The 220,352-nt window shown below is 60.1% G+C and carries 171 protein-coding genes and 3 tRNA genes; 94 read left to right on the forward strand and 80 right to left on the reverse strand.

Annotated elements, in window-relative coordinates:
- The first annotated feature begins 187 nt into the window (after positions 1 to 187).
- The 7 genes from pgi (at position 188) to HY30_RS16600 (ending at position 7,309) form a co-directional block, all read left to right on the forward strand.
- On the forward strand, positions 188 to 1,774 hold the full coding sequence (gene pgi / locus HY30_RS16570; protein ID WP_034743463.1) for a glucose-6-phosphate isomerase: 1,587 nt from the start codon (positions 188 to 190) through the stop codon (positions 1,772 to 1,774).
- Positions 1,775 to 1,777: 3 nt separating this feature from the next.
- On the forward strand, positions 1,778 to 2,830 hold the full coding sequence (locus tag HY30_RS16575) for a ribonuclease E/G (RefSeq protein WP_034743467.1): 1,053 nt from the start codon (positions 1,778 to 1,780) through the stop codon (positions 2,828 to 2,830).
- The gene (locus HY30_RS16580; protein ID WP_051615601.1) at positions 2,827 to 3,048 is read left to right on the forward strand and encodes a DNA gyrase inhibitor YacG; all 222 of its coding nucleotides are present in this window, start codon (positions 2,827 to 2,829) and stop codon (positions 3,046 to 3,048) included. Before HY30_RS16575 ends, HY30_RS16580 begins: the two co-directional genes overlap by 4 nt.
- A 56-nt stretch (positions 3,049 to 3,104) precedes the next feature.
- Positions 3,105 to 3,179 (forward strand) — tRNA-Phe (locus HY30_RS16585).
- 223 nt (positions 3,180 to 3,402) lie between these two features.
- Positions 3,403 to 4,803, forward strand: a complete 1,401-nt coding sequence (locus HY30_RS16590; protein WP_034743470.1) for an alpha,alpha-trehalose-phosphate synthase (UDP-forming) — start codon at positions 3,403 to 3,405, stop codon at positions 4,801 to 4,803.
- Positions 4,804 to 4,811: 8 nt separating this feature from the next.
- A complete protein-coding gene (gene otsB / locus HY30_RS16595; RefSeq protein WP_051615602.1) occupies positions 4,812 to 5,543 on the forward strand; it encodes a trehalose-phosphatase in 732 nt (243 codons plus the stop codon).
- A complete protein-coding gene (locus HY30_RS16600; RefSeq protein ID WP_034743473.1) occupies positions 5,540 to 7,309 on the forward strand; it encodes a glycoside hydrolase family 15 protein in 1,770 nt (589 codons plus the stop codon). The genes otsB and HY30_RS16600 overlap by 4 nt, the downstream gene beginning before the upstream one ends.
- Before the next feature lies 1 nt (position 7,310).
- Here HY30_RS16600 and HY30_RS16605 read toward each other — a convergent pair whose 3' ends face one another.
- Positions 7,311 to 7,940 carry a GNAT family N-acetyltransferase gene (locus HY30_RS16605; RefSeq protein ID WP_051615604.1) on the reverse strand — a complete coding sequence of 210 codons (630 nt, stop codon included), beginning with the start codon at positions 7,938 to 7,940 and terminating at the stop codon, positions 7,311 to 7,313.
- The gene (locus HY30_RS16610) at positions 7,937 to 8,515 is read right to left on the reverse strand and encodes a hypothetical protein (RefSeq protein WP_155839391.1); all 579 of its coding nucleotides are present in this window, start codon (positions 8,513 to 8,515) and stop codon (positions 7,937 to 7,939) included. The genes HY30_RS16605 and HY30_RS16610 overlap by 4 nt, the downstream gene beginning before the upstream one ends.
- An 87-nt stretch (positions 8,516 to 8,602) precedes the next feature.
- Here HY30_RS16610 and HY30_RS16615 point away from each other — a divergent pair, with 87 nt between their 5' ends.
- On the forward strand, positions 8,603 to 9,562 hold the full coding sequence (locus HY30_RS16615; RefSeq protein WP_034743480.1) for a LysR family transcriptional regulator: 960 nt from the start codon (positions 8,603 to 8,605) through the stop codon (positions 9,560 to 9,562).
- Positions 9,563 to 9,578: 16 nt separating this feature from the next.
- On the opposite strand, the gene HY30_RS16620 is transcribed toward HY30_RS16615, so the two are convergent.
- Together HY30_RS16620 and HY30_RS16625 are read right to left on the reverse strand one after the other, a co-directional pair.
- Positions 9,579 to 10,628, reverse strand: coding sequence for an acyl-CoA dehydrogenase family protein (locus HY30_RS16620; RefSeq protein ID WP_034743482.1), 1,050 nt, complete (start codon positions 10,626 to 10,628; stop codon positions 9,579 to 9,581).
- 13 nt (positions 10,629 to 10,641) lie between these two features.
- On the reverse strand, positions 10,642 to 11,835 hold the full coding sequence (locus HY30_RS16625) for an acyl-CoA dehydrogenase family protein (RefSeq protein WP_034743486.1): 1,194 nt from the start codon (positions 11,833 to 11,835) through the stop codon (positions 10,642 to 10,644).
- Positions 11,836 to 11,993: 158 nt separating this feature from the next.
- Between HY30_RS16625 and HY30_RS16630 the strand changes: the two genes are divergently transcribed.
- Positions 11,994 to 12,758, forward strand: a complete 765-nt coding sequence (locus tag HY30_RS16630; RefSeq protein WP_034743489.1) for a crotonase/enoyl-CoA hydratase family protein — start codon at positions 11,994 to 11,996, stop codon at positions 12,756 to 12,758.
- Position 12,759: 1 nt separating this feature from the next.
- On the opposite strand, the gene HY30_RS16635 is transcribed toward HY30_RS16630, so the two are convergent.
- Positions 12,760 to 13,560: an RNA methyltransferase gene (locus HY30_RS16635; protein WP_034743492.1), complete on the reverse strand. Its 801-nt coding sequence runs from the start codon at positions 13,558 to 13,560 to the stop codon at positions 12,760 to 12,762.
- Positions 13,561 to 13,637: 77 nt separating this feature from the next.
- Between HY30_RS16635 and HY30_RS16640 the strand changes: the two genes are divergently transcribed.
- Positions 13,638 to 14,858 (forward strand): NADP-dependent isocitrate dehydrogenase, encoded by a 1,221-nt coding sequence (locus HY30_RS16640; RefSeq protein ID WP_034743495.1) that lies wholly within the window; start codon positions 13,638 to 13,640, stop codon positions 14,856 to 14,858.
- A gap of 87 nt (positions 14,859 to 14,945) precedes the next feature.
- Here HY30_RS16640 and HY30_RS16645 read toward each other — a convergent pair whose 3' ends face one another.
- Positions 14,946 to 15,647, reverse strand: coding sequence for a VIT1/CCC1 transporter family protein (locus HY30_RS16645; RefSeq protein ID WP_034743497.1), 702 nt, complete (start codon positions 15,645 to 15,647; stop codon positions 14,946 to 14,948).
- A 51-nt stretch (positions 15,648 to 15,698) separates the two neighbouring features.
- Complete coding sequence (locus tag HY30_RS16650; protein ID WP_034743500.1) at positions 15,699 to 16,664, reverse strand: peptidoglycan-binding domain-containing protein; 966 nt, start codon at positions 16,662 to 16,664, stop codon at positions 15,699 to 15,701.
- 186 nt (positions 16,665 to 16,850) lie between these two features.
- Between HY30_RS16650 and purB the strand changes: the two genes are divergently transcribed.
- A complete protein-coding gene (gene purB, locus HY30_RS16655) occupies positions 16,851 to 18,149 on the forward strand; it encodes an adenylosuccinate lyase (RefSeq protein WP_034743503.1) in 1,299 nt (432 codons plus the stop codon).
- Positions 18,150 to 18,226: 77 nt separating this feature from the next.
- Here purB and HY30_RS16660 read toward each other — a convergent pair whose 3' ends face one another.
- Positions 18,227 to 20,833, reverse strand: coding sequence for a TonB-dependent receptor domain-containing protein (locus tag HY30_RS16660; protein ID WP_155839392.1), 2,607 nt, complete (start codon positions 20,831 to 20,833; stop codon positions 18,227 to 18,229).
- Between the two features lie 116 nt (positions 20,834 to 20,949).
- Positions 20,950 to 23,712, reverse strand: a complete 2,763-nt coding sequence (locus HY30_RS16665) for a hypothetical protein (protein ID WP_034743506.1) — start codon at positions 23,710 to 23,712, stop codon at positions 20,950 to 20,952.
- A gap of 270 nt (positions 23,713 to 23,982) precedes the next feature.
- On the opposite strand from HY30_RS16665, the gene HY30_RS19510 reads away from it, so the two are divergent.
- The 21 genes from HY30_RS19510 to HY30_RS19520 all read left to right on the forward strand — a co-directional run bounded on the left by HY30_RS19510 (position 23,983) and on the right by HY30_RS19520 (position 55,758).
- Positions 23,983 to 24,306 (forward strand): helix-turn-helix transcriptional regulator, encoded by a 324-nt coding sequence (locus HY30_RS19510; protein ID WP_155839393.1) that lies wholly within the window; start codon positions 23,983 to 23,985, stop codon positions 24,304 to 24,306.
- Between the two features lie 221 nt (positions 24,307 to 24,527).
- The gene (locus HY30_RS16675; RefSeq protein ID WP_081812328.1) at positions 24,528 to 25,424 is read left to right on the forward strand and encodes a type II secretion system protein N; all 897 of its coding nucleotides are present in this window, start codon (positions 24,528 to 24,530) and stop codon (positions 25,422 to 25,424) included.
- A 1-nt stretch (position 25,425) separates the two neighbouring features.
- A complete protein-coding gene (gene gspD, locus HY30_RS16680) occupies positions 25,426 to 27,372 on the forward strand; it encodes a type II secretion system secretin GspD (RefSeq protein WP_034743512.1) in 1,947 nt (648 codons plus the stop codon).
- Positions 27,373 to 27,376: 4 nt separating this feature from the next.
- Positions 27,377 to 28,879, forward strand: a complete 1,503-nt coding sequence (locus tag HY30_RS16685; RefSeq protein WP_034743515.1) for a GspE/PulE family protein — start codon at positions 27,377 to 27,379, stop codon at positions 28,877 to 28,879.
- Positions 28,866 to 30,074: a type II secretion system inner membrane protein GspF gene (gspF, locus tag HY30_RS16690; protein WP_034743518.1), complete on the forward strand. Its 1,209-nt coding sequence runs from the start codon at positions 28,866 to 28,868 to the stop codon at positions 30,072 to 30,074. The genes HY30_RS16685 and gspF overlap by 14 nt, the downstream gene beginning before the upstream one ends.
- Before the next feature lie 26 nt (positions 30,075 to 30,100).
- The gene (gene gspG, locus HY30_RS16695) at positions 30,101 to 30,550 is read left to right on the forward strand and encodes a type II secretion system major pseudopilin GspG (RefSeq protein WP_034743520.1); all 450 of its coding nucleotides are present in this window, start codon (positions 30,101 to 30,103) and stop codon (positions 30,548 to 30,550) included.
- Between the two features lie 8 nt (positions 30,551 to 30,558).
- Positions 30,559 to 31,065: a prepilin-type N-terminal cleavage/methylation domain-containing protein gene (locus tag HY30_RS16700; protein ID WP_034743523.1), complete on the forward strand. Its 507-nt coding sequence runs from the start codon at positions 30,559 to 30,561 to the stop codon at positions 31,063 to 31,065.
- Positions 31,058 to 31,429 carry a type II secretion system minor pseudopilin GspI gene (gspI, locus tag HY30_RS16705; protein ID WP_034743525.1) on the forward strand — a complete coding sequence of 124 codons (372 nt, stop codon included), beginning with the start codon at positions 31,058 to 31,060 and terminating at the stop codon, positions 31,427 to 31,429. Before HY30_RS16700 ends, gspI begins: the two co-directional genes overlap by 8 nt.
- Complete coding sequence (gene gspJ, locus HY30_RS19515) at positions 31,426 to 32,031, forward strand: type II secretion system minor pseudopilin GspJ (protein ID WP_051615608.1); 606 nt, start codon at positions 31,426 to 31,428, stop codon at positions 32,029 to 32,031. Before gspI ends, gspJ begins: the two co-directional genes overlap by 4 nt.
- Positions 32,028 to 32,993, forward strand: a complete 966-nt coding sequence (gene gspK, locus HY30_RS16715) for a type II secretion system minor pseudopilin GspK (protein WP_034743528.1) — start codon at positions 32,028 to 32,030, stop codon at positions 32,991 to 32,993. The genes gspJ and gspK overlap by 4 nt, the downstream gene beginning before the upstream one ends.
- The gene (gene gspL / locus HY30_RS16720) at positions 32,993 to 34,147 is read left to right on the forward strand and encodes a type II secretion system protein GspL (RefSeq protein ID WP_034743531.1); all 1,155 of its coding nucleotides are present in this window, start codon (positions 32,993 to 32,995) and stop codon (positions 34,145 to 34,147) included. Before gspK ends, gspL begins: the two co-directional genes overlap by 1 nt.
- The gene (gene gspM, locus HY30_RS16725) at positions 34,144 to 34,620 is read left to right on the forward strand and encodes a type II secretion system protein GspM (protein ID WP_034743534.1); all 477 of its coding nucleotides are present in this window, start codon (positions 34,144 to 34,146) and stop codon (positions 34,618 to 34,620) included. Before gspL ends, gspM begins: the two co-directional genes overlap by 4 nt.
- Positions 34,617 to 35,369, forward strand: a complete 753-nt coding sequence (gene gspN, locus HY30_RS16730) for a type II secretion system protein N (RefSeq protein ID WP_034743537.1) — start codon at positions 34,617 to 34,619, stop codon at positions 35,367 to 35,369. Before gspM ends, gspN begins: the two co-directional genes overlap by 4 nt.
- Before the next feature lie 32 nt (positions 35,370 to 35,401).
- Positions 35,402 to 35,860 (forward strand): hypothetical protein, encoded by a 459-nt coding sequence (locus HY30_RS16735; protein WP_155839394.1) that lies wholly within the window; start codon positions 35,402 to 35,404, stop codon positions 35,858 to 35,860.
- Positions 35,861 to 36,098: 238 nt separating this feature from the next.
- Positions 36,099 to 37,364, forward strand: coding sequence for an efflux RND transporter periplasmic adaptor subunit (locus HY30_RS16740; RefSeq protein ID WP_081812329.1), 1,266 nt, complete (start codon positions 36,099 to 36,101; stop codon positions 37,362 to 37,364).
- Positions 37,365 to 37,378: 14 nt separating this feature from the next.
- Positions 37,379 to 40,534, forward strand: a complete 3,156-nt coding sequence (locus HY30_RS16745) for an efflux RND transporter permease subunit (protein ID WP_034743543.1) — start codon at positions 37,379 to 37,381, stop codon at positions 40,532 to 40,534.
- Positions 40,535 to 40,605: 71 nt separating this feature from the next.
- Positions 40,606 to 42,513: an ABC-F family ATP-binding cassette domain-containing protein gene (locus HY30_RS16750; RefSeq protein ID WP_034743847.1), complete on the forward strand. Its 1,908-nt coding sequence runs from the start codon at positions 40,606 to 40,608 to the stop codon at positions 42,511 to 42,513.
- A gap of 218 nt (positions 42,514 to 42,731) precedes the next feature.
- Complete coding sequence (locus tag HY30_RS16755) at positions 42,732 to 44,285, forward strand: PfaD family polyunsaturated fatty acid/polyketide biosynthesis protein (protein ID WP_034743546.1); 1,554 nt, start codon at positions 42,732 to 42,734, stop codon at positions 44,283 to 44,285.
- Positions 44,286 to 44,294: 9 nt separating this feature from the next.
- Complete coding sequence (locus HY30_RS16760; RefSeq protein ID WP_051615611.1) at positions 44,295 to 48,236, forward strand: type I polyketide synthase; 3,942 nt, start codon at positions 44,295 to 44,297, stop codon at positions 48,234 to 48,236.
- A gap of 41 nt (positions 48,237 to 48,277) precedes the next feature.
- On the forward strand, positions 48,278 to 49,663 hold the full coding sequence (locus HY30_RS16765) for an SDR family NAD(P)-dependent oxidoreductase (protein WP_034743549.1): 1,386 nt from the start codon (positions 48,278 to 48,280) through the stop codon (positions 49,661 to 49,663).
- Positions 49,660 to 55,758, forward strand: a complete 6,099-nt coding sequence (locus tag HY30_RS19520) for a beta-ketoacyl synthase N-terminal-like domain-containing protein (protein WP_162176967.1) — start codon at positions 49,660 to 49,662, stop codon at positions 55,756 to 55,758. Before HY30_RS16765 ends, HY30_RS19520 begins: the two co-directional genes overlap by 4 nt.
- Here HY30_RS19520 and HY30_RS19525 read toward each other — a convergent pair.
- Positions 55,755 to 56,474 (reverse strand): 4'-phosphopantetheinyl transferase family protein, encoded by a 720-nt coding sequence (locus HY30_RS19525; protein WP_051615614.1) that lies wholly within the window; start codon positions 56,472 to 56,474, stop codon positions 55,755 to 55,757. The genes HY30_RS19520 and HY30_RS19525 overlap by 4 nt on opposite strands.
- Before the next feature lie 388 nt (positions 56,475 to 56,862).
- Between HY30_RS19525 and HY30_RS16785 the strand changes: the two genes are divergently transcribed.
- Together HY30_RS16785 and mdoH are read left to right on the forward strand one after the other, a co-directional pair.
- Positions 56,863 to 58,602 carry a glucan biosynthesis protein G gene (locus tag HY30_RS16785; protein ID WP_155839395.1) on the forward strand — a complete coding sequence of 580 codons (1,740 nt, stop codon included), beginning with the start codon at positions 56,863 to 56,865 and terminating at the stop codon, positions 58,600 to 58,602.
- Entirely contained in the window at positions 58,602 to 60,722 is a 2,121-nt protein-coding gene (mdoH, locus tag HY30_RS16790; protein WP_081812330.1) for a glucans biosynthesis glucosyltransferase MdoH, read from the forward strand. Before HY30_RS16785 ends, mdoH begins: the two co-directional genes overlap by 1 nt.
- Before the next feature lie 14 nt (positions 60,723 to 60,736).
- Here mdoH and putP read toward each other — a convergent pair whose 3' ends face one another.
- Together putP and HY30_RS16800 are read right to left on the reverse strand one after the other, a co-directional pair.
- Entirely contained in the window at positions 60,737 to 62,281 is a 1,545-nt protein-coding gene (gene putP / locus HY30_RS16795) for a sodium/proline symporter PutP (protein ID WP_034743553.1), read from the reverse strand.
- Positions 62,282 to 62,352: 71 nt separating this feature from the next.
- Positions 62,353 to 63,132 carry a pyrroline-5-carboxylate reductase family protein gene (locus HY30_RS16800; RefSeq protein WP_034743556.1) on the reverse strand — a complete coding sequence of 260 codons (780 nt, stop codon included), beginning with the start codon at positions 63,130 to 63,132 and terminating at the stop codon, positions 62,353 to 62,355.
- Positions 63,133 to 63,416: 284 nt separating this feature from the next.
- Here HY30_RS16800 and proB (HY30_RS16805) point away from each other — a divergent pair, with 284 nt between their 5' ends.
- Positions 63,417 to 64,577: a glutamate 5-kinase gene (gene proB, locus HY30_RS16805; RefSeq protein ID WP_034743559.1), complete on the forward strand. Its 1,161-nt coding sequence runs from the start codon at positions 63,417 to 63,419 to the stop codon at positions 64,575 to 64,577.
- Here proB (HY30_RS16805) and HY30_RS16810 read toward each other — a convergent pair.
- The 5 genes from HY30_RS16810 to HY30_RS16830 form a co-directional block, all read right to left on the reverse strand.
- Positions 64,574 to 65,068, reverse strand: coding sequence for a MarR family winged helix-turn-helix transcriptional regulator (locus HY30_RS16810; protein ID WP_034743561.1), 495 nt, complete (start codon positions 65,066 to 65,068; stop codon positions 64,574 to 64,576). The two genes, proB (HY30_RS16805) and HY30_RS16810, sit on opposite strands and share 4 nt — an antisense overlap.
- A gap of 59 nt (positions 65,069 to 65,127) precedes the next feature.
- On the reverse strand, positions 65,128 to 65,775 hold the full coding sequence (locus HY30_RS16815; RefSeq protein WP_034743564.1) for a TetR/AcrR family transcriptional regulator: 648 nt from the start codon (positions 65,773 to 65,775) through the stop codon (positions 65,128 to 65,130).
- Between the two features lie 120 nt (positions 65,776 to 65,895).
- Positions 65,896 to 67,308 (reverse strand): efflux transporter outer membrane subunit, encoded by a 1,413-nt coding sequence (locus tag HY30_RS16820; RefSeq protein ID WP_034743567.1) that lies wholly within the window; start codon positions 67,306 to 67,308, stop codon positions 65,896 to 65,898.
- On the reverse strand, positions 67,305 to 70,451 hold the full coding sequence (locus HY30_RS16825) for an efflux RND transporter permease subunit (protein WP_034743570.1): 3,147 nt from the start codon (positions 70,449 to 70,451) through the stop codon (positions 67,305 to 67,307). Before HY30_RS16825 ends, HY30_RS16820 begins: the two co-directional genes overlap by 4 nt.
- A 22-nt stretch (positions 70,452 to 70,473) precedes the next feature.
- The gene (locus HY30_RS16830) at positions 70,474 to 71,547 is read right to left on the reverse strand and encodes an efflux RND transporter periplasmic adaptor subunit (protein WP_206741499.1); all 1,074 of its coding nucleotides are present in this window, start codon (positions 71,545 to 71,547) and stop codon (positions 70,474 to 70,476) included.
- Positions 71,548 to 71,807: 260 nt separating this feature from the next.
- On the opposite strand from HY30_RS16830, the gene HY30_RS16835 reads away from it, so the two are divergent.
- Positions 71,808 to 72,404 (forward strand): TetR/AcrR family transcriptional regulator, encoded by a 597-nt coding sequence (locus HY30_RS16835; protein WP_051615619.1) that lies wholly within the window; start codon positions 71,808 to 71,810, stop codon positions 72,402 to 72,404.
- Between the two features lie 49 nt (positions 72,405 to 72,453).
- Here HY30_RS16835 and HY30_RS16840 read toward each other — a convergent pair whose 3' ends face one another.
- Positions 72,454 to 73,038 carry an ECF-type sigma factor gene (locus tag HY30_RS16840; protein WP_034743572.1) on the reverse strand — a complete coding sequence of 195 codons (585 nt, stop codon included), beginning with the start codon at positions 73,036 to 73,038 and terminating at the stop codon, positions 72,454 to 72,456.
- Between the two features lie 145 nt (positions 73,039 to 73,183).
- Here HY30_RS16840 and HY30_RS16845 point away from each other — a divergent pair, with 145 nt between their 5' ends.
- From HY30_RS16845 to HY30_RS16875, 7 genes are all read left to right on the forward strand, one after another.
- Positions 73,184 to 73,735, forward strand: a complete 552-nt coding sequence (locus tag HY30_RS16845; RefSeq protein WP_034743575.1) for a hypothetical protein — start codon at positions 73,184 to 73,186, stop codon at positions 73,733 to 73,735.
- A 2-nt stretch (positions 73,736 to 73,737) separates the two neighbouring features.
- A complete protein-coding gene (locus HY30_RS20125; RefSeq protein WP_034743577.1) occupies positions 73,738 to 75,363 on the forward strand; it encodes a zinc ribbon domain-containing protein in 1,626 nt (541 codons plus the stop codon).
- 5 nt (positions 75,364 to 75,368) lie between these two features.
- Positions 75,369 to 76,517, forward strand: coding sequence for an FHA domain-containing protein (locus tag HY30_RS16855; RefSeq protein ID WP_162176968.1), 1,149 nt, complete (start codon positions 75,369 to 75,371; stop codon positions 76,515 to 76,517).
- Complete coding sequence (locus tag HY30_RS16860) at positions 76,514 to 78,073, forward strand: serine/threonine-protein kinase (protein ID WP_034743582.1); 1,560 nt, start codon at positions 76,514 to 76,516, stop codon at positions 78,071 to 78,073. Before HY30_RS16855 ends, HY30_RS16860 begins: the two co-directional genes overlap by 4 nt.
- Positions 78,070 to 78,567: a hypothetical protein gene (locus HY30_RS16865; RefSeq protein ID WP_034743585.1), complete on the forward strand. Its 498-nt coding sequence runs from the start codon at positions 78,070 to 78,072 to the stop codon at positions 78,565 to 78,567. The genes HY30_RS16860 and HY30_RS16865 overlap by 4 nt, the downstream gene beginning before the upstream one ends.
- Positions 78,568 to 78,569: 2 nt before the next feature.
- Positions 78,570 to 79,529 carry a C1 family peptidase gene (locus tag HY30_RS19530; RefSeq protein ID WP_051615620.1) on the forward strand — a complete coding sequence of 320 codons (960 nt, stop codon included), beginning with the start codon at positions 78,570 to 78,572 and terminating at the stop codon, positions 79,527 to 79,529.
- 260 nt (positions 79,530 to 79,789) lie between these two features.
- On the forward strand, positions 79,790 to 82,171 hold the full coding sequence (locus HY30_RS16875; RefSeq protein WP_034743589.1) for a serine/threonine-protein kinase: 2,382 nt from the start codon (positions 79,790 to 79,792) through the stop codon (positions 82,169 to 82,171).
- Here HY30_RS16875 and HY30_RS16880 read toward each other — a convergent pair whose 3' ends face one another.
- Positions 82,172 to 82,888, reverse strand: a complete 717-nt coding sequence (locus tag HY30_RS16880; protein WP_034743591.1) for a hypothetical protein — start codon at positions 82,886 to 82,888, stop codon at positions 82,172 to 82,174.
- Positions 82,889 to 83,002: 114 nt separating this feature from the next.
- On the opposite strand from HY30_RS16880, the gene HY30_RS16885 reads away from it, so the two are divergent.
- Both HY30_RS16885 and HY30_RS16890 read left to right on the forward strand, forming a co-directional pair.
- Positions 83,003 to 83,875, forward strand: a complete 873-nt coding sequence (locus tag HY30_RS16885; RefSeq protein ID WP_034743594.1) for an alpha/beta fold hydrolase — start codon at positions 83,003 to 83,005, stop codon at positions 83,873 to 83,875.
- A 207-nt stretch (positions 83,876 to 84,082) separates the two neighbouring features.
- Positions 84,083 to 84,685: a hypothetical protein gene (locus HY30_RS16890; protein WP_034743596.1), complete on the forward strand. Its 603-nt coding sequence runs from the start codon at positions 84,083 to 84,085 to the stop codon at positions 84,683 to 84,685.
- A 110-nt stretch (positions 84,686 to 84,795) separates the two neighbouring features.
- Here the strand turns inward: HY30_RS16890 and HY30_RS16895 are convergent, their stop codons facing one another.
- The 4 genes from HY30_RS16895 to HY30_RS16910 all read right to left on the reverse strand — a co-directional run bounded on the left by HY30_RS16895 (position 84,796) and on the right by HY30_RS16910 (position 89,542).
- Entirely contained in the window at positions 84,796 to 85,605 is an 810-nt protein-coding gene (locus tag HY30_RS16895; protein ID WP_034743599.1) for a crotonase/enoyl-CoA hydratase family protein, read from the reverse strand.
- Positions 85,606 to 85,646: 41 nt separating this feature from the next.
- Positions 85,647 to 86,810 (reverse strand): acyl-CoA dehydrogenase family protein, encoded by a 1,164-nt coding sequence (locus HY30_RS16900; protein WP_034743602.1) that lies wholly within the window; start codon positions 86,808 to 86,810, stop codon positions 85,647 to 85,649.
- Between the two features lie 30 nt (positions 86,811 to 86,840).
- Entirely contained in the window at positions 86,841 to 88,646 is a 1,806-nt protein-coding gene (locus HY30_RS16905; protein ID WP_034743604.1) for a flavin-containing monooxygenase, read from the reverse strand.
- 167 nt (positions 88,647 to 88,813) lie between these two features.
- Positions 88,814 to 89,542, reverse strand: coding sequence for an LOG family protein (locus HY30_RS16910; RefSeq protein WP_081812348.1), 729 nt, complete (start codon positions 89,540 to 89,542; stop codon positions 88,814 to 88,816).
- Positions 89,543 to 89,817: 275 nt separating this feature from the next.
- Between HY30_RS16910 and HY30_RS16915 the strand changes: the two genes are divergently transcribed.
- The 10 genes from HY30_RS16915 (at position 89,818) to HY30_RS16960 (ending at position 98,187) form a co-directional block, all read left to right on the forward strand.
- Positions 89,818 to 90,480 (forward strand): PepSY-associated TM helix domain-containing protein, encoded by a 663-nt coding sequence (locus HY30_RS16915; RefSeq protein ID WP_034743606.1) that lies wholly within the window; start codon positions 89,818 to 89,820, stop codon positions 90,478 to 90,480.
- Between the two features lie 8 nt (positions 90,481 to 90,488).
- Positions 90,489 to 91,001, forward strand: coding sequence for a DUF2271 domain-containing protein (locus tag HY30_RS16920; protein ID WP_034743608.1), 513 nt, complete (start codon positions 90,489 to 90,491; stop codon positions 90,999 to 91,001).
- 12 nt (positions 91,002 to 91,013) lie between these two features.
- A complete protein-coding gene (locus HY30_RS16925; RefSeq protein ID WP_034743610.1) occupies positions 91,014 to 91,835 on the forward strand; it encodes a DUF4198 domain-containing protein in 822 nt (273 codons plus the stop codon).
- A gap of 1 nt (position 91,836) precedes the next feature.
- Positions 91,837 to 92,796, forward strand: coding sequence for an FAD:protein FMN transferase (locus HY30_RS16930; protein WP_051615622.1), 960 nt, complete (start codon positions 91,837 to 91,839; stop codon positions 92,794 to 92,796).
- 134 nt (positions 92,797 to 92,930) lie between these two features.
- Positions 92,931 to 95,132, forward strand: a complete 2,202-nt coding sequence (locus HY30_RS16935; RefSeq protein WP_034743612.1) for a TonB-dependent receptor — start codon at positions 92,931 to 92,933, stop codon at positions 95,130 to 95,132.
- Positions 95,133 to 95,199: 67 nt separating this feature from the next.
- Positions 95,200 to 95,880, forward strand: coding sequence for a Fe2+-dependent dioxygenase (locus HY30_RS16940; protein WP_034743615.1), 681 nt, complete (start codon positions 95,200 to 95,202; stop codon positions 95,878 to 95,880).
- A gap of 37 nt (positions 95,881 to 95,917) precedes the next feature.
- Positions 95,918 to 96,622, forward strand: coding sequence for a MotA/TolQ/ExbB proton channel family protein (locus HY30_RS16945; RefSeq protein ID WP_034743617.1), 705 nt, complete (start codon positions 95,918 to 95,920; stop codon positions 96,620 to 96,622).
- A 22-nt stretch (positions 96,623 to 96,644) separates the two neighbouring features.
- Entirely contained in the window at positions 96,645 to 96,998 is a 354-nt protein-coding gene (locus HY30_RS16950) for an ExbD/TolR family protein (RefSeq protein WP_034743620.1), read from the forward strand.
- A complete protein-coding gene (locus tag HY30_RS16955) occupies positions 96,995 to 97,414 on the forward strand; it encodes an ExbD/TolR family protein (protein WP_051615623.1) in 420 nt (139 codons plus the stop codon). The genes HY30_RS16950 and HY30_RS16955 overlap by 4 nt, the downstream gene beginning before the upstream one ends.
- Positions 97,411 to 98,187: an energy transducer TonB family protein gene (locus HY30_RS16960; RefSeq protein WP_034743624.1), complete on the forward strand. Its 777-nt coding sequence runs from the start codon at positions 97,411 to 97,413 to the stop codon at positions 98,185 to 98,187. The genes HY30_RS16955 and HY30_RS16960 overlap by 4 nt, the downstream gene beginning before the upstream one ends.
- On the opposite strand, the gene HY30_RS16965 is transcribed toward HY30_RS16960, so the two are convergent.
- Together HY30_RS16965 and HY30_RS16970 are read right to left on the reverse strand one after the other, a co-directional pair.
- Positions 98,156 to 100,420: a putative bifunctional diguanylate cyclase/phosphodiesterase gene (locus HY30_RS16965; protein ID WP_034743627.1), complete on the reverse strand. Its 2,265-nt coding sequence runs from the start codon at positions 100,418 to 100,420 to the stop codon at positions 98,156 to 98,158. The two genes, HY30_RS16960 and HY30_RS16965, sit on opposite strands and share 32 nt — an antisense overlap.
- Positions 100,421 to 100,434: 14 nt before the next feature.
- Positions 100,435 to 101,043: a cupredoxin domain-containing protein gene (locus HY30_RS16970; protein WP_034743630.1), complete on the reverse strand. Its 609-nt coding sequence runs from the start codon at positions 101,041 to 101,043 to the stop codon at positions 100,435 to 100,437.
- A gap of 96 nt (positions 101,044 to 101,139) precedes the next feature.
- Here HY30_RS16970 and HY30_RS16975 point away from each other — a divergent pair, with 96 nt between their 5' ends.
- Both HY30_RS16975 and HY30_RS16980 read left to right on the forward strand, forming a co-directional pair.
- Complete coding sequence (locus HY30_RS16975) at positions 101,140 to 102,033, forward strand: DUF3034 family protein (RefSeq protein WP_051615625.1); 894 nt, start codon at positions 101,140 to 101,142, stop codon at positions 102,031 to 102,033.
- 1 nt (position 102,034) lies between these two features.
- Complete coding sequence (locus HY30_RS16980; protein ID WP_081812336.1) at positions 102,035 to 102,529, forward strand: group I truncated hemoglobin; 495 nt, start codon at positions 102,035 to 102,037, stop codon at positions 102,527 to 102,529.
- A gap of 84 nt (positions 102,530 to 102,613) precedes the next feature.
- Here HY30_RS16980 and HY30_RS16985 read toward each other — a convergent pair whose 3' ends face one another.
- The 18 genes from HY30_RS16985 to HY30_RS17070 form a co-directional block, all read right to left on the reverse strand.
- Positions 102,614 to 104,185: a CRTAC1 family protein gene (locus tag HY30_RS16985; protein WP_241765767.1), complete on the reverse strand. Its 1,572-nt coding sequence runs from the start codon at positions 104,183 to 104,185 to the stop codon at positions 102,614 to 102,616.
- Positions 104,186 to 104,196: 11 nt separating this feature from the next.
- On the reverse strand, positions 104,197 to 106,374 hold the full coding sequence (locus HY30_RS16990; RefSeq protein WP_241765768.1) for an acylase: 2,178 nt from the start codon (positions 106,372 to 106,374) through the stop codon (positions 104,197 to 104,199).
- 80 nt (positions 106,375 to 106,454) lie between these two features.
- Entirely contained in the window at positions 106,455 to 109,280 is a 2,826-nt protein-coding gene (locus tag HY30_RS16995) for a TonB-dependent receptor (protein ID WP_034743636.1), read from the reverse strand.
- A gap of 242 nt (positions 109,281 to 109,522) precedes the next feature.
- A complete protein-coding gene (locus tag HY30_RS19535; protein ID WP_051615627.1) occupies positions 109,523 to 110,545 on the reverse strand; it encodes a FecR family protein in 1,023 nt (340 codons plus the stop codon).
- A 28-nt stretch (positions 110,546 to 110,573) separates the two neighbouring features.
- The gene (locus tag HY30_RS17005; protein WP_162176969.1) at positions 110,574 to 111,077 is read right to left on the reverse strand and encodes an RNA polymerase sigma factor; all 504 of its coding nucleotides are present in this window, start codon (positions 111,075 to 111,077) and stop codon (positions 110,574 to 110,576) included.
- A gap of 217 nt (positions 111,078 to 111,294) precedes the next feature.
- A complete protein-coding gene (locus HY30_RS17010; protein ID WP_034743642.1) occupies positions 111,295 to 112,158 on the reverse strand; it encodes an alpha/beta fold hydrolase in 864 nt (287 codons plus the stop codon).
- The gene (locus HY30_RS17015; protein WP_034743646.1) at positions 112,155 to 113,459 is read right to left on the reverse strand and encodes a spinster family MFS transporter; all 1,305 of its coding nucleotides are present in this window, start codon (positions 113,457 to 113,459) and stop codon (positions 112,155 to 112,157) included. Before HY30_RS17015 ends, HY30_RS17010 begins: the two co-directional genes overlap by 4 nt.
- A gap of 82 nt (positions 113,460 to 113,541) precedes the next feature.
- The gene (locus tag HY30_RS17020) at positions 113,542 to 115,833 is read right to left on the reverse strand and encodes a TonB-dependent receptor (protein ID WP_034743649.1); all 2,292 of its coding nucleotides are present in this window, start codon (positions 115,831 to 115,833) and stop codon (positions 113,542 to 113,544) included.
- A gap of 106 nt (positions 115,834 to 115,939) precedes the next feature.
- A complete protein-coding gene (locus HY30_RS17025) occupies positions 115,940 to 116,992 on the reverse strand; it encodes a helix-turn-helix domain-containing protein (RefSeq protein ID WP_034743652.1) in 1,053 nt (350 codons plus the stop codon).
- Between the two features lie 253 nt (positions 116,993 to 117,245).
- Positions 117,246 to 118,286 (reverse strand): glycerophosphodiester phosphodiesterase family protein, encoded by a 1,041-nt coding sequence (locus HY30_RS17030; protein WP_051615629.1) that lies wholly within the window; start codon positions 118,284 to 118,286, stop codon positions 117,246 to 117,248.
- Positions 118,287 to 118,319: 33 nt separating this feature from the next.
- Positions 118,320 to 120,758: a TonB-dependent receptor gene (locus tag HY30_RS17035; protein WP_034743655.1), complete on the reverse strand. Its 2,439-nt coding sequence runs from the start codon at positions 120,756 to 120,758 to the stop codon at positions 118,320 to 118,322.
- 327 nt (positions 120,759 to 121,085) lie between these two features.
- Positions 121,086 to 121,928, reverse strand: coding sequence for a fumarylacetoacetate hydrolase family protein (locus HY30_RS17040; RefSeq protein ID WP_034743658.1), 843 nt, complete (start codon positions 121,926 to 121,928; stop codon positions 121,086 to 121,088).
- 11 nt (positions 121,929 to 121,939) lie between these two features.
- Positions 121,940 to 122,677 (reverse strand): SDR family oxidoreductase, encoded by a 738-nt coding sequence (locus HY30_RS17045; protein ID WP_051615631.1) that lies wholly within the window; start codon positions 122,675 to 122,677, stop codon positions 121,940 to 121,942.
- A 1-nt stretch (position 122,678) separates the two neighbouring features.
- Positions 122,679 to 123,521 (reverse strand): amidohydrolase family protein, encoded by an 843-nt coding sequence (locus HY30_RS17050; protein WP_051615632.1) that lies wholly within the window; start codon positions 123,519 to 123,521, stop codon positions 122,679 to 122,681.
- Positions 123,518 to 124,507 (reverse strand): aldo/keto reductase, encoded by a 990-nt coding sequence (locus HY30_RS17055; protein ID WP_034743661.1) that lies wholly within the window; start codon positions 124,505 to 124,507, stop codon positions 123,518 to 123,520. The genes HY30_RS17050 and HY30_RS17055 overlap by 4 nt, the downstream gene beginning before the upstream one ends.
- A gap of 11 nt (positions 124,508 to 124,518) precedes the next feature.
- Positions 124,519 to 125,940: an alpha-L-fucosidase gene (locus HY30_RS17060; protein WP_051615635.1), complete on the reverse strand. Its 1,422-nt coding sequence runs from the start codon at positions 125,938 to 125,940 to the stop codon at positions 124,519 to 124,521.
- Positions 125,941 to 125,971: 31 nt separating this feature from the next.
- Positions 125,972 to 127,276: an enolase C-terminal domain-like protein gene (locus tag HY30_RS17065; protein WP_034743664.1), complete on the reverse strand. Its 1,305-nt coding sequence runs from the start codon at positions 127,274 to 127,276 to the stop codon at positions 125,972 to 125,974.
- Complete coding sequence (locus HY30_RS17070) at positions 127,273 to 128,691, reverse strand: alpha-L-fucosidase (RefSeq protein WP_051615638.1); 1,419 nt, start codon at positions 128,689 to 128,691, stop codon at positions 127,273 to 127,275. The genes HY30_RS17065 and HY30_RS17070 overlap by 4 nt, the downstream gene beginning before the upstream one ends.
- A 333-nt stretch (positions 128,692 to 129,024) precedes the next feature.
- Here HY30_RS17070 and HY30_RS17075 point away from each other — a divergent pair, with 333 nt between their 5' ends.
- Positions 129,025 to 129,354 (forward strand): L-rhamnose mutarotase, encoded by a 330-nt coding sequence (locus HY30_RS17075; protein WP_034743667.1) that lies wholly within the window; start codon positions 129,025 to 129,027, stop codon positions 129,352 to 129,354.
- Here HY30_RS17075 and HY30_RS17080 read toward each other — a convergent pair.
- The 15 genes from HY30_RS17080 to HY30_RS17150 form a co-directional block, all read right to left on the reverse strand.
- A complete protein-coding gene (locus tag HY30_RS17080) occupies positions 129,351 to 130,127 on the reverse strand; it encodes an IclR family transcriptional regulator (protein WP_034743671.1) in 777 nt (258 codons plus the stop codon). The two genes, HY30_RS17075 and HY30_RS17080, sit on opposite strands and share 4 nt — an antisense overlap.
- A 133-nt stretch (positions 130,128 to 130,260) precedes the next feature.
- Entirely contained in the window at positions 130,261 to 130,941 is a 681-nt protein-coding gene (locus HY30_RS19540) for a TetR/AcrR family transcriptional regulator (protein WP_051615640.1), read from the reverse strand.
- Positions 130,942 to 131,133: 192 nt separating this feature from the next.
- The gene (locus HY30_RS17090; protein WP_034743674.1) at positions 131,134 to 132,567 is read right to left on the reverse strand and encodes an MFS transporter; all 1,434 of its coding nucleotides are present in this window, start codon (positions 132,565 to 132,567) and stop codon (positions 131,134 to 131,136) included.
- Between the two features lie 3 nt (positions 132,568 to 132,570).
- Complete coding sequence (locus HY30_RS17095; protein WP_034743677.1) at positions 132,571 to 135,135, reverse strand: TonB-dependent receptor; 2,565 nt, start codon at positions 135,133 to 135,135, stop codon at positions 132,571 to 132,573.
- Positions 135,136 to 135,225: 90 nt separating this feature from the next.
- Positions 135,226 to 135,891 carry a TetR/AcrR family transcriptional regulator gene (locus HY30_RS17100; protein WP_051615641.1) on the reverse strand — a complete coding sequence of 222 codons (666 nt, stop codon included), beginning with the start codon at positions 135,889 to 135,891 and terminating at the stop codon, positions 135,226 to 135,228.
- A gap of 253 nt (positions 135,892 to 136,144) precedes the next feature.
- On the reverse strand, positions 136,145 to 136,741 hold the full coding sequence (locus tag HY30_RS17105; RefSeq protein WP_034743680.1) for a hypothetical protein: 597 nt from the start codon (positions 136,739 to 136,741) through the stop codon (positions 136,145 to 136,147).
- 203 nt (positions 136,742 to 136,944) lie between these two features.
- Positions 136,945 to 138,420: a D-alanyl-D-alanine carboxypeptidase/D-alanyl-D-alanine endopeptidase gene (gene dacB, locus HY30_RS17110; protein ID WP_034743683.1), complete on the reverse strand. Its 1,476-nt coding sequence runs from the start codon at positions 138,418 to 138,420 to the stop codon at positions 136,945 to 136,947.
- Between the two features lie 114 nt (positions 138,421 to 138,534).
- A complete protein-coding gene (locus tag HY30_RS17115) occupies positions 138,535 to 139,248 on the reverse strand; it encodes a TetR/AcrR family transcriptional regulator (protein ID WP_241765769.1) in 714 nt (237 codons plus the stop codon).
- A 17-nt stretch (positions 139,249 to 139,265) separates the two neighbouring features.
- Positions 139,266 to 140,774 carry an NAD(P)/FAD-dependent oxidoreductase gene (locus tag HY30_RS17120; RefSeq protein ID WP_034743686.1) on the reverse strand — a complete coding sequence of 503 codons (1,509 nt, stop codon included), beginning with the start codon at positions 140,772 to 140,774 and terminating at the stop codon, positions 139,266 to 139,268.
- On the reverse strand, positions 140,771 to 141,733 hold the full coding sequence (locus HY30_RS17125) for an alpha/beta fold hydrolase (RefSeq protein ID WP_034743690.1): 963 nt from the start codon (positions 141,731 to 141,733) through the stop codon (positions 140,771 to 140,773). Before HY30_RS17125 ends, HY30_RS17120 begins: the two co-directional genes overlap by 4 nt.
- Complete coding sequence (locus HY30_RS17130; RefSeq protein ID WP_034743693.1) at positions 141,730 to 143,412, reverse strand: N-acyl-D-amino-acid deacylase family protein; 1,683 nt, start codon at positions 143,410 to 143,412, stop codon at positions 141,730 to 141,732. The genes HY30_RS17125 and HY30_RS17130 overlap by 4 nt, the downstream gene beginning before the upstream one ends.
- 18 nt (positions 143,413 to 143,430) lie before the next feature.
- The gene (locus HY30_RS17135; RefSeq protein ID WP_034743696.1) at positions 143,431 to 143,685 is read right to left on the reverse strand and encodes a hypothetical protein; all 255 of its coding nucleotides are present in this window, start codon (positions 143,683 to 143,685) and stop codon (positions 143,431 to 143,433) included.
- Positions 143,682 to 143,918: a hypothetical protein gene (locus tag HY30_RS17140; protein ID WP_034743699.1), complete on the reverse strand. Its 237-nt coding sequence runs from the start codon at positions 143,916 to 143,918 to the stop codon at positions 143,682 to 143,684. Before HY30_RS17140 ends, HY30_RS17135 begins: the two co-directional genes overlap by 4 nt.
- 84 nt (positions 143,919 to 144,002) lie before the next feature.
- Positions 144,003 to 144,908 carry an aldose 1-epimerase gene (locus HY30_RS17145; RefSeq protein ID WP_051615643.1) on the reverse strand — a complete coding sequence of 302 codons (906 nt, stop codon included), beginning with the start codon at positions 144,906 to 144,908 and terminating at the stop codon, positions 144,003 to 144,005.
- The gene (locus HY30_RS17150; RefSeq protein WP_034743702.1) at positions 144,901 to 147,399 is read right to left on the reverse strand and encodes a glycoside hydrolase family 3 protein; all 2,499 of its coding nucleotides are present in this window, start codon (positions 147,397 to 147,399) and stop codon (positions 144,901 to 144,903) included. The genes HY30_RS17145 and HY30_RS17150 overlap by 8 nt, the downstream gene beginning before the upstream one ends.
- A gap of 281 nt (positions 147,400 to 147,680) precedes the next feature.
- On the opposite strand from HY30_RS17150, the gene HY30_RS17155 reads away from it, so the two are divergent.
- The gene (locus HY30_RS17155; RefSeq protein WP_162176971.1) at positions 147,681 to 150,479 is read left to right on the forward strand and encodes a glycosyl hydrolase 115 family protein; all 2,799 of its coding nucleotides are present in this window, start codon (positions 147,681 to 147,683) and stop codon (positions 150,477 to 150,479) included.
- A 2-nt stretch (positions 150,480 to 150,481) separates the two neighbouring features.
- Here the strand turns inward: HY30_RS17155 and HY30_RS17160 are convergent, their stop codons facing one another.
- Positions 150,482 to 152,239: a glycoside hydrolase family 43 protein gene (locus HY30_RS17160; RefSeq protein WP_081812341.1), complete on the reverse strand. Its 1,758-nt coding sequence runs from the start codon at positions 152,237 to 152,239 to the stop codon at positions 150,482 to 150,484.
- Positions 152,240 to 152,385: 146 nt separating this feature from the next.
- Here HY30_RS17160 and HY30_RS17165 point away from each other — a divergent pair, with 146 nt between their 5' ends.
- Together HY30_RS17165 and HY30_RS17170 are read left to right on the forward strand one after the other, a co-directional pair.
- The gene (locus HY30_RS17165; protein WP_034743706.1) at positions 152,386 to 153,507 is read left to right on the forward strand and encodes an endo-1,4-beta-xylanase; all 1,122 of its coding nucleotides are present in this window, start codon (positions 152,386 to 152,388) and stop codon (positions 153,505 to 153,507) included.
- A gap of 140 nt (positions 153,508 to 153,647) precedes the next feature.
- Positions 153,648 to 154,694, forward strand: coding sequence for a LacI family DNA-binding transcriptional regulator (locus HY30_RS17170; protein WP_034743932.1), 1,047 nt, complete (start codon positions 153,648 to 153,650; stop codon positions 154,692 to 154,694).
- A gap of 96 nt (positions 154,695 to 154,790) precedes the next feature.
- On the opposite strand, the gene HY30_RS17175 is transcribed toward HY30_RS17170, so the two are convergent.
- Complete coding sequence (locus HY30_RS17175; protein WP_051615646.1) at positions 154,791 to 156,215, reverse strand: sugar porter family MFS transporter; 1,425 nt, start codon at positions 156,213 to 156,215, stop codon at positions 154,791 to 154,793.
- Positions 156,216 to 156,564: 349 nt separating this feature from the next.
- Here HY30_RS17175 and xylB point away from each other — a divergent pair, with 349 nt between their 5' ends.
- From xylB to HY30_RS17195, 4 genes are read left to right on the forward strand one after another with little or no spacing between them, the layout of a single operon-like run.
- Positions 156,565 to 158,028 carry a xylulokinase gene (gene xylB / locus HY30_RS17180; protein ID WP_034743709.1) on the forward strand — a complete coding sequence of 488 codons (1,464 nt, stop codon included), beginning with the start codon at positions 156,565 to 156,567 and terminating at the stop codon, positions 158,026 to 158,028.
- Positions 158,021 to 159,364: a xylose isomerase gene (gene xylA, locus HY30_RS17185; RefSeq protein ID WP_422120002.1), complete on the forward strand. Its 1,344-nt coding sequence runs from the start codon at positions 158,021 to 158,023 to the stop codon at positions 159,362 to 159,364. The genes xylB and xylA overlap by 8 nt, the downstream gene beginning before the upstream one ends.
- A gap of 9 nt (positions 159,365 to 159,373) precedes the next feature.
- Positions 159,374 to 160,024 (forward strand): fructose-6-phosphate aldolase, encoded by a 651-nt coding sequence (gene fsa, locus HY30_RS17190; RefSeq protein WP_034743712.1) that lies wholly within the window; start codon positions 159,374 to 159,376, stop codon positions 160,022 to 160,024.
- 42 nt (positions 160,025 to 160,066) lie between these two features.
- Positions 160,067 to 162,013 carry a sialate O-acetylesterase gene (locus tag HY30_RS17195; RefSeq protein WP_034743715.1) on the forward strand — a complete coding sequence of 649 codons (1,947 nt, stop codon included), beginning with the start codon at positions 160,067 to 160,069 and terminating at the stop codon, positions 162,011 to 162,013.
- Positions 162,014 to 162,067: 54 nt separating this feature from the next.
- Here HY30_RS17195 and HY30_RS17200 read toward each other — a convergent pair whose 3' ends face one another.
- Positions 162,068 to 164,584, reverse strand: a complete 2,517-nt coding sequence (locus HY30_RS17200; protein ID WP_241765770.1) for a glycoside hydrolase family 3 C-terminal domain-containing protein — start codon at positions 164,582 to 164,584, stop codon at positions 162,068 to 162,070.
- 532 nt (positions 164,585 to 165,116) lie between these two features.
- Here HY30_RS17200 and HY30_RS17205 point away from each other — a divergent pair.
- From HY30_RS17205 to HY30_RS17220, 4 genes are all read left to right on the forward strand, one after another.
- Positions 165,117 to 168,206 (forward strand): TonB-dependent receptor, encoded by a 3,090-nt coding sequence (locus HY30_RS17205; RefSeq protein ID WP_081812344.1) that lies wholly within the window; start codon positions 165,117 to 165,119, stop codon positions 168,204 to 168,206.
- Between the two features lie 97 nt (positions 168,207 to 168,303).
- Entirely contained in the window at positions 168,304 to 169,035 is a 732-nt protein-coding gene (locus HY30_RS17210) for a SapC family protein (RefSeq protein WP_034743718.1), read from the forward strand.
- 27 nt (positions 169,036 to 169,062) lie between these two features.
- Complete coding sequence (locus HY30_RS17215) at positions 169,063 to 170,094, forward strand: cupin-like domain-containing protein (RefSeq protein WP_034743721.1); 1,032 nt, start codon at positions 169,063 to 169,065, stop codon at positions 170,092 to 170,094.
- Between the two features lie 23 nt (positions 170,095 to 170,117).
- A complete protein-coding gene (locus HY30_RS17220) occupies positions 170,118 to 171,611 on the forward strand; it encodes a tryptophan halogenase family protein (RefSeq protein ID WP_034743724.1) in 1,494 nt (497 codons plus the stop codon).
- A 74-nt stretch (positions 171,612 to 171,685) separates the two neighbouring features.
- On the opposite strand, the gene HY30_RS17225 is transcribed toward HY30_RS17220, so the two are convergent.
- From HY30_RS17225 to HY30_RS20130, 3 genes are all read right to left on the reverse strand, one after another.
- The gene (locus tag HY30_RS17225) at positions 171,686 to 174,649 is read right to left on the reverse strand and encodes an amidohydrolase family protein (RefSeq protein ID WP_155839398.1); all 2,964 of its coding nucleotides are present in this window, start codon (positions 174,647 to 174,649) and stop codon (positions 171,686 to 171,688) included.
- A 100-nt stretch (positions 174,650 to 174,749) separates the two neighbouring features.
- Positions 174,750 to 177,827, reverse strand: a complete 3,078-nt coding sequence (locus HY30_RS17230; RefSeq protein WP_034743730.1) for a TonB-dependent receptor domain-containing protein — start codon at positions 177,825 to 177,827, stop codon at positions 174,750 to 174,752.
- A gap of 215 nt (positions 177,828 to 178,042) precedes the next feature.
- The gene (locus HY30_RS20130; RefSeq protein WP_155839400.1) at positions 178,043 to 178,246 is read right to left on the reverse strand and encodes a hypothetical protein; all 204 of its coding nucleotides are present in this window, start codon (positions 178,244 to 178,246) and stop codon (positions 178,043 to 178,045) included.
- A 74-nt stretch (positions 178,247 to 178,320) separates the two neighbouring features.
- Here HY30_RS20130 and HY30_RS17235 point away from each other — a divergent pair, with 74 nt between their 5' ends.
- On the forward strand, positions 178,321 to 180,099 hold the full coding sequence (locus HY30_RS17235) for a gamma-glutamyltransferase family protein (protein WP_034743735.1): 1,779 nt from the start codon (positions 178,321 to 178,323) through the stop codon (positions 180,097 to 180,099).
- A gap of 55 nt (positions 180,100 to 180,154) precedes the next feature.
- On the opposite strand, the gene HY30_RS17240 is transcribed toward HY30_RS17235, so the two are convergent.
- Positions 180,155 to 182,059 (reverse strand): gamma-glutamyltransferase family protein, encoded by a 1,905-nt coding sequence (locus tag HY30_RS17240; RefSeq protein ID WP_051615652.1) that lies wholly within the window; start codon positions 182,057 to 182,059, stop codon positions 180,155 to 180,157.
- Positions 182,043 to 183,800, reverse strand: a complete 1,758-nt coding sequence (locus HY30_RS17245; RefSeq protein ID WP_034743950.1) for a CIA30 family protein — start codon at positions 183,798 to 183,800, stop codon at positions 182,043 to 182,045. Before HY30_RS17245 ends, HY30_RS17240 begins: the two co-directional genes overlap by 17 nt.
- A gap of 473 nt (positions 183,801 to 184,273) precedes the next feature.
- Here HY30_RS17245 and HY30_RS17250 point away from each other — a divergent pair, with 473 nt between their 5' ends.
- The 3 genes from HY30_RS17250 to HY30_RS17260 all read left to right on the forward strand — a co-directional run bounded on the left by HY30_RS17250 (position 184,274) and on the right by HY30_RS17260 (position 188,048).
- The gene (locus HY30_RS17250) at positions 184,274 to 184,714 is read left to right on the forward strand and encodes a hypothetical protein (RefSeq protein ID WP_155839401.1); all 441 of its coding nucleotides are present in this window, start codon (positions 184,274 to 184,276) and stop codon (positions 184,712 to 184,714) included.
- A 95-nt stretch (positions 184,715 to 184,809) separates the two neighbouring features.
- Entirely contained in the window at positions 184,810 to 185,373 is a 564-nt protein-coding gene (locus tag HY30_RS17255; RefSeq protein WP_034743740.1) for an ECF-type sigma factor, read from the forward strand.
- Positions 185,374 to 185,555: 182 nt separating this feature from the next.
- Complete coding sequence (locus tag HY30_RS17260; protein ID WP_155839402.1) at positions 185,556 to 188,048, forward strand: serine/threonine-protein kinase; 2,493 nt, start codon at positions 185,556 to 185,558, stop codon at positions 188,046 to 188,048.
- A gap of 55 nt (positions 188,049 to 188,103) precedes the next feature.
- Here the strand turns inward: HY30_RS17260 and HY30_RS17265 are convergent, their stop codons facing one another.
- The 4 genes from HY30_RS17265 to HY30_RS17280 all read right to left on the reverse strand — a co-directional run bounded on the left by HY30_RS17265 (position 188,104) and on the right by HY30_RS17280 (position 192,082).
- Positions 188,104 to 189,216, reverse strand: a complete 1,113-nt coding sequence (locus tag HY30_RS17265; RefSeq protein WP_034743747.1) for a pectinesterase family protein — start codon at positions 189,214 to 189,216, stop codon at positions 188,104 to 188,106.
- Positions 189,217 to 189,255: 39 nt separating this feature from the next.
- The gene (locus HY30_RS17270; RefSeq protein WP_206741500.1) at positions 189,256 to 190,119 is read right to left on the reverse strand and encodes an alpha/beta hydrolase; all 864 of its coding nucleotides are present in this window, start codon (positions 190,117 to 190,119) and stop codon (positions 189,256 to 189,258) included.
- Positions 190,120 to 190,343: 224 nt separating this feature from the next.
- Positions 190,344 to 190,880 carry a TonB-dependent receptor domain-containing protein gene (locus tag HY30_RS17275; RefSeq protein WP_034743753.1) on the reverse strand — a complete coding sequence of 179 codons (537 nt, stop codon included), beginning with the start codon at positions 190,878 to 190,880 and terminating at the stop codon, positions 190,344 to 190,346.
- Between the two features lie 63 nt (positions 190,881 to 190,943).
- A protein-coding gene (locus tag HY30_RS17280; RefSeq protein WP_241765771.1) for an IS3 family transposase occupies positions 190,944 to 192,082 on the reverse strand; the annotation gives its coding sequence in 2 pieces (ribosomal slippage) (positions 190,944 to 191,824 and positions 191,824 to 192,082; 1,140 coding nt in all).
- A 159-nt stretch (positions 192,083 to 192,241) separates the two neighbouring features.
- Here HY30_RS17280 and HY30_RS17290 point away from each other — a divergent pair.
- The 5 genes from HY30_RS17290 (at position 192,242) to HY30_RS17315 (ending at position 196,192) form a co-directional block, all read left to right on the forward strand.
- Positions 192,242 to 192,823, forward strand: coding sequence for an SbcC/MukB-like Walker B domain-containing protein (locus HY30_RS17290; RefSeq protein WP_034743762.1), 582 nt, complete (start codon positions 192,242 to 192,244; stop codon positions 192,821 to 192,823).
- 720 nt (positions 192,824 to 193,543) lie between these two features.
- A complete protein-coding gene (locus tag HY30_RS17300; protein ID WP_034743768.1) occupies positions 193,544 to 193,762 on the forward strand; it encodes a hypothetical protein in 219 nt (72 codons plus the stop codon).
- 86 nt (positions 193,763 to 193,848) lie between these two features.
- Complete coding sequence (locus HY30_RS17305) at positions 193,849 to 194,145, forward strand: DUF3489 domain-containing protein (protein ID WP_155839404.1); 297 nt, start codon at positions 193,849 to 193,851, stop codon at positions 194,143 to 194,145.
- Positions 194,142 to 194,546 (forward strand): DUF2924 domain-containing protein, encoded by a 405-nt coding sequence (locus HY30_RS17310; RefSeq protein ID WP_034743774.1) that lies wholly within the window; start codon positions 194,142 to 194,144, stop codon positions 194,544 to 194,546. Before HY30_RS17305 ends, HY30_RS17310 begins: the two co-directional genes overlap by 4 nt.
- Complete coding sequence (locus HY30_RS17315) at positions 194,543 to 196,192, forward strand: recombinase family protein (RefSeq protein WP_034743777.1); 1,650 nt, start codon at positions 194,543 to 194,545, stop codon at positions 196,190 to 196,192. The genes HY30_RS17310 and HY30_RS17315 overlap by 4 nt, the downstream gene beginning before the upstream one ends.
- Before the next feature lie 350 nt (positions 196,193 to 196,542).
- Here the strand turns inward: HY30_RS17315 and HY30_RS17320 are convergent.
- Positions 196,543 to 196,632 (reverse strand) — tRNA-Ser (locus HY30_RS17320).
- Between the two features lie 181 nt (positions 196,633 to 196,813).
- On the opposite strand from HY30_RS17320, the gene HY30_RS17325 reads away from it, so the two are divergent.
- The 4 genes from HY30_RS17325 (at position 196,814) to obgE (ending at position 199,465) form a co-directional block, all read left to right on the forward strand.
- A complete protein-coding gene (locus HY30_RS17325) occupies positions 196,814 to 197,455 on the forward strand; it encodes a 50S ribosomal protein L21 (protein ID WP_034743779.1) in 642 nt (213 codons plus the stop codon).
- Between the two features lie 38 nt (positions 197,456 to 197,493).
- Entirely contained in the window at positions 197,494 to 197,763 is a 270-nt protein-coding gene (gene rpmA / locus HY30_RS17330; RefSeq protein ID WP_034743782.1) for a 50S ribosomal protein L27, read from the forward strand.
- Positions 197,764 to 197,890: 127 nt separating this feature from the next.
- Entirely contained in the window at positions 197,891 to 198,415 is a 525-nt protein-coding gene (locus tag HY30_RS19545) for a GNAT family N-acetyltransferase (protein WP_051615654.1), read from the forward strand.
- Between the two features lie 9 nt (positions 198,416 to 198,424).
- Positions 198,425 to 199,465 carry a GTPase ObgE gene (gene obgE, locus HY30_RS17340; RefSeq protein ID WP_034743785.1) on the forward strand — a complete coding sequence of 347 codons (1,041 nt, stop codon included), beginning with the start codon at positions 198,425 to 198,427 and terminating at the stop codon, positions 199,463 to 199,465.
- A gap of 17 nt (positions 199,466 to 199,482) precedes the next feature.
- Here obgE and HY30_RS20730 read toward each other — a convergent pair whose 3' ends face one another.
- Entirely contained in the window at positions 199,483 to 199,713 is a 231-nt protein-coding gene (locus tag HY30_RS20730) for an MJ0042-type zinc finger domain-containing protein (RefSeq protein ID WP_162176972.1), read from the reverse strand.
- Positions 199,714 to 199,799: 86 nt separating this feature from the next.
- On the opposite strand from HY30_RS20730, the gene proB (HY30_RS17350) reads away from it, so the two are divergent.
- Genes proB (HY30_RS17350) through HY30_RS17360 form a run of 3 tightly spaced genes read left to right on the forward strand, consistent with a single transcriptional unit; the run spans position 199,800 to position 202,866 of the window.
- Positions 199,800 to 200,924 carry a glutamate 5-kinase gene (gene proB, locus HY30_RS17350; protein WP_034743956.1) on the forward strand — a complete coding sequence of 375 codons (1,125 nt, stop codon included), beginning with the start codon at positions 199,800 to 199,802 and terminating at the stop codon, positions 200,922 to 200,924.
- A complete protein-coding gene (locus tag HY30_RS17355; protein WP_034743793.1) occupies positions 200,921 to 201,400 on the forward strand; it encodes a GNAT family N-acetyltransferase in 480 nt (159 codons plus the stop codon). The genes proB (HY30_RS17350) and HY30_RS17355 overlap by 4 nt, the downstream gene beginning before the upstream one ends.
- Positions 201,397 to 202,866 (forward strand): RimK family protein, encoded by a 1,470-nt coding sequence (locus tag HY30_RS17360; RefSeq protein ID WP_034743796.1) that lies wholly within the window; start codon positions 201,397 to 201,399, stop codon positions 202,864 to 202,866. The genes HY30_RS17355 and HY30_RS17360 overlap by 4 nt, the downstream gene beginning before the upstream one ends.
- A 3-nt stretch (positions 202,867 to 202,869) precedes the next feature.
- Here HY30_RS17360 and HY30_RS17365 read toward each other — a convergent pair whose 3' ends face one another.
- A complete protein-coding gene (locus HY30_RS17365; RefSeq protein WP_034743799.1) occupies positions 202,870 to 204,657 on the reverse strand; it encodes a long-chain-acyl-CoA synthetase in 1,788 nt (595 codons plus the stop codon).
- Between the two features lie 180 nt (positions 204,658 to 204,837).
- On the opposite strand from HY30_RS17365, the gene tesB reads away from it, so the two are divergent.
- From tesB to HY30_RS17380, 3 genes are all read left to right on the forward strand, one after another.
- Positions 204,838 to 205,710 carry an acyl-CoA thioesterase II gene (gene tesB, locus HY30_RS17370; protein ID WP_034743801.1) on the forward strand — a complete coding sequence of 291 codons (873 nt, stop codon included), beginning with the start codon at positions 204,838 to 204,840 and terminating at the stop codon, positions 205,708 to 205,710.
- Between the two features lie 128 nt (positions 205,711 to 205,838).
- Positions 205,839 to 205,915 (forward strand) — tRNA-Pro (locus HY30_RS17375).
- A gap of 173 nt (positions 205,916 to 206,088) precedes the next feature.
- Positions 206,089 to 207,450, forward strand: coding sequence for a tyrosine-type recombinase/integrase (locus HY30_RS17380; protein WP_034743804.1), 1,362 nt, complete (start codon positions 206,089 to 206,091; stop codon positions 207,448 to 207,450).
- Between the two features lie 246 nt (positions 207,451 to 207,696).
- Here the strand turns inward: HY30_RS17380 and HY30_RS17385 are convergent, their stop codons facing one another.
- The 5 genes from HY30_RS17385 to HY30_RS17405 all read right to left on the reverse strand — a co-directional run bounded on the left by HY30_RS17385 (position 207,697) and on the right by HY30_RS17405 (position 212,747).
- A complete protein-coding gene (locus tag HY30_RS17385) occupies positions 207,697 to 208,458 on the reverse strand; it encodes a tyrosine-protein phosphatase (protein WP_034743807.1) in 762 nt (253 codons plus the stop codon).
- A 586-nt stretch (positions 208,459 to 209,044) separates the two neighbouring features.
- Positions 209,045 to 209,365 (reverse strand): 2Fe-2S iron-sulfur cluster-binding protein, encoded by a 321-nt coding sequence (locus HY30_RS17390; protein WP_034743811.1) that lies wholly within the window; start codon positions 209,363 to 209,365, stop codon positions 209,045 to 209,047.
- 109 nt (positions 209,366 to 209,474) lie between these two features.
- Positions 209,475 to 210,218, reverse strand: a complete 744-nt coding sequence (locus HY30_RS17395) for an SDR family NAD(P)-dependent oxidoreductase (RefSeq protein WP_034743814.1) — start codon at positions 210,216 to 210,218, stop codon at positions 209,475 to 209,477.
- Positions 210,215 to 211,135: a VOC family protein gene (locus HY30_RS17400; RefSeq protein WP_034743817.1), complete on the reverse strand. Its 921-nt coding sequence runs from the start codon at positions 211,133 to 211,135 to the stop codon at positions 210,215 to 210,217. Before HY30_RS17400 ends, HY30_RS17395 begins: the two co-directional genes overlap by 4 nt.
- 289 nt (positions 211,136 to 211,424) lie before the next feature.
- Positions 211,425 to 212,747, reverse strand: coding sequence for an MFS transporter (locus tag HY30_RS17405; RefSeq protein WP_034743820.1), 1,323 nt, complete (start codon positions 212,745 to 212,747; stop codon positions 211,425 to 211,427).
- Between the two features lie 328 nt (positions 212,748 to 213,075).
- Here HY30_RS17405 and HY30_RS19550 point away from each other — a divergent pair, with 328 nt between their 5' ends.
- Positions 213,076 to 213,810, forward strand: coding sequence for a TetR/AcrR family transcriptional regulator (locus HY30_RS19550; RefSeq protein ID WP_051615657.1), 735 nt, complete (start codon positions 213,076 to 213,078; stop codon positions 213,808 to 213,810).
- A 163-nt stretch (positions 213,811 to 213,973) separates the two neighbouring features.
- On the forward strand, positions 213,974 to 215,002 hold the full coding sequence (locus HY30_RS17415; RefSeq protein WP_162176973.1) for a zinc-binding dehydrogenase: 1,029 nt from the start codon (positions 213,974 to 213,976) through the stop codon (positions 215,000 to 215,002).
- A gap of 77 nt (positions 215,003 to 215,079) precedes the next feature.
- Here the strand turns inward: HY30_RS17415 and HY30_RS17420 are convergent, their stop codons facing one another.
- Complete coding sequence (locus HY30_RS17420) at positions 215,080 to 215,850, reverse strand: IclR family transcriptional regulator domain-containing protein (RefSeq protein ID WP_081812347.1); 771 nt, start codon at positions 215,848 to 215,850, stop codon at positions 215,080 to 215,082.
- Positions 215,851 to 215,957: 107 nt separating this feature from the next.
- Between HY30_RS17420 and HY30_RS17425 the strand changes: the two genes are divergently transcribed.
- The 3 genes from HY30_RS17425 to dmpG are packed head-to-tail and all read left to right on the forward strand — an operon-like array spanning position 215,958 to position 218,724.
- Entirely contained in the window at positions 215,958 to 216,755 is a 798-nt protein-coding gene (locus tag HY30_RS17425; protein WP_155839406.1) for a 2-keto-4-pentenoate hydratase, read from the forward strand.
- The gene (locus HY30_RS17430; protein ID WP_034743821.1) at positions 216,752 to 217,696 is read left to right on the forward strand and encodes an acetaldehyde dehydrogenase (acetylating); all 945 of its coding nucleotides are present in this window, start codon (positions 216,752 to 216,754) and stop codon (positions 217,694 to 217,696) included. Before HY30_RS17425 ends, HY30_RS17430 begins: the two co-directional genes overlap by 4 nt.
- Positions 217,693 to 218,724 carry a 4-hydroxy-2-oxovalerate aldolase gene (dmpG, locus tag HY30_RS17435; RefSeq protein ID WP_034743823.1) on the forward strand — a complete coding sequence of 344 codons (1,032 nt, stop codon included), beginning with the start codon at positions 217,693 to 217,695 and terminating at the stop codon, positions 218,722 to 218,724. Before HY30_RS17430 ends, dmpG begins: the two co-directional genes overlap by 4 nt.
- 29 nt (positions 218,725 to 218,753) lie before the next feature.
- Here the strand turns inward: dmpG and HY30_RS17440 are convergent, their stop codons facing one another.
- A complete protein-coding gene (locus HY30_RS17440) occupies positions 218,754 to 219,362 on the reverse strand; it encodes a 2-hydroxychromene-2-carboxylate isomerase (protein WP_034743971.1) in 609 nt (202 codons plus the stop codon).
- Between the two features lie 324 nt (positions 219,363 to 219,686).
- Between HY30_RS17440 and HY30_RS17445 the strand changes: the two genes are divergently transcribed.
- Positions 219,687 to 220,352: acyl-CoA dehydrogenase family protein (locus HY30_RS17445; RefSeq protein WP_034743825.1), on the forward strand; the 666-nt coding region annotated here is incomplete at its 3' end.

The raw sequence follows: 220,352 nt of genomic DNA on the forward strand, positions 1-220,352 counted from the left end.
CCTTGCCCATCGGGCCTCTCCTTAGGTGTCTGTCGTCCGGCCCGCCGGACAGGGTTTCATATTGATTTGGCAGGCGGACTGCCCGTTAAACGCGCCTCATACCCATGTGTGACGCGGGTTTCAAGCAGGCAATTGTATCCTGGCTGCCAAGATGGGCGCGACTTGCCTACCTGCCCCAAGGCCGGATATGCCAAAGCTCAACTTCGCCACTGAGGGCCTCAACATGGATATTGACCTGTCTGCTCATCGCGACCGCTTACGCAATCGCTCCCTTGGCGCCATCGCTGCAAGTCGCGCAGGCCAGGCAACGCTGACGGCTGCGGGCTGGCGGATCGATATGGCCCGGCAATATCTGGATCCGGAATCAGAGGCGGCATTGCTTGCGTTCGGCGAGACCTGCGCCCTCGAAACTGCCTCATCCGACCTCTTCAGTGGCGCCATCGTGAACCCATCGGAAGGCCGCCCTGCACTGCACTGGGCCCTGCGCGCGGGTTCGCCACTTGAGGGCGAAGCCGAAACCGTACGCCAGAGTATCCAGCCGGCCCTGCAATTCGCCCGCGACCAGCGGTCCGGCAAAGTGACGACGTCAGGCGGCGCGCCATTCACGGCCGTCGTCCATATCGGCATTGGCGGTTCTGACTTCGGCCCCCGCCTGATCGCTGACGCCTTCGAAGACCTTGCCCCCGCAGGCATCGACCTTCGCTTTTGCGCCAATGTTGACCCACTGGATCTGGATCGGGCCCTGACAGGGCTCGACCCAAAATCCACGCTTGTGATTGGCGTCTCCAAATCATTCGGCACCGAAGAGACACTCTACAACCTCGATCGCGCCCGCAAATGGCTCGAACGTGCCCTTGGCGACGATGCCGCGCATCATCTTGGGCTGGTCACGGCCGCACCGGAAAAGGCCAAGGCCTGGCTCAATGGGCGTGATGCGCATGTCTTTGACATGCCACTTTCCGTCGGTGGCCGCTTCTCGCTCTGGTCCGCCGCTTCGCTCGCCTGCATGATCTATCTCGGCGCCGATTTGTTCGAGCGAATTCTTGCCGGCGCCGCCGCGATGGATGCCCACACGCGCGACACACCACCGGCGAAAAACGTGCCGATGCGCCTCGCGCTTCTGGACTACTGGAACACGTCGATCCTGGGCGACAAGATGCGGGTCGTCCTCGCCTATGCCAACCGGCTGCGCATGCTGCCGACCTACCTGCAGCAGCTCGAAATGGAATCGAACGGCAAGAGCGTCGGTCCGGACGGCGAGGCCATTGCGGTGGCGACTGCTCCGGCACTCTGGGGTGGCGAAGGTTCGGTCGGCCAGCACTCCTACCACCAATGGCTCCATCAGGGGTCTCAGGCTGTGCCATGCGAGTTCATTCTTGCACCCGATGCAGGTCGCGACTCAGCCGGTCTTGCGGCGCTAACGGCCCACGCTCTGGCCCAGGCCGAGGTGCTCGCCAACGGCCGTTCGCTTGAAGAGGTCAAGAAGGAAGAACCCGGTCTGACCGACGCCGTCGCAAGGCAGAAGGTCCATGCAGGCGGGCGCGCATCGACATTCATGACCCATTCTGCATTCGGGCCTGAAGCGTTCGGCGCGCTCGTCGCCATGTACGAGCACCGCACCTATTTTGCCGGCAAGCTCTGGGGGCTAAACCCGTTCGATCAGTGGGGCGTCGAACGCGGCAAGACCATGGCCGGTCGCCTGAAGCCTGCGCTTACCGGTGATGCCTCGGCGGATGACCCGGTCACAGCGTCCCTGATTGCCGCGCTGCGTTAGTCGATGCCGATTGCCCGCATCCTGCGCGAAACGGCAATCGGCGAGACACGCTGGGTCGCATTCGATACGACAGCACGACCCGTAGCGCTTCATCTTGAGCGGTTAAGTGACCGGCAGAGGCGGGCCTATCTTGGTGACACGCTCGACGCACGCCTTCGGGCCATTCAGCCGCGTCAGGGTGGCGGCTTCGTGGAACTGCTTTCCGGCGAGAATGTGTTCATGCGGCTTGATGAAGGACATGGGCTTACGGAAGGCCAGAACCTGCACGTTGAAGTGGTCGCCGAAGCGCGACGCGACAAGCTTGCTCGCGTCATGAAGGCAGCAACTAACGCCACCCAAAACCAAGATCGCGACACGCGATGGCGTATGGCGCTGCCCGGCGCGGGTTCTGTGTCCGTCGAGGACGTTTCCATTGGCGACGGAGAAATTACGGCCGCATGGGATGAGGCCTTGTCCGGTTCGGTAACGCTTCCGGCCGGCGGGACGCTGCATATCCAGCCCACGAACGCCCTCGTGGCTGTCGATCTGGACACCTCCGGCCGCAATGATCCGGGGCGCGCTGCGGCCCGAGCGCTGCGCATCAACACTGAGGCAGCGCAGGAGCTCGCCCGGCAAGCCAGTCTGCGGAACCTCGGCGGCGCCATGGTTCTGGATTGCGTCTCACCCATAAATCGCGAAAGCGGCATCAAGGTCCGCGATGCTTTCCTGTCTGCTTTCAAGGCCTTGTCTCACCGTAAGGTACGCGCGCTCGCTCCCTCGGCGTTCGGTCTCATGGAAGCATCCGTCGCTTGGGGCGCAGCGCCGCTGGCCGACAGGCTGATGACGCCAGACGGCGAACCCACAGACGAAACGCTCTGTCTGGAGAGCCTGCGCCAGCTCCAGCGCGAAGCCGTAGCCCAGCCCATGGCACGCCTGACCCTTTCCCTGCCTCGGCGTGCTTTTGAGTGGATGACAGCAAGTCGACTGGACCTGCAGGCGCAACTCAATGAAACATTCGGCGCCCGCCTGACCGTTTTACCGTACGACCATTCCAAACCGGACATTTTCCAGACATGAGCAAACCGATCGCCCCCGAAAAACGCACCCCCAAATGCGCGCAGTGCCACAAGAAGCCGGTCTCGCCGGAATACAGGCCCTTTTGCTCCAAGCGCTGCGCCGATATCGATCTCGGGCAATGGTTGAAGGGCGGCTATGCGATCCCCGGAGCGCCGGCAGAACTCGAGGAAAACCCCCGCGACACATCGCCGTCTGAAGACATCACAGATGATGACTGAAAACACGATGGACAAGCGTGCCTGCCTTGGTTAGAACCCGCCTTCCCTGCTGGCCCGCCCGGGTAGCTCAGGGGTAGAGCAGCGGATTGAAAATCCGCGTGTCGGTGGTTCGATTCCGCCCCCGGGCACCATTTTAAAACGGCCTCGCCAGCCGGAACCCCGGAGAAAGACAGAATCCGCGTTTACACTTCGCGTCGAAGTTGGAGCGATACGCTCATGCGTTGCCGACATCGCCCAAGCCGTCTCCACAGGGTCGCAAAGCGCCTTCGATCCGTGCAACTTGCGGATTATCCCGTATTTCTTTTGATCGACGGAACTTTTGTCACACGTCACGGGTAACATGAGCGGGTTCACATGACAGACTTGAAACAATCATCACCACCTCGCCTTGTCGCCGTCTCCAATCGCACGGCCTATGGCAGTCAGACCCGCGCAGGCGGGCTTGCAGTGGCCCTCTGGGACACTCTCGCGGAATCAGGCGGCTTGTGGATCGGTTGGAGCGGCAAGATCTTCGACGTACCGCGGCGCAGGGTGCAACTTGTGGAAGAAGATGGGGTCTCATTTGCCCTCGTTGACATGTCGAAGGCAGAATATGAGGGCTTCTATCTGGGCTACGCCAACAGCGTTCTCTGGCCCGTCATGCACAACCGACTCGACCTCGCCGTCTTCGATAGCGACTATTTCGCGGCTTATGAATCCATCAATCGCCGTTTTGCCGAAGCCGTTGAAGCCCAGACAAGCGAGACGGACATTGTCTGGGTCCAAGACTACCACTTTTTCCTTCTGGCCCGGCATCTGAAGGATGGGGGCTGTAGGCGGCGCACCGGCTTCTTCTTGCACATTCCGTTTCCAGCACCGGAAGTGTTCCGGTCTATCCCAAACCATATGACTCTCGCCGAAGGCATTTGCGCCTATGATGTTGTTGGCCTTCAAAGCCCGCACGACTGCGCCAATCTCGGCCGTTACCTGCATGAGGAGATGGGTGCCGAGAAAATGGATGATGAGCGCTACCGCATCGGCGACCATGTCCTCACAATGAGACTGTGCCCGATCGGGATCGACGCGGAAGGCTTTAGCTTGAGTGCGACGAGTGAAGTGGCTGAGAAAGCGTCAAACCGTCTCTCACGCTTCCTCGGCAAGCGTAATCTCGTCATCGGCGTTGACCGGATGGACTATTCCAAAGGCCTGCCCCAGCGATTTGAAGGCATGGCGACGCTGTTTGACAAGTATCCCGACCTGCACGGCAATATCTCCTTCACGCAGATCGCGCCGCCGTCCCGCTCAGTCGTCGAGGAATATGCCCAGCTGCGACAACAGCTCGATGAATTGTCCGGGCGTATCAATGGCGATTATGGCGATCTGGACTGGATACCCATCCGCTACCTGGCTCGCGGATACGACCGCGAAGAACTGGCGGGACTTTATCGCCTGGCACGTGTCGGGCTCGTAACCCCCCTCCAGGACGGGATGAACCTGGTTGCGAAGGAGTATATCGCCGCCCAGGACCCCGATGATCCCGGTGTTCTTGTGCTCTCTCAATTTGCTGGCGCCGCCCAACAGATGACGGATGCCCTGATTATTAATCCGCATGACCGCAACGCCGTAGCCGAGGCCGTTCGGGAAGCACTCCAGATGCCATTGGATGAGCGCCAAAGGCGCTGGCGTGCCCTGTATCGAGGCATTTGCGAGCAGGATATCAACTGGTGGCGAGACCACTTTCTGGCGGCGTTTGACACATCCGGACCCGCCGACTAGTGCAGCGTATGGCTGTAACAACTGAAAGAGAATTTGCCCTGGCGTCTGATGATGCCTTGTTCCTTGATTTCGACGGGACCTTGGCCGGGCTGCAGGATGACGCGGACACCGTCAGCCTCCTTTCCGGCATGGACAAAGTGCTTGTCTCCTGTGCGGAACGTGTGGGCGGCGCACTCGCAGTCCTATCCGGCCGGGACCTCGGCGATCTTTCCAAACGCGTGCCTTCGGGATTGTGGCGTTTTGGCAATCACGGCCTGCGTCGCGCAGCACCAAACGAAACACCCGCCGGTACGATTGCCCATGCACCGGCTGACCTGGTCGCTGCGCTACAGATACTCGCGACACGGCACCCCGGCGTTCAGCTTGAGCCCAAAGGCCCCGTGCTTGCCGTTCACTATCGCGCCGCGCCAGATGTCGCGCATGAACTCGGCGAAGCATTGAATCGAGCAATCGAACCGTTTGCTGATTATTCGCTCCAGCACGGTAAAATGGTCTACGAGGCAAAGCCGAGCGCTGCCAACAAGGGCGCATGTCTCACTGACGCAATGTCGAGCGCGCCATTTCAGGGCCGGCGGCCTGTAATGATCGGCGACGACACGACTGACGAAGACGCCTTTTCCGCCGCGCAATCATTGGGCGGCTTGGCCATCAAAGTCGGCGAAGGCCCAACCGTCGCACACCATAGGCTCACGTCTGTTGCAGACGTACACGCACTGCTCAGGGAGTTTGCATCAATATGAACGGACTGGATCTGGGAGTCGTCGGCAATGGAACAATTGCAGGCCTCGTAAACTCCGTTGGCAATTACCAATGGCTCTGCCTGCCGCGTTTTGACGGCGAGCCGGTTTTCAACAAGCTGCTCGGCGGCGGGGGCCAGTTCGACATCTGGATGGATGGCCTGGTATCGCGGTCGCAATCCTATGACACCAATACCGCCATCCTCCGCACACGTCTTGAAGCGGAAGACGGCGCAGTCATGGAAATCATCGACTTTGCTCCACGCTTCGAGACGCGCGGGCGCGTGTTCCGGCCGGCTTCCATCGTCCGGCGCTTCCACGTCGTTTCCGGCACACCGCGTATCCGCATAACACTGACGCCTGAAACCGATTGGGGTGACCGCAAGCTGCCTGCCGTGCGCGGAGTCAATCATATCCGCTTCAATGATGGCGAACTGGCTTTCCGCGTCACCACAGATGCGCCAGTTTCCTATGTTCTCTCCGGGACCAGCTTCCTGCTTGAGCAGGACGTTTCCTTCATCCTCGGCGCAGACGAGTCACTGACGGATACTGTCGATGTCATCACGCTCGACTGGGAAGAGCGCACCCGCCAATACTGGACGAAATGGGCGCGCAGCCTTGCCGTCCCTTATGAATGGCAGGAGGCAGCGATCCGCGCCGCCATCACACTGAAACTCTGCGTCTTCGAAGAGACGGGCGGCATCGTGGCCGCCCTCACGACATCCATCCCTGAGCACGAGGGATCCGAGCGCAATTGGGACTACCGCTTCTGCTGGATCCGGGACGCTTATTTTACTGTGACGGCGCTGAACCGCTTGTCCGCCATGGGCACACTGGAACACTATATGCGCTGGGTCCGCAATATCGTGGCCCAGTCCAAAGGCGGGCATATCCAGCCCGTCTATGGCATTGGCCTGGAATCCGATCTGACCGAAGAATATGCAACCCATCTGCCAGGCTTCCGCCACACGGGCCCAGTCCGGCGCGGCAACCAGGCGGCCGAGCACATCCAGCACGACGTCTACGGCCAGGTCGTCCTCGGCGTCTCGCAATCCTTCTTCGACAGCCGTCTTATCTCAAGGCCCGGCATTGCCGAGTTCCGCCAGCTGGAGCCCGTCGGCGAACGGGCCTTCGCCGTTCATGACACACCAGATGCCGGCATCTGGGAATTCCGCACTATCGCGGAAGTTCACACATCCTCGGCCATCATGTGCTGGGCGGCCTGTGACCGCCTGTCCAAAATCGCCGCGCATCTCGGCTTGCCTGACAGGGCAACTTATTGGTCGGAACGCGCCGCCATCATCCACAAGACGATCCTGGAGAAAGCCTGGAACCCCAAGGTCGGCGCCTTCACAGCCTCGTTCGGCGGCGATACGCTTGATGCGTCCGTCCTACTGATGGCCGAGATCGGTTTCGTACCAGCGAGCGACGAGCGCTATGTCGCCACCGTCGACGCGATCGACAGCACGCTCCGCGAAGGCAATCATGTCTACCGCTACAAGACCGAGGATGATTTCGGCCGTCCCAAGACCGCCTTCACGGCCTGCACGTTCTGGCACATCGATGCGCTCTATCGCGTCGGACGTGTCGAAGAGTCACGCGAAATGTTCGAGTCGGTCTTGTCGAGCCGCAATCATGTCGGCCTTCTCTCGGAAGACTTCGACCCGTCGACGGGCGATCTCTGGGGCAACTTCCCCCAGACTTATTGCATGGTCGGCATCATCAATTCAGCCGCCCTGCTCAGCAAGCCGTGGTCAGAGGTGATCTAGGTCAGGCGGCAACATCCCCTTGGCCTGACCGGCCAGCCGATGCATCCAGCACGCCCGGCCTGTCCCACAGTCCCTCGGGCCGGATCATCACCATCGGGTCCTCATCCGCCGAAAGGGCTTGCGGGTGGTGCGGCACGACTATCTCGATCTCGATATATTCATAATCCGAGAACCAGAAACGCGGCCGGCCAGGCACCATCCGGCACTTGAAAGTGCGTGACCAGACCGGCCAGAGCCGTGCCTGTATCTGGGCGATCATCCTCGTATAGCCCTTGCGGGCCGCCAGTTCGAACGCCTCTGCCAGCATCACCTGCAGCGCGGGCCGACCGCGCTGGCTGCGCAACAGCACCACACGTTCAAGCTTTGCAAACCCGGCGAACCAGCGCATCCGCAATGTGCCCACCGCCTGCGTTCCATCGAACACAAGGAAATGGGTGGCGCAGAGATCGTTGCCGTCGAACTCCTCTTCATAGGGGCAGTCCTGCTCCGACATGAAAACAGCCGCCCGGATGGCCGCCATCTTCTGATAGTCTTCCAGCGTTCTGACAGGTCGCGCGGAATACCGCTCGAAGGCGCCTTCCGGCACGCGTCGGCAGAGAACTTGCTCACCTATGACTGGGCGCCCTGTCATGCTGCGGCCCACCGCGACTGGTCCAGCGCTTCCTGAACATACAAATCCGGCAACCCACCCTCGAAGGGCTTGAAGCCGAGACTGTCCATCGAGCGCCGACCGTCTTCGGTGGCGCCGCGCGCGAAGCATGGATAGGCGCTGAAGAGTTCTACCCGCAGAACAGCGGCTGCGGTCATCACCTTCCGACGTGCGTACCGGTTCGCGCCCGCATACACACCGATGTAAAAGGCCGAACATCCCTGTCCGTCAGCACACAGATGCGCCGGATCGGGCGAGGCTGGCGCATATGTGCCGTTTCGCACGGCCGATTCGCCAGCTGCCGTCAGTGGCAATGACAGGAAGATTCCATCCACCGGATCACCCGTCACCCAGGCTGTCATACCGGTGATCCTGTCCATCTCGGCGATCGCTTCGGGCGTTGCCAGTTTGGATTGCATCAGCGACTCAGCCACCGCAACACCTTGTTCCAGTTCGGAAAATGTCCCGCGCCGAAACCCAAATCCCGCCGCCTTTTCTACCACCTGGTGAAGGTCGATCACCCCGTTCCCTGAAATACCATTTGTGATTGTGTTCATGTCTATTTACCACTACAAGCGTACTTGTGTGATGCCACAGGCATTGCCGCGTGGCTTTACCAACTGGTGAAACGGGGACTTACACCCGTGAAAGGGGACACACGCGTGCTCGCGGAGACATTTGACTGGGACAGGATCCGTATCTTCCGCACTGTGGCGGAACTCGGCAGCATGTCCGCCGCTGCCGAACGGCTCGGCGGTTCCGTTCCAACGATCAGTCGCCGTATCACCGAACTCGAAGCCGCTTTGCGCACAGAGCTGCTCAAACGCTCCACGCGCGGTGTGGACCTGACAGCGGCGGGCGAGATGCTGCTACGCCATGCCAATGTCATGGCAGATATTGTTTCGGCTGCGCACAGTGATGTTTCCGACAGTGATGCCCCGGACACCGGCCCGGTGCACCTTGTTACTGGCGACGGTATTGGCCCCTACTGGCTAGCCCCTCGCCTGCCGGATTTTCACGCTGCACATCCAGGAATTGAACTCACATTAACGGTTTCAGAGGCCAGCCCCGACCTCCTCAATAACGAAGCTGACATCACGCTCCAGTTCCATCGTCCCTCGCGAAGCGAGCTGATCGGCAGACGCATGGGCGTTGTGCATTACCTCTGCTTTGCCACGGCGCCCTATCTGGAGCGCCATGGCCACCCGGCCACACTTATGGACTTCCATGGCCATCGCTGCCTGCTGCACGAAGGCTATATCAACCAGTCAGAGCGTTGGGCGAATGGCATTTACCTTGCGCGCCAGCTCATGTCTTTTGCGCTCGTCACGAACTCGGCGGCCGCCATGATTGCGCTATGCCTCGCAGATGGCGGCATCGCGATACTGCCGTCGTATATTGGCGCCGCCTACCCCCAGCTCGTTCCCCTCGCCTTGCCCGAAGTCGCCTCAATCCAGTTCTGGATGACCTATACGGAGCGTATCCGCCGCCTCGAGCGCGGACAGGCCGTCATTGACTGGCTGAAGACCTCGCTTGATCCACGCCAAGCCCACTGGTTCCGCGAAACCCTGATCCGACCCGACGCGACTGACCCAAACGCCTAGTGCGCGAGGTAGCCAATCAGGCCGTTTCCAACCAGCCCTGCAGGCGCGCAGCATCCATCCGGCACTGTTCCGGGCTGCCAAAAAGCTGCCTGTTTACCGCAATCCGCTTGAACCAGTAATGTAGACCGACAAGATCGGTAAAGCCCATCCCGCCGTGCACTTCCGTTGACGTGCGCGCGATGAACGTGCCCGCCTCGGCGAGATGCGACTTCGCCAGCGTCGCCATCACCAGCCCCTCGGGTTCACCCGTATCCAGCGCGTGCGCCGCATGCCAGATCAGCGCGCGCGATGGCTCCAGCCTTGCTGCCATCTCCGCACACATATGCTTGACCGCCTGGAATGACCCGATCACGCGGCCAAATTGCTGGCGCTCAGCCGCATAGGCCACAGCCTTGTCGATCATGGCCTGCGCCGCGCCCAGCGTATCGGCGGCCGTGAGAAGGCGCGCAACCGCCAGCACCTCATCGTCTGGCTGCAACGACAGCTCGCTTTTTTCGCCGGCAAACCTGACTTCAGAGAATACCCGTGTCCGGTCTATTGTCTGCATGGCAACATTATCCGGTGTTTCGGCAATGTGCAGACCACCGTTCTCATCCGCTACAAGCATGTGCGTCGACTCGGCTGCAGAGAGCGCAAGCAGTGACGTGCCGGTCAGCCTGCCCGTCTCAACCGTCACACCGGCACCATCACGGCGCGATGAAAGTTCGGTCAGCGCCAGTCCTATCCGCATCTCGCCAGACACAATCGCAGGCAGGTGCGCCTCACCGCCATGCCGCAGCGCATGAGCCGTCACAGTGGTCGCCATGAACCGGCTCGGGGCGATGGCATAACCGAGTGCCTCCTGCACAAGGCAGGCATCCAGCAGACCAAGGCCCAATCCACCATGATCTTCGGCCACATGCAGGCCCGACAGCCCAAAGTCATCCAGACCTGTTACGAGTGCGTCGGCCGCCGCCTTGTCACCTGTCGCAATCTTGCGGATCGTGTCGAGCGGCGCCGCATCCTTGAGGAAACCGCTCAGGCTGTCCTGCAACATGCGTTGGTCTTCTGAGAGTGCAAATTCCATCAGTCTTCTCCTCTCAGGCCTTGGCCAGCTTGGGTTCGCGCGGCAGGCCAAGGCCCCGCTCCGCAATTATGTTCTTCTGGATCTGGGCCGTGCCGCCGCCAATGATAAGCCCGAGGTCGTACATGTAGCGAGATTGCCACGAACCGTCGGCACGCAGGTGTTCGCCCGTTTCGTACATGACGCCCAATTCGCCAAGCGCATCGATCGCGAGGCGCGCGATCTCGTGGTTCAGGTCACACCCCATCAGCTTTACGACCAATCCGGCGAGCCCAGCGCTCTCCTTTTTCAGGTTATGCGTCGTGATGCGCAGGCCATTCGCCTGCATCGCATAGACCTCGCCATGGAGCTTCAGCAACCGGTCACGCAGCAGCGGGTTGTCGATCAACCGCTCGCCGTTCACACGCTCGGTCTTCATCAACTCGACCAATTCCACCAGCCGCGCCTTTGTCGCGTTCGGATCGCCCAGCATGCCGCGCTCATGCGTCAGCGTGGCGTTGGCCACCTGCCAGCCCTTGTTCTCAGCAAACACGATGCCGCTCTTCGGCACGCGTACATCCGTGAAGAACACTTCATTGAAATTCGCCGTGCCTGTCATGTCGACCAGCGGGCGAACCTCGATACCCGGCGTATCCATCGAGAACAGTATGTAAGAGATGCCCTCATGCTTCTTGGCGCTCGGATCCGTCCGCACGAGACAAAAGATCATGTCCGCCTGCTTGGCGGTCGACGTCCATATCTTGCTGCCATTGATGATGTAATCGTCGCCATCGCTCACCGCTGCCGTGCGCAGCGCAGCAAGGTCTGATCCCGCGCCCGGTTCGGAATAGCCCTGGCACCAGATCATCTCGCCATAGAGGGTTGGCCGGATATAGGCAGCTTTCTGTTCCGGCGTGCCGAGTTCAAGCAACGTCGGCACAAGCATGGAAATGCCCTGATTCGACATGGCCCGAGGCAGGCCTGTCCGGGCAAACTCTTCCGCGATAATGCGTGACTTCAGGATGTCGGGCTCAGCGCCATAGCCGCCATATTCGGTGGGGATGGTCCGCGCGGCGAGCCCATGCTCGATCAGCAGTTTCTGCCAGGCCTGCCGCTTCGCATTCTTCATGCCCCGGTCTTCCGGTGTTGGCGCCAAGTGGGCATTGGCCGCGAGCGTATCTGCCACTTGCTTGCGGAAAGCCTCGTATTCCGGGCTGAATGAAAGGTCCATTGGACATGTCTCCGTTATTTTTTGGCGACCTTGGCAGGCCTTCCCTTGGGTCCGCCAAGAGGCGCTTTGACCTTTGAAGGCATCAGACGTCTTTCCGCTTGGCAGACGCAGCGTAACCCCTCCTAGTCTGGCAAAAATCAATCTGGAGGAATGCCAAGATGTCAGTCGAATTCGAAACCAAGGGCCACCTTGCGATCATCACCCTGAACCGCCCGGACGCCCGGAACGCCATCAACGGCGTGATGGCTCAGGGCATCGAGTCCGCGCTCGACAAGTTCGAGGAAGACCCGAACCTCTGGGTCGCGATCCTGACGGCCAACGGCAAAGCCTTCTGCGCCGGTGCCGACCTGAAGGAAATAAGCGCGGGCAATGGCGCTGCGCTCAGCACGAAAAAAGGCGGCTTTGCCGGCATCGCGCGGCGCGAACGCACCAAGCCGCTCATCGCGGCAATCACAGGCAGCGCCCTCGCAGGTGGCACCGAGATTGCCCTCTCCTGTGACATGATCGTCTGTGCCGACACGACCAATTTCGGCCTGCCCGAAGTGAAGCGTTCGCTGGTCGCCGGTGCTGGTGGCCTCTTCCGCCTGCCACGCGTCATCGGAATGCCGATGGCACTGGAAGTCATTCTGACAGGCGATCCACTCTCCTCGCAGCGCGCTTACGAGCTCGGCATGGTCAATAAAGTCGTCCCGGAAGCTGACGTCATCGCCGAAGCCACATCGCTCGCCGACCGTATCATGGCCAACGCCCCGCTCGCCGTTCAGGCCAGCCGCACCGTCACCGTGGATGCCCTCAAGAAAGGCGACGACGAGCTCTGGAAAGCCAGCGGCACGGCCTTCGCGGGTCTCGTCACCACGGAAGACTTCAAGGAAGGCCCACGCGCCTTCATCGAGAAACGCGCGCCGGTCTGGAAAGGCAAATAGCCTAGTCCTCGCGAACGACACGTGCCTTTCCGCGGCCGATGGCCAGCGCTTTTATCGCGCCGCGGAAAGTCTGCACCTCCTGCTCCGTCCAGTCGGCACGGATTAGCGCTGACCGGAGATTGTCCTTCATCAGCGGCGTCTTTTCCGGCGGGAAGAAATAACCGGCCCGCTCAAGCTCAGCCTCGAAATGCTCGAACATCCGGAACACATCATCGCGCGTCGACGGGTTTGCATCTGACGTCGACGGCATCTCAATGGGTTTGACTTGGCTTTGAGACGGGAAGTTTGACGGGTTTTCCGCTGCGTTAAGTTTGCCCCATTCATGCACGAACACGCAAACGGCCTGCGCCAGGTTCAGGCTCTTGAAGTCAGGATCGACCGGATAGGTCATCAAAAGGTCCGACAAGGCCACCGCTTCATTAGGCAAACCGGCCTTCTCGCCCCCGAACATGATCGCAGCAACGCCCTTCCCGCCACCCGCCGTGCGCGCGAAAGCAGCCTCGGCCGCGCCCACAGCATCCGTCACCCGTTTTTCGATCCCGCGCAGCCGGGCAGTCGCCGCAATGAGATAAGTTACGCCCTCCAGCGCATCCTGCAGTGTTTCATGGACATTGACGATCACACCCGCGTCAAAAGCCCCTGCCGACATCGTGTCTGCCGCCGGATTGGGCCACCCGTCGCGCGGGCTGACAAGCCGTAGATCTATTAGCCCGAAATTGCGCATAACGCGGGCGGCTGCGCCAATGTTTTCACCAAGTTGCGGCGAATGGAGGATGACGCATGGTCTGCGCTGATCTGACATGTAGGAACCTGTTTTGACGCGGCGACCCGCTCTGCTATAGGCCACTCCAATAGCTTCAACCGCAAGGATTTCAAAACATGGCGAAGATCAAGGTCAAGAACCCGATTGTCGAGATGGACGGGGACGAAATGACCCGCATCATCTGGCAGCTCATCAAGGACAAGCTGATCCACCCCTACCTGGATATCGACCTGAAGTATTACGACCTCTCGATCCAGAAGCGCGATGAGACCGACGACCAGATCACCGTCGATGCTGCAGAAGCCACCAAGAAATACGGTGTCGCCGTCAAATGCGCCACAATCACGCCAGACGAGCAGCGCGTCGAAGAATTCAAGCTGAAGAAAATGTGGAAGTCGCCTAACGGCACGATCCGCAACATCCTTGGCGGCGTCGTCTTCCGCGAGCCTATCGTCATCTCGAACGTTCCCCGCCTTGTTCCCGGCTGGACCAAGCCTGTCGTCATCGGCCGTCATGCCTTCGGCGACCAGTACAAGGCGACAGACTTCCTTGTTCCCGGCAAAGGCAAGCTGACCATGAAATGGGAAGCCTCTGATGGTTCCGACTCCAAGGAATACGAAGTGTTCGACTTCCCATCGGCCGGTATCGCGATGGGCATGTACAACCTCGACGATTCCATCCGTGATTTCGCCCGCGCCAGCTTCAACTATGGCCTGCAGCGCAAATGGCCGGTCTACCTCTCGACCAAGAACACCATCCTGAAGGCCTATGACGGCCGCTTCAAGGACCTGTTCCAGGAAGTGTTCGACGCGGAATTCGCTGACAAGTTCAAGGAATTCGGTGGCACTTACGAGCACCGCCTGATCGACGACATGGTTGCTGCCGCGATGAAGTGGTCCGGTGGTTACGTCTGGGCCTGTAAGAACTATGACGGCGACGTCCAGTCCGACACGGTCGCCCAAGGCTACGGTTCGCTCGGCCTGATGACCTCGGTGCTCATGACGCCAGATGGCAACACGGTCGAAGCCGAAGCTGCCCACGGCACGGTTACGCGTCACTATCGCAACCACCAGAAGGGCGAAGCCACGTCGACGAACTCGATCGCTTCGATCTACGCCTGGACGCAAGGCCTCAGCCACCGCGGTCGCATGGATGGCACGCCGGAAGTCAGCAAGTTCGCCGCAACGCTGGAATCAGTAATCGTGAAGACGGTCGAAGCCGGCGACATGACCAAGGACCTCGCGCTCCTCGTCGGCCCGGACCAGGAATGGCTCACGACCGAAGGGTTCATTGAGAAGGTCGCTCAGAACCTCGAAGCCGAGATGTCCAAGGCCTAAGGCCCGCGCTTCGAAGTTCAACAATCAAAAGCCCCGGTACCGTAAGGCGCCGGGGCTTTTTTTAATCGCGCCATGAGGGTGCCCGGCTCAGACCACGCCGCCAATCAGGTGGCCGATGCCGGCCGTAATCGCCATCGCCAAAGCGCCCCAGAACGTAACCCGGATAGTTGGACGCAGCATAGCGGCGCCCCCCGTCCGCGCGCCTATGGCGCCAAGAAGCGCCAGGAAGCCAAGCGAGGCGACAGCCTCGACCCAGATCAGGCTGGTCACCGGAACGAGCCAGACGAGTGCCAGAGGCAAAGCCGCGCCAACAGTAAACGAAACAGCGGACGACAATGCCGCCTGGACGGGCTTGGCCGCCGTAAGGTCCGTAATGCCGAGTTCGTCACGCGCATGGGCCTCCAGGGCATTGTGCGCCATCAGTTGCCGGGCAACCTCTTTCGCCGTTTCCGGTGTCAGTCCGCGATCCACATAGATGCCAGCCAGCTCGGCATGTTCAGCCACTGGCCCCTCTTTCAGTTCCTTGCGTTCGCGTGCGAGATCGGCCTGCTCAGCGTCGGACTGCGAACTCACCGATACATACTCACCGGCCGCCATCGACATCGCTCCGGCCACCAGCGCGGCAACGCCGGCAATCAGGATTTCCCCCTGCGCCGCTGATGCCGACGCGACGCCGATGATGAGACTTGCCGTCGACACGATTCCGTCATTGGCGCCGAGCACAGCCGCGCGCATCCAGCCGATGCGTGAAACGAGGTGGCGTTCAACATGATGATGGGATCGGGCCATGACTATCCTGTGCCGCTAGCGGCGTTTTGCAAACATAGACCTTATAGGTTGCTATTCGACGGAAACACCTAGTGATTCTACGGTACTGACCGTCAGGTAGCCGACGGGCAGTCCATTCGCGCGCTGATAGGCTTCCATGGCCTTCAGCGTCGCCGGCCCGAAATCGCCATCAGCTGGCACCGCGTAGCCCTTGGCCGTGAGCGCTTTCTGCACTTCAGCAATCTTGGCGGCCGATGCGTTCGTGTCGCACAGCACTTCGCGCCATTCGACACTTCCGCCGCCTGTTACGACCCGTTTCTCAACGGTCCTGTAGCTGGCCGGTATGACCATCGTCTGCTCCTGCGCGGGCGCAACGAGCTTCTGCAGCGTCAGTGTCTCGTAGACAGCAGGCACGGCCTCTTCGACGACGCGTGCGGGCGTTTTCACCAGCTGCTTTGTAACCGTCCTGTATTTTGCCGGAATGATCTTCGTTTCAGTGCGCTCGGGCTTGATGAGCCGGGTACGCTTCACCTCGTCATATTGTGCTGGTACTTCCACACGGCAAAGCAGCTCCCCTGTGGACACAACCGTGCCGGCATCAGCGCTGGCGGCCGTCACATTGCGCCCATAGAGGCCTGCGCCTGGCTTCCAGGTTGTATAGGCTGGCCTGATCAGCACTTTCTCGGAATAAGTCTCGTATTCTGCCGGGATCACGACCGTTTCCATCCGCTCAGGCGATTCAAGCACCTGCTCGGTCTGCGTCTCATATTCCGTGGGAATAACAGTGTAGGCCGTGGTGGCCTCCTTCACCATGACCTCCTTCGTATAGGTCTCATAGACTGCCGGGATGACCTTGATCTCCGTCCGCTCCGGCGCATCCAGCACCTGTTCGGTGACAACTTCGGTCGTCTCGGGCATCAATACGCGGGCAAAGCACGAACCTGTGTCCGATGTCGGCGGATAGTCAGCGCTACCCTGCGCGCTCGCAATGCCGACTAGCGTCATGGCCAAGGCCGTGATCAACAGCAGTCTCTTCATCGTCGTTCCCCTTGGCTGCATTCAGCAACCCCACCTGCCTGAATGGTCCTGAATGCCGTTTTAACCTAGCCTGAGCGTAGCGGCCAGCCTGTTCAGTCAAGGCGCGAACCGAAGGTCTGCGGCGCGCCGACACTGGCAATCGGGCGATTCCGGGGTATACGGGCCTCACAAGCAGAGAGGCGCCCCATGATTCCGCGTTATACCCGTCCCGAAATGGCCGAAATATGGTCTCCCGAAACACGTTTCGGCATCTGGCTCGAGATCGAAACCCTCGCAGCTGAGGCCATGGAAAACCTCGGGATCATCCCGGAAGGCGTTACGAAAGCCGTTCGCGAGCGAGGCGCCTTCGAAGTCGACCGCATCGATGCCATTGAGCGCGAAGTGAAACACGACGTTATCGCCTTCCTCACGAATGTGGCCGAACATGTCGGCGAGGAAGCGCGCTTCCTGCATAAGGGCATGACGTCGTCCGACGTGCTGGACACCTGCCTCAACGTCCAGATGGTGCGCGCCGCAGACCTGCTGCTCGGCGGCCTCGACCGCGTCCTGAAGGCCCTCGAAACACGCGCCCGCGAGCACAAGTTCACACCCACTATTGGCCGCAGCCACGGTATTCATGCCGAGCCAACCACGTTCGGCGTCAAGCTCGCCACCTTCTATGCCGAGTTCAAGCGCGCCCGCGCCCGGATGGAACTCGCCCGAGAGGAAATTGCGACCTGCGCCATTTCAGGTGCTGTCGGCACCTTCGCCAATATCGACCCGCAGATCGAAGCGCATGTCGCTGCAAAACTCGGCCTCGTCATCGAGCCGGTTTCGACGCAGGTCATTCCACGGGACCGCCACGCAATGTATTTCGCCACGCTCGGTGTGATCGCATCATCCGTCGAGCGCCTTGCCACCGAAGTGCGCCACCTGCAGCGCACCGAAGTTCTGGAAGCCGAAGAGTTCTTCTCGCCTGGCCAGAAGGGCTCGTCGGCGATGCCACACAAGCGCAACCCGGTCCTGACCGAAAACCTGACAGGCCTCGCCCGTCTTGTCCGCTCTGCGGTGACGCCGGCCCTCGAAAACGTCGCCCTCTGGCACGAGCGCGACATCTCGCACTCTTCTGTCGAGCGCGGCATCGGACCGGATGCAACGATCCATCTGGACTTCGCCCTCCATCGCCTCGCTGGTGTCGTCGAGAACCTGGTCGTCTATCCGGAAAACATGATGCGCACGATCGACAGCATGGGCGGGCTGCACAACTCGCAACGCATCCTGCTTGCCCTTGTCGAACATGGCGTCAGCCGCGAGGACTCCTACACGCTCGTCCAACGCAACGCGATGCGCACATGGCGCGGCGAAGGCAATCTGCTGGACCTGCTCAAGACAGATCCGGACGTCAAAGCCAAATTGACAGATGAAGAGCTCGAAGCCCTGTTTGATCTCGAATATCACTTCAAGCACGTCGACACGATCTTCGAACGCGTCTTCGGCGCCGCATAGATCCTCCCTAAATCGGCATAAAAATACCCTGCGAAGCAAAACGCCTTGCAGGGTATTCTTTTTGGTACGCTACAATTCTAGAACGTTGTCGACAGGCTGGCTGAGAATGTCGTTCCGCGCTCGTAGGTGTTGAACTCTGTGCGACCGACATCGCCTTGAGTCATCTGATACTCGGAGTGCTTCTCGCCTAGCAGGTTACGACCCTTCAGACCAAGCTCGACGTCGCGGCCGCCAAGCGTAAGGGTCCGGTTGAAGACCAGGTCAAGCTGCACGCCTGGCTCCTCGATCACATCCGGCAGGGCTGCAGAGCCGATGCCGAAGCCCCGTTGCAGGATACGGTCGTCAACCCAGCCAAGAAGCAGCGTGAGTTGGTCCACATCGCTCTCCCAGCCAAACTGCATGTTCAGGATGTTCTGGGGCGTCCCCTGAAGATCAGAGCCATCCAGTCCGAACAGAGCAGCGTCACGCAGCGAGCGCGAAATCGGATCAAAGACCTGATCGCCATCCTGGGCCTGCACTTCCGAAGAGGTGTAGGTGTAGTTGGCAGAGAAGAGCCATTCGCGTGCATCAAACCACGGGTTTGAAATCGGCATGCTGAAATTCGTCCGATACTCGAGTTCGGCACCATAAAGCTCGGCTTTAGGGCTGTTGATGAAGGTCGTCTCGAAAACGAAGGAGGCAGTTGAATATTGCACTTCCTCGATCGGATTCTTGATGTCCTTGTAGAACGCACCCGCCGTAATGAACTGGTTACGACCAAGGTAATACTCGATGCGCGCATCGTAGTTTTTCAGCTCACTGTCCACGAGACCGCTGTTGCCGCGGTACACCCGGTCGGTTTCAGGGTCGATAAACGAAGACAGGGCCAGTTCGCGGAATTGCGGGCGGGCAATCGTCTGTGAGTAGCCTGCGCGCAGCTGGAGATCGTCAGCAAAGTTCCAGGTCAATGTGAATGTCGGCAGTACATAATCATTGCTCAGGTTAACGTCGCCGGCACCCTGGTTTCCGAAGCGGTCGAAGGTCTCGACCGTTTCTTTGGCATCCTCGTAGCGGAAGCCAACCGTGCCCCGCACAAAGTCCAGAATGTCGAGGTCCGTCTGGACATATAAGGCATTCACATCGAGACCGGCCGAGTAGGAATCATTTGGCGTCGTGATTTCCTGCAGGACAAAACGGCCGGGACCAATATTATCAGGCGAGAAAAGATAGTCCGGGCGAGCCTGCTGCACATCAAGCGGAATGGCGTTGCCCCCGACGAAGCGCAGCGACAGGAAGTCGTAGCTGCGATCGGTCGATGCGACGTCGAAGCCGCCGGACATGACGAGTTCCCGCGCATCTCCGATATCGACAGTATATGATGCATCGGCGCCAAAGCTGCCAATCTTGTCCTCGAGATTGGAGAACAGGATGCCGTAATTGTTCGCCGTGGAGTAAAGTGGAACACCATCAGCGTCCGGTGTACGGCGGAGCGAGCGGTCATAAGGGGCATCGCGGGTGGAGATAGCGTAGGCACCGCGCCAGGAAAGATCGATACCATTGACCTTGTGATCACCGCGCAGCTGGAAGAAGCTCAGCTCACGCTCAAACCAGCCTGACGACTCATCATAAATCTGGCCACTTGAACCCGGCGCGTTGAAGTCGGTGCCCGTCGTGATCTCGGCCTGCTTTGTCGTCGTATGCACGTAGAAGAGCGTTGCCTGGATCTCGTTGTCACCCCAACCGATCGACCCGGACCCAAGCGCATTCAGCGTCGCATCATAAGTCGTCGTTTGTTGCCGCTGGTCGCTGCCCAGAACGCCACCCTCGACAAACTGCCGGGTTGCGTCTTTGACCTTCCATTCGGAATCGAAGCCGACGACACCAATCAGGCCAATATCATATTGGCCCTTGTCGAGGATCAGGCCGCCTTCGACCGAACCGCTAGGATTGGGGTTCATTTTGCCCTGCTGGATAACAGACAGGGGCGAGTTGACGAGACTCTCGCCAATCAGTTCAATTTGCGCGGGCGTCTGGTCATTAAGCCGCTCGCCCGAGGCCAGGAGCGCGCCAAGAGGCCCCGGTATATCACGCAGACCATCATCATAGCCGGACCAGTCAAGGTCGCCGCCACGCACATAGAGTCCGTCGGAGCCGGTTGTTTCGGTGTTCGCAGACACGCCGGCCTTGATCGTCAGGAAATTCTCTGCGGGCTGGCGCAGGGTCTGGAGGTCGATCACGCCGCCACCAAACTCACCCGGGTAGTTGGCCGAATAGGTCTTCTGGACGGCAGCACCCGAGAGAACGCTCGCCGGGAACAGGTCAAGCGGAACCGTGCGGCGCAGCGGCTCGGGGCTCGGAAGCGGTGAACCGTTCAGAAGGGCCGAAGAATAACGGTCGCCCAGACCGCGCACATAAGCAAATTTTCCCGAGACAATGCTCAGGCCGCTAAGGCGCGTCAGTGCAAGGGCTGCGTTCGAGTCACCTTGCCGTGTAAGATCTTCGGTCGAGAGAAAGGTCGCAACCTGGGATGTTTCGCGTTGTGGCTCCGGAATGAACTGGCCACGAACCACGACTGTTTGGAGTGTACGGCTGTCTTCTGGCGCATCATTGGCGCTGCCCGTCTCCTGGGCAACGGCCAGAGGCACCAGGGCCAAAGCGATCGCTGTTGACAGCAACCATTTGTATCTGACTGGAATATTGGACATTTTTTTGAACCTAGCTTGCCGTAATTCAGGGGCTTTCAATCAAGCCTTCGCTGTCGGCCGAAAATGGGAAGTGCCGGGACAGCGCGCTTTCAGCGGCCATCCCGGCGGTTCTCAACTCAACAAGGGTCGCTGGCCTCAAGACCGCACGACCAGCCCTGCCACCAGGTGTCGGTGGTGTCCTTGACGGCGCCGATATAGTCGACAGGCTCAAGGTCGCTCGAAAGGCCAGTCACGTCGTAAGGCGTGACGGCTGTTTCTGCTGGACCGTTGACGAAAGTGGACGTGAGCGTGTTGGCCGTTCCGGTCGAATTGTTGGCATCAGCTGCGACGGAAGCGCTTGCTGCTGCCGCATCAGAGCTAGCCGTTGCAAGGCCAGCAGCGCAATCGAACAGGACCGAGCCAAAGGACGGATCCACACCGGCCTGGTAACCAGCCACACCATTGCCTGCTGAATCTTCCCAGCGGAAGCATTCGGACAGGTTGTTGATAACACCGTTTACATAGGTGCCAATCGTACCCGTGTTGAGGCGGATCGCGTTGCCCGAGCTGTTCCCGATGAAGGTGAAGTTCGACACTTTGGCATTCGAGGCCGGCACGACACCCGCGACGCTGCTGGCTTCAACCATATTGTCACCGCCAAGCGAACGCTGCTTCACGATGATGTACTGGAGGCTGCCATTGTAGCCATTGTCTGTATCGAGCGAGTCGTCATCATTGCCGGTCAGAACCAGGTGCTTGCCATTGACCGTGCCGCCGAAGAACTCGATCCCGTCGTCGGAACTGTTGTGAACCTGCACATAGTCAATCGTCGTGCCTGAGCCCACGCCTGCAAGGCTGATCCCGTTAAGTTCATTGCCTGGTGCAAGTGCAAAGCCCGAGTGCTTCAGGACCATGTAGCGTAGCGAACCGCTGTTATCGTCCGCCGTAATGCCGCCATAGACAGCATCCGGGTTGCTCACACCTTCAACAACGTTGTCGCAATTGATCGTCGCGGCTGTTGCGGCGTTGCGGCAGCGGTTGATTGGCGCGCGACCAAGAATAACAAGACCGCCCCACTCGCCGATGGCTTCGTCCGCGTTGACCTGGGTGTCAGTCACATCGGCTTCCGAGGTCAGCGTAACAGGATTTTGCTTGGTACCATTCGCGAATATCTGGGAGCCACGGTTAACGACGATATAGTCGAGGCCGCTTCCGCCGAAGACGGTTACGCCAGCTTCAATCGTCAGTGACGCAGGATCGCCATCGGCCGCATTGCCGTCGGCACCCACATCGACGCCCACGTTCAGGCGACCAACGACTTCATAATAATTGCCGCGTGTCAGGCGCACATCGTCGGTAATCGTACCCGAGATGCGGCAGACTTTCTTGCCGTCGATCGTAATGCCGGAATCAGCGGTTGCCGGTGTTGGGCAGCTTGGCGTCGGGAACAGACCAAAAGTCCATCCGCTCGCCCAGTTCTCGGACTCCGTTTCCTGCGGACCAAAAGCCCCGATATATGTCGTAGGCTCGAAGAATGAGCCGAGCGATGCTGTGTTGAATGGTGTCACAGCTGCTTCATTCGGACCTGGAAAGTATGAGGCCGCGAGCGTGTTGTCTGTCGTGGTTGTATTATTGGCATTTGCGGCGACCGAAGCGGCGGCAGCGGCGGTATCGGAGTTTGTTGTGGCCAGACCGGCTGCGCAATCAAACAGGACCGAAGCAAAGGCCGGGTCAGCGCCAGCCTGGTAGCCTGCCGTGCCGTTGCCTGCAGAGTCTTCCCAGCGGAAACACTCGGACAGATTGTTCACGACACCGTTCACATAAGTGCCCACGGTCCCCGTATTCAGGCGGAAGGCATTGCCTGTGGCATTTCCGATAAATGTGAAGTTTGAAACCTTGGCATCGGATGCAGGAAGAACACCTGCCACGCTGCTGGCCTCAACCATGTTGTCGCCGCTAAGTTCACGCTGTTTCACGACCACATATTGAATATTGCTCTTCAGACCATTGTCTGTGTCGAGCGAGTCGTCGTCGTTGCCGGTCAGAACGAGGTGTTTGGCGTTTACAGTGCCGCCGAAGAATTCAATACCATCATCCGAACTGTTATGGACCTGGACATAGTCAATCGTTGTGCCGGAGCCGACACCGCCCAGCGAAATACCGTTAAGTTCGTTACCATTCCCGATAGCGAAACCGGAGAAACGAAGCGACACGTAGCGCAAGGTACCGCTGCTGTCCGCGGCATCCGCACCGCCATAGATCGCATCAGGATTGCTCACGCCTTCAATGACGTTGTCACAATCCACTGTGCCCGGGGTCGCCGCATTGCGGCACCGGTTGATCGGCGCGCGGCCAAGAAGAACCAGGCCGCCCCATTCACCGATATTGTCGCCGCCGAAATCATCCGGATCGGCCGCACGACGCACCAGATCGTTCGCGCTGGTAAAGATGATCGGATTGGATGCAGTACCGTCCGCATCAATCTCCGAGCCCCGATTGACGACGATATAGTCCGCACCGGAACGACCGAAAACCGTCACCCCTGGCTCAACTGTCAGCGTAGCAGCGGTGCCGCCGGAAGCCGTGCCGGTTGCACCGAGGTCGACGCCAATATCAACCCGTCCGTCGATCGCATAAGCAACGCCCGCAACATATGGGAGCGTAAGGTCAGCAAGGTATGTTCCGGAAAGGTTACAGGTCGTAAAACCACCAACCGGATCACCTTCGGTGAACCCTGTAGGGCATTCAGCTGTGCTGCCGCCACCACCGTTACCGCCGCCGCCACCGTTATTGGGAGGCGTACCGGGATTGCTGACGCCCGGCGACGCGATGTCGCTTCCCTGCGAACACGCAGCTAGAAGGCAAAGCGCAAGCGCGCTCACTGAAGTGCGGAAAATCATGATAACCCCTCGTTGAAACCACCGAACGAGCCCAACTGAATCGCGGGCTGTCTACGGCTCAATAGCTGCGGGCCATGACATTCAATTAACGGAAATGTTGCACTTTAAAGACAGTCGGCCTGCTCCTTCGCGTGTCCTGCAACCACGGCGCCGGACAAGCCGGGAACAGTCACAAAACTTTCGCGAAAGCGACATGTGACCGCGTTAATTTCAGAATATCCGTCCGACATTAAAGACAGGGCCAACGGCGCAATTTAAGGGGCTGCATCGGTGAGTGACCAGGATTTGCTATACAGACTCGAGGGTCGGCTGATAGATCTGGAGGCGAAGGTTTCCCAGCTCGAAAAAGCGATGTCCGAAATTCCCAAGGCGGAACCGGAAATTCCGGAAGAGGCTCAGCGCAGGATTGATGCGGGAGAACATCCGGTTCGCGTTATACGAGAGTTACGTCTGCTGACCCAAAGCCAGCTGAGCGAGCTTTGCGGCATTCGGCCCAACCATATCTCGGCCATCGAGCGCGGTCAGACTTTCGGCCTGAAAACGGCCCGGAGGCTTTCAGAGGCGCTTAATGTGCCCGCCAGTCTGCTATTCTGACGCGCAGGGTCGATTGCAACATTAAGAATTAAGGGCGATCAGCATGGCTGATATGGCGCCATGTTCTCAACCATTACAATGATGTACTGTAAATCTGTTTGGCACTGTGGCCCGATTGCTGCATCAACCCTTAATGCGCCCTTATCTTGCAAGGAAAATGGCGCAGAAGTGCCGATAATTATACTTAACATCACTACAGAAGTAGACTGTTTGCGTAATATATGAACCCGCTGGCGAAACTCTCGACAAGTGCAATGCAGATCGTGCCACGCGTACGGATACTGCTGGATATCGTACTGGTTACGCTTCTCGGCGTGCTGATAGCGCGGATATTGTGGATCGCCATCGACCGGTCGGGCGCAGTGAGCCGGCCCCTTCCGCAATTTGCTATCTCACAGTCCGGCTCGGCAGCTGCCCAGGTACCGCGCGGCGACACAACCATCCTCACCCGGGTCAATCACTTCCAGCGCCCGGAAACATCCGGGTCTGGCAGCGCGCTCGTCCCAAGTGCGCCTCCTACAACGCTGAACCTCAAGCTGAAGGGCGTCCGATCCGTTACGGGCGACTCCGACAGCAACGGAACCGCTGCGGCAGCTGTCGCCATCATCCAGATGTCAGACAAAAAGGCGCGCAGCTTCGCTCCCGGCGACACGATCATCGACGGCGTAACGCTCGACCGTGTCCTTCCGGACCGCGTTCTCATCCGCAAGGGTGGCGGTCTTGAAACGCTCATGATGGAGAGCAATGCCGACACACTCGCAGTGCTTTCGCTTCCGGGACAGGAAGGCATGATCCAGGGGGAACAGCGTCCGGCCGTCGTGGAATCGAGGTCCGCCACGATAGACCGCGCGCTGCTCGCCTCGCTCAATGTTGCACCCGTTCTGGAAGACGGAGATCTCGTCGGTTATCGGCTCAGTACATCAGCGTCTGCTGCAGCATTGAATGGCACGGGAATTGAATCTGGAGACATCCTGACAACGCTCGATGGTACGCCCGTCAAGGATATCGACATCCAAAGCCTTACAGAGCGTCTGGCCCGCGCACCCGAGATTTCAATGATCGTCAAGCGCGGAAACGCGGATGTGCCGGTCACACTTCGTTTCCCCGAGGGAGAATAGAATGAACTTCCGCTTCGGCCTATCAGCCGTCCTGCTGGCCACGACCGCCCTGCCCGCATTCGGGTTGGCAGGTGAGACCACGCCACAGGCTGCGCGCCATGTTCTGAACTTCGATGACGTGGAGCTGAGCTCCCTGATCGCCGATGTTTCGATCGTGACCGGCTACACGTTCATTGTTCATCCTGACGTGCGCGGCAAACGCGTCACGGTGACCTCCTCCACCCCGCTTACACGCGAAGGCGTGTTTGAGGTTTTCCTCTCCACGCTTCGTGTCCAGGGCTTCACGGCCGTTCCCGCAGGCAAGAACACCTACCGTATCATCCCCGAGCAATCCGCCGTCAGCGAGGCAGGCACGCGTTCTTCCGGGGCCAACAGCTTCGTAACGGAAATTATCCACCTCAACAATTTCAACGCGCTCGAAGCGGCCCAGATGGTCAAGCCCCTCGTGGACGCGCAGGGCCAGGTCATCGCCAACCCGCGCTCCAACACGCTTGTCGTTGTCGACTATGAATCCAACATGCCCCGCATCCGCCAACTCGTGGCAGGCATTGATGAGGACCGAACCCGCACGGAGACCATCGGCCTGAAGAACATCCCGTCAGGCGAGATGGAATCCATCCTCATGGCCCTCCAGAAGAATGGCGGAGAGGACTCCGTCGCCTCCAGCTTCCAGGCCATTGCGTCACAGACCGGCAACTCCATCGTGATCCGTGGTGACGACGTCACGGTCGACCGCGCCCTGAAGGTGATTGAACAACTCGACGCGACAGACCGGGTCGAGGACACACTCCGGGTTATCTCGCTCAAGAATGCGGATGCCTCCGAGATCGTGCCGATCCTTGAAAAGGTGGCTGGCGCCATGGCCTTCCGCCGCGCCGAAACCGGCGGTGACGTCACGCCCAGCACGATTGCCTTCCATGCGCCAACCAACTCGATCGTCATCAATGCCCCCAGCGAAACCCTTCTGACGCTCGAGCGCGTCATCCAGGATCTCGACAAACGCCGCGCTCAGGTCCTCGTTGAGGCGATCATCGTGGAAATGTCGGACGACACAGCCCGCGAGCTTGGCCTGCAATTCCTGCTCAGCGGCACCGGCAACTCCACCGTGCCGTTTGCCTCCACCAATTACTCCCGTTCGGCGCCGAACCTGCTCGCGCTGGCGGGCGCCATCGCTGGTGATACACCTTTCAACACGGGCGACAGCAACCCGTTCGCCACATCCGCGGTCACCTCGCTTCTGGGACTCACGGGCCTCAGCGTCGGCATTGGCGGACAGGACGGCGACACGCTGTTCGGCGCCATCCTGACCGCGGTTGAAAGCGACACCAATTCCCGCGTGCTGTCGAAGCCTTTCAACATGACGCTCGACAATGGCACGTCATCACTTCTGGTTGGGCAGGAAGTGCCGATCATCACGGGCTCCGTTCTTGGCAATGACAATACCAATCCGTTCCAGACCGTGGACCGCAAGGAAATCGGCGTACGGCTTGATGTAACACCGCGCATTTCGTCTGACGACGCCGTTCGCCTCGAGATCAACCAGGAAGTCTCCAGCATTGCCGGCGCCATCTCGACGGCAACCTCCGACCTGATCTTCAACAAGCGCCAGATCACGACAGATGTGCTCGCCGACAGCGGTGAGATCATCGTCATCGGCGGCCTGATCCAGCAGTCCGACACGATTGCCAATGAGAAGGTGCCAATCCTTGGCGATGTGCCGGTCGCCGGCCGTCTTTTCCGCTCGGAAGGCAAGTCGACCAAGCGCACCAACCTGATGGTCTTTATCCGGCCAACCGTGATCCGTGACCGCCAGAGCGCACGCGATGTCACCGCGCGCAGCTACCGTTTCGTTCGGGCCGAAGAGCTCTGGAATGGCAAGGATGACAAGGTGAACTCGCTCGACGCCTTCGTCAGCCAGGTTCTGGGCTCACCTCCCCCGCAGCAATAATCCGATGAGCACACACGCAGCACCCTCCCGGCAATTCACTTACGCCTTCGCCAAGGACAAGGGCCTCATCGTCCTGCCTGATCGCGAAACGCTGACGGTCGGTGTGCGTGTGGGAGCCGATGCCTTCTCGCTGGTCGAAGCGCGGCGTGCCCTTGGCTGCTCTCATGCCATCGAATCCATGGACGCCGCCAGTTTTGACCGCGCCCTCACCAATGCCTTCAGCCAGGGGCCCCTCGGGGCCACCGACATCGAGGCTGCCGTCGCAAGTCGCGGCGGCTTGGAAAGCCTGATCGACGATATCCCGGAAGCGGCCGACCTGCTCGGCGGCAGCGATGACGCGCCCGTCATCCGCCTCATCAACGGCCTGATCTACGAAGCCATGAAGCGCCGCGCCTCGGACATCCATATCGATCCGTTCGAGGACAAATTGTCGATCCGCTACCGCATCGATGGCGACCTCGTTGAAGTCATCACACCTCCGCGCAAGCTGGCAGCTCCGTTGGTCTCGCGCATCAAGGTCATGGCGCGTCTCGACATTGCAGAGAAACGCCTGCCGCAGGATGGTCGCATCTCGCTCCAGGCCGGCGGCCGCTCCATCGACGTCCGCGTCGCCATCTTGCCCACACGCTTTGGCGAGCGCGTTGCCCTGCGCCTCCTCGATACGCAGAACGCCCTGCTGACGCTCGAAGAGCTCGGCATGGACTCCGACACCTATCAGCGTTTCGATCAGGTTCTCAGCCAGCCAAACGGCGTGATCCTCGTGACCGGCCCGGTCGGTTCGGGCAAGACCACGACGCTCTACTCGTCCATCTCGCGCCTCAACACTGGCAACGTGAACATCATGACGCTGGAAGACCCGGTCGAATACGGTCTGCCGGGCATCAGCCAGACGCAGATGGACTCCAAGGTCGGCCTCACCTTCGCTCGCGCCCTGCGCAATATCCTGCGTCAGGACTTCAACATCGTCATGGTCGGCGAGATCCGCGATCTCGAAACCGCCGAAGCCGCGTTCGAATTCGCCTCCACCGGCCGTCTCGCCTTCTCGACCCTGCACACCAACAGCGCAGCCGGCGCCATCACCCGCCTACGTGACATGGGCGTCGAAACATACCTCATGGCTTCCACCCTGCGCGCCGTCATGGCCCAGCGCCTCGTGCGCAAGCTGTGCGATGTCTGCAAGGAGCCCGCCGAGGCCGGAACCGCCGAGTATGAAGCCCTCGACCTGCCACATGGCCAGGCTTTCACGCACTACACGCCGAAAGGCTGCATGGCCTGTGGCAATACCGGCTTCCATGGCCGCATCGCCATCTACGAACTGCTCGTGATTGATAACGCCGTGCGCAACCTGCTGCATGCGGATGCAACGGAAGATGCCATCGAAGCCGTTGCCTTCGCCGATCACCACCGCCTGATCGAGAATGCGCGTCGCTATGTATTCTCCGGCGAGACAAGCGTGACGGAAGTCCTGCGCGTCTGCCGCAAGGAGGCCCGCGATGGCAGCGTTTGAGTACGTCGCTGTAGATACAGGCGGCAAACGCATGCGCGGCGTCATTTCAGCAGACAGCCCCCGCGCCGCCCGCAAGGAATTGCGGATGCGCGAGCTCATGCCTATCGAAGTCTCCCCGCTCAGCGCCAAGAGCGCGCGCGGCGGCAAGGGCGCCGGTGGCCGCATCTCGGAAAAAGAGCGCGCGCTTCTCGCACGACAACTCGCCGTGCTCCTCCAGTCCGGCCTGACCGTCGAGCAGGCTCTCACGGCCGCCGCGAGCGATGCGAAACCCGAAACGGTCGCCATTCTCCATCGCGTCCGAAATGAAGTCACCGAAGGCTCGCGGTTTGCCGACGCCCTCGCCACCGCGCCCCGCGCCTTCCCGCCCCTCTTCAAGTCCGTTGTCGCCGCCGGTGAAATGTCCGGCCGCCAGGGCGAAGTGATGGAGCGTCTCGCGATCTATCTCGAAAACACCTGGCGCCTGCGCCAGAAGGTCCAGTCCGCGCTGATCTATCCCGCCCTCCTGGCCACGCTTGCCATCGGCATGGTCATTGCGCTCATGATCATCGTCGTGCCGCGCCTTGTCGAACAGTTCGACATGTTCGATGCCAAGCTCCCTTGGCTGACCCAGCAGGTCATCATGGTGTCCAATCTGCTCCGCAATTGGGGCTGGCTCATCGCCATTGGCGTCGTCGCGGGTGTCATTGCCCTGAACCGCCTCCTCAGAGCGCCGGGCGTCCGCGAAACCATGGACCGTTTCATCCTGCACCTTCCCGTCATCGGCAATCTCGCCCGCACCGTCTCGGCCGCCCGCTTCGCCCGCATCTTCGCCACCCTGTCATCCTCAGGCGCGACAGTGCTGGAATCCCTGCAGGCGGCGCGCGGTGCAATGGCAAACAGCGTGTTCCGCAAGGCCGCCGACGAGATTGCAGTAAAGGTCAGCGAAGGCGGATCCTTCGCCGCTGCGCTGAAGAACACCCACGCCTTTCCGCCCATGATGGTGCATATGGTGGCCAGCGGCGAAGCGGGTCGCGATGTGCCCGGCATGATGACGCGCGCCGCCGAATTTCTCGAGGAAGAGTTCGAGAATGCAACGTCCACTGCCCTCAGCCTGATGGAGCCGATCATCATCGTTATTCTTGGCGGTCTGGTCGGGACAATCGTATTGTCCATCATGCTACCCATCATCCAGCTCAACACTCTGGCGCTCCAATAGCGCCGCACCCCAATCAGGAGGCCCCCATGACACAGGACCAGGACCAGAAATCGCCCGAAGCCATCCGCAAGGATGCCGGCTTCTCGCTCGTTGAACTGCTCGTCACCGTCTCGATCATGGCCCTGCTCGCAACGGCGGTCGTGATCTCCGTCGGCCCGGTGCTGGGTAAGTCACGCGTCGACCGGGCCCGTTCCGATATCGCCGCCCTTGAGAGTGGCCTCGAGCAATACAGCTTCGACATGTTCAACTATCCGGGCGCAGATGTCGGCCTTGCCGCCCTCAAGACACCGCCTTCCGGTGCCAACGCCGCCCAGTACCGTCCCGGCGGCTACATCAAGCGCATCCAGCAAGACCCGTGGGGCAATGATTACATCTACAACGTGCCCGGTGTTCGCTCCGCCGGCGCCTATGATGTCTTCTCGGCCGGCCCCGACGGTCAACCCGGCAATGAAGACGATATCGGCAACTGGAACTGAGCTGATCCATGCACCCGAACCGCGACCTCCCCCTTCCACACGATGCAGGCATGAGCCTGATCGAAGTGCTGGTCGCAGTGTTCATCATGGCGCTTGCCGCCGGCATGGTCGCCATGACCATGCGTGCACCAGCTGATCCTCTTGAGGAGGCCGCAGCCCGCCTCGAGCGCGACATTACCTCGGCAATGGACCTCGCGCTGGTCACCGGCGCGCCGCAGGGACTGAAGCTGACCGATCAGGGCTACCAACTCGTCACCTGGCGCAACCAGGCATGGCTGCCGGCAGCCGGCGGGAAGGTCTCATTCGCCCGCAATGTCGCCTTCGACAGGTCCCGCGCGCCCCCCCAGCGGTCCGGGAATGGTCCGGGAAGTCCCAATGAAGCCCCCCCCGAGGTCATCCTCGATACCACAGGTACCGCCCAAGCCGACCCGCTGATCCTTGAGCGCGACAACCAGACAATCGAACTGACAATCGCGCCCGACGGCAAAGTGACATGGGAGGCGCCCAATGCGTGACCCTCATCATCAATCCGGGTTCACCCTCGTCGAAGTCCTTGCCGCCCTTGGCGTTTTTTCGATTTCCGCCATCGGGCTCATCCACCTCAGCAGCGAAACCATGATCGGTGCCCGTCAGGTCGACATGCGCGCCCTCGCCGAAATCGAAGCCAACAATCGCATGGCCGACGCGCTGACCACGCCCCCGCCGCTGCCCACCGGAGTCATTGAAGGCGAATCCATTCAGCGCGGCCGCAGCTTTGACTGGAACCGCACCGTCACCCCAACGCAGGAAAGCGGACTTTTCCTCATTGATGTCACGGTATCCGCACCAGAAAGCGGACAGGTTCTTGCACACCTCCAGGGCCTGAGGGTTGGCCAATGACTCGCTCCAACGCTGGCTTCACCCTCGTCGAAACGCTCGTCGCCCTTGCCGTCACCGCGACGCTTGCAACGGCGGGAACGCTGCTGATGCTGCAGACTCTGCAGGCCAGCCGCGCCGTGAATACACGGATGGATGAAGTCCGCTCCCTCGAGGCTGCCTTTGGTCTTATGCGCTCGGATTTCAACGAGGTTACCCGCCGCCCTTCATCCGCGCCCGATGACCTCTACCCACCCATCGGCTTCCAGGGCCTGAAAAGCGACAAGACCGGCGAGCTGATCACCTTTGTCCGCACGGGGTGGAAAGCCACAAAGATCGGCAGCGAACGCAGCGACCTTCAGCGGGTCGCCTATGTTTTCGACAGGGGCGCACTCGTCCGCAAGGCATGGCTCCGGCCCGACCCTGTCAGCACAACGCCCGTTGTTGAACGCGTCCTTATGGAGGGGATCGACAAGCTCGATATCCGCTACCGCCGCAAGGGAGCCTGGTTCGATGCCTGGCCTGCAACGACCAGTGGCGACTATCCTGACCTCATTGAATTCAAGATGACATTCGCTGACCAGGGCGAACTCACACTGAGCTACATGCTGGGGGCCATGTCATGACACAGCCTGTTTCCCCCAAGGATCGCGGCGCGGCGCTCCTGTCGATCCTGATGATTGTCATGGTCATGTCTGTCGCCGCCCTGGCCGCTGTCGAGGCACTTGGGCGCTCGCTCAGCCTCGCGCGCGTCTCGTCCGAACGGTCCCAGGCCATATGGGCCGGGCGGTCTACGGAGGCGCTCGGCGTCCTTGCTGTGGCCCGGCTCAAGGCCTTGGGCGACGATGCCATCCGGGAAGCGCTTGAGACCGGCCAAAGCATGACACTCCCTTTTGATCGCGGCGTGATCCAGGCGACCCTTTCCGACGCATCCAATTGCTTCAACCTGAACACAATCACGGGCGAAGCGAATGACGTAAACCACATCAAGTTCCAGCATCTGCTCGAAGCGATGGAGGTCTTCCGATCTGATGCTCAGGCACTGGCCGAAAGCCTGGCTGACTGGATGGACAGCGATTCCTCGCCCCGCGCCTATGGGGCCGAGGCAAGCTATTACGGCAGCCTCGAAACACCCTATCGCCCCGCAAATGCGCCGCTTGCAAACCTGACGGAACTCCGCGCGATAAAGGGCTTTACCCCGGAAATCATCGCCATGATCGAGCCGCTTGTCTGCGTCAGGCCTGACCGTTTCCAGGCCGCCCTCAACATAGAGACACTGACAGATGAAGATGCCCCACTCCTGGTCGCACTCTATTCCGGTGAACTGACCCGGGAGAAAGCCCAGTCGGTCATCCGTGCCAAACCACTTGGTGGGTGGCATACGCTGGACACGTTCCTGCAAAATGAGCACATCGAAACCATCGCCGTGGCCGCACGCGACGATTCCATGCTCGCGCTGAAACCCAGCAACCTGCGTTTGACAGCCCGCATCGTGTCTGGCTCAACACAGGAAACCCTCCAGCTTGTCTACGCAATGGACAAAGGCGGCCAGGCCAGCCTTGTCCAGCGCACGACGGGAGACTTCTGATGGCCCGGCGCCTTTACACACTTATGCCGCCTTCCGGTGAACCATCCGAATTTGCGCTCGCCAGCGACAAGGGTCTCCACCTCATGTCCGCTGCTGAGGCAAATGTCTCATCCGGTGATGACATCGTCGTATTCGTCCCAGGTACGGACGTCGGATATTTCGAAGTCCGCATTCCGGCACAGGGCGCCGCTGAAATCCGCCGTTCAGCCGCTTTCGCGCTTGAAGATGATATCGCCGTGCCTGTTGAAGAAGCGCACGTCGCCATTGGCACGGTGCTCGGCAGCGGATTACGACCTGTCCAGGTCGTTGACCCGGCACTTATGGAAGATTGGGTCGGACGCCTGAATGCCATGGGCTTGAAGACGGCGAAACTGGTGGCTGACGTGTCCGTCCTGCCAGCAGGCCCCACGGCGATTGATGCCGGCAGCCATATCCTGATGTCCACTGGCGAAAAGCGATTTGCAGTGGATGCAGCGCTGCCGGACGATGCCCTCAAAGCACTCGCCAATGCCTCAAAGACCCCACTGAGCATAACCAGCGCTGCACTTGCCCAGCGGCTCGGTATGTCCGCGAACAGCGCCTCGTCGCTCCCCCTTCTCTTGCAGCTTGCGCAATGGGCGGAGACGGCCGGTGTCCTGACCGATCTTCGCCAGGGGCCTTTCATCAGCCGCAAACAAGCCGATATCCGTCTGGGCGCATGGCGTTCGACACTCATCCTGGGCGCTGCTGCCGCGGTCGCTTTCCTCGCGGTGGTCGGGCTGGAGACCTGGTCCCTATCGCGTCTGTCCACAGTGCTCGAACAGAATGCCCGCGGGATTTACGCCGCAGCCTATCCAGGCACACCTGTGCCGAGCACTCTTGACGCCGCCTTGCGCAGCCAGGAAGGCGCACCTGCCGCAAATCGGCTGGCGTTCCTGGATGCCACCGCACTCCTCTACGAAGCGATCCCCGCCGAGAGCGGCATATCGATTGAGGGCCTGCGCTATGACCAACAGACCGGCCGCCTGCTCGCCAACATGGTCTATCCCAGCTATGGCAGCGACGCGGATTTGAAGAATACGCTCGAAGCCAAGGGCCTGGGCGTTTCCCTCGGCGACTCCCGCCAGCAGGACGACCGGGTCATCGGTGACCTGACACTGGAGGCGGCCCAATGATCGAATGGTGGGACAAGCGCACCCTGCGCGAACGAGGCCTTGTCAGCGCGGCCGCCATATTGCTCGCGCTGATCATCCTGTTGCAATTCATCATTGTTCCCCTCTTTGCAGGCCGGTCTGCCGCAGCGCTCAGAGCAGATCAGGCCTCCCGCACGCTGGACGTCATGACATCGCGCGGCCTGTCGCCATCTGCAGCCAATGGCGCGCAGGCGGGTACGGCTCCCGATGCAGACACAAGCCGCCGCGCCATTCTGGAAGCCGCAACCCGGCGCGGACTGGCCATTGCGCGCATCCAGGTCAGCGCTGATGGCGTGATTACCGTCCAGATCGACGACACCAATGCAGAGAACATCTTTGCCTGGCTGTTCGACCTGCGCAACACGGCCTCGCTTGAAGCTAGCCGCGCGACAATGAACGACACGGGCGCAGGCCTCGTCCGCTCAAGCTTTGAATTTGGAGGGAAGCAAGGATGAAGCGCATAGCCCTCATCCTTGTATTTCTTGCCGCACTCGTTGTCGGCCTGATTTCCGGCATTCCGCTTTCATCCGCCATGCGCAATGCAGGCCTGATTGAACAGGGCATAGGCTGGCAGCAGGCGCGCGGCACCATCTGGCATGGTCAGGTCACCGGCCTCGTCTATCGCGGAACACCCGCAGGCGCTCTGGACATCCGATCCTCCCCCCTTTCGCTCTTCACCGGCTCAATCGCCTCAGACATCAACTGGGGCGCACCGACCGGTCGGGCACGTGTGCGGGTTGCGGTCTCGCCATCGTCGGTCAACCTTTCCAATCTCGGCGCGGAAGTGGATATCAGCCGGCTCGATGGCATTCATGACGAACTGCGCCGCATCGGAGGCACGCTGAAACTGTCCAATGGCGCCATCCGCTTGGATCATGCTGGCCATTGTAGCCGCGCGAGCGGCGCGGCTCAGCTGGATCTCGTGCGCCGCCTCGGCGTCCAGTATGGCCGCGACTGGCCCATTCTCACGGGTTCCCCGGTCTGCACGGACGGCACGCTCAGGCTGCCACTTTCAGGCGACGGCCCGAACGGTGAACGTTTCCAGGTGACGCTCTCAACCCTGCCCGATGGCCGCACGGGCATGGAAGTCCATGTCGAAAAACTCGATCCGCAGGCGACCGCAGCCCTTGCGACACTCGGCTTCACAAATGCCGGGAACGGGTACACCCTGAGCCGCGAAGCTGCTCTGACCGGGAAGAACTGACCATGCAAAGCCCGCGCACTAAACATCTGGCCATGATCCTCATGGCAGGCATTGCCCTCGCTGCCTGCGCAAGCAAACCCAAACCGGAAGCGCCCGCCATCAGCGCGGCAGATGTCGTCAGCCGCACAGGCGAGTTGCCGCCGCAAACGCTCCCACCCGGCGCCTGCGGGCTCTTCCTCTGGACCAATGGCGAGCCCCTGCGCTTCATCTTCTTTTCGCAAGCCGGTACGGACACGGCCGTGATGGAAATTGATGGAGAGCAGCGTGCCCTGCGTCTCACGTCATCGAAGGGCGAACTGTTTGGCCAGTTCATGACCCGCATGACTTACGCGTCAGACAACGGAAATGTCGGCGTCAGCTTCACGCCTGGTGAACAGCTCGACGGAGGCCAGCGCATTGAGGGAGGTCATCTCTCGCTTGTCGGCAAGGATGGCTGGGAAACCATGATCCCCGTATTTGGCCTATCGGCCTGCCAGCCGGATAGCCGTTGAGCTGAGCGATCTACGCGGCGCCCCGGGCCAAAGCACCCAAACTCAAAATAAAAAAAGACCCTGGCCTGCCCGTTGGCGAGCACTTGAGTCCCAAAAGGGCTCTCATAAAACCGATAAACAGAAAACTTTTGTTGTTTATCGGCTACCTGATATTGTTTTTCAATAATTTCGATGTTATCCAGACTCATCACCGGGTTTGGGGCCGCGTGCATTTCATCGCGCCCCAGCCATACACCAGATGAGTATTTCGCCGATGACCTATGCCGAAACAGTCCAAAAACCGCCCTTCCGGTTAGGCCTCCTGATCAAGCGGATTGTCTTTCTTGCCCTGCCAGTCCTCGTGCTGATTGGCTCCGTCGGCGGCTTCATCGCCATGGGGGCCCTCAAGCCCGCGCCAGAAGAGAAGGCGGAGATCATTGAGGCATTGCCTGTTCTCACCGCAACGGCTCGCGCGGAGCCCGTCACGATCACGGTCCACGGCCAGGGCGCTGTCACGGCACGCTCCGAAGTGAGCCTCGCTGCCGAGATTACCGGCCGTGTCGCCTATGTGTCCCCTAATTTTCTTGCCGGTGCACAATTCAAACAGGGCGAAACCTTGGTGCGCCTCGAGTCGCGTGAATATGAGCTTGGAATTGTTCAGGCCGAGGCTGCCGTTGCGCAGGCCCATACGGCCCTGCTGCAGGAAATCTCCGAAGGGCAGATCGCAAGCCAGGGCGCTGACGAGCTCGGCATATCACAAGTCTCCGACCTCGCGCTCCGCCGCCCACAACGCGCCCAGGCCGAAGCGCAGCTCGCCTCAGCCCAAGCGCGTCTCGACGAAGCCCGCCTGCAGCTCACGCGCACACGGATTATTGCGCCATTCTCCGGGCGCGTCCGGCAGAGATCTGTCAATGTCGGCGCCTATGTTTCTCCCGGCGCACAGCTTGGCGATATCTACGCCAGCGATGTCGTCGATGTCGCCATCGCCCTCACCGACACGGATCTCGCCAATCTCGGGCTGGGCATCGGTTTCGCAGAGACCGCCAGCCTAAAAGGTCCACCCGTCACCCTCTCTGCCATAGTCGCCGGCGTGCCCCACACATGGTCTGGCCGCATTACGCGAACGGACAGTGGATTCGATCCGGAAACCCGCGTTCTTTTCGCCTATGTCGAAGTCGCTGACCCCTACGGCAAAGGCGCCGACAATGGCACGCCGCTCGCCACAGGCCTCTATGTCGACGCATCCATCGCCGGTCGGGCCCTCCAGGATAGTATCGTGCTCCCGCGCACCGCCCTGCGCGGCAAAGCCTCGGTCTATGTAGCGCGGGACGACGAGACACTCGAAATTCGCCCCGTAAACGTGGCTTTTTCAGACCGTGAACGGCTCGTGCTCACAAGCGGCGTCGAAGAGGGTGAAAAAGTCGTGACATCGCCCGTCCGGGCAGCCGCCAACGGCATGAAGATCAAATCGGTTGATCGACTGGAGACAGCTTTCGCGGCTGAAGCCAGCGCGACCAACGAGTAAAAGGAGCCGGGGGCATGTCGGAAATTATCCGCTGGTGGGCAGACAACAAGGTCGCCGCAAACCTTCTCATGATCGCGCTGATCATTGCCGGCATTGTTGCCTATCTCCGCATGGAGCGGGAACTTGAGCCTTATGTGGAATTTCCCGGCGCGCAGATTTCCGTCGTCTGGCGTGGGGCGTCCCCGCAGGACATCGAAGAACAGATCACTGTTCGCATGGAAGAAGCGGTCAGCACGGTCGAAGGCATCAAGGAACTTCGCTCCTATTCAAATGAAGGGATCGCCACGCTTGTCGTCATCGGCAATCAGGATCTCGATGAAGGCAAGTTCCTCCAGGAACTGAAACGGCAGATCGACTCGATCAGCTCATTCCCCACAGCAGCCGAACCCGCACAGCTGCAGGTCTTCCGCAGCCGAAGTGAACTCATGCGCATCGCCGTATCTGGCGACGACACCGTCAGTGAACAGGATCTGAAACGCTTTGCGGAGGCCACGCGGCGCGAGATCGGCCTGCTCGGCCATGTCCCTGCCGTTGAACTCTTTGGCGTGCGCAATGAAGAAATCTCCATCGAGGTCTCCGAAGAGGCCCTGCGCCGTTACGGAGTCAGCCTGACGGAAGTGGCCGATGCTGTCGGCGGCACATCCGTCAACATCTCGGCGGGCAACGTCCGCAGCGACGGCGGGAATGTCCAGCTGCGCACACGTTCACAGGCCAATACACAGGCCGACTTCGAGAACATCATCGTGAAGCACATGCCCAATGGCGCGGTGGTGCGCGTCTCGGACATGGCCAAAGTGATCGATGGCTTCGAGGAAGTGAACCTTCTCGCCACGGTCAACGGCAAGCGCACAATCCTCGTTCAGGTCATGAGCGGCCCGAAAATGAACATCGTGAAAATGGCGAACAATGTGCACGCCTATTTTGACGAGGCCATCAAACATACCCCGCCAGGCATCACCATGACGATCTGGCAGGACTCGTCCATCGACTATATGAGCCGCATCCGCCTGATCGGGTCGAACTTCCTGATGGGCCTTGGCCTCGTCCTGGTCACGCTTCTTCTCTTCCTGCGCCCGAAGATCGCTATCTGGGTCGCCGTTGGCATCGGCACTGCCTTCGCGGGCGGCCTCGCGCTGCTGCCGCTGATGGACGTCTCGTTCAACATGATCTCCACTTTCGCCTTCCTGCTCGTGATCGGTGTCATCGTCGACGACGCAATCATTGTCGGCGAAGCCATCCACTCGCGCACGGAAGATGGCGAGGAAGGCCTGACAGCCGCCATCAACGGTACGACCATGGTCATAAAGCCGGTCATCTTTGCGGTCTTCACCACCATGATCTTCTTTGCGCCCTGGATGATGCTCTCGGGCGGCACCAGCGAGTTCACCCGCGCCATATCCCTCGTCGTGATCCTCGCGCTTACCTTCTCCCTCGTCGAGGCGCTGCTTATCCTGCCGGCCCACCTGTCGCATTTGAAGCCCGTCAACCGTGACACCCGTTTCGCGCGTTTCCAGGACACGATCGCCAATTCCATCGTCTGGGTCGCCCGCAATCTCTACCGCCCGGTCATGGTGGCGGCGCTGCGCCAGCGCTACCTGACGGCCGCCATCTTTGTCGGCGGGATGGTGCTGTCGGTCGGACTCCTGACCAACGGGCTCGTCAAGACGATCTTCTTTCCCGAGACAGAATCCGATCAGATCGCCGTCACAGTCGAACTGCCAGAGGGCACACCCTATTCCCGCACACTCGAAGTCCTCGCCCAGATCCAGGCGGGCGAGAAGGCACTGGAAGACGAGATCAATGCGTCAACCAATGGTGAAGGCAAACTCATCGAGAACTGGTATACCCGCTCGCGTGACAATAATGTTCTGGCGCTGGTCAAGCTGGTGCCGCCTGAAACACGCTCACTCACCGCCAAGGAAACCGCAGAGCGCCTGCGCGCCCTGATCGGCGAAGTGCCGGATGCAGAGACCATCACGGTCAATTACAAGAATGCCGACACGGATCCCCCGATCCAGTACATGCTGAATTCGACGGATCTCGACGCCCTTAACGCAGCCGCTGAAGACCTGATGCTCAAGCTTCGCTCCTATGACGGCGTCTACAACGTTGTGAACGACGTTCAGAGTGCCACCGACGAAATCCAATTCGACCTGAAACCCGGCGCTGAAGCCCTCGGCATAACAACCGCAGATGTGGCGCGTCAGGTCCGGCAAGGATTCTATGGGCAGGAAGTTCAACGCCTGCCTCGCGACGGTGAAGATGTCCGCGTCTTCGTGCGCTATCCCCGCTCTGACCGGGAATCCCTCGACTTTCTCAATAACATCCGCATCCGCACGGCCGACGGGCGCGAACTGCCGCTCTATGCTGTTGCCGACATCCGCTTCGAGAAGGGCATCTCGCAGATCAATCGGCGGGAACGCCGCCGCGCGATCGTGGTGAGCGCCGAAGTGGCCGCCGAACGGATCCCCGAGATACGCGCCGAGCTCGACAAGAGCTTCTTTGACAGCTTCGATAAGGCGCATCCATTGGTGAAACGGGGCAGCATAGGCCGCGCCCAGGGCGAAGCGGAGTTCTTCGCCGAGATAATGACGCTGCTGCTGATCGCCATAGGCGTCGCCTATTTCCTCGTCGCCGTGGCCTTCAAATCCTATGCCGAACCTATACTGATCCTGCTCGCGGCCATTCCGTTCTGCTTCACTGGGGCCATGGTCGGTCACCTCCTCATGGGCTTTCCACTCAGCATCCTGTCCTACATGGGCATCATGGCGGCGGCAGGCGTTGCGGTGAACGACAACCTTGTCTTGATCGACTACGTCCACCAGCTGCGTGATCGCGGCATGGACGGTGCGCAGGCCCTGGTCGAGGCTGGCACGCGCCGCTTCCGTCCGATCCTGCTCACCTCGCTGACGACCTTTGTCGGCCTCCTGCCGCTAATGCTGGAACGCTCGATCCAGGCCCAGTTCCTTATCCCGATCGGTGTCGGCCTCGCGTTCGGCGTCCTGTTTGCCCTTTTCGTCACCCTGTTCTTCGTCCCGGCCCTCTATGGCATCGGCGCCGATATCAAGCGCTTCTTCGCCCATCTCATCACGGGCAAGCACTATCCCTCCTTTGATGCACAGCTCGATATGAAGGCACTGGAAGAGATCGCCCCGGTCCCAGCGGAATAAAGGCAGGGCCAAAGGTCCGGAACGGAGCTTAGGCCCTTGCCTTCATGGGCCTCATCGCTAAACCCCACGAAATGCTGACCATTTCGAACCTCGACTATCGTATTGAAGCGCGCCTCCTGTTCGAAGGCGCCTCTGCCCAAATTGCATCCGGCTGGAAAGTCGGGCTCGTGGGCCGCAATGGCACCGGCAAGTCCACGCTCTTGAAGCTGATCCGCGAAGAGATCACGCATCCCACCAATGACGGCTCGATCCGGCTTAATCAGGGCGCCAAGCTCGGCTGGGTCGCGCAGGAAGTCGCCCCGACGGACGAAACCATTATGGAAGTTGTTCTCGCCGCCGATACCGAGCGCCATGCCCTGATGCAGGAAGCCGACACGGCCGAAGACCCGATGCGGATTGCCGATATCCACACGCGCCTCGTCGATATCGACGCATGGTCGGCAGATTCACGCGCGGCTGAAGTCCTTATGGGCCTCGGCTTCACGCAGGCAGACCTTGATCGCCCCACCCGCGAATTCTCCGGTGGCTGGCGCATGCGCGCCGCCATTGCCGGTGTCCTCTTCTCTCAACCTGACCTGCTCCTGCTAGACGAGCCGACCAACTATCTCGACCTTGAAGGTGCCGCCTGGCTTGAAGGCTATATCAGGAAATATCCGCACACCGTGCTGATCGTCTCGCATGACCGTGAAATGCTGAACCGCTGCGTCACCCACACGATGGCCCTTGAGCACAAGAAACTCACCATCGTTCCAGGCGGCTATGACGCGTGGCTCCGCCTGCGCGCGGCCAAATACGCCCAGCTCGAAAGCCAGCGCGCCAAGCAGGAAGTCGACAAGGCCCACCTGCAGGCCTTCGTCGACCGGTTCCGCGCCAAGGCCTCCAAGGCCCGTCAGGCCCAGTCACGCGTCAAGATGCTTGAAAAGATGCAGGACATCTCCATCCCGATGGCGGAACGCACTGTGCCGTTCCACTTCCCGGAGCCAGGCGACAAGATGGCCCCGCCGCTACTGGAACTGCGCGGCGCGGAGCTGGGCTATGGCACCGATGCCAGCATCCTGCGCGGCGTGACCCTCCGCCTCGACCCGGATGACCGGATCGCCATCGTCGGCACCAATGGTCAGGGCAAGACAACGCTGGTCAAATCCATTGCCGAACGCCTGCCCTTGATGGACGGCGCCCGCGTCACCCACAGCAAGGTCCGCATCGGCTATTTTTCTCAGGACCAGCTGGACGAACTGACCCCCGGCGAAACGGTCCTCGACCACGTCCGCCACGCCATGCCCAAGGAAACGCCGATCGCCAAACAGCGCTCGACGGCGTCCCAAATGGGTTTCAGCCATGAAAAAGTGGAGACCAAGGTTGAAAAGCTCTCAGGCGGCGAGAAGGTTCGCCTCCTCCTCGGCCTCATGGCCATGGAGAAGCCCCACATCCTGATCCTCGACGAGCCGACTTCCCACCTCGACATCGACAGCCGCGAAGCGCTGATCTACGCGCTGAATGACTTCAAGGGCGCCGTCCTGCTCATTACCCACGATATCTTCCTCGCTGAGGGCACCGCCGACCAGCTCTGGCTGGTTAAGGACGGTAAAGCCGACGTCTATGATGGCGACCTTCAGGATTATCGCGCCCTCGTTCTTCAGGCCGACCGCAACAAATCCGACAATAGTCAAAAAAAAACAAAGTCCGAGCCAGCTGAACCAGCCCCGAAGCTGAACAAGGCCGACCAGCGACAGAAATCTTCCGAGTCCCGCAAAGCGGCCTCCGGCCTGAAGCGGAAAGCTGACGACGCCGAGAAGCGGCTCGAAAAGATCAATGCCAAAATCGGCGCCATCGATACGGATCTGTCACGCCCCGGACATAGCTCGGAAAAGATCCAGGACCTGCTCCGTCAGCGCGCTGATCTCGCGGCCGAAGCCGAATCCACCGAGATCGACTGGCTTCAGGCGATCGAGGATTATGAAACGGCCCTTAACGCCTGATCACTGCTGTGCGTCCGCCTGCCGCGACCTATTTGTGCTATTAACCAAGTTAAGTGAAATTTGTCTGGGCAAGACAACCCGTTCTAAGGGACTGTCGCAATACTACCCCTGTACAAGTCGGGATAAATTGCGCAGTTAGAAATTGAAAAGGCCGCAAAGAATTTGCGGATCGGGAGAGCTTGTTGTCCATTCGGCAGACAGGCTCGCAAGGGACAGACATGGGTGTTTCAGAGAACCTGAAAAGGGCCATCGCCTTCCCGCGGGAGCAGGTGTCTCTCTCGCATACGCCGCTTGATGGTCTCGCAATTGTCGATCCAGAAGATAGCGCCACCATCCCAGCAAAGCCGGTTATTCTGCCCCCGATCTATCCCGAATGGCTTGGCGACCGGCTCTTCGCTCACACGCACGGCTGTAGATTCAACTACGTAGTAGGGGAAATGGCCCGTGGCATTGCGACGACACGAATGGTCGTCCAAGCGGTAAAAGCCGGATGCGTCGGATTCTATGGAAGCGCAGGCCTGTCCCCGGATGTCATCGAGACTGGCCTTGTAGAGATCAAATCCCAATTAACGCCAGATCAAACTGCCTGGGGCGCCAATCTAATCCACTCCCCACAGCAACCCGGTTACGAGGCGCGGGTCGTCGACCTTTTCCTGAACCAGGGCGTCCGGCGCGTCTCAGCGTCCGCTTTCATGAAACTTTCGGTAGAACTAGTTCGCTACTCCACCGCCGGTCTCTCACGAGCGTCGGACGGCACGATTCACCGGTCAAATCACGTCTTCGCCAAGGTCTCCCGCGCCGAAGTGGCAGAGCCTTTCATGTCACCCGCGCCCGCCAAGCTGTTGCAGGAGCTTGTTGCCAAAGGTGCAATCACCGAAGAGCAGGCCGACCTGGCCTCGCAGGTGCCCGTCGCTGCTGAGATCACCGCCGAATCCGACTCCGGCGGCCACACCGACAATCGCCCCGCCAGCACGCTCTTCCCCTCCCTCGTCCTTGCCCGCGACCGCGTGGCCGCCCGCACCGGCGTTGACGCCAACGCGATCCGCATCGGTCTCGCCGGCGGCATCTCGACGCCCATGGCCGTCGCCGCAGCCTTCCAGATGGGCGCCGCCTACGTCCTCACCGGTTCCGTGAACCAGTCCGCCGTCGAATCCGGCCTTTCAGAAGCTGGCCGCCGCCTGCTCGCCAAGGCTGGCCCAGCCGATGTCACCATGGCACCCGCAGCCGACATGTTCGAGCAAGGCGTTGAAGTCCAGGTGCTGAAGCGCGGCACGCTCTTCGCGATGCGCGGCAAGCGCCTGCACGCCATCTACCGTTCCGGCGCCAGCTACGAGACCCTTCCGCAAAAGGACCGTGACTGGATCGACGACGTCCTCGGCGAACCGTTCGATGCCGCCTGGGCCCGCACCCACGCCTATATCACGCAGGCCAATCCCGCCGAAGCCAAACGCGCCGAAACGGACGGCAACAAGCGTTTCGCCCTTGTCGCCCGTCGCTACCTCTTCATGGGCGCCCAATGGGCCCGCGAGGGTACGCCCGGCCGCGAGATGGACTATCAGGTCTGGTGCGGCCCCGCGATGGGCGTCTTCAATGAATGGGTTGCCGGCAGCTTCCTCGAGCCGGTCGAAAACCGCACAGTCAAGCAGATCGCCTGGAACCTGCTCGAAGGCGCCGCCCACATAACGCGCGCCGGTCAACTGCGCGCCCTCGGCCTGCCAGTCGCCCCAACAGACTTCAATTACGCGCCCCGCCAGTTTGCAGACGCCCAATGAGACAAATCCATGAGCACTGAGACCCGCACGTCCCCCGAACCCATCGCTGTTATAGGCGTAGGCTCCATCTTTCCGGGCAGGGGCGGCAATACCGGTTTCTGGCGCGACATATTCCAGGGCCGCGACCTGCTGACCGAAACACCTCCCAGCCACTGGCTGATCGAAGACTATTATGATGCCAACCCGCTCACGCCGGATCGCACCTATGGACGGCGCGGCGGCTTCATCGCACCGCTGCCATTCGATCCCATGGCCTTTGGCATCCCGCCAAACGCCCTGCAACATACCGACAGCGCCCAGCTTCTTGCGCTCGTCGCTGCGAAGAACGCGCTCGACGACATCCAGAGCACCAATGGCTGCGAAATAGACCTTACACGTACCAGCGTCATGCTGGGCGTCGCCTCGGCCACCGAACTCACCGCCCACATGGCGGGCCGGCTTCAGCGTCCGGTCTGGGTCAATGCGCTGCGCCAGTCCGGAATCGGCGAGCCCGAAGTGCAGGAAATCGTCAAGCGGATCGAAGCGCATTATATCGAGTGGAAGGAAAGCACCTTCCCCGGTCTCCTCGGCAACGTCGTCGCCGGACGCATCGCCAACCGGCTCGATCTCGGCGGCGCCAACTTCGTCACCGACGCCGCCTGTGCCTCCAGCCTCTCGGCCCTGAACATTGCCGTACAGGAACTTCGCGCGGGCGACTCCGACACCGTCCTTGCAGGGGGCGCCGACGCGCTCAACGACATCCTCATGTACATGTGTTTCTCGAAAACACCGGCGCTTTCGGCCACAGGCGATTGCCGCCCCTTCTCGGCGGACGCAGATGGCACCATGCTCAGCGAAGGCGTCGGCATCATCGCCCTGCGTCGCCTGTCGGATGCCGAGCGCGACGGCAACCGCATCCATGCCGTCATTCGCGGCATGGGCGGCGGATCCGACGGCAAGGGCACGGCCATCTACACACCTCTGCCCTCCGGTCAGGCCCGCGCCATCGAACGCGCCTATGTCCAGGCCGGCTACGGTCCGGAATCGGTCGATCTCGTCGAGGCCCACGGCACCGGCACAAAGGCAGGCGACAAGGCCGAGCTGGCGGGCCTCCATCTTGTCTTCAACGGCAAGGGCGACGGCACGCCGTGGTGCGCCATCGGCTCCGTCAAGTCCCAGATCGGTCACGCCAAGGGCGCGGCAGGCGCCGCCAGCCTGATCAAGGTGGTTCACGCCCTGAGCCGCAAGACCCTTCCGCCGACGATCAAAATCGCCGAACCGGCTGACGTCCTCAAGGACAGCAAGAGCTTCTATCTCAACAGCGAAGCGCGCCCGTGGATTTCGCCGTCCGGCCGCCCACGCCGGGCCGCGGTCAGCTCGTTCGGATTCGGCGGCAGCAACTTTCACGCAACGCTTGAAGAATATACCGGCCCTACGGCCCTCCAGCCGCCGCGCGTCTTCCCCTCCGAACTCTTCCTTCTCTCTGTCAGCACCCCCGATGGTCTCGTCGAACAACTTGAAACGCTCATCCACACCGAAACAGCAGAAGACGGTTTCGCAGCGCTCGCCACTTCGACGCATGAGACCTTTGAATCCGACGCCCGCGTCCGTGCCGCTATCGTCGCAGACGACCAGAAAGACCTCGCCGCCAAGGCCTCTCGCCTGATTGGACAGATCGAATCGGGCACGCTTGGGACAGCCCCGCTTGGCGCCGGTATCCACGCCTCCACCGTACCACCCGAGAATGGCAAAATCGCCTTCCTCTTCTCCGGTCAGGGCAGCCAATATGTCGGCATGGGCTCGGACCTTGCCATGGCCTTCCCGGCAGCCCGCGCGGCCTGGGACATGGCAGCGGGGCACGCCACGACTGGTCCGCTCAAGCTCCACCGCCTCGCCTTCCCGTCGGCCGCTTTCGACCAGGTCGAATTCGGCGAGCATACCCAGCGTCTCACCGAGATGCAACACGCCCAGCCGGCCATCGCTACTGTCGCGCTGGCCCAGCTTGCCCTGCTCGAACGCCTCGGCATCGATCCTGACATGGCCGGTGGCCACAGCTTTGGCGAGATGATGGCCCTCCACGTCGCCCGCAGCTTCGACGCCGAAAGTGTTCTTAGCGTCGCCGCCGCACGCGGTCGACTTATGGCCGAAGCCGCAAAGTCCACGCCCGGCGCCATGATGGCTGTGCAGACCGATTCCGAAACCATCGCGCCCATCGTTGCCAAGGTCCCCAATGTCGTCCTCGCCAATGACAATGGCCCGAGCCAGGTTGTGCTCTCCGGCCCCATCGACGCCATCAAGGCGGCCGAAGCGCTCTGCATCGAGAAGGGCCTGAAAGCCCGCCGCCTGCCGGTCGCGACCGCCTTCCACTCGTCCATAGTCCATGCCGCCGTCGAGCCATTCGCGGCTGAACTGACAGGCCTGCGCCCGCGCAAGCCGAAACTCCCGGTCTACGCCAATGCGACCGCCTCGCCCTACAATGTCAAAGCCGCAGACCTGCCGGACGTGATCGCAGGCCAGATCGCCACGCCGGTCCGTTTCCGTGATCAGGTCGAGGCCATGTACGAAGCAGGCGCCCGTCTCTTTATCGAAGTCGGCCCCGGTAATATCGTCACAGGCCTTGTCCGCGATGTCCTCGGCGACCGGCCCTTCCGCGCGGTCTCGCTCGACAACAAGCGGGCCAACGGTCTCAGCCAGTTCCTCTCGGCAGTCGGCGAACTCAGCGTCGCCGGCCAGTCGCTCGATCTCGCCGCGCTCTTCGCAGACACGCCGCCGCCAGTGCCTGCGCCGCCGCCATCGAAGCATGCCGTCTACATAAACGGCGCCAATTACGACAAACCTTACCCGCCCAAGAATGGCGCAGAAGGCCGGGCCGCTCCGAATGCAGCACAGGCCCCGGCCCGATCCACCGACACAGCCGCCATTTCAACACCAGCGCCCACACCCCAGCCGGCGCCTGCCCCAATCACCGCCTCACCCGCTCAGACTCCCAGGACTTCTCCTATGACCGACACGCCCCAGACCTATTCCGCCCCTGCGCCGGCCTCCTCTTCTGCAGAACGCATCTGGAGCGACGTGTCCCAGGTTCATTCCGAATATCTCGCCACCATGGCTGCCAGCCACACAGCCTTTCTCAATGCGGCCGCTTCCCTGCTCAGCGGCCAGCCAGTTTCGCAGCAGCCAAGCCCGGCACCTGTCCAGCGCCTCGCCCCACCGGCGCCCGCCCCACAACCAGCGCCGCAACAAGCGGCCCCAGCACCTCAACCAGCCGCACCGGCTCCGGCACCCGCGCCTTCGCCTGCGCCCAAACCTTACACGAATGGCGCCGCAGCACCGGCACCACAACCTGCCCCTCAGCCAGCCGCACCGGCGCCTGTCGCCCCCGCGCCTGCTCCTGCGGCTCAGGCCCCATCGGGCCAAAGCCCAGTCGCTCTGGTCCAGTCCATCGTCTCGGAAAAGACAGGCTACCCGGTCGACATGCTCGACGCGGACATGGATCTCGAAGGCGAACTCGGCGTCGACTCCATCAAGCAGGTCGAAATCCTCTCCACGCTGCGCGAGCGCATGCCGCACCTGCCGGAAATCGATCCCGAGCAGCTCGTCGAACTGCGCACGATCAACGCCATCGCCACCATGATTGGCGGGTCCGCCCCGGCAGCCGCGCCACCGGCGCCTGCACCCGTCGCCGCTGCACCTGCGCCCGTCGCGCCGCCCGCCGAGGCCTCAGCACCGGCCTCCAACGGTAACGGCATCACGCCAGACGTCATCCGCGCCCTCGTCGCCGACAAGACGGGCTACCCGTCCTCCATGCTCGAAGACGACATGGACCTCGAAGGCGAACTCGGCGTCGACTCCATCAAGCAGGTCGAAATCCTCTCCGCCCTGCGCGACCAGCACCCCTCACTCCCGGAAGTCGATCCCGAAGCCATCGCCGAACTCCGCACGATCCGGAAAATCGCCGATTTTTTCAGCTAGGGGGCGGTGAGGCCACGTCCTCAGCTCACCGTTCCCCAGTCATGGTTCAGCCCGTCGCCGCCTATGGCAGCGACGTCTGCCCGGTCCGCTTCACCGCGCCGGAAACAATGCCATTGGCCAATATCCCATGCCTCGGCACCGTGGAAATCACCACAGCCGAACCTTCTATGGCCAATGCGCTCGCCGCCGCAATCGGTGCACAGGCGACCCGCGTCGCAACGCCATCCGGCACGGCCGACACTGTCATCCTGACAGAGGGCCTGACCAACTATCCCTCCGCTGACCGCCACTGGTCAGCCCTCGCACAAGCCCGGACCGCCCGCATGCCCGGCGCCCGCATTGTCCTCCTGCAAAGCACTGAAACGGTCTCTGGCCTCCCCGGCCTCTCTCGCACGCTCCGCAAGGAATGGCCGGATACGAACGTCACAACGCTCTCCCTGTCCGCCACGGACGCCGCCACCCGGGCCACGCACACACTCGCGGCCCTGGCTACTTCCCCAACCGACCGGTTGCTGACAACTGACGGACAGTCCAGAAAAACCCATCTCTCCCCAACACTGGCCCCGCCCACTTCCTCAGCACACACCGCGCCAGCCCTATGGCTTGTCACCGGCGGCGCGCGCGGCGTCACGGCCACCTGCGCCATAGAACTCGCCCGCCGCACAGGGGGCACTTTCCTGCTCGCTGGCCGCTCCGCCCTCAGCGCATGGCCCCAGGGTGTCGCCCCCACACAAGACCTGAAAGCCCTCCGCGCCGCGCTCGCCCAGCAGGCCGTCGCCAGCGGCGAGAAAGTCAAACCCGCCGACATAGACCGCACAGCTCGCGCCGCGCTCGCCGGACAGGAAATCCACGCCACACTCACGGCCCTCGCCGCGGCAGGCGCAACCGCCCACTACGTCCAGCTTGACCTCTCCGACACCGCCACCCTCGCGCCCGCCATCGCCGCCATTCAGGCTCAACATGGCCCGATCACCGGCCTCGTCCACGGCGCTGGCGTCCTCGCCGACAAGCTCGCCATGGAGAAAACGGAAGCGGAAGTTCGCAAGGTCTTCGGTCCCAAGGTCGACGGCCTCCTCGCCCTACTCGGCGCCATCAACACGGCCCAGCTCACCCATATCGGCCTCTTCTCTTCCGCCTCCGCCCTCTTCGGCAATACCGGCCAGGCCGACTATGCCATGGCGAACGAATGCCTGAACCAGCTCGCCCGCCAGCTCCACGCCCAGCTCCCCAACGCGCAGGTCAAATCCTTCAACTGGGGCCCATGGGATGGGGGCATGGTGGACGCCGGCCTCGCGGCCCACTTCGCCCAGCAGGGCATTTCCCTGATCGGTCAGGCCGATGGCGCCCGCATCTTCGCCGACCAGCTCCTCAGCGGCGACCGTGACATTGTCGAGCTCCTCGTCGGTGATGCATGGAGCGGCGCATGACGGCTTTCGAGCCCATCGCCATTGTCGGCCAAGGCTGCGTCCTGCCCGGCGCGCTCTCGCCAGAAGCGCTCTGGAAAGCCGTGGTCGGCAATGAATGCCTCATCACACGCGCGCCCAAAGGCGCCTTCGGCCTGACTGACGCCGAAGAAGCCGCCTCCCGCTACGTCGCAGGATTCGTCACTGGCTTCGACACAGTCTTCGATCCCACCCGCGCAAAATTGTCCGGCCTCAACGCCGCTGCGCTCGACCCCGTCTGCCAATGGCCCCTCCACGCCGCCCGGCAAGCCTGGGACGAAGCCGGCAAGACGAACACCACCGCCGACAAACGCGGCGTCTTCCTCGCCAACCTCTCCTATCCAAGCCGCGCCAAGGCCGCCTACGCCGCCGACATCTGGACGCACGGCACATCCAGCCGCCCCGCGACAGACGCCTTCAATTCCGGGTTCCCGGCCCATGTCCTCGCACAGGCCATTGGCGCCACCGGCCCCGTCCTTGCCCTTGATGCTGCGTGCGCGTCCTCGCTCTACGCGCTCGAAATCGCCTGCCGCAAACTCCAGACCCACCAGATCGACGTCGCCCTCGTCGGCGCGGTCAATGCCGCTGACAGCCTGATCCTCCATATCGGCTTCGAAGCGCTTCAGGCGCTCAGTCCGACCGGACGCTCGCGTCCCTTCATCAAAGGCGCAGACGGCCTCGTCCCATCCGAAGGCGCCGTCGCTGTCGTGCTGAAACGCCTTAGCGATGTCACGCTAGGCGACACAGTTCACGGCGTCATCCGCGCCATCGGCCTCTCCAATGACGGAAAGCGCAAAGGCCTGCTCGCCCCCGATGCGACAGGCCAGGCCGAAGCCATGCGCCGCGCTTATGCCGATGCCGACATCGCACCAGACAGCCTCGACTTCCTCGAATGCCACGCCACCGGCACGCCGGTTGGCGACAGTGTCGAAATCGCCGCCGCCTCAAGCGTCTTCGGCACGGACCGCAACCTTCCCATTGGCTCGCTCAAGGCCAATACGGGCCACCTGATCACAGTCGCAGGCCTCGCCAGCCTCCTGAAACTCACGCAGGCCATGGCGAACGAAACCCTGCCGCCAATGCCCCTCGACGGTCAGCTCATCGACGCCCTTTCCTCACCGGCCCTCCATCCGCTCTCAAAGCCGGAAAACTGGAAAACCTCAGGCAGCCCCCGCCGCGCCGCCATCAGCAATTTCGGCTTCGGCGGAAACAATGCGCACCTCATCCTCGACCAGCACGAGCCCACTACAGGCGCCATTCAGGTTGCCCTGCCAGACGCCCCGGAAGACGATATTGTCATCTGTAGCGCCGCGCTCATGGGCGGCGCAGACAGCGGCGAGCGCGATGTCCTCCGCCGCCTGATGAACCATCCGGTCTCCCCGGCAAAGCCCTGCGAGACCGTAGGCGCCGACCCGCGCCATGCCCGCACCCCGCCGAATGACTTGCTGCAGGCCGAAGCGCAGCAACTCGCTGTCTTGTCGCTCAGCCGCGCCGTGCTTGAGAAAGTCTCCCGGCCCGATCCCGAGCGCGCGGGTGTCTTTGTCGGCATGGGCTGCGCCGCGGACTCCGCCCGCTGGCTGCTCCGCGAACGCGCCGCCAAGGCCTTCGGCCCCACGCCGGGCACACCTGAACATGCAAAAGCGCAGGAAGGCATCGCCCCACCGCTTCAGGCCGCAACGGTCCTCGGCGCCATGGCCAACATGACCGCCAACCGCATCACCTCGGCCGAAGACCTGCGCGGCCAAGGCTATGCCATCTCCTCCGAGGGCGCCTCTGGCCTCGCGGCCCTCGATGTTGCCTGTGACGCCCTGCGTGCAGGCCGCCTGGACATGGCCGTTGTCGCCGCCGCCGACTTTGCCACAGAGACAGTCACAAAGGCCGCACTCGCAGAACTGGGCACCGAAAACCCCGGCGACATGGCAGCCGCCCTCGTCCTGAAACGCCGCTCCGATGCCGAAGCCGCAGGTGACCCCATCCTCGCCACAGTCGGCAAGGTCACGTGGGTGCCATCGGGCGAGCCAGCCACCCCTCTTATATCCACCGCCTACGGAACTGCGCCAACTGCCGCGCCCCTCTTCGAACTCGCCGCCGCCGCGCTCCTCATGGCCCGCGACCAGATTATCACGCCAGACGCCGCCATACCGAACCTGACGGGCGAGCCAGCAACACACACAGTCACCGCGCCCGCCACCAGCCTCTCGCACGGTGCCAGCGTCTCACTCACCGGCGCCCCGCCGAAGCCGAGCCCAGACCCGCTTCGCGCCCCGCCACACCTCTTCTGGGCTTCCGGCGCCACGCCCGCCTCCCTCGCGACGAAACTCCGCAGCGGCAAGACCGGCGGAAAAGGCAAATGCCGCATTGCCCTTCTCGCCGCCGACAAATCCAAACGCGACGCCCTCATCGAAACGGCCGCCACAGCCCTCGAATCCGGCACCCCACCCGATGGCCCCGGCATCTATTACGGCGAGGGCGAACCGGACGGCGAACTCGCCTTCGTCTTCACCGGCTCTGCCGCCGTATACCCGCGCATGTCGCGTGGCCTGTTCATGGCTTTCCCTGAACTCGCCCAGCAAATCGCCACAATGTCCCGCGCCACGGAAATGGCCGACCTCCTCACCCGCTCCGAGCTGACCGAGTTCGAACAGCTCTGCGCCGGCACACTGGTTAGCCAAGCCCACACAATCCTGCTGCGCGATATTCTGGAAGTCACGCCTACCGCAGCCCTCGGCCTGTCACTTGGCGAGACCAACGCGCTCTTCGCCTTCGGCTTCTGGAAAGATCCCGGCAAGCTCCTCGACGAGATCGAAGATGCCGCCATGTACGAACGCCATCTCGGCGGCGACTTTGAAACCGCACAAGCCGCCTGGGGCCCTAACGTCCCTTCGGACTGGTCCAACTGGCACATCCAGGCCCCTCTGGAAAAACTGCGCGCCGCCATCACTGCGCACCCGAATGTCGAAATCACGATCATCTATTCCGATCATGACTGCCTGATCGGCGGTCCCTCAGCGGCCTGCCGCGCGGTCGCGGAGTCGCTCGGCCCCCGCGCCGGCGCCGCCATGCACCAGCATCTCATCGTCCATGCCAAGGCCATGAAGCCCTTCGAGGATCAGTGGCGAACGCTGCACACGCGCGCCGTCTCTCGCGTCTCCGGCATCCGGCTTTATGCCAACGCCATAAATGCCAGCTACACGCCAACCAAGGCGCGCGTCGCCGACATGCTGACACGTCAGGCCGTCGATACCGTAGATTTCCCACCCACCGTGCTGCAGGCCTATGACGACGGCGTGCGCACCTTTGTCGAACTCGGCCCCCGCGCCACGCTCAGCCGCGCGATCTCCAGCATCCTTGGTGACAAGCCCCACGTCGCCGTCGCCACCGACCGGATCGTCGCGTCAGACCTCGCCCAGATCGCCCACCTTACCGCCACGCTTTTCGCGGATGGCCGCAATATCAATATTGCCCGTGTCGCCGAAAGGCTCGATGCCGCCCGCAACAATCCCTGGACAGGAACCGACCCCATGCCCCTCACGACACCGGTTCACTATCCAACCCCCAGGATCCCGCAATCACGCAGCGCGCCAGCAGACGGCCTGCCACCCGCGCCAGCCCTGCCCGTGCCGCACTACGCCCATAGCGGCGCCGTCACTGTCGCGCCCACGCCGCCACCCTGCTCAGGTCCAAAACCCCGCACACCGGGCGCCCCACCCCGCAAGGTCGTCTCCGGCAACGAGCCGCTCGCGCCGCGCGCGCCGACTGGCCCGGCATGGACACGTCCTGCCATCGAAGCCGCCTCACGCGGCCTCATGTCGGATTTCTTTGGCCCCGAATTTATCGGACAGGACCAGTTCGCCCGTCAGGTTCGCCTACCCGCGCCGCCGCTCCTCCTTGTTGACCGCATCACCGGCATCGATGCCGAAGCAGGTGTCGAAAGCCTCGGTGTCATCTGGACCGAGACAGACCTCACCGCCGACGACTGGCACGTCCGCAATGGCCGCGTCCGCCCCGGCCCGTTGATCGAATGCGGTCAGGCCGACCTCACCTTGATTGGCTGGATGGGCGCCGACCTGAAAAACCGTAGCGAGCGCGTCTACCGCCTCCTCGGCTGCGAGATCACCTTCCACGATGGCGGCCTGCCCGGCCCCGGCGACACACTCGCCTTCCAGATAGAGATCACGGGCCACGCCACGCTTGCGGGCGTGCGCATGTTCTTCTTCCAGTATGACTGCATGGTCGGTGACCGGAAGGTCTTCTCTGTCCGCAACGGTCAGGCCGGCTTCTTCACCGATGACGAACTCGCCTCCGGCAAGGGCGTCATCTGGGACGCCGCCACCCACGCCCCCACTATCGCCACACCGCACCCCTTCGACACGTCCCGCGCCAGCGCCAAGCGCGCCTTCACAGCCACCGACCTTGCCGCCTTCCGCACCGGAGACGCCTATGCCTGCTTCGGCAAGGGCTTCGAATTCTGCGCCGCCCATTCCCGCACACCCCACCTGCCGGACGACAAGCTCGCCTTCTTCGACGAAATCACAACCTTCGATCCCGCCGGTGGCCCGTGGGGACGCGGCTATCTCAAGGCCCGCGCCCATGTGCCAACGGATGCCTGGTTCTATCGGGGCCACTTCCACGAAGACCCCTGCATGCCCGGCACGCTGATGGCCGAAGCCGCCGTTCAGGCGCTCGAATTCTACGCCGCCGCCGCAGGTCTGACTATCGAACGCGACGGCTATGTTTTCGAGCCCATGCCCGGCGAAACCGCGAAATTCGTCTGTCGTGGACAGGTCATTCCCGACCGCGATCATGAAGTGAACTACGAAGTCTTCATCGAAGACATCGTGGATGGTGAAAGCCCGGTGCTCTATGCTTCCCTCCTCGCCTGCTCGGACGGCAAGAAGGTCTTCCACTGCCCACGCTTCGCCATTCGCCTCCGCAAGGACTGGCCCGCGCCGCACACCACCGACACACCCCTCCGTGTCGGCCCTATGGGCGAAAGCCGGGGCGACCATGCCGCCCTGCTGAACTGCGCCGCCAGTGCGCCGTCTTCCGCCTTCGGCGAACTCTACCGCCCGTTCGACACAGCCGGCCGCGCCCCACGCCTGCCCCAGCCGCCCTATCACATGATGACCCGCGTCACGCAGGTCTCGACCCGCCCCGGCGTCAAGGAAGCCGGCGCCAACATTACCGCCGAATACGACATTCCCGCCGACGCATGGTATTTCCGCGACAATGCCAACGGCGCCATGCCCTTTGCCGTCCTCTCCGAAATCGTCCTGCAGCCATGCGGCTGGCTCGCCAGCCATTGCGGCTTTGCCCTCGAAGGCGGCGAACGCTTCCGCAATCTCGACGGCGACGGTGAAGTCTTCATGGAAGTTGGCCCACAGGACGGCACCATCATTGTTGACACGACACTGACCTCCTTCTCCAAGGTCGGCCCGATGACGATTGTCGCCTTTGCCCTCAAGACCCGGCTCGCCAACGGCCGCCCGGTCATGAACCTGAAAACCCAGTTCGGCTTCTTCCCCGCTGCCGCCCTTGTCCGGCAGGCAGGCCTCGCCGTCACAGACGCCCACCGCGCCCTGCTGAACCTCGCCCCGAACCGTGACGGCAAACTGCCCGCCGCCCCTGTCGCGCGCGGCGAGCTGCGCATGCTCGACCGGCTCGACTATTTCGACGCGAACGGCGGCGCGGCCGGCCTCGGCCTCGCGCGTGGACGCCAATCCGTCGATCCGCACGCCTGGTACTTCAAGGCCCACTTCTTCCAGGATCCGGTCCAGCCGGGATCGCTGGGCCTCGACGCCCTCGTCCAGCTCCTCTCCCATGCTGCCTGCCTGAAAGGCCTCGCAAACGGCATGACCGCGCCGCGCTTCGAAACGGTCGCCGCTGGTGCGCCGGTCAAATGGATGTACAGGGGACAGGTCGCGCCTGACAAACAGGAAGTCACAACCGTCATGGAAATCATGGACATCGCAGCCTCCGGAAGCCGCACGCTCATCACCGGCAAGGGCAGCCTCTGGTGTGACGGCCTGCGCATCTATGAGGCGAGCCCGCTGACAATCGCTCTGGAAGATCGGCCCTAGTCGCGCGCAATCGCAAGGCTCAGGGCCACCTCGCCCTCCCAGCCGGACCAAACACTATAGGTTACACCTGCCACGCTGATCTCGCGGAGCGGCTGCGCATCACCTGCGAGCCCTTCAACCGGCACGGCAACCGTTTTGGCGCCGCCGCGCAAGCCACGCCCCGTGGCTTTCAAAACGGCCTCCTTTATGGTCCACAGTGTAAAGAAAGCCCGCAGCGTCTGCTCCGGCTTATTTTCCGCCAATGCCGTGAACGCCGCCGTCTCGGGCTCGCTGCACACCATCCCCAGCATGGCGCGCCAGTCGAGGGGCCGCATGACCTCCACATCCGCACCGATCGCACGGCCATCCCCCAACGCCAAAAGCGTCCAGCCGCCACTGCGCGAAATGGAAACGCTCCGCTCAGGCGCATTCTCGAGGTGCGGAGGCCCCTCGTCCGAGCGGGTGAGTCGTACGTCATCCGCACTTATCCCGAGCCGCTGCGCAATCATGGCCCGTGCACAGACAAGCGAATCCCGCAGACGCCTTGCCGCCCCGGCATCGACCAATTTCGCCACCCGAACACCCTCGTCTTCGCGCATTGGGGGAATGGCATCGCCTTCAGCTGCCGCCCAGGTTGCGCTGTCGCACAATGTCGCCTCAATGGCTTTAAATGGTGCGACGACTTTTACGAAGGCGGGGAAACGCGGCGAAAGCCCGGTGTTTGCATCTGTTTCCATACGTTATCCGGATCCGTCGGTGGGCAATTTCAGGCTGATATCTGCCCCAGAGGCCTGTTTTAAGACGATTTCGTGCTTCGGATACAGGAATCTCTGCATGCATGCTGTGCAATTGCCCGCCATCTGCACCCACAGCATTTGAGCACTTGCAACAAATTGCAAGGTGCAGCATTGGTTGCGTGGGTCGGTTGTCAGGGGTGTCATTGCAGCATGGTAATGCTGCGCCGCAAAATAACCAAAATTCTCAGTGAAACGAAAGCTGAGGTGAGGCGTATTGCCCGGTTGGAAGGCGCTATCAATAGCGTCAGCAATCTGCTGGGCGTTTTTGTTGCCTCATGAAATTCGTAACACTTTGAAAGACCATGGCGTAGCCGACAATGAGGTTGCCTTGAAACTGACTGAACGTCCTTACTTCATTCCTGCTGTCGCCCTTGGCGCAGCGACGCTCATCCTTGCGGGTGGCGCCCTCATCGCATCCATGTCGTCCAGTCCGTCGCGCAAGGCCGCAGACGATGGCGCCGCCGCCACGACCGCAGACATCGAAGCCACTGATCCGGATAATGCGGGCCTTCCCCCAACCGCCCCGGTGGTCACCCCGCTCGACTCGGTCGCGGACATAACCACTGAACCGCTCGGAGAAATCGAGACCGACACCGTCAAGGTCGCATCCGCGGCACCCACGTCCGCGCCCGCGCCAGCCGCAGCGCCTTTCAGCTTTGAACAGGTCATCAACAAGGCCCAGGCCCTGTCCGAACACGAAGTCCAGAAATCCCCGCCCGTGCCATCCTCCGCCGCAGCGCTCAATTACGACCAGTATCGCCGCGTCGAATTCAAGCGCGAGGCGGCCGAGTGGACCCCCGACGAATCGGTTCCGTTCCGCGTTCACTATGATCCGCGCGGCTACCTCTTCAATGACGAGGTCAAGCTCAATATCATCGAGAACGGCGTGGCCAAGCCCCGCGCCTATAATGAAGCAGATTTCTCCTTCTTCGACCTCCCGCTCTCAGATGAAGACAAGAAGGCCCTCGGCTTTGCGGGCTTCCATGTCACCACGCCGCTCAATTCCTCCGGCAAGTGGGACGACCTGATAAGCTTCAAGGGCGCCAGTTTCTTCCGCGCCCTCAGCGCCGGAACAGTCTATGGCGCTTCGGCACGGGGCGTCGCCATCTCCACCGCATCGCCGTCGGGCGAAGAGTTCCCGTCCTTCCGTGAATTCTGGCTGGTGAAGCCTGAACCCGGGGCGCATGCGATGACAGTCTACGCCCTGCTCAACGGCCAGAGCATGACCGGCGCCTTCCGGTTCGTCATCACGCCCGGCACCGCCACGATGATCGACGTCGAGGCGGTATTCTTCCCGCGCCGCAAGCTCACCGAAGTCGGCATCGCGCCGATCACGTCAATGTATTATTTCTCGCCCCAGAGCATCAATCGCGGCAACCGCGACTATCGCGTCGCGGTCCACGATTCCGAAGGCCTGATGATGGAGCTGCAGAACGGCGAATGGGTCTGGCGTCCCCTCGCCAACCCCAGCCAGCTCGAAATCTCCAGCTTCGCGACCGAGCCACCGCTGGGCTTCGGTCTGATCCAGCGCCATCGCGACTTCAAGGACTATGACGATCTTGAAGCCAGCTACGAGCGCCGCCCGAATGTCTGGATCGCCCCAAAAGGCGATTGGGGGCCCGGCAACCTGACTCTCGTCGAAATCCCCACAACCAACGAGTACAACGATAATATCGTTGTCTCCTGGCGCCCCAAGGCTGCCTGGGACGCTGGCAAGCCCGTTCGTCTCGCCTACCAGATGACCTGGAGCCTGCCACAGCCGGTTGTCGCGCCCGTTGCCCGCATCACGGCCACGAAAGTCGGCATTTCGCCGAGCACAAAACGCCCGGTCTTCCTGATCGACTTTGAATCCGACAATGACGCCCTCCTGCGGGATGCCATTCCGGAAGTCTCGACATCGGCAGGTACGATCATTGCACCTGTCGTGCGCCCCAACCCGGATACAGGCGGGATGCGTCTCAGCTTTGAGCTGGACACCAAGGATGCCAGCCTGTCGGAACTGCGTGCTCGCCTGACCAAGGCTGATCGCCCGGTCTCCGAAACCTGGCTCTACCGCTGGAGACCTTGATGATTACATTTCGCGCCCGCCCTGCCGAATTTCCCATCTCAATGCCGGATCAGGCATTCGAGACAGCGCCAACGGTCAACCGTAACGCTCCGAGATCGCAGATGTGGCGCAAGGTGACACTGTTCGGCCTGTCCATCATTCTGGCCGGCTGGGCCACCATCGAAATGTACCACGTGCTCAACGTGTCCGGCGTGACATCGCTTGAGCAATTGCTGCTCGTTGTCTTCTGCATCAACATCAGCTGGATTGCCTACGCCTTCGTCAGCAGCACGATCGGCTTTATCGCGGCCATGGTGGGCCTCGTCCGGAAGCGCCGTGCCACACCCGGCCCCGCCTTGCTTACCGGCCGCACCGTCATCGTCTTCCCGATCTATAATGAGAGCGTCGACCGCGTCTTCGCAACCGTCGAATCAACCGCCGAATCCCTCGCCAACGCACCCGGCCGCTTCGAATGCTTCATTCTCAGCGACACAAATGACCCGGAAGTCGCCCTGCAGGAAGAAGCCGCATTCGAGCTGATGCGCACGCGTCTATCACCCGGCGTTCTCGTCCACTATCGCCGCCGCACGATGAACGTTCACCGCAAGTCCGGCAACATCCGCGATTTCATCACGCGCTGGGGCGGCCGCTACGACTACATGATCGTGTTTGACGCCGACAGCTTCATGGATCGCGAAACGCTGATCGAACTGGCCCGCCGCATGGAAGCCTCGCCCGCCACAGGCCTCATCCAGACCATTCCCCAGCTGGTCGGCGGTCGCACCCTCTTCTCGCGCACCCAGCAGTTCGCTGCCGCCCTCTATGGCCCCGTCCTGGGCAGCGGCCTGGCCTGGTGGGCCCAGAACGAAGGCAACTTCTGGGGCCACAACGCCATCCTCCGGATCGAAGCGCTTGCCAGCGCAGCGGGCCTGCCCGAAATCCCCGGCCGCGCGCCGTTCGGCGGCTCCATCCTCAGCCACGACTTTGTCGAAGCCGCGCTCCTGCGCCGCGCTGGCTGGAACGTCCAGATCGCTCCCGAACTCGGTGGTTCCTACGAGCAGGGCCCGCCCTCGATCATCGACCTGTCGATCCGCGACCGTCGCTGGTGCCAGGGCAACATGCAGCATATGGCCGTGCTCCTGAAGACGCACGGTCTGACCTTTACCAGCCGCATGCACCTGATGATCGGGATCTTCTCCTATCTCGCCTCGCCGCTTTGGCTGCTCTTCATCACCATCGGTATGATGCTGTCCCTGCAGAACATGTTCCTGACGCCGGAATATTTCGGCGAGTCGGCCGCCCTCTTCCCATCGTGGCCCGTGATCGACTCCGAACGGTCCCTGCATCTCTTCCTGATCACCATGGCCATCCTGTTCGCGCCCAAGCTTTACGGCATGATCTACGGCTTTGCCGCGCCGCGCTGGCGCAATACGGTCGGCCTGCTGCGCACCTTCTACGGAGTGCTCGCCGAGACGATCATCTCGGTCCTTCTGGCGCCCGTCCTGCTGGTCGAGCAGACCGTCGCGGTCTACCGCGTCTTCACGGGCCGGGACGGCGGCTGGAATCCCCAGCATCGGGAATCCAATGAGTACAGCCTCAAGGACACGTTCCGCCACCACACGCCCGCCATCGTGCTCGGCGTGCTGCTGACGGTCTCCGCCTTCGCCATCTCGCCGCTCTTCGCGGCCTGGCTCGCGCCCGCCACGATCGGCATGGTGCTGGCGGCGACGCTGTCATGGTGGACCGGCCGTGAACGCAGTGGCGACGCTGCCAACCGCATGAACCTGCTGCACAGCCCGGACGAGATCGACCCGCCCAAGTCGTTCCTCGATTCGGTTGCCGACCGCGCCCACTACGAAGGCCTTATCTCCCCGACCATCGCTGGGCTCTTTGCAGACCGCAACCTGCGCACACGCCGGACACATCTGGTCGACAGCTACTGGCCGCTCGAGCGTGCCGAGGTGCACACGCCGCTGGCGCTTGCCCGCGCCCGCGCAGAACGCCTGCCATCGATTGAGGAATATATCAGCGCGCTGGCACCCAAAGAGATGCTCGCCCTGCTGAACTCACCACGCGACCTTGAAAAGGTGGTGGATCACTATGGTGCCCGCGAGCAGCAATACTCCACGGGCACCACGTGAGACTTTAGCGTCGCCTAGAAAAACGGCTGCTTCTCGGCTGACATCGCAACCATCATCTCGTCGAACTCTTCCTGCACCTTGGGCCGCGGCTCGCTGCGCATGAAGCTGACGACCACCGTTGCCAGCATGCTCAGGAAGAAGCCCGGCACGAGCGCATAGATCGTATCCGACAGCGACGCGCCATTGATGGTGACCGGCGCATAGAGCCAGAACAAGACGGTCAGTGCCCCGGTGACCATGCCCGCCAGCGCACCATTGCGCGTGATACGGCGCCAGTAGAGGCTCAACAGGATGATCGGGCCGAATGCCGCGCCGAACCCGGCCCAGGCATAGCTGACCAGCGACAGAATGCTGCTCGACCGGTCAAAGGCCAGCAGGATCGCAATCAGCGAGACGACAAGTACTGACAGGCGTCCCACGAGCACCAGCTCTTTCTGGCTCGCTTCCTTGCGCAGGAAGGTCTTGTAGAAATCCTCCGTCAGCGAGCTTGATGAAACGAGCAGCTGAGAAGAGATCGTACTCATGATGGCCGCAAGGATGGCTGCCAGCAGGAAGCCCGTGATCAGCGGGTGGAACAGGACCTGCGAGAACAGGATGAAGATCGTTTCCGGGTCGGTCAGCTGGTCATTGATGTTCTGCTCGTTGACATAAGCCACGCCTGCCACACCAACGGCCACGGCGCCGAGCACCGTCACGAGCATCCAGCTCATGCCGATATAGCGCGCCGTCGCGATGTCCTTCAGCGAGCGGATCGCCATGAAGCGCACGATGATGTGCGGCTGGCCAAAATACCCTAGCCCCCAGCTGGCGGCGGATATGATCCCGATCACGGAGAGCCCCTGGAACCAGTTGAAGAAGTTCGCACGACTTGGCGCGTCGGCAACGCTGGCAGGCGGCGACGCCAGCACTTCCGTATGGGTCGCGTCAAACCCGCCAACCGCATTGATGGCCACGATCGGCACAAGAACCAGCGCCACAAACATGATACAGCCCTGCACGAAGTCCGTCAGGCTGACCGCCAGAAACCCGCCAAACAATGTATAGGCGACCACAACACCCGCCGTAACAAACAGGCCGAGCGTGTAATCAAGCCCGAACGAGGCTTCGAACAGCTTGCCGCCGGCCACGACGCCGGAAGACGTGTAGAGCGTAAAGAAGATGACGATGACCACGGACGACAGGACACGCAGCAGGTGGGAGCGATCCTTGAACCGCTTCTCGAAGAAGTCAGGAATCGTGATCGAGTCTTCCGACAGCTCGGTATAGACGCGCAGTCTCGGCGCCACGAGGCGGTAGTTGAAATACGCCCCGATCACCAGGCCGACGGCAATCCAGGCAGCACTGAACCCGGTCACGAACACAGCGCCCGGCAGGCCCATCAGCATCCACCCGCTCATGTCCGATGCCCCGGCCGACAATGCGCCCACAGCGGGGTGCAACTGGCGGCCGCCAAGCATGTATTCGGAAACGTCACTCGTCGATTTGCGGTAGGCATAAAGCCCGATGAGCATCATGAGGACGAAATAGAGGCCGAGCGAAATTATGGCTGCTATGTTCATGTAAACCTTCTTCTCTGTCGTCTTTATCTGCGGTGTGTGGGGACCGTCATGCCAGAAGCGGCGGGAATTGGCTAACGCAGCTCCACGGCGCGGTCATAGGCGGCTTGCGTCGTGCGGCGCATCAGCTCCGTCAGGGCACCGTCCGCATTCAGCGCTTCGAGCCCCGCCTGCGTCGTGCCGTTCTTGCTGGTGACCGAGTTGCGAAGCGTCTCGACGCTGTCTTCCGAGCCAAGCGCCATCTCGATGGCGCCCTGCATCGTGCCGAGCACCAGGTCACGCGCCTGTTCATGGGTGAAGCCCAGCGACTTGGCCGCCTCGATATAGGTGCGGGCGATCTCGAACACATAGCCGGGGCCACTACCGGCAACGGCCGTCACGCGGTCCAGCTTGTCTTCCTCATTCACCCACACAACCGTTCCGGCCCGCGCCATCAGCGCCTCGACCGATTGCTTGTGCGCGTCCGAACATTCCGGGCTGGCAAACAGGCCGCTGACGCCCTTGGCGATCAGCGCGGGCAGGTTCGGCATGATGCGAATAACCGGGCCGGCCGCGGTCGCCGTCTGAAGACGCTTGACCGAACACCCCGCTGCGATGGAGGCGACAACGCCGCCCTCTTCCAGCTGGTCGCGATAATCGGGCATGACGTCATCAACCATCTGCGGCTTGATCGCCACGATCACGAGGTTGAAACGCTCGGAGTCAATCGCGCTGCGCTCCTTCACGAGGCGGACACCATCCGGCACCTTCTCGGTATAGGGGTCCACAACGGTAAAATCCCAGTCCGGAGACTGCGCCCACTGCTCCAGCAGCGCGCCACCCATTTTTCCGCATCCGATCAAAAGTGCCTTCATTGCGATAGTCTTTTCCCATCATGCTCTTGTTAGTGGAATCGTCTGAGACGGTGTAAGATGCCTTCCTAGACATTTTTGTTTTGTATTCAAATTTTAATGACAGGAATTTCACACATAACGCGACCTTCCCTGCCGTAACCTCTTGTTCAACACCCTGTTATATATAATGTATTTTGCGCCTCGCAGGCCTCTGGCTGCAATTACATCCATGTTTTTGAGTCTGGCATGTTGTTTCCTGCTCAAAATACACCTAGTTCGAGGCCACAAACCTATGGAGCGAAATTTTGTCCCAAACCAAACGGATCGTCGTGAAAGTCGGATCGAGCCTCCTGGCCAATCCAGACCTGCTCACCCCGCGATGGGCATTCATCCAGCGGCTGCTTGAAGACATCGCGCTGCTGCGTTCAGAAGGCTACGAAGTCGTTCTGACATCATCTGGTGCAGTGGCACTCGGACTTAACACGCTGAATGTAAAGCCCGAAAATGCCGGTCTGCGCGACAAGCAGGCTGCGGCCGCCTGCGGCATGCCGATCGTGCTCAACGCCTACAAGCAGGTCGCACATGAATTCGGGTTCGACATCGCGCAAGTGCTCGTCACGCGCGGCGACCTTGAAGAGCGCCGCCGCTTCCTCAACACCAAGAACACGGTTCACCGTCTGCTGAACGGCAATGTCATGCCGATCGTCAACGAGAACGATACGATCACGACCGAAGAGATCCGCGTCGGCGACAATGACCGCCTGGCCGCCCGCATCGCCCAGATGATCCAGGCCCAGCATCTCGTCATCCTTACCAGCGTCGACGGCCTATATGACAAGGACCCGTCCGAGCCCGGCGCCAAGCTGGTCGAAGAATTGCACGATGTGTCCGAATACCTGTCCGTCACTGAAGGCACGAGCGCCCTCGGCAGCGGCGGCATGCTGACCAAGATGCAAGCCGCCAACATGGCCCAGAACGCCGGCTGCACCACGCTGATCGCAAATGGCGAGGCTGACAATCCCGTATCGTCCGTGCTCAAGAACCAGCGCCCGCACACCAAGTGTATCGCCAATACCGAGCCTGCCTCCGCCTGGACGGCCTGGCTCACCGACCGCCTGCAAATGGCCGGCAGCCTCGTCATCACCAATGAAGCCGCCGACGCCCTCGCCGCAGGCAAGCGCGGTGTCGAGCGTGCCGACGTGCAGTCCATCCACGGGCCCTATGTCCGCAGCGATGTGATCCACATCTATGATGAGGAAGGCCTCGAGCGCGCCCGTGGCCTGACGAACTTCTCGTCGGAAGAAACCATGCTGCTCGCCCGCAACCTGGATACGGAAACGACCAAACTGCTCGGCTACCATACAAAGGCAACGCTCGTGTCGCGTGACAATCTCGTCGTGCTCGACGAACGCCACCTGCCATGGGACAGCCCCGCCGAAGACGAAATGGAGCCTGTGGCGCGCTAGGCGTCCGGGCCCCTCGCCTCTTCCGGCGCAAGGTCGCCTATCTCCAGTATCGGCGCGGCATCCAGCCCATCTGCATGCATCATCGCGGCTATGCGCTGTACGGAGGAGACGAGCAGCGTCTTCTCCCACTCGGCCAATGCGTTGAAGGCGGATAGGAAGTTCTGCTGCAGCGGTTCCGGGGCATTCTTCAGCCGCGCGCGCCCGGCCTCGGTCACCACGACCTCGATCACGCGCTTGTCCTCTGCGCTCCGCTCCCGCGCAACAAGGCCTGCCCGCGCCAGCCGGTCCACAATCGACGTGATCGTACCCTGGGACAGGTTGACCGTCTTGGCGATATCAGTCGGCTTCTCCCGCCCCTGCGCATTGACGGCATGCAGCACCAGCAATTGCGGTGATGTCAGCCCGGTCTCTTTCAGCAAATGCTTGGAATAGAGATCGATGGCCTGCGTAATCTGGCGCAGTGATTTCAGGAGGTCGGAAGGATTGGTCATGGGTCTTCTGGTAAGGGCTGTAAGCCATGCCTGCAAGGCAGTCGCCTGCCATCCAGGTCTTAACGATCCGCCTTCAGCGCCTCGAATCCTGCCGTGATGAATTGCACGACATGCTCATACGCATCATCGAGGTCGTCCGAGTGACAAAGCCCGCGTGACAACTGGTCGATCCGTCCGGTCTGCGCAAAGGTCAGCGTCAGTGCACCCGAGAAACAATGGTAGGCCCAGAAGAGGGATTTCTCGTCCACCGGCGCAAGGCTCATCCGAAGCGCATCAATGAAGCGCCGGATCAGCGGATCAAAGAATTGCGTCATCAGCTTGCCGCCCCATTCAGGGGAATTGTTCACATAGGCGATGAGCGCGTAATAATGCTTCCAGCCCGACTCGGCGACATGCGGTCCCGTCAGCAAGGGCCCGAGATAGGCGCGCACGATGGCCTCCACACTGGGCGCTGCAGGGCTCGCCTCGGCCAGCACATCGGTCAGGGCTTTCAGGCGCCATCCGTTCAGCACATCTGCCCGGCGCATCAGCACGGCATCAAACAGGTCCTGCTTCTTGCCGAAATGATAGTTCGCCAGCGCCACGTCCACGCCCGCCTCGCGCGCAATCGCCCGCAGGTTCACGCCGTCATAGCCATGACGCGCAAACTGGGCTTCAGCAGCATCGAGGATAGCGGTGCGCCGGTCTGTCTTGATATCAGAGGTCATGAAGGCGCGTCATTCAGGGGCTCGTCCGCAGCAGATGTGCGATACTAACCGCGAAATCGCGTTTGTCTTGTCCTGAGGCTGGAAAAGCCTGCCCGGCACCCCGGACAGGCCAGTCAATTCCTACTGCTCTGCCGCCGGGGCCGATGCACCGCCGAGCGCCTGGAACAGGGTCACGACGTTCAGCGCCTTGACCAGTTCGGCACTGATCAGCTGCTGGCGCGACGTGTAATCGTCCCGCTGAGCATCCAGCACTGAGAGATAGTCGTCGATACCGACCCGGAAGCGCTCCTGGGACAGGTTGAGCGTCACCGACGTATCCTCGACCAGCCGGCGCAAGGCGTCGATCCGCTCGTCAACCGTCTGCGCCGTTGCCAGCGCATCGGCCGTCTCGCGGAAAGCCGTCTGGATCGCCTGCTCATACTGCGCCAGCGCAAGGTCACGGTTCGCCTTGGAGACGCCGAGATTGGCCCTGCGATTTCCCGCATCAAAGATTGGCAGGGATATCTGCGGACCGACACTCCAGATGCCGCCATCAAACAGGCCATCAAGTTCAGTGCTGGAATAGCCAGCCGATCCCGTCAGCGAAATGCTCGGGAAATAGGCTGCCCGCGCCGCACCGATATTGGCATAGGCCGCGCGCAACGACCGCTCGGCTGCCAGCACGTCCGGCCGGTTCAGCAGCAGGGCGGACGATTGCCCCACTGCCACCCGATTTACGACTGGCGATGGCAACAGCTGGGCCGACTCGGCAACATTGTCCGGCAGGTCCGTTCCGACAATATAGCGCAGCGCGTTCAGGTCCTGACGCACCAGCCCGGTATATTGGGCAAGCTGCGCACGGGCCGTCTCGACACTCGCCGATGCACGGCGCACGTCGATTTCGGTCACGACACCCGAGTCAAACATCTCATTGGTCAGATTCAGGGATTCCGTCTGGCTATCGATCGTGTCCTGGGCGAGACGCAACAGCTCCTGATCCGCCGCCAGCGTCAGCCAGGCCTGCGCTACCGACGAGATCAGCGCGATCTTTGTGCTGCGCTCGCCTTCAACCGTCGACAGGTAGTTTTGGAGGGCAGCCTCGTTGAGGCTCGCCACCCGGCCAAAGAAGTCGAGTTCAAAAGCCGTTACGCCGAGTTGGGCACTGACGCCCTCCTGTGAATTGGCTTGCTGCTCCAGCGCCACACTCGGGTCTCCGAATGTTCCGGCATCCTTCACAGAACCCGAGGCCGATACGGATGGCAGGCGTGCAGAACGCGAGATCCCGTACTGCGAGCGCGCAACTGCGATACGTGCCGTAGCCGCGCGCAGGTCACGGTTGTTCTCCAGAGCCAACGCGATGACGCGCTCAAGCTCCGGCGACACGATCAGGTCCTGCCAGCCAGTCACAGACACGGCATCCGCGCCCTGGTCTGCCGCCACCGGCAAGGCCGCAGGCACAGGCGCATCAGCCTGCTTGTACTCCGGCGCGAGGTTCACACACCCGGCCAGCACGGCCGACAGCATCAATGGCGCAACGCGCAGTCCGTTATTCATGATGCAGCTCCATTTGCTTGCGCAGGTGTTTTCGGGTTGCGTGTCGTCAGCTTACGAACGATCACGTAGAACAGCGGCGCCGCAAACAGGCCGAGCAGCGTCACGGCCGCCATGCCGCCCAACACCGTAATGCCGAGCGCTGACCGAGCCCCTGCGCCAGCGCCGGAACTCAGGGCCAATGGCAGGATACCAAAGCCAAAGGCGAGCGACGTCATCATGATCGGCCGGAAACGAATTCGGATGGCCTCCATCGTTGCCGGGATCAGCTCCTTGCCTCCCGCTTCCAGTCCGCGGGCGAACTCGACGATCAGAATGGCGTTCTTCGAGGCCAGACCGATGGTTGTCAGCAGGCCCACCTGGAAGAACACGTCATTCGACAGTCCGCCAAAGTGTGCGCCCGCCACCGCGCCCATCACACCAATCGGTGCAACGAGCAGCACCGAGATCGGCACCGTCCAGCTCTCGTAAAGAGCAGCAAGGCAGAGGAAGATGAAGAGGGCCGACAGCGTATAGAGCAGTGTCGTCTGGTTGCCGGAGCTGCGCTCCTGCGCACTGATGCCCGTCCACTCGAACCCGGTGCCTTTGGGCAATTGCCCGATCAGCTCTTCCATCTTGTCCATGGCAACGCCCGAGCTTTCACCCGGAGCGGCCTGTCCCTGAATGTTCAGGGCCGGCACGCCGTTATAGCGCTGCAGCAGGGAAGCCCCATACTGCCAGTCGGACGACAGGAGTTCCGACATCGGCGTCATCTCGCCTGAATTGTTGCGGACACGCCAGTCGCCAATCGCCTCAGGCTGCATGCGGAAAGGCGCATCGCCCTGCACGTAGACCTTCTTGATGCGGCCCCGGTCGATGAAGTCGTTTACATAGGAGCCACCGAGCGCAACCGACAGGAGACTCGTCGCATCCGACAGGCTGACGCCCAGCGCCTGCGCTTTCTGGTAATCCAGGTTCAGCTTGAACTGCGGGCTGTCTTCCTGGCCGTTTGGCCGCACGGCGTCCAGGCTCGGATCGCTTGCAGCCATGCCCAGCAATTGATTTCGTGCCTGGACAAGGGCCTCATGGCCGATACCGCCCGTATCCTTCAGGTAGAGATCAAAGCCGCTGGCCGTGCCCAGCTCGCGGATCGGCGGCGGCAGAACCGGGAAAACCGAAGCATCCGTACGCTGGCTGAACGTGCCAAACGCACGACCGACAATACTCGCTGCCGAGTCCTTTTTCGCGGTGCGCTCTTCCCAATCATTGAGGCGGATGAATGACATGCCGACATTCTGGCCCTGACCCGCGAAGCCAAATCCGGAAACCAGCATCGCGCCGGCCACATTGTCGGCTTCTGCTGTGCTGTAATAATCCCAGACGTCATCCATGACATCCTCGGTGCGCTGAAGCGTTGCACCGGCCGGCAGCTGGACGACCGTCATCACCGATCCCTGGTCTTCATCAGGCAGGAAGGAAGATGGCAGGCTCGTATAGCCCATACCCAGTGCCACAAGCATCAAGGCAAACACGCCCGCAAAAATCCAGCGGCGGCGCACGATGCGCTCCACCACGGATTCATAACCACTGCGCAATTTGTCGAAACCGCGGTCAAACAGGGCCGCGCCACGTCCGACAATCGATTTGCCATGCGCCGCATCCTTGTCATGCGATTTCAGGATTGTCGCACAAAGAGCCGGGGAAAGAATGATCGCCACCAGCACCGAAAGTGTCATGGCCGAAACGATGGTCACCGAGAACTGGCGATAGATCACGCCAGCCGAGCCGGGGAAGAACGCCATCGGGATGAACACGGCCGACAGCACGACCGCGATGCCGATAAGGGCGCCGGTGATCTGGTTCATCGACTTGCGCGTCGCTTCACGGGGCGAAAGCCCCTCTTCCGTCATGACGCGCTCGACGTTCTCGACCACCACGATCGCATCGTCGACAAGCAGGCCGATGGCGAGCACCATGGCAAACATCGTGAACGTATTGATCGAATAGCCAAAGGCCAGCAGCACGGCGAACGTACCCAGCAGGACGACCGGCACGGCAATCATTGGAATGAAGGCAGCCCGGAAGCTCTGAAGGAACACGAGGATGACGATAAAGACCAGGACGACAGCTTCCATAAGCGTCTTCTGGACTTCGTGGATCGATGTGCTGATGAAAGGCGTGGAGTCAAACGGATACACGACGGTCAGGTCGTCCGGGAAACTCCCCGAAAGTGCATCCACCTGCGCCCGTACAGCTTCAGCCGTATCCAGCGCATTGGCGCCGGAGGCCAGCGCCACAGCCATACCCGCCGCGGGTTGCCCATTATACTTGGCAACCGTCTGATAGTTCTCGCCACCCATTTCAACCCGCGCCACATCGCCGAGACGAACGGAGCCGCCCTCCGCAGTGGTCAGGATCAGCAGGTCACGGAACTGTTCCGGCGTCGACAGCAGGGTCTGCAGCGAGATCGTGGCCGTGATCGACTGGCCCTCAACCGCCGGAGCGCCGCCCAGCGAGCCCGTAGACACCTGGGCGTTCTGCGCGGTGATGGCCGCGATAACGTCACTAGGCATCAGGCGATACTGGTTCAGCTTGTTGGGATCCAGCCAGATGCGCATTGCATAGGCCGAGCCGAACAATTGCACGTTGCCGACGCCTTCGGTCCGGCTCAGGGGATCGATGATGTTGGTCCGCGCATAGTCTCCGAGGTCGATGGAATCGAACGTGCCATTGGGCGAAACGAGCGCGACAACCATCAGGAACCCGGCAGAGGCCTTGCTTACCACGACGCCCTGGCGCTGCACCTGTTGCGGCAGAAGGGGCGTCGCCAGCGACAGCTTGTTCTGCACCTGGACCTGCGCAATGTCAGGATCCGTACCCGTCTTGAAGGTCAGCGTGATCGAGGCGGCGCCTTGCGAACTGGACGAAGAGGACATGTAGTCCAGTCCATCAAGTCCGGTCATCTGCTGCTCGATCACCTGCGTCACCGTATCTTCAACCGCCTTGGCCGAAGCACCTGGATAGCGAGCGCTGATCGAAATCGTCGCGGGAGCAATGTCGGGATACTGGGATACCGGAAGGGACCGCAGCGCGATCGCGCCTGCAATCATGACAATGATTGCCACAACCCATGCAAAGATGGGGCGGTCGATAAAGAAATTAGCCATGAGGGATCAGCCCGCGTTCTTGTTAGGGTTTGCCCGCGGCCATATCGGCGCCGGGCTGCTGTGTGCCACCAGCCGTCTCGGCCATTGGCTGCTTGACGGTCACGGATGCGCCCGGCTGGATCTTCTGGAAGCCGCTCACGATCATCCGGTCGCCGTCTTCAAGGCCATCCGAAACAATCCAGTCACTACCGGAGGCCTCAATGATCTTCAGGTTGCGTACTTCGACCTTACTGTCTGCAGACACGACCATCGCGGTCGGATTGCCCTTGGTATCCCGGTTCACCGCAGCCTGTGGCAGCACGAAAACGTCGTCATAGGCACCGGCGCTGAAGCTTGCGTTCACATACATGCCGGGCAGGAGCAGCCCGTCCGGATTGGCGACAACGGCGCGGATGATCACCGAACCGGCTGTCTCATCGACGCTGACTTCGCCGAACTCCACCTTGCCTGGCTCCGGATAGACCGTGCCATCCTCAAGCTTGATCTTCACGTCGACGCTTTCGCCATCGGTCGACTGGATCCGGCCTTCGGCGACATCCCGCTTCCATTCCTGGATTTTCGAGCTGCCAGCCGTGAGGTCCAGGTAGATCGGATCGAGTTGCAGCACATTGGCCAGCGCTGTTGCCTGGTTTGCGGTCACGAGCGCACCCGGCGTCACTGTCGAGCGGCCGATCCGGCCATCAATGGGCGACGTCACTTTCGTGCGGGCCAGATTGATGCTCGCGCTCTGCACGGCGGCTTTCTGCATGGCGACGTCGGCTTCGGCCTGGCGCTGGGCCGCGACGGCCTGGTCATAATTCTCGCGGCTGACGGCGTTGATCTCGGAAAGGCGCTGATAACGGCTGGCCGTCTGGCGCGCGGCTTCAGCCGTGGCCTCGGCACGCTGAAGCGCGGCCTTGGCGCTGTTCACGCTGGCGGCGTATTCGGATGCATCAATTTGGTAAAGGGCTTGGCCGGCCGTGACCATCTGGCCTTCCGTGAAGAGGCGCGACTGGATCAGCCCTGTCACCTGGGGGCGAATTTCGGCCTCGCGATAGGCGCGGGCACGACCGGGAAGTTCCCGTGTGCTTTCTACGCGCGTCTTGTGGACGACCATGATGTCAACGGCGGGAGCAGGCGGCGCCTGTGGGGCGGCGTCTTGGGTCGAAGGACCACACGCGGCAACTGCGCTAAAAAGCGCAGTTGCAAACAACGCCCGGATATTATTGGAAAAATGTGGCATTAAACTCACCTTGATCAATCGCCGCTATGTATGTAGTGATTGAAATGTTAGAATGAACGTTCGAAATAATACTGCGCTGCAACAAATCAACCCCTAAAGGCAGAATTTTTCATGAATAAGCGGTCGCGAGATTGATGAGCCCACTGAACGAAACCGCAAAACTGTCGCGACGCGCAGAAGTCAGGCGCGCCCAAATCCTTGACGCAGCGGCAATTTGCTTTGTGGAACAAGGGTTTCACGGCGCAGGCATGGCCCGCATCGCCGAACAGGCCGGCATGAGCGCCGGGCATATTTATCACTATTTCGAAAACAAGGACGCAATCATTGAAGCCCTCGTTGATCGCGAATCCGAGTTGCACAGTGAAAAGATGCTCGGATTCCACGCCATTCCGCGTGACCAGCTGCTGCAGGAGCTGGTCGAGCGCGCCGATGAAGGCGTCCGCACGCAGACAGACCCCTTCCAGTCTGCCCTGAACCTGGAAATCATCGCCGAAGCCCAGCGGAACCCGCTCATCGCCGAAAAATTACGGGCCAATGACACGGAAACGCGGCTGGCCTTTCAAAAGCTGCTGGGCGAAACGCTGGGTCTGAGCGATGTCGAAGGCCGCGTTGAACTGATGTTTACCCTGTTCGGCGGCCTGCCCATCCGTATCCTGCGCAATCCTGACCTCGATCGCGAAGCCCTGCTCCGCTATCTCCGCAAGGTCATCCGCGCCGTCCTGGCAGACTGAGCAAACCGCCGGCAGGCGATTGCAACGCTCTCTGTATAATGAATAGCGCTCAGGAAGGCGCGTTGCGGACGCGGCGGTCTTCCTGCAGCGCATCAATCAGCCAGGCCCGCGCCGCCCGCCAGCCGCGCTTGACGGTCGACTCCGACGATCCCGTCACCTCGGCAATCTCCTGATGGCTCATCCCGGCGAAGTAGCGCAGCTCGACAATGTCGGCCTTTTCCTTGTCGATCGCCGCCAGCCGGATCAGCGCCTTTTCCAGAACGTCGAAATCGATCCGTTCACTGGTCACGCCTCCCAGCCGCGTCACCAGCGTCACCTTGTGATGGTGGCGCTTGTCGGTGTGCTTCTTGCGGGCATTGTCGATCAGGATGCGGCGCATGGCCCGTGCAGACAGGGCGAGGAAGTGCGTTTTGTCGGCCCAATCGATCTGGTCCATCTGAACCAGCCGCATCACGGCCTCGTTCACGAGGTCGCCGGTCGACAGTGAACTATTGCGTTCCGAGCGCAGCAGGGCCGCCGAAACCTGCCTCAGCTCGCTGTACAGCAATGTGAACAACCGGTCGCGCGCGACCATGTCCCCGGCCCGCCATGCTGCCAGCAATTGCTTGGCTTCAATCCCGTCTGTGTCCGCCACCACCCGTATCCTGTCGTCGTCCCTGCAATCAGTGAAACACAGCGCCGATCAAGATCAAGGCCAAAAAATAAATAAGCCCGGCCTGAACCGAAACGCTGCATCCCCGCGCCTCTGTCATTGGAACCCTGATGCAAGGAGCAAGCCAATGGACGAGACCCTGCGATCGATACCGGCCGAAGCATGGCCGCTGATCGACTTCCTTTTCAACGTGACATGCGTCGTCACCGCCATCTGGCTTGCCTGGACAGTCTTTGTCCTCTGGCGCCGGTCGGCCTCGAACCTGACGACATCCAGCGGGGCAAGTCCCAACCGCAAGGCCCAGCCCGATTTCCTGTCCGTCGACAAGAAAGCCCGCGCCGAGGCCATCAAACGCGGCGAGAGCTTCGACAAGGAACTCGACAAGCGCCAGCGCGACGAGGAGGTTCACGCCCGCCGCCTTGCCCGCGCCAAGGAGACGCGGATCAGCCGCATTGCCCGTCTGATCTCGCTGTTCATGGCCCTCTTCTCCCTCGCCACGATGGTTTCGGGCACCGTGTTCCAGGTCACCTTCATGGGCCGCATCTGGGAGCAATATTCCGCCAGCGAACGCTTGATGGGCGTCGTCACGGCTCACCCGATCGGCGTCGCCGTCACGGTCATCGTCATTCTCTACAACCTCGTCACCTTCGTCACCAACCGCAAATGGGAGGAGAAATAGTCATGGCATCCGAGCCAATCGTCCTGAGCGACCCGCGCATGCTCGCTGAATTCATGCGCCAGTCCGAATTCAAGGCCTTCTTCGAAAAGCGGTTTGCCGTCCCGCCGGACTATGCCGCACTCCTGTTCAAGAACGGCCAGCTGATCGACGCCTTCAAGGGCGGCCATTTCTCGGTCGGCGGTGTCGTCGACAAGCTCAAGGGCCTTGTCGGTGGCTCCACCCATATCGGCATGATGATCGCCGACCTGAAGCCCTTCTCGGTCCAGACGGCCCTCAAGGCCATGTCGAAGGACAAGGTCGAGATCGCTGGCGTCGCCACGCTCGAACTGCAGGTCGACCCCGACAAGCCGTCCAACATCCTCGGCATGATGCACGGCGTCACCCGCTCCGGCAGTGACCCCGAAACCCCCGGCCGCAAGGCCCTCTCCAAGGCCGACGTGCTCGATCGCATCCGCCCGCACCTCACCGACCGCGTCTTCGAGGCCGCCATCGGCCGCATAGATGCCGCACAGATACGCGGCGAAACCGGCCTGCAGGACAAGATCCAGGCCGACATCATGCTCGAAGTCGAGCGCATCGTCGGCGACCTCGGCCTCATTGTCCGGGCCGTCTCGCTCGAATGGGCCGTCAATACCGAGGAAGTCGCCGCCATGGAACGCGCCGAGGCCGACCGACGGCAGGACGCGCTCGATCACCAGCTCGAAATCATCAAGCGCGAAATCGAACGCGAGAATGACGCAACCGAAATCACGCTGAAATCGCAGGTCGACATCGCCAAGCTTCAGAACGCGTCGGAGGACGAGCTGAAGCATATGGCCCTCAACAGCGAGATCGAATTCCTCGATGCCCGCGAAGGTGCCAAGCGGCGCCAGGAACTGGAAGCCCTCGGCCACGAGATCAACACGCTCGAGATCGAACGCAAAGCCCGCTTCGACGACTCCCTCGCCACGGCCCGCAACGATGTCGACCTGCTCGAAATCCGCAAACGCCAGGCTGGTGTCGAAAGCGACATCGCCCTGATTCAGCAGAGCCGGGCCGACCAGATGCGCAAGTCCGGGGCCTTCACCGAACTGGAAATCACCAGCGCCGTCCAGAAACAGCAGGCCGATCACATCGCCCGCCTGCAGCAGATCGAGATTCAGGCCAACGAGGCCGAGGCCAATCTCGCCATCCGCCTCTCGGGTGCCACCACACAGAACGAAATCTCCGTTCTGGATGCCAAGGCGCGCGCCAAGGCCAACGAGATCAACGCCTTCAAGTCCATGTCGCCCGAACAGATCCTCGCGATCAATGCAGGCCTCTCGACAGACGTTGCCGCCGTGCTCGCTGAACAGGCCCGCGCCAAGGGGCAATCCTCCGGCGAGACCATGCAGGCCATGCGCGACATGGTGGAGGCCGCCACCGCCGCACAGATCCGGTCGGAGGAACAGGCCCGCGAAATGTTCCGCATGGGCATGGATGGCGCCGTCGGTGTCGCCCATGGCGCAGGCGGCAAGGAAGGCGGCTCCCCGGCCAGCAGCGGCTCCTCGTCCGCCGCAGCCACCACGATCGAATGCGCCAAGTGCTCCGCCGTGAACCTCGCCAAGGCGAACTTCTGCAAGCAATGCGGTCACAAGCTGCGGACATGACCCTGATGGCCCGTCCCCAGCCCTCAACCGCCTATCCCGCCAAGTGCTGCTTCAGGGCATCGCTCGACCGGGACGCGACCTTCTGCGACGAATGCGGTTCGCCGCTGCAGCGCTGCATGGCCACGGACGAGTGCGGCGGCCTGCTCGATGCGGCCGGCTGCTGCCCTGTCTGCGTCGCGCCGGAACTTAGCCTCGATGCCGGTTCGGCGACCAGCGTCAGGGTGGGCGGCACGCTCGCCTTGCCGCTGATCGTGTCGAACAATTCGCCCGTCGGTCGCCCCCTCTTCGTCGAGGAAATGCGGATACAGGGCGATGACGGCGAGCAGCGCCTTGTTGACCTCACCTTCCAGCGGCTGAATTCCGGCGGCACAGCCGAAGTCGGCCTGCGCACGGGTGTCCTCGAAACCGCAGGCCTGCACCGTTTCGACGTCCACATCACCGTCGCCACCCGCTATCTCTGGCGCGAGGAGCGCTACGTCTTCACCACGTCCATCGCCATTCCGGTCGATCCCGAAGGGCCCTCCGAGATCGTCCAGAACTACAATATCCAGGCCGATGCCATCGGCGCCGGCATGACCATCTACAACCCGACCCGCATCCAGAAGGAACGCGAAGCCGGTATCGCCACCCATGCCGAGCCGATCCGTCTCACCCTGCGCCGCGCCGATACGCTTGAGCGCACGCTCGGCCATCGCGGCTATGCCGGCAATCTCGCCGTCACCAAGTCGACCGAACTTGTCTGGCAGGGCTTCGACAAGGGCCACGCCCCGTATGACGGCCCCATCCGCACCCATACCGGCGTCCTCGGCATCGGCCGCGCCTCCAACGCCCCCGAAGGCGGCATGAATGATGTCCGCCTGCTGATCTCCCGCAAGGGCGAGATTGACGAGGATGCCTCCATTCACATCTCGCGCCGCCATTTCCAGCTCTTCATAGAAAATGATCGTCTCATGCTTCGCGTGGAGAGCCAGAATGGCCTCCTGGTGGGCGACCAGGCCCTGCGCCGCGGCAAGATGGTCGCGCTCCGCGATGGCGACCTGATCCGCCCCCTCGTGCGCAGCCCCGATGCCATCGCCCTCAAGGTCCAGTTCGAAACCCAGCACGATGAAGTCGACCGGATCATCCTGAAACGTCTGGTGGGAGGCCAATCATGAACCCCTGCGAAAAATGCGGCGCAGACCTGCCCGCCGATTCCGTCTTCTGCCCCAATTGCGGCAAACCCGTCCGTGACAGTGCCAACGCCTCGGTCGATCAGATCACGCCCATGACCGGCCTCATCACGCCCGATCCTGACAGTCCGACCGGCATGGAAACCAAGGTCTCGCCCACGCTCCAGTCCGGCCAGGTCTTCGCCGACCGCTACACGATCGACAGCGTTATCGGCCGGGGCGGCATGGGCGTCGTCTACAAGGCCATCGACAAGGTCTCGGGCAAACCGGTCGCGCTGAAGCTCATCAACGCCTCCCATCTCGGCGGCGAGCGCGCCATCAAGCGCCTGATAGAGGAAGGCGTCACTGCCCGCGATATCCGGCACCCCAATGTCGTCGCCGTCTATGACGTCGGCCTCTCGGGCGACCAGCCTTTCGTCGCGATGGAATATCTCGACGGCATTTCCCTGCGCAGCTGGCATGGCCGCGTCATGCAGCGCGGCGAGTCCGTGCCGCTACGCGTCGCCGCCCGCATCATTGTGGAAATCCTCGACGGCCTGCGCGCCGCCCACGATGCCGGCGTCATCCACCGCGACCTGAAGCCCGAGAACATCATTCTCCTGCACGAGCCGACCGACCGCTCCGCTCCGCTTAAGCTGCTCGACTTCGGCATCGCCCGCGCCGCCGGAAACCTCGCCAGTTCCTCCAGCGGCACCGGCCTCGGCACGCCCGACTATATGGCCCCCGAACAGCGCACCAATCCGGATGCCGCCGGCCCCTCGGCCGACCTCTACTCCATCTCGATCATGCTCTACGAACTGCTCGTCGGCGTGGTCCCCGGCCGGCACTGGCAGCCGCCATCGGGCGGACGCTCGGACGTGCCGCTCGAGGTCGACGCACTCATCCTCAAGGGCATGTCCGACAATCGCGACTCCCGCCCGCAATCGGCGGCAGAGTATCGCCAGGCCCTGATCGGCGCGGTCAACCGCATCCCGGTCAAACCAATTGATCCAAACCCGAACAAGACATCTGCAAAGCCGCTCATCTGGCTCGCGTCAGGCTCAGCGGCCCTCGTCGGCCTTGTCGTCGTCGGCATGGCCATTGCCAATAGTTTCAGTGGCTACGACGACAACGGGACTGTCACGCGCACGATTGATACGGGTGCTTATGATGACATCGACACAACTTCTGAGGACGACGTTCAGACCCTCACCTCGACTGTAAAGCCTCCGGTAAGCCCGCCTCCGAGCTCGCCCTACGCCTATTACAATGGCACATGGGCCGACGGCATCGGCGGCCACTACAATCTCCAGTTCAACAACAATGGCGCCTTCTCCGGCTCCGGCCGCGCCGCCGATGGCACGCCCATCAACATTCGCGGCGGCATCAGCGGACAGAACCTCCAATACGTCCTCAACGTGCAGGGCATGGATGTCGCCAGCGGCCGTGGCCTCCAGACCGACCAGTGCCACTTCAACTACCAGACCTTCGACAGCTACGGGAATCTCAGCCTGTCGGGCCAGTTCCACGTCAATCACGAGCCCGGAGGCCCCTGCCCATGAAACTGCTCCCGATACTGATTTCGGCCCTTGCCCTCACGGCCTGCAAGCCCAGCGCCGTCTTCGGCCCTGACAGCCAGAAGAAGGACGAGCTGCTTGGCGGCGAGACAGATGAACGGCCCGCCACAACGGCCCTCTATTATCCGACAGGCCACTGGGAAGACGGTCACGGCAATGACTGGGACGTCAGCGTCACCGGCGCCAACCTGAGCGCGACTCTCGGCACAGGCAATCTGGCTGGCATCACGATGACCGGCCACATCAAGGACGGCACGCTCGCTTACCAGATCGCCTACCCCGACAGCACACTCCTCGCCGAAGGCCAGGCCCGCCTTGTCGACGAAACGCACGCCCTGTTCGAAACCCGCAACATGGACGGCTCGCTCAACGCCCACGGCCTGCTCCACTTCAATCACCCGGCCTTCGTTCCGGTGGGGCAGCCCGTGGATCTTCGCCCGCAAGCCGTTGATCCCGATACAGACATAACAGGAGACTGAGAATGCAAAAGGATTACTCAAAGTACCGCACGGATGGCTGCCTGATCGAGGAAACGCCCAGCGCCGCACCCATGCTCAAGGCTGACAATAGCGGCCTGCCCGAACGCGTCGACCTGCGCGGCCTCTGCTCGCCGGTCGAGGACCAGGGCCAGGTCGGCTCCTGCGCGGCCAATGCCGTCGTCGGCGCCCTGGAATATCACCAGCGCCTGTCCAGGCAGAACCTGATCGATCTCTCCCGCCTCTACGTCTATTACAACGCCCGCAAGATCGGCGGCACGACAGACAAGGATTGCGGCACCTTCATCCACCATGTCATGGCCTCGGTCCTCGCCTTCGGCGCCTGCCCGGAACGCGCCTGGCCCTATCAGCAGGCCATGTGGGCCACCGAGCCGATCCAGGCCTGCTACCAGGGCGCCGAACAGTTCAGCGCCATATCCTATGCCCGCACGGGCAGCGGTCTCGGCGCCAAGGCCACCGTCGCCAATGGCCTGCCCGTCGTGTTCGGCATCAGCCTGCCGGAACAGATGCTGATGGTCGAAGCCCGCGACACCGGCCAGATCGCCAGCCCGCGCGGTGGCTGGCCCCAGCCGTCGGGCGGCCACGCCATGCTGATCGTCGGTTATGACGACGCCCGCGGCGCCTGGCTCGTGCGCAACTCATGGGGCGCCGGCTGGGGGGAACAGGGCCACCTCTGGATCGCCTATGATGTCATGGAGCATTACAGCCATCCCTATGGCTTCTGGACCATCGGCGCCATCGAGAGCCGGTCCAACTTCATGGTCAGCGGCCCGTCGCAACAGCAAGCCGTTGCCGCCGTCCGTGCCGAGGCACCGGCACAGGTGACCAGCGCCCTCTCCAACCTGAAGCGCAATCTCGGCGCCGACCTGGAATCCAGCCTCGAACAGGCCAAGCGCGGCATCCGCGAACGTCTGCGCGGGCCCGGCGCCGGTGGCGGCTATTGATCGGCTCGACCGCAGGACGCCAACGGACCGCCACACGACCGCTATGGAGATTAGCAGGCCAGGCGGCGGTCCTCCGGGCGTCCCCCACCCGGCAGGTGGGCCCCGGCACTTGTCCCCGGGGCCTCAATACAGAATGCGCGTAAATCCGGCAGACCGGGTCACACCGGTTGAAATTTTTCTGAATTCGCCCTCACCGTTGCGTCGCGCGGCGCGATCGGCAACACTCTCCGCCGGGATGTTACACATGTGGGGACATGACAATGAGCACGCCTGACCTCGACTCGCTGGCCATGGCCCTCTTCTCGGAAGCGCTGGACCAGCCCTCCGACACACGGCGTGACTGGATCGCCCTTCAGGCCGGCGGCAACATCGCCCTGCGCGACCGCGCGCTCGAACTCCTCGACGCCGACGGCTCCGGCAACATGTCCCTCAAGACAGGCGGCGCAGGGGCCGACGCAGCCCAGCCGCCCGCCCCCGAACGCATCGGCGCCTACCGCATCACCGGCCTCATCGGCCAGGGCGGCATGGGCGCCGTCTACGAGGGGACACGCGATTCCGGCGACTTCGCCCACAAGGTCGCCATCAAGATCATCCGCCCCGGCGTCCTGTCAGATGCCCTCATCGCCCGCTTCCGCCGTGAACGCCAGATCCTCGCCGACCTCGCCCACGCCCATATCGCCCGCCTCCTCGATGGCGGCGAGCTGGAAGACGGTTCGCCCTATATCATCATGGAATATATCGACGGCCAGCCGATCACGGTCTGGGCCGACGAGCAGGGCCTCGGCATCGACGACCGGCTCTGGCTCTTCAGTGATGCCTGCGCCGCCGTGCGCCATGCCCACCAGAACCTCATCGTCCACCGCGACATCACCCCCTCCAACGTGCTCGTGACGCAGGGCGGCCAGGTCAAGCTGATCGACTTCGGCATCGCCAAGCCGAACGACCTCGACGCGCTCGCCACCGAGCCCGGTGCAGGCTCCGCCTCGCTCATCAGCCTCAGCTTCACGCCCGGCTTTGCCGCCCCCGAGCGCGCGCAGGGCGCCGGCACCAACACGCTCTCGGACGTCTATTCCCTCGGCAAGCTGCTCGACGCCCTGATGGAAGACATGTCGCCTCCGGCTGACATCGCCGCCATCATCACCCGCGCCACCGAGATCGATCCCGAGAGCCGCTACGCGTCCGTCGATGCGCTGATGGAAGACGTCCAGAACTTCCGCACCGACCAGCCCGTCGAGGCCCGCGCAGGCGGCGCCGGCTACCGCATTGCCAAGTTCCTGAAGCGCCGCCGCCTCGTGGCCGCCGGCACAACGCTCGCCTTTCTCGGCCTCGCCACCGCCCTCGGCATCACCCTCGCGCAATACAACCGCGCCGAAGCCGCCCGCCGCGAAACCGACTACCGCTTCCAGCAGGTCCGCACCCTCGCCAAGTCGCTGATGTTCGACGTCTATGACAAGATCGACCTCGTGCCCGGCTCCACCGGTGCCAAGCTGGAACTCGCCGACGCTGCGCAGGCCTATCTGGATTCCCTCGCCGCCGACGAACGCGCCTCCGAAGCGCTCAAAATCGAAACGGCGCAGGGCTTTGTCCGCCTCGCCGAGATACAGGGCTCGCCGAGCTTCAGCTCGACCGGCGACATAAGCCACGCCGAAACCAACCGCCAGAGCGCCGCTGCCATCCTGAAACCGCTCGAAGCCAATCCCGACAAGAGCCCCGAACTCCTCCTCGCCCTCGGCGAACTCTATGCCGAACTCGCCAGCGCCTCCTTCTATATCGACTTCGAAACAGACCGCGCCATCGCCGAAGACCAGACAAGCCTCGACTACTACAAGGCCTATCTGGAGCAGCGGCCGGACGACACCAAACAGCGTTTCAAATACCTCGCCATCGACGGCGACCTCGGCTCCATGCTTTATCGCAACGGCCAGTCCGACGAGGCCGTCGCCCGCCTCGAGAGAGTCACATCGGAGCTGGAAGCGCTGCTCAAGGATCATCCGGACAATGTCGACTTCCTCTACGGCCTCGGCCGCACGCAGCGCATGCAGTCCGAAGTCCTGCTCAACACGGGCCACCCGCAGGAAGCCGTCGACGCCGCAACCGCAGGGCTCGCGACCATGGAGAAGATCCACGCGCTCATCCCGGCCGAAACGCTCGCCTACTGGCGCGGCGTCATCTTCGCCCACTGGCGCCGGGCCTTCGCCTGGTACAAGCTCGGCGAGCCCGGAAAGGCCGTCGAGGACTACCAGGCCGCGCTCGCCCTGCTCGACAGGCGCATCGCGCTTGATGCCGATGATGCCGATGCCAAGGAATCGCAGGCCATCCTTCTCGGTGAAATGGCCTACCCGCTGCTCGATCTCGGCCGTATGGAAGAAGCTGAGAAAAGCCTGCTGGGCGCCACCAAATGGTTCCAGGATCGCTACGAGAAGTCTCCCGATAAGGGCGCCTACCAGCGCAACATGCTGGTCCAGAATGTTCAGCTCCACGAGTTCTACAATAACTGGGGCGGTCACGAAGCCGAGCGCTGCTTCCGCCTCTCAGAGCTGAAGCGCTTCAACGACATCATGGAAGAGGCCGGCACAATGCTGGAAAGCGACCGGCCCGAAATGGCCGAATATTTCACCCAGCACCCGCCCTGCAAACAGTAATCAGAACATCACCGACAGGATCAGCCCGGCAATGACCACCACGCCGGCGAGCCCGCCCGTCATGGCCGCTTTCTGCCACATCGCGTGTACCCGTTCGAGGGACACGCTGCCCGTCTCCCAGCCCGGCACGGACGTGAACATGAGGCCCAGCAATCCGCCCCGTCCCTCAACCATGCCGAGGTCGACCAGCGGCAGGCCGGTCTTCTGCACGATCGTGTCCACCATCTGCCCCATCGTCTCCTCTGCCATGCCCGTCGCCAGCGCCCGGTCCTCGCCCAGCACGATCAGATCGCCATTGGTCAGCCGCAGGCCGTAATTGCGCTGCATGTTGGCCATGCCGAACGAGCGGAACGCCTCCAGCCGTGTCTCCACCGCCGCCACGTCCTTCACGTCCAGCGCTAGCCGCACACGCGCCTCATGCGCCATCAGCGACCGCCCCGCCGGCAGGTCCAGCACCAGCTCGCCCGGCGCAATCTTCACCCGCCACAGCCGCTTTGCCTGGCAGTCCCGCCAGACAGATCCTGTCAGCCCCAGCATCCATACGGGCAGCACAAGCAGAATCAGCCCCGGCCCCCAATTCCCCGAAATCAGCAGCGCCAGCACCAGCGCCGCCAGGAACAGTCCCAGGCTCGCCAACACCAGTGCCGCCACGTAACCGCCAACCCAGCCGGCCGTCGGCCGGTGCAGCACCGTATCGCCCTCAATCGTCGCTATCATCGTGCATTTTCCTCCCTGTCAGAGAGGCGCAGGAATGCCGCAAAACGGGTCGCCCCTACGGCAATCGAATGCCGGGTCTGGACAGGGCCCGCCAAAGCCGGGCAAATCATCTCCATGACAAAATTCTCCGGCCCGACCTCGAACAGTTTCATCTCCCAGCGCCTGCGCCTCCACTATGTCGACTGGGGCAATCACGACGCCCCGCCGCTCGTCCTCGTGCATGGCGGCCGCGACCATTGCCGCAGCTGGGACTGGGTCGCCGAGGAACTCAGCAAGGACTGGCACGTCGTCGCGCCGGACCTGCGCGGCCATGGCGACAGCGCCTGGTCGGAAGACGGTGAATATTCCGTCCGCGCCTGCGTCTACGATCTCGCCCAGCTGATCCACCAGCTGAAGTTCGATCCGGTCACCATTGTCTCCCATTCCTATGGCGGCGCCATCTCCCTGCGCTATGCCGGCATCTATCCGGAAAAGGTCCGCAAGATCGTCGCCATCGAGGGCCTCGGCCCGTCGCCCAAGGTGATCAAGGAACGCTTCAGCGACACGCCCGGCCAGCGCATGCGCGACTGGATCGACTCCAAGCGCGCCGCCGCCGGTCGCACCTCGAAGAAGTACGCGACGCTCGAAGACGCCTACCAGCGCATGAAAACCGAGAACAGCTACCTGACAGACGAGCAGGCCCGCCACCTCACCGTCCACGGCATCAGCCAGAACGAGGACGGCACCTATTCCTGGAAGTTCGACAATTACTTCCGCGTGATGACGCCCTATGACATCCCCTACGAAGACATCCAGACACTCTGGGAAGCCATCACATGCCCCGCGCTCCTCCTCTATGGCGAGAAGAGCTGGGCCTCGAACCCGGAGGAAGATGGCCGCGCCAAGCACTTCAAGGACGCCACCGTCAAGGTCTACGAAAACGCCGGCCACTGGCTCCACCACGACCAGTTCGACCGCTTCATCGCCGACATGAAAGCGTTTCTCTAACGCCCCACACCTGAACGCTGATGCTGAGCGAAGTCGAAGGACGAGCCCTCAAAAGCCGCAGTCCCGGCGAAAGCCGGGACCTCATGCAACCGAACACCACTTATCCCCCGCAACCCTGCGCCCAGATCCCCCGTCACGACACGCAAAACCCGTCGGATAACTTACCCCTTATCCGCCCCCATCCGCGCCGCCCTTATACTGGCGCCCATGGACCAGCTCCTCGCCTCTCTCTTCGCCCGCGTGCGCAACCTGATGGATGACTTCATCAGCCGGATCGGCGGCGGCCCGGCCGTCACCATGTCGCGCGCCGCCTTCCGCGAGGCCTGCAAGGAGCTCCGAAAGATCGAGGACACCCTGCGTGCCGCGCTCAGCACGATGGCCGTCGACGTCGTCCTCCCGCCGCTCCCCCCGAAACCCACCGCCACACCGTCCGCCGACCGCGCCGCGCCAAAACCCGCTGCCACCAAGCCCACGCCCTGTGTCGGCGTCTTCAATCCCTGCATGCCTCTGGACACGCCCGCTGAGGCCCCGAAATCCGCCAGATCAGTCAGCGCGCCCCGCACACCGACAGAGACACCCGAGCCCACAACAGAAAGCCTCTTGCGCCGCATCGCGCGCATGCAGGCTGTGCTGGACAACCCGCTCCCCTATGCCGAGCGCGTTGCCCGCCATATCGATGAAACCGCCAAAATCGGCTCGCCCGACGTGATGGAGTATGCGCTCAAGCTCGCCCTGCCGCCCGATCTTGCGAGCGACCCGAATGTCACCAGCTACCTTCTCGCCCTCCAGCCCAAATGGCCACCGGGCTAGGCTCATATGGCCGCGGTCCGGGCCAAGACCGGGACCTCATGCAATCAAAGAGCGTCCCCCGGCCTCCGCCGGGGATACAGGCCGTGGAGGACGTGTCAGCCAGCAGCCCGTCAGTCGATGAAATCGCCGACGCGTTTCTGCAGGCCCGCCATCACGGCCTCGATCTGGTTCTTCGAGCCCATCAGCGTTTCCTGCAGCTCGGACTCCGCCAGCAGCGCGTCGGCATCGCTGCCGTCCGCAATCCGGTTATACAGCTTCTTCGCCGTCTGCACCGCGCTCGGGCTCTTCTCGGCGATCAGCTGCGCCAGGTTCATTGCGTCCTCATACGGCGTCTCCGACAGGTGCGTCACGAAGCCCATCTCCTTGGCTTCCGTGCCCGTAAAGATGCGGCCCGTATAGGTCAGCTCACGGATCACGTCGTCACGCACCAGCCGGCGCATGATGGCCGTCGAGCTCATGTCCGGCACGAGGCCCCATTTCACTTCGAGGATCGACATCTTCGTCTCCGGATGCACGATCCGGATGTCCGCCCCGAGCGCCACCTGGAAGCCGCCGCCCAGCGCCACGCCATGCACCGCCGCGATCACCGGCACACGCAATGTCCGCCAGCCCCACACGGCCTGCTGCGCCCGGTTGGCAATGCCATGCGTGCGCGCCGCAAGCCCGCCACCGGCGACGCTGTTCTCGCTGCGCTTGCCTTCGGCCATCTTGGCGAAATTGCCCATGTCGAGCCCGGCGCAGAACGCCCGCCCCTCGCCCGACAGCACAACGCAGCGGATTTCCTTGTTGGCGTTGATCTCTTCCGCCGCCGAGAGCAGCCGCGCAAACATCGCGTCGTCCAGCGCGTTCATCTTGTCCGCGCGCACCAGCCGCACATCCGCGACGCCCTTGTTCACCGAAATTGTAATGCGATCCGTCATTGTCAGTATCCTGTCCTTGTTCCGTTTCATCCAAGCGCCGTTCAGCGCGTATCCATCAGGTTCCGCGCCACCACCATGCGGTGCACTTCTGAAGGGCCGTCATAGATCCGCATGTTGCGGATACGCCCCGCAAACAGGTGCAGCGGCATTTCCTTCGTCATGCCCATCGCGCCGAAGCACTGCATGGCATTGTCGATCATCTCCTGCGCCATCTCGGTCGCATAGTATTTCAGCATCGATATTTCCGTGCGCACGTCGCGGCCATTGTCCAGCTTCCACGCGCAATCATAGGCCATCAGGCGTGCCGCGTGAATCTTCGCCGCGCCATCCGCCACCCACCATTGCACCGACTGGCGCTGCGACAGCTTCTGCCCGAACGTCACCCGTTGCGGCGCATACTCCACCATCATGTCCAGCGCCCGCTGCGCCGCGCCAATGCACCAGGCCGCCATCTCCATCCGCCGCGTGCCAAGGCGTATCTGCATCGGCCCGAAACCGTCGCCTTCCTTGCCGAGCAGCTTCCAGCCCGGCACCCGGCAATCCTCCAGCACCACTTCGTAAGTATACTCGCCGCCCAGCATCGGAATGCGCCGCAGCACCTTGAATCCCGGATTGTCGCCATCCACCAGGAAGGCCGACATGCCGCCCCGTGCCCGCTTCACCGGGTCGGTAATCGCCATCAGGATCGTGAAATCCGCCTCCGCCGCGCGCGTGATCCATATCTTGCGGCCATTGATCACCCAGTCGTCGCCGTCGCGCACCGCGCGTGTCAGCATGCCCGCCGGGTCTGCCCCCGCACCCGGCTCAGAGATACCAATTGCCGAAATCGTCTCGCCCCGCGCATAGGGCTCAAGGTAGGCGGTCCGCTGCTGCTCGTTCACCGTCGCCATCAGCATCTGCAGGTTCGGCGAATCCGGCGGCAGCGTATATTGCGCCACGGTCGAGCCCAGCGCCTCGTTCACGGCCACCAGCGCCACATGCGGCATGCCCATGCCGCCGGCATCCTCCGGAGCATCAAGGCTCCACAGGCCCATCTCCTTGGACACCTTGTCCAGCCGCGCCCGCTCGCTCGCGGTCAGGTAGGCGCCCGTGCCCTCGGCGTCGCGCTCCAGCACGCCCGGCTCCAGCGGGATCAGTTCTTCGCGTACGAAACGCTGCACCAGGTCGCGCAGCATCCGGTACTCTTCGGCAAGTTCAAAATCCATGTCGTGCTCCTTGCCTCATTTGCGCACGCCTCAGGCCTGCAGGGCAAGGCCTTCCATCTCGCCGCCCTTGCGCCACCCCTCCAGCACGGCGAAATAGGCGTTCGGCCCGGCGCCATAGGATGTGTTCTGCCGCGCAATCGCGCCCTGCTTGCCCTCATTATTGTAATAGCCGGGCGTGCACTCCTCGAGGAATTTCTCGCGCAGCGCCGACTTACGGACAATCTCCTCCACCCAGGATTCTTCCGCTTCCGCCGTCACCTCGAACACGCGCGCCTGCCGCTTCTGCGCCTCGGTCACGAGGTAGGCAATCTGGCGGGCCTGCTCGTCCAGCAGGTGCGGATAGTTCGCCGTGAACCCGGCCTGCGTCGTTCCCATCACGATCAGGTTCGGGAAGCCGTTGACCAGCATGCCATGCAGGCTGCGGTAGCCGTCGGCCCAGTGCTCGGACAGCTTGCGCCCGTCCCGCCCGCCAACATCATAGCCCGCCCGGCGCGTATATTCCGTGCCCACCTCAAAGCCCGTCGCATAGATCAGGCAATCGATCTCGTAGGTCTCGCCATTGGCAATGATCGCGTTCTCGGTAATCCGCTCCACGCCCTGCCCGTTGGTGTCCACCAGCGTGACATTGTCCCGGTTGAAGGTCGGCAAGTAGCCGTCATGGAAGCAGGGCCGCTTGCAGAACTGGCGATACCAGGGCTTCAGCGCTTCGGCCGTCGCCTTGTCCTTCACAATGGAATCCACGCGCCCGCGCACCTGTTCCATCTTCTGGAAATCAGCGAGTTCAGCCAGCTCCGCCAGCTTCTCCGGGCCAAGGTTCTTGTTGCCCTCCTGCTGCGCAATGAACAGCAGGTTACGGATGATATCCGTCCAGCCATCCATCACCAGGTCTTCCGGCGCGAAACCGCCCGACACCAGCGTATTGAAATTCTCCATCCGGTCCTTGTGCCAGCCCGGCGCAAGGCTCGCCGCCCAGTCCGCATCGGTCGGCTTGTTGTCGCGCACGTCGATGGAGGAAGGCGTGCGCTGGAACACGTAGAGATGCTCGGCGCCCTCTGCGATGTGCGGCACGCACTGCACCGCCGTCGCGCCGGTCCCGATGATGCCGACACGCTTGCCCTTCAGGCCCGTCAGCCCGCCGAGGGAATCCCCGCCGGTATAGTCATAGTCCCAGCGGCTCGTGTGGAAGCTGTGGCCCTTGAAGCTCTCGACGCCCGGAATGCCCGGCAGCTTCGGCCGGTTCAGTGGCCCGTTCGACATGACAACATGATCCGCCGTCATCCGGTCGCCCCGGTCGGTCTCGATCACCCAGACATTTGCCTCATCGTCCCAGCTCAGCCCGGTAATCTCGGTCTGCAGGCAGGCCTTGTCATAGAGGTTGAAGTGCTCGGCAATCCGGCGGCTGTGCGCCAGGATTTCCGGCGCGCGGGAATATTTCTCGACCGGCATGTAGCCCGTCTCTTCCAGCAGCGGCAGGTAGATATAGCTCTCGATATCGCAGGCCGCGCCGGGATAGCGGTTCCAGTACCAGGTGCCGCCAAAGTCGCCGCCCTTCTCGATGACACGAATGTCCTCGACGCCCGCATCGCGCAGCCGCCCGCCCGCCAGCAGGCCGCCAAAGCCGCCGCCAATGATCACGACATGCGTGTGATCCGTCAACGGCGCCCGTTCGACGCGCTTCACATAGGGGTCTTCAATATAGTGGGCGAACTCGCCGGCCATGTTGACGTATTGCGCGTTGCCGTCCTCGCGCACGCGCTTGTCGCGCTCGGCGCGATATTTGTTGCGCAATTCGTCAGGGTCGAGCCCCAACTTGTCAGCTGTCGTGTCGGTACTCATTGCGTTTCACTCCCATGGCGCCTGTCCGGGCTGCTTTGGCCCGGACTTTACGGAAGCATCCGCCCGCGCGGCGCCTCTCTCTCATGGGAGTGTAGCCGATCAATGCGCCCTGCAAATCTGTTCCCTTGCGGAAGCCCGCCGCTGCCCGCGCAGGCTCCGCAGGGGCATCAATACACGTCGGATGCGTCCCAGCCCGACAGGACCGCAATGTCGGCCCCGTTTTCGGCATGCTCATTGGTCGACAGGCCGTGTTCCACCAACAGAGCCCAGGCCTGTTCCGGGTCATCGGCCATGGCAAAGCGGTCCAGATCGCTCCGGGCAATCATGCCCGCGTCCGCCAGCGCCTCGAAGTTGACGATCTTGTTCCAGAAGGCGCTGTCATAGAGAACCACGGGCAGTTTCGGCGCCTTGCCAGTCTGGTTCAGCGTCAGCAGCTCGAAGAATTCGTCCATCGTGCCGAACCCGCCCGGAAAGATCACCAGCCCGCGCGCCCGCATCGCAAAGTGCATCTTGCGCATCGCGAAATAGTGGAACTGCAGGCAGAGGTCCGGTGTGATGTAAGGGTTCGGCGCCTGCTCATGCGGCAGCGCAATGTTCAGGCCGATGGTCACCGCGCCTGCCTCCTGCGCCCCGCGATTGGCGGCCTCCATCACGCCGGGCCCGCCGCCCGTCACGATCACATTGCTGCGCCAGCCATCCGTCGCCGCCAGCGCGCCGCCGCGCTGGGAGGCAATGCGCCCGAATTCGCGCGCCGCTACATAGGTTTTCGCCTGCCACTCATCACCGTCCTCACGGATGCGCGCACTGCCGAACACGACGATGGTGGAAAGTATCTTCTGCGCCCGCAGGCGCTGCTCCGCCTTGGCATATTCCATCATGAAGCGCGCACCGCGCATGGAATCACTGAGGATGAAATCCTGGTCCAGCGCCGCCAGCTTGTACGCGTTCTCCTGCTCGGTCTTCTCTGCCACAGCCGCATCCTTTCGTTTCAAGACGTCCCGGCCATTGGCCGCGCCATTACCTATCGAAATGAGCCGCCGATGCCGCCCGGTCAATCACGCGCCTGTATACGAATGCGTGAGATTTGAGAGTGAGAATGACTTGCAAACGCACTCGGCTGTGTTAGGCACGCCCCTCCTCCCATGAACTTGAGCCAGCTCCCGATCCCTTGATGACCGATACACAGATTCAGAATGCGCAAATCGCTGCCGGCCAGCGCCGCATGCGCTACGCCTTCATCAAGCGCCAGATCCGCACGGTCCACTGGATGTCCGGCGCCATCTGCCTGATCGGCATGCTCCTCTTCGCCGCCACCGGCATCACGCTCAACCATGCGGGCAGCCTCACCGCCAGGCCCGTCATCACCGACGCCGAAACGACACTCAGCCCCGCCCTCACCGCCATGCTCGCCGACGGCCCGGACAGCGGCACAACGCCCGCCCTGCCCACCGCCGTCGCCCGCCAGCTCAAGACCGAACTCGGCGCCGATGCGGCTGGCCAGACCGCCGAGTGGACCGATATCGATGTCTATGTCGCCCTGCCGCGTCCCGGCGGCGACGGCTGGGTCAGCATCGACCGCGAGACGGGCGAAGTGGTCTATGAATCCACCCGGCGCGGTCCGGTCGCGTACCTGAATGACCTCCACAAGGGCCGCAATACCGGTACGGCCTGGTCCTGGTTTCTCGATATTTTCGCCGTCGCCACGATGCTTTTCTGCCTCTCCGGCCTCTGGCTCCTTCAGATTCACTCGGCCCGGCGCGCCAGCACCTGGCCGCTCACCCTCGCCGGGCTCGCCGTGCCCGTTCTCCTCCTCCTTGTTTTTGTTCACCTTTGAGGCCTCCCATGCGTGCAATCCTGACCCTGGCCGGACTGGCCGTCTTCTCCGCCCCCGCCCTCGCTGACACGATGGAGGTCGGCATCGAAATCCCCCGCCTCACCGTCGCCGAATATCACCGCCCCTACCTCGCCGCCTGGATCGCCAATCCCGACAACACGGTCGCGGCCAATCTGGCCGTCTGGTACCAGCAGGAGCGCCGCGGCGAAGACGAGGGCGAAACCTGGCTGAAGGATCTGCGCCAGTGGTGGCGCCGCGCCGGCCGCGATCTCGACATGCCCATCGATGGCGTCTCCGGCCCGACCCAGGCGCCCGGCAGCCACACGATCAGCTTTGACACCGATACGGCAGCGCTGGAGCCCGGCGACTATGTCCTCACCGTCGAGGCCGTCCGTGAAGTCGGCGGCCGCGAGATGGTGCAAATCCCCTTCACATGGCCCGCCACGGGCACCTCGCCCGCAACCGTTTCCGGCGAAACGGAACTCGGCGCCATCACCCTCACCTTCGTCGACGACAAATAGGAGCTACGACCCATGAAACGCCTCGCCCTTCGGATGCTCGCCGCCTCCACCCTCTTCCTCACCGTCGCCGGCACGGCCAGCGCCCACCGCGCCTGGCTCCTGCCCTCCTCGTTCACCCTGTCGGGCGACGAGCAATGGGTGACAGTCGATGCCGCCATCTCCAACGACCTCTTCTTCCCCAACCATCACGGCATGGACCCGGCCACGATCACGGTCACCGCGCCTGACGGCTCCGCCGTTGAAATCCAGAACGCCGCCAAGGGCGAGATCCGCTCCATGCTGGACTTCAAGGCCACGCAGCAGGGCACCTACCGTATCGCCACGGGCGGCGGAGAGCCTTTCTACTTCGCCAGCTGGGAAGAGAATGGCGAACGCAAGCGCTGGCGCGGATCGCTGGCTGACATGCGCGCGGAAGGCATCGACAAGAAGCCTGACGTGGAGGTCTCCCAGTCCAGCCGCAGCGTTGAAACCTTCGTCACGCTCGGCGCACCGTCCACCGAAGTCTTCGCCCCTGCGGGCAAAGGCCTTGAGTTCCAGCCCGTCACCCATCCGAACGATGTCTTCACCGGCGAGCCCGTCAGCTTCAAGTTCCTGATGGACGGCAAGCCTGCCAGCGGCCTCGAAGTCGAAATCCTGCCTGGCAATGACCGCTATCGCGACACGCCGAGCGTCATCAAGGCCACAACAAATGCCGAAGGCGTCTTCACCTTCACGCCGGAACTGCCCGGCCCCTACTGGTTCACCGCCGGTTCGGAAGGCGACACGGTTGTCGACGGCATGCCCATGAAAGTGCGCTCGTCCTACACGGCCACGTTCGAGGCCCTGCCCCTCTAGCATGCTGAACCTGCTCATCCCGCACGACCTGCCGCAGGCGCGGCCAGAGCGTCCCGGTACAGCCCTCCAGCCCATGCGGCTGGGGGGCTCGACCATGGGAACGGACTGGTCCGTGACCTGTCATATGCCGCGCGGGATGCAAGCAGACACAATCCGCGACGCAGCGGAAGCCGTGTTCGCCGAAATCATCCGCCAGATGAGCACATGGAAGCCCGCCTCCCTGATCAGCCAGTTCAATCGCCTGCCGCTTGGCGGCGCGATCGAATTGCCGGCTGCCTTCGCCCATGTCCTTGAGGTGACGCTGCAGGTTGCCGCCGCCACGGACGGCGCCCTCAATCCCTGCCTCGGCGCCGAGACATCGCGCCTCGGTTTCGGCCCCGCCTCTGATTCATCGGTGCCGCACGAAACCGCGCACGACGCATGGCGCACGCTGGCCCCCACCGGCCACACACTCACCCGCCACGCCGCCTACCAGCTTGACCTCTCCGCCATCGCCAAGGGCCACGCCGTCGACCTGCTCGCCGTTGCCTTGCGCGATCTCGGCATCACGCGCTTCCTCGCAGAGATCGGCGGCGAATTCGTCGCCGGCGATCCAAAGTCAGACGGCCTGCCCTGGTGGGTCGACATTGAGACGCTCAGCGCCGCCACACGATGGCGCGTCGCGCTTTGCGGTCAGGCTCTCGCCACGTCGGGGGACTATCGCAAGATGCGCTTCGAGAACGGGCAGCGCCTCTCACACATCACGCCCCATCCCGCCGCCGCGCCTGCTGACGGCGACCTCGCCAGCGTCAGCGTCCTGCACGCCTCCTGCGCCATGGCCGACGCCTGGGCCACCGGCCTCTTCGCCAGCGGCCCCGCGACCGGCCTCCGCCTCGCCAACGCGCACGGAATCGCCGCCCTCTTCCAGTTCCGCGACCGCCCTGCTGCGCCCTCCGATACGCTGAAACGGATGCAGGACTGAGATGACTTGCAGCCCGGATCACCTGTCACGACTGACGCCCGCAGACTCTCTTGAGAATAATTCTCAAAATCACTTGCCACCTGTCAAATTTGCAATTAATTCGCAGTCGCAGACCACTCAGGAAAGGTAGAACCATGGAATTCATCAAAGCCGAACGCGAAAGACGCCCCGCGAGCGCCCTGCTGGCGACAACAGCGCTGGGCCTCGTCTTCTTCCCGCTGACGGCCACTGCCCAGGCACAGGAGTCCGAGCCCGTTGCCGTTGGCGAAGTCTCGATCGAAGCCGAAGCGCCGGAATACAAGGCCGAGCCTGTTTCCCCGAAATACACCGCGCCGCTGATCGACACGCCGCGCTCCATCACTGTGGTCACTGACAAGGTCCTCGAAGACACAGCCGCCACGACGCTCGTGGATGCACTGCGCACCGTGCCAGGAATCACGATGGCCATGGGTGAAGGCGGCCAGCCCTTCGCCGACCGGCCGTTCATCCGCGGCGCTGAATCCACCAGCGGCATCATGGTCGACGGCGTGCGCGATGCCTCCGCCCAGTCGCGTGACGTCTTCAACCTCGAACAGATCGAAGTCTCGCGCGGCGCCAATGGCACGATGGCCGGTCGCGGCGCCGCCGGTGGCAGCCTCAACCTCATCACCAAGACCGCCAAGGCCGACGACTTCATCGCCGGCTCCATCGCGCTCGGCAACGCAGACCACAAGCGCGCCACGCTGGACGTCAACGAAGCCCTCTCCGAAAACGTCGGTGTACGCGTCAATGGCATGTGGCAGGAATCCGAGATCCCCGGCCGCGACGGCGTCTATGACAATCGCTGGGGCTTTGCGCCAACCATTACCTGGGGCCTCAACAGCCCGGATCGCGCCACGCTCAGCTATTCCCACTATGAGAGCGACGGCATCATCGACTATGGCCACCCGCTCGACACGACGACCGGCCAGCCCGTCAAAGGCATCGATCCCGACAATTTCTATGGCCTGCTCAACCGCGACTTCCACGATACGCAGACCGACTCGGCGCAGCTCGAACTCTCCCATGAGCTCAACAGCTTCATGACCCTGCGCAACATCACGCGCATCGGCCGCTCCGAGAATGCCTATATCGCGACCAACCCGGACGACAGCCAGGGCAACGTCGTCAACGGTCTCGTCTTCCGCAACACGAAGAGCAACAATTCCAAGACCGATTCCATCGTCAACCAGACGGATGTCCAGGCCTTCTTCGACGCGGGCGGCGTATCCCATTCCATCTCCGCAGGCCTCGAACTTGGCCATGAGGAAACGGAACGCGCGACCTATTCCGTCACCTATCTCGCTCCCGGCGACGAAACGATCCCGCGCGGCGGTTGCGACCTCTTCGGCGCAGGTGCGGCCAGCGGCTACAATTGTACCGACCTCTACAACCCGAACCCGAACGATCCGTGGAGCGGCACGATCTCACTCAATGATCCGACCAAGACGCAAGTCGATACGGCTGGCATCTACCTCTTCGATTCCATCACGCTCAATGACCAGTTCATCGTGAACCTCGGTGTGCGCGGAGACGATTTCAGCACGAAGACCTCGACCGACCTGTCGAACCACGAGTTCATCTTCAGCTACCAGGCCGGCCTGATCTACAAGCCGACCTACAATACCAGCCTCTATGCCTCCTATGGCACATCGGCGAGCCCGTCCGGCCTCACCGCCGGTGACGGCAGCGACAACCTCTCCGTCACGGAGCAGGACCTGAAGCCGGAGAAGAACCGGAACATGGAAGTCGGCGTGAAGTGGGAGCCTGAGGGCCGCGACCTCGCCGTCAACGCCGCCATTTTCCGCAACGAGATCGTGGACGGTCACGTCTCCGTCGAAGCAGGCCGTGGCGGCGCGCAGCAAGCCATTGGCGAGCAGCGTGTGCAGGGTGTCGAGCTCAGCGCGACCGGCTCCATCACGCCGCAATGGGATGTGTTTGCCGGTTACAGCTACATGGACTCCGAAATCATCGATGCGGGCCCGATCAACGTCGATACGGTCGGCAACACGCTGCCCAATACGCCGGAACACAGCGTCTCGCTCTGGACCACGTATGACATCCTGCCGAAGCTCTCCGTCGGGGGCGGCGCGACCTACATGTCCATACGGTTCGGCGATACGTCCAACACAAAGAGCGTCGACAGCTACTGGAAATATGACGCGATGGTCTCCTACGCCATCACGCAGAATATCGACTTCCAGCTCAACGCGAACAACCTGACCGACGAGCGCTACTATGACCGGGTCTACACGACCCATATGGCAACCATCGCCCCGGGACGGTCGATCATCGGAAGCCTCAAATTCAAATACTAGCCATCAGGAAGGGGCCGCAGCTGAAAGGCTGTGGCCCCGGCCTCCCTGCACGAGAACACACAACGCTATGCTGATCCGAATTCCAGAAGTCCTGTCCAAGGCAGACGTCGCCGCCATGCGCGGCCTTATCGATTCAGGGCCCTGGCTCGACGGCAATGTCACATCCGGCGCCCAGGCCGCACAGGCCAAGCGCAATGCCCAGCTCGACGAGACGAGCCCGCAATGCCGCAAGGCGGGCGACGCCGTGCTGGACGCGCTGCAGCGTCATCCGCTTTTCATCTCGGCGGCCCTGCCGCTGAAGGTCTATCCGCCCCTCTTCAACCGCTATGAAGGCGGCCAGAATTTCGGCAACCATGTCGACAACGCGATCCGCCCCGTGCGCGGCAGCGATTTCCGCATCCGCACCGACCTGTCGGCGACGCTCTTCCTCGCAGAGCCCGACTCCTATGATGGCGGCGAGCTCGTCATCGACGACACGTATGGATCGCATTCGGTCAAGCTGCCCGCCGGCGACATGATCCTCTATCCATCCACCAGCGTGCACCGTGTCACGCCCGTCACGCGCGGCGCCCGCGTCTCCTCCTTTTTCTGGATGCAGAGCATGGTGCGCGACGATGGCCAGCGCACGCTCCTGTTCGAACTCGACAGCTCCATCCAGTCCCTCGCCGCCACGGGCGCGGACCAGGCATCCGTCGTCCGCCTGACCGGCATCTATCACAACCTCGTCCGCAGGTGGGCCGATGCCTGACCTGCCGCACTATCCAGCCCTGAAAGGCGCCTGAACCATGGATTCCCAAGCAACCCTCGCCCCGGCGACAGGCAGCACAGGCGGCGCCTTCGACCTCGTGATCGCTGGCGGTCCTGTCGTCTGGCTGCTGATCGCCATGTCCATCGTGGCGCTCACCGTCATTCTCTACAAGTTTGCCCAGTTCGCGATGACGGGCATCTGGCGCACCGGCCATATCGAGAAGGCCGTGAAACTCTTCAGGGACGGCAATCGCCGTGAAGCCCTCGCCGCCGTGCAGGGCGCGAAGGACCCCGCCTCGATCACGGTCGCCACGGCCATTCGTGGCGCCCTCCGCAGTGATGTCAGTGACGCCGCTGTCCGTGAGGAAGTCGAGCGCGTCGCGACCGCCGAGATCAACGGCCTGAAATCGCATGTCGGCCTGCTGGAGATCATCGGGTCGCTGTCGCCGCTGCTGGGCCTGCTCGGCACGGTGCTCGGCATGATTCAGGCCTTCCGCGCGATGGAAGCGGCCGGACGCAATGTCGATCCGGCCATCCTGTCAGGCGGCATCTGGGCGGCGCTGCTCACCACCGCTGCCGGTCTCATCGTCGCCATTCCGGTCGTCGCGATTGCCAGCTGGTTCGAGCGCACGATCCTCCAGGTGGCCCGCCGCACCGAAGACGCCGTCACCCGCATCTTCACGCCTGACCTCACCCGCCGGACCGAAAGCCCCGCCGATGAAATTCGCGCAGCAAGCCTCTAGGTCTGCCAGTGGCAAGATCGGGATGACGCCACTCATTGATGTGGTGTTCATCCTGCTATTGTTCTTCATGCTGACCTCGACCTTTGCCGACCGGCGGAGCATGGACCTCGCAACGCCTGCGCTCTCCTCCGCGCCGGACGTGGCCGACAAGGTAATCGTGCTGGATCTCGGCGCCGAAGGCCTGCGCTTCAATGGCGAGCCGCTGACGCTTGAGTCCATTGACGATACACTCCACACGCGCCTCGCGACCGGCCATCCGGTCAGCCTGCAGGTCGCAGCGGGCATCCCGCTTGAAACCAGTGTCAGCGTCATGGACGCCCTCAAGGCCTCCGGCGCCCGCTCCATCGCCCTGCGCAATGCGGAGGGCCAGCCGTGAAACTCTCCGCCCGCGAAGACGCCTCTCAACTCGCCAGCATTGATGACCGGATCATGCCGCTCATCAATATCGTGTTCCTGCTGCTCATCTTCTTTCTCGTCGCCGGCGTCATCCGCGAAGTCGAACCCGTGGACGTCGACCCGCCCCGCTCCATGGTCGAAGGCGAGAGCGAGGTGGCGCCGCTGACCATCTATGTCTCCGCCGATGGCCACTTTGCGCTGGGTGACGATGTCTTGACCGACGACGCATTCAACGTCGCCGTGACGGAAGCCGTCCTCACCGACCCTGAACAGGCCATCCGCATCGTCGCCGACCGCAACGTAGACTCCACCAAGGTCATCACGGTCCTCGAAACGCTCCGTTCCGCCGGCGCCAGCCGTGTGAAACTCACCACCCAGATGCAGGCCGCGCCATGAACCGCAAGGCGCTTATCTGGCCCGTTGCCTTTGCCTGCGCCCTCACGGCCCATGGCCTGGGCCTCGCAAGCATGACGCTGACCTCCGAACCGGTTGCTGCCCCGGTCGAGGTCGAGAGCGAGCACGAAATCATGCTGGCCCCGAAAGGTCGCCTCGACGGCGTGCTCGAAGAGCCAGGGGAACCGGAAGCCACCGAGGAACGGCCTAAGCCCACCCCGGAACGGTCCAAACTTACCCCGCCAAGCCCCACACCGCCCCCTCCGGCGCCCACACAAGCGCCCATCGAACCCGAACCTGCCCCTACTGCCCCTGCGCCGGACTCCGTTGCGCCAAGCCCTGTGGCTGCGGCAGCTTCCGCGTCTGACAGCAGCTCGAATGCGAGCGCCGCCGCCAGCAGCGCCCCCTCAGGATCGAGCGCGCCATCCTCGGGAAAGAAGGGCACAGCCTCCGCTGCCCCGTTCGGTGTTCCCAATGGCGTGGAGAAAAGCCAGGTCCAGTATGCCGGCCTGCTGCAGGCCTGGTTCCTGAAATACAAACGCTACCCGCACCCCGCCCGTTCCCGCCGTCAGCAGGGCGTCGTGCATGTCTGGTTCCGGGTGGATACGAGCGGCAATGTCCTCGAAAAGCGTATCGAGACGGGCTCGGGCTACCGCCTCCTCGACGAGGCAACACTCGACCTGCTCGACCGCGCGTCGCCATTGCCGCCCCCTCCCGACAAGCTGCACACGACAGACCTGACGTTTACAGTGCCGATTTCCTATTCGCTGAACTAGGCAGCGCGCCCAGCACGCTCTGCTTGTCAGGCTGAGCGCCAGCCATCAGGAAGTCCATCATGCCCGCAAGCGCCATGGGCCGGGCGATATGATAGCCCTGTGCCACGTCGGCTCCCATGGCCTGCAAGAGGTGCAACACATCCGCTGTCTCGACGCCCTCGACCGTGACCGTCATGCCGAGGCTGTGAGCGAGATCGATCGTCGACTTGATCAGGAGCGCGTCAGAGGAGTGGCTTTTGAGGCTCAGGACAAAGCTCTTGTCGATCTTCAGCTCCTGGGCGGGAATTTGCTTCAGGTATGAGAGTGAGGAAAGCCCGGAACCGTAATCGTCAATCGAGATCTCGATGCCGACAGCCCGCACCCGTTCGATATTCGCAAGGGCAATTTTCGGATCGTCGATGACCGCCGTTTCCGTCACCTCAAAGCAGAACCGGTCACAGGCGCCGTCCAGCTCAGCGATCGCCCAGTCGAGAAAGGCCGTATCCGTCAGGAGTCGCCCGGAAACATTGACCGACATCTTCAGGTCATGGCCCGCAGCCGCCATGATTTCGCGGTCCGCCTTTGCCCGGCTGATAACCCACTGGCTGAGTGGGCGGATATGACCGGTCTCTTCAGCAAATTCGACAAACCTGTCAGGCGCGACCTTGCCCCTGACAGGATGATCCCAGCGCAGCAGGGCCTCAACGCTGCGCACCTCGCCACGCCGCAAGTCAAATTTCGGCTGGTACGCCAGAAAGATCGATCCGTCCGACAGGCCTGTGACCATGTCGCTCATCAGTGACAGTGTGCCGCTTGGGTCGCCATAGAGGTCCACATCGAAAAGCTGCACACGCTCACGCCGGCTGCGCCCCTGTTGCAGCGCGACCATAGCCTCATCGACCGGGCTGAGGACGCCATACTTGCCAATTTCACAGCAGCCCGCGCTCAACTCGATGTCGATCAGCTCACCTGACACGGAAATGGGATGCGACACGTCATCCAGTATCTGCTGGACGATGGACAGCCCGTTGGAAACGGGCACGAGTATGCCGATGACATCTGACGCCACGATGCCTGTCGTTCCCCCAAGCTCATGCTGCTGGAGCCTGGCGCCGAACGTTGCCATCAGCTCGTTCGTGGCAGATTGTCCGATCGCCGTCATGATCTGCGACAGCCGGTCAATGCCGATCGCGACACACATCATGCCGCCGTCGTGAGGGTCGATCTGATCAATGGCCTGATAAAGCGCGCGGCGGTTAGGCAAAAGGGTTTCTGTGTCTGTGAGCGACATCTTCAGGATGCTCTGCTCCCGCAGCTCAATTTCACGCGCCATGACCGAGAAACTCTGCGCGAGGCGGCCGATCTCGTCGACACTTCCGACATTGAGATCAACAGGTACACCGCTGGCGATCTGGCGCGTGGCCTCATCCAGTCGGGTGATTGGCAGCGTCAGGGTGCGCGAGATGAACCAGCTGCATATTACCAGGACGCAGAGGCCGCCGAAGGCCAGAAACGCGATGGCCACCAGCATGGGGCGGAACGGTGCCATGGCGGCCTTGAGAGGGTAGTTCAGCACGAGTTGACCGGCTGGAAGCGCGCCAAAGCCATCCAGCGGCGTGCTGGCCCGGATCATCCCGTTCGGGACGGGCGGCAGGTTGACGTCGCCCTCGGCGTCCGCGGGCACAATGGACGCAGACAGGTCAATCGGCGAGAGGCTCTCAAGTTCGTGCAATTCGTTCGTATCGAGGCGGGATGCGAAGATAACCCAGCCGACACGTCTGGGCGCCATGACGGGCGCAGACACAGCCTGGTATTGAACACCCGAAATCGCAAGCAGACCACTCGCGTGATCGTCAGCGAGAACGGCATCCATAACTGCAGCAGGCGTCGTGAGCGAACGGCCCTGCCCCGCCTCGAGGGCGCTTCCATCCTCAAAGACAAGGAAGGCCCGCGCGAGGCCCAAGCGATTGCGGAGGTTTTCCAGCGCCGATGCGACCGTCTCGGAATCATGCGTGGCAACGGCTTCACGGAAGCCGAAGTCGCGCGACATGAGATCGGCGTTGTCAGCGAGCTGTGCTTCATTGACTTGCCAGAGACGCTCGTAAACAGACGCTGTGGCTTCCAGCTCAGCGCCGACATTTGTGCGGGCAGAATGCGCGACCGAGACCAGAACCAATCCCGCTACAGCGAGAAGGATGAGCCCCAGGAGTCCACCATAGGCAAGCGTAAGCTTTGTCTTCAGATGACGGAACATCAGGTCATATACCTCTAGTGATGCGCGTGTTCAGCTGTTTTCCCGTCGAGCTTCGCCACGGTTTCGGCCTGGCTGGAATCGTAAGGAACAACGATATCCTTTCCGCCGGCGAGATCCGGATGCCAGACCGTGACCTTGCCGTTGGTATCTTTCATGCCTGTCAGCCTGGCAACACCTTCAGCGTCGGTGATGGCTGCGTAGGGCGTATCGACGACGCGAATGTAACCAATCATCTCGTCATGAATGTTGCAGCCGACGGCGACGATGCCAGGCGTTTTGAAGGCGAGATGCCGGGTCTCGTCCTGACCATAAAGCTTGAGCTCGAAGCGGTTTCCCTTGGAAAAGGAATAGACGTGGTGGCGCACACGGTCGCGATTGGGAAACCGGACTTCGCTGCCGACGGGAACAACGAGAATATAGGGAGAGAAGGCGATGTCCTTCTGCTCCATCATGTTGGGCCAGGCGAACTGTGTGGGAGGCGAGACGCCTGGCGACGCAGGCCCCAGAACGACGGCATTGACGACCGGAGCGCCAGCAGAGTCAATCACTTTTACGTTGATTTCAAGCGCAAACGCACCTTTACTTATAGTTGCAAACACAAGGAAGAGGATGAGATTACGCATACAGATCAGTCGCATATATGGTTTACGTGATCGTTAACATTCCGGCTGTAAGCCCAGTCTTTATTGATAATCGCCGATCCAGACAGGGAGCGCACAATGGCACTCACCCCCCTCTCATTGCTCACCAGAAATACAATCTTGTGTTGCACGACTGCGTGGCTCTGCGTTGCCGGCCCCAGTAATGCCGACGATATCGAGCCCGGAGGCAAGCTGTTGCTGACGCGGGGCATTTCATCCGTTGATGGCAGCGGCGGCGGCGGAATCGTTCCATGGGCTCTCATCACTGGAAACGAAACGGATCGGGGAATCGGCGCGACGGCCCACCTTACAAGCGTGATCCTGCCTGATTTCGACGTGATCTCGTATGGCGCGGGCATCGGCCTGCGCGACCGATTGGAGTTCAGCTATACGCATCAGGCGCTCGATACCGGAAGCACCGGACCAAAACTGGGCCTGCCTGACGGATACACATTCAGCCAGGACATTGTCGCCATGAAGGTCCGCGTCGCAGGCGACGCGATTTATGACCAGGATACCTGGATGCCGCAGGTCGCCATTGGCGCTGTTTACAAGCAGGCCGACCATGGCAGTCTGCTTTCCGCCCTGGGCGCAGAGGATGATAGCGGCGTCGAGTTCTATGTCTCTGCTACAAAACTGCTGCTCGCGCAGAGCCTGCTCCTCGGGGGAACCTTGCGCTATACGGATGCGAACCAGAATGGACTGCTCGGCTTCGGGGGCACATCGGAGGCCTCCATCTACCCTGAAGTGTCGCTGGGTTACATGCTGAGCAAGCGCCTGATTGTCGGCGGCGAATACAGGGCAAAGCCGGACAATCTGGCCTTCGCAGAAGAAGATGCCTGGCTGGATCTGTTTGCAGCCTATGCCATCAATAAAGAGATGACCGTTTCTGCCGCATATGCCGACCTCGGCTCGATTGCGACGTTCGATGAACAGCGCGGCCTCTATCTTTCACTTCAGGTAGGATTTTGACATGTACCGCCTTTGCATTGCCGCCCTTGCCGGAACATGCCTGACAGGCACGCTGGCTATGGCCGATACCCTGCCAGGCGAACTGCCTGTCGATCCCTATGAGGTTTCCAACGCAAATGCAGGAGCTGAGCCGGTGGACAATCCGGACATGTTTGCCGCCTTCCATGGACAGGCCGGCATCGACAGGATTGTGGACGACCTTGTCGACCGGGTGACCGTCGATCCGCGCATTGAGGAAATATTCCGCGCATCAGACCTGGTACGCTTGCGCCGGACACTGAAGGAGCAGTTCTGCTACCTGCTGGATGGGCCTTGCGATTATACCGGCCGCGATATGGTGGCCGCGCACAAGGACCAGGGCATCACGACGCGCGAATTTAACGCCCTCGTCGAGAGCCTGCAGTTTGCAATGGATACGGAGGGCGTTCCGTTTGCAATGCAGAACAAGCTGATTGCCAAACTTGCGCCCATGAAGCGGGATGTCGTGACGCGCTGAGGCAGGCCCCAGCGCGTCACATTCACTTCAATTATCCCTCATACGAGACGAGGGGCGCCTGGGGACGGGGGTGACCCCAGGCGCCTAGAAGTCCACCGGCTTGCGGATTTCGAGCAGCTTTCCGGCCCAGTCGGAGGGCTTTACGCCCTTCATGGTCTGGGTCTTCCGGCCGTCGGGCGTCATCCACGTAACTTCGAGTGTGACGGCCCCAGTGGACTTCAATCCAAAATGTACAGGTATTGCGCTCTGGGCATTATAGCCCCCGCCTGTCGTGACCATGCGCGTGGCGAGCAATTTGCCTGCCTTGTCATAGAGACGGACTTCAGCGCCGGGCACGGTGAAATGCCCCTTGCTGTCGAGCAGGAGGACTTCGAGCGAGCGGGCCTGACCGGCCGGGCTCATCTCGTTCCTGAAGACGAAGTGACCGCCCTCAGGGCCGTAGCCATCCGTGAGCGAGAGGTCGAGGTCGCCATCGCGGTCATAGTCGACCCAGACGACACCGTGGTCTCCGGCATTCAGCATGTCACCCGGCACAAGAATGTTCACGAAGTCGGCGGCGCCGTCATTGCGATAGAACATATTGTGAGGCTCTTGCTCGCCGGAGGGGCCCTCATAACCGACAACGAACAGGTCCAGGTCGCCATCATTGTCATAATCGCCCCACTCGGCGCTGACGACGTGGTCCGGCTCGGTCACACCAAGCGCTTCACCGACCTCGGTGAAGGTGCCGTCGCCATTGTTGTGATAGAGCTGGTTCGGGCCATAGGCTGACAGGTAAATATCGAGATTGCCGTCATTGTCATAGTCACCAATGGCGCAGCCCACGCCGCCCTCTTCCTTGGTGCGGCCGGGTGTATCAACGCCAAGTTCGGGCGCGACATCGACGAAAGAGTCTCCGTCATTGCGCCAGAGCGCATCGGTTGCACCGGACTGGTTGGCTAGGAAGACATCCAGCCTGCCATCCTTGTTGTAGTCGAACCAACAGACGCCCACGGTTGGTCGGGCGTCTGTTGGTCCTTCTCCTGCGAATACTTGGGAGAACACGGCGTTCGTATTCGCGAAGAGCTTGTTGGAGGCGTCCGGATTGGCATCCATGCCAGGGAAAGACTGGTCAGGAACCATCCGGTCGCCCGAATAGAGATCCAGGTCGCCATCATTGTCATAGTCGACCCAGTTGGACTGGCGGGCCGAGCGTCCGGGAATGGTCAGCCCGATATCTGCAGCGACATTGGTAAAGCCGGTGCCACCATCATTGCGGAAGACGCGGGTGAGTTCTTTCGGACTGGTCGCCCCGGCGAAGAGATCAAGATCCCCGTCGCCATCATAATCACCCCAGCTCAGGCCCCGGAATTCGGGGCCTGATACCGGCAAGCCATAGGACTCCCCGACACTGGTGAACACGCCATTGTCTTGCAAATAGAGACGGATCTCCCCGCCCTTGAGCGAGACGGCGAAATCGAGATCGCCGTCATTGTCAAAGTCACCCCAAACGTTCGAGAGCGACCCCACCACGCCGAACAGCTCTGGCTGCACGGATGTGAAGGATGGCGTCTCGAACACGACCGGCTCTTCAGGGGTCGTTGCGCATGCGGCCAGGAGAGCCAGCACGCCGAGGGAAGGCAATATCCTGAGAGACTGCATGTATCTGGCTTTCATGTTGATATGTCCTACCGATCGATTGGCGTGACTTCGGAGACATGGGCCTCAACCTGTTCACGGCGCAGCCAGAGTTCGCGGAACTTGTTGTCCGAGAGCATCTGGAGTTGGTCGTTATAGTGCGTCGTGCCCGGCTGGCGTGCGTTGCCATAGCTCATCAGGCCGTAAGCCTTGATGGGCGTGGAGAACTCGACCATGGCAACCCATGTTTCACCATGTGTCGGGATACGAATTCCATCTTTCGGCTCAGACCATGTGATCACGTCGAACGAGCCAAGATTGCCGTAGCCACCGCTACCCGGAACATCAAGGCCATCCAGGATGAAGCGCGAGACATCACCATAGACCGGATCGATCTGGCCATAGCTTGCCTTCGTGCTGGCAATCGCCTTGCGCAGCATTTCAACGGCTGCTTCCGGATCCTTCAGGCCTGATGGTGTGGTGATCGGCTCGTCGGCAGACCACGGCACGGCAAACCCGTCGAGACCTGTCATGCGTGGGCCAGCGAACAGCTTGCCCCAGGCTTCAAACAGGACACCGGCGCGGTTCTCTTTCGAGAAAGTCCGGTCCCAGTCGGACAGGAGCTTTACAGCGGCCTGCATGTCGGGATCAGGATCGTTCGCAGCGGCAGCCAGCAGGTCCGGCAGGACACGTTCCGCCATCAGGGCATGCTGGGCCAGTTTGAGTTCCACGAAATCATCAAGCGTGATGTCCTCCGCTTCGGTCATCATGGTCAACGAGTCCTGCGCACGCATGGAGAGAGGCGTACGGGGCGCAAAGTAAGGCGGGAAGTCTTCCGGCTTGTATGCGACAGGCAGGGTCGCTTCCCATGGCGGATCATTGGAGTTGGCCACGAAGCCACTCTCTGGATCGGTCACACGCGGCAGGTCTTCATACGGGTGGACATCCGTCCACAAGTATTCGGATGTGTCGCCGGGAACGAGGCCCTGCCAGAACTTGATATCGCCAGAAGAACGCTTGGGCGCAATTCCATTGAAGATATACTCAATGTGCCCGTCACGATCAGCATAGCTGATGTTGAAAGTCGGCACCTGAAGGCGCGACATGGCCTCGGTGAAATCGTCATGGCTATCGGAGGTCACCATGTCGAAATACTGTTCGAGCATGCCGCCACGGTCGAGACCCGCCACGCGCAGGGCAACCGTCTTGCCGTCAGGACGGTCAAAGACAGGTCCGTGAACGGTATAGCGAATGCTCAGCGGCACTTCGAGTTCGGACCCGTCCGGCTGCTTCACCTTGTAAGATGTTTCCTTCACTTCAAATGGCAGCACTTCGCCATCGAACAGATAGCCATTGTCCTTGAGGGTCAGTTCATAGGTCGTTGCGCCGACCATGCCGTTGACCGTGTTGGAAATGCCCATCTGCTGGTTGAAGGCAAAGCGGATGACCGGCAGGCCGATCTGCGTCGCGCCATAGACTTCAAAGTCCGGCCCCACGAGGTGAGCTTCATAATAGATGAAGAAAGGCACGGTCCAGGGCAGGTGCGGGTTCTGCAGCAGCATCGTGTTGCCGCTTTCGGTCTTCGAGGGACCGACCGCCCATGTATTCGAGCCCTGCTGCTCCAGCTCGGGCGGATCGCCCTCCCCGATCGTGCGGTTGGGTGAAGCAACATAGACAAAATTCATCAGGCGGTGCGCGTGGGCAACAACGTCGACGCCGCTGACGGGCAGGACGACTTTCAGCTCTTCGTCGATCTCGTCAGGATGGGACGCAGCATAGGCGTTCATGCCTTCTGCAAAGGCATCAAGTTTGGCGCGGAATTCCGGTGAATAGGCGTCATACCAGACCTGGGCGCGCTCAGGTGTGCCGTTCATGACAAGCCACTTGGCTGTCTCTTCGTATTCAGGGCCCCAGTATTCGGCGCCCTTGCCGCGGGCTTCGCCATAGAGGCGCAGCACCGTGTTGGCATGACTGTGCAGCTGGGCCCAGCCGTAGCCGTAGAAGACGCTCTCGGCATCCGTGCCGTAAATATGGGGAACGCCGTAGGTGTCCCACAGGATCTCATTCTTGACGACGTCCGGACGGTCATCGTGGATCGGCGTTACCGCATCTTCGGCTGGCGCTTCCACAACGAGTGTCTCAGTGACAGCCGCCTCTTCCGTCTGTGTTGTACAGCCAGCTACCGCCAGCTGGACGACGGCCATGCAGGTTAATGCAATCCACCTCATATGTCGTTCCCTTCAGAATCTTTTGAAAAAGAAGGCAGGCCGAAGACGGTTTCCCCTCCCCGGCCCACCTGGATGTCAGACTACCACTTGTAGGCGCCGCGAACGAACCAGGAGCCGCCCGTGAAGCCAAACGGCGCCAGTGTATCGTACATGTTGGAGCCATTGGTCGCGCCGGGTTCCCGGATCTGGTCCGGATACTCGTTGAAGATATTGTTCGCACCGGCAAAGAGGCTGAACGCTTCCGTGAACGCGTAACCAATTTCGAGATCGGCGATCCATGCAGGATCGACATCATAGTCGGCAGTCGGGTTGGAGGCGTTGCGCACTGTGTAGGAACCAAAGCGGGTCGCCCGGATGTTCGTGGTGAACTTCCCGATATCCCAGTTCGCGCCGAGGGTAATCTTGGAGTCCGGGAGGGCGTCGGTAATGGCCCCCTGCTTGCTGCGGTCAAAGATCTCGATCGTGCCGAGCGACGCCAGTTCAGGGGGATTGTCCACGATGCCTGTGATCTTGGCATCGTTCTTGTTGAAGCCCGCATTGAAGTGGAAGTCGCCATAGTCGGTGGCGAGGCGATAGGTGGCAACGACATCGATACCCTTCGTGCGAGTGTCAATGGCGTTGGTATAGTATTGGCCGCTGATTTCGCTCGACAAGCCATTTGCCACAAGAATGGCCTGGATCTGGTCTCCAACTGTCGTGCCTGGCACGGCAGATGGCCTGGTATCGGCCGGCGAGAATGTCGTCGTGACGGCGATCCGGTCATCAACATCGATCTGGTAGGCATCCACCGTCAGGGTGAAGTTCTCAAATGGTGTGGCGGTGAAGCCGATACTGAAGTTCTTCGACGTCTCCGGCACCAGCGGCGTTGACCCGAGGGCGACGGCAGCCGGTGAATTCACTGGCAGGTTCTTGAGGAGCAGCAGCTCTGTCTCACCATCGCCGTCGAGGTCCCGGAACTGGCTCGTCGTTGACGAATAACTCTGCTGCGCGAGCGTTGGTGCCCGGAAGCCGGTATTGTACGATGAGCGCAGAGCGAACCAGTCCGTCAATTCGTAACGGCCATTGACCTTGAAGATTGTCGTGTCGCCAGCATCATCGTCGAAGTATTCATAGCGGGCAGCGGCACCGAGGAAGAGTTTCGGTGTTGGAGTCCAGCCGAGTTCGCCATAGGCACTGAGGTTGGTGCGCGTGGCATCTGCTTCGTCGTCCGGTCGGAAGCCGGGTGTCGCCTGCGCGCCGGGGGCGAGCCCCATATAGTCACCTGCAGCATAGCTGGCTTCATCACCGGCCTCGACCTTGTAGTTTTCCCAACGGTGCTGGACGCCGAAAGATGTCTGCAGCTCCCCGCCACTGGACAGCGGATGCGCCTTGGTGATGTCGATTGCGTTGGTCCATTCACTGGCGATCAGACGGCCGACTTCGAAGAATGTGGGGCTCGTCGGACCAAGGCTAGCATTGAGACCGTTCGAGTTCTCCCAGTCCGTTATGTCTGTGCCGTAGTTGGACGAGACATCCCATGCCCAGCCGGAACCCGTTTCACCGCGGAAACCACCGGCGACTTCATAATCGTCCTCAATGATCGTGAGGCGCGGACGGAAACCGTTCGGATAGAGTTCAGGCAATGAAACCGGATTGCTTGGTGTGCGGAATGACCAGTTGAGGATCGATGTACGAGCGCCATACGTACCAAATGCATAGCCTTCAAAACCACCGAAATCATATGCCATGTTTGCCGAGAAGATGTCCGACTTCTGCGGGAACGCGCCATAGTTCTTGGTGACCATCCGGTCGATGCTGGCTTCGCGCGGATCACGGCTGCCATCACCAAGCAATGGATACAAGTTGATGTTTTCGGAAATCGGCACCGCCCGGTTGGACTCATCGCGGTCCATGTAGCTGTAGGACAGGTTCAGGAAGCCCTTGTCGCCGAGGGCAATGCCCTGGTTGGCAGACGCCGTGAGCGCTTCGCCGTCACCCCGATCAAAGTTCTGGCCGTAGGATGCCGTGGCTTCGCCGCCTTCAGCATCCTCCTTCAGGATGACGTTGATAACGCCCGCAATGGCATCAGAACCATACTGAGCGGCCGCGCCGTCCCGGAGGACTTCGATACGCGCGATGGCAGAGGACGGGATCATGTTGAGGTCAACGCCGGCCGCGCCATTATAGAGCGACGACACCGAGTTGATCAGGGCCGTCTTGTGGCGGCGCTTGCCGTTGACCAGAACAAGCGTCTGGTCCGGGTTGAGGCCCCGCAGGCCGCCGGTAGCGATCACCGTCGCCGTACCACCGCCTGCCCGTGTTGGCAGGTTGAATGACGGCACAAGGTAGCGGATCGCTTCGAACACGCCAGAAGGGCTGCCTTGCGAGATTTCGTCGGCGGTGAACACATCGATCGGCGTAGGGCTGTCGATGACGGAGCGCGGTGCACCGCGAACACCGGTAACGATAACCGTGTCCTGGATGCTGCGTTCGTCTTCAACCGCTTCAGTCGCTGGAGCGGAGGCGGGTGCCGGCTCTGTCTCCAACTGCGCCATCAAAAAAGGGCGCGCTGTCTCTTGCTCCTGTGTGGAGGAAGCATCGACCTTAAGGGTCAGGGCGCCGTTATTGCCCGCCTGAAGCGCCAGTCCGGTGCCTTTCAGCAACTGGTCGAGCGCCATGCTGGGCTCGAGATAGCCTCCGACAGCCGACGAGGTCTTTCCCTTGACCAGGTCGGAAGGCGCCACGATTACAACGCGCGACTGCTCGGAATACTTCATCAGCGCTTTCGCAAGCGGCTGGGACTCAATTTCAAAACTTGCGAGCGTCGGCTCGGATACCTGAGCCAGTGCGGCCTGATATTGCAAGGCAGTCAGGCAAACGGCTCCAACGAGCCCGCCCTTTGCGATTGGGTGAAACTTCTTGCGCATTACATAAACCCCTTATGTCGTCAGATCCGGTTTCGGCAGTCCACGCCTGCCTCAACAGAAGCCCCTCAAACGAACGCTCCTGATAACCCTGACGACCCACGCGCCGGGATTATCCAAAAGAATCATATATTTTAATTTCTGGCGGTTGATGCTGCCGGCATGCGTGAATTTTGGTCAACTGACGCAAGCTGTTTGGGCACGCGAAACCAGCCAAACTCCATCCTCGAGCCTGTACCTGCCGATTATTGCGCGGTGCGCAGGATGATCTCGTTGGAGGCAGTGTAATCAGCCTGGATGTCGTATGAGGCCTCAAGGCCGGTGATGAACTGATCGATATTGTCGACACCAAAGGCAGCCGTGACTCGCAGATTTTCCATGCCGGGCGATTCAAGGATTATCTGCTGACTGTTGTACCGGTTGGTATCCGAGACGATTTCTCCGAGGCTTGCGTCCTCGTAAGCAAGCCAGCCCCGTCGCCAGGCCGCCGCAGATTCTGGTTCCACCATTCCGAATTCGCGTTTCACGGAACCGATCTTTGCCGTGACTTCATCCCCTGCCCGCAGTACGTCCTTCGAAACTTCAGGGCGGTGTTTTTCAGCCCGCACGGGATCTTCCGCCTGAAGCACCTCAACCACACCCTCAACCACTGACACCTTCACGGAATCAGCACGCTGGCGAACGTCAAATTGCGTGCCCACGACGCGTATCAGTTTGTCACCCACCTCCACATAGAAGGGCCGTGTCGCGTCGTGACTCACATCGAAGAAGGCTTCGCCTTCGCTCAGCCGGACGATGCGCAAATCGTCAGTGAAGCGCGACTCAATGCGCGAGCGCGCGCCGAGCGTAACATGCGTGCCGTCGGGGAGCAGGATATCCCGTATCTCTGCGATCTGTGTCTCGACGGCGGGAATGGGATCAGCCGGGGCGGCGGGCACGCTTGAGCTCGTTTGCGCCAGGATAAATCCGATGGCCACAACGGCAACGCCCGCAAGTCCCGCGCTGATGCGGCGCACATCGCGCCATGCGGGTTTTGCAGCAAAAGGCGCCTCAAGCACTGGCGCGTCTGCATCGGTCTCCATAACGAGCGAGAGATCGCCCATCAGCTGTTCCATGTCACGATAGGCCAGCAAGTGACGCGGATCCGACGCCAGCCAGGATTCGAACTCCGCCACCTTGTCAGGCGTCGCTTCTCCCGAATGGAGATAGACAACCCAACCGCGCGTGACGGCGTCAATCTGATCCTGTTTTACAGTGCTCTTCGTCACGTCCCGCTGACCATTTCAATTATGTGTTTCAGCGCTTGAGCGCGCCGGAAAGTGCAGCAAGAGCGTATTCCATTTGCCGGTAAACATCCCCGTAAGACCAGCCCGTCTCTTCTGCAATCTTCTTGTATGTATATCCCAGTTCGCGGTGGAGCCGCAAAACCACCTTCTGCTTGTATGGCAGACTTTCCACCGCAGCGCGAATGTTTTGAAAGCGCTGCTTCTCTATCAGCAGGCGCTCGGGCGACAGGTCATCCAGCGACTGACCCGAATACTCGGCAAGCACCGTGCGCGCATATTCGAAATGCCGACCGGACCGACGCTTGTGATCGTAGACGATATTGCGGGCCGTAACGAGCAGGAAGGCTTTCGGATTGCGCACGCGCCCCGGGTCTTCCAGTGCAGCCAGGCGCTCAAAGGCCGCTTGCGCAACGTCTTCGGGTTCTGGCGGACCTGAGCCAAAGGCTTTTCGCAACTGTTGGCACAAGTCCTTCCAGTGGCTCCGATAGAGGTCGTCAAACGTCCCTTCAGTCACACGGGGCCGATCTGCGTGGACACTGGTCCCATCAGATCGCGTCAGATGTGCTCTCAAGGAATAATCGCCCACGACCAAACCGCTCCCAAACCAAACTCAGTCGACACAAAACTGACAAGGAGCGCAAGGACAATCCCCTCAACAATATCACGAGCCCAGCTCAACAATCTGCGCGACATTCGCGCAGATCGGCCGCCAACTGCCTCGCGAACCAGCCTCAGCCGGCCGTTTCGCCTAGGAAATGCCGAATGGCCCTGAGGGATTCTGGCTCGTTCAGAAGCGGCGCGTGCCCCACCCCCGGAATGGTCGCCAGCGAGGATCGCTTGTGACGCCTCACCATTTTGTCGGCCGTTTTGGCCGAGAGGATGTCGGAATGCCCGCCCCGTATGACGAGCAGGGGCGCGGGCTTCATTTTGGCAAACAGGCGCCACATGCCAATACGCGCCGCCAGGCCGGGCGGCTTGTCAGGTGCCGGCGTGATGATGGCTGGATCGAAGTCCGGAACGACCAGTCCATTATCCTCTGCGCGACAGGTGCGTCGCGCGAAGGCCATCCAGTCCTCAGGGCTGAGGCCCGGATATGGCACCGCCTGAGCATGCGCGATAGCTTCAGCAGCAGCGCTCCAGCTCTCGAAGCCCGACGCCGGCGCAGCAGACGTCATGATCCGCTGGAGCCCCGCCTGCTCGACGATGGGGCCGATGTCGTTGAGAACGACGCGGCTGATGCGATCCGGAATCATGGTCATCAGGATCATCGAGATGATGCCACCCATCGAAGTTCCGATGAGATGGACACGGTCGAGCTTGAGCTGGTCGAGCAACACCAGCACATCACCCGCGTAGATGGCTGGATTATAATTGGCAGGGTTTGGATCCCGGGCCGACTGGCCCCTGCCCCTTACATCAACCGAGATGAAGCGCGCGGGCATGCCCAGCGCCGCTATCATCGGCTCGAAATCCTTGTGGTTGCGGGTCAGCCCGTGGAGACAAACAATGGCTGGCGCACCGGTCGACGGGCCGTAGCTTCTGGCGTGAAGTGCGAGGCCGTCCGACGCCGTGTAGAAAATATCGTCCCCTGTCATGGCATCGCCGCCGCGCGCAGGGCATCGCGATCATAATGGCGCGCCGACATCATGAGACAGCCGATGCTGAGCGCATTGAACGCCAGCATCGCCTGCAGCGCGAGGCGCAGCGAATCCGCATGGCCCTGAAGCAGGAACATGTTGCTCATCACGCCCGCGAGGGTCGGCCCGCCGCCAATCCCGATAAGCGTCAGGCAGAACAGCATGAAGGCCGATGCAAAGGCGCGCATGCGCAACCCGACAAGCTCCTGCGCGGCTGTATAGGCGATGCTGGCATAGATCAGGCCGACAAAGCTCGGCACGATGTTCCAGGCATAGGCGGCCATCAGGCTGTCCGCCTGCAGGAACATCCATGCAAAGGGCAGCGCAACGGCCGAGCAGATGGCGATCGTCCAGGGGCGCCATTTCTGACTGTTCACCGACATGCGGTCGCACAGGCGTCCGATTGCAACGGCGCCAATCCCGCCGACGCCGCCGATCAGCAGCCCAAGCGGAGCCGAGACCTGCCCCGGCCCCACGCCATAGGTCCGCTGCAAATGGCTCGACGTGAAAACCAGGAATGCATTTGCCGAAATACAGATCAGGCAGCATCCGGCGAGCAGCCAGAGGAAAGACGACTGGCCGGCAATGAACTTCAGAGTCATGCCCAGCGGCGGGGCCTCGGCCTTGTTCGAGCGCGCCTCCACGGCGCCGCGCACCGGCTCACGAAGTGTAAACCGCACGAGCACAGCCAGAACCAGTCCCGGAATACCGGCGATGAAGAAGGCCGCCCGCCAGCCCAGCGTCTCATAGACCAGGCCGCCAATGATGAAGCCCGCGAGGATTCCGAGACCTATGCCTGTCGTGTAGATGCCGAGCGCCATTGCCCGCTCCTTCGGCCCATAGAGGTCGGCAATGATTGAAGTCGCCGGCGGCGTACCGCCCGCTTCGCCAACACCAACGCCCATGCGCGCGAGCAGCAGCTGCCAATAGCTCTGCGCAAAGCCTGAGAGCGCCGTCATGCCTGACCAGACCATCAGGGCGAGCGCGATGATCTTGCGACGATCGCCGCGATCCGCCCACATGGCGATCGGGATGCCGAGCGTGGCGTAGAAGGCCGCAAAGGCGAGGCCCGACAGGAGGCCAAGCTGGGAATCATCCAGATGGAGATCAGCCTTGATCGGCTCCAGAAGGATAACAAGGATCTGCCGGTCGATATGGTTGAACGTATAGACCAGCGTCAGGAGCGCCAGGACATAGGTTCGGGACTGGCTGGGCACCGGCAATGCCGGACTCTTAGGCTCTGTGATCTCTCGCGCCATCGGGACATATACCTTGTGGTTTTAAAGAGGCAGCAAGCGGGTCTCCGGGAGGTCTGGAGACCCGCTTGCCCTTGTCCGCCGATCAGAATTCGACCGACAGGGAGGCCGTGATGGTGCGCGGCGGTCCGTAGAAAGCCGAATAGGCACTGTCGACACCCAGCTGGCTTGGCGTGACGAAGTTGTATGCCGCGACGCGGTATTCTTCGTCGGTCAGGTTCCGTCCGTGCAGACCGAGGCGGTACTTGCCGGAAGGCGATGTCCAGACAGCGCTGAGATCAAGCAGGCTGTAGGATTTCGGATCCAGTGCCGGTCCGCCCGCCGGGAAGATCGCACTCTGTCCGGCCGGGAAGCCGGGGTTCGCGACGTTGAACAAATAGTATTCGTCACGATAGGACAGCGATCCGGTCAGGGAGATTTCGCCGCGATTGGCGCCGAGACTGTTGGTATAGTTCAGCGCGACCTGTCCCTGCAGTTCGGGCGTGTTCTGGGTGACGAACTGGTCAGCCACATTGACGCCACCAGACAGGATTTCCTGGATCTCGGCATCGATATAACCAAGGTTGCCGGACAGGGTGAGCTGATCGGTGAGGAGCAGCGCGCCTTCGAGTTCAAAGCCCGTATATTGAGACTCGCCCGCATTGAAGACTGAGGAGACAAACGTGTCATTGACGCCGTCATTGTCGGAATCCGCGCCGCTCTGAACGGTGATCTGCTGGTCCTTGTAATCGGCAAGGAAGATGGCCGAGTTCATCGTTAGGCGACCATCAAGGAACACGCCTTTCAGGCCGATCTCGTAGCTGTCGACTGTCTCAGGTCCGAAACCCTGCTCGGACAGGCCTGTCGGATCGAGGTCTTCGCGGGCCCGCGGATCGAAACCGCCTGCCTTGAAGCCCTGCGCGTAGGTTGCGTAGAGGTTCAGGTTATCGGTTGGTTTGTAAGAGACTGAGAGGCGCGGCGTGAACTGGTTATCGTCACGCGAGACGTCGTTATAGCTCGTCTGCGTGGCAAAGAAGATGGATGTGTTCGAAGGATCGAATGAGCCCGAACCCGCGCCCAGCCACAATTCCCGTATAACGTCCGCCGTCGTTTTGTCTTCGGTGTAGCGGCCGCCGAGCGAAACGCTCCACTGGTCGTTCACTTCATATGTGAAGTCCCCATAGAGCGAGAGGTTCTCCTTGCTCTGGTCGCCAGCCTGATAGACCGTCAGCCCGAGACCGCCAAGGATGACATCGAAGGCGCCGTTTGCATTGCCATCGAGGTAATAGACACCCATCACGCCAGACCATGGGCCGCTATCCAGCAGGAGCTGGAATTCCTGGCTGAACTGATCATCATAATAGACGGCCGGAACATCAAAGTCGTTCTGTGGCAGGGCATCGAAGTCGATCGGCGTTACCGTCTCGCCTTCACGATAGGCCGTGATCGACTTCAGGGTCACGGCATCGTTCACATCCCATTGGGCCGTCAGTGAGTAGCCTTCGGTCGTCACGGAGTTCTTGTCGCCGATGCCGGCGCGCGTGTCGTAAATATCGCCTGTGACAGGGATTGTCCCGTCTGCGCTCGGCAGCAGGCGGTGGCCGTGCTTCGCATTGGAATCATCTTCCGAACGGTCATAGGCAAACCGAACCGAGAAATCATCGGTCGGCGTCCAGTCAGCGCTCAGGCGATAGGCCAGCACATCCTTGTTGTAGTGCTCGGCGCCCGTGTTCAGGTTCTTGCCATAGCCATCACGTGTATATTTCGCGATAGCGCCGCCAATGGCGAGCGTATCGCCGATGGGCGTTGAGCCAGAGAGAATACCGTCCAGCTGACCGTAACTACCGAAATTCATTTTCGCCTTGAGTTCCGGCTCGTTGCTGAGCGGCTTGGTCACATACTTGATCGCGCCGCCGATCGTATTCCGGCCATAAAGCGTACCCTGCGGGCCGCGCAGGACTTCGATACGGTCGATATCGAAGATATCGAGGATCGCGCCCTGAGGACGGGCGACGTAGACATCGTCCACATAGAGGCCGACACCGGGCTCAAAGCCCCAGAGCGGGTCCTGCTGGCCGACACCGCGAATAAAGGCCACAAGGGTCGAGTTCGAGCCGCGCGCCACTTCGATGGTCGCGTTGGGCGTGGTCCGCTGGATCGACGTGATGTCGACCGCGCCCGTCAGTTCCAGCTGTTCGGAATCGAAAGCGGTGACCGACAGAGGCACATCAATGAGGTTCTGTTCGCGGCGTTGCGCCGTGACCGTGATGGCTCCAAGACGCTTGGCGCCATCCTCGTCTGTCGTGCTCTCCTGCGCCTGGGCAACGCACAGCCCGGCATTGAGCGCCAGTGCCGAGACGAGCCCAAGACGGATTGGTCCTGCGATATGAGTCTTCATTTTATCCTCCCGCGGATTGTTTGTTGTTTGAGCAGGACGATATCGATTTCGGAGAAACGCACTACGACCGGAAGCGTCAAGCGGAGTGAACACTTTCGCTCACGCGTCAGCCAGCTTTCAGGGGTTTGGCCTGTTTCGCAAACTCGGCCGGTGTCAGCCCCTTCCACTTCTTGAAGGCGCGATTGAAGGCCCGGATGTCGGAATAATTGAGCGTTTCACACACCTGGGTGACAGAACGCCCATTGCTCAGGAGATACTCGGCCTTGTTGAAACGAGACTGGCGAACAAGGTCGCGGAAACACAGGCCTTCTTCGTCAAGCCGGCGCCGCAACGTCGCCACACTCACGCCCAGTCGCTCGGCGACCTCACCCTGGTCGACGCAATCTTCCGCCACGAGTTCGAGAATGCGCGCCGAATAGCTCCTTTTGTCGGCACTGGGAGACTTGCGCTCCAGGTGGCTGATGACGCGCGCAAATATCCCGTCAGTGCTGAGGTCAATACGGTCGATATTCGGTATCGTCTGGCAGGCGATGTCATGATCATACACCAGCTCATAGGCCGGGCGGCCAAACTCCAGGGGCACATCCCAGAATTCGTTCTGGGTGTGCGGCGTGCCCGACCGGGTGCGCTGCAGGCGAACCCGCCGGATGGCCTGTGTCGCAAGCCCGTTGCTCAGACTGTCGAGCAGGCAATGCACCTTGATGAGGAGACAGTCGCCGACGAAATGCATCAGCTCGGTATCGTGCCGGAAACGGTAGGGAAAGGTCGAATCGTCCACGACGAAGGCCGAGTGTCCGGCGCCCACCCGCACGGAGTTGTACGGTGCGCCGTGCATCATGTTGAAATGCTCGGCGAGGCTCACCATCGCGTCCTGAAGCGTGCGCGACTGCTGCGCCTGGGCGATGACGAAATTGCCGGTCTTGTAGGTCAGCGTGCGCTCGGAAAGGCGTGCCGTGAGGTCGTCCAGCGACTGGGCAATGTCGCGCTGGATTCGGTAATAATCCTTCAGCTCCAACCGCCGCTCAGGGTCTGTTGCGCGCATGCCCTCCACGAGACCCAGCCGCGCCAGAATCCCCTCGACGTCGACGCCGCTTTCAGCCGCCGACACGAGAATAGGCCTGACCTGGGCGAAGAGGACACTGGTCGCGCGAAAACTCATATTGTCAGCCCGCTCCTGCCCTTCTTGATGGACTGTAATGCCACCTTTTGGTTCCGAACATTAAACGTACCGGAATATGGGGTCCAGCCTAACAGATATGGGGTGCCGTGTCAGTTTACGGCGCAGGAACGGTCCGAAAACGGTCCACCGGCAACCCGTAAAGCAACATTCGGGAAACAATAAGGGGCCACCGCATAACCACGGCAGCCCCTTGAAAATACTCGGATAGAAAGGCGATTGTGCCCGTCTGAACCTATTCGGCGTCGCGGACGGCAAGCCCGGTTGCCGGATAATCCGTCCAGACGCCATCAACGCCGGCGTCGAAAAGGGCGCGGAATTCGGCGCGGGAATCTGCAAACCCCTCGCCCGGATGGTCGTCACGCACCGTGTAGACGTGCACAAGCAGGCCAAGCTTATGTGCACGATCAACGAAGTCAGACGTGGTACCATCGGCGTTCAGGATCATGGACTTCTCCGCACCAACGCCCGTCGTGTGAATATCCTCCAGCTTGTAATCGAGCCCGAGCATGGCGGCATAGGGCGGGCCGACCATGTTCTGGATTGTCGGCAGGTCGCTCTTGCTTGCGAACTCGGCCAGGAATGGCGGCTCAAAGCACTGAATATAGACAGGAATTCCGGCCGCCTTGAGGCCCTTCTTGTCCATGGCCGCAATCATCAGATCGGGCATGTCGAAGCCCTGGGCCGCAAAGTCACCCGGCCATTTCGCCTCGACGTGCAGGCCGACGATATGTCCGGCCTTTGCCGCGTCCAGAGCAATGTCCATGACTTCGTCGAAAGTGAGGATGTCATACTGGTCGTCGTATTTCATCTCACGCCCTTCGAACTGCTGGCGCGCCTTCAGGGTCTTGATGTCAGCCAGGGTAAAGTCCTCGACCCACCAGTCTTCCTTCTCGCCCAGGGGTGTTGCCTTGACCTTCTTGCGGTCGGCAAATTCCGAATGGTCAGCGACATTGGTTGTCGCTGACAGGAAATTGTCGTGGCGTACGATGAGCACACCATCCGATGTAACCACGAGGTCAGGCTCGATGAAATCAGCTCCCTGCTCGATTGCCGCCTTGTAGGCCGCAGCCGTATGCTCGGGATAGAGGCCGCTCGCGCCACGGTGGGCGATTACGATAGGCTTGTCACCGTGAAGCGTGGGCGCACGCGTTATCGAGGCCGAGACGACTTCTGTAGCCCCCTCAGAGCCAGCCAGTGTATTCGCTGGCTGGCTCTGGCTGGGCGTCGTGCAGGCGGCGAGGCATGCAGCCGCCAGAATGACGAGATGTTTCATGTCAGGAAATTCCTTCTTGAAGGTGATGTCGGACTAGAACTTGACGTAAAGGCCTGCCTTCAGCATCTGCGGCTTGCCGCGTATGATGGTGTGAAGGCCGAACGCGCCGCCCGTGTTGCCGACGTCGATCAGGTATTCCTCATCGAACACGTTCTCGCCGAGGACATAGACACCCCAACGCTGGTCAGCGCTGTCAAAGGCAACCCGCAGGTTGGCAACGCCATAGGCATCCTGATGCTCGTCGACCACCTGGCCATTAGGATACGTTTCAGGGATACGGACAAAGCCGCCATTGCCATCAGCTGCGTAGTCGTAGCCGTTATCATCCTCGAAATAGTGTTCGCTTTTCCAGATATAGCTCGGCACGATCGAGATATCCCCACGCGCGCCCATTGGAACCGTTATGTCGGCCGCCAGCGAGAAGCTGTTTTCCGGGCTGAGACGGAACGTGTTGCCCGCGAACTGGAGCGCGTTGCCATCGTCGTCTTCGTCGTCATATTCAGAGAAGTTATAACCATAGGTCGCCAGAAGGCGGATATTATCCGTGACAAGCGCCTGGCCATCAAATTCGAAACCATATTGCGTGGCATTGCCCGAATTCTCGGTGATGAACACGCCGTTGATGGGATCGAAGCGCGACGTCTGGAAGTCCTTGTACTGTCCATAATAGACGGATGTCGTCATCTGAAGACGATCATCGAAGAAGCGGCCGAACATGCCGACTTCCACGTTGTCGAGCTTCTCGGAGTCGAGAACTGTGTAGGTTGTGCCAGAAGCAGTGAGTGCTTCCGGACGGCGGCCACGCCCGTAAGCAAGCCAGGTGTTGATATTGTCTGTCAGGCGATAGGAAGCATTCAAACGCCATGTGAAAGCGCCATCCGGATCTGCAGAGAAACTGGCCCGATTGCCGATGAGTGCTGCGTTGATGAGGAAGCCTGGGGCGAAAGTCACAGCATTCAACGTACCACCCAGCGCCGCGTTGCCTCTGATGAGCTCAGCTTCACTTGAGGCCGACAATTCGTTGATTGTATAACGAAGGCCGCCCGTCAGCGCGAACCGGTCCGTGATATCGTAGGTCACGTCACCAAACAGATCATAGCTGGTGCGACCGTCCGTCGTGTTGGACTGCTCGGCATGCGCAGGATTCAGGGGGATCAGCGCACCCTGGGTCAGCAGGCCGACCACCGAGTAGCCAAATGGATTGTCAAAGCTTCCTACGTTCTCCGCACCGGGAATGTTCTGCGCCATCAGCAAACCGCGGATCTGAGCGACTGTGAGTCCTGCTCCGGCAGCAATCTGCGGCAGGAAGAGCGTCTGGGCATAGGCCTCGTCTGTAGAGAAGATGAGAGAATCCCGCGTTTCATAATCGAAATAGTTGGCGCCGAAGAAGGCTGTCAGGCGGCCGCCCGCGTCATAGTTCAGACGCAGTTCCTGATTGAAGGTCTCGCCTTCGCGGGCCTGATAGAATTGCAGAAGGTTGAAGGCCGCGCCGTCGGAGTCCCAGGCTTCATTCGAGCTGAGATCGCGGTAATCGGTCAGCGAGGTGAGTGTCCATGCGTCATTGAACCTGTATTCCAGGTTGACCGTTGCGTCGAAGATTTCGCGATCATTGCCGAGCTTGTCGCGGACCTGGTCGGCGTTGATGTTCATTGCCGTTGCGCCATAGGGATCGACCTTGCCGTTCACTTCAAAGAAGCCGGAGGTGAACTGTGTGCCGGTCGAGTCATCGTTCTGGTAGTTCAGGAACACATCGGCCGTAAGCTGCGACGAAGGCTCCCAGTGAACAGCGCTGCGGAGGGCCGTTGTGTCCTGGCCCATAAGGTCTGGTGAGTTGGCCGTGTTTGGAACATAGCCGTCCATGTTCTTGATCTGACCGGCAAGACGCACAGCCAGCGTGTCGCTGACAGCAAAGTTGTAGAAGCCTTCGGCCCGCACGAAGCTGTAATCACCCCCTTCCAGCGTGATCTGGCCTGAATTGCCCTCAAGCGATGCGCGATTCTGGATAAAATTGATGCCGCCAACGAGGGCGCCCTGACCAAACAGCGTTGCCTGTGGTCCCTTGACGACTTCAACGCGCTCCATGTCGTAGATGGCGACGTTCGTGGCATAGCCCGGCGTACCGATCGAGACCCCGTTCTGGAAGAGTGCCACACGTGGCGAGCCACCATCAGACACGACACCCCGGAGGGAATAGCTGGGCGCGTTCAGGCTCTGTGCCTGAACCTGCAGACCCGGAATGAAGTTGGCGAGATCTTCAATGTCGTCGGCGCCGAGTTTGTCGATCGTCGTCTGATCCGTCACAGAGATGTTGATCGGCACATCGATCAGTGACTGTGTCTGCTTTTGAGTTGTAACCGTGACAACATCAAGCCGGCGCGCATCCTCATGATCAGCCGTTTGTGCGTGTGCTGTAAGTTGCCCGGACATGCTGAGTGCAGCGACTGCTGTCGCGCAGAAAAAACTGGTTTTCATTGACTTCCCGCCTATTGCTGCGTCGCACAATTCGACGCTTGGCGGGTCGTTACGAGTTGGACACATTCGCATCAAATGAATGTTTTGCGACCTCACGAACCTGCATCAAATCATACAGGATACGGGATATTTACAGGACGAACGTCAAGTAAGACTGTCACGTTTGCGCTACCTAGGCGCGATCACGTCGACATGTGACTAAGTCATGACGAACAGACTTCGGCGAGGATGTAAAACAAACCGACGCGCCGCGCGACAAAAGAAGAGATTCGGCAGAATCAACCGATCCCAATCCGTCACCAGGACCTTATACGGGTCAGTAAGACATCAGGCGTTGACGCAGACCTGTTTCTGTTCACCAAGCCCTGCAATGCCAAGCGTTACGACATCACCCGCGTGCAGGAATTGCTGGGGAGACATGGAGAGACCGACACCGGGCGGCGTGCCCGTGGAGATCACATCGCCCGGCTGGAGACTCATATACTGAGAGAGATAGCTGACCAGATGGGCGACACCAAAGACCATTGTCGCCGTAGACCCCCGCTGTTTCGCGGCGCCATTCACATCCAGCCACATGGCAAGGTCTTGCGGATCACTCACCTCATCGCGTGTAACAAGCCAGGGACCGATTGGGCCGAACGTGTCTGCGCTCTTTCCCTTCACCCACTGCCCTGTGCCTTCAAGCTGAAAGGCCCGCTCTGACACGTCATGAACGACACAATAGCCAGCGACGTAATCCAGAGCGTCGTCTTGTGAGACGTATTTCGCCTCCTTGCCTATGACGACACCAAGCTCGACTTCCCAATCCGTCTTTTCCGAGCGGCGCGGAATTTCAAGATGGTCGTTCGGCCCGCAAATGGCGCTCGTAGCCTTGAAGAAGATGACCGGTTCGGCCGGCACATCAGCACCCGTTTCTGCCGCGTGGTCGGCGTAATTCAGGCCGATGCAAATGAACTTTCCGACGCCAGCAACACAGGGCCCAATCCGGCTCTTGCCATCCAGCTTGGGCAGGCCCGAGAGATCTGTCTTTTTCAATCGCGTCAGGACGGAATCTGCCAGAGCCATACCGTCCCAATCGTCAACGAGACCACTTACATCCCGAATGTCACCGTTGGCGTCCAGAACGCCCGGCTTTTCACGCCCCTTTGGACCGACCCTCAAAAGTTTCATGTCTTCAGCTCCTAATTTGTCCAGCCGCCGTCGACGACGTGTATAGCGCCAGTGGTGAAGGTTGCTTCGTCAGATACGAGATAGAGCGCCAGATTTGCGATCTCTTCCGCTGTGCCGAGGCGCCCCATTGGCTGGCGCGCGACGAACATTTCGCGCGCGGCTTCGTAGTCTCCCTGGGCCGACATGCGCCCATGAAGGGAGGGCGTATCCACCGTCCCGGGACAGATCGCGTTGCAGCGAATGTTCTTGGCGACATAGTCCGCGGCGATCGCCTTGGTCAGGCCAATAACGCCGGCTTTCGTAGCACCATAGGCGAAGCGATTGGGCGCCCCGGTTACGCTAGATGCGACCGAACTCATGTTCAGGATAACGCCACCGCCACGCGCCACCATGTTCGGCAGGACAGCACGTGAAAGCTCGTACATCGAAGTGAGGTTAATAAGCAGGGATCGATCCCAGTCCGCCCGTTCGCACATCTCGATCGTGCCGTGATGCACCCATCCGGCGACATTGAAGAGAATTTCAAGGTCAGAATGGACTTCTGTTAAGGAGGCAATTGCATCACGGTCAGTTACATCGAGAACCGCCGTCTGGACATTGGACAGTCCTGTCAAACTCTCGAGGCCAGCCTTGTCGATGTCAGTTGCAATGACTGTCGCCCCCTCTCGCGCGAACGCCTCCACAGCAGCGCGGCCGATTCCCGCCGCTGCCGCCGTCACCAATGCTGTCTTTCCTGCCAGCCTGCCCATATCAAACTCCTGCTTTTCTGGAATAAATCCGCTTGGCATTACCGCTGAAGATCGCCTCTGCATGACCCGGATAATATTGATCGACCAGGCGCTCGCTTTGGGCTGCCCAGCCCGTGTAATTTCCCGCCATCGTAAGGACAGGCCAGTCGCTGCCCCACAGGAGCCGCCCAGGGCCGAAACACGCACCAATATGCCGGACGACTTCACCGATAGCGGCATCATCTGTACGGGCGCCGGCCTCGGTCAAAAGGCCTGACAGTTTGCAGGAAACGTTTTCATGGCGCGCAAGCTCGTCGATATCTCGGCGCCATGCCTCCAGGTTTGATGATGCAATTTGCGGCTTACCTGCGTGGTTGAGCACGATGGTCAGATCAGGATAGCGTGCTGCCAGGCGTGTCATGACGGGTACGAGATCGGGATGCGCGTGGGCATCGAAGACAAGTCCGTTGCCCTGAAGGGCTTCCAGCGCGGGCGCACAGGCCTCTTTCAATATCCAGAGCGGATCCGACAGATCCGCGATCATCGGCCTCACACCCAGTAAATCCGAATTATCGGCGCGGCGCGTGATCTGCTCTGCCGCGTCATCTGCCTCGAAATCGACCCAGCCGACGACTCCGGCCACACGCCGATCTGTCTCTGCGACATGAAGCAAGAAGTCTGTCTCTGCCGCGCTGGCGGCGGCTTGTACCAGGATCACTTGTCGAACGCCGCATGCTTGCGCCTCGTCCCACACACCCTCAATTCCAAAGTCGCGATATATGCTTTCGAGATCCGGTGTCAGCCAATCATAATCGCCACGCTGCAGGCGCCAGATGTGCATGTGGCAATCCAGTTTCTCAATCATGACACTGGCGCCTCAGCTGAAATCAGCTGGCGCTCCTTCAGCGCGTCCCAGAGGCCGCTGTCGATAGGATGGCGGCTCCATTCGCTGATCTGGCGCACCTGTTCTGCGGATTTTGCGCCCGGAATGACGGACGCCACCGCCGGATGCGCCTTGCAGAATTGAAGGGCTGCGGCAGGCAGCGGTACATCAAAAGCAGCGCAGACTTCGCGGAGTTGGGCGGCACGATCGACGGCCCATTCCGGAGCGGTATCATAATCATAGCGGAGCGGCTCACCCGCTGACGCCGCCAGAAGGCCAGAATTGAAAGCGCCGCCTATGACGACTCGTATGCCGCCCATGTGGCACGCATTCAGGAAAGGCAAAGCCGCCGCGTGTTCGAGCAGGGTATAGCGCCCCGCAAGCAGCAGAACATCCAGATCGACCTGCGCAAGGACCTCTTCGCAGACCCTGATCTCATTGACTCCCAGGCCGATCCACTTTGTCTTTCCTCCAGCCTTCAAGGCGGCCATTTGCGGAAGCGCTTCATCAATGGCTTGCGCAAGGATTTTTGGGTGGGCGTCGCCATGAACCATGGCGCCCACATCGTGTAGAAGCAGCATATCAACACTGTCGACACCAAGCCGCTCCTGGCTTCCGGCAAAGGCCTCCCTGATCCCGCACGCCGAATAGTCGAAGTACGGGATGAAGGGTGCGGGCGATGCGAACCCGTTGTCCGGGATTGGGTTTGAACCCGCTGGTTCGAGGCGCCGCCCGACCTTTGTGGATAAGGCCGGTCTATAGCCGGTCTTGGCCAGGAATGCCCCGACACGCTGCTCGCTCAGACCGTGCCCATAATAAGGAGCGGTATCGAAATAGCCGAACTGCGCGTCTTTCGCTGCCGAGAGAACGTCCGCCGCCTCTTCATCGGTTATAGCCGTATAGAGATTACCCAACCCTGCGGCACCGAGACCGTAATCTGGCAGTTTAGGAGCAGCGCGATCAGTCATCCACCAGACCCTTACTTGGCCAAGCCGAGCTTGAATATCTGCACAGCTTCATCGGCCCATTCATTGACGGTCAAGCGAAGCGTGTTCTGTTCAATTGACCAGTCGCCCACTTGCCCGCCGATCTGCTCGACTGACGTAACGCTCTCCAGCTCAGGCGGAAGGGCCACTTCCAGCCTGCCTGCAGCAGGTTTGCCGAACATGTGGATATACAGAGCCTCCGCGTTACGGGTTGCCCCGATGCTGACTCCATCGACGGCTTTCTGAGCCAATTCGACAGGCCGTGTGCCCTTGATCGCCTCGCCTCGCGTTTCGAGCCATTCGCCGACCGCTTCCAGGCGGGCAGCCTGAGCGGGCGGCATTTGAGCGTCGCCGCGCGGACCCACGTTCAGGAGAACGTTGCCATTGAAGCAGGCTGAACTGGCCAGCATGGTCGCAATGCCATTCTTGGTGATGTAGTCGGCCTCGGTTTCATTCCGGTTATAAGCGAAGGAGTGCCCCATGCCGCGGGTCGTTTCCCAAATGAACGGAAGAATGTGATTGAACATGCCGTATTCCGGCGTGCGCACATCCCAGACAGGGGGCTTGGGCGGCAGCACGCCGGTCATGCCCTCAGGCCGCTCAAGCGCGTCAGCCAGCAGCTCGCCATCGATCGGGAACCAGCGATCATTGGTCAGGCCCTCCGGAATGGAGTTGTAGTACTTGGCCAGGATTTCGAATGTGGCCTGCTGGCTCGGATAGCCGATATCATTCCAGAGATAGTCAGGCTTGTAGCGCTCAATCAGCTCATAATAATGCGCATTCGCGTATTCCGTATAGTTTTCAGCATCGCCTGGAATGTTCAGGCCGAGATGACCAAGGCTTTCAATGCGAATGTGCTTGAACGTCCAGTCGATGCCACCCGAATAATAGATACCGAACTTGAGGCCCTCTGCGCGCACAGCATCGGCGAGTTCACCCACGACATCGCGTGTCGTCTGCCAGTTGGGCTTGTGCGGATTTGGTATGGCACTCGGCCACAGCAGGAAGCCATCATGGTGCTTGCTGACGAGCACGACGTAACGCGCACCAGACTTCTTGAAGAGTTTCGCCCAGGCAACGGGATCCCAGTTCTCCAGCGACGCGTTGAAGGCCTCGCCGAAATTATCGTACGAATAGTCTTCGCCATAAGTCTCACGGTGGAATTGCGCCGTTGGACCGTCCTCGAACATGACCGTATTACGGTACCAGGCCGCGTAAGGCGTGTGCGCGAATGCATTCGCCTCAGACTCCGCAGCAAGCTGGTCAATCTGTTTGCTGTGCGGCGCAAAGGACGGAATGGAGTATGGCCCCCAGTGGATAAAGATTCCGAATTTTGCATCGCGAAACCATTCCGGCACTTCGTGCTCGTTCAGGCTCGCGCGGGTGGGCAGATAGGTTTTTCCGGTTGCGGTCATAGGGGTCTCCGCTTGAGATTAAGGATCGAGATCATGCGACGGGCTCTTCCGCCCAGACGCTGCCATTCGGGAATTCGTGATCGACGAGGCTTTGCGGATAAATGTCCACAGAATAGCCGGGGGCGAGGGGCGCCATATAGCGTCCCTGGCGAATTTCGATGGGGTTCTTGAAATGCTCGTGCAGATGGGCGGCATGCTCAATCACCCTGCCCTCCATCGTGCCCGAAATGCACACATAGTCGATCATCGAGAGATGCTGGACATATTCGCAAAGGCCAACACCGCCCGCATGCGGACAAACCGGAATGCCGGCTTTGTCTGCCATCAGCATCACCGCGATGACTTCATTGACGCCGGCCAGACGGCAGGAGTCGATTTGGCAAAATCCAATCGCCTCGGCCTGCAGGAATTGTTTGAACATGACCTTGTTGTGGGCATGCTCCCCCGTTGCCAGCAGAATCGGCGCAACGCGATCAGCAATGGCCTTGTGGCCCAGCACATCATCCGGACTGGTCGGCTCTTCGACCCAATAAATGTCATAGGGCGCCATCGCCTTCACGGCCGCAACCGCCTCGTCCACACTCCAGACCTGATTGGCATCAACGCTCAGGCGGACGTCGCTGCCCAGCGTATCGCGGAACAGGGCGCAGCGACGCACGTCCATGGCCACATCTCCGCCGACCTTGATCTTGAAGTGGCGCCAGCCATCGGCATGGGCCTGCTTCAACAGGTTGACGATGGCCTCATCCGTGTAGCCGAGCCACCCTGCCGAGGTCGTGTAAGCGGGATAACCATCCTGCAGGAGCGTAGCGATACGCTTGTCCTTCCCGTCAGCTTGTTGCTTCAGGCGCTCCAGCGCTTCATCTTTTGAAAGAAAGTCAGATATGTGCCGAAAGTCGAGCGCCGAGATAATACGCTCGGGCGACATATCACTGACATATCTCCACAGGGGCTTGCCGGCGCGCTTTGCAAGCGCATCCCAAACAGCATTGATCAGTGCGGCAGCCGCCAGATGAACAACGCCCTTCTCCGGCCCAAGCCAGCGGTACTGGCTGTCATTCAGCAACAGGCGCGAAGCGAGACCGAGATCGGCCTCGAATTCATCCAGGCTCCTGCCGACCAGATGTGCGCCAAGGCCCTGGATAGCAGCGACGCAGAGGTCATTGCCGCGCCCAATCGTGAATGTCAGTCCGTTGCCGCCGGGCTGGCCATCCTTCATGACCAGCGTTGCATAGGCACAGGAATAATCCGGGTCCGGATTCATGGCATCGGAACCATGTTTTTGTCGCGATGTCGGAAAGCGGATGTCACGCGCCTCGATACGTTCGATGATCATATAGAAAGTCCAAGTTTGAAGATTTGCACGGCCTCATCGGCCCACTCATTGACTGTCACGCGAAGCACGCCCTGTTTAATCGACCAGTCATCCACCTCCCCGCCAAGCTGCTCAAGGGATGTGACGGTTTCGAGCCCCGATGGAAGCTGAATTTCCAAAGTGCCCAGACTGGGTTTCCCAAACATTTGCAGATAAAGCGCATCCGCATCGCGCGTGGCACCAATATTGACGCCATCAATGCTTTTGTTCGGGAGCGCTACCGGTCGGGTGTCCTGAATTGCCTGCCCCTTGGTTTCCAGCCATGCGCCGATTGTTTTCAGACGATCGGCTTGCGCGGGGTCCAGCTGCGCATCGCCGCGTGGGCCGACATTCAGAAGGACATTGCCGTTGAAGCAGGCCGAGCTGGCCAGCATGGTCGCGATGCCCCCAGGAGACAGATAATCCGCATCGCCTTCGCGCTTGTTATAGGCAAAGGAATGGCCCATGCCGCGCGTCGTCTCCCAGAGGAAAGGGAGTATGTGATCAAACATGCCGTACTCCGGCGTGCGTATATCCCATACAGGCGGCTTTGGCGGCAGGACGCCGGTCATGCCCTCCGGCCGCTCGAAGGCATCGGCTTTCAGGTCGCCATCGGGCGCTATCCAGCGATCATTGGTCAGGCCTTCAGGAACGGCATTGTAGTATTTGGCGAGGATGTCGAACGAGGCCTGCTGGCTCGGATAACCGATATCATTCCAGAGATAATCCGGCTGATAACGCTCGATCAACTCATGATAATGCGCATTGGCATATTCAATATAGCCTTCGGCCTCGCCGGGCATGTCCATCAGGTCCTGGATCGTTTCAATGCATTTGCCCTTGAACGTCCAGTCGATACCGCCTGAATAATAGATGCCGAACTTGAGGCCCTCTGCGCGAACGGCATCTGCCAGCTCACCCACAACGTCGCGCTCTGTCTGCCAGTTGGCCTTGTGGGGATTCGGCATCTTGCTCGGCCAGAGGAGGAAACCGTCATGGTGCTTGGTGACCAGAACGACATACCGCGCACCTGACTGCTTGAAGAGCCTGGCCCAGGCGACGGGATCCCAGTTCTCCAGCGACGCATTGAAGGCCTCGCCAAAATGATCGTACGAATAGTCCTCACCATAAGTCTCGCGATGGAACTGCGCCGTCGGACCATCCTCGAACTTCATGGTATTCAGGTACCATTCTGCATAGGGATTGTATTTGAACGCCTGCATGACGTTGTCGCCGGAACCATCTGGCCGTTCATGCTGAAGCGGCGCAAAAGCCGGAATGGAATACGGCCCCCAGTGGATGAATATCCCGAACTTTGAATCGCGGAACCAGTCCGGAACCGCGTGCGCGCTGAGGCTTGCCTCTGTCGCGGCGTAATCTGATGTCCGGCTAGTCATTGACGGAGACCTCGTACGACTGGCGACCAGTCCTTACGATGGCGCACCAGCGCTTCACGCTGAAGGTCATCTACTTCCTCCCGAATCCGCAGCCTCTGTTCGGGCTGCTTTAAAAAAAGTAATAGATAATCGACGTTTCATATGCAAGCACTATGATTGCATATGAACATCATTATTCTGCCGACAGTTGTCGATTATGGAATTCATACTCGAACACCGGCCGCTATGATCGCTCACCGTTTGGCGGTTTTATGCGGGGTCAGAAGTCGGCAACAATGGCACGCAGTGTCCGCGTCATATGCGAGCGAAAACAAGGACTGGGAGAATATCCACATGCAGCGCAAGGCCTGGGCCATCTATTTGAAGCCCGAGAAGAAAGACGAATACAAGCAACTCCACGCCAATGCGTGGCCCGGGATTCTAAAGCAGATCACGGCATGCAATATTCGGAACTACAGCATCTTCCTGCGCGAACCTGAGAACATCCTGTTCGGCATCTATGAATACCACGGCACGGATATCGAGGCTGACATGAAGCGGATGGCAGACGATCCGGAAACGCAGAAATGGTGGGCGCTGACCGATCCGTGCCAATCGGCATTTGAGTCAGCAGCGCCGGGGGAATGGTGGGTTCCTCTCGAAGAGGTGTTCCATCACGACTAGCTTTCGAGCGGCAGCGTGTAACCGAGTACCGAGGAAATGCGTCCGGCCGCCGCCGCGACCATGCCGGGCGCTTCATCGAGGGAGACGCGCGAGCCGCGCGTCACCACGAAAGGCACCGTTAGGCTCGCCACGGCGCCGGAGCTGGTGGAATCGAAAACCGGGGCGCCGATATCGGTCACACCATCAACGATACGGGACGGCATGCGCGCAAAGCCGTTCTCGCGGGCAATGGCCGCTTCCGTCTCCAACACGCCTATCGCAGCATCATCTACGTCGGCGGCATGCAGATCCTCTATCATCTTGATTTTGTGCATCGGCGAGGCAAAGGCAAACAGGACGAGACCAGACGCGGACTTCATGATCGACCGGCGATAGCCGAGCCTGACACTGAAACCGACATCATCAGGGCTCTCCGTGCGCGCAATGACAACGATCTGATCAGAGCTGACCACGGCCAGCTGGATCGACTGCTTCATGGCCGAAGCCAGCGCGGCCATTTCCGGCAAGGCCGCTTCATGCAGGTCCCGTTTGGGAGGCGATCGCATGCCAACCTCAAACAGGCGGTTCGAGAGCTGCAGCTTCTCAGGGTCGTCCGTGCGTTCAACATAGCCGCGCATCTCGAGCACGATGACCATGCGGTAAATCTCGCTGCGGGACCGGCCGAGATTGCGTGCGATATCAGACACCGACTGCGGTGTTCTCAAGCTGGCAAGGCATTCCAGTATGTCGAGACCCTTCTCGAGGGCCGGCGCCTTGTAAGTATTATCCGCCATCGCAAACCACCCCCGGAGAATTGACGCTACGTTTCATATATGAAGCAAATGAAGAAATCGGCAACCTTGTATGCACGCCCGACTTCACGGCTTCAAAAATCAAAACCCCGTATATGACAAGGGGGAAAGGGCTCTAGTCCAGCTGATCAAGAATGGCCAAAACGGCTGTCTCTGCGACGCTCACAGCCCGGGACAATTCCGCGCTCAGGTCAATCACGTTTGGCGCCTCAACCCATTTGTCATTTGCCAGGCTGACACTGGAAACAAGAATGGCCGCAATAATGTCCGGACGGAAATCGTTGGTCCGGTCCAGACTGTACACATGAGCGACATACTCGGCGTAAATATCCCTGAGCGCCTGCTCATAAGCCGCCAGCGCGTAGGCGAGATCCTTCTCTTCCCGAAGTCCGTGCCAAAGCATCAAGCTCTGACTGGACTGCTTCTTGGACACGATGACCGCCCTCTCCAGCTCGGCCCGGAAGAAATCCAGAAAAGGGACAGTGTCGCGCGCAGCAAAAGCGCGCTTACGCAATTCATCGGTCGCCGCAATCCCGAATTCAGTCGCAAGATCAGCCTTGGAATTGAAATGCATGAACAATGTCGTGACGTGGACGTCTGCGGCATCCGCAATGTTCTGCATGGTCGTCGCAGCATATCCGGCCTCATTGAAGAGCCGGGCAGCCGCACGAATGATCTTCTCGCGTGTCAGCTTGCGCCGCGCCGTACGTCTTGGATATTTGATCTCTTCGGAAACAACAGTATCCGGGCTTTCGCCTGCTTTCGGTGTTTCGTCCGGCTCGGGAGGTCTTGGCATTGTAAGTCTCTCAGCCCCGCTCAGTTTCGGGACCTCTTGTCTAGAATGAACATTTATTGAGCCTGATCGACCCCGTCAAAGAAATGCGGTCAGCCCTTTCGTCATGATTGCGGCCTACGGCACGCAATTCATAGGATTTTTCAGCAGCAAAGCGAATGATGCTGCATTCACGAGCATACGTCATAATATGCCTCATACATTCGTGGCGCGACGCCGCGCGAGTTCATCGACCGCTGATTGATGGTCGCTCCGCGTCACCGGATAGAATGTCAGGCTCAAAAGTGCAGCAAGTGTGAAGAACATGATGGCCAGAACGAAATAGAGGGCCAGGTGATTGACCGTCGCGATATCAACAGCACCCGGCTTGGCGTCATCGGGAAAGCCGACAAGCGTCAACAGGAAGCCGGACGCGAGCACACCCATGCCCGAAATCGTCTTGTTGACCATTGAGGTCGCGGAAAAAATCAGTCCTTCGGATTGTCGCCCTGTCGAGAGCTCAATCTGCTCGATCACGTCCGCCACCATGGATACATTCAAAATGGCCGCCGCAATGACCGCAGCAGCAACGATCATTGCAAAGATGAAGAGGAGCGGCATGAGCAATGGATGCCCTATCCCCGGAAACAGCCCGACCAGATTCAGCAGGATCGGCGCGACCATGGCGATCAGTGTAACCATGTAGAGTACAAGCGTTGTCCATTTCTTGCCGAACGATTTGGACAAGGGCAACACAATGACGAAAGCTAGGATTACACCGACAAGATTACCTGCTGTCAGCGTGGCGATATTGTTCGCGGAAAGGCCCCAGAAGTAGGTCTGGATATAAACACCCAGCGCCGCATAAAGCCCGCCCGACATGGCGCCGAGCATGCTCGAGAACAGAATGGGTGCATTGACCCTGTGAAACAGCGTCGAAAACATTTCCTTCGCCACGGTCAGCGCCCCTCTCCGCGGAGGCGGAGGCGAATGAATCAGCGCCGAAACGCGGCTATGCGTACCGATGCTGGAGATGAATATCGCCAGCGCCATCAAGGGCGCCGCGATCCAGGCATATTTGATATAACCGACCTTATCGAGCAGTCCTCCCGGCGCAGCGGGATCGTTCGCGAATATGAACGCGAACACAAAGATACCCATCATGATGCCGCCGACAACGCCAAAGAAAAAGCGATACGCGACAAGCTCCGTCCGCTCGTCATAGTCCTGCGTGAACTCGGCAAGCAGGGCCGTGGACGGCACCTCATAGACGCCTATGGCTATGCGGGTCAGACTGGTCATGACCAGCAAGTAAGTGAACAGGAGAAGATGCGACTCAAATGCGGGCGGCATCCATAGCAGAAGATAGAAAAGGCCAACCGGGAGGACAGAGGCATACATGAATGGATGCCTCCGTCCCCAGCGTGTCCTCAGACTGTCAGACCACTGCCCTACGACCGGATCGAGTACGGCATCCGCGACCATGGCAATCATGATCGCGGCACCGACCCAGGCCGCCGGCAAGCCGATGACCTGATTATAATAGATCATCAGCAGCGCGTTGAAGCCGTTGTCCTTGATGCCGAACGCAATCGTTCCGAGACCGTAGACGGCCTTCGTGGACCACGGGAGTTTGGCAGCCTTTTCCACAGGTTAGAAGTGCAGTTCGAGTTGGACACCGAATGTACGCGGCGGTGTCAGGTAATAGGTCTGCTCAATCCCCGGCGGGAAGGACAGCAAGCCACCCCTCGATCCATCATAGCCTTGCTCGTCAAAGGCATTCTTCACATAGGCCGTGACGACATAGGTCTGGTCTGCGCTTCTCCATACGCCGATAAAGTCGACCTGATCGAAGGTCGGCGTTTGCGTATAGGGCCGGTTGAAGATGCCGTGATAGGTCGCGTCCTGCCAGGAATAGTTACCCGAAAGGGTCAGGTCGCCATTCTCACCAAGCGGGATATCGTAGCTGGCATTCAGGCCAACCTTGTTCGGCACGGTGCGCGGAAGCATTTCGCCTTTGAGGTTTTGCGGCTGGCTGCCAGCAGCATTGGTTGGGCCTGACGGCTGAGCGCCTGGCTGGCTGGCAGTCGGGTCGACATTGTCGACGAAACAGCATGCGCTGCGGACTTCCGAGTCATTATAGGCATAGCTGAACATGAAACGAAGGTCGTCCGTGGGCGTCCACATGGCTTCGAGTTCCAGACCCATGGCGCGGGAGTCTTCTATGTTGAAGAAGCGCGTGAGGGTCAGGCCGTTTTCAACGGAATCCAGAGGCACCTGGAGGCCATCATAGGCGTAATAATAGGCCGTGGCATTCAGCTGAAGCTCATCACCGAACGTGCGCTTGGCGCCGACTTCATAGGAATCGAGCAATTCCTCGTCTGTCTGCGGGAACTGGCTGATACCCCCGGCATTGAAACCGCCCGACTTGTAACCACGGCTATAGCGGAAGAAATAGTTCTGGTCCGCGCTAGGTTGCCACTGAATGCCGGCAACGCCCGAAATGGCGCTCCAGTCGTTTGAGAGTTCGCGCCTCGCAAGACCCGTCGCCGGATCAATCGTCACGTCGCTCGCAACGCCTTGGGCGTCGGCATAGGAAACAGAAGCGGCCGTCAGATCGAGCGCAGGCGCGAGATTGCCTGAACCACCGAGCGTAAAGCCCGGGACGATGCCGTAGCCAATGACACGCAACTGTTCCGACCCGGCCTTCTCGTCCGAAGAGTAACGCAGGCCGCCGGTCAGCGTGACGGTGTCAGTGAGATCATAATCGACCTGCCCGAAGAGCGCGTAGGATTTCGTTGTCAGGTCCGACAGCGCCGTAACATAGTCGCCGCTCGGGTTGGGGGCCGCGCCGTACGGGGCCATGATTTCGGGCTGGGCACTGTTGCCGAAGTGGGATTCCTGATGGAAATCCTCTTCGAAATAATACGCACCGACAATCCACCAAATGTCCGAATCTTCTGTGGACTGGATGTTGAGCTCGTGGCTCCAGAAGGACTTGTCCTCGATGTAGCCGAACGTCAGCGATGGATAGATCGTGGCGGCGCTACAGATCGGCCCGACATTCTCCAGATACCACTGGCAGTTTGGACCGCCCGTGAAGACTTCGCCCGCTGCGACGTTCGCCGGATCAAGCGGGTATTGATAGGAGACCATGCTGGTCTCGTCATCGTCCCGGTAGGAGTCATAAACATAGGTGCGGTAGCCGCCCATGTATTTGATGTCGATCGTCGGGAGGCTCCAGGTCGCAATCGTCGAGAGACCGAGGCTGTCGTCGAGCTTGGATTTTGTCGGTGTGTTGGTGCTGAATTTCCGGATGTCGTTGATACCCGGATTTTCCGTGGCTGTGCCTTCCTGATTGTAGGTCGGCAGGAGATAGCCGAAGGCCGCGCCGGGGGTCAGGTTGCCGGTCGGGAACGGGGAATAATCATAGGAACCGGAAGAGTTCGTTGCGCGGTTATAGACATCCGCACTATTCGTGTCCGCCTTGAACCAAAGGGACAGGTTGTCGGTCGGGTCGGCTTCCAGCTGGAGTTCGAGATAGCTGGTTTCTCCCCTGCCCGCCTCGCTGGGGCCGCCGGCGACGTTTTCAAGATAGCCTTCCCCCTGATCCCTGAAGGAGCCCGCCAGCTTGGCGCGAACCTTGTCGCTGAGCGGGCCGGCAACGCTGGCTTCAATCGAGGTGGTTTCAAAATTGCCGATCGTCAGGCGGCTGTCGGCCGAGAAGACATCCGTTGGCCGTTTCGAAACGACGTTGATCGCGCCGCCGATGGAGTTGCGTCCATAGAGCGTGCCCTGGGGCCCGCGCAGGACTTCGACGCGGTCGACAAAGAAGTCGCTCTTGGAGACGGCGGAGGTCGATGCGTCATAGATGCCGTCAGAATAGGTCGCGACGCCCGGATCCGACCCGTTCGTATTGGTCTGACGGCCGACACCGCGGACGAAAACGCGGTCATCGCCGGCCGAGAAGGCAAGGCTTGGCGTGAAGCGCGCGAAATCGGACAGGTTGGCCAGACCGAGTTCCTGGCGCGTATCGGCCGTAAAGGCCGTCACCGAGACGGGAACCTCGTTCAGATCCTGCTCGCGTTTCACGGCCGTGACCGTGACCTGGTCGAGCCGCCGGACGTCCGTCGTGTCGTCGGCTTCCTGCGCCCAGGCATGCCCTGCGGCAGTGAGGGCAACTACGCTGGCAGCCGCCAGCAGCAAAGACTGTCTCATCGATTATTCCTCCCAGAATATATTCATCGACCGCACTCTCCGGTGCAGCATTGTTGGGAGGCTAATATCGATTAATCTAGTTGTATAGTGTTATCTTTGTCGGAGCCGGGTTGCCGTTGCGCCAGCCCTGGGAGGGGCATCATTGCGCACTCCTATCCGCTGGCTTGTGCCATAGGCATTGCGGATGAGCGATTGCAGTTCGGCCCCCGCCGCCTTCACCGGAAAGGCCGGATCGATGAGAAACTGGCACGACATGCCGATCAGCTGGGTCGTTATCATCATCACGGCCATCTCGATATCCACGTCCTTGCGGAGGGATCCGTCGGCGAGACCGCGCGTGAAAAGGCGCCGCAATTCGGTGTTCGCCCGGACATGCGACTGGGCAAAAAGGGGCCTGACATCGGACAAGGTGGCGATGGCCTCGCTCATCAGCACGATATAGGCGCGGATATCGACCTGTTCCTCAAGCGATTCGAAATGGATCGCGCAATAGAGCAGCAAGGCGTCGAGGCCCGACAGGGTCTCGAGGTCGGCCTCGTGGCGGACGTCCTCCATCGAATCATGAAGATGATTGATGACCGCATCCAGAAGGCCGCTCTTGGAGCCGAACTTGTGGAAGGCCAGGTTGCGGCTATAGCCGGCCCTGAGGCCGATCTTGTCGAAGGTGAGCGCCGAAACCCCCTCTTCCGCCGCCAGTTCGAGATAGGCATTGATCAGCTTGTCCGACGATTGCTTGCGCCGTTCCGATTGTTTCATTCTTCCCCCTTTTGGCACGACGCTTTGCGCCGTGTCCTTATGCCTGCATCAGGGCGCGGGGCCCCTTTGCGATTGCCGGCCGGTCGAGCGGCCGGATTGGATTCGTGCGCGTCGCAAGTGTCGCGACGGGCAAATGCCGGGAGGAATGGTCAGACTTTGTCTCAAAGTCCGCGCCGATTGTACAGCCTGTTGCACGTGCGACCGGAAACGCCCTTTGGGGCGTCCGGCATGGAGGGCTAATTGTGTCGTGGACTCAGCCCGAACTTTCCCAGCTCTTGAACGCATCCCGCAGCAGTTCCGGCAGGGCTGTGGCGATGGCGCCGAGTTCCGGCGGCAGGCGGTGGGTGCGGGTCATGGGCAGCGCCATGGGGGCCGGGTCTCCGGCCTTACGCTGGCGCTCCAGCTTGCGGGCGAGGCGGCGGGCATGGGCTTCAGGGGCTGCGAGCAATTCCTGCAGCGCCGCAAGGCGGGCGAGGATCGGGGCGGCCTGAACGGGGCCGCAGGATCGCGCCGCTGCCGACAACCCGTCCCGGTCCATGTCCGGCCCCATGAGGCGGGGCGAGAGGCCCGTGAGGCGGCCCGAGGCTTTCGTCTCGATGCGCGCGGTGCTCGAAGGATGCACGGAAGATGCACGAATGGAGACCGGCGGCAGCACGAGTCCGAGCGCCATCAAAGTGAGAAGCCGCCGGATGATGATTTCGAGCCGCGCGAGTTCCGCCCGGGCGCGCTGTGCGAGCGTGCGTTTGAGGGTGGAGGGGTTGAGATGTGCGTTCGTCATCGCGGCAACGGCGCTCAGCGCACGCTGCGCATGGGCGATGCCGTGACTGACGAAGGCGGACGAGTTGCTCATGGCCGCCAGTATAGGCCGGGCGGGATTAGGGTTGGATAAGGTGGGGGAAGAGGGAGGGGCGCGAGATGTTGGGTGTCGTTGCGCTTGATTCACCCTACGGGACTTTCTTGCATTGCATGAGGTCCCGGCTTTCGCCGGGACTGTGGATGTGGGGTGATATGTGTGAGGCGCGCCCCCTTCTCCCTTGGGCGAAGGGAATAGGTTCAGTTCCGCTCCGCAATCCTCACCAAAGCGGCGTCCATCATTGGCGTGGCGGATGACACGGCGAGGGGGCGTTCGTTGGCGATTATGGCGAAGGTGAGGGTTTGGCCGCTGGCGGCGGTCAGGTAGCCGGAGAGGGCGTTGGTGCCTTTGAGCGTGCCGGTCTTGGCGAAGATCCGGCCTTCGAGAATTGTGCCGCGGAAGCGGCGTTCCAGTGAGCCGTCGACGCCGCCAATGGGGAATGTGTCTTTCCATGCCCTGCCCCAGTCCTGAGCGGCGGCGTAGGTGAGCAGTGTGACGATGGTCCGTGGGCTGACGCGGTTATAGACCGACATGCCGGAGCCATCGAAGAGGTCGTGGCCGTTTGGGGCGGCGCCTGCCTCTTCCAGCAGGGTGTCGACGCGGGCGAGACCGGCCTCGGCTGCGCCGTCTTCATCGATGTGGCCGAGATGGCGCAGCATGAGTTCGGCATAGAGATTCTGGCTGTCCTTGGAAATGTCGGTCAGCGCTTCGGGAAAGGCGGGCGGGGCCAGCGCGGCAAGCGGCGGGTCGCCATCGTCCAAGCCGGTGAAGGCGGCCTCGGGCGGCGTGCCGGGCGGACGATGACGGGCCATGGGCGGGCCTTCGACTGTGATGCCGCGTGCCTGCAGCAGGGCGGTGAGGCGCGTGGCGGCACTGAGGGCCGGATCGTCAAGGCCGAGGGCGAAGCTGCGCGGGGCGCTGCCGGGCGGGACGTGGCCGGCGACGTGCACGATGGCTGTACCGGGCAGATGGGAGACGATGAGATCGTCTTCGGGCGCCTCGTCGCCCTGCCCCGGCCACTCTGCCGTGACTGTGTCGTTGACGATTGTGTAGGCGGCGTCGCCCAGGGCCCAGGTGACATTTGCCGGGGCGCCTTCGCTCGCGGGGGCGACGATGAGCGTGGCGGCATTGTCGTTGACGGTGAGGGCGGATGTGGCGGTGCCGTAGGAGGTCTGCAGGTCGTCCCAGCTCCAGCCGGGGCCCCAGCGCTCATCCGGGAACCATGTGTCGTCGCCGACGACATGGGTGATCTCGGTGAGGCCGATGGCGGAAACGGCGTCGGCCAGCGTGGCGAGGCAGCGGACTTCGCAGTCCGGCGTGTCGGTGAGGTGGGGGTCGCCGCGTCCATGGAGGACGAGCGTGGGGGCGCCGGTTTCGCCGACATCCTCGAGGGCGACGAAGGTGGCGAGGCGCGGGAGCATGGCGGCGAGATCGTCCTGCCAGCGGAAGGCGGCGGCTGTGGTGAAGAGCTTGGTGTTGGAGGCCGGGAGGAAGCGCTGGTCGGGATTGATGGCGGCGATCTCGCGGCCCTGCCCATCCGTGACGAGGAGGCCCCAGCGGATGCCGGCGATTTCGGGCGGATTGAGCGTGGTGTCGAGGTCGCGCTGCAGGGGCGTGACGCAGGCGGCGAGCAGGAGGCAGGCCAGGAGCAGCAGGCTGCGGCAGCGGTTTGGCATCAGTGTCCCCCGGTCGGTTTTCCCTTGGGGGACGTTAGCGCAGGAGCGCGCTGCGCGGGAAGCGAAATACGGGGGCTTGGGGTGGCGGAGGCGCGGGGCGCCCGGAAAGCGGGCTCAGGCGCCGCGGCTTGCGGCCTGTTTCCGGCCGGGCGCGGGGGCGTCTTCGTGGTGCAGCAGGGCTTCGAGGGCGGCGATCCGCTCATCGAGGATGGCAATGCCCTTGCCCGTGGCCACGCCGCGCAAGGCGATGGCATAGCCAAGGGCACCGGTCGCCTGCAGGTCGCGCGTCTCGAGCGTGCCGAGGACCCAGGAGAGCATGACGCCATTGGCGAAATAGGAGAGCGACCGCTCCAGCGCTGCAGACGCAAAGCTGGCCTTGATGAGGCCTTCGGTCTGCGCCGCCTCGATCAGCGCGCGCCAGGCGGCGCTGTTGCGCTCAAGGCGCTCGGGCGTGGCAAGGCCGGTGTCATTCGGGCTGCGCGTGTCTAGGAGGGCTTTCCAGATGGTCTGGTAGAAGTCCGGGTCGTCGGTGAAATAGCTGGAGGCGAGGGCCTGCGCCTCGAACAGGCGCTCCAGGGCATTGGCCGCCTTGATCTTGCTGAAGCGGACGGCGAAGTCGCGCTCGTCCTCGAACACGGCGAGCACGACGGCGCGCTTGGAGCCGAACAGGTTGTACGGCGTCGCGAGGCTGACATCGGCGCGCTTGGCGATCATGCGCATGGACAGGTTGGTGTCGCCCGTCTCGCGGATGAGGTCGCGCGCGGCCTGGACGATGCGGGAGCGCCGCTCGGCCTTGGCCTGCTCGCGTTTGCCGGTCTCTTCGGTCACTGCCTCTCCCATCGGGCTCAGGCCCCTTGCGCGATGCGGTCGATATCAGCCTGATAGTCGAGGGACAATGCCTTGATCATCTCGTTGCGCTCCGGGCCCGCCTTGGGCGGATAGGCCGCCGCGTTGCGCTTGGGGCCGCGCGCCCAATAGTACATGACCTTGGCGAAGTTGCCGGGCTTGCCGAGCCATTTGTTCGGATGCTCGAGCATGTGGAAGCCGCGCATGGCATCGCGCAGCAGCCGCGTGTCGTAGCGCAGGGCGATGCGGACGCCGTCGTCGAAGAAGCCCTGCATGAGGCGGGCGCGAAAACCCGGTTTATAGTCAGGCGTTAGGGCCTGCCGGGCGCGTTTGATGGCCGCGCGGTCCTGGGCGCGCTGGTTGAGGTAATAGGGTTTCAGCTCGGTGAGGAGGCGCTGGTGGAAGGCAACGGAGCGGGCGTCTGGATCGGACGTCTCGTCCAGTGTCTCGCGCAGGACCTGGCCGCTGACGGCGGCGAAAGAGCAGCCGCGTCCATAGAGCGGATTGGTGCGGATCAGCGTGTCGCCGAGGGCGAAATAGTGGCGTGTGAGCGGCTTGCCGTCGACCACAAGATCACGCCAGCGGCTGATCAGGTCCCCCATGCCGTGCACTCTGCCGACCGGATCGGACCGTTCCGAGTCCGTCCATGGGGCAAGGCCCGGCAGAAGCAGGGTCATTGCGTGGAACACGTCGGGGTTCAGGATGGCCTTGCGCAATTCCATCTCGACTTCCGGCACGGCCATCGTGATCGAGAAGCAGCCATTGTCGCCCGGGAAGACGCCGAACTTGAGGAAGCCGAGGTCGCCGCTGGGGGGCGGGTTGTCGATGCGGGAGGGTTCGTCCTTGCCGGGCTTCAGGCGGTAGTGGCGCGTGAAGTAGAGGATGCCGGCGGATTCGGCTTCTTCCGGAAAGTCGACACCATCGGCCTTCAGCTGGTCGATCGTGAAACCGTTCTTGCCGGAGGCGTCGACAATGATGTCGGCGCTGGCCGTGACCTCTTCACCGTCGCTGTCGCCGATGACTCCGCGCACGTTGAGCACACCGTCCGTACCCTTGTCGGTGATGAGACGGCGCACGAGGAAGCCGGAGCGGATGGTGACGTTTTCCAGGCTGCCGACATAGCGGCGCATGGCCAGCTCAAGCGTCGTGCGGCGGCTGGTGATGATGGTGAGTTCGGCGTCGCTCGGTTCGGGACTGTAATCATCCCGCTGCAGGTCGCTGAGCATGGCGTCGAAGGTGAGTTCGCGCACGCCCAGGTCGAGCAGTTCCTGCATAAGGCGTGGATGGTCCCGCTTGATGATGGACCTGAGGCGCGCGAGGAAGGCGTGGCTCTGGCGCAGGTGGCCGACGCCCGTGTGCTTCCACTCATGGAAGACGGTGTCCGGATCATCGCCGGGCGGCGGCGCATCGCGCTCGATGAGCGTGATCTCCCTGCCCGTTGGCGCAAGCGCCAGCGCTGTGCAAAGGCCACCAATGCCCGCACCGATGATGAGAACGGATTCGGTCATCCATCCAGCTCCTTGAGGAAGTCGAGAATGGTTTCGTTGACGGCTTCAGGCGCTTCCTGCTGGGTCCAGTGGCCGGCACCGGGGATCAGCTTGTTGATGCGCAGGTCTGTCACGAACATCGGCATGATCTTGAGGGCTTCTTCGGCCATCATGATGACGCCGTCATTACTGCCCGCGACGAAGAAGGCGGGCTGGGAAATGGTCGTCGGCGCGCCTTCGGTCATTTTCCATGTCAGGTCATGGTTGCGGTAATAGTTCAGCGGGCCGCGCATGCCGGAGCGCTTGAACTCGGCCTCGTAGAAATCGAGATCCTCTTCGCTCACCCAGTCTGGCAGCGTTTCCGGATATGGCAGGCTCGAGAACATGTCATCGTCTTCAGCCTTGGGCGGCAGGGCGGCGAGGTCTGTCTCTCCGCCAGCCATGACGAGGAACTTGCGCAAGGCGGTGCGAATGTCGGCCTCGAATTCGGCCTCCGCAACACCGGGCTCATAGAAATAGAGTTGGTAGAAGAACTGGCCTTTGTACATTTCCCGGAGCATCGCCATGGGCGGAACCGGCGAGCGCGGCAGGAAGGGCACGGACATGGCACCGACCGCCCGGACCTTGTCCGGATGGTGGAGCGCTGTGGCCCAGGCCGTTGGCGCGCCCCAGTCATGCCCGATCACGACGGCTGTTTCATAGCCGAGCGCCGGGATGAGGCCGACAATGTCGTTCACCACTTCGACCTGGTTATAAGCCTCGATGGCCTCCGGCTTGTCGCTCTTGCCATAGCCGCGCATGTCTGGCGCGACGACGTGATAGCCGGCATCGGCCAAAGGCTTGAACTGATGCCGCCAGGAATACCAGGATTCCGGGAAGCCATGGACGAGGAGCACCAATGGCCCCTCGCCGGCTTCGGCAATGTTCAGTTCAATTCCGTTGGTGGCAATGCGACGCTGCGTGACACCCGGCCAGCTCATGCGGCTACCATTTCGCGCACGCCCGGAAGCACTTCGCCGCGCGCGTCCTGATAGCCCTTGGCTTCAGACCACGCGATGCCGCCGCCGACGATAACCGTATCGACGCCATGCGAGTCGCGGACATAGCGATGCCCGTCACCTGGAACGTCGTTGACGAACTTCTCTTCGCCACGCGCGATGGTGGAGGGATCGAAGATTGCAATGTCGGCAATCATGCCTTCCTTCAGCATGCCCCGTTCCGGAATGCCCCAGATGGCGGCTGTGTCGGACGTGATCTTCTTCACGGCGGATTCGACCGTCATCAGGTTCAGGTCGCGCACGAAGTGCGAGAAGAGGTAGCCCGTGTCGCCATAGGTGGAGAAGGAGAGGATGTGCGCGCCGCCATCGCTGGCGCCGATATGGACGCGCGGATGGTTGAGCAGGCCAGCAACCTTTGCATCATCATTGTGGCCCATGCCGGCCGACAGGAAGTGGGCTTCGAGGCCCTCTTCGACCGACAGGTCCATCATGGCTTCGACCGGCGTTGTCTTGCGCAGTTCGGCGATCTCTTTCAGCGTCTTGCCGACATATTTCTGGTTCGCATCGGTCTCGACGTGACGCAGGATCAAGGTAGGCCAGAGGCCCTCGAGCGGCGCGGCTTCCGCAATCAGTTTCACGCGATTTTCGCTGTCGCTGAAGAAGGCACTGATCTCGTCCGGCGTGCCGAAGCGCATGATCTTGTACCAGGTGGGGAAGCGCATGAAGAGGAGGCTCGGCACCGAGAAGCTGAAGCTGATGTCGATGGGACGGGTCTGGACCTGTGGCCATACGCGGGCGCCGCGGGCGAATTGTTCGTCAACGCGGGCCATGACACGGTTCACGGCGTCGACATTGTCGGCGTTCATGAAGAGGGGCGAGAACGTGGTCGGGATATTGTACTTCAGCGACAGCTCGGCGAGCTGGTCGAGGCGGGCGATGGTGAGATCGGAATCGTAGAATTCCGGCACGATCTGCAGGACGCGGCCATATTCGCCGAGCACGCTGGCGAGGGCATCGACTTCACGGGCATCAGCGTAGCGGCTTGGCACCGGCTGGAGCTTTTCGTCCATGTCGACATAGCTGGTCGAGAGACCGGCAGCGCCGGCATCGAGGCATTCACGCAGGACGCTCTGCATTTCGGCGATCTCGGCATCGGTTGCCGTGCGCTCGGTGGCGGCTTCATTCATGACCCAGAGACGGATGACCGAGTGGCCGACGAGCGGCGCCACATTGATGGCGAGGCCCTTGCGGATGCGCGTGATGTATTCGGAGAATGTTTCCCAGTCCCAGACGACGCCTTCCTTGAAGGCCTTGAGCGGCATCTCTTCGATCTGGTTGAACATGCCGACCAGTCTCATGCGGTGCTTGGCCTTGAGCGGCGCGAGCGAGAGCGAGCAGTTGCCGGGCACGATGGTCGTGACGCCGTGCGCGAGGGCCGGCTTGGCGCAGCCATCCCAGAGGAGCTGGGCATCGAAGTGGGTGTGGGGATCAATGAAGCCCGGCGCGACGATCTTGCCGGCGGCGTCGATTTCCTCGCGTGCGGATTCCGGCACCTGGCCGATCTTGACGATGCGATTGCCCATGACGGCCACGTCGGCCTTGAAAGCCGGCAGGCCTGAGCCGTCGACCACTTTTCCATTCCTGATGACAAGATCATACATGTCGATGTCCCTCCATTATTATTGTTGTGTTGAATTCGAATTCACAAATCTGTTCGACGCGGCCTCAAGGGCATCGCGCACATGGTGCCAGCCCTGCCCGATCAGGGCGTCCGGCGTGGTCGCGCCGCAGCTGTCCATCAGGACACGCACGGCATATTCATCGAGGGCGACAAGTGTCTGGCCGCCATTCTCGTATTGCAGGGTCACGTTGAGCTCGGCATCCCCGTCATGGGCTGCGGCGAGTTCGACCCGGCTGATGACCGCGCCGCTCATCCGTAAGCGAGCGGCGGCTCAACGAAGATCACATCGCTCGGCAGGATGTTGTTGCTGCCCGTGCCCATGCGGGCCGCGGCGCGCATGTAGACGTGGAGGTTCCAGCTTTGAAGGCTGGCGATGGCGTCTTTTTCGGAAAGATCCGGCAGTTCGCGACTGGCGATATGGCTCCAGTCGTCCCCTACTTGGGGCAGGATGGATTTGCGAACGCGCGAAAGCTGTTCAACCGGCATATGTATTCCTCCGTCATTTTTCATAATTAGAACGCGTTCTAATTATTTGACAAGCTATGACGCAGAGGAAGGGAATGGGGCGGGTTAGAGGCGGCGTGCGCCGATCGTGACGCCGAGGTGGAGGGTTTCGCCAGGCTGCAGGATTCTGAGGCCCGCCTCGCGCATGTCGTCCGCCTCGAAGGCGCCGGTGCAGTGCGTTACGGGTTCGAAACAGAAATAAGGTTCATTCGCGGGCGTGTAGACGACGCAATGGGTCGCGTCGCCCGTTGCCTTGAGGGTGAGGTCGAGGCCTGCGTCGGCCTGCGTGATGCGCGCCGTTCCGGGCCAGCCGTCGAAACAGTGATCGAGGACGCAATTCGAGACCAGGCGGAGCGTGGCGAAACTGTTGGTGCTGTCGGGAGCCTTCGGCGTGGGGGCCGTGTCGCCCAGGGGTGGCCAGATGCGTTTGGCAGCGAACTGGAGGCGTGTGGAGGCTGTGCGCGGGAAATAGGGATGGAAGCCGAGGCCTGCCGGCATGGGCGTTTGGCCGGTGTTCCGGAGTGTGAGCGACAGGCCTATGCCCGCCTTGCCGACGGTTATTTCCTGCAGGCATTCATAGGGCCAGGGCCAGCCATTGCCGCCGGTGAGGCGAAGCACGGCGCGGGAACTGTCCTGCTCCACGACATCCCACGCACGCTGCCAGCCCTCGCCATGGATGACATGTTCGTCGCCTTCCCAGTTGGGTGCGAGCTGGTGCGTCTTGCCCTCGAAAGTGAATTGGCCCCGCCGGATTCGGTTGGAATAGGGAACGAGGGGGAAGCAGGCGGACTCCAGCGCGCTGGACGGACCAGTCGTCAGGTCGCGCCGGAGGATGTCCACGCCTTCATACGTGGCTGAGACGATGCGGCCGCCGCGAGCCGCGTCGATCTCGACTTCATATCCATGGGCGGCGATGCGCACGACGGCCTGTGCAGGACTGGCCGTCGTGCGCGTAAGATCAGTATTATTCACTCAGACAGGTTTCCTGCGCATCTTCATCTTCGGAGAAATGGACATCCGTCACGGCGACCGTACCTGCGCCCTCTACCTTGAGACTGAAGGGCGATGTCACGGCTTTCATGTCCATGGCCGTGAGGCAGCTGAGCGAGAGGCGGACCTCGGTCCATTCATTCGCATTGGCGACCTCGGCCGGGAGCGTGTCATAGCCCGCGCAATCATCGGCTTCGCACTGCATGCCGATCTCGACCTTGCCGGCCGTGCTGGACTTCAGCATCAGCGTCAGTTCCATGTCGCCATTGGTTTCGCGCAGGAAATCGCGGGCCGTGCCGTCCTTGAAGGCGACGCTGCCCCCTGCCCCGCCGAAGGTGAAGAGGAGCGCGTCTTCCTGGGCGTTGTGGTCGACGCGGGATTGCGTGACGTCGCCCGTGAGCTCCGCCGCCCAGTCGGAGACGAAGCTGCCATTCTCGAAGAAGACGCTGTTGGCGCGCGCTGACACGAGGTCGGCACTGACCGTTTCATCAAGATCAGATGGGACAGCGCCCGGCGCGGCATAGGAGAGGCCATAGCCATAGGCGAAGAGCGGATCGTAGACAGCGTCGCCAACATTCAGCGGCTGCTGGTCGGCGGCGCGCGGCCAGGAGAATGAAAGCTTGCCGGTGAAGTCGTAACGCGGCTGGCCTTCGGCATCGGCGATGAGGAGGTCGGCAATGCCGGCGCCTTCGCTGCCCGGCCACCATGCGGCGACAAAGGCATCAGACGCATTGAGTTCCGGATTCACCCACATCGGACGGCCAGAGAGGAAGACTGTCACCACGGGGATGCCGTCTGCCTTCAGCTTCTGGAGCAGGTTGCGTTCTTTCGTGCCATCAATGTCATAGGCGAGGTGGTCGACGTCTCCGCGGAATTCCGCATACGGCTCTTCACCGAAGACGATGATGGCGACGTCCGGCTTGGCCGTGTAGCTGCCATCTGCGTTATACGTGACATTCGCAGCAGCGCCCTGGAGCCCATCCAGTATGGAATCGGCATTCGGGAAGAGGTCGTTCGACATGCCGCCGCCCTGCCATGTCAGGGTCCAGCCGCCCGCCTGTTTGGAAATATTGTCGGCGCCGTTACCGGCCACGAGAATCTTTGCATCCGGTTTGATGGGAAGGACGGAGCCTTCATTCTTGAGGAGAACAAGCGATTCCCTCACGGCTTGGCGTGCCACGGCGCGATGCTCGGGAGAACCGAGAATCTCCGTCCGTCCTGACAGCGGACGCTCAGACGGGCGCGCCTGGTCGAAGACCTTGTAATAGAACTTGGCGCGCAGGATGCGGCGGACGGCATCATCGAGGCGGGCCATCGGGATTTCGCCGGATTTCACTTCGGCGAGCGTGTTCTTGTAGAGGCCCTTCCAGCTGTCAGGCGCCATATACATGTCGAGGCCGGCGAGCAGCGCTGCCGGGCAGTCTTCAGTTGTACATCCCTCCAGCTGGCCATGCGCATTCCAGTCCCCCACGACGAATCCGTTGAAGCCCATACGCCCCTTCAGGACATCGGTGAGCAGGTAATGATCGCCATGAATCTTGGAGCCGTTCCAGCTTGAGAAGGACGCCATGACAGAAAGGGCGCCGGCTTCAATGGCGGGCGGATAGCCAGCCGCATGCAACCGCACCAGATCGGCTTCCGGCAGGATGGCATCGCCCTGGTCCTTGCCGCCGTCTGTACCGCCATCCCCCAGGAAGTGCTTGGCCGTAGAGATGACATGCTCGTCGCTCAGGAAGTCATCGGAGCCGAAAACGCCCTGAAGGCCTTCCACGATGCGTGGGGAATAGGCGCTGACAATTTCCGGGTCTTCGCCGAAGCCTTCATAGGAGCGTCCCCAGCGGCTGTCGCGGGGCACGGCCACTGTCGGCGCGAATGTCCAGTCATGGCCTGTGACGCGCAATTCCGCCGCGGTGACGCGGGCAATCTCGCCCATCAGCTCAGGGTCGCGCATCGCGCCGAGCCCGATATTGTGCGGGAAGAGCGTGCCGCCGATCACATTATTATGGCCGTGGACCGCATCGATGCCCCAGAGGATCGGGATGGCAACTTCAACGCCTTCGGGGTCGACGGACGCCATATAATAGGCATCAACTGCCGCGACCCATTCGTCAGCGGTTCCGTATTGCTTGCCATTGGGGCCGGAATTGCCGCCGCTCAGGACGGAACCGAGCCGGTATTCCTTGACCTCTTCCGGCGTGACCGATCCGTTATCAGCCTGAATGACCTGGCCGACCTTCTGCTCGATCGTCATCCTGGCCATCAGCTCATCGATGCGTGCTTCAATGTCAGGATCGATTAGGTTGCTTTCGACAGCAGGCCAGAGTTCAACCTCACCTTCCAGGGCCGCTTGAGCCTCCGGTGCGGGTTGCTGTGTCTCGGCGCTATCGAGATTTGCGGGTGCCGCTGTGTTGCAGGCTGCCAGCAGCAAGGCTGAAAAGCCGAGCAGTGCCCCTTTTTGCGAGTCCATTGCCATTCCTGTTCCTCCCGGGATGATTCACCCTTTGCGGGCATTATGGGTCGCCATCCATTTTGCGGCCCCTTCGGAAGAAGGGTTGCGCGGAAAAATGATGGCGTTAACATTTTGGCTAAACGAAAATGAGCCCCGGTTCAACGGGAAACGAACTCAGGGGAGAAAACATCATGATTCATCCGGCGCGAAGATCGTTTATCCCGACTATTCTGACCCCGCTCTTAGCCCTGTTTTTCTGCATGATTCCTTCGGCCTGCGCACAGGTGCCGCCTGTTGCGGAGCTTTTGTCCGATGCGCCAGCCGCGCAGGTTTCCACCGAGCAAGGCGCGCGAGGCTTCCCGCTTTTCGAGAATGGCGTGGCGACGACCATTCTCGTTGATCCGGACGATGATCCGGGAATTCTGCGCGCCGTGCGCAACCTGCAAGCCGACCTCGAAGCCCGCGGGTCTGCCCGCCCTGAGATCAACACGGCCATTCCAAAACATGCGGACAACCTGATCATTGTCGGCTCGCTCGCGAAGTCGCGCTGGATCGCGGACCTGAAGGCCAGTGGCCATGTGACGGACACGGGCCTAAGCGGGGAATGGGAAGCGTTCGCTCAGGAAGTTGTGGAGCGCCCTTTCGATGGCGTGGAGCGTGCGCTCGTCATCACCGGCTCGGACAAGCGTGGGACGATCTATGGCGTCTATGACCTGCTGGACCGGGCCGGCGTGTCGCCGTGGAACTGGTGGGCCGACGTGCCGATCGCGCCGGTCGATGCGCTCTACGTGGCGCCTGGGCGGCGTGTGGAAAAGCCGGAGGTCAAGTATCGCGGCATCTTCCTGAACGACGAGAACCCTGCCCTACTCGACTGGGTAAACGAGACATTCGGCGGCTTCAATCACGCCTTCTACGAGCGCGTTTTCGAACTGCTGCTGCGCCAGAAGGCCAATTACCTGTGGCCCGCCATGTGGGGCAAGGCGTTCTATGATGACGACCCGATGAACGCCGTGCTGGCCGATGAATACGGCATCGTCATCGGCACATCCCATCACGAACCGCTGGGTCGCGCTCATGTGGAGTGGGAGCGCTATGGCGAGGGCGACTGGAACTATGCCACCAACAAGGACACGCTGCAGGATTTCTGGCGTTATGGCGTCGAGCGAATTGGCGACCACGAGGCAATCGTGACGATCGGCATGCGCGGCGATGGCGATGAGGCGATGGCAGAGGGCACGGCGATTGACCTGCTTGAAGAGATCGTCTCGGACCAGCGCAAGATCATCGAAGACGTGACCGGCGCGCCTGCGGAAGAGACGCCGCAGCTCTGGGCGCTCTACAAGGAAGTGCAGGATTATTACGACAAGGGCATGGATGCGCCCGGCGACGTCACGCTGCTGTTTGCCGATGATAATTGGGGCAATATCCGCCGCCTGCCGGAGCTGGGGAGTGAGCGGCCCGGCGGCTATGGGGTCTACTACCACTTTGATTATGTGGGCGACCCCCGGAACTATAAATGGATCAACACGACGCAGATCGAGCGCGTGTGGGAACAGATGAACCTCGCCGATGCATACGGCGCCAAGCAGATATGGATCGTGAATGTCGGTGACCTGAAGCCTATGGAATTCCCGATCAGCTTCTTCATGGACATGGCGTGGGACCCGTCTGACTTGCCGCTGGAACGGCTGGCGGATTATCCGGAGACATGGGCTGCGGAACAGTTCGGGCCCGAGCATGCGGCAGAGATCGGCGAGATGCTGACGGCCTATACGCGCTTCAATGCGCGGCGGAAGCCGGAGCTGCTGGAGCCTGGCACATACAGCTTGGTCAATTTCAATGAGGCGAACCGGATTGTCGCCGAATATGAGGCGCTGGCGGAACGCGCGACATCTGTCGGCGAGCAGCTGCCGGAATCCTATCAGGACGCTTACAGGCAGCTGGTGTGGTTTCCGATCCATGCAGCAGCGAACCTGTATGCGCTCTATGTGGCGGCCGCGAAGAACCAGCTCTACGCTAGGCAGGGCCGCGCCGAGACTAACGCCATGGCGGACAGGGTCGATGCCCTGTTCGAGAAGGATGATGAGCTGACGCGAATCTATCACGAGGACATCGCTGACGGGAAATGGAACCACATGATGGCCCAGACCCATATCGGCTACACGTACTGGCAACAGCCCGAGCAAGACAACAAGCCGGAGACGGTGCGCATTGAGGTTCCGGAAGCGGCGGGGCTGGGCGTCACTGTTCCGGGGACGGAGGCGATTTCGACGGGGTCTGATACCAAGCTAACGATGCCTCTGTTCGCGCCTTATGGCCGTTCAGTGCAGACATTCGATGTGTTCAATCGCGGACAGGCGCCGTTTGAATTTGCGGTCATGTCGGATGCAGACTGGGTCGAGGTGTCTGCGCCCGAAGCAGAGGTTGCGATACAAAGCCCCGTGACTGTCTCGATCGACTGGCACCTTGCGCCCGAGGGGCGGGCCGATGCGACAGTGTGGGTCACGAGCGGCGACGTGCGCATACCTGTCAGCGTTCCGACGCATAAGTTCAGTGTGCCAGCGGGCAGCGATGCCTTTGTCGAAACGGATGGCATTGTCAGCTTTGCAGCGAGTGCGGCGCAGACTGTTCAGGATGGCGTGGAGGTGACCTGGAAGGTGATCCCGAACCTAGGCCGGACGGGTGACAGTATCAGCGTGTTTCCGGTGACGGCTGATAGCCAGGTGCCGGGGGCGGCCGGTTCTCCAAGCCTGTCTTACGATATCTACGTCACAGAGCCGGGTGACTATACGGTCTATACGACCTTGGCGCCCAGTCTCGATTTTCGCGGCAAGGGGGGGCTGAAATATGCCGTCTCCGTGAATGACGAGGCGCCGCAGGTGGTCAACATCAATGCCGACACGTCGCAGGCCGCATGGGAGAAGACTGTCGCCGATTATGCAAACGTTCAGGAGACAAAACACAGGATAGAGGCCGCGGGCGTGCAGCGCGTCACACTATGGGCCGTTGATCCCGGTGTGGTGTTCCAGCATGTCACGGTCGCGCGGCGGCCTCTGCCCCCGTCCTATCTGGGACCGCCGCCGAGCGTTCAGGCTGGCAACTAGGCTCAGGGATTGGCGCCCGGTGCCTGCGCATAGAGACCGAAGACGGCGCCGACAAATCCGCCAGCGACATGCGTGCTGAGAATCTTGCCGTCGAGGCCGTCGGCTAGCGTGATCCAGTCACTATCTCCATCAAGGCGATAGGCGAAATCATAGACATCGCCTCGTGCCGTAATGCGTAGCTGGATCGGCCTGCCGGGCGTCAATGCTATGGTTTGGGCGGCAACTTGCTCACCTTCGACCGGATCGTCAGGGCCCGCCTTACGGCGGAGTTTGATTGCGAGGCCGCCTGCCTCGTTTCGGACGATGCCCATGGCGTAAAAGTAATCATCGTTCTGGAGCACGGCGAGGCCGGCTTCCTCACCTGCCGTTTCCGGCGTGAAGATAAGGGAGGTTTCGGCTGTGGCGTTCTGGTGCTGCTGTCGCCTGCCCCAGAAAGAGGGCTGTGCGCCTGCGCCAATGTCAACAGGGCGCGGTTCGAGCCTCAGGTCGCCATCTTTCAATGTCCACCATTGCGAGGTGGGAACGCGCAGGGTCATCCAGCTGAACGGCAGACGGTCTGCATCAAATTCCTCGACATAGTCGAAGTTTCCGGTGAGCGGCACGGGGGGCGCCTCTGCTTGCGCAGCGGATGGCCTCTCGGACACGAAATGCGGCACAAGCTCACCCTTCGGCAGGATCACGGGCCAACCTGTGGACCAGTCAACCGGGAGCAGGAAGGTCTCGCGGCCGGTATTGTAGAAATCATCCTCATAGGGACGCACGCCGAGGAATGTGGCCCACCATTGCCCTGCCCCATCCTGCACGAGATCGGCATGACCGACCGACGTGATCGGATCAGCGCGGTCTTCCGGCTGGTCGCGCTGCGTCAGGATCGGGTTGCCGTCATAGGCGACATAGGGACCGGTCACGGTCTTAGACCTGAGAACGACCTGGGAATGGTCAACCGCCGTGCCGCCCTCGGCCGCGCTCAGGTAGTACCAGTCACCGATGCGGTAGATATGCGGGCCTTCGATCCAGATCGGCTTCTCTTCAGGATGCACACCGCCATCAATCAGGACAACGGGTTCGGAGATGGACTGGAATGTTTTCGGATCGACCTCGCGAATCCAGATCGCACGGTGACCTTCGTATCGGGCCTCTTCGGGCGGGGCATCATTGTTGATGGCATAGACCTTTCCATCCTCATCGAAGAAGAGCGAGGGGTCGATGCCGCCGACCTCGGGCAGCCAGATCGGATCTGACCACGGGCCGGCCGGGTCTTTCGTTGTGACGATAAAGTTGCCACCACAGTCGACGCAGGTATTGCCGACGTAGAATGTGCCGTCATGGAATTCGATTGTCGGCGCAAAGACGCCGCGCGACAGGCCGAGGCCGTCAAAGTCCAGCATGCCGGAGCGATCAATCACATTGCCGACCTGCTCCCAGTTGACGAGGTCGCGGCTGTGCATGACTGGAATGCCGGGAAAATAGCCGAATGTGGAGGTCACCAAGTAATAGTCGTCGCCTGCGCGTGTGACGCTGGGGTCCGGATAGAAGCCTGCAAGTACGGGATTGAGATAGCCTGTTGACAGGTCTCCCGCCGCCTCGAAGGCCGGGTCGTTGCCGGAATACCTGAACCATTCAAAGCGCGCGGCTGAGACAGTATCATCCGTTGCGGGCGTTACTCGTGGTGAATCGCCTTTGTCCGATCTGCCGCAAGCGCCCAACAAAAGCAGCGCCACTACGAACGCTGCGTGCCCTATGGATCTTGCCAAAACCATGCGCCGAATTCCTCCGCTGTCTTTTTTTGTTTTCGCCCCGGTCGCCTATGGACGTTTCGACCCGAGGAATGATAGCGTTACCATAATAAGTGGACAGGTCCGGCGTCAACTCGGCCTGTTTCGAGAAAAATCATGGGAGGACCAGCATGTCCAAAATCTCTCGCCGGGAGTGGCTTGCATTGGCAAGCGCTTCATCCGCCTTCGGATTGAGTGCCTGCGCGACGCCGAATGGCGCCGCTGAAACGCAGCCCCTTCAAACGCTCGCTGCCGCGAAGGGTATGCGGTTTGGCTCCGCTATGGGCGCAGGCCAGCTGGATGATGCCCGCTACCGGGAAATCATGTTGCGTGAGTGCTCCACCATGGTGGCTGAGAACGAGTTCAAATGGTACTCGGTCTATCCCGCGCCGGACGTCGTGAATTTTGAGCCCGCTGACCGGCTCTTCGCCTTCGCTGGCGAGAATGGACTGACCATGCGCGGGCATACGCTGCTTTGGCATCGACCGGAATACTCGCCGCAATGGGTCAATGATCTTGAATTCGAGAGCGCCTCTGCAACGGCTGACTTTGTTGAAGAAAAGATCGCGCGTGTCGTCGATCGCTATGCTCCCGGTATTTACGCCTGGGATGTCGTCAATGAGGCGATTGATGACCAGACAGGCAAATTTCGCGAGACCTCGCTGAGCGCAAAAATGGGCGAACAGCTGATTGATCATGCCTTCCATGTTGCCAAGGCTCACGCGCCGAATGCGCGGCTCGTCTACAATGACTTCATGAGCTGGGAAACGACCAGCACCGCTCACCGCGCGGGCGTGCTCCGGTTTCTCGAGCGCCTACTGTCTCGCGGTGTGCCGCTCGATGGCCTAGGCATCCAGAGCCATTCGAATTATGAAATGCCGGATGAGTACACGACGGACAAGCAACGCGAATGGGTTGCCTTCTGTGATGAGGTCGCGGGCATGGGCCTCGAAATGTACATCACGGAATTTGATGTGAACGATACGCGCCTAAAGCCCGACATTGCCTATCGTGATGCGCTTATTGCCACTTACACGCGCGATTATTTCGATCTGATGCTCGCCTATCCGCAGGTCAAGGAGGTGCTCGCCTGGGGGATGGTGGACGACCAGAACTGGCTTCAGGGCTTCCTTCCGCGCGCCGACGGTGTCCTCAAACGGCCGACTTTGTATGACAAGGACTACAAGCCGAAAGCTATCCGGGAAGCCTTGGCAGCCGCCTTCAAGGCCGCGCCGTATCGGCAGCCGATATAATCCTGCTCCGGGAAATACAGCCATAATTTTGTGTTTTTTGAGGGTTTGGCATCCAAAAGTTCATCAATTGCGAGGAGAATAACCTTGCCAACTCAGTCTTCGGATAGTTAGAGGCTGAAGCCCCCATAATGGCACAGTGGATGGATAGTATTGCAGTGAACAAGCCTCAACCGATCACCATCAAGGAAGTTGCCGAAGAAGCCGGTGTCTCGCAGATGACGGTTTCGCGCGTGCTCAACAAGCAAAAGCTGGTCAAGGAATCGACCCGTTTGAAGGTTGAAGCCGCCATCGCCGCCTTAAATTACCGCCCCAATCTGATGGCCCGGAGCCTCGCAGGCGGCAAGTCCAAACTGATCGGTCTCGCCTATTACAACCCGAGCCCCAGCTATCTCAGCGCCCTTCTGGTCAGCGCCCTCAAGCGGTGCCGCGACCTGGGCCACCACCTTGTCATTGAAGACCTGTCCGATATCGAGGGCGACCTCGATACATCCCTGATCGTGAAGCGCCTGAGCTCGATCCGTCTCAATGGGCTGATCCTGGCGCCGCCGCTCAGCAACAACCTGACCCTGCTGGGACTGTTGAAGGATATGGGCATTCCTGTCGTGGCGCTGAGTTTCCGGGATGAGGAATCTGTCCATTCAAGCGTTGCCTTTGACGATGTCGCTGCAGCATTCGAAATGACTGAACTGCTCATCGCCAAAGGCCACCGCCGCATCGGCTTCATTCGCGGCCCTGTTGAGCATCCCTCAAGCCTCCAGCGCCAGGCCGGTTTCGAGAAGGCGCTGGAAAAGCACGGCATCCCCGTGGATCAGAGCCTGATGTTTCAGGGGGACTTCACATTCGTGTCGGGTCTTGAGCTGGCCAGCAAGATGCTGGACACCGCCTCGCCTCCGACCGCCGTGTTTGCCAGTAACGACGACATGGCGGCAGGCATCAGCGCAGGTGCGCAGCGCCGCGGCCTGAAAATCCCGTCGGAACTGTCGATCGTCGGCTTCGATGACACGGCGATCGCGGCCGCCATCTGGCCCCGCTTGACCACCGTGCGCCAGCCCATCGCGGAAATGGCACAGAACGCGGTCGATATCATTTCCGAGATCACCAGCCGGACATGGAATGGTGAGCAATTGCACGTCACCATTGATGCGATTGAGATCGTTGAGCGCGAAAGCCTGACAGCGCCGAAATAGTGACGCTTCGCCCCAAGGGTCGCCTGACTTTAGCCAGACATGAAAATGGCAGGCGAGTCTGAACCCGCCTGCCATTCATAAGTGTTGCAGGGCTGGCTAGCTCTGCATGTCTTCAAGTTCCTTGCCCTTGGTTTCGCGCACGGCCCAGACGACGAAGCCGATCGAGATGAAGGCGAAGATGGCGTAGATGCCGTAGGCACCTGTCAGACCGATGGCGGCGCTTCCGAGCATCATCGGGAAGGTCCACGTGATCAGGAAGTTCGCGACCCATTGGAAGAAGCCGGCAACCGCGAGGCCGGAGCCACGGATCTGGTTGGGGAACATCTCCCCCAGCGAGACCCACATGACGGGGCCCCAGGAGCCGTTGAAGAAGGCCACATAGGCATTTGCCGCGAGCAGTGCGATCAGGCCGATGCTGCCGGGCAGGCTGACCTGGCCATCCACCAGCCGCGCCTGCGAGAAGCAGAAGACGAGGATGGACAACGAGATGGCCATCCCTATCGAACCAACAAAAAGGAGCGGCTTGCGGCCGATCCGGTCAATCAGGGCAAGGGCCACAATCACCGCCATGATGGAGACCGCCCCGGAGATGACGTTGATGAGAAGCGCGTCGCCTTCGGAGAAGCCCACTGCCTGCCAGAGCACAGCGCCGTAATAGAAGACGACATTGATACCGACCAGCTGCTGGAATGTGGCGAGGCCAATGCCGATCCACACGATGGGGCGCAGGAATGTACCCTTTGCGAGCACGTCGGACAGCCTTGGCTTGTGGTCGTCCAGCGCCAGGGAGCGCTCGATCTCGCTGACCTTGTGCGGGGCGCGGCGGGCTCCACCAATGCGCGCCAGAACGCTCTCGGCCTTGGCGGAACTGCCCTTCACGACCAGAAAGCGCGGGCTTTCCGGAATGAAGAGGAGCGCAACAAGAAAGAAGGTCGCCGGCAGGAGCTCGACCCAGAACATCCAGCGCCAGGCTTCAAAACCAAAAAGCCATTCGTTGAGGGACGAACCTGCCGAACCGGCGATCAGGTAATTGCTGAGGAAAGCCACGAACAGGCCGCTGATGATGGCCACCTGCTGGATGGATGAGAGGCGCCCGCGGAAACGGGCCGGCGCGATCTCTGAGATATAGGCCGGTGACATGACACTGGCCGCGCCAACGGCGAGGCCGCCGATGATACGGTAGATGACGAATTCGAACGAGCTGTGCGCGACGCCTGACCCCCAGGCGCTGACGATAAAGAAGATCGACGCGACGATCATCATTGTGCGGCGTCCGAACGTGTCAGAAAGGCGCCCCGCGAGGGCCGCGCCCGCAGCACAGCCAAGCAGCATGGACGCCACATTGAACCCTGTGCCGACTTCTTCTGAGTTGAAGGCGGAGCGTAAGCCATCGACGGTGCCGTTGATAACGCCGCTGTCAAAACCGAACAGGAACCCCCCGATCGTTGCCACGCAACTGATCAGCAGTACAAATGCGAAGTCCCCCTCGAATTTTCCCGGCGTGATTGTTGTATCAGTCATTTTGCCTCCCTTGGCATTCCGCGGAATCAAGTCCGTCTTTTAGTCTTGATGAATCTAAAACCCATAATGTTAGGGCTACCATTACCAAAGCTAACTCAGCCTGCGCAATCCGCAAAGCGATTTAAAAAAGCCCTCGCCTGTCGTGTTTCCAACGGCGTACAAACGCCGAAGTTTAACCGGAGGCTCTCGCTACGGACGAGGAGAGTTACCCCGAACTGTCATTTTGTCATCTGATTATAGAAAAAAATGCCGACCCGTCTTGTCGGCTATCGTCTCTGATGTTAGCGGTATCATATAATTATAAAATGTACCTGTCCGCATAGACGGACGGCCAGAGGGAACGACATTCGTGTATTTGGGAATTGATATCGGCACATCGAGCGTGAAGGCGCTCCTGCTCAACGATGCCGGAAACGTCGTCGATACGAGCAGTGCTGAAATTCCGATATCGCGCCCCCGCCCCCTTTGGTCAGAACAGAAGCCATCCGATTGGTGGACGGCCACCAACATGGCAGTTGCCGGACTTGATGTGAACAAGCGGCACAAGGTCCGCGCCGTTGGCCTTTCCGGTCAGATGCATGGCGCAACCCTGCTCGACAAATCGCTGACGCCGCTCAGGCCCGCCATTCTGTGGAATGACGGGCGCAGTATTGTTGAGAGTGCCGACCTGCAAGCGCGGGAACCTGACTTCGTTACCAAGGGCGGCAATATCGTCATGCCCGGATTCACCGCGCCCAAGCTCGAATGGGTGCGTCGCCATGAGCCTGAAGTTTTTGCCAAGATACACAAAGTCCTGCTGCCCAAGGATTATGTCCGACTGCGCATGACCGGTGAAATCGCATCCGACATGTCCGACTCGGCTGGTACACTTTGGATGGATGTCGCGGAGCGTCGCTGGCATGCGCCGCTGCTGGCGGCGTGTGGATTGTCCGAAAACCAAATGCCGACCCTTTATGAAGGCCCTGAGGAAACCGGCATCCTTCGCCAGGAAGCTGCCGAAGCCTGGGGCATGGAGCGCGTACCCGTTGTGGCCGGTGGCGGTGACAATGCCGCTGGCGCAGTCGGTGTCGGAGTGGTGGACGAAGGCGATGCGCTTCTCTCGCTCGGCACGTCGGGCGTGATCTTCGTCGCCGGGAACAAATTCCGCTCGAACCCGGGCTCTGCCGCGCACGCCTTTTGCCATGCCCTGCCCGACCGCTGGCACCTCATGTCGGTGATGTTGAGCGCAGCAAGCTGTCTCGACTGGGCCTGCCGCGCAACCGGCACAAAAAATGCTGAAACACTTATCGAAAAGGCCGAACAGGACGGCACGATCGCCGGACAGGAGGTTTTCCTCCCCTACCTGTCAGGTGAACGCACCCCGCATAACAATCCTTATGCGAGCGGCGTCCTGTTCGGTCTCACTCATGACACTGACACGGCCCAAATCGCCCAAGCGGTGCTTGAAGGCGTTGCCTTTGGAATGGCAGATGGCCTGGACGCCTTGCTGGCCTGTGGCATCGATATCAAATCCATCTCTGTTATCGGCGGCGGCTCGCAGTCGGCCTATTGGGGACGTATCCTCGCAGCCGTCCTGAAGCGGCCCCTGTTCTATCGCGACGGCGCGTCCAGCGGCCCCGCACTCGGTGCAGCGCGGCTGGCCCGGTATTCCCAAAACCCGATGCCCTACGAGGATGCGTTCGGCGCACCCGCGACAACCAACGTCATCGAACCACATGACGCCGACATGGATCGGCTCGAAACCAAGCGCAAGAAATTTACGCGCCTCTATGGGGCGCTCTCGGATGAATTTACAGGAGCTTCGAATGGCTGACACAGATAGAATGACGCTTAAGGATCCGGTCTTCGGTGACATCGCCCCAATCAAGTTTGAGGGCCCCGACAGCGAGAACCTGCTTGCCTATCGCTATTACAACAAGGACCAGATGGTGCTTGGAAAGCGCATGGAAGATCACCTCCGCATGGCGGTGTGCTACTGGCATACCTTCTGCTGGGACGGCTTCGACATTTTCGGCGCAGGCACGTTCGACCGCCCGTGGCAGAATCCTGCCAATGACCGGAGCGCTGCCGATGCAAAGATGGCGGCGGCTTTTGAATTCTTCACGAAGCTTGGCCTTCCCTATTACTGCTTCCATGATGTGGACGTGCCCGAAGCCTCCACTACGCCGGACGAACTCTCGAACAATTTCAAGCGCGCAAGCGACCGACTTGGCACTTATCAGGAAGAGACCGGCGTCAAACTGCTCTGGGGCACCGCGAACCTTTTCAGCCATCCGCGTTACGCCGCCGGTGGCCTGACCAATCCAGATCCGGAAGTGGCGGCCTGCGCTGTGCGTCAGATACGTGATTGTCTTGAGGCAACGCATCGCCTCGGCGGCGAGAATTATGTGCTCTGGGGTGGACGTGAAGGCTATGACACGCTGCTGAACACGGACCTGACCCGTGAACTGGAGAATTTCGGCCGCTTCCTCTCGATGGTCGTCGAGCACAAGCACAAGATAGGCTTCAAGGGAAAAATCCTGATCGAGCCCAAGCCGCATGAGCCGATGTACCATCAGTATGACTTCGACACGGCCACGATTTACGGTTTCCTGTCGCGCTTCGGCCTGCTCGGCGAAGTGCACGTCAATATCGAACCGAACCACGCCACACTGTCTGGCCACAGCTTCGCACATGAAGTGGCCACGGCTGTCTCGCTCGACATGATGGGCTCCATCGACATCAATAGCGGCAACTACCAGAATGGATGGGATACGGACCAGTTCAATCTGGATGTCCGCGACATCACGCTGGCGCTAGTGGAACTCCTGCCATCGGGCGGGCTCGATACGGGCGGTTTCAACTTCGATGCCAAGGTGCGCCGCCAGAGCAACGATCTTTCCGATCTGTTCCACGGCCATATTGGAGGCGCAGACGCCCTTGCCCGCGCCCTGCTGGCGGCGGCCGACCTGATCGAGCGCGGCGAGATCAAGGATCTGAAAGAGAAGCGCTATAGCGGCTGGAACGGGGCGCTTGGCAAGAAGATGCTGTCCGACGGAGCTTCGCTGGCCTCCATCGCGGATCAAGCTGCATCCGAAAGCCTGAACGGGAAGCACAGCTCGGGCCGGCAGGAATATCTTGAGAACCTCGTCGCACGCAGCATCAAATAGGATCGCCCCATGCAATTTTTTGTCGACACGGCCGACCTTGATGCCATCGCAGAACTCAATGCCCTTGGCCTTGTGGATGGGGTGACTACCAATCCCAGCCTGATCAAGAAATCAGGCCGGGACTTCAAGGACACGATTGCCGAGATTTGCGGCATTGTCTCCGGACCCGTCAGCGCTGAGGTCATTGCGGTCGATGCGGATGGCATGCTGGAGCAGGGCCGCAAGCTTGCCGCGATTGCACCCAATGTGGTCGTGAAGCTGCCCCTGACGCTGCCTGGGTTGCAGGTTTGCAAGACGCTGTCCGATGAGGGTACGCAAACCAATGTGACTCTGTGCTTCTCAGCGAACCAGGCGCTGCTCGCGGCCAAGGCGGGAGCGACCTATATCTCTCCCTTTATCGGACGCCTCGACGATATTCACATCGACGGGCTCGATCTCATCCGTGAGATCCGCACGATCTATGACAACTACATGTTCGAGACGCAGATCCTTGCCGCGTCGATCCGCGGTCCGCTGCATGTAAAGGAATGCGCCTTGATTGGCGCGGATGTAATGACCGCGCCACCAAACGTTATAAGTGCGCTGGCCGATCATGTACTGACGGCAAAGGGCCTGGAAACATTCCTTGCCGATGCCAAGACCGCAGGGATCACGATTTAGGACCGTCGGCGTCCCTGCCTTAAGAAATGGAGAGAGCACAACATGACCGTCAAATCCCGGATTATTGGCGTACTGTTGGGCTCTGCGGCGATCCTGCCCTGGCTCCAGCTTCAGGGATTTTCCGAGCCTGTGCTCGATGGCCCTGTCATGGACGCGGCCGTCATCCAGCGAGACAGCCCTATCACCCTTCATGGATCAGCGGCACCAGACTCGCAGGTCTCCCTTAAGATTGCAGGTGTCGACGCGACGGCGCGCGCGGATGCAGCTGGCGCATGGCAGACCGTTTTGCCAGCCATGCCAGCGGGCGGCCCCTATACTCTCTCAATAAAGGACTCGTCTGGCACATCCACATATCAAGACATTCTGATTGGCGATGTCATCCTGTGTTCCGGCCAGTCCAATATGGAATTCCCGGTTTACCGCGCGCTCAACCCAGACCGGGTGATCGAGGCCGCGGTAAACCCGAACCTCCGGCTGATGACCATCCCGCAGGTCACGAGCATCACGCCTCTCAGCACGCTGCCAGAAGGCACCGTGTGGGAGGCCACCACACCCGAAACGGTCCGTGACTTTTCCGCTGTCTGTTATCTGTCGGGCAATGCCTTGCAACAAGATCGCAACGTTCCGGTCGGTCTGATCGATGCGTCCTGGGGCGGTTCGCAGATTGAGGCGTGGCTCTCGGCCGATGATCTCGAACACGTGGGCGGTTTCTCGGCGCAGCTCCACCAACTATCCCTGTACGCAAGCGACAAGCACGCGGCAATGATGGCTTATGGTGAGGAATGGGAACGCTGGTGGCGCGCCGCTTATGAGGGCGACACAACCTGGACCGGTTCCGGCGAAGGCGCGGGATGGAAACCAGCGCCAGCCGAAATGGATGACTGGCAAACTTATGACGACCCGGACCTGAAAGACCATCTTGGTCGCGTCTGGTTCTCCAAGTCCTTCACGCTTTCAAAAGCTCAGGCGCGCAAGGAAGGTGCCTTGTCACTCGGCCTGTTCGACGACACGGATGCGACCTGGATCAATGGGCATTTTCTTGGATCAACTTCCAGCTGGACGGACAACAGAACGTATGACGTGCCGGCCAAATTCCTGAAAGCAGGAAAGAACACGATCATCGTAAACGTGCGAAATACCTATGGCCCGGGTGGCATGATGGGGCCTGCCGATATAGTTGGCCTGCAACTGGATTCCGGGGACACCCTGCCGCTGGGCATGGACTGGTCCTACAAGCTCGTCAGCGAGGACAAGCCCGGCGGGCCACAGCCGCCATGGGAATCGGTGAGCGGATATACAACGATCCACAATGCCATGACGGCGCCGCTGGCTGGCTATCCGATGAGCGGCGCAATCTGGTACCAGGGCGAGAGCAATACGGACCGGGGCGGGCAGTACCAGACCCTGCTCACGCAACTGATTACGCGCTGGCGACAAGACTATGGGGCTGAACTGCCTGTCGTGGTGGTGCAATTGCCGGGGTATGGCGCCATGCCGGACAAGGCGGGGCCTTCGGGATGGTCCGATGTACGTGAGGCCGAACGCCAGGTAGCGCTTGATGATGCCCTGACTGGCTTGGCAGTCACCATTGATGCCGGTGACAGGACGGACATACATCCCCCGAACAAGCAGCTCGTGGCTGAGCGAGTGACCGATGTTTTAAATGTAGTCAGTGGCGAGGAGCCCGGAGTCGCAGATGGGATTGCGCCGTCCAGTGCGACACGCGGCCAAGTCACGATCACGCTGGAGATGCCAACCGGCGGGTTGAAGGTGATCGGGTCTGACCGGCCAATCGCTTTTCAGGCCTGCGATGCGTCAGCGAACTGCGAATGGACTGCGGCGAGCCTGAATGGAAAAACAATCACAATCGCCATTCCTGCCAACATGGAGCCCGTGGAGGTTCGCTACTGCTGGGGTGATGCGCCCATATGCAACCTGTTCTCGGATGAAGACGTGCCAGTCGCGCCCTTTAGCCTCGCGGTGGATTAAGCATGGTATCTCCCGCCCCCTTACCGGGGAGCGGGAGTGCCCCATACGCCCGCACTATTCCTTGACGAAGTTGACCTTGGTTGAGACTGCGCCATCCTCGGTCACATAACCTGGTTGCCCGCCACCGACCGACAGTTCCGCCGACATACCGGCTGGTGCGATCAGTTTGCCCGCATCATCAAAATAGCCCAGCCGCTCAGGTGAAAGGTCGAAGGCAACGCGCTTGCTCTCGCCTGGCGCCAGATCGACCACGTCGAAGGCCACCAGCTCCACGCGCGGCGTCGAAGCATTGGGACGACTATCGAGCTGGATATAGGCCTGGACGACTTCACGCCCTGCCCGGTCACCCGTATTGGTCACCATGACGGACACAGGCATTGGACTCGCACCGTCGGGATTTTCTGGCACGGACATGTCAGAATACTTGAACGTCGTGTAGCTCAATCCGTAACCGAACGGGTAGAGCGGCTCACCCTCGTAATACTTGTAGGTCCGGTTCTTCATTGAATAATCGTCAAAAGCCGGCAGCCCTTCGAGAGACTTGTAGAATGTGACAGGCAACCGGCCCGATGGGCTGAATTCGCCCCAGAGCAGGTCAGCGATGGCAGTGCCGGCTTTTTCTCCGGGATAGAAGGCCTGCACGATGGCAGGAAGGTTTTCGTCTTCCCAGTTAAGCGCGATGGCACTGCCGGAGAAATTGACCAGCACGACCGGCTTGCCGGTAGCTTGGAGCTTCTTCAACAAGTCTTCCTGAACCTCAGGCAGCTTGAGGTCGGTCCGGTCGCCGCCAAGGAAGCCATCAATCTTGACGCTCATCTCCTCGCCCTCAAGGTCGGCATCGATCCCGCCGAAGAACAGCACAACATCGGCGTCCTTGGCCGTTTCAAGCGCCTCTCCGGCCCAGTCGCGGGATGTATTCACCCAAGACAGCTTAGCGATGGGTTCGATCGTATTGACCGGCCAGTCCCGAACGGCGTTCAGTGTATATTCGACCGGGTAAGCCTTGCCTGCCTTCATATCGATCGGGCCGTCGGTGATCTTCTTGCCGTCAACCGTGGCCTCCGACATTCTCGGAACCCCAAAGCTGTAGGCACCATCGGTTTCCGGAACGATGAAGCCTGTCCAGACAATCACAAATTCATCCGCGATCTCGCCGTTGATCGGCGAGGTTTTCCAGTGGTGATCGATCTGTGCGTCGACCGTGACAGACACCGGATCGCCATCGCGCGCAGCATTGTCCCAGCTCGTCATTGTGAGGCCGGGCTGCAGGTCGCCATTCTCGTCGGCATGCTTGAAAACGCTCGCCTCGACCGGCTTCCGGTTGCCGAAGACGTTGCCTGCCAGTGCAGAGCCCGGCGCATAGACGACATTCTCGGCGCCAGCCTTGGCGATCACGCCCTCAAGGGCCGTAACAGGCGCAGTCGGATAACCGAAATAGTTCGCGACCAATGTCAGCTCATTGTCGGCGTTCGGGCCAATCACGGCAACTTTTGTGCCCTCTTTGAGCGGCAACACGCCGTCATTTTTGAGGAGTACGAGCGAACTACGTGCCGCTTCCGCAGACAGGGAAAGGTTCTTTTCACTCGCAACGACGCTGTAAGGGATCTGGGAATAAGGCACGTCCTTGTCGAACTCGCCAAGGCGGAACCGCGCCGTGAAGAGCCTGGTGACAGCCTTGTCGATCGTAGCCTCGTCGATCAGGCCAAGCGCGACGGCCTCTGGAAGGGCATCCATCTTATTGCCCTCACCATCTCCGCAATTCAGGTCCGTGCCCATTTTGACTGACAGTGCAGCGGCCTCGGCACGTGTCGCGACATAGTGATGAGCATAGTCATAGTAAAAGTCGCCGATCGCGCCGCAATCAGACACGACGTATCCATTGAAACCCAACTCGCCCCGCAGGATGTCGACCATCAATTCCTCGCTGCCGCAGGCAGGCGCGCCGCGAAATGCGTTATAGGCACACATCACGGAAGCAACCTTCGTATTGTCGAACGCAGCCTTGAAAGCGCCAAGGTAGGTTTCGTGAAGGTCCGCTTCAGTCGGATCATAGTCATCAGAGTGCCGGGTCGTTTCGGGACCTGAGTGCACGGCGAAATGCTTCACCGTCGCAATGGCCTTCAGGTATTTCTCGTCGTCCCCCTGGATGCCGTTGACGAAATTCGTCGCCATCCGGCCGGTGAGAAATGGATCCTCTCCATAGGTTTCCTGCCCTCGCCCCCAGCGGGGATCGCGGAAAATGTTTATGTTCGGCGACCAGTATGTGAGGTCCGTATACATCTCGTACACACCATGGCTCGCGAAATTATTGTGCTTGGCCCGGCCCTCATCCGAGATTGCCGTCGCAACCTCGAGCATCAGGTCTTCGTCCCAAGTCGCTGCAAGGCCGATGGCCTGAGGAAAAAGCGTTGCCTCGCCCGCGCGCGCCACACCATGCAGCGCCTCGTTCCACCAATTGTGTCTGCGGATGCCGAGACGTTCGATTGGCGCAGCCTTGTCGTACATTTGCTCGGCTTTTTCCGTAAGTGTGAGACGACCAACAAGGTCTGCCGCACGCGCTTCCGGGCTCAAGGAAGGATCCTGGAAAGCATACTCATAAACAGGCGCCGAAGGGGTCGTCCCGGCAAGTTCCACCTCTGCAGTATCACCCCCCAAAGCCTGTTCTGAAACACCCGCACAAGCTGCGACTCCTGCAATCAGAGCAGCGATTGCCACCGTTTCACGAAACCGATTACGCCGTGGCCTGATTGTCGTGCGCATATGTACTCCTCCGCATTTGGGAGCTGTCGCGACGCGCGCACCTCCACTTGTTTGATCCTCTTTGTTGCACGCTAACATAGCCTTCGCCAAGTCCTTTCAGAATTGAAATCCTGTCTAGTAAACGCCATGACTCGGGCGACTTTAAATTCGCCCTTAGCGAGAGGTGTTGCTAATACGACACACTTTTCCGGCATCGCTAACATTTTTGTTAAGGCCTATTGATAGCGCAAACATTTCGTGGTCGCATCTACTCAGGCATGAAGACCGGCGTTCCGGCCATGACCAGATGAAAACTAGTTCGGCGCATCGTGGGATGACGTCGACGCTCAGAGGGAGGAAGTCTATGACCTTTACCAAGGAACAAGTCGTGGTGCGTGATAAGCGCACCCCCAAGTGGACCGCCCTGCTCTGCGGCGTTTCCGCTGTGTCGCTCATCAGCGCCATGCCGGCATCGGCGCAGGAAGCAGCTGACGAAGAGTCCCGCCAGGAAGTCGTGGTGGTGCAGGGCATCCGTGGATCGCTCGAGCGCGCCATGGATCTCAAGCGCGAATCAAACGGCGTTCTCGACGCCATTTCGGCCGAAGACATCGGCAAATTCCCGGATACCAACCTTGCTGAATCCCTTCAGCGTATCACTGGCGTATCGATCGACCGGTCGAACGGTGAGGGCTCCAAGATCACGGTTCGTGGCTTCGGTCCGGACTTCAACCTGGTAACCCTGAATGGCCGCACGCTGCCCACGGCAGACATCGGCGTGATCGGCGAGCGCGGCAACTACGGAGCCGGCGGCGACCGTTCATTCGACTTCTCCAACCTGGCCTCTGAAGGCGTGAGCGCTCTGGAAGTCTACAAGACCGGCCAGGCTATCCTTCCATCGGGTGGCATCGGTGCGACGATCAATATCCGGACACGTCGTCCACTTGATACACCAGGCTTCCAGGCATCGGCCGGTGCCAAGGTGATGAATGATACAAGCAACGAAGGCGGTGATGACTATACGCCCGAATTGACGGGTCTCGCGAGCTGGACCGACAATAGCGAGCGCTTTGGCGCGGGCATTTTTGGCTCCTATTCAAAACGCGATTCCGGCGCTCCAACACAGCAGGTCAATGACTGGCTCGTGTTCGACCCAATTGTAGACGGAGAGTTCGGAGACAGCAGCTATGTGCGGGGGGACGGGTCTACTGTCGTCACCAACGCGCCCAAAGATGGCCAGCTCTACGCCATCCCACAGGACAGCCGCTATGATTTCTCGGATATCTCCCGCGAGCGGATCAATGGTCAATTGGTCCTTCAATTCCGCCCGATGGATAACCTGACCCTGACAGGCGACGTCACTTACGCCCAGAACAAGTCGGAAGAAGACCGATTTGAGCAAACTAACTGGTTTGCAACACCATTCGACCAAATCACCTTTGACAATGATGGCCCCGTGGCAACGGCCGTTTTCCTCCAGGAAAACAATAACGGCACGAAGGACATTGGTTTCGAACAAACCAATCGCGCAACGAAGGACGAATTGAAATCGTTTGGCTTCAATGCGGAATGGGAATTCAGCGACCGCGCTCGTTTCATACTCGACGCACACAGTTCAGAAGCGACTTCAGGCGGCGATAACCCGCTCGGTCATTCGGCGACCTTCGTGGCAATCGGTGCGCCTGTTATCCTGCAGCACTCTGTCGACTTCACGGGCGGTTATCCAATCCAATCGTACACGATCGACGACAGTGCAGCTGGCAACAACAATGGCATTCTGGATGTAGGCGACCTTGCCTCGCAGGTCGCCCGCTCGGCGGCCTCGAACATGAAGCACGAAGTTGATGAAATCGACATGCGCGTTGTCTGGGACTTTGATTCCAGCAGCCTGACCATCGGCGGGAACTATCGCGATACGGAAATGAACCGCACCACTCGCACAACTCAACAGGATCTCGGAAGCTGGGGCTTCAGCAATCCGCGCGATGTGGAACAGTTTGCACCGGGCATAATGGAAGCCTATTGCCTGGGATGTCTCTTTGATGACCTTCCTGTCGGCAAGGCGGATACAGCCTTCAAAGGAAGTGCAACGGATCTCTTTACAGCCCTTTCCGCAGCCTATCCTGGCAATGCTCCGAATATCTCGGAAACTGCGGACCAGGTGACGGAAGAAATCACTTCCCTTTTCGCCCAGTTTGATATGGAAGCCGAACTGCTCAATCGCCCTGCACGTGTCAGTGCCGGCATCCGCTACGAAGACACGAAAGTGAAGTCGACAACACTGCAGTCAATTCCTTCGGGAATTTTGTGGCAGTCTGATAATGACTTCCTCGTGCAACAATCCGGCACCAAGCAGGACCTCTCCGGTGAGGGCAGCTATGACCACATTCTGCCCAACGTCGACTTCCAGCTTGATGTCACGGACGATATCGTTGCGCGTGCGTCCTATTCGAAAACGATCGGTCGCGTAGCTTACAGTAACCTGTTCGCCTCAACCACCGCGAACGCACCAAACCGTCCGTCGGCCCTTGGTGGCCAGGTGACAGGCGACTCACAGAACCCGGCTCTCCTGCCACTGGAGTCCGACAACTTCGATGTGTCGCTTGAGTGGTACTATGGTGACACGAGCTATGTATCGATTGGCTATTTCGACAAGCGCGTGAAGAACTTCATCGGTAACGGTGTTGTTGAGCGCAACCTGTTCGGTCTTCGCGATCCTGCATCTGGCCAGGCGGGAACACGTTCGGGTGATGCTCTGGATGTGATCAGCGCACTTGGTGTTGACCAATCCGAGGCCAACCTGTTCACAATGGTTGCCCTGATCGACGCAAATGGTGGTGACGTGGCTGCTGCTCAGGCAGAGTTCCAGTCTAACCTGGTTGGCGGTGCGCTTCCACAGGCCTATGTGGACTCCATCCTCGGCCAGTATGATGTGACCGCAGATGCCAATGACCCGCTCCTCACTTTTGCGGTGTCTCAGCCGATCAACAACAAGGAAGGCAATATCGACGGCATCGAGTTTGCCTGGCAGCACTTCTTTGGTGAGACCGGCTTTGGCTTCGCGGCCAACTACACGATGGTCAATGGCGACGTGGAGCTTGATCCGACTGCCTCTCCATACGAGAACCAGTTCGCGCTGGTTGGTCTCTCGGACTCTGCCAACTTCACGGCTATCTATGAGAAGTACGGATTGTCCGCACGTCTGGCCTATAACTGGCGGGACACCTTCCTCCAGGCCACGAACCAGGGCGGAGACCGGAGCGGTATTTATGTGGAAGACTTCGGCCAGTTCGACCTGAATGTCAGCTATGACATCAACGAACATGTCGCTGTATCCTTCGAGGCAATCAATATTACCGGCGAAGACCAGCGGGTTTACCACCGCGTTCCGGAGCAGTTCTACTACTCCTATGAACTGTCTCCACGTTACCTGCTGGGCGCCCGCTACAAGTTCTAGCGGTCGACAGACAGAGACTGTTGGGGATAAATTGAAAAAGGCCGCTCTTCGCAGCGGCCTTTTTTGCCCGACCGGACCACCCACCAAGAGGCGCAGCATGACCAATATGGCTTTGCTCAACAATGTAGAGCACCACGACCTGAAGGTGATCGCAGGTCACGGCCCGGAATATGGCGACAGCATTAACCTGACGACCATCTTCCCGACTGAGTTTGCCGAAGCCCAGCGGGACTATCCGATATTGTTCCGCAAGGATGAGAATGGCCAATACGGTGCAGTCGCATTACTCGGCCTGGACAAGGGTGAAAACCTGTTCCTGACGAATGAAGGCTGGCAGGGGCGCTACATTCCCGCCATTCACCAGCGCGGCCCCTTCGTAATTGGTCGGCAGAACCAGGTCATCGACGGCGAAACCCGACAGGAGCCCGTGATCTTCGTTGATCTCGAGGACAGCCGCGTGAACCGATCCGAGGGCCACCCGCTCTTCCTTAGACATGGCGGCAATTCACCCTATCTGCAGCATGTGAGCCATGTGCTCAGGATCATCAACAAAGGGGCAGAAGTTGCGCGGCCCATGTTTGCGGCATTCGAGGCTGCAGACCTCATTGAGCCTGCATCCCTTGAAATCCGGATAGACGAGCACACAGTCTATCAGGTGCCTGATATGTATTCCATAAATGAACAGAAGCTCGCCGCGCTCGACGGGCAGGTCCTGGAGAGCCTCCATAAATCCGGCTTTCTCCGCGCCGCTTACCTGGTTCTCGCATCCCTTCCCAATGTCCGCAGGCTGATCGCACTCAAGAATGCAAAGCGCGCAGAGAATGCCTAGTCTTTCGCGGAAATACAGTAGCTTATCATGGTCGATATAGAGCGAAAGACACGCGTCCTGGAAGGCATCTCAGTGGATGCCATTCCATATGAAAGGCTCATGCGTGAAGAGCAGCCTACAATACTGAAAGGTGTTGCCAGAGACTGGCCGCTGACCATCAAGGGCATTGAATCACCTGAAGCAGCCATGGACTATATTTCAGGGTTCTATCAAGGTCGGCCGGTTGTCGGATATACGTGCGCTCCGCACCTGAACGGGCGGTATTTCTATAATGACGATATCTCCGGATTGAACTTCCAGCGCCAACGCGTTCCGCTGGGTGACTTCCTTGATCTTATGCGAAATGAATTGGGGCGGCCTGATTCCCCCTCGTATTATATCGGATCAACGGATGCTGATTTGTATTTTCCCGGCTTTCGTGACGATAATAATCTGATCCTGAATCACCCCATGTTCGAACACAACTCACCCATCGTGAGTCTCTGGATCGGTAATCGCACGACCGCCACGGCGCACTATGACATGTCCAATAATATCGCCTGCTGCATCGTGGGCACGAGACGGTTCACGCTTTTTCCGCCGGAACAGATCGCCAATCTCTATCCAGGACCATTGGAGCCCACGCCTGGTGGACAGGTCGTCAGCATGGTTGATTTCCAGAACCCCGATTTTGAGCAACACCCGCGATTTAAAGAGGCCCTGGAGGCCGCAGAGGTGGCTGAACTTGAGCCGGGTGACGCGCTTTTCTACCCTGCCCTCTGGTGGCATCATGTCGAGGCGCTGAGCGACTTCAATACGCTGGTGAATTACTGGTGGAATACATCGCCGGGATATATCGACACTCCCCAGAATACCCTTCTTCACGGCCTGCTCAGTTTGCGCGATCGCCCTGAACAGGAGAAGCGCGCGTGGAAGGCGCTCTTTGATTATTACGTATTCGGACCCGCTGAAATTCCGGGAGCCCATCTGCCAGAACATGCCAAAGGTGACCTGGCACCGATGGATGAGCCTCGTGCGCGCCGGCTGCGGGCGAAATTGCTTCAACGTCTGAACCGTTGACCAGATCTGACAGGGAGACATACGTGGACGGACAGACTGTAAAGAAAGTGGTTATTGCAGGTGGCGGCACAGCAGGCTGGATCGTGGCAGCCGCCCTATCACGTCAGCTTGGCCCCCTCATCGACATTACGCTTGTAGAGTCAGACGAGATCGGGACGGTTGGCGTGGGTGAAGCAACCATTCCGACACACCGCATATTTCACCATCTTCTTGGCGTGGACGAGCGAGCCTTCATGCGCGCCACAAAAGCGACGTTCAAGCTCGGCATCGCATTCGAGAACTGGGGCCAGATTGGTGACCGCTATATCCACTCGTTCGGCGTCGTCGGGAAGTCGACATGGATGGCGGACTTTCATCACATCTGGATGCAGGCCCGGGAGATGGGCCTGGCGAGCGAACTTGGAGATTATTGTTTCGAACTTAAAGCCGCAGAGGCCAACAAGTTCGCGACCTCCGACACATCGCAGATCAATTATGCCTATCATCTCGATGCGAGCCTCTATGCGGGGTTTCTGCGCCAATTTGCGGAATCCTTTGGCGCTCGCCGCGTCGAGGGCCTGATTGAAGCCGTCGAGCAGAACCCGGAAACAGGTTTCATTACAGTGCTCGTGCTCAAATCTGGCGAACGTATTGAAGGCGACTTGTTTATCGACTGCACGGGCTTCCGGGCGCTTCTGATAGATAAAACCTTGAACACCGGATTTACGGACTGGTCTCACTGGCTGCCGACAGATCGCGCGATCGCCGTGCAAACCAAGGCGACGGGACCAGCCCTGCCCTATACCCGCGCCATCGCACATGATGCTGGCTGGCGTTGGAAAATCCCGCTTCAACACCGTGTCGGAAATGGTCTCGTGTATTCCAGCGCCCATCTGTCGGATGATGAGGCCCGCTCACGCCTGCTGGCAGAGATTGATGGCGAACCGCTCACGGATCCCCGTATCATCCGGTATCGAACCGGCCGCCGCGAGAAAGTCTGGGTCAAGAATTGCATATCGATCGGGCTTTCGAGTGGCTTTGTCGAGCCACTTGAGTCGACCTCGATTCATCTGATCCAGATTTATGCCTCGCGGCTGGTCCAGATGTTCCCGTTCAATGGATTCAGCGACGCGCTGGCGACGCGGTTCAATGACATGGCACGAGTGGAGCTAGAACGAATACGCGACTTCATCGTTCTGCACTATAAGCTGACCGAGCGCACGGACAGTGACTTCTGGAAAATGATGGGCGCCATGAACATACCGGACACCTTGCGCAACCGGATTGACCTCTTCCGCGATACCGGACTGGCCTACCAGGAAAAAGCCGAACTCTTCCAGGTGGATTCCTGGCTGCAGGTGATGATGGGGCAGCGACTGCACCCACAGGGACGCCACCACCTCGGTCGTCTGATGTCAGAAGACCAAATCAAAATGGCGCTCAATGGCCTGCGTACGAACATTGCCAATGCAGTTGCCCGATTGCCGGTTCATCAGGATTTCCTCGACCAGTATATGCGTGAGCCTGAGTTGTCCTGAAATTGTGGGTGGTGCGATGGCAACTGAAGCAGGCGCATGGCCCGCCCCAGTTGCGACATCATATGCTCGCGCGTCTAGTGTTCCGACCAGACGACTTCGCCGTTCTTGATCACGGTGTCGACCGTGGACACGTTGGAGATGTTCGCGAGCGGATCGGCATCGAGGATTGCAATGTCAGCGAGATGGCCCGGCTCGATGGAGCCGATGAAATCCCCGACGCCAATGGCAACCGCAGCCTCACTCGTTGCCGTTCGTATGACCTTTGCTGGCGTGAGTCCGGCTTCGGCATAGATCTCCAGCTCCTTGTGGAGGGAGGCGCCATAAGGGATGAAGGGCGAGTCCGTGCCGGCGACGATACGGCCGCCATTGTCGACAATACGCTTCAGCGTCGCTTCCATCTTGTCGGTATTGGTCGTGCCATAGCGCGTCATCAGGGCGAGTGTTGGCGTGACGACAAGGCCTGATTCCGAGATGAGGGCGATGACGTCCTGATAGGTGTTGCTGAGCGCGGAAATCTTGAGCGAATAGCCACGACGACTGGTCGCGCCGAAATGCTCCATCTGGTCGATGCCGTTGGCGACCGCCGGATAAAGCTCGTGCGACGAAACCGGGATGCCGCTTTCATGCGCCAGTTCGATCGTGCGGTTCTGAACGGTGTAGTTCTGGCGAACATAGCTCTTGTACATATTAAGCTTGAGTTCGGTCGACAGGCGCATGGAGTCTTCCGCGCGCTCAACCGTTCCAACCGTTTCCGAGACGCCGTAGGAGACGCGCGCGCCTTCGTTCAGCGGACCTGCGGTGAACACGCGAGGCGCAGGACGCTTGCCCGCGTCAGAGGCCTCGCGACGCTCCACCGCATGATAGGGATCGTCGCCCGTTTCACGAACGGTGGTGATGCCGTGACTGAACCAGATGTCGCCGAGCGGGACGCCCTGGCTCGTGGACTGGTGGGTATGGCTCTCGATGAGACCGGGGATGACATATTTGTCGGACGCATCGATCAGGGTGCCTTCGACGGGCCCCTCCCCGGCCGGATGGACAGCAGTGATCACACCCTTCTCAACAACGATATCGACATTCTCGACATAGGCGTCGCCGAGGCCGTCAAACATGTGGCCAGCACGAATGGTGAGGCTTTCGTCCGGCATGTCGCGCACCCATTTGGGCTTGATGTCCAGCGTGCGTGTCTCGCCGCTGGCGCGGTCATACAGCATGATGTCCTTGCCATCGATGTAGATCAGCTTGCTGGCGTCGGCCGACCATGTCGGGTTTTCGCCCGCCTTGGCAATCTCCACGGCTTGACCGAAGACGCCCTCGGACGTCATGGGCATCATGTAGAGTGCACCATCGACCCGGTAGACGACCGTGCCGTCGCTGCTCCAGGCTGGCCTGTTCCACTGGCGACGACCGAGCGATTTGACCTCGCCGACCGGAAGGATCCAGGACTTCTCGCCCTCGCCCGATGACGGCATCATGTAGAAGGCATTGTATCCCTCGCGGAACCGGTTCGTGACCGGTCGGCGCGCGACCACGATTATGGACTTGCCGTCGGCCGACCATGCCGGCGCGCTCGGTCCGAAGATCGGATCGGACAGTACGGTCTCCTCACCTGTCGCGACATCGATGACATTGACCGTGCTGCCGAGGAAGACGGTTGTGAGGGCATCAGCGAGATAAGCGATACGTGTGCCGTCAGGTGACCAGATGGCAGAGTTCGCTGGCTTGGGATCATCGGTGAGCTGGGTGAGCACGCCGCTGGCGAGGTCCATCAGCCAGATATCCGTCTTGCCACCACGATCGGTCGAGAAAGCCAGCTTGCTGCCATCTGGCGACCAGCTGGGGGACAGATCGACAAACGCGTCATCGGTCAGTTGCGTGGTTTCGCCTGTAGCGAGGTCCGCTATCCAGATATCGCCAAGCGCCGCGAAGGCGGCCTTGGTGCCGTCTGGCGAGAGGATCGGGTCGATCACGCCGAGCGCCGGTTGCGGTGCTTCGGACGTGAGGTCGTAGATCCGACGCTTGTATGGCGTGCGGTCGAGTGCAACGTGCGCTGCGAACGGAATGGATGTGGTGGTCGCGCCATCGACGGAGATCGTGTGGACGCCGCCATCAGCGGTGTACATCACATCGCCAGCTGGAGTGATACTGGGGCGGAACGGAAAGACATCTGAGCCATCGACGAGGCGCGTCACCGGGCTGCCATCAACCGGCACGCTGACCAGAAGGCCATTGTCGCCGATGATGCCAGCGACATAGAGGGTGTCACCGGACGGCGCCCAGACAGGCGCACCGAGCGTGTTGGCGGCGAACAGGACCTTTGGCGCGTCCTTACCAGCCGTATCGCGAATGACGAGTGCGTCGCGCTCGCCATCGATGACCATGACGATGTGCGAGCCATCCGGAGAAAGGATCGGATAGACAGCATTGCCGGCGCCGCGGAAATAGGGTGTCAGCGGGGTTTCATAGCCGGTCTCGTCAGCGGAGGTGAGCTCCTTTGTGGCGCCACTTGCGCGATCGATCGACCAGACCTGATAGCCATCGTCCTGATCGCTGGAATAGAGGATGGAGGCCCCATCGGGCGTGTAGGACGGATAGCGCGCGTCGCTGGCAATATCGGAGAGCTGCGTCAGGTCCGATCCGTCAGGCTTCACGGTCCAGATCGAGAATGTGTTGTCGGGGAATGCGTAAAAGGCGATCTCGGAACCGTCAGGTGACCAGACTGGCTCCTGCGCATCGAGCGCAGGCGAGGTGAGCGCTGTGGCGTCACCGCCTTCGGCCGGTATGGACCAGAGAACACCTTGAAGCGCCAGGATGATCGTCTTGCCGTCAGGTGACAGGGCAGCGGCCATGTTGGTGCCTTCGGTCATCGTCACGTCAATGATGACGCGCGCCTCAGGGGCATTGGTGACAACCGGCTCGTCGGACTTTGGCGAGGTGTCCAGCTGCGCAGGCGATTGAGTCGTCGTCGCGCATCCCGCTAGAGCAATAGCTGAGATGGCGGAAAGCAGCGATGCTCTGAGAGAGCGAGTATGGGCCAAGGCAGGACCTCCGGATTATAAAAAATGATGCGGCGTCACTAATGTGACTAAAGAAAAAATGCCCGCCGACAAGAGTGCCGGCGGGCATTGGGCAAATCCTCTAGAAGGATTTCTTGACGTTCACATACCAGTAGCGTGGAAGCGGCTGGTACAGCGATGAGAGGTAGCCATAGGTGTCGGCCAGTGGCGGATCCTCGTTGAAGGCGTTCCGCACGCCGACCCGGATGGCTGTTCCGTTCGTAAAGCCGTCATTCTCGACGGTGTACTGGCCGTAGAAATTCCAGGTCGTCTGGTCCTCGATGGGCCATGGGCCGTAGTCCGTGCTGGAGACGCTCGTGCTGTAGACGTCACCGGTGTACTGCGAGAACGCCCCGACTTTCCAGTTGGCCCACTCATAGGATGCAGACATGGAATACTTCCATTCCGGACGGCCACCTTCCTTGATGAGGCTGCCGCCACCGGTCACAGTCACATACGAATTCAGCGTACCGTCATCGAGAGCGGCCTGAATCGCCGCAGCTTCTTCCGTCGGGCTCTGATAGTAGGTGTCGAGGTAGGTTGCGTTGACGTTCAGCGACAGCTCGCCCGGGCCAACTTTCACATCCCAGAATGCACCATAGTCGATGCCCTGCACCTTGAGCGGGGACTGGTTTGTGAACTTCGCGATGACGTTCAGGACGTCGCCGACTGGCTCAAGGCCCGTGCCCGCAAATTCGGCCACTTGCTGCGGTGTTGGATCCATGCGGATCACGTTCGGGTTTGAACTGCCCTGCAGGCGCAACAGGTAGTCATACGTAAGTGCCACAGAGTCGTTCAGAAGGCCGATAGGGTTCTTCTGCTCAATGCTCCAGACGTCAGTCGTGAAAGTCAGGTGACCGAAGGCTTCCGGCAGGAACTGCGGTTCGAAGACCACGCCATAGGACGAGCTTTCAGACTCTTCAGGCTCCAGCTCGGAGTTACCCGATCGAAGGCTGGCCACCGTAACGGACAGCGTGGAGCAGTTGGAGTAGTCTGAGATCCGGCCCTGACGATCAGCAGCTTCACACTGGATGTAGTCAGGATAGCCGTTCACGCGTTCCAGAAGCGGCGTGTTGACCACTTCAAGGTTCGGCGCTTTGAAGCCTTCCGACCAGGAGCCCCGGAACCGCAGGCCGTCAATGACGTCCCAGGAAGCCGCGACCTTTGGTTTCGATACGGAGCCGACATCCGAATAGTCTTCGTAACGGGCTGCAAGCTGAAGCTCGATGGATTTCGCCAGAGGGATCTTCATCTCTTCCGAGATCAAAGGCACAGCCAGTTCGAGATAAGCTGAAGAGACATTGCGGCTGCCCTTAACATCAGGCGACGGGCTATGGCCCATCAGACTGGAGTCGGACACCAGGTCCCCGGTGATCTGATCATAGTAAGGAAGCGAACCATCCTGGTGTGGATCGCGATCATCATGATAGGTCTCACGACGGAACTCGAGGCCGCCCGCGATGCCGATATCACCAGCCCATATGGAAAGGAGGTCAGGTTTGGATACCTTGAAGTCTGCGAGAGACAGGGTCGTCTTGTTTTCGCGAACCTGAGTGATCATGAAGCTGTCAATTGTCTCCTGCGAATTGCAGGACGCACCAGGCAGGCTTGGGTTCAGGGGATCACCGCCACAGAACGGATTGTAGGCAGAGGCATCCGTACGGTTCAAGGCCTCCTGGAACAGACGGGAGTCAACGCCGTCTGCGGAATCCTTTACCTTCGCTTCGTTATAAAGAAGCGCCGAATCCCAGTTCCACCCAAAGGCATCGCCCTTGGCACCGACAAGGAAGCGATACTGGTCGTTTTTCACGTTCACGTCACGCGTGCCGACATCCGTTAGGCGATAGGAAGCTATGCGAAGTGGCACACCTTCAGCTGGGACATTTGCACTCAGGCCGTCGATACGATTTGCAGAACCGACCGGACCCAGCGGGTTATAATATGCGTCCGCGGCGATATAAATCGGACCCGATCCGAGGCTGGCTGGCGCGCCGATAACCGCATCGGTTTCGGCGGTATATATACCGAGTTCACCATAGATATTCAGGCTGTCGGAGACGTCATAGTTCGCGAAGCTGAAAAAGTTGATGCGGTCAACGGCTGGCAGCATTGTGAGGGTATCGAAGGTCGCCAGTTCATCATAGCGCATGTCGCGATAGGTTGCTGACGATGTACTACCCGGGCCGTAGCAGGTCTCGCTACCAGGAACCAGACAGCCTGCGCCGAACTGCGGCGCCTGAATGTGAAAGGCGCCTGCCGCATCGGTAAATGTCGATCCGTCTGCTGATATTGCCCCAATGGATGTGTCGACGGGAGCAAAATAACCCCACGGGCTGGATGTTGAGCGGTTGTCCCAGGCCACACCGGCCCAGTTTGTATCATCTGTCAAAGGCCGCATATCGGAGAGGCTGGTGTACTCCTGATCGGACCGCAGGAGCGATGACCGCGTCGTGCCACCGAGATAGACAGAGATATTGCCCTTACCGTTGTCAAAATCCGTTCCGTAGAGAACGTCACCGGTCAGTTCATCAAGATTTGTGCCTTCGGCAACACCGTATTGCAGGTTCATGTCGAGGCCGACAAAGTCGGACCGCATGACGTTGTTCACAACACCAGCAACGGCGTCCGAACCGTAAATAGCGGCAGCACCGTCTTTCAGGACTTCAACTCTCGCCAGGCCCTGAACCGGAATGGCGTTGACGTTATATCCAAAAACCGGAGTCTGGTTGTCGGTTTGTGAGGTGGGGTGCACCACTGAACGCCGGCCGTTGATCAGGACGAGCGTGTTACCCTGTGCCAGTCCCCGCAGACTGACCGTGGATATGTCGCCCCTTGCAGCGTTGGAGTTGCCGCCCCCGAGATACGTTCCGTTGAAAGTGATATCACCGGCAGACGGCACGGTACGGAAGAGATCTTCCGCGGACACGGCCCCAGTCGCCTCGATGTCGTCTGGCGAGACGACCGTTACGGGGAGCGCACCGGAAACCTTGGCCCCCTGGATTTGCGACCCAAGCACGAGAACGGTATTGAGCTTCGCCTCTTTATCCCCAGACGGATCATCTGCCTCTTGGGCAAATGCCGAATGGGCAAGAAAGCCCGTCAACAGGGCGCACGTGGCGACCGAAATCCTACAACGACGACCGAAATCGCTTTTACTCATTTGACTCATTTTAATTGGCCCCTTGCGCAATGAAAACGAGCGATCCCAAAGATTAGCCTCAGACAAATTCGGGCACATTTCTGCCGTCGTCGGCAGCCACTACTGAGCCGCCGCCAACGCACACACTTTCGTAAAAAAGGTACAGTCCCGAGGTCGCCTGAACACCGTTGTTCAACGCTCTTCTCTCAAGTGACAAACTCGTGACGCGGCGGACATTACAAATTGTTATTAGATTGGATAAATATATCAAATGCCCAGAAAGTGGGCTCATTCGAAAGCAAACGTGCAGTCACTACAGCAGCATTAGGCAGCGGCCCATATTCGCCATGTACAATTGTTGATCCCATTTGTCCATTTCCGACAAATGTTCTGGCGGCAGACACATTCCGGCTTTCCCGCGCGTTGATCTGCTTGAACATAGTCTCGCACCCGGCAAGTCATTCATATGCGCAGGCATCAGGTCCCTGCGCTTCCCATACATGGAGACAGCTGAATGCATCGCCGGACTTTTCTCTCATCACTCTCTGCACTCGGGCCGCTCGCGCTCGGCGCATCGTCACTGTTCTCGGGGCGCGCATCGGCGACTCCACTGGTCGACCGGCCTGATATCCGCGCAGGTGATCGCCTGGCCGGGGCTTCATTTGCCTCACGGTCGACGGTCTGGGGCACCAAGGGCGCTGCGGCAACATCACATCCCCGCGCCACGCTGGTGGCGATTGATATTCTCAAGAGAGGTGGATCGGCTGTTGATGCCGCCATCGCAGCCAACGCATCCCTTGGGTTCCTCGAACCCACAGCGAATGGCATTGGCGGCGATGCATTCTGCATGCTTTGGGATCCAAAGGCCGGAAAGGTCGTCGGCTTGAATGGCTCCGGCCGCTCACCTGCAGCCCTCTCGCTGGAGACAGTGCGCGAGCAGTCTCCCAAGGGACGCATCCCGTCGCTCGGCGCTCTTTCGGTCTCGGTTCCCGGCGCGGTCGATGCATGGTGGACACTGCACCAGCGGTACGGGCTTCTTCCCTGGAAAGACCTTATGGCACCGGCAGCCGACCTTGCCGAACAGGGCATGCCGATACCCTTGATGATCGCTGCCCGCATGCGCAGTGACATGGCACGGATTGTGAAACCAGAATCCAATGTCGAGGAAATCGACAATATACGTAAAGTCTACATGACGCGCGGCCGGACCCCGAACGAGGGTGAAGTTGTTCGCAACCCTGACCTCGCGCGCACGCTTCGCATGATCGGCGAAGGCGGTCGCGACGCTTATTATGATGGCCCTATCGCCGACACGATCGAGGTCTATTTCAAACGCATTGGCGGCTGGATGACCCGGGCCGACCTTGCTGCACAACATGCCAAATGGGTCGAACCCAATCATGTAGATTATCGCGACGGCGTTTCCGTCTATGGGCTGCCGCCCAACAGTCAGGGACCAACGACACTCCAGATGCTTTCGATCCTGAAGAATTTCGATATGGCGGAACTGGGTCTGGTCTCCGCCAAGTCGATCCATCTTCAGGCTGAGGCCAAACGACTGGCCTTCGAAGATCGCGCCAAGTGGTTTGCCGATCCGGACTTTGCAGAAATCCCGATTGAGCACCTGCTCTCCGATGAATACGGCCAGCAGCGCGCAGCTCTTATCAATCCGGGCAAAGTGATGGAACGCGCCTTCCCCGGCGATGCACCACATAAAGGGGGCACGACCTATCTCAGCGTCAGCGACGCCAATGGCATGATGGTCAGCCTTATCCAGTCCAACTTTGCGGGCATGGGCTCCGGGCTGATGCCTGACGGACTGGGCTTCTCGTTCCAGAACCGTGGCAGCGGCTTCAGCCTCCAGGACGGCTCGCCCAACATTTACGCGCCCGGGAAGCGTCCCTTCCATACGATCATCCCGGGCTTCGCGCTGAAGGATGGTGCGCCATGGCTCAGCTTTGGCGTGATGGGTGGTGGTATGCAGCCGCAAGGCCAAACCCAGATCATCACGAATATGGTGGACTATGGTCTTGGTCTTCAGGCAGCGGGGGATTGCCCACGCTGGAGGCACGACGGCTCGTCCGAACCCACGGGCGTGTACAAGCCGGGAGTCGGGGAGCTCAGGCTGGAGAATGGTATCCCGGATGCGACCAAAGCTGAGCTTGCGGCAATGGGATGGACAGTTGGGGGCACAGACGCCGGCTTCGGTGGCTATCAGGCCACGATGAAGACAGAAGAAGCCTATGGGGCGGCCAGCGAAATGCGCAAGGACGGTCTGGCTTTGGCCATTTAACGGACAGGGAACGGGCGCGGAATACCAGATCCGCGCCCGTTTGGTCCCTGCCCTGCTACCAGCCGGCTGCCATGGCCATCCGACGAGGATCGGCGCCCGCCATCGGTATGCCTTCTGCTGTCATGCAAGCACCTTGAAGGCTGCCAATTGCAAGTGGCCCGACCTGCTTGACCTCGTGCCCGAGTGACCGGAGCTTGTCGGCGACACCTTCCTCATAACGCGACTCCATCTGAAGAACGCAGGATGCGCCCGGCATATAGAAGCTGGGATCGGCCTTCACGGCGAACCGGGGTGCCTCGATGGCTTCCTGAACGCCCATACCATGGTCCAGCACGTTGACGAGGAACTGGAACTCGCTTTGCCCGATCGTCTCGCCGCCAGGGGTGCCAAAGGCAGTAACGAGATTCTGCCCCTTCATAACGATGGTAGGCGAGTTGTTGAGGATGGGTATCTTGCCGGGCGCCACAAAGTTCACATTGTTGGGATAAGGGGATGTGGAGCCAAGCCGCATGCCATTGTTCAGCAGGAACCCGGTACTGCCTGCGACCACACCGGTACCGAAGCCACCGCCGAGCGTCACCGTCACAACCACGGTATCGCCGGTGCGATCCACCACGGTAAAACTTGCCGTATCGCTGAAGCGCGCCTTGTCTCCATCAAAGGGTACGGGCTGTGGTGGAGGCGGCGGTGCCGATGCATCAATGGGCCGGAAGTCTGTTGGGCCAGAGACAGAGCGCGCTTTTATTGGGCTGATCATGGCTGTACGCTGGGAGACATAGCCCCCGGACAACATGGCCTTGACGGGTGTATTCGCAAAGGCCGGGTCGGCGGCATAAGCGTAGATGTCGGCCTTGGCGAGCTTGATAGCTTCAGCCATGACATGGACCGAAGAGGCAGTCTGGCGGCCAAGCGCGGCCATGTCGAAACGCTCGATCAGGTTGAGCTGCATGCAGACTTCCAGCCCGCCGCGGGATGTGAGCGGGGAGGAAAAGACATTGTAGCCGCGATAGGTGGTCGATACCGGCGCTGCCCATTCGGCCTTGTAAGCGGCCATGTCCTCATAGCGCAGCCAGCCGCCGACTTGCTTGAAGAAACGGTCAATCTCGCGCGCTATGGGGCCTTTGTAGAAATAGTCACGAGCAGCCTGGAGTGACGCGTCCCGATCCGCCCCCGAGGCCAATGCCCCCTGCTCCACTTTGACCAGAGACTCGAAGGTCTGGGCCAAGTGCTCGTTCTTCAGAAGCTGACGCGGTTCCGGAGGCTTGCCACCTGGCAAATAGATCGCTGCGGTTGTTGGGTGCGCCGCGATCTTCTTCTGCATGATGCCAATAATACGGGCAATGGACGGGTCAACCGGATGGCCATTGCGAGCATAGTCAATGGCAGGGGCAAGGCACTGCGCCAGCGAGAGCTTGCCATGCTTGCGGGCAAGTTCGATCCAGCCGCCGAAGGCGCCCGGCGTCGTGGCAGCTTTGACGCCCCAGTCATAGTTTGAAGGATCCGACGCAGGATCGAGCGCAAAGGGCGCAGCGCCCCCAAACTTGAGCGCCTTCACCTTGCCTGTGGCGCGCTCGTGTACGGTCGCAAAGCCGTTGCCGGCGATGCTGGAGGCCCATGGTTCGACCACATTCAGGGTGGCCATGACGGCAATGGCCGCGTCGGCTGCCGTACCGCCCTGCATGAGGATACGCAGACCGGCCGTCGCGGCCAATGGGTGACCGGCGCTAACGACGCCGTGCGGGCCCGGCGTTTCCACCCGGTAAGCCGCAACTTTCGTTTCGCCGGATTCCGGCGCGTCAGGCGCCTTCTGGCCGCTTTGCGCAAAGGCTGCGGGCGCCGTAAGCGCCCCCGCCAGTCCGGCCGCAAGACCAACCGTTCCGACTGAGAGGAACTGGCGCCGGTCAGGACCCGCAGGTGCCGAGTCATGTTTGCGCGTTTCGGTCTTAGTAGAAGCTGACATCATCAACCTCCATCCAGACATCATGACCACCGGGCCGCTTGATGAGGAACCTGACATCGAGCATGTCGTCTCCGCTCCACGTCTCGTCCTCTGCGGGAGCCTCCAGGGTGTCGAACGGAACCTCGACAGTCGACCATTCCTTTCCTGCCATCAGGGACTTTGTCCAAGTCCCTTCCGTGGTTGTCGCGGCAAGGACATAGTCGCCGCCGTCGCCCCGGATATCGAATTTGAGCCCCTTGTAGTCACTGGCATCGGCAGGCTGAACATCGCCGCGATTGAGTGGCAGGACGACACCGGCACGAGCTTCTTCACGCAATGACAGGGACGCTGTCAGGTGCAGGACGCCGTCCTTGCCGGTTTCAGGAATGACTTCATAAACCTGCCAGCTACGCTCCTTGCCGCCATCGGGATCCCCGACAACAAGCGTATCGCGATTTGTCCGTTCCGTGTCGCTGCCATCAAAATCGGCAATCAGCGGTGAGGTGATCTTGTTCGCCGTCATATAGGTTTCGGTGAGTGGCTCCGGCGCACCTTTGCCGAACATGAGCTCCCCCCCAACGAAAGTATAGGCGGTATTGTATAGCTCTGAGATATCGCTCCAGGGCTCGCCTTTGATCAGTACGATATCCGCCGCCTTGCCGACTTCAATCGTGCCGCGATCGCCGATGATGCCCACTGCCTTGGCGCTGTTCGACGTGCCAGCCATCAGGGCTTCGGTTGGGGTCAGACCTGCCTTCACCATCAGTTCCATCTCGTGAAGCGTAGACTTGCCGTGTGGCGTGAGCGGCATGCCGGCGTCGGTGCCGAGGGCAATGAGAATGCCATTGTCATGAAGCGCCTTCACGTTGCGCAGGCCTGTCGCGAAACGGGCACGGCGGCTTTCCATGGCAGGTGTGTTCTCACCAAAGGACGGCATGCCAGGTTTGTCGGCCTCGTAGACGGCGAGCGTACCAGCATAGGCCGTGCCGCTGGCTTTAAGGATGTCGATTGTCTCCTGATCGACATCAGTATCAAGCATGCTGTGGGCCAGAACATCGACGCCGGCCCGACCTGCTATGGCAGCGCGGTCTACGGTGACTGTATGGGTGAGGACTTTGAGATTGTTGGCATGGGCTTCGGCCACGAGTGCGGTGAGGGTCGGCTCATCCATGCTTGTGTTGTCAATGCCCGATCCGTAGCGCCAGCCATCTGTGAAGACCTTGATGACATCCGGTTTGTAGGGAAGCAGTTCCTTGACCGCTTCCGTCGCCGCATAGGGCGTATTGACCCATTTGGTTGTGTTCGTGTCGCTCCAGTCAGCGCCATGACCATTGGTCGTGCTCATTCTGGCAGCAAAATTGACGTGCGGCCCGGGGATTTCGGCTAACCATTCCCGACGCGGTGCAAAGGCCTCGGGCGCTTCTGCGAAATCATAGACTGATGTGACACCGGCCGCGATATAGGCTTGAGAAATCTGGGGCGTGGTGCCCGGCTCGCCGCGAGGCGTATAGTGGACATGCAGATCGAAAAATCCTGGCAGAAGAGACAGGCCTTTCGCATCAATAATCTTTGTCTTCTTTGGCACACGGGCCTTCTTGTCGATGCTCGTTATAATGCCATCATCGATGACAACCGTGGCGACATAAGGCTCGCTGCCGGTCGCATCGAAAACCTTTGCGCCAACAATCGCCAGCGGGTCTGCCCATGAGGCCTCTGTGCACACCATCAGTGTGAACAGCGCCAGTCCTGTGTGTTTGATCATATTCCAGTTCCAATACAGAAGCGCCAGTTGAAGCGAGGTCACAGCATTCAAGCTTTTGACGAAGCCTGAAGCAACGTGCACGCAGGCTTCTGCCTTCATGCGTGTTTCCGAAACGGAGCCGTTCTGGTGTGGTGTGTCGACCGCCTTCTTTCCAAAGCACACCATTGTTGTGTGTTTGTGCCCACTCAAGTGTCATGCGATGCAATGATGATCAGAATTCCAGCAGGTAATGGGGGCGAGGTACGCCGTATCCAGCCCGGCAAGAAATTGCGCTTGCTGTTGGTTCGCCTACGATTCACGGCGGGCGATATATCTCGTTCGGCTCCAAGCGACGACGGTTTCAGTCCGCACATCCAGAAAGTCTGGCGGGATTGAACGCCGTCTTGCGTTGAATTGGACAGGCCAAAGACCGGCTTGCGAATGAGGACAGAACCATGAAGCAGATACATTGCGCTCGTTCCTGGGTGACCAGAATGGTAGCATTGGGTTTTCTGGTAAGCGCGCCAATTGGCTGCGCGATGGCCGAGGCGCCGACTGAAGACACAGGCAGTGCCGAAACGGCATCGGATGAGACGGGCTCGATCTATCTGCCCGAGGGGTATCCTGAGACAATCATGTTCCCGACCGGAACACGCCTGATCGCGGCATCCGGCGGACAGCCGCCGGAATATGAAACCCGGAATTATAACGTGACGGGCGAAACGGACTTGCCTGTCGAAAGCGTCGTCGAGTTCTACACAGGCATGCTGGCAAAAAAAGGCTTTGATATTCTCGAAGTGGAAAAGGGCAACGCCACGCTTATCCGTTTTGGTGCTCCGGGACTCGACGATGCCAGCGTCCTGATCATGGACATGTATGGCGAAGGCACCACCACGTTTACGATATCCCTTCTCATGGAGCCCGAACCGGAATAGCGACTACACCTTCCCGTAGTTGCATTGGGGTAAGTTCTTGCCTACTCGTAGAAAGGTTCTCACTGCGCTCAGAGCCTTTTTGCGGGGATCTCGAATTGGCACGCACACCCGATAAGCAGGCTTCTGAAGACGGAAATGGGCATGAACTCAGCCTCTCCGAGGAATTGCTGGCAGAGACGTACGATGTTTTGCGCCGCATTGCCTCCCGGCAGATGAACCGCCAGCGCCCAAGCGCAACATTGAACACGACCATGATCGTGCATGAAGCATGGTTGAAACTATCCAACGACAGTGACCGTCGCTTTGCCGACCAGGACCATTATTTCGCAACCGCCTCGCGGGCCATGCGGCAGGTTTTGGTCGATCATGCGCGCCGAAAACTTGCCGAAAAGCGCGGGGCGGGCGCAGCGCACGTCAACATAGACGACCACCAGATTCCGGATCATTCCCCTGAGACGCAGCTTGTCGATATCGATACAGCTCTGGCGGCTCTGGCTGAAAAAGCACCAGACCTTGAGCGCATTGTCGAATGCCGCTTCTTTGCTGGCCTTACAGTCGATGAAACAGCTCGGGTGCTTGGTCGATCCGTTCGGACTGTCGAGCGCGACTGGGCGAGGGCGCGCACTTATCTGGCAGAATATCTGGGCCCAAAGACCTGAGCACAGAGATATCCGGTCGCCCATGAGTGTTTGGACAAGCATATGTATTTTTTTGGCGGATGTTGCGAGTCCGCTGCGTACTTCCTTGTGGGACGGACGGACGCGGACCACTTTTCACGGTCCGACAACTTGTAATCGGCGAAGGACGGCGGGACACTCGGTATTGACCAGAAAGGCACGCCTTGAAAATCGACGCGTTTTCAGATTGGAGCCGTGTGGACGCGGCATTCACGGCGGCACTTGAGCTGCCTGAGAGTACTCGTGAAGCATGGCTGCAAAACGAACTATCGGACGCTCCCGATATGCTGCGCTTGGCAACAAGACTACTGAGGCGAGAACGAGAGAGTCAGACAAGTTTTGATGAACTCACGTCCCTCCGCGACATGGTTCTGTCCGACATCGCGGCGGGTATGGATGACCCGTCTGGAGACCCGAGGATCGGCGCGCGTTACGGGCATTGGCGCGTTGTTAGACGTATAGGATCCGGTGGCTTGTCAGTCGTGTACGAAGCCAAGCGCGCCGATGGTCGCTATGAGCAAACGGTCGCCCTGAAGGTCATTCGCGGCGGCATGCAGAGTGCCGACATCATTCGGCATTTCTTGAGAGAGCGACAGATACTGTCTACACTGGATCATCCCGGCATCGTGCGTATTCTTGATGGCGGCGAGACCGCGACGGGCGCGCCTTGGCTAGTGATGGACATGGCGCTCGGGCAATCCATCACGTCCTATTGCGATACGGCGGGTCTTGGCCTCTTTGCACGCATGTCATTGGTAGCAGACGTGGCTGACGCCGCCCAATCTGCGCACAGTAAGCTGGTCGTGCACCGTGACATCAAGCCCGACAATATTATCGTCTCGCGCGATGGGCACGCACGCCTACTGGACTTTGGTGTTTCCAGTCTCGCGGATGGGGTAAATGATCCGGGCGGCATACATGCGATGACGCCTGAATACGCTTCGCCGGAGCAATTGAGGCTGGAGGCGACGTCTACCGCCAGCGATATTTACCAGCTTGGACGTGTCCTGGCAGAACTCTGCGAACCCTTTTCACAATCCGCAGACGTCAAGGCGGTCATCGCCAGAGCAACCGCAGATGTCGCAACGGTCAGGTATTCCTCCGCTGCGAGTTTCGCAAATGATCTGCGACGCGTTATTGACGGAAGAGCGCCTGAAGCGAAGCCTGACACCCGGCTGGAAGCAAGCTTGCGACTCATACGGCGCAACAAGATACTATCGGCTCTGTCAGCGGTGCTGCTCGCCGGCCTCGCGGGCTGGGGAATAACACTCTCCATATATACAAAAGAAGTGGAGCACCAACGGACTGTCGCCATTGCCGCCGCAGACAGGGCCGACAGAGGCAAAGGCGTTCTGCTCGATATCTTCCGTCGGCTCGACCCCCTTGAGCAGGATGGAATTAGCTCCAGTGTGGCAACATCCGTCAGTCTTCTCGAGCCGACGGTCAGGGATGTGCGCGAACGCTTGCCCGATGACCCGGCCCTTCAGGCAGAGCTGATCGGTTGGGTTGCCCGCGCCAAGGAAAGATCAGATGAAACTGACGAAGCGAACGCGCTGGCGAGCGAAGCTGTCGCCCTTCTGGCATCTTCGGGAGACCGAACTTCTACGACTTATGCCGCCGCACTTGCGTATCGCGGGGCCCTGGATATCGATCTAGGTAACCGCGAAGAGGGCGAGACCTTGATCAAAGAAGCGCTGACCATAGCGCGATCTGCTCCCATCTCCGATGAGGAAGCGCTCGATACATTCCTGAGCGCAGCCTGGTCGAAAGGCAGCGACTGGATTTCACTTCGGGCCTTGTTTGAGGAAGCGCTTCCCCGAGCCCTTGCCACAGGTTCAGTCGAAGCGGAGATCGAAGTGCGCTCAGGTCTTGGCCGCGCGCTCGGTGAGCTCGGTGAACTGAGTGAAGCTGAAGCCCAGATCAGCCAGGCAATCGCTTTAACCGAAAGTATCTATGGCGCCGATCACCCGCGACTTGCCCTTCCGCTTTCAGATATGGGACGCATACTCAATGATATGGGGAGATCAGAGGAATCTATCGCGACCCACCGTAGAGCACTCGCAATCTCAAGTGCGGCCTTCGGTCCAGACAATTCCTCAACGCTGTCTCACCAAAACAACCTGGCGCTCGCCCTCCTCGGTGCGGGAAGATCGGATGAGGCGATCACCTTGTTTGAGATGAATCTCGCATCACGCATACGTACAGAAGGTGCAGATTCGCTTGATGCAGGGGAATTGCTTCAAAACCTCGCCGTGACGCAATCTCAAGCAGGGCGCGTAGAAGATGCTCTCGTTTCGCTTGCACGGGCAGAAGCAATATTTGATGTCCGTTTGGCTGAAGGGAATCCGCGGCGGGCCTTTCCGGCGCTTACGCGTTCAGCAATATTGCTTGATATGAAGACCTATGGCGAGGCCGAGCGAAATGCCCGGCGAGCATATGATATTCTGTCAAAGACCCTTCCAGCAGGCCACTATGCCACGGAAGTTGCCCGTTGCCGTATAGGCATGGCGCGACTGGGTCTTGGCGACAGGAAAGGCGCACGTTCCTATTTGGAGCCATCTCTCGCAGCGCTGGCCAGTCAGACGGGAGCGCCTGCTGCCTACGTCGAAGCCTGCAAGGCGGCCGGGCGCGAACTTGAACTGCCTGCTGCCCAATAAATCTTAGCGGTCCTCCCTCTACGGCTGTGCGAGAGATACAGATCCATGCGCTGCTCTATCGTTCCGATGCAGGCCAGCCTTCGAACATAATTCGGTGGATTTCAGAAATCGTCAGAGGATTCTTCCAACTGATACCAATGTCCGCATGCTCAGCTCCCGGCCCGTAGGATCCAGACTCTTCAAAGCGAGAATCCTGAGGCTGAAATACGTCAGTCTTGGAGCCGTCACGTGCGGTACCGTTCATGCTTGTCCAATGTTCCTTATGGATATGAGCGTCCATATAGCAATCAATGAAGGAAGCCTGGCCAACCGCATTCGGGTCTGCGTACCGGCCATCGGGGAATCGTGTGGTGGGATGCCATGGGCGCGCAAGGGCGACAGATCCATCCGGCACGCCCTCTTCGCGTGTCAGGCGCGAACGATAGAATACAATGCCTACCGGGTCAGACAATTGGGTGGAGGGCGCCGCGATAAAGGACTGGAAGTCTTCTGTGATGGAGGGATCGGAACGGCGTCTCGATTCTATCGTGCTGTCCTCGATAAGCAGCTGGCCGTTGCCAAAGATGAAGTCCACGTTGCCTGAAATGAAACTGTTGCGAACGAGCGCCCGTTTCCCGTTGGCAAAAACCGTATCCTGATACCCTATGAGGGCAGTATGGTTGAAGAATACGCGGTCGCTATGAATATCCAGCAGCAGCGCAACGCCTTGAGAGTTTGAAACCTTGCGGGCGTCTTCTGATGGCAAAGCATCGTTCGCGAGATAGTCAAATGTGTTTTCGACAGTAATGCCCTCTACGGTCACCTGGTCTGCATTGACTGTCAAAGTCGCAGAGCCGGGCGTCCCCCAATTTGCGCGGTGATATTTTCCAGCTGTTTCTGCTACAGCATCAAAATGCAGTCGTGTTTCTTCAGCACCCTGTCCGCGAAGAAGCGTTTTTGCGCGATCTATAGTGACTTTCTCATAATAGGCACCCGCAGCGACCTCGATCTCCACCCAGTCAGAAGGATTGTCGCGCTTAGCCGCATCCAGCGCATCCTGGATGCCTGAATAGCAGTTTGCAAGTTCCCCGCAGGAGGCCCGTACGAGATATTTCTCGTCAGGCGAAATTTGAACTGATGCGCACCCTGACGCAAAAACAGCCAGAACCATGCTTTGCAGCCATCTCATTCGCCAAACTCCAATTTATTGTTCATTCACCCACCGGGTTCATTCGGCATCCGTGAGGAAAGTATCCACCAAGTCTGCGACCTCGTTCACGTAAGGATCAAATAGCCAGAACGTATGGGGCACATTGCTGAACTCAAAATACTTCGCGCGAATTCCATAGCCCTCAAGTGCGGGCAGCACTTCTTCCTTACCGGCCGTAAAGCGTGCCTGCCCGCTGCTGATGATCAATGTGGCAGGCGAATGGGCGCTAACATAGCTCGCCGCACTCGCCGCTTTCCAGTGATCCGTCGCCTTCTCCATTTCGCCTCCGAGCCAAAGCGCGGCAGGTGAATTGCTACCAGCAGCATTCTCGTGCTGGAGCGCAAGCGGCGTCATGAAGTCAAGCACACCGTCGAGATCAATCAGAGCACTGACATGCGTGTCGTCATCCGGATTCGACTTGAATGTGTCATTGTCGGATCCGTACGCAATGAGCGCCGCCATTTGACCGCCTGAAGACCCCCCGCCTAAAACAATCTGGCTCGGGTCTATCTCGAATTCACTAGCGTGCGCCTTCACCCATAGAATGGCGTCATTGATGTCGACCAGACCCGCCGGATATTTGGCTTCTGGAGCCAGGCGATATTCAGGTAGAAAAACGGTGTAGCCACGCTGGCTGAGCAGGTTCGCCAATGTGTAGAAATGAGATTTATTACCCGAACGCCAAGCGCCGCCGTGGACCAGCACTATTCCACGACTCTTTGCAATTTCTGCTGACGGGATGAACACATCCAAATGTAATTCACGGTCACCGACCAACTTGTAGCGCCTATCGAAAGCGACTTCCTGACCTGCCGTAAACTGGACGGTCGGCCAGCGCAGATCCGGGTACTCCTCATAGTAGGCATAGTACCGCTGGGACACTGTATAACTGTCATCTACAGGTATTGTGGCGTCTTCATGCGCGCACGCGGAGCACAGAAGCAACGAGGTCAATATCCCAAGGACAGGCGGTCTCATTCGATTTCCAATCTGTACTTGCCTTCGCTGTCGCACCGCGAGATCGCCACTGAAAACTATCCGATGAAATCAACCAGTCTTCAGCGACGGTCTCGCAGCACGCCAGAACTGCGCACTATACTAGCTGGCTAGTATTTGTAACGCACGCCAAAGAACCATTGTGCGCCAGTGTGAGAGTATTCACGCGTAAGGTCCTGATCGCCATAACCTGTTCCATAGATGCGCTCGACTTCATCCGAAATGTTGATGCCTTCGAGGCTCAGCGAGATATGATCCGTCAGGTTATAGAAAGCCGCGAGATCTACATGCGTTGGCCCATACTTCCTCTCTTCGACGTGCCCATTGCCACCCGGCGCGCTTAGCAGATAGTCATCGCGCTTATTGAGTGACACCCTTCCCCCGAACTTGTCCTGATCGTAATAGAGCGTGACGTTATAAGAGTTTGGTGAGAGCCCCGTGGAATCGTCGGCCGAAACATGGGTATAGTTCGATGCAATGCCTAGGTTCGACATCCAGCCCGGCAGGAAGGTGAACGGCTGGTTATACGTCAGCTCGAAACCCTGAACGCTATTGCCTTCATCACTGTTGACCGGGATCGTGAACGTGTACGGAACGAGCGCGGGGTCAGCATTATAAGAAGGATCATATTGCGGGTCGGCATACATTGGCCTGCCCCTCAGCAGTGGTCCACCAGATTTGTTAGCCCGGCGGTTTCAAGGTAGCAGCGTTCATGCTGCCACCTCCCCATAGTAAGGCGGCATGAACGCTGCGGGCAAGATGGCTTTTGGGGCGGGTGGCTTGTAGCCGAGGGATGAGTGCGGCCTTGCGGTATTGTAGTGGCGCCGCCAGACCTCGATCAGGATCTTCGCCTCGCGCAGATCGAAGAAGATTTCCCTCGCCAGCAACTCGTCGCGCAGCTTGCTGTTGAAGCTCTCGCAATAGCCGTTCTCCCAGGGTGATCCCGGTTCAATGTAAAGCGTCTTCACGCCGATCCGGTCGAGCCAGTCTCGCAAGGCTGTCGCGATAAACTCGGGACCATTGTCGGACCGTATGTGTTCAGGTGCACCGTGGCGGACGAACAGCTCTCCCAGCGTGTCGAGGACATCCCGTGAGTTAAGCTTCCTCTCAACTCGGATGGCGAGGCACTCCCGGGTAAACTCATCGATGACACACAGCATACGGAACACGCGACCATCATGGGTGCGATCCTGCACGAAGTCATAGGACCAGACATGGCTTTTGTGTGCCGGTCTCAGCCGCACGCAAGAGCCGTCATTCAGCCAGAGACGGCCGCGTTTTGGTTGTTTCATCGGCACTTTCAGCCCCTCTCGTCGCCAGATGCGGTAAACCCGCTTCTCGTTCACATGCCAGCCGTCATCCCTGAGCAAAGCTGTGATCCGGCGGTACCCATATCGGCCGAACCGTTCGGCCAGTCGGGTGATCGCCGATGTCAGGGCATCCTCGTCGTTTCGCCGGGTATGTGGTTTGCGCTGGGTCGATCGATGCTGGCCGATCACACGGCAGGCCCGGCGTTCGGAGATGCCAAGCCCTTCCACCACGTGATCGACTGCAGCACGACGACGCGAAGGGCTTAGAACTTTCCCCGCACGACTTCCTGAAGGATCTGGTTGTCCAGCGTCAGATCGGAGACTGCGCGCCGAAGCCGGGCGTTCTCCTTCTCCATATCTTTCATGCGCTTGGCTTGGTCGACCTGCAGGCCGCCATACTCTTTGCGCCAGCGGTAGTAGGTCTGTTCCGTCACACCAACGGCCCGCGCCGCCGAAGCAGCTGTCTCACCCCGGGCCAGGCGAACCTCCACCTCCCGCAGCTTCGCAATGATCTCTTCAGGCTTGGCTCTCTTGCCCATGTCTCAACTCCATAATCGGAGCCGGGACTAACTCAAATACCGGACCACTTTTTCGGGGGCAGACCAGCGGCAGCTCTGACCGATTCGACGGAAGAGCGGATCGCCGCCAACAACCGCGTCGATCAGCTGGAGAAACTCAGGAAGAGTCTCGAAGAGACGATGCAAAAACTGGATAAAGCGGAAGCTGAATCCGGCCCTCTTCGCAAGATCGCTGCTCTCGTGAATGGCGATAATCCGCTGAACCTCAAGCTCGAAACCTATGCGATCGGGGCCATGTTCGATCGCGTGCTTGAAGCCGCCAATCTCCGGCTCGGCCCAATGACCTCCTCCCGATATCAGTTGGAGCGCGACATCGAAGGCGGTCGTGGCAGCCGCGGCCTCGGCATCCAGGTCTTTGATGTGCACACGGGCAAGTCGAGAGGAACCGACACGCTGTCCGGCGGCGAGACTTTCATCGCGGCGCTCGCCCTTGCACTGGGTCTCGCTGATGTTGTCGAATCTGCAAGCGGCAAAGTCCGTCTCGATACCATTTTCATCGATGAGGGATTCGGAAGCCTCGACACCGAGAACGGTTCAGGCACCCTTGATCAGGTCCTTAACGTCCTGAACAGCCTCGTCAAACAATCCCGCGCCGTCGGCCTGATTTCGCACGTCCCTCTGGTCCAAGAAGCTATTCCGAACGGGTTCTATGTCCGCAAAGGACTTTTGGGCAGCACGGTTGAAGAGAGGAGCACGATCTGATGGCAGCTCGACTTTCCAGAAGGCGTTTTCATACTCGCCGCTTGAGCTGCGGTAGGGTGGTATATGTTCGAGAATGCTGGGTTCTGCAGGAGCGTGGTACCAGTGAGAGGAAACGTAGCTATCGTCACCCTTGCCCCAAATGCGGAGCGGAGATCATCAGCGTCCACATGCCAAATGGTGGTTGGGCGCACTTCGAAGGACAGTCGGGGCTTTCAACGATCAAGCATCCGTGCATGCATGTTGGTGAAACCACAGGCCGGGGTGAGGATGATTTGACGCTAGATTTGTTCGATAAGGAGTACGACTATGCCGAGATACAGAGACATCGACGGTGACTCAGGAATACTAAGCTATCAGTACGGCGAAGACTGGATAACGGTCGAGTTCGAGCGTGGTGCACAAAGGCACTACAAATACACATACGCTAGCGCCGGGCCTTTCCACGTTGATCGTATGAAGACGTTGGCAGACCAGGGCGATGGCCTGAACTCCTACATCAATAAGAATGTAGCAAAGTCGTACGAAACAAAGTGGTAGAGATAAGCACCGGATAGTTCCTGCCAGCAGGCATCACGAATACCTGCTCTCAGTACTTCGCCCGACTTGCTCATCTGCAAATGCTTTCTGAGCGAATTCTAATGTCCGCTTTCGCGGATTTTCCGGTCGAATCGAAAGACAGCAACGTGGACTTCTATGCCGACCTGAGCGCAGGTGTCCGACATGGACGTAATCGACCAAATCCGCCGCAGGATCGTGAAGGCCCTGGAACTGACTGAGGATGCTAATGAGCAGGCAATCCGAGCGCAGCACCCTGTTCTTGAACCTGAGGACCGCCTCCGGGAGATCCAATCTCTCGGCGGCCTTCTCGACAAGGCAAGATCTCACTGCGACAAAGCCGAGACCGCCATGCTGAAGTATATCCGTTTACAGAGCGAATAGACTGGACTGCAGACCAATTCCGAGCATTGGTGTGAGTGTCGCGGACGACACCGCGAACGCCCGCCAGGTCACCGGGCCTTCGGGTCGTGGAAGCGCTGATCGCTTCCTCAGACCTGAAAGGAATTCCGATGACAAACCGCAAATCCACCCGCGCCGTTCAGAGAACCAAAGCCAAGGCTTCGAAAGCCGATCAACTCAAAAGCCTTCTCACCAAGCCAGATGGCATGACCGTCGAAGCACTCTCCACAAAACTAAGCTGGCAGACGCACACAACGCGGGCCGCCCTCACCCGCCTGAAGCAGGCCGGGGTCGGGGTGGAAAAGCTCGATCCCTCAGAAGGCTCGCGCCAATCCCGCTACCGTATCGTCGGAGCGAAGAAATGATGCCCGCGGCCGAGGTTCAGGCTCTCTCGCGCGCCGACCTAGTCGATCGGTACGAGCGGCTACTTGAAGCACTACCGCCGAAGGGACTGAGCACGCCCCTTCTCCGCCGGATCGTCGCCTTCGAAACCCAGGCCGCTGAACGCGGCGCCCTGGGCCATCGTCTCAGGAAGCGGCTTCAGTCGATTGCCGATAAGGAAGGAGCAATCAGTCCTGCCTTCCATCTTAAATCCGATGCCCGACTCGTCCGTGAATGGAACGGCGTCTCACACGTTGTCGATCGGATCGAAAATGGCTTCTCCTACCGCGGCAAGACCTACCGCTCGCTCTCTGCCATCGCGAAGGAGATCACCGGCGCCAAGTGGTCCGGCCCGCGCTTCTTTGGACTGAAGGGGGCGGCATGACAAAGCTCGACCGCCGAACCATCCGCTGCGCCATCTATACCCGCAAGTCGAGCGATGAGGGCCTCGATCAGGCCTTCAACTCACTCGATGCGCAACGTGAGGCCTGCGAGAGCTACATCTCCAGCCAGCGGCATGAAGGTTGGAAACTGATCCCCGCACATTATGATGACGGCGGACTATCTGGCGGCAATCTCGATCGCCCAGCGCTTCAACGACTTCTGAAGGACATCGCCGACGGTAAGGTCGACCTGGTCGTTGTTTATAAGATCGACCGGCTCACCCGGTCGCTGGCGGACTTTGCCAGACTGGTCGACCGGTTCGATGCCGCGGACTGCTCCTTCGTCTCGGTCACCCAATCGTTCAACACGTCGACTAGTATGGGGCGGCTCACCCTCAATGTGCTGCTGTCGTTCGCCCAGTTCGAACGAGAGGTCACCGCCGAACGCATCCGGGACAAGATCACGGCCTCAAAGAAGAAAGGCTATTGGATGGGTGGTCTGCTCCCACTCGGATATGACCGACATCCGGATCCGAAAATGCAGACGCTTGTGATCAACGAGGCGGAGGCAGAGATCGTCCGGGATGTATTCCTTTTTTATGATCAGCATGGTTGCCTGCGTCAGGTAGAGCAGGACGTCATCGCTCGCGGCTACAGGTCCAAGCGCCGGACCTTCAACGACGGAAAGGTGACGGGTGCGAAGCCTCTCAGCCGCGGACAGATCAACTTCATACTCCGGAACCCGGTCTATATTGGCCGCATCCGCCACAAGCAGGAATCCCATCAGGGACTGCATGAAGCGATCGTGGATCAGGATCTCTGGGATCGTGTTCAGAAACAACTCGACCGGAAGTCGCCGGGGAAGTTCCGCACCCGATCCAGGTCGGGCGCGTTGCTGACCGGCCGGATATTTGACGAGACGGGCGACTTCCTGACGCCGACCCACTCCCAGAAAGGCAGCCGCCGATACCGTTATTATGTCTCGGGTCGGTTGCTGGCGGGATCACCGACCGATGCTTCCGGCTGGAGGCTGCCGGCAAAGCAGCTGGAAGATGCCGTGCGTGAGACGGTCTTCCGGTACATCGACAGTGATGTGTCTCGGGTCCTTAGCTGCCCTACGCCGTCATTGCTCGAAAGCCTGAAGAACAGTCTCGGTAAGTTATCGCGGAACATGGCTACGGATTTTGTCAATCGGGTTGATGTCTCTGCCGGGCGGCTGAACATTGCGCTGTCTCCAAATGCGATCGCTGATTGGCTTGGGGTCCCGGAAGAAGAAATTGACAGTACCCGGCTTCGGCTTGAATCGCCGTTTAGCATCAGGCGGCGCGGGAAGGAGTCGAGGCTGGTGTTTGGGATGATCCATACGGCGCCGGATCCGAAACTGATCCGGATGATTGCCCTCGCGCATTCCTGGCTGGAGGAAATTAAATCCGGCGTCCTCATGAAGGACATTGCTGCACGTCATGGGTGGAAGACGCTGATGGTCCGGCAGCGCATCCAGCTGGCGTTCCTTTCACCCGCAATTGTCGGAGCCATCCTGGAAGGTAAGCAGCCTGAGGGACTCACGCTAACGCACCTCGTGACGTCTGACATTCCCCTGGACTGGGATGAGCAATGGACCGCGCTGGGGTTTGAGCCGGCTCCCTGATACCCGCAGTGCCGTTCCCTGTTCTCCGAAATCATTTCCCTGTTCGACTTCGGAAAATTCCCTGTTCCTGAAGTAGGGAATTGTCCCGAAACCCACTGATTTTACGTGTGTTTCTAGGCGCGCTGCGGGGCGTTTCCCTGTTATTTTGCCGAGTTTCCCTGTAAATCGCGGGATATCAGGGAAATCCGACCTGAGGGTACTGTTGCATTTGGCGATTGGAGACGGCGGCAGATTTCGGGCGCGAAATCCACCCTGTTCCGGAAACGGAAACGAAGCCTTGGCGCCAAAGCCCGCGGTGTGTGGGGCTTTGCGCGCAGGTGGGTGTAGTTTTCTCTGATCTGCGGTCTGGCTGGCGGAGAGACAGGGATTCGAACCCTGGGAACCCTTGCGAGCTCACTAGTTTTCGAGACTAGCCTATTCAACCACTCTAGCACCTCTCCGCGCCTTGGTGGGAAGCGTGCTGACCTATACTGGCTTCGAGAGGATTTCAACTCCCTGAAATCGTCTGAAGATCACATTTGACAGCAGGTCCGGTTTGGTGTTTACCCCCCCATTCAGGCGCGGACCGGCGACGGTTTCGCGCGTATTTCATTTTGATTTCATGCCGGAAGGATGAGACCCATGTTCGCGGTCATCAAGACAGGTGGCAAGCAGTACAAAGTTGCCGAAGGCGATACGATCGTCATCGAGAAACTAGATACTGAAGCCGGTAAAGACGTGACGTTCGACAGCGTCCTCATGCTTGGAAGCGGCGAGTCCGTTACGGTTGGCGCGCCCCTTGTGGCCGGCGCCACTGTTTCAGGCGAAATCGCCGTACACATGCGCGGTCCGAAACTGATCACGCGCAAGAAGCGCCAGCGCCAGACATATCGCCGGACAATCGGCCATAAACAGCACCTGACGACCGTGACCATCACGTCGATCAATGCTGACGGAAAGGCACCAGCGAAGAAGGCCGCTCCCAAGAAGGAAGCAGCACCGAAAGCTGAAGCTGTTGCACCAGCAGAAGCCCCTAAAGCGGCACCAGCTGCTGAGGCTCCAGCGTCCGCCCCAACGGGTGCCGCTGACAACCTTAAGAAAATGACGGGCGTAGGTCCGGCACTCGAAAAGAAGCTGAACGGCGCAGGCATCACGACTTTCGCTCAGATCGCAGCCCTTTCCGAGGCCCAGATCGCCGAACTCGAAGAGCAGCTGAGCCTCTCGGGCCGTTTTGAAAAAGACGGCTGGGTCGCGCAGGCCGCCGAACTCGCCAAGGACGCATAAGGGCGATATAAGCCCTCAGACAGGATAAGGAGCGCACAATGGCTCACAAAAAATCAGGCGGCTCGTCACGTAACGGTCGCGACTCGAACCCGAAATACCTTGGCGTCAAGAAATATGGCGGCGAGCATGTCATTCCGGGCAATATCATCGTGCGTCAGCGCGGCACCCAGAAATGGCCTGGCAAAGGCGTTGGCATGGGCAAGGATCACACCCTGTTTGCGCTCGTCGAAGGCAATATCGAGTTCGCCAAGAAGGCCGGTGGCCGCATGTACGTAAATATTGTACCGCTCGCGAACGCAGCAGAATAGCGGCTGACAGCGCGGCCGCGGGAACGTGGCCGGATCGCAAAAGTCGATCATTCCGAGGGGAGGCAGGCCACTGCTTCCCCTTTTTCTTTGCCCTCCCCTGCCCTTGTCCTGCCCTGAGGAGGCGACGATGAGTGAAGAGTTGCAGACGGAGCGGCTATTGCTGCGCCCCATTGGGCCCTTGGATGCAGGCCCAATTACCGAGCTCGTGCAGGACCCAAGAGTCTATCGCATGCTGGCCCGCGTCGCGCCGAACCAGTCCAAGGCGCAGACTTTGGCTTGGATTTCCGGCCAGGATGCAGCAGCGAAAGCGGATATGGAGCATGTTCGAGCCATGGTTCTTGAGGGCAAACTCGTGGGTGTCATCGGCGCAGACCGTAAGTCCGAACGGGCGCCCTTCACGATTGGCTATTGGCTTGCGCCAATGGCTTGGGGCAAAGGCTTGACGACCGAAGCAGCTAAAACCCTGCTCTCATGGCTGGAGCGCCGGGGCGAAACTGCCTTCCTGTCAGGTCACTTCGTTGATAACCCAGCCTCGGGACGCGTCCTTCACAAGCTGGGATTTATGCGCGCCGGCCGAAGCAGGTTGTTTTCACTTGGCCGGGGTGAAACTGTTGAACACTTCGACATGGCGCGCCTCGCGCGAAACGCGTAAGAGAACCCGATGAAATTCCTTGATCAGGCCAAAGTTTATATAAAGTCCGGTGGTGGCGGAGCGGGATGCGTCTCGTTCCGGCGGGAGAAATATGTCGAATACGGTGGCCCTGACGGCGGTGATGGCGGGCGCGGCGGTGATGTATGGGCTGAAGCGGTCGATGGCCTAAACACGCTGATCGACTACCGTTACCAGCAACACCACAAGGCAAAACGTGGTGGCCATGGGATGGGCAAGCAGCGGACAGGCGCCAAGGGCGATGATGTCATACTCAAGCTGCCTGTTGGCACGCAGATCTTTGAAGAAGATCAGGAAACCATGGTCGCTGACCTGACAGAGATCGGTCAGCGCGTTCAGCTCGCCAGCGGTGGTAATGGTGGCTGGGGCAATCTCCGTTTCAAATCCTCAACCAACCAGGCTCCGCGCCGGGCCAATGCCGGCGAGGAAGGCGAGGAACGCTGGCTTTGGCTACGTCTCAAACTGATTGCGGATGCCGGGCTGGTGGGCTTGCCTAACGCCGGAAAATCGACATTCCTGAGCGCTGTCACGGCCGCGACCCCAAAGATCGCCGACTATCCATTCACAACACTCGATCCCGGTCTTGGTGTTGTTGACCTGGGGCCAAATACACGATTCGTCCTTGCCGATATTCCGGGCCTGATCGAAGGTGCGGCCGAAGGCGCCGGCCTTGGGCACCGTTTTCTCGGTCATGTTGAGCGCTGTAAAGTCCTGCTCCACCTCATCGATTGCACACAGGATGACCCGGCAGGTGCCTACCGCACGATCCGCAAGGAGCTGGAAGACTATAGCCCCGAGCTGACGGAGCGCCCCGAAATCGTTGGCCTGAACAAGATTGACGCGCTTAACCCTGAACTCGTGGCAGATCAGCTGAAACAGCTAAAAAAAGTTTACAAGGGTAAGCCAATGCTCATTTCGGGTGTCACGGGCGAAGGTGTCCGCGAAGCCTTGTTTGCCATCGTAAAACACCTCGGTCTGCAGGCCGAAGCGGAGGCTGACGGTGTCAGCGAGGACGGAACATGGGCGCCCTGACTACTAGCCTGCGTCGGTTAGTGATGATGATGGGGTTCGGTGTTGATCTTCCCGCACTTACCGCATTTCACGACCACGCCATGCGCGTCATGATGGGCGACGTTAATCATAAGCTTGGTCTTGCACGCGCCGCATCGATAGGTTTCGTCGCCGCCGCCTTCGCGAACGGGCGTTCCGGCAGTGTGCTCAAGCACATCGGCACGGGCTGCGGCTTCAGGCGAAATCAGGATCATGTCGAATTGGGGCATCGGGTCGGCCTTGCACGTAAAGGGATAAATCTGATTGCCCACACAGCACAGCGCGCACCGAAATGCCAGTCTCTCATCATGACAGGCTGTGCAGTATGACTGGCGACAGTTTCCGAACCGCAAGACGCATCGTTGTCAAAACCGGATCCGCCCTTATTGCCGAACACGGCAAGGCTCGCACCGATTGGCTGGCGCGTCTCGCCGCCGACATTTCAGACCTGCGCGCGCGCGGCAAGGATGTCATCCTCGTCTCGTCGGGAGCCGTGGCACTGGGACGTGTGGACCTGGGGTCTCCCACGCCTGCCAGGCTGGACCAGAAACAGGCGGCCGCCGCAATCGGCCAGCCACGCCTTATGGCCGCGCTCGCCGGCGCTTTTGCTTCCCATGACATTACGGTTGGGCAGGCCCTATTGACCCTCAGCGATACCGAAACGCGGCGGCGCTGGCTGAATGCGCGCGCGACTCTGGAAACTCTGCTCGACGCGGGCATTGTTCCGGTGATCAACGAAAACGATACGGTCGCGACGGATGAAATCCGCTATGGAGACAATGACAGGCTGGCAGCGCGTGTCGCGCAGATGATGGGGGCAGACCTGCTCGTGCTCCTCTCAGATATTGACGGCCTCTATACCGCCGACCCGAACACAGATCCGCAAGCCATCCACATCCCTGTTTTGACAGAACTTTCAGCTCAGCATGATGCGATGGCGACTGGTGCCAACGCCGCCACTGGTGTCGGCTCAGGTGGCATGGTGACCAAGCTCGCAGCGGCGCGTATCGCCCATGCGGCAGGCTGCTCAACTATCATTACACGCGGAAACCGCGAACATCCCCTAGGCGCCATCGAGGAGGGTGCCTTATCAACGCTGATCATCGCTAATACCACGCCCGCACGCGCGCGCGAAGTCTGGCTGATGGGCCACCTGAAACCTGAGGGCACAATTGTGGTTGATGCTGGCGCTGCGCGGGCGCTTCAAGGGGGGGCGAGTCTACTCGCTGTGGGCATTAAGGGGGTTCTGGGCGGGTTCGAACGCGGGGCTGCTGTGGCCATCAAAGCTGAAGACAGTCCCATAATCGCAAAGGGCGTTACGTCCTATAGCTCCGCCGACATCCTGCGGGTTATCGGTCTCCAGAGCGACGAAGTGGAGGCCGCCCTCGGCTTTCGCGGTCGACCCGCAATCATCCACCGGGATGACATGGTGCGGGTATGACGCTGATAGGTGAGCCGATCATTCGGCTGGCCACGCGCGACGATCTGGCCGGCCTGGTCCGGATCGAAGAGGCTTTTCCCGAAGAGGACCGCTTCCCACGACGTAGCTGGCGCCGGCTACTAGGCGGCAACACAATTGCTCATGTGGCAGAAGTGAACGGAACTCTTGTCGGGGCCGCCGTGTTGCTCCTGCGAGACGGTAGCGCGATAGCGCGTCTGTATACGCTTTCGGTCAGCCCTGACATGCGTGGTAAAGGTCTAGCACGAAAGCTCATGGCGGTCGGCGAAGCGGCCGCTAAAGACAAGGGATGCGAACGGATGCGACTAGAAGCGCGCGAATCAAATCACAATGCTATTCTACTTTACGAGCGCAGCGGATATCGCGTAATTGCGCGCGTTGCAGGCTACTACCCTAATGGAGAGACCGCAGTGCGGATGGAAAAGCCCCTTGGCATGTCCGTGAGTGAAAGCCGATGACCGACTGGGTTATCCTCGTTGAAACGGCGAGCGACATTTCACAGGCCGAGACACCTCACAAGGTGCTTCGGGTGAGCGACTATATCTCCAAACCCGCCCTATTTGCCGGTCGCCGTCCCTACATCCTCAACCTTTCGCGGTCCTACGCCTACCAGTCTGAGGGCTATTACGCATCGCTTCTGGCAGAAGCGCGTGGACACCGGGTCAGCCCGAGCGTGCAGACCATGGTGGAACTGTCGGCCAAGGGACTTTACACTCACGCCCTACCCGACCTGGGCGAACGGCTGCGCGAAGCGCGCACCAAGGGTGCACCGGAAATTACCAGCCTTTTCGTCGCCTTCTCGAAATCGGAAGTCCCCGGATACGAAAAGCTAGCACGTGAAGTGTCAGATTGGTTTCGCACACCCGCTCTTGAGGTCGAGTTCGACGAGACCACACCGAGCGGCATCGCGCGCGTTCGTATCGTCTCCCCTCACAAGCTAAAGGATACCCGTCGGGCCTTCTTCCTGGATGCAATGGCTACCTATACGAGCGGTCGTGTCAGCGCGCCAAAGACCAAAGCGCCGGCGAAGTGGTCGCTTGCCGTTCTGGTCGATCCCAAAGAGCAACACGCGCCGTCAAAGCCCGCATCGATAAAACGCTTCGCCGATGTGGCTGCCAAGATGGGCGTTGAAGTCGAACTGATCGAGCCATCGGACCTCACTAGCGTAGCGGAGTTTGATGCCCTCTTCATCCGGGCGACAACATCCATCGACAATTTCACCTATCGGTTCGCCCGACGCGCCGAGCAGGAGGGCATGCCGGTCATTGATGATACGCACTCGATGATCCGCTGCACGAACAAAGTCTACCTGAAGGAAATCCTCGAAAAGGCGGGCCTGCCCATCCCGCGCACCGAAATCCTTGATGAGAAGTCAGACCTCATAGCAGCGTTCGCCCGGCTTGGGTCCCCGGTTATCCTGAAGACGCCCGACGGTTCCTTTGGCAATCACATGGTCAAGGCAACCACGCTCGAAGAGCTGACGACGGCTGTCAAAGGCATGTTCGATGACACAGCTCTGGTGATCGCGCAGGAATTCATCCCAACCAAGTTCGACTGGCGTATTGGCGTACTCAACGGCGAGCCCATGTATGCCTGCCAGTATCGCATGGCACGGGGACACTGGCAGATCATCAAGCACGGCCCCGGCGGTAAAACGAGTGAAGGTGGGTTCACCACACTACCTATAGAGGACGCGCCGCCCGAAGTCGTGGATGTTGCCGTGCGGGCTGCGCGTCTGATTGGCGACGGTCTTTACGGTGTGGACCTCAAGGAAACCGACAATGGCGTCGTGATCATCGAGATCAATGATAATCCCAGCATCGACCATGATGTCGAGGGCGCTGTCATGAAAGATGAAATCTGGCGCCGTATCATCTCCTGGTTTTCCACGCGCCTTGAACAGCGCATGGGCCGGGTCAACTGATCCTCAGAACTTGAAGGCGCCCGAGCGAAGGGAGTCATACCTGTCCTGCGTGAACGGAACATATTCCTTTCGCTCAGGATGATACATCCAGATCGGGTCGGTCACTTCGTCAATATCAAACGCTTCCTTGACCAACTCTACCTTCCGATACTTGAACGTTCCCGTCGTCTCCGCATCCCGCTGAACACGGATGAAGAGTGGTATGGCATAGCTCGGCAGCTTCTGACTGAGCGCTGCATATATACCCTCGAAATCGACATCGCCATCCATCGTGATCGCCGCCATACCCGCCTTGCCGTCATAGCCGGGCAGCGGAACGCCATAGACATTTGCGGTCGCAACGCCCGGAATCCCTGAGAGTGCCTCGCCAACTTCATTGGTAGAGACATTCTCGCCCTTCCAGCGGAAGGTGTCGCCGATGCGGTCGACGAAATAGATGTAGCCGTCCTTGTCCTTGCGCATGAGGTCCCCGGTCCGAAACCACATGTCACCCTTTTCGAAAACATCCCGCAGGATCTTCTTCTTCGTCGCCTGCTCGTCATTATAGCCTTCGAAGCGGTTGCGGATATCCTCGCCAATACGGCCCAAGGCCTCGCCGGCCTCGTCGACATCCGTCCGTATGCAAAAGCCCTCCGGTCCTCGAATTGGCTCCTCGGTCTCAATGTCGAATTTCACAAAGGCGATGTGCGCGAACTGCTTCTCCAGCCAACCGGGAATACGACCGACTGCGCCAATCTTGCCGTCAAAGTTGAGGAAGCTGACATTGCCCTCTGTGGAGCCGTAGAACTCACACAGGTGGTTGATGTTGAACCGTTTCTGAAACTCGGTCCACACTTCGGCCCGCAGGCCATTGCCGAAACCGGTGCGGATCTTATGGGAGCGCTCTTTGGGGTGTGGCGGCTGGTTCAGCAAGTAGCGGCACAGCTCACCAATATAGACAATCGACGTGGCCCCTTCGTCCGTGGCGTCATCCCAGAAGGCACTGGCGGAAAATTTGCGCCGCAGGATGATACATGCCCCCGTCATCAGCGCCTGACCGACACCGCATAGGCCACCCGTGCCATGATAGAGCGGTAGCGTGAGATAGATCCGGTCGCGTTCGGTAATATGGCACGGCGAAATGAAAGTGCGCATCATGCCCTGTGTGCGGGCCTGTGTCAGTTTCGCCGCCTTGGGCAGGCCCGTGGTTCCGGACGTGTAGACATAAAGGCAGAGATTGCGCCCGCGAAGCGCACCGCGGTATTCGCGCGATGGACGCGTAGCCGACACGCCCTTGATCGCCGCTTCGAGGTCATTGCCCTCGGATCCGCCCAGTGACCAGACAGCGGGTGCCGAAGTGAACAGACCCACAGAAGCCTTGATGGCGCTGTCCTGATCCGTGCCGGTAATGATGCGTTTGGCATCAACAATATTGATGCAGTGCGCGAGGGCCTCGCCTTCCAGGTTTGAGTTGATGAGTGCTGTGACAACGCCGATCTTCGACATCCCATACCAGAATGCCACATAATCAGGTCGGTTCTCCATAAAGAGGGCGACGCAATCACCGGCCGTAAGCCCCTGCTCCAGCGCCCAATGGGCAAAGCGATTGGCCCGCGCCTCGAACTCGTCATATGTGGTCAACGTGCCTTCGAACCGGAACGCAACATTGGTGCCGTGGCGGTCGACAACATCTTCGACATCATCTGCCACCAATCGTGCTGAATCGGGGCTGATATCCTTTGTCCACTTGGTCAGGCCCCGAATGGAGCGATAAAACTGCGCCTCACGGGCCAAGACGGATAGGAAGTTCATGAAAAGAGTCATCCTCGCTGTGGGTCAGGTGCTTTATAGCCCATGGATAGTACCGTCTGACAAGCAGAGCGCGGGATAGCTAGCTTGTCAAAGGGGCACACGCTTGCATACAGGCCATGACGGGTTTGCACGCCTGAATGTCTCTGATACTTGCAGCCGATGCGAAGCGGAGGGTGCGCGATGTCTGATCCTGTTGGAGACCTTTTGGTGCTGCTCGATATCGAGCAGCTGGAGCTTGACCTGTTTCGGGGCCAAAGCCCTGATGAACGCGCAAACCAGCGTGTTTTCGGGGGACAGGTCATCGCACAGGCGCTTGTGGCAGCGCAGCGCACCGTATCTGAAGACCGCATTTGCCATTCATTGCATGCCTATTTCATAAGGCCGGGTGATCCCAAAGTACCGATCATCTATCAGGTCGACCACGCACGCGACGGGGGCAGTTTCACCACCCGTCGGGTTGTCGCCATCCAGCACGGCAAGCAGATATTCAACCTCGCCGCCAGCTTCCAGGTCCCTGAAGAAAGCTGGGAACACCAGCATAACATGCCTGAAGCGCCCGATCCGGAAACGCTGAAAGGCCTTCGGGAGCGCCGCCTCGATATCGCGGACCAGGTACCAGAGAGCATCCGCCACGAGTTCACGCGCGAACGTGACATTGAAATGCGTGATGTGTCGCCACTAGACCTGTTCAATCCCGCACCGGCCAGCGACTCGCACCAGGTCTGGATGCGCGTTGCGCGCGATGCGGGTGATAATCAGGCGCTGAACCAGTGCCTTTTGGCCTATGCGTCCGACATGAGCCTTCTCGGTACGGGGAACCGGCCGCACGGACTGACATGGTTCGATCCGAAACTCATGTCAGCCAGCCTCGATCACGCAATCTGGTTCCACGCGCCCGTGAAGTTCTCTGACTGGCATCTTTATGTGATGGATAGCCCGTTTGCCGGTGGTGGACGTAGTTTCAACCGTGGCAGCATCTACAATCGCGATGGCAAGCTGGTCGCCAGCGTGGCCCAGGAAGGCCTGATGCGCCAGAAGAAGCGCAAGAACTGAGGATTTTTAAAAGCCCGCCTGACAAGAAAGCGCTGATTCATAAGAAATTTCGTTATCATACAAAAACTGTTGGGAATTACAGCTGAAAAGGGCTTGCGCCCGCGCCTGCTCCCATTATTACGGGACTCCGGAGCGTAGCGCAGCCTGGTAGCGCATCTGGTTTGGGACCAGAGGGTCGGAGGTTCGAATCCTCTCGCTCCGACCATTTTCTCAGCGGGCAAAACGCCCGTACTTGTTGAGATTTTCCTTTAAATACCAGCCTCTCCACGCGAAACTCCCACCTTGTCGCTTTGCGGCCAAATCGGACAAAGCCGGACAAATTCCGACCTCCCGAGGTGGCTTATTGGTGGCTCAGAGGTGGCTTGGGTGGCACAGGGCTTGAAAGCCACCGTCTTCAGACTCGAAAGAGAGCAAGAAGACATGGCCAATAACAGGCTCAAACTTACCCAAACCAATGTTCAGCGCCTTATCAGGGACCACGACGGGGCGAAGAAGGTACGCCATTGGGACACTGAGGTCCCGAAACTGTTTTTGGCCATCACGCCGAAGGGGAGCGCAGCCTACAAGCTCCGAATCGTGAAACCCGACGGCAGCAAGACAGACGCGAAACTGATCGCAGCAAACGACGGCTCTCCCGAAATTGCCCGCGCCATGGCCATGAAAGAATTGGGCCGGATGGCGCTGGGAGAAGCAGACCTGGTCACCCGCAAGCGAATTACAAAGGTTGCGGCGCAAGAGGAGAAAGCATCGACATTTGCCGCTCTGACTTCCCTCTTCATGGCAACATCGGAGAAATCCCCGCCCAGCATCAAGCAACGCACCTACGATGAACGGGAAAGGCTATTGAGAGTCCATATCCTGCCTTCGCTTGGGGAAACACAATTCCGGCAGATTACCAGGGCTCAGGTCCGAGGATTGGTGAGGTCGATCCAGGCCGAAGCCGCCAAACACCCTCGCGCGAAGGAAAGCAGCAATCCCGGCGCAAAACTCGCCAATGAATGCCAGGGCGTTATCCGTGCGGTATTCAACTGGGCCATTGAAGAAGAACTGACAGATGTGAACCCAGCCACCTTCCGGAAACTGTTCAAGGACACACCCGACAAACGCTCACAGATGCCAGACGGGGCGCTGAAGCTCATGTGGGACGCATTGAACGAAGAGCTGCGACGCAGCGAAGGACGCCACGGCTGGGGGGCCGCACTGGCCATCATGCTGCATGCCCTCACCTTGCAAAGGCCCGCCGAGATCGTTGCTGCCAGGCGAGACCAGTTCGACTGGACGCCCGGTAAAGAGATGTGGCGCATTCCCGCCGGGCAGACAAAAACAAACGAAGTCTACGACGTACCTCTGTCACCTCAGGCCGCCTCTCTGTTCCGCGAGGCGCTTTCAAAGCACAATCTGCCTTGGGTGTTCCCGAACAAGGCAGGCGATAACCACATTCGCCACGATGGACCGAAGCAGCGTTGGATGAGAATCCGCAATAAGCTGGTGGCGGAGGCCAAGAAAGCTGATGAGCCCTGCCCACTCGCCGGCGTTCAACTCTACGACTGCCGGCGCCTCGGTCGGACACTTTTGGTACGAGAGCTCGGTGTATCACCGGCGATCGCCGAGGCGTGTATCAATCACGCGCCCGACCGATCAATGCGCACGCGCTATGATGTGGGAGAGAGTAGAGGCGATGTCCGCCAGGCGATGGAGTTGTGGGCCAAGGAAGTGGAACGGCTTGTCGACAATTTTTAACAGGATGGGACTATCGGTCATTTTGAGAATGACCTTAAGGCAAGTTAAAAGCACTAATCACAAAGAGAAGCGAAACCGACTGCGCTGTCAGTTTCGCACGCGCAAGCTTCGCATTTTTGGAAAAATACATACCAATATCGTAATGCCAGCTCGACGAGCTTTGGGTGACTGAAACCTTCTAACTTCTTACTTGGTGTGACGAGCATCCTGTCTATGAACTAACCAATTCGCCAATATCCCACACAGCTATTCGGGTTCAAGGAGTGCTCGTCTGATTGCCGCTTTGCGTTGGTTTGTGAGCCCAGCGCACGATTCCAGAAAACCATCGGCGCCGTCATATTTGCGATCCATCCAGCTGAAACTTTGTTTGAGAAAATCTCGCCGAACGCCTGAAAGGAGACTCAGGCTTTCGGGGTGCAGTGGCTCACCCACAATAGCTGCTAAAGTCTCTGTGCTGCGAGTAATACTGGCTTGCGTGAGTCTGTTCTGCGTCTCGAGATAATCCTTCATTATACCATCCATCGACGATCCCAATGCATGGAGAAGCAGGGCGACCGCAACCCCGGTACGATCCTTTCCCGCTGCGCAATGTATCAGAATGGGCGGCGAGCCAGCCTCTATTCTTTCGAACACGATCTGCAATGCAGGAGCGACAGCCATCGGGATTGAACGATAGATACTGTGAAGGAGGTCTCGCACTGTTTGGGGTGAACTGTCGGACGCAAGTTTCTCCCAGAACGATCCCTTGGCGCGAACATCTGTACCGACATTCAATTGAAACAGTTCGGCGCCGTTCTCCCGAAAATGCTCATTCTCGTCGTCCGCCGCTTCACTTGAACTGCGCAGGTCCATCACGACGCCTATTCGGCATTCACGAAGGTAGGCGATATCGGCCTCTGTCGGCCTCAACACGGCATCAGAGCGAAACACCAATCCCGGCCTTACCCGCCGGCCTCTATCGCCGATCAGTCCTCCCAGATCACGGAAATTTGGCGCACATTCAAGCACGTTGGTATCTCATTGCAGACGAGCGCAGTTCCCGTTCTATAGCAGCGTTGCGCATCGTAACTCGAAGATAGCGAGCAGTTTCAGCCCCCTTATTGAGGGCATCCCGTTTTGACCGCATGACTAGTCCTCGCTCTATTTTCAGACTGCGCCTCATGGTCCAAAGACGCCTGTAGCTTATGAGCGACACGTCAACGCATTGCACTTCAAGCTTCAAGAACTTTCTCCGATGAAAGTTAAAACGTATCGCCAATTGTTGTAATGGCACCAGCGTTCAAACCTCAATCCGTCCCGATACGAATTGGTCAAATAAAAAAGGCCAACGGAACCATTCGGCTGGTGCCAAAAGGCGCCGTTGGCGAGGGAACCGAAGCGCGGTATAGGAGGAAACATTGCGCTCGGAGCGGGCTCCGACCGACTGCCTGCCTAACGCCAGCCTCCTCATGAGAGGGGGGACGCGAGAATGCCAGTACGACCAGAGCTGACTTTGACCTTAATCTGTCCCGAGGCGCCTGCCAATAAAAAAGTACAACCGTTTTATTTTTGCATTCACCGGAGGGAAGCATCGGCGTATTACCATATGCGGGGATCAGCTTTGCGGCGCTGGTGTCGAGACCTTGAGTCCGTCACATTGCTCGGTGACAGTTACTTGGCAGGAAAGTCGGGAATTCGGCCTGACGTCTTCCGCGAAACTCAACATGTCAAGCTCGGCTCCCTCGGCCTCTCCGAGGAGCGGCATGAAGTCGTGGTGGATATAGACGTGACATGTCGCACAGGCACATGCACCGCCACACTCAGCCTCCAGTTCGGGAATATCGTTCTTGACCGCCGCCTCCATCAGCGTTTCCCCGTTCCTGGCATCCACCTCTCGTGTCACACCGGTGTGATCCGTAAAAGTTATCTTCGGCATGACCGCGCATGTCTCCCTGATTTGTTTGATTGTGTGGATTGTGGATTGATGTTCGTGACTGGGGGAGAGGTCGCCGGCTCAACCGCCCCTGGTTCTGCCCCGCATAGTATTACTGCATGGTGCTTCCACCGTTCACACTGATGACCTGACCTGTAACAAATCGGGCTTCATCCAGACACAGATAGGAAACCATGGATGCTACTTCGTCCGGATCGGCGGAACGACCCTTTGGGATCACGGCCTCCATCTCTGCAACGATCGGAAGTCCGGCTTTCTTTGCAGCGATCACCTGTGGAGTAAGCACCATGCACGGTGCCACGACATTTACAGTGATGTCGTAGCGCGCATATTCACGCGCAAGGCCAGAGGCAATCGCATGAACGCCGCCTTTTGCAGCATTGTAGATTGCATGCATGAAAAGGCCGTTCCGGACAGAGTCAGCGCCGATATTCACAATTCTTCCATAGTCATTTTCGACCATTGACGGGAGGGCGGCCCGAGTAGTCCAGATCGTCGTCCATAGATTCCTGTCGATCGTTTGACGGATCGTGGTGGCGGTATGGTCCGGCGTCCACTCAATTACCCCGCCCCCGGCATTGTTCACCAGGATATCAACCTGGCCGAATCGCTTGATCGCGGACTGGACGAAATCATTGGCAACCGCTTCGTCGCTGAGATCGCCAACGCTCAGCAGCGCGTCTGGAGAAATGGCCGCGCCTACAGCTTCCAGCGCTTCGGAATTAATGTCCGCCAAAGCCAGGTTTGCACCGCCTGCAGCCAGGCGCCTGGCAACGGCCTGACCTATGGGACTGGCGCCGCCGGTGACAAGCGCCGTCTTGCCATCAAACCTCATGACTCCGCGCGCTCGCCAAGTGGCTCTAGCACACCTACTTTTCCCATCCGCGGGTCCGGAACGCCTTCCCAATAATCAATCGATTCCAAGGACGCCGGCATCTCACGAGGCATACGCGGATCTGTCTCCGGGAACTCTTCCATTCCGTAGCTGTACTCAATGGTCATTCCGTCCGGATCGAGGAAGTAGAGAAAAACCGATTCAGATGGCGGGTGTTTTCCTATTCCGTACACGATGGGCACATCCGCCTTCTTCATTCTGTTGTTCGCCTTGCCGATATCACCCATTTCCGTGACCATGAAATTCACGTGATTGAGTCCGGGCTTGCCTGCCGATCCGACGCCGAGGGAATGATGGAATGGGTTGGGGAAACACCGCATGAATGTGACCATGCCATGGATCCTGTCGGAGACCCTGAAATTCATCTCATCCATCAAAAAGCTTTCAGTCGCAGACCTGTCCGCGCTGCTCAGCACGATGTGTCCCAGACGCGCGATCTTGGTGTGCGTCGGTTGAAAAGCATCGGGCGCAGCTTCCATCTCATGATAAAATTCGAATGTCGCCCCCGTCGTCGGCTCGGTCATCCGGAAGGCCCGGCCGATCCCCAGCTCGCTACTTTCAGAAGCGGCGACCGGGTGACAGGCGATTCCGATTGACGTTAAATGCGCCTCTATCGCATCAAGCGCTGCTTCACTTTCCATCTGCCAGCCGACTCTTTTCACGCCAGGCGTGTCGCTCTTGTACAGAACAACGTCGTGGTGGCGATCGCTGCATCGGAGAAATGCCATGTCGGATTGAGGCCGTTGGTCCATCTTCAGGCCCACAAGTGTTTCATAAAAGTTCACGCTAGCGTCGAGATCGGAAACATTCAGCCCAACATATCCTAGCCTGCGATAGCGGATGGCATCGATCGTCATATGTCTCTCCATGTTGAAGGCTCTCGCCGAAATGGCTCACACTCGCCAGTACTCGGCCACGCCATTCAATAAGCAATTAAAGCAATTGTCTAAATCGATGTCCAGCGCCAAAAATGGAGGGAGGCTGCTTCATGCATCAGCACATCGATCAACGGGCAGGCTGGCAGCAAGCAGAGCTGACCATTCCAGAAATTACAATTTCTTGTGCGCGCAGCCGCGAAACTTCCGCCGCCCAGGGCCTTTGGATTGACCTCGGCCTGACCACAAACCTCCAGTCCTCTGGGTGCTATCAATCCTCAATATCGGCCAGGTTTCGCGACTGAATGACACATATTATCATTGCGACTAGCAGAAGAGGTGCGACGAGAATGCCCGCCCTGCTCAAGCCTAGTGAGAGTATGGAGTCTCCGCCGGGCTCTGCCCCCATACGGCCAAGGAAAACGATCAGGATAGGACCGACACCAAACCCAAGAAGATTCATCGACAAGAGATTCATCGCGGCCAGGCGACCGCGAAACCTGCTAGGACTGAATATCTGAAAGCCAATGACCGGGAGCACAGCCCATGCTCCACCTATCATGACGGCCGCAGTCATCCAGGCCAGCATCAACGTTGCATTTTCAATGCGTGGCGCAATCGGAAAAACGACGAGTGCTGCGCAAGCTGCTATCAACAGAGCCACCGGTGGTCCGGCATTTCTTCGGATTTTTTCAATTCGCATGGCCAGCCATGGCCAGAAAAATATACCGATCAGTCCAGCCGGCGCCGTTGTGAAACCAAATGCATAACCAGCTGCCGACGGCTCAAATCCATGCTCTCGCACCAGTATGGTAGGCATCCAGGTCGGCATGCCCAATCCGAAGATGGTCAGAAGGCCCCCACTCAAAAGGAACGGAAAATAGAAAGCCCAGTTTTTGCGTAGATAGACAAAGAAATCTGCGAGACTTGCGCTGCCTGCTAGCTTGTCCGCCGAGATCCGTCGCTGCGGTTCGCGCACGAACAGGAAAAAGCAGGTGGCAAGCAGAAGCCCGGGCATACCCACCATAGTCAGCGTCAGGCGCCATGGGGCCATGTTTAGATTCGGACCTATGGACCCGGCAAGTTCCAACGCATAAGCGCCAACGATGAACGAGCCCGTCCCCATGATTGCGCCCACGGAGGAGTAAACGGCCATCGGCGTCGCGCGCTTTTCCCGAATGAAATAGTCAGCAATGAGGGACACGGCTGCCGGGGTGAGCACGGCTTCGCCGATGGCGACGCCGGACCTGCACACGAGCAGGCTTACGAACCCTGTCGCAAAGCCCGATGCAATCGTCGTCAGACTCCACAGAATAATACCCGCGAGAAGCAGCCCTTTTCGCTGATGGGTATCAATCCAATGGGCCAATGGCAGGCCGGCCATCGAGTACAATATGGAAAAGCCTGCCCCCATCAGCAGTCCGAGCTGAGAATCGCCAAGTCCAAGATCGCGGGAAATCGGATCTGCGAGCAGCGACAGTATGAACCTGTCGACGAACGAGGTCGCGAACAAAAGCGTAAGCAGGATTACCGCAACCCACTTGTGCCAGCCCTCCGCATTTTCATCGGCAGATGATTCAGTGACCTGTTTCATTTTTATTACCCCCAAATTTTTATAGAACAGGCGTACTCTGCGGAATCACAAAAGTACAACGGTTTGGACGCCAGGGTCCAATGACCGCGCAGGCCATGTACCTTATGCTCGTAATTCGCCAGAACTACACGAAATATCAAGCAATTGTCGCTACGGAAGGTTTGACTGATTTGGGCACAAATGCTGCATTATCATCTGGATAGCTTGCGCCAAGCATTATTGCTTGAGCAGTTTGTTTTATATCGCTATTGTGCGCTGCAGCATGAATGGGCTTAGTACAGATCGCGTGTAGATCAGAAGCAGGCACGTAAACAGGAAGATTTGACCTATGGCGGAATTTGATGATTTGACGACTCGAAACCGGATCAAGGTTTCCGCGCGCCGGCTTTTTGCTGAACGCGGAGTGGAAGCTGTAACCGTTCGCGAAATTGTCGCCGCTTCAGGAGCAAAAAACGGCGGTTCACTCAATTATTACTTTAAGTCCAAGGAAGGTTTGATCCTTGAACTGCTCGCCGAAATATTTCGCGAATCAAGTGACGGTTGGCTCATCGGTCTCTCGCAGCTCGAGAAAAATGGCGGCCCTACATGCGTACGGGATGTGGTTGAAGTGCTTGTGCGCTGGCCCGACACGTCCACATTCTCTGATCCTTCGCCTACCGCCTCCCGTTTTCTCAGCAGCCTTTTGTTTACGCGGAGACATATGGTGCGTGAATTCCTGGAGAAGATGAACTTCTCCGTGTTCGCGCGTTTGCTGGAATACATTCAGCACCTCCATTCGGACATTCCATCAGCAGTCACGCAACAAAGACTGATTTATTTTGCCTGGTACCTCATCTCGGCGAAGTCGGCTTTTGAATCCTACCAGGCCACAGGTCGCCGGAATGCGATATGGACCGATTTCGACCCCATGGAGAACCTGATCGATACAGCAACCGCCCTGATTGAAGCGCCCTGTTCTGTTGTAGAGAAGAAATCCTCTGCATCCAGCCGCTTGAAGGTTGTCAGAGGTCGCGGCAAGCACGCCGTCATGCTCCAGGCATTGGACGCTGCTCTGCCTCGTTAAGCAGCCTGCCGCTGGATCATGCACCATTCTGATGTCGATCCCGAGAAGATGATCTCAGGTTTTCTGGCAAGAACAATCGTTTTATCCTAATGTCTGATTGGAGCGAATCGAACGCTCTGAAGCAATCAGACGAATGCGTTCGCGCAGTGCGGCAAAGGATATCATGATGAAAGCAGCCATATTGCAGGCTCGCGGCGAGAGCGGTCTGGTCATCTCAGATGCTCCGGAGCCGGAACGCCGTGCAGATGAAAGCATCATGCGCGTGCACGCCAGTTCGCTCAACAGGGTGGACTTGTACATGCGCGACAGCGGTTTGGGCATCACGCATGATTTGCCGTTGATTCTCGGCGTAGACGGTGTCGGCGAAATCGTCGATCCGGCACCCGGAAGCCAGTTTAGGTCGGGAGACCGGGTCGCGCTTTTCTCGACCCTGTTTTGCGGCCAATGCAGATACTGCCTCGATGGGGATCAACCCCTATGCCTGCGAGCAAGAATTGCAGGCGAACACAGAGACGGCAGTTTCGCTGAATTTATCTCCATGCCATCCAAGTGCTTTATCCCGCTCCCAGAGTCGATCAGCTTCGAGGCTGCTGGCGTTTTGCCTGCCGCTTATGTCACAGCGTATCGCATGCTGTTTGGCAAACGCCCCATCGCTCCAGGGGAAACTGTGCTGGTCGTGGGAGCTGGTGGCGGCGTTGGGGTCGCATGTGTCCAACTCGCCGTCTTGGCTGGCGCAACAGTCTACGTAACGACGTCAATACAAGAAAAACTAGATCAGGCGGCGTCATTAGGCGCGCAAGCCGGCATCAACTATCGCTCGGAAAATGTGCCTGAGACCATTCTCGCCCTGACAAAGGGGCAAGGCGTCGATATGGTTATCGATAGCGTCGGTCAGGCGACCTGGAGTGACTCACTTCGGTGTGTGCGCCGTGGCGGTTGTATCGTAACGTGCGGCGCTACAACCGGCGGAAACCCTCCTGCCGATATTCAGCGGCTGTTTATCCGTCAACTCGAAATTTACGGCTCTACTGGAGGCAATATCCGAGAATTCAGGAATTTGCTGGCAATGGTCGAACAGGGGCGTCTCAACCCTGTGATTGATTCACGTTTTGAACTCGCGTCGCTGAACGAAGGATTCACGCGATTGGCGGCGGGCGAGCAGTTCGGGAAGATAGCCATTCAAATACCTTGACCCACCCAAGTTGATCCGCTCACCGAGTGATCCCTAAACCTTTGGGAACTTCTCGATTCACTCATTCACTCGGAACGTCAGGCATAGCCGAGGTTTCGTCCGACCCTCGAAGCAGCATGCGTCAGTTTCAGCGATAGTGCGGGTATTTGCGCTGCTGCCTGATCCGACCATGCCATGGATAGAGACAAGGCTGCTATTGTACGCCCTGATCCGTCATGAAGCGGGACGGCTACACACATCATGTCTTCGGCGATTTCGCGGTCATCTATCGCCATACCTTTTTGCCGGACCCGTGCCAGTTCTTGCCTCAAAGCGCAGCTGTTCGTGACCGTCCGTGGCGTTGCAGAAACAAAATCTTCTGCAGACAGGTATTCATCAAGGTCCACCTCGCTGAGAGACGCGAGCAAAACCTTTCCAACGCCGGAGCAATACGCCTCAAGCTGCATGCCTTCCCGGGTGAAGTGCGCCTGGTCCAGGCTGGCGCCGTTCGATTTCACCAGGTAAGTCACCATCCCCTCTTCAAAGACGCCGAGGTGAGCCGTCAGTCCGGTTTCTTTCGAAACCTGACGCAGTATCGGTCTGGCGGCCTCTGCGAGAATGTCGTTGAATTCACGGCCTCGGGCAAAACCCATGGCGGCAACACCAAGGTCATATTTGCCCCGCCCAATCCGGGATATCAAACCATGCTTCAACAATTCCGCGGCGAGGCGGTGAGCAGTTGAAGTTGGTAGCCCGAGCTCCTTGGTAAGCGTTGAAAACGATGTCTTGCCGCGGTCCGTCGCGATAAGGCTAAGCAGGGTCAAGGCTCGCCCCAGAGAACGTGTATCATCCAAGCGCATCGATTTCATACTCCCACAGTACGAGAATTTAAAATTAGTGCAAATTGATTAAATCACACACGTCACATACGAACGGCAAACGGTTCAACACACAGGCGCCGGGAGACTTTAAAAACATGGCGACGATAAGCAAAGAACTCGAAACCGAGGCTGCCCAGCTGCGGTCCGCTTACTCCAAAGGCGCAATCCCTCCCATGCGACACATCATGGAGCCAACCGATATTGAGACAGCGTACGCGATCCAGCGGATCAATACGCGCTATTGGCAGTCATCGGGCCGCAAAGTAGTTGGCCGCAAGATTGGCCTCACGGCTAAGGCGGTCCAGACCCAGCTTGGCGTAGATCAGCCAGATTATGGCGTCCTCTACTCCGATATGGAAATCGACGACGGCGGCCTTCTGGCACCTTCGAAATGCCTGCAGCCTAAAGCAGAAGCGGAAATTGCTCTGGTGCTTGGGCGGGATCTTTGTTCGACCAACGTGTCCATTGAAACAATCATAGAGGCGACTGACTACGCAGTTGCGGCAATCGAAATTGTGGACAGCCGCATCGCGGACTGGAAAATAACATTCGCAGATACCGTTGCCGACAATGGCTCGTCTGCCTTCTTTGTTTTGGGCCAGGAGCGCCACAAGCTCGACGGGCTCGATCTGTACACATGCGGTATGGCGCTTGAGATAAATGGTTCAGTAGCATCCCTCGGCGCGGGCGCTGCGTGTCTCGGCCATCCGCTGAATGCGGCCGCCTGGCTTGCGTCCACGCTCGGCGCAATGGGCGAAGGCCTGAAGAAAGGCGCCATCCTGCTGACAGGGGCCCTCGGCCCCATGGTCGCCTTGACTCCCGGCGATCATGTCTGCGCCAGGATTGGGGGTATTGGAAAATGCGAATTCACCTATGCGGAGGACTTCAAATGAACGAGCGCATAAAAGCGGCGGTCATCGGTTCCGGGAATATCGGGACTGATCTCATGATCAAGATCATAAGGAATTCCAAAGTGCTGGAAATGGCCGCAATGGTCGGCATCGATCCGGATTCTGATGGCCTGGCGCGGGCCCGTAGGTTTGGAATCGCCACCACACATGAGGGCATTGATGGCTTGCAGCGTCTTGATTGCTGGGACGATATCAAAGTGGTGTTTGATGCGACCTCGGCAGGCGCGCACAAGAAACACAATGATGTCGTTACCTCTGCCGGGAAAGTGATGATCGACCTGACTCCGGCCGCCATCGGTCCTTATGTGATCCCCGTGGTGAATGGCGACAAACATCTTGGCGCAAACAATGTGAACATGGTCACGTGCGGTGGTCAGGCGACAATTCCGATCGTCGCCGCCGTGTCATCCGTCGCGACGGTCCATTACGGCGAAATCGTTGCCTCGATTGCCTCCAAGTCCGCCGGCCCTGGCACCCGGGCCAATATCGACGAGTTCACCGAGACGACGTCCAAGGGAATCGAACAGGTCGGGGGCGCCGCAAAAGGCAAGGCAATCATTGTACTCAATCCGGCCGAGCCGCCGATGATCATGCGCGACACGGTGTTCACACTGTCCAGCGGGGCCGACGAAGCAACGATCGAAGCGGCGATTTTGACGATGGTGGAAAAAGTCAAATCCTATGTTCCTGGATACTGCCTGAAACAGAAAGTCCAGTTCGAGCGCTTCGGCTCGAACAACAAGGTTCATATTCCTGGTATCGGCGAGTTCGAGGGTATCAAGACAAGCGTCTTTCTGGAAGTGGAAGGTGCCGCGCACTACTTGCCTGCATACGCCGGCAATCTGGACATCATGACATCGGCAGGCCTTGCAACAGCAGAAAAAATTGCCACTACCCGCTTCCTGAAGGAGCCAGCACAATGACCTTCGATCCGACAAAGCAGCGGCTCTATATTCAGGACGTGACGTTGCGCGATGGCATGCACGCTATTCGCCACCAGTACGGCCTGGATCATGTCCGCAATATTGCTCGCGCACTCGATGAGGCCGGCGTCGACGCAATCGAAGTCGCCCACGGAGATGGTCTTAACGGCTCCAGCTTCAATTACGGCTTCGGAGCTCACACAGACTGGGAATGGATCGAAGCAGTGGCCGATGTGGTCAAATCGGCCCAGCTGACGACCCTGCTACTTCCCGGGATTGGCACTATCGAAGAGCTCAAACATGCCCACAGCCTGGGCGTCCGTTCGGTCCGTATTGCCACGCATTGTACGGAAGCTGACATTTCTAAACAGCACATCGAGGCGTCACGGGCGCTCGGTATGGATACGGTCGGCTTCCTGATGATGAGCCACATGATCGAACCCGATGCGCTCGCTGCACAGGCGAAGCTGATGGAAACCTACGGCGCCGAGTGCGTCTATGTCACCGATAGTGGGGGCGCCATGGACATGGACGCGTACCGCGCGCGGCTCGACGCTTACGATCGCGTACTGAAGCCTGAGACCACCCGGGGCGTTCATGCTCACCATAACCTTTCACTCGGTGTTGCAAACTCGATCGTTGCGGTCCAGGCAGGCGCCGTACGTGTCGATGCTTCCCTCGCAGGAATGGGTGCAGGCGCAGGCAACGCACCTCTGGAAGTGTTCATCGCCGCCGCCGATCGCAAAGGCTGGTCCCATGGCTGCGACCTCTTCAAATTGATGGATGCGGCTGAAGAACTCGTCCGCCCCCTTCAGGATCGGCCAGTTCAGGTCGATCGCGAAACACTGTCTCTGGGCTATGCGGGTGTTTATTCGTCATTTCTGCGGCACGCTGAAAAGGCATCGAAGGATTACGGTGTTGATACGCGCCAGATCCTTGTCGAACTTGGCCGCCGCCGCATGGTTGGGGGTCAGGAAGATATGATTGTCGACGTCGCTCTCGACCTTTCGCGCGCATCAACCACCTAGGTCCCCAAACGCGTCAGGAGAATGGGAGCCTAGGCGTGCTTTCGCATCAGCGCATGTCGTAGATTGGGCAGACGATCCACGCCGAAATACATGTCTGTGCCATCGATATAAAAGGTCGGCACGCCGAAAGCGCCCTTGTCGATCGCAGCCTGAGTGTTCGCCCTCAATGCATCACGGGCACGTGCCCCGTCAGAATCTTCGATAAGCGCGTTCCCGTCGAAACCTAGCTCGTCGGCTAATCTCACGAGTATCATTCTGTCAGAGATGTCCTGATCCTGGGACCAATAAGCGTCGTAAACGGCTCGGGCCCAAGGAACACAGGATACGCCCTTTTGATCCTCCAGAACGATACATGCGCGCATGGCAGCGGCACTGTTTACTGGAAATACGCGGGGCGGGAAATTCACAACCTTCCCCGTAATCCGGGACCAATCACCTATGTCTTTCTGATTGTAAGCGATCTTGGCCGGAACATGAGTTCGGACATGATATACACTTGAATTCACGGCGTTGAATATGCCCCCCACCAGGACAGGCCGCCAAATCAGCGACTCGTTGAATTCGGCGGCCAACGGCTGGATTCCCTCAAAGCCGAAATATGACCATGGACTCGAGCAATCAAAAAAAACTTCAATCATGACTCGGCGCCTCCTTTTCGTAATCTCGATCATCTTGCCCGTTCCGGAATTACTACATCGGGGCAGGAGCCCGGTCGATGGCGCTTTCGGGTTTGGGGAGGTTTTTTAATTAGTACTTTTGTTTTAGTTTTTTGCGAAGACTGCAGGCGTATCAATTAAATTGACGCCTTCGAATCTCTTTATCTATTTGTTTTTAAAGCTTTTTTATTCCCATTGCTTTTCTGCGATCAGATTTGAGATCGTCGCAGTGTAGACTTATCTGTAAGTTCTATTCTATAGATTTCGGTGTGAGCAAGACACCCTATCCGCATCCAGGAGGAAAATATGGATTTCAACCTTCCCAGCGAGAATGATCCGAGACGGCTGGAAATCCGCGCCTGGTTCGCAGATAATCCCAATCCGACCTACTCGCAAATTGCCGAGCGCGGTCTGGCGGCTCCAAACTGGCCTGCACCCTGGGGACTTAGCGCCGATCCGGAGCTGCAATACATCATTGAAGAAGAGTTCGCGAAGGCAGGCGTCATACCGCCCTACAACATCAACGCGATCGCTGTGAACCAGTGCGGCCAATCACTGCTCGTACACGGGACTGAAGCGCAGCGTGAACAATTCCTTCCACCAGCCCTGGCCTGCGAGCACATCTGGTGCATGCTATTTAGCGAACCTTCCGGGGGGTCCGACCTCGGCGCCATCCGGACCACCGCTCGCCGCGAAGGTGATCACTACATCATCAATGGCCAGAAAATCTGGACCTCGGCAGCCGACAAGGCAACCATCGGGGTTCTGGTCGCGCGAACGGATCCGTCGCAACCCAAGCATAAGGGATTGAGTCAGTTTATTCTGGACATGAATACGCCCGGCGTGACCGTCAGGCCCATTTACGACATGTCCGGGGAAGAGAACGAATATAACGAAGTTTTTTTCGATGACGTGCGCATTCCGGCTGATCGGCTTCTGGGCAAGGAAGGCGATGGCTGGCGCCTTGTCATG

The sequence above is a fragment of the Hyphomonas chukchiensis genome (assembly GCF_000682695.1).
In the GTDB taxonomy this organism is placed as follows: domain Bacteria; phylum Pseudomonadota; class Alphaproteobacteria; order Caulobacterales; family Hyphomonadaceae; genus Hyphomonas; species Hyphomonas chukchiensis.

Coding starts and splice junctions, on each gene's coding strand:
- pgi (WP_034743463.1), top strand. CDS start 188: ATGCCAAAGCTCAACTTCGCCACTGAGGGCCTCAACATGGATATTGAC.
- HY30_RS16575 (WP_034743467.1), top strand. CDS start 1,778: ATGCCGATTGCCCGCATCCTGCGCGAAACGGCAATCGGCGAGACACGC.
- HY30_RS16580 (WP_051615601.1), top strand. CDS start 2,827: ATGAGCAAACCGATCGCCCCCGAAAAACGCACCCCCAAATGCGCGCAG.
- HY30_RS16590 (WP_034743470.1), top strand. CDS start 3,403: ATGACAGACTTGAAACAATCATCACCACCTCGCCTTGTCGCCGTCTCC.
- otsB (WP_051615602.1), top strand. CDS start 4,812: ATGGCTGTAACAACTGAAAGAGAATTTGCCCTGGCGTCTGATGATGCC.
- HY30_RS16600 (WP_034743473.1), top strand. CDS start 5,540: ATGAACGGACTGGATCTGGGAGTCGTCGGCAATGGAACAATTGCAGGC.
- HY30_RS16605 (WP_051615604.1), bottom strand. CDS start 7,940: ATGACAGGGCGCCCAGTCATAGGTGAGCAAGTTCTCTGCCGACGCGTG.
- HY30_RS16610 (WP_155839391.1), bottom strand. CDS start 8,515: ATGAACACAATCACAAATGGTATTTCAGGGAACGGGGTGATCGACCTT.
- HY30_RS16620 (WP_034743482.1), bottom strand. CDS start 10,628: ATGGAATTTGCACTCTCAGAAGACCAACGCATGTTGCAGGACAGCCTG.
- HY30_RS16625 (WP_034743486.1), bottom strand. CDS start 11,835: ATGGACCTTTCATTCAGCCCGGAATACGAGGCTTTCCGCAAGCAAGTG.
- HY30_RS16630 (WP_034743489.1), top strand. CDS start 11,994: ATGTCAGTCGAATTCGAAACCAAGGGCCACCTTGCGATCATCACCCTG.
- HY30_RS16635 (WP_034743492.1), bottom strand. CDS start 13,560: ATGTCAGATCAGCGCAGACCATGCGTCATCCTCCATTCGCCGCAACTT.
- HY30_RS16640 (WP_034743495.1), top strand. CDS start 13,638: ATGGCGAAGATCAAGGTCAAGAACCCGATTGTCGAGATGGACGGGGAC.
- HY30_RS16645 (WP_034743497.1), bottom strand. CDS start 15,647: ATGGCCCGATCCCATCATCATGTTGAACGCCACCTCGTTTCACGCATC.
- HY30_RS16650 (WP_034743500.1), bottom strand. CDS start 16,664: ATGAAGAGACTGCTGTTGATCACGGCCTTGGCCATGACGCTAGTCGGC.
- purB (WP_034743503.1), top strand. CDS start 16,851: ATGATTCCGCGTTATACCCGTCCCGAAATGGCCGAAATATGGTCTCCC.
- HY30_RS16660 (WP_155839392.1), bottom strand. CDS start 20,833: ATGTCCAATATTCCAGTCAGATACAAATGGTTGCTGTCAACAGCGATC.
- HY30_RS16665 (WP_034743506.1), bottom strand. CDS start 23,712: ATGATTTTCCGCACTTCAGTGAGCGCGCTTGCGCTTTGCCTTCTAGCT.
- HY30_RS16675 (WP_081812328.1), top strand. CDS start 24,528: ATGAACCCGCTGGCGAAACTCTCGACAAGTGCAATGCAGATCGTGCCA.
- gspD (WP_034743512.1), top strand. CDS start 25,426: ATGAACTTCCGCTTCGGCCTATCAGCCGTCCTGCTGGCCACGACCGCC.
- HY30_RS16685 (WP_034743515.1), top strand. CDS start 27,377: ATGAGCACACACGCAGCACCCTCCCGGCAATTCACTTACGCCTTCGCC.
- gspF (WP_034743518.1), top strand. CDS start 28,866: ATGGCAGCGTTTGAGTACGTCGCTGTAGATACAGGCGGCAAACGCATG.
- gspG (WP_034743520.1), top strand. CDS start 30,101: ATGACACAGGACCAGGACCAGAAATCGCCCGAAGCCATCCGCAAGGAT.
- HY30_RS16700 (WP_034743523.1), top strand. CDS start 30,559: ATGCACCCGAACCGCGACCTCCCCCTTCCACACGATGCAGGCATGAGC.
- gspI (WP_034743525.1), top strand. CDS start 31,058: ATGCGTGACCCTCATCATCAATCCGGGTTCACCCTCGTCGAAGTCCTT.
- gspJ (WP_051615608.1), top strand. CDS start 31,426: ATGACTCGCTCCAACGCTGGCTTCACCCTCGTCGAAACGCTCGTCGCC.
- gspK (WP_034743528.1), top strand. CDS start 32,028: ATGACACAGCCTGTTTCCCCCAAGGATCGCGGCGCGGCGCTCCTGTCG.
- gspL (WP_034743531.1), top strand. CDS start 32,993: ATGGCCCGGCGCCTTTACACACTTATGCCGCCTTCCGGTGAACCATCC.
- gspM (WP_034743534.1), top strand. CDS start 34,144: ATGATCGAATGGTGGGACAAGCGCACCCTGCGCGAACGAGGCCTTGTC.
- gspN (WP_034743537.1), top strand. CDS start 34,617: ATGAAGCGCATAGCCCTCATCCTTGTATTTCTTGCCGCACTCGTTGTC.
- HY30_RS16735 (WP_155839394.1), top strand. CDS start 35,402: ATGATCCTCATGGCAGGCATTGCCCTCGCTGCCTGCGCAAGCAAACCC.
- HY30_RS16740 (WP_081812329.1), top strand. CDS start 36,099: ATGAGTATTTCGCCGATGACCTATGCCGAAACAGTCCAAAAACCGCCC.
- HY30_RS16745 (WP_034743543.1), top strand. CDS start 37,379: ATGTCGGAAATTATCCGCTGGTGGGCAGACAACAAGGTCGCCGCAAAC.
- HY30_RS16750 (WP_034743847.1), top strand. CDS start 40,606: ATGCTGACCATTTCGAACCTCGACTATCGTATTGAAGCGCGCCTCCTG.
- HY30_RS16755 (WP_034743546.1), top strand. CDS start 42,732: ATGGGTGTTTCAGAGAACCTGAAAAGGGCCATCGCCTTCCCGCGGGAG.
- HY30_RS16760 (WP_051615611.1), top strand. CDS start 44,295: ATGAGCACTGAGACCCGCACGTCCCCCGAACCCATCGCTGTTATAGGC.
- HY30_RS16765 (WP_034743549.1), top strand. CDS start 48,278: ATGGTTCAGCCCGTCGCCGCCTATGGCAGCGACGTCTGCCCGGTCCGC.
- HY30_RS19520 (WP_162176967.1), top strand. CDS start 49,660: ATGACGGCTTTCGAGCCCATCGCCATTGTCGGCCAAGGCTGCGTCCTG.
- HY30_RS19525 (WP_051615614.1), bottom strand. CDS start 56,474: ATGGAAACAGATGCAAACACCGGGCTTTCGCCGCGTTTCCCCGCCTTC.
- mdoH (WP_081812330.1), top strand. CDS start 58,602: ATGATTACATTTCGCGCCCGCCCTGCCGAATTTCCCATCTCAATGCCG.
- putP (WP_034743553.1), bottom strand. CDS start 62,281: ATGAACATAGCAGCCATAATTTCGCTCGGCCTCTATTTCGTCCTCATG.
- HY30_RS16800 (WP_034743556.1), bottom strand. CDS start 63,132: ATGAAGGCACTTTTGATCGGATGCGGAAAAATGGGTGGCGCGCTGCTG.
- HY30_RS16810 (WP_034743561.1), bottom strand. CDS start 65,068: ATGACCAATCCTTCCGACCTCCTGAAATCACTGCGCCAGATTACGCAG.
- HY30_RS16815 (WP_034743564.1), bottom strand. CDS start 65,775: ATGACCTCTGATATCAAGACAGACCGGCGCACCGCTATCCTCGATGCT.
- HY30_RS16820 (WP_034743567.1), bottom strand. CDS start 67,308: ATGAATAACGGACTGCGCGTTGCGCCATTGATGCTGTCGGCCGTGCTG.
- HY30_RS16825 (WP_034743570.1), bottom strand. CDS start 70,451: ATGGCTAATTTCTTTATCGACCGCCCCATCTTTGCATGGGTTGTGGCA.
- HY30_RS16830 (WP_206741499.1), bottom strand. CDS start 71,547: ATGGTCGTCCACAAGACGCGCGTAGAAAGCACACGGGAACTTCCCGGT.
- HY30_RS16835 (WP_051615619.1), top strand. CDS start 71,808: ATGAGCCCACTGAACGAAACCGCAAAACTGTCGCGACGCGCAGAAGTC.
- HY30_RS16845 (WP_034743575.1), top strand. CDS start 73,184: ATGGACGAGACCCTGCGATCGATACCGGCCGAAGCATGGCCGCTGATC.
- HY30_RS20125 (WP_034743577.1), top strand. CDS start 73,738: ATGGCATCCGAGCCAATCGTCCTGAGCGACCCGCGCATGCTCGCTGAA.
- HY30_RS16855 (WP_162176968.1), top strand. CDS start 75,369: ATGGCCCGTCCCCAGCCCTCAACCGCCTATCCCGCCAAGTGCTGCTTC.
- HY30_RS16860 (WP_034743582.1), top strand. CDS start 76,514: ATGAACCCCTGCGAAAAATGCGGCGCAGACCTGCCCGCCGATTCCGTC.
- HY30_RS16865 (WP_034743585.1), top strand. CDS start 78,070: ATGAAACTGCTCCCGATACTGATTTCGGCCCTTGCCCTCACGGCCTGC.
- HY30_RS19530 (WP_051615620.1), top strand. CDS start 78,570: ATGCAAAAGGATTACTCAAAGTACCGCACGGATGGCTGCCTGATCGAG.
- HY30_RS16875 (WP_034743589.1), top strand. CDS start 79,790: ATGAGCACGCCTGACCTCGACTCGCTGGCCATGGCCCTCTTCTCGGAA.
- HY30_RS16880 (WP_034743591.1), bottom strand. CDS start 82,888: ATGATAGCGACGATTGAGGGCGATACGGTGCTGCACCGGCCGACGGCC.
- HY30_RS16885 (WP_034743594.1), top strand. CDS start 83,003: ATGACAAAATTCTCCGGCCCGACCTCGAACAGTTTCATCTCCCAGCGC.
- HY30_RS16890 (WP_034743596.1), top strand. CDS start 84,083: ATGGACCAGCTCCTCGCCTCTCTCTTCGCCCGCGTGCGCAACCTGATG.
- HY30_RS16895 (WP_034743599.1), bottom strand. CDS start 85,605: ATGACGGATCGCATTACAATTTCGGTGAACAAGGGCGTCGCGGATGTG.
- HY30_RS16900 (WP_034743602.1), bottom strand. CDS start 86,810: ATGGATTTTGAACTTGCCGAAGAGTACCGGATGCTGCGCGACCTGGTG.
- HY30_RS16905 (WP_034743604.1), bottom strand. CDS start 88,646: ATGAGTACCGACACGACAGCTGACAAGTTGGGGCTCGACCCTGACGAA.
- HY30_RS16910 (WP_081812348.1), bottom strand. CDS start 89,542: ATGCGCGGTGCGCGCTTCATGATGGAATATGCCAAGGCGGAGCAGCGC.
- HY30_RS16915 (WP_034743606.1), top strand. CDS start 89,818: ATGACCGATACACAGATTCAGAATGCGCAAATCGCTGCCGGCCAGCGC.
- HY30_RS16920 (WP_034743608.1), top strand. CDS start 90,489: ATGCGTGCAATCCTGACCCTGGCCGGACTGGCCGTCTTCTCCGCCCCC.
- HY30_RS16925 (WP_034743610.1), top strand. CDS start 91,014: ATGAAACGCCTCGCCCTTCGGATGCTCGCCGCCTCCACCCTCTTCCTC.
- HY30_RS16930 (WP_051615622.1), top strand. CDS start 91,837: ATGCTGAACCTGCTCATCCCGCACGACCTGCCGCAGGCGCGGCCAGAG.
- HY30_RS16935 (WP_034743612.1), top strand. CDS start 92,931: ATGGAATTCATCAAAGCCGAACGCGAAAGACGCCCCGCGAGCGCCCTG.
- HY30_RS16940 (WP_034743615.1), top strand. CDS start 95,200: ATGCTGATCCGAATTCCAGAAGTCCTGTCCAAGGCAGACGTCGCCGCC.
- HY30_RS16945 (WP_034743617.1), top strand. CDS start 95,918: ATGGATTCCCAAGCAACCCTCGCCCCGGCGACAGGCAGCACAGGCGGC.
- HY30_RS16950 (WP_034743620.1), top strand. CDS start 96,645: ATGACGCCACTCATTGATGTGGTGTTCATCCTGCTATTGTTCTTCATG.
- HY30_RS16960 (WP_034743624.1), top strand. CDS start 97,411: ATGAACCGCAAGGCGCTTATCTGGCCCGTTGCCTTTGCCTGCGCCCTC.
- HY30_RS16965 (WP_034743627.1), bottom strand. CDS start 100,420: ATGTTCCGTCATCTGAAGACAAAGCTTACGCTTGCCTATGGTGGACTC.
- HY30_RS16970 (WP_034743630.1), bottom strand. CDS start 101,043: ATGCGTAATCTCATCCTCTTCCTTGTGTTTGCAACTATAAGTAAAGGT.
- HY30_RS16975 (WP_051615625.1), top strand. CDS start 101,140: ATGGCACTCACCCCCCTCTCATTGCTCACCAGAAATACAATCTTGTGT.
- HY30_RS16980 (WP_081812336.1), top strand. CDS start 102,035: ATGTACCGCCTTTGCATTGCCGCCCTTGCCGGAACATGCCTGACAGGC.
- HY30_RS16985 (WP_241765767.1), bottom strand. CDS start 104,185: ATGAAAGCCAGATACATGCAGTCTCTCAGGATATTGCCTTCCCTCGGC.
- HY30_RS16990 (WP_241765768.1), bottom strand. CDS start 106,374: ATGAGGTGGATTGCATTAACCTGCATGGCCGTCGTCCAGCTGGCGGTA.
- HY30_RS16995 (WP_034743636.1), bottom strand. CDS start 109,280: ATGCGCAAGAAGTTTCACCCAATCGCAAAGGGCGGGCTCGTTGGAGCC.
- HY30_RS17010 (WP_034743642.1), bottom strand. CDS start 112,158: ATGACAGGGGACGATATTTTCTACACGGCGTCGGACGGCCTCGCACTT.
- HY30_RS17015 (WP_034743646.1), bottom strand. CDS start 113,459: ATGGCGCGAGAGATCACAGAGCCTAAGAGTCCGGCATTGCCGGTGCCC.
- HY30_RS17020 (WP_034743649.1), bottom strand. CDS start 115,833: ATGAAGACTCATATCGCAGGACCAATCCGTCTTGGGCTCGTCTCGGCA.
- HY30_RS17025 (WP_034743652.1), bottom strand. CDS start 116,992: ATGAGTTTTCGCGCGACCAGTGTCCTCTTCGCCCAGGTCAGGCCTATT.
- HY30_RS17030 (WP_051615629.1), bottom strand. CDS start 118,286: ATGAAACATCTCGTCATTCTGGCGGCTGCATGCCTCGCCGCCTGCACG.
- HY30_RS17035 (WP_034743655.1), bottom strand. CDS start 120,758: ATGAAAACCAGTTTTTTCTGCGCGACAGCAGTCGCTGCACTCAGCATG.
- HY30_RS17040 (WP_034743658.1), bottom strand. CDS start 121,928: ATGAAACTTTTGAGGGTCGGTCCAAAGGGGCGTGAAAAGCCGGGCGTT.
- HY30_RS17045 (WP_051615631.1), bottom strand. CDS start 122,677: ATGGGCAGGCTGGCAGGAAAGACAGCATTGGTGACGGCGGCAGCGGCG.
- HY30_RS17050 (WP_051615632.1), bottom strand. CDS start 123,521: ATGATTGAGAAACTGGATTGCCACATGCACATCTGGCGCCTGCAGCGT.
- HY30_RS17055 (WP_034743661.1), bottom strand. CDS start 124,507: ATGACTGATCGCGCTGCTCCTAAACTGCCAGATTACGGTCTCGGTGCC.
- HY30_RS17060 (WP_051615635.1), bottom strand. CDS start 125,940: ATGACCGCAACCGGAAAAACCTATCTGCCCACCCGCGCGAGCCTGAAC.
- HY30_RS17065 (WP_034743664.1), bottom strand. CDS start 127,276: ATGATCATCGAACGTATCGAGGCGCGTGACATCCGCTTTCCGACATCG.
- HY30_RS17070 (WP_051615638.1), bottom strand. CDS start 128,691: ATGACTAGCCGGACATCAGATTACGCCGCGACAGAGGCAAGCCTCAGC.
- HY30_RS17075 (WP_034743667.1), top strand. CDS start 129,025: ATGCAGCGCAAGGCCTGGGCCATCTATTTGAAGCCCGAGAAGAAAGAC.
- HY30_RS17080 (WP_034743671.1), bottom strand. CDS start 130,127: ATGGCGGATAATACTTACAAGGCGCCGGCCCTCGAGAAGGGTCTCGAC.
- HY30_RS19540 (WP_051615640.1), bottom strand. CDS start 130,941: ATGCCAAGACCTCCCGAGCCGGACGAAACACCGAAAGCAGGCGAAAGC.
- HY30_RS17095 (WP_034743677.1), bottom strand. CDS start 135,135: ATGAGACAGTCTTTGCTGCTGGCGGCTGCCAGCGTAGTTGCCCTCACT.
- HY30_RS17100 (WP_051615641.1), bottom strand. CDS start 135,891: ATGAAACAATCGGAACGGCGCAAGCAATCGTCGGACAAGCTGATCAAT.
- HY30_RS17105 (WP_034743680.1), bottom strand. CDS start 136,741: ATGAGCAACTCGTCCGCCTTCGTCAGTCACGGCATCGCCCATGCGCAG.
- dacB (WP_034743683.1), bottom strand. CDS start 138,420: ATGCCAAACCGCTGCCGCAGCCTGCTGCTCCTGGCCTGCCTCCTGCTC.
- HY30_RS17120 (WP_034743686.1), bottom strand. CDS start 140,774: ATGACCGAATCCGTTCTCATCATCGGTGCGGGCATTGGTGGCCTTTGC.
- HY30_RS17125 (WP_034743690.1), bottom strand. CDS start 141,733: ATGAGCTGGCCGGGTGTCACGCAGCGTCGCATTGCCACCAACGGAATT.
- HY30_RS17130 (WP_034743693.1), bottom strand. CDS start 143,412: ATGTATGATCTTGTCATCAGGAATGGAAAAGTGGTCGACGGCTCAGGC.
- HY30_RS17135 (WP_034743696.1), bottom strand. CDS start 143,685: ATGAGCGGCGCGGTCATCAGCCGGGTCGAACTCGCCGCAGCCCATGAC.
- HY30_RS17140 (WP_034743699.1), bottom strand. CDS start 143,918: ATGCCGGTTGAACAGCTTTCGCGCGTTCGCAAATCCATCCTGCCCCAA.
- HY30_RS17150 (WP_034743702.1), bottom strand. CDS start 147,399: ATGGCAATGGACTCGCAAAAAGGGGCACTGCTCGGCTTTTCAGCCTTG.
- HY30_RS17160 (WP_081812341.1), bottom strand. CDS start 152,239: ATGGTTTTGGCAAGATCCATAGGGCACGCAGCGTTCGTAGTGGCGCTG.
- HY30_RS17165 (WP_034743706.1), top strand. CDS start 152,386: ATGTCCAAAATCTCTCGCCGGGAGTGGCTTGCATTGGCAAGCGCTTCA.
- HY30_RS17170 (WP_034743932.1), top strand. CDS start 153,648: ATGGATAGTATTGCAGTGAACAAGCCTCAACCGATCACCATCAAGGAA.
- HY30_RS17175 (WP_051615646.1), bottom strand. CDS start 156,215: ATGACTGATACAACAATCACGCCGGGAAAATTCGAGGGGGACTTCGCA.
- xylA (WP_422120002.1), top strand. CDS start 158,021: ATGGCTGACACAGATAGAATGACGCTTAAGGATCCGGTCTTCGGTGAC.
- fsa (WP_034743712.1), top strand. CDS start 159,374: ATGCAATTTTTTGTCGACACGGCCGACCTTGATGCCATCGCAGAACTC.
- HY30_RS17195 (WP_034743715.1), top strand. CDS start 160,067: ATGACCGTCAAATCCCGGATTATTGGCGTACTGTTGGGCTCTGCGGCG.
- HY30_RS17205 (WP_081812344.1), top strand. CDS start 165,117: ATGACCTTTACCAAGGAACAAGTCGTGGTGCGTGATAAGCGCACCCCC.
- HY30_RS17210 (WP_034743718.1), top strand. CDS start 168,304: ATGACCAATATGGCTTTGCTCAACAATGTAGAGCACCACGACCTGAAG.
- HY30_RS17215 (WP_034743721.1), top strand. CDS start 169,063: ATGGTCGATATAGAGCGAAAGACACGCGTCCTGGAAGGCATCTCAGTG.
- HY30_RS17230 (WP_034743730.1), bottom strand. CDS start 177,827: ATGAGTAAAAGCGATTTCGGTCGTCGTTGTAGGATTTCGGTCGCCACG.
- HY30_RS20130 (WP_155839400.1), bottom strand. CDS start 178,246: ATGTTCAAGCAGATCAACGCGCGGGAAAGCCGGAATGTGTCTGCCGCC.
- HY30_RS17235 (WP_034743735.1), top strand. CDS start 178,321: ATGCATCGCCGGACTTTTCTCTCATCACTCTCTGCACTCGGGCCGCTC.
- HY30_RS17240 (WP_051615652.1), bottom strand. CDS start 182,059: ATGTCAGCTTCTACTAAGACCGAAACGCGCAAACATGACTCGGCACCT.
- HY30_RS17245 (WP_034743950.1), bottom strand. CDS start 183,800: ATGATCAAACACACAGGACTGGCGCTGTTCACACTGATGGTGTGCACA.
- HY30_RS17250 (WP_155839401.1), top strand. CDS start 184,274: ATGGTAGCATTGGGTTTTCTGGTAAGCGCGCCAATTGGCTGCGCGATG.
- HY30_RS17265 (WP_034743747.1), bottom strand. CDS start 189,216: ATGAGATGGCTGCAAAGCATGGTTCTGGCTGTTTTTGCGTCAGGGTGC.
- HY30_RS17275 (WP_034743753.1), bottom strand. CDS start 190,880: ATGTATGCCGACCCGCAATATGATCCTTCTTATAATGCTGACCCCGCG.
- HY30_RS17290 (WP_034743762.1), top strand. CDS start 192,242: ATGCAAAAACTGGATAAAGCGGAAGCTGAATCCGGCCCTCTTCGCAAG.
- HY30_RS17300 (WP_034743768.1), top strand. CDS start 193,544: ATGGACGTAATCGACCAAATCCGCCGCAGGATCGTGAAGGCCCTGGAA.
- HY30_RS17310 (WP_034743774.1), top strand. CDS start 194,142: ATGATGCCCGCGGCCGAGGTTCAGGCTCTCTCGCGCGCCGACCTAGTC.
- HY30_RS17315 (WP_034743777.1), top strand. CDS start 194,543: ATGACAAAGCTCGACCGCCGAACCATCCGCTGCGCCATCTATACCCGC.
- HY30_RS17325 (WP_034743779.1), top strand. CDS start 196,814: ATGTTCGCGGTCATCAAGACAGGTGGCAAGCAGTACAAAGTTGCCGAA.
- rpmA (WP_034743782.1), top strand. CDS start 197,494: ATGGCTCACAAAAAATCAGGCGGCTCGTCACGTAACGGTCGCGACTCG.
- HY30_RS19545 (WP_051615654.1), top strand. CDS start 197,891: ATGAGTGAAGAGTTGCAGACGGAGCGGCTATTGCTGCGCCCCATTGGG.
- obgE (WP_034743785.1), top strand. CDS start 198,425: ATGAAATTCCTTGATCAGGCCAAAGTTTATATAAAGTCCGGTGGTGGC.
- HY30_RS20730 (WP_162176972.1), bottom strand. CDS start 199,713: ATGCCCCAATTCGACATGATCCTGATTTCGCCTGAAGCCGCAGCCCGT.
- HY30_RS17355 (WP_034743793.1), top strand. CDS start 200,921: ATGACGCTGATAGGTGAGCCGATCATTCGGCTGGCCACGCGCGACGAT.
- HY30_RS17360 (WP_034743796.1), top strand. CDS start 201,397: ATGACCGACTGGGTTATCCTCGTTGAAACGGCGAGCGACATTTCACAG.
- HY30_RS17365 (WP_034743799.1), bottom strand. CDS start 204,657: ATGAACTTCCTATCCGTCTTGGCCCGTGAGGCGCAGTTTTATCGCTCC.
- tesB (WP_034743801.1), top strand. CDS start 204,838: ATGTCTGATCCTGTTGGAGACCTTTTGGTGCTGCTCGATATCGAGCAG.
- HY30_RS17390 (WP_034743811.1), bottom strand. CDS start 209,365: ATGCCGAAGATAACTTTTACGGATCACACCGGTGTGACACGAGAGGTG.
- HY30_RS17395 (WP_034743814.1), bottom strand. CDS start 210,218: ATGAGGTTTGATGGCAAGACGGCGCTTGTCACCGGCGGCGCCAGTCCC.
- HY30_RS17400 (WP_034743817.1), bottom strand. CDS start 211,135: ATGACGATCGATGCCATCCGCTATCGCAGGCTAGGATATGTTGGGCTG.
- HY30_RS17405 (WP_034743820.1), bottom strand. CDS start 212,747: ATGAAACAGGTCACTGAATCATCTGCCGATGAAAATGCGGAGGGCTGG.
- HY30_RS19550 (WP_051615657.1), top strand. CDS start 213,076: ATGGCGGAATTTGATGATTTGACGACTCGAAACCGGATCAAGGTTTCC.
- HY30_RS17415 (WP_162176973.1), top strand. CDS start 213,974: ATGATGAAAGCAGCCATATTGCAGGCTCGCGGCGAGAGCGGTCTGGTC.
- HY30_RS17420 (WP_081812347.1), bottom strand. CDS start 215,850: ATGAAATCGATGCGCTTGGATGATACACGTTCTCTGGGGCGAGCCTTG.
- HY30_RS17425 (WP_155839406.1), top strand. CDS start 215,958: ATGGCGACGATAAGCAAAGAACTCGAAACCGAGGCTGCCCAGCTGCGG.
- HY30_RS17430 (WP_034743821.1), top strand. CDS start 216,752: ATGAACGAGCGCATAAAAGCGGCGGTCATCGGTTCCGGGAATATCGGG.
- dmpG (WP_034743823.1), top strand. CDS start 217,693: ATGACCTTCGATCCGACAAAGCAGCGGCTCTATATTCAGGACGTGACG.
- HY30_RS17440 (WP_034743971.1), bottom strand. CDS start 219,362: ATGATTGAAGTTTTTTTTGATTGCTCGAGTCCATGGTCATATTTCGGC.